Source organism: Clostridium sp. JN-9 (genome assembly GCF_004103695.1).
Classification (GTDB): domain Bacteria; phylum Bacillota; class Clostridia; order Clostridiales; family Clostridiaceae; genus JN-9.
Genome location: NZ_CP035280.1, coordinates 403,699 through 634,384 on the forward strand (window position 1 = coordinate 403,699; position 230,686 = coordinate 634,384).

A 230,686-nucleotide genomic window follows, 5' to 3' on the forward strand; every position below is an offset into this window, starting at 1 on the left:
TTTCATATACATAAAAGTCTTCTTCTGAAACATAGTTTGGAATATATGTAATTTTAGATTTATCTATATTGTATTTTTTAAGCACATCTATAAAATAAGGATTTACTACAACAAGATAATCAACACTTTTATAAAACCAAATTACATATTTATAGAAAACTTTTTTAATTAACCTTGGCAGCTTTATACTTTCCTCTAAAGTTTCAGGAACAAAATGGACATAAGCCACTGTTGATCCATGTAACTTTGCAAAAGGCAGGCTTAAAAAAAACTTAAAATCAATTGTATGATAGTGCATAATATCGCAAAACTTTAGGTTGTTTACCATAACATTATAATTTTCGTTAAGCCCATGTTTAACTAGTCTTACCTGCTCTATATAAGCTGATAAGACACCCTGAGCCTTAACCTTATCAGCAGAGGAAAGCATATTAATATCAGGCATAAAAATCCCCTTTCTAAACAGCAGTTCACTTAAAATTTATTATTTGAACGTGACAGCATATCCTTAACAATACTAATATATCTCTGAGATACATCTGGACATGCACTTAAAATTGAATCAATTACAAAATCAATGTTACTTTCATCTATTTTCTTAGCATTAACATCTTCGTAGGTAATTATTCCTTCAGAGCTTAAAGAATTGTATATTTTATCAACAATTTCATTTTGCATAACATCATTTGTTTCTCTGCATTTTTCTGAGAAATACACTATGCCATCGCTTACTATGAACTGGGCAAATGCATATTCCTTCTCAGTCTGTTTTGAATCTTCATTTTCAGCACATTTGTATTTGGTGTGTTCAACATGTTTTAAATCAAGTCTGTTTGGATCATCCTTTCTGGTTAATACACATCTGATCTCCAGTTCCATGAGTCTATCCTTAGTATGCTGGGAAAAGTTTTCCCCAAATTCCTGTATGAATTGTTTTACAGATATTGTTTTTTTAAGTTTGTAATTTTTTCTAACCATGGTTATCTCCTTTAATATTTATTTTATTAAGTATATATATAAAACCACCTCAATAAAGGTGGCACATAAAATTGTATTTCTTTTACTATTATTAGTATACCACATTAAAGAAATTATTAAAAATTTCAAATAAATATATATAAAATATCAAATCATATAGATTTTATACTAAAATAATAATAGGAAATATATTCTTATAAGGAGAGGAAAACAAAATGTCAGTTTTGGACAACCATAATGATATAATAAATAAATCTCATAAAAGGTGTATTGATTATAAGATTGAAAAAGAAAGGGTTTTCCCAATAAGAACTTTTTATGGGAAAGAGTTCTATAGTATTATTACTGAGAATAAGCAGTTAATAAAAACTGCAAGATCATTCATGGAGATATTATATGATTTTCTAAGGGATTCAGGCTTTTCTTTATATCTTACGGATGGTGATGGAATTGTGCTTACAATGATTGGAGATATGGATATTTTACAAGACCTTGATAAAATGGGCATTGTAATTGGAGCAGATATGAGTGAAAAGAGCACTGGCACTAATGCAATAGGTACAGCACTTGCTGAAGACTGCCCAGTACAAATATCCGGGAAAGAACATTTTATAAATGTATATCATATTTGGACATGCTCTGCATCTACAATTCACAATGAGCAGGGACATATAATAGGATGTCTTAATTTAACAGGAAGATACCAGTTAGCTCATCCTCACACTCTTGGCCTAGTGGTGGCAGCTGTGAAATCCATAGAGAATCAATTAATCATGGATAAGATACAGGGACAGTTATATGATACCAATCAATATCTAAACAGAATAATGAATTCAATAAATCTTGGAATTTTTGCAACTGATACAAATGGTACAGTAACTTCAATTAATAACAGCGCATGCAGTATGCTTGATATTAACGAGAAGGATATTATGAGCAGAAATATAGGAGGCATTTTAAGCGATTGGGAATACATACTTAGTATTATTAAACTTGGAGAAAACTGTGAAAATAAAGAGATTACATATTCCAGTTATAAAGGTAAAAAAAGATTTAATTTAAGTGTGTATCCTATTAGAAATAAACAAGAAAAAATCACAGGTATGGTGGGAATTTTTAAAGATATACAAAATGTATATAATCTATTAAACAAATATACTTTCATGAGGGCAACTTATACCTTTGATGATATCATTGGTAAAAGCCATAAGATCCAGGAAATAAAAGATCAGGCCATGGGAATAGCTGACAGCCCTTCAACAGTGCTTATTCAAGGTGAAAGCGGAACTGGTAAAGAAATAATAGCACAATCCATTCATAACAGGAGCAGCAGAAGGAATAATGGATTTGTTGCAATTAACTGTGGTGCTATACCTAAAAATTTAATAGAAAGCGAACTTTTTGGATATGAAGATGGAGCATTTACAGGAGCAAAACATGGAGGACAGCCGGGAAAATTTGAAATAGCAAGCGGAGGCACATTATTTTTAGACGAAATTGGAGAAATGCCTCTGGATATGCAGGTAAATTTATTAAGAGTATTGCAGGAAGGATATGTCACAAGAGTTGGAGGAAACAAGTATATAAAAGTTGATGTAAGAATTATAGCATCCACTAATAAGGATTTAAAGGCAGAAGTGGAAAAGGGAAACTTCAGAGAGGACCTATACTATAGATTAAGTGTAATACCCATTAATATACCTCCGCTTAGGGAAAGAAAAGGCGATATTGAAATGTTAATTGAACATTTCCTTAAAACCAAGGCAGCAAAGCTTGGTAAGCCCCTGCCTAAAATCAGTCATGAATTATTTGAGAAACTAACAAATTACAGCTGGCCCGGCAATGTTAGAGAATTGGAAAACTGTATTGAAAATATTGTAAATTTAAATGGCAAAACTACATTTGTGTTTAATGATAATAATATTACATGTAATACTACTAAATCAGATAATAGTTTTGAATATGAAATGTGTTCTTTAGATGATCTGGAAGTAAAAGCGATAATGCACTGCATTAATAACTGCAATGGAAATATAACAAAAGCTGCTAAAATTCTCGGAATAAACAGGAGTACAATTTATACAAAATTAAGGAAACATAACATTAATATAAATTTAACAGTTTATTAAATAATTTTTATACAATATAATAACTGCTTATCATAAGTTTATAATGAAATATATGTATGAATGTACAACAGTGTAGTAATAAACAGCAGCTTTATTGTATAAATGTTGTATTTTAATACATTTTTTTATTGAAATTATTAGAAACCGCTTGTTATATGCTTTGGTATAAAAAATGCTTATATATAACTTTGTTAATTGTTGCCCAAATATATTGAACAAACACATTCATATATTAACAATTCTCATTAAAAAAGTTAAATAATTATCAAAAGGGAGGAATACTAAAATGAAAGGTTTCGCAATGTTAGGTCTTAATAAAACAGGTTGGATTGAAAAGGAAAAGCCAGTAGCAGGCCCATATGATGCAATTGTACAACCGCTTGCAGTTTCACCTTGTACATCCGACATACATACTGTGTTTGAAGGAGCTCTTGGAGACAGACACAATATGATTTTAGGACATGAAGCTGTAGGAGAAGTAGTTGAAGTAGGCAGTGAAGTTAAAGACTTTAAACCTGGAGATAAAGTTGTAGTACCTGCAATAACTCCAGATTGGAGATCTCTTGAAGTACAAGCTGGGTATCCTCAACACTCAAATGGAATGCTCGCTGGATGGAAATTTTCAAACTTTAAAGATGGTGTTTTTGCTGATTACTTTCATGTAAATGATGCTGATATGAATCTTGCATATCTTCCAGAAGAAATTCCTCTGGAACAGGCAGTTATGATTTCAGATATGATGACAACTGGTTTCCATGGCGCAGAACTAGCTGATATCCAATTGGGATCAAGTGTAGCAGTAATAGGGATAGGCGCTGTTGGATTAATGGCAGTTGCAGGAGCAACCTTAAGAGGTGCCGGAAGAATAATAGGTGTAGGAAGCAGACCAGTTTGTGTTGAAGCTGCTAAATTCTATGGAGCTACTGATATTGTTAACTATAAAGAGGGAGATATTGTAAAGCAGATTATGGATTTAACAAAGGGAAAAGGTGTTGACCGTGTAATCATGGCTGGCGGAACTGTAGATACTTTAGCTCAGGCAGTAACATTGGTTAAACCAGGCGGAACAGTATCCAATGTTAATTATCATGGTAAGGGAGACTATCTTCCAATACCTCGTGTGGAATGGGGCTGTGGAATGGGTCACAAGAAAATCATAGGAGGCCTGTGCCCTGGTGGACGTCTTAGAATGGAAATGCTTATAGATTTAGTTAAGTATAACCGTGTTGATTTAAGTAAATTAGTTACTCATACCTTTAATGGCCTTGATAATGTTGAAAAGGCACTTATGCTTATGAAAGATAAACCAAAGGACTTAATTAAACCAGTTGTATTAGTTTAATTTAATAAATGAAGATAGATCCAGGATTTCAAGCTATGATAGAAGAAGAACAAAAAAGAAAAGCAAGGCAAAAGAAAATTCAAGATCAGCAGGAAGAAGATGAAGAACAGAAAGAAGATTCAGAGGAAGAATAATAATATTGACAGGGAACTGATTTCAAGTAATTGGAGCGGTTCTCTATTTTTTTTATTGAAAGTAATGCGAGTTTTGGGACTGCTAAAGGTGATTAGATATTTACTTTCTATAGACACCTATGGCTCTTTTAAATAATAATGTTGATGTGAATAGGACAATCTCTTAATGGTAATAATTAAGATACTTACATATTACTGAAGGGATTGGATTACCATGGAGAAGAAAAAATGTGCCAATATTAATATGTTATCTTATTTTGCTTCATTAAAGCAGACACCTGAGAGAAAATGCCCATACTGTAACTGCGCCAATACAGTGCTATACGGAAAATACAATGATAAACAAAGATATATATGCAAAAGCTGTAGAAGAACCTTTAATGACTTTACGAACACGCCAATTGCAAGGACACACTTCCCCGATAAATGGGAAGCATTTATTAGGTGTACCCTTGATGGGTTATCCCTTAAGGCGGCAGCAAGGGAAATTGGCGTTTCTTATGTAACATTATTTTATTGGAGGCATAAGCTGCTTTCTGCTTTAAAAATGGTTAAACAAAATAAAATGCAGGGAAAGTTTGAACTTGAGAACTTCTTCTTAAAATTCTCCCGGAAGGGACAGAAAAGCATTGAACATAATGAAAAGAGAGTTCATGATCAAAGCGTAAGTTACATTAATATCAGCGATAATAAAGTCTGCGTTATTACAGCACTGGATTCACATAAAAATATTTATTCCAGAGCAGTTGGCACAGGACGTATGAATGCAATGGATATGGAAAATTATATTGGAAAAATATTAAATAAAAATAAGCAGGCAGTCTCAAGGCCGAAAAGCTTTTTTGCCATGTTCTTTAAAAGAAAGAAAATAAGGGAGATCAATAAATCTCTTGATAATAGCTCTGAAGCAGTAAAATATAGACGTGACTGTATGGAATGGATGTACCGCTTTAGAGGAGTAGCAACAAAGTATTTAAATAATTATTTAAGCTTATTCAAATTCTTAAAGAGTTCTAATTTTAATAATATCTCATTTGCAACAAACACATTTATAGAAGAAATAAGTAAAATTAATGTCAAAAATACATATATAAATATGGGAAATGCTGAAATATGTTTTAATTGACTTGTCCCTAATGGAAATTTATTAACGTATCAACACTATTGCATAAAAGAGCCATATACCTAAAGCAGGAAAGATTAAAGAACATGGAAGAAAATGTAATGGACATGGTTTATCTTAATTTCTAGATAACTTCTTATATAGTTAAGCCATAATTAGCATCATCCTTGGCTCTTAAAACGTATGATTCACTCAATCAATTGAATTTTAAGATTTTCTGCCTGAGCAGAAAATCCTCAATATTTGTTCTTTGTTCTTTAATCTTTAATCTTTGTAACTACATAAATAGTGTTATAATAAATAAATACTATGATAATGAGGTTTAAAATATGAATGAAATAAGTTTTAAGGATTTTGATTTAAGTAATGAAATGCTGAAGGCATTGGAAAAATTAATGTATATACAGCCCTCTGCTGTACAGAGCAGGGTAATTCCACTTGCTCTTAAGGACAAAGATATAATTGTAAAAGCTGAAACAGGCAGTGGAAAAACTGCTGCATTTGCTATACCTGTTTGTGAAAAAATTATGCTGGAAGAAAAAAAGCCACAGGTATTAGTGCTGACCCCTACAAGGGAACTTGCAGTGCAGATAAAAGAGGATTTTACAAACATAGGAAGATTTAAAAGATTAAGATGTGAAGCAGTTTTTGGAAAGCAGCCAATATCAAAGCAGATAGCAGATTTAAAGCAGAGAGTACATATTATTGTTGGAACACCTGGAAGACTTTTTGATCACATTGAAAGAGGAACAATAGATCTTGAGAAAATAAGATATCTTGTTATAGATGAAGCTGATGAAATGCTTAATATGGGATTTATTGATCAGGTTGAAGATATTGTTAAATTGGTGCCTAAAAATAGAATAACAATGTTATTTTCAGCTACCATAAGTGATGAAATAGAGAGATTATGCCAGAAATATATGAATGCTCCTGAGGAAATAGAAGTTGAACCAAGCAGGCCCTCCACTGAAAAAATCAAACAGATTTATTATGAAGTTGAGGACAGCAAAAAAGTTAAACTGCTTAAAGATATTATTTATACTGAAAGACCTGACAGAATGATAATATTCTGCAGTACTAAGGAAAGAGTTGATAATGTATCTAAATATTTAATTTCAAAAGACTTCTCATGCAGAGCACTTCATGGTGGTATGGAGCAAAAAGACAGATTAGATACAATTAACAGATTCAAAGAAGGAGAGTTCCCATTTTTGGTTGCTACAGATATTGCAGCCAGGGGATTAGACATAGAGGGAATAACACATATTATAAATTATGATATCCCTATGGAGAAGCAAAGTTATGTACATAGAATAGGAAGAACAGGAAGGGCAGGCAGCAAGGGAAATGCTATTACCTTTGTAACACCTTATGAGTACAGATTTTTAAATGATATTGAAGAATTTGTACAGTATAAAATTCCTAGAAAAGATGAGCCAGCCCATGAAGAGGTGCTTGAAGGAAAAGCATTATATAATGAGAAAAATAATAACAAGCCTGTATTAAAGAAAAACAGAGAGGCTAATATAAATAAAGAAATTACTAAGATCTATATAAATGCCGGGAAAAAGAAGAAGGTAAGAGCCGGAGACATAGTGGGCGCTATTACTGGTATTGAGGGTATAAATGGAGATGATATAGGAATTATAGATATTCAGGATGGATTTTCATACATAGATATCCTTAAAAATAAAGGGAATATAGTTATTAATGGATTAAGAAAGTCAACCATAAAAGGGAAAAAGGTAAAAGTACAAAAAGCTGAAAAATAATTTTATTTCTTATGACAATAAATACCCTAATATTACAAATATTAGGGTATTTATATTGATGACTATGAATTAAATGGACCGACCACTAAGAGAAATTGAATATTCAACTTGCAATATATTTAGTTTTTAGTAAAAATAAACGATTTAAGAAAAATTCAATTTTTTAATTGTATGCCATGAAATAACGTGAGTTAATAAATTTTTTACATATAAGTTATATTATATATTGATAATTCAATAAACTTATACAAATATAGTAAAATCAGAATATTCAGAAGTTTGACACATTATGATGAAGTGTACAGAATTTTAGGAATATATATTGCAAATTGCTTAAATGTATCTTATAATAGCAATATAGTTCACAAATAATTTTAATCACATTTAAGAGGAGGAAAAAATCATGTCATCTAACCAAAAGGATACCAATGTAAAGGATTCCAAAAAGCTCGGACTAGTAGCACTAATATTAATGATTTTTACATCGGTTTATGGATTCAATAATATTCCAAGATCTTTCTATAAGATGGGATATGCAGCTATACCTTGGTACATATTATCAGGAATAGCATTCTTCGTTCCCTTTGCATTTATGATTGCTGAATTTGGTTCTGCATTCAGAAAAGAAAAAGGCGGAATTTACTCATGGATGGAAAAATCCGTTGGAGCAAAATATGCTTTCATGGGAACTTTCATGTGGTATGTTTCATATATCATCTGGATGGTTAACGTTTCTTCAGGTTTATGGATTCCAATATCAAATGCAATATTTGGCAAAGATACAACTCAGACTTGGGCATTCTTGGGAATTCAAGGATTAACAGGGCCAAAGACACTTGGTATACTGGGAATAATATGGTTCTTGTTTGTTACTTTTATATCCACCAAAGGATTGGACAAGATAAAGAAAGTTACTTCAGTGGGTGGTACAGTAGTTGTTTTAGTTAATGTTTTTGTTCTTGCTTCAGCAATAGCTATATTTATTGCTACTGGCGGACACTTAGCTCAGCCAATAGAAGGACTTAAATCTTTCACACAATCACCTAATGCTAAATATATCGGAAACCCTATAATGACTTTGGCATTTGTTGTTTATGCATTGTTTGCATATGGTGGTATAGAGGCTGTTGGCGGATTAGTTGACCAGACAGAAAATCCTGAAAAGACATTCCCAAAGGGAGTTATGATATCAGCAGCAGTTATCTCTATAGGATATTCATTATTAATATTATGTATAGGTGTATTTACTAACTGGTCTGCAGTAATGGCAGTAAAGGGCGTTAACTTAGGAAATGCAAGCTACGTTGTAATGTCAAACCTTGGATATGCCTTAGGAACAGCCTTTGGAACTAGCCAGGCTACAGCAGTTGTCATGGGGCAATGGATTGCAAGATTCTTTGGACTTTCAATGTTCTTAACTTTAGCAGGTGCATTTTTCACATTAACTTATGCTCCATTAAAGCAGCTGATAGAAGGAACACCAAAAGAATTATGGCCTGGAAATTTAGGTGAGACTAGAGAAGATGGTATGCCAGTAAATGCAATGAAGGTACAAGCAGTAATTGTATGTGTTATGGTAGCATTGGTTGCATTTGGTGGAAACAATATGTCAAAATTCTTCGAAATATTAGTTGCAATGACAAACGTGGCAATGACTCTCCCATATATGTTTATAGCAATGGCATTCCCAGCATTTAAGAAAAACAAAAGTATTGAAAAGCCATTTGAAATATACAAGAGCAATAGAAGTGCTATGATTTGGACAGTAATAGTTACATTAACAGTAGGCTTTGCTAACTTCTTTAGTATAATAGAACCTTGGATAGATGGGGACAAGGCTACTACAATTTGGAGTATAGCTGGACCAGTAATATTCTCAATAACTGCATGGATAATGTACAGTAATTATGAGAAAAGCAGGAAAGCTAGTAAAGGAAAAGAAGTTGCTTAATAAAAAGGCATTTAGCAGAGGGATTCACCCTCTGTTTTTTTATTATTTAAAAGATGGTATTGAGTTAAAATTTTAGTTTGTGTTATAGTAAGTGTGTAATTCTACTTTATTGCAAAATGGGATTTTAACTATAGTATTGTTTGGAGGAATAAAAATGTATCCAATAAAATTTGAAAACTTATATTACGAGAAGGTATGGGGCGGAAGAGATTTTGCTATGTTCAGAGACAATCTGCCTGAGGGAAATATAGGGGAGAGCTGGGACGTTGCCTGTCATAAAAATGGCACCAGTGTAGTTGCAAACGGAGAATTTAAAGGAAAGAGACTAGATGAATTAATTAAGGAGAATGGTGAGGACATTATTGGAACCAGAATTTCTAAAAAGTGGTTCCCACTATTAGTTAAACTTATAAATGCTAAAGAAAGCTTATCAGTTCAGGTTCATCCTGATGATAAATATGCCCGTGAAATAGAAGGAGAAATGGGTAAAACTGAGGTATGGTATGTGGTTGATGCCAAGGAAGGTGCAAACTTAATTGTTGGAACAAAGGCCGGCAGCACTAAGGATCAGATTAAAAAGGCCATTGAAACTGGCAACCTTGAACCTTACATTAATAAAGTATATATAAAGCAGGGCGATGTATATTTTATTAAAAGCGGTTTAATACATGCTATTGGACCAGGAGTTATAATTGCAGAAATTCAGCAGAACAGTGACACAACATACAGAGTATATGATTATGGAAGGGGAAGAGAACTTCATATAAATAAGGCTCTGGATGTAATGAACTTAAACTTAACAGGAGAGAAAAGTACAGGCATAAAAGTAACAAGGAAGGGATTTGATAAGACTTACCTGTGCCTTTGCAAAGAATTTTCTCTGGAAAAGTACAATATTAAAGTACAGGCTGAAGAGGAAAGTGATAAGGAAAGATTTTATATCTTTACTGTAGTAAATGGTCAAGGAGAAATAAAATATAATAAAGGTACAGAAAAGCTGAAGAAGGGAGACAGCATACTAATTCCAGCTGCTCTTGGGAAATACACTTTATGTGGTTCGATGACACTGTTAAAAAGTTATGTGCCTGATATAGATAAAGTAGATGCTGAAATTCTTTCACAAATTAAGAAATAGAAAAATTACCCTGTAAATTTTTATAATCCCTAAAAAATTGTATAGCTTTCGTATATATTAACATGAGGTGATAATAATGAAGGTTAATACAGTAGAAAGGGCTTATAAGCACAGCAGCTATAGGGATCTAATTGATAAAAGGGAATTTAAACAAAAAAAGCAGAATATAGAGGAAGGTCATATTACCTTTGCTGAAGTATTAAAGAATGTAAAAAAGAGTCAATGCATATAATATATGTGCTGATTTTTGCATATGTGTTTATAAGAGCTTGGAGATCCAGGCTCTATTTTATTGCAAAACAATAGCTTTTGCATATGGATGTATATAAAATAGATACTATAAATATGTGTTTTACATTGATATAATGATATATGTAACAAATACCTAAAGTGGAATAAAAAGCTCAGGAGTGATTATTATAAAAAAGTTAATGGAGATATTATTAATTTTTATTAAAATTGGGACATTTACTATTGGCGGGGGATATGCCATGATTCCTTTAATTGAAAAGGAAGTTGTGGATAAAAAGAAGTGGATAGATAAAGATGATTTTGTAGATATGCTGGCACTTGCTCAATCTTCTCCCGGTCCAATAGCAGTAAATGTTTCAGTATTTGTGGGATACAAGGTGGCAGGAATACCAGGAAGTATCTTTGCTGTGCTTGGTGCAATTTTAACAGCATTTCTAATATTGCTGATAGTTGCCATGTATTTTATTGGTATAAAAGATAATCCAATTGTAGAAAGAATATTTAAGGGAATCAGACCTGCCGTTGTGGCTTTAATTGCTGCACCTGTAATAAGAATGGGTAAAAATGCAAAAATAAATAGAAAAACAATTTTCATTCCAATAGCCACTGTAATTCTTGTTGGATTCCTAAAAGTAAATCCAATTTATGTAATAATAGTTTCAGCTTTATGTGGAATACTTTATGGAATTATTAAGAAAAGGAGAATAGTGAAATGAATATGTGTTGGCAGCTTTTTAGCATTTTTTTTAAAATAGGTCTTTTCAGTTTCGGTGGAGGCTATGCCATGCTCCCATTAATAAGACAGGAAGTTGTTATAAATAATCACTGGCTTGGAGCAAAGGAGTTTACTGATTTAATTGCCATATCTCAGGCCACCCCGGGACCTATAGCAATAAATGGTGCTACATATGTAGGATATAAAGTTTCAGGATTTTTTGGCAGCATATCTGCCACACTTGGAGTTATATTGCCATCATTTATTATTATGCTTATAATAACAAAATTCTTTTTGAGTTTTAAAAATAATGAATATGTTGCAAATGCATTTTTAGGACTGAGACCAGCAACAATAGGCTTAATTGCAGCTGCAGCCATTCTTGTTTCAGCAGATTCATTTATTGACTATAAAAGCTTTATTATTTTTGCAGTGGTTTTTATTGCATCATATAAATATGAAGCAGACCCTATTCTGCTTACTATAATTTCGGGAATAGCTGGATTTCTAATTTACAAATAGATAAATTATTATGTTTTTTGAAAAGTAAAAATATTATAAAAAAAGTTAACGAAGGTGATAATATGATGAAACTTAATACTTCAAAAGAAGTAAATGAATTTATTTCTAATAATGAAATGGCACTACTGTATTTTTCTTCAAAGTCATGCAGCGTATGTGTAGGTATGTTTCCTAAAGTTGAAGAAATGCTGAAAAGCTATCCTAATATTAAAAGCGCAAATATAGATGTAGACAAATCAACAGAAGCAGCTGGTCAGCATTTAATTTTTTCACTGCCTGCAATACTTGTTTATGTAAATGGAAAAGAAACAATTCGTAAAGCAAGAATAATAAGTATGCTGGAGTTGGAAAAGTCTATAAAAAAATACTATGATTTAATTTTTAATTACTAATTATATAATGTTTTGGGTAAAGTATATTTGTAAACTTAATTATAAGTGAGGAGTTATGATGCGGGAAAATAATACTTTAACCTACAGCAAGCCAAAAAGAAAGTATAAGTGGTCAAAAATACTTAAAATAGGGTTCATTACTTATATATTTGGATTAGTAGTTATTATTTTAACACAAAACCCAAACATATTTCCCTCATTAGTCATTTTAGGGAACTTTTTAATTCCTGTTACTTATGTATCTTTTTTCTATGAAAAGAGAGTTATGAGCAAAATAAGAATGTCTGATATTTTAATGGCATTTTTTTATGGAGGATTTTTAGGAACCTTTGCAGCTTCAATTTTAGAGCCATTATTTATATACAAACTGGATTTTAAATCTTCAATGATGGTAGGAGTTATTGAAGAATTTGCAAAAATTATAGGTGTACTTCTAATATCCAGAAAGAATTGCAGCAATAGGGCTATGGATGGTATAATTCTTGGAGCTTCAGCTGGAATGGGATTTGCAGCACTGGAGAGCTCTGGATATGCTTTCACTGCTTTTCTTCACACAGGAGGCAGCTTATCCAGTACCGTTTTTATTACATTGTTAAGAGGAATAATGTCACCACTGGGGCATGGAACCTGGACTGCAATACTGGCAGGTGCACTGGTAAATGAGTGCAGATTTAAACGAGTTAAAATAGGCATGAATGTAATTGGCGCTTATTTAACAGTAGTGCTCCTCCATGGCCTTTGGGATGGGATTCCCTCTGTATTGGTAAAATTTACTTCATATGCATTTACATATCTTATAGCTGATGTTTTTGTTGGACTTATAAGCATTCTAATACTTCATATTATGTGGAAAAAGGCAAAACTGCAGGCTTATGAAGCTGAAGATGGAGGCCAGCTTTAAATGTTATCCATGTATATTCCAAAGACAAAATCACTTTAATCTGATATAATATTTTGAGAATGAGTTGAGGTGATAAGATATGAGTGGAATAGCAGGAGAAGGCTGTGATGTATTAATCCCTTTTAATGAAAGGAGACCTCTTTCGGAAATAGAACACAGCATTACAACAACCTATAGAAGTTCCATATGGTCAAAGTTTCTAAAGGCAATCAAGGAATATAAATTAATTGAAGATGGAGATAAGGTAGCTGTAGCAGTTTCAGGAGGAAAAGACAGTATGTTAATGGCTAAATTATTTCAGCAGCTTCATAAACATAGTCATATTAAATTTGATGTGGAGTATATCGTTGCAGATCCAGGATATCATGAGGACATTAAAAAGCTTTTGATTGATAATTGCAATTATTTAAATATACCTATTGAAATTTTTGATTCAGGTATATTTCAGGTTGTTGACAAAATAGCAAAGGATTATCCATGCTATATGTGTGCCAGAATGCGAAGAGGTGCATTATATAGTAAAGCAAAGGAGCTTGGATGCAATAAACTGGCTTTGGGACATCACTTTAATGATGTCATAGAAACCACATTACTTAACGTGCTTTATTCGGGAAATTTTAAAACCATGCTTCCTAAGCTGAAAGCTAGAAATTTTGAAGGAATTGAATTAATAAGGCCTCTTTACTATATAGAAGAAGAGGATATTCAAAGGTTTACACAGAAAAGCGGAATCTGGCCTTTAAACTGTGCATGCATGGTTGCTGCAAAGAAAATAGGGAACAAAAGATATGAAATTAAAGATTTAATTAAAAATATAAAAAAGAATTTTAATGGTGTTGATAAATCCATATTTAAAGCTGCACAGAATGTAAACATGGATGCCATATTAGGATGGCAGAAAGATGGAAAAAAGTTTTCTTATCTGGATTTTTATGATGAGGAATAATTGACCTTATATGGCATACAAAATATTAATGTACTTGTTAAAAAGTGTTGCAAATTGGACTTTTATATGTTAATATTAGATAGAATTAACAGTGAAATTAATTTATTTTAATGCAGCTGTTAACGGATTTAATAAGATCAACAACATTTCCTCGTTTCAGGAATTTATTGTTAATCACTTTTTAAATCTAATTTTTGAAAAAGGAGGAATGTTGAAATGGCAGATAAAACATTAGTATGTAAAGATTGTGGTAAAGAGTTCGTTTTCACAGAAGGAGAACAGGCTTTCTACAAAGAAAAAGGATTTGAAAATGAACCTGTAAGATGCCCAGAATGCAGAAAAGCAAGAAAGGCTCAGAACAACAATAGAGGGTTCAGAAGATAGTATTTGATTACTATGTGCTCTGTAAGAAGAAATTCCTACAGAGCATTTATTTTTTTGCCAGGTCAGTTAGTATTTCTTTTTTATTAAGCTCAGGGTCCTTTAATACCATATCAAGTAATTTATTTAATATAATACCTATTTGTTTTCCTCTTGGAATTCCTATATTTATTAAGTCTTCACCATTAATATTTAAATCCTTTAAGCTTAAAGGAATTTGTTCATTTATAATTGTGCGGCATTTTTCTTTTAATTTCAGAATGTCTTGAAAATCGCTGTATTTCTTTGCAGAGGATTTTCTATCAGCTATCTGCAGCAAAAACAAATTGTTTAAATTCTCCACTCCAACATTATTAATAAACTTTTTCACACTGAGAGATTTACCTGTGTCGCAGGTTCTCATATGTTCATAAATCAAGTGGCTTACAGACTCTATAGTTTTATTATCGAATTTTAGCCTTTTAAGTATTTCCCTGGAAATATCTCCGCTTACTTTTTGATGACCATAAAAATGTCCCTGACCTTTGTCGTCTAATGTAAAACATTGCACCTTGCCTATATCATGAAGCAAAGCCGCCAGCCTCACATCCAACTCAGCCGGAGCACAATCAACCACTGATAAGGTGTGCTTAAAAATATCTTTATCATGATGAATATTCCTCTGATCAAAATCAACACAGGGAATAAGTTCAGGAATAATATAGGAAAGCAGATTACAATTATATAAGTCTATAATTCCCTTGCTTGGCTTATAAGACATGAGAATTTTGCAAAGTTCATCTCTAATACGTTCGCTGCTGATATTTTTAACCAAATAAGAATTTCTTTTTATGCTGCCAATCAATTCAACAGGCTCCAGATCAAAACCTAATTGACAGGAAAACCTAACAGCCCTAAGCATTCTTAAAGCATCCTCATTAAATCTTTTATCTGCATTACCCACACATCTGATAATTTTATTATTTATATCTTCCATCCCATTAAAATAATCCAGTATTCCTGTTAACTCACTATATGCCATAGCATTAATTGTAAAGTCTCTCCTTGACAAATCCTGTTGAATAGAAGAGGTAAATGTTACCTTATCAGGATGCCTGTTATCCAGGTATTCACTATCGATTCTAAAGGTGGTTATTTCATAACTTGTATTGTTTATAACCACTGTAACTGTGCCGTGCCTTAATCCCGTTTCTATAACTTTTATCTGCCTTTTCCTAAATATATCTATAACATTTTCAGGTAGTGCATTAGTAGTAATGTCCCAATCCAAAGGTTTCCTGCCTATTATGCTGTCTCTAACACATCCTCCTACAATGTATGCATCAAAACCTTCTTTGTTTATTGTATTTAATATATATTTAACATCATCAGGGATGTTGATTTTTATTTTATCCATCATTTTACCTCCAGAGTTTATAAGTATATTTTAGCACAATGGGAATAAATTAATTTAACATAAAAATTTAAAATTATTACAAATAAAAGGATATTCATATAATTTGTAGAAATATATATTATAGCAGTTTGTATTTAATATAACCAACTTGGAAAAGTTGTATGAAGGGAGTTAAATTATGAGGTTAGCTGTTACTTGTGAGCTTGAAAATGAGGCGATGCCTTTGGATTTTCGAAGAAAGATTTTATCATTTTTGAAATATGCTCTTTCCAATTACGATAAAAAATCCTATGAATACTTATATGGGAAAGGCAAAACGGAGCCAAAGGACTTCTGTTTTTCTGTATATTTTCCTGAGGCAAAGATAAGCGGACAAGGTATAAATGTACGGAGCAAAAAATTAATAATTAATATTTCAAGCTATGATATAGAACTTGGAATAAACTTGTATAACAGTTTGATAAGGCAGCAGTGGAGGACTTATGACCTATCTACTTTTAATAAAATTAAAAAAATAATAAATATGAACCTTAAAAAGGAAAAGATAATAAAAAATGATAAAGTTCAATTTCATACATTAAGTCCGATTGTAATAAGAGACCATAACAAAGAACTTGGTACTGATTGGTATTTGACATTTGAAGATAACAATTATGAAAAGATATTAAAAAGAAATTTAAAAAGTGAATTGATAAATAAATTTGATGAAGATGTTACAAAAGATATTGATAATCTAAAAATATCAGATATCAGCATGAAGAAGATAATAGCAAAATCATATGATATTAATATTCCTTGCGCTATAGGAAACTTTGCTTTAGAGGGAAAACAGTATTTATTAAATTATTTTTATAAGGCTGGTTTAGGCAGCAAAAGAAGTCTTGGATTTTCACTTTTAGATATTTTTGAATAGGAGGTGAAGCTAATATGGAAACTGACAAAATCAGGATTACATTAGGGGATTGGATGTGGAATGCTTCTGTAGTTGGTTTTATTAATATAATTGGCGAAGAGAATATTAGTTATGTAAGTAAAGATACCGTAGAGTTCTCAAAGAATGTTTTGAATGAATTTGAGAATAAATACTTCAATTATTTAATTGAAACATATAAAGAAACACTATCATGGTATAAAATAGTTGATTTTAAAAATACCATTACTTATTTTGAAAATAATGAATTTAGCAATTTCAATTTAAAATCTTTGAAGCAGCTAAACAAATATATTAAGGATACTATAAAATATTATATAAAAAGTGCTAGTTATAAATCAGTATATGAGTTAATTGATAGTAAAATTGATATTTTAGAAAAGGAAAAAGAAATAAATACAATAAAAGAGCCAAAGAATGATGGAGAATTTCAAAATAAAAAGGATGATATAATTCTTGAAGTTAAAAAAAGTTTTGATAAGATAAGTGAAATTATTGATTATTGCAACACAGTTAGAGGTAAGAAATATCTTGCTGGGAAAAATGTAATTTATAATGTAATTAAAAATAGCTGGGATGGAATATGCTTTTTAAACCGTCAGACTAAAGAAAAGGATATGTATATAGATTATAAAAAATATTTTGTAGATCCTGCTATGGAGTATATTGATTCAGATAAGAAAAAATATAAATTTAGCTGTATTACATGCAATAAATCAATAAAGGATTTAAATAATGATCTAAGCTTTCTAAATGAAACGGGATTTGATGTAGGGAGAAAGTCTTCGCATGTTTGGAATTTTACAAATGACATAGCTATATGTCCAGTTTGTAAGCTGATATACTCGTGTATACCTGCCGGTATGGTTTATGTGTATGATAGGGGAATTTATATTAATGCAAATTTCAGCATTAAAAAAGCATTGAACATAAACAATAATATAAAAACGGATATATTAGTAAAGAATAAAAAATTGTCTAACCAAAGCATATACAGGGCTTTAATCAATTCTATAAATGAAAAAGTTAATGAGAATGTTAAATATGAGCTGGCAGATATCCAAGTTATAAGATTTGAAAATGGAAGTTATAGATTTAACATTTTGGCTAGAAAGACTATTGAGACAATAAACAAGTCAGAATCAGAGTTAAATCATATAATTAACGCAGGCTTTAAAGAAGCAAAAATAAATTATAATATTTACGAATTAGTTGTAAAAAGGATTTTTAATAATCAAAATCTATACACATTAATTCATAAGACCATTTTATATAAACTTACAAATGATGAAAGTTGTTACTACAATATGAGTCATGTAGAAAGTTTATTGTATATAAATAAAAAATTGTTAGGGGGTATGGGTTATATGCAAAATGTTGATAAGGAGAGAGATATTATAAAAGAATCAAAATCTTCAGGCTATCACCTTAGAGAAGAATACAAGTCAAAAGAAGCAGATAACAAGCTTCCAGGTATAAGCTACAGGCTTTTAAATGCATTAAAAACAGATAATAAAAATATGTTTATGGATGTAACACTTAATTGCTATCTATATGTCAGAAAAGAAGTTCCGCGAGTATTTATAGATGCTTTAAAAGATGACGATGCATTTAAGACTATAGGATATGCTTTTGTTGCGGGCTTAATTGACGAAAAGAAAAGTAAAGATTCACAAAATGCATAAAAAGTTAGATTATTAATTTTTTAGAAAAATGGAGGGAAATAATTATGAAATCTAAAGGGTTAACATTAACCGTAATTTTTCAGGCTGAGAGTGCAAATTATGGCGAAGGAATAGGGAATGTAGCTTCATTAAAGAAAATTTCCAGAAACAAAGGAGATCAGTATACTTATATATCAAGACAGGCCATAAGATACAATATTATAGAGCAATTAGGAGAAGATACTGCCCCCGTAAAGGCTGAAGGAAGCGGCGATAAGAAAGTAATTCAATTTAGTGAAGATGCAACAATAGACAAATATCCAGAAATAGACTTTTTCGGATATTTAAAAACAGAAAAAAGTACATCAGGGAAAAAAAGAAGTGCAAAGGTAAGATTATCGAATGCAATATCGTTGGAAACATTTAAAGGAGATTTAGACTTTCTAACTAATAAAGGACAAGCTGATAAAATAAATGAAAATATGAATATTGCTCAGGCGGAAATACATAAATCATATTACAGATATACAATAACTGCTGATTTGGATCAGATAGGAATTGACAAGGAATACAAGATAGAAATTGCAAATAAAGAAAAAGCTAGAAGGGTTAATAAATTATTAGATACAATAGCCTTTTTATATAGAGATATAAGGGGGAGAAGGGAAGACTTAAAACCATTGTTTGTCATTGGCGGCGTATATGATATAAAAAATCCGGTATTCCAAAATGTGGTAGATGTAAAAGATAACAAAATCTTAATTAATGACATTAAAGGGGTTATGTATGATAATTTGAAAAATGAAACTTATTGTGGGGTAGTTGAAGGAAAGTTTGATAATGGGGATGAGATAAAAGAGGAATTGAAAGCTAAAACCATGCCTGAATTTTTTAGCATCGTTAAGCAAAAGGTGGATGACTACTATGAAGGGAATTAGGCTAAGACTTTGGCAGGATATGGTGAATTATAAGAAGCCAACAAGTTTTCAGATTAAGGAGACATATCCTCTGCCTCCATATTCAACAATAATAGGAATGGTTCATAACCTGTGCGGATATGAAGAGTATAAACCAATGAATATAAGTGTCCAGGGAAAACATTTTTCAAAAGTTAATGATTTATATACAAGGTATGAATTTAAAAATGGAATGAAATATGAAGCGGCTAGGCACCAGTTAAAAGTCAATGAGTATGGCATATGCCGAGGAATAGCAACAGCAGAGCTTCTAGTAGATGTTGAGCTTTTGATTCACATAGTGCCTGAAGACCAGACACTTGTAAATGAAATTAGGGATGCTTTTCTTTATCCAAGGGAGTACCCATCATTAGGCAGAAGAGAAGATCTGGCAACCATATTAGAGGGACCTAAAGTAGTAGAAATAGAGAAAAAGGTTTTAGATTCTACCATAAGATTAGAAAAGGATTATGGTGCATATATACCTTTAGATATGATTGAAGACGAAAAAGTTTTGATGAAAAATTCTGTAAATGGAATTAGCATGACTGGAACAAGATATAAAATTTCTAAAAACTATAGGCTCATAAATTATGGTACTGAAAAATTACCTAAAATCTTTAGAAAGTGGGAAAAGAAAGATGTAGTTTATGGTACAAATCTTTCTGCACTAGAAGACAATGAGGTTTATGTGGACGAAGATAACAAAGTTGTATTTCTGATATAAATTTTTATGAGGCGTGTGAAATGAATGAAAACTATTTAGCAAAATCAATCCCTAAAGAGGATATACAAACTCATACAAATAATCTACTGCGTAATTATGAAAAGTTAAAAAGTTTATATCCCAATATTAAAGTTAATTGGTCATTGTTATATAATGCCTGCTTATATCATGATTTAGGAAAAATGAATTTAAAATTTCAAAGCAGGATTCATGGCAAAAAATATCCGGGTGAAATACCACATGGAGTATTAAGCCTGGCATTTATAAATTACAAAAAGCTAAGGAAAGTTTATGGATATAGCAGAAATGACATTAAAATATTATTTCATAGTATAGCTTATCATCATGACAGAGATTTTGATTTTGAAATTGAAGATGTTGAAGAAGAAATAAGAAACATGAGGGAACAGTTTAATAATTTTCATTATGATAAATTAGGCGAAGATAAATTTTTAGCTGATACTATTGAGGACTCTTATTTTGTTAAAAATGACAGGATATATGACGATGAAGATTCATTTTATAATTATATAATGGTCAAAGGGCTGTTGAACAGACTCGATTATTCTGCAAGTGCTTATGTTGATGTAGAAAATAAAAATGATTTTCTTCAACCTTCATTAAATAATCTGCTTAAGGGATGGCAAGAAAAGGATTCTAAGTTAAAATGGAATGAACTTCAGGAATATATGATAAAAAATAGAAATGAAAATGTTATTGTAATTGCACAAACAGGTATGGGAAAAACAGAAGCTGGATTGTTGTGGCTGGGTGAGGATAAAGGATTCTTCACCCTGCCTCTAAAAAGTGCAATAAATTCTATTTATAATAGGATAAGAGAAAATATTGTTACTGAAAATATAGAAAATCGGGTTGGAATGCTGCATTCGGAAACGTATAGCAAATATATAGAGGTACAAGAAAAAAGTGACAACAAAGACGAAATCAATCTGGAAAATTATTATACAAAGACCAAACAACTCTCTCTTCCATTAACTATCTGCACATTAGATCAAATATTTGACTTCGTGTACAGATATAGGGGCTTTGAACCAAAGCTTGCCACTCTTTCATACTCAAAGATTATAATTGATGAAATTCAGATGTATTCTTCAGATTTACTTGCTTATTTATTACTAGGACTTTCATATATATCAAAGCTAGGAGGGAAATTTGCAATATTGACCGCAACTCTTCCAAATATTGTTGTAGATTTATTAAGGTCAGAAAATATTAAGTTTCAAAACATAAAAGTATTTATTAATGATAGGATAAGGCATAGTATAAAAATAGAAAACAAGGAAATAAACTCAGAAGATATATTTAAAAGATATAAAAATAATAAAATTTTAATTATTTGTAATACTGTAAAAGCTGCAACAAGAATTTATAAGGAGTTAGTAAAGAAGATTAATGATAAAGAAGTGAACTTACTGCACAGTAATTTTATTAAAAAGGATAGAGCTATAAAAGAAAGTGAAATTCAAGAAATGGGTGATAAAAAAAATAAATCTCATGGTATCTGGGTCGCCACACAAATAGTAGAAGCCTCACTGGATATTGACTTTGATTTGCTATTTACAGAACTCTCTGATTTAAATGGTTTATTTCAAAGAATGGGGAGATGTTATAGGGATAGAGATTTAGATGTTGATTATAATTGCTTTGTATATACAGGTGGTCAAAAAGGATGTAGTGGAGTAGGAAAATTTATAGATAAGGATATTTTTGAATTTTCTAAAGAAGCAATAAAAGATATTAGTGGAATAATTAATGAAAAAACAAAAGTAGAATTGGTCTCAAAGCTATATACTACAGAGAAGTTATCTGAAACCCAATATTATAAGGACATTATAGAAAATATAAAATATGTAAAAAGCATTGAATGTTATGAATTGGATAAGACTGAAATGCAGAAAAGATTCAGAAATATTGATTCTGTTACAATAATACCTAAAAAGGTTTATGAAGAAAACATTGAAACAATAAACAGCTGTAAAAATATTTTAAATAAACCCTTTGATAAGAATATGTCTGATAAAGAAAGAAAATCCTTAAAGATAGAAAAAATCAAATCAAGAAATAGTATTATGGAATTTACGGTTTCTTTGTATGGTCGCATTGTCAGAAATGCTGAAAGCAAAACCCTTAATTTGAACAAATATGAACAAATTCCAATATTGGAATGCGATTATAATAATAAAACTGGTGTTGAAAACATAGTTTTTAAAAGTAAAAAAATCGATTATTCTGAACTTACTTTTTAAAAGCAATTTGGTAATATGTCAAGAACAAAATAAAAAGAAAATGAAATGATTCTTCAAAAAAAGGGTAACCCTAATAAACATACAGTCAAATCAGAATGTATGTTCGTGTGTCTTATATAATTAATCTACTCTATTTGAAGAGTAGAGTTGATTTTTAGCCAGCAATCCAAAAATCAAACGGATTAATTTACGAGAAGTTAGCGCGAGTGCTCGTTTATGCTGATGTGTAGTCACTTCAGCAAATTTCTTCTGGTAGAAAGCTTGATATTCAGGAACGTGTCTTATGACACTACCAGCGGCTTCTATCAGATAATAACGTAAATAACGGTTACCTGCTTTGTTCATTGGCGTATTTTCAGCCTTGAAATCACCAGATTGATTTTCTTTCCATACGATGCCAGCATATTTAGCAATAGCATCATTATTAGGGAATGCATGCACACTGCCTAATTCGGCAAGAATACCACTGGAATAAACAGGGCCAAAACCAGGGATTGACATGAGAATTTGATATTCCACAGGATTCATTCCCATAACCGCTTTCTCAATGGCTTTATTAATAGTACTCAGTTCTTTTTCAAAAGCCTGAATACAGTTAAAAGAGCATGCAATTGAAGTCGTTAATGGCTCATACAAACATTTATCAAGGCGATATGAATTACGAGCAGCTTGTTGAAGAATTTTAGCAGTCATCTGTGGATCAGAAATTCTCTTTCGACTCTTTGTATTGATGAATTCAACAAGTTCTTCTATGGAAGCATTTGCAATGTCTTCAGAAGATAAAAAATCCGTCAGGATAGAGGAAGCAGTGGCACCATATTTATTAGAAAAAGGATGTTCTTCACCATCTAACAAAGCAAATTCGCTAAACTTGAGAAATACATTTGATAGCATATATGTCTTCTCCCTGGTTAAGCATTCAACTATATGAAGCCTGTGTCTTGTAAGCCTTTGTAGGGCAAGGTATTGAGAACCACGCCAAGGCTCAGTATGAATCCTGCCGACTCTTGCAAAATCAGCAATAACAAAAGAGTCAATGCCATCATTTTTGTTAAGAGCATTAAAGGAATCTTTGTAGTTAGCAACTTCCTTAGGATTCAAACAGTAGACGTAGGGTTTATATGGCACAAGTTTTTCACTTGCAGATAAAAAATTAGCTATATGCACGCCATAAAATGAAGTAGACTCAAGACCAATAATAGTAACCTTAAATATATTATTTTCTAGTATCTTGACGAGCATGGATTCTAGTTGTTCTGCACCAGATTGTGTATTAGGAACAGGTTTCATTTTAATAAAAAATTCCTGTTCAAAGTTAATTGCAGAGACAACATTTTGTCTCGCACCAATATCGATACCAACAAATAGAGTTGATAAGTAATCTACTTTCTTCATGAAATCACCACCTTTCGAAAGTAATGAGGAAATTAGAAAAGGAATTATCCTAATCCAGAGTACTGACTGCAACCTCGCGTAATCAGCATTCAACCAAGCGAAATACCTTGCTGGTGGCTACGAATGGAGATGCAACATTTGTGTAAGCAGAATTTGATACTCTGGTCAGGCTGCAAGCTTTCTAGGCAATAACAATATGTTTTGCAGGAGAATACAGCAGTAACCTTCGCTAAAGTCCGTTAGGACTATTTTAGCATTAGGAAATTCCTTTATAAATAGTTAATGTAAGTTGTATAGATAGGAATGTAAAATAGATAGCAATAATGAATTGGGGGAATCCCCACAGAAAAACATAGATACTTTCTTATCTATACTAAAATATAAAAATAAATAAGTTTATAGCAGTCATTTAACTGACTATAAACTTATTATACGAGGAGGAATATTACTTGAAGAAAATAACTGGGAGCATGTTTTATTACTATTTTGTCTGCCATAGGAAGCTCTGGTGTTTTTATAATGATATAACAATGGAAAATACAAATGAAGATGTAATGCTTGGAAAGCTTATAGATGAAAATAGTTATGAAAGGGAAAGTAAGCATGTTATGATTGATGAAACTGTAAATATTGATTTTATAAAGGATTGGAAAATGCTTCATGAAGTGAAAAAGAGTAAAAGTATAGAGAAAGCGGGAATTTGGCAGCTTAAATATTATCTCTATTTTTTAAATGAAAGAGGAATTAAAATAGAAAAAGGTATTCTCGACTACCCTACACTTAGGAAAAGGGAAGAAGTCAGATTAGAAAAAGGAGATAAAGAAAAAATTCATGATATTCTTATTGAGATTGAAAATATAGCTTTACAGAAGAACATGCCTCCAGTAATTAATGAAAAAATATGCAGGAAATGTGCATATTTTGAATACTGTTATATTTAGGTGGGTGATATATATGTCTGAAAGTTACTATTTATTCGCAAATGGTGAGCTTAAAAGAAAAGATAATGTAATAAGATTAAGTACTGCTGATGGTAGGTATAAAGACTTGAAAATAGAAATGACTAGAGATATTTACTTATTTGGTGAAGTTTCTGTAAATACTAAATGTATAAATTATCTTGGACAAATGAATGTACCTGTTCACTTCTTTAATTATTATGGATTTTATACAGGCAGTTTCTATCCAAAAGAAACTAATGTTTCAGGCAAACTATTGATTGAGCAGGTAACCAATTATATAGATGAGACAAAGAGAGTTGAAATAGCGCAAAGTTTTGTTGAAGCTGCAAGTTATAATATTTTAAGAAATCTAAGATATTATAATGAGCGAGGTAAAGATTTAAACAACGAGATTGATGAAATAAAGCGATTAAGGGGATTTATAGATAGTACAAAGAGTGTTTCTGAACTTTTAGGAGTTGAGGGGAATATTAGAAAGGTTTATTATAGCGGGTGGAATACTATAGTAAATCAAGAGATAAATTTTGATAAAAGAACGAAGAGGCCACCAGATAATATGATAAACACACTTATTTCATTTATCAACTCCCTTGTATATGTAAGCTGTTTATCTGAAATTTATACAACTCAGTTAAATCCTACTATCAGTTATTTACATAGTGCTGGTGAAAGAAGATTTTCGCTATGCCTAGATATATCAGAAATCTTTAAACCTCTCATTGCAGACAGACTCATATTTTCTTTATTAAATAAAAACATTATAACAGAAGATGATTTTGATAAAGGATCAAACTTTTTATACTTAAAAGAAAAAGGTAGAAAGAGAATTTTACAGGAATATGATGAAAAACTTAATCAAACTATTAAGCATAAAACACTTGGAAGAAATGTATCATATAGATATTTAATAAGATTGGAGTGTTATAAATTAATTAAGCATTTAATAGGAGAGAAAAAATACGAAGGATTTAGGATGTGGTGGTAATTCTATGTATGTTATATTAGTTTACGATATAGTTTTGGATGAAGGCGGTGCAAGAGTATCAAGGAATATATTTAAAATATGTAAAAAATATTTGACACATGTACAAAAATCAGTATTTGAAGGTGATATAACTTCAGCATTGTTGCAAAAACTTAAGCTAGAGCTAAATGCTTACATCAGAAAAGATATGGATTCAATAATTATTTTTAAGAGTAGAGATCAAAAATGGTTGAAGAAAGAGTTTTGGGGTCAAGAAGATGATAAAACATCTAATTTTTTCTAATGTTTTTAATACAGTCTGTCTACCTCCAGTAATGTAAAATTGCTATAAGGTAGACAGATGTGAATTTATTGAATTTACAATGGTTTTATGAATTTTTATTTGAAATATTTAATTTTTTAATATAAAATTTAATTACCGACAGAAAGGGTGGGTAGGATGTAGTGATTTAGGGCCTTCTACAGCCACCTGTTTTTATATAACCATACTGGAATGTAAATATAAGCCAGGAGGTCAGGGTGGAGATATTACTGAGGTTTTTATATAACCATACTGGAATGTAAATTGCAATAACTCTTGCCTCAATAGCACTAAAATCGGCGTTTTTATATAACCATACTGGAATGTAAATTTAAGTACAGCTATGGATATTATTGCTGCAAATATAGTTTTTATATAACCATACTGGAATGTAAATGTCTGAGGATGATGTAAGGACTGAGGATGCAAGAGAGTTTTTATATAACCATACTGGAATGTAAATTCAACATCGTAAGTAAATGTCCATACTGTAGTTTTTGTTTTTATATAACCATACTGGAATGTAAATGAATTATACCTCAAGGTGTAAAAAATACTTTTGGTACGTTTTTATATAACCATACTGGAATGTAAATTCACATGAAGAGCTTGGCCAATACATAAGCCTTGAGTTTTTATATAACCATACTGGAATGTAAATGTCCAACCCTGTCCAGCTCAGCCTTAAATTCTTCTGGTTTTTATATAACCATACTGGAATGTAAATGTACAAGCAATGGAAAATCCGATTATAGCGCATATTGTTTTTATATAACCATACTGGAATGTAAATTTAATTATTACAATTTTTAAAATCATCATATAATCCGTTTTTATATAACCATACTGGAATGTAAATCAATTAGTCGCAGCGCTTCCACAAATAGTAAAGGCGTTTTTATATAACCATACTGGAATGTAAATATGGATGGATTTGTGGTTACTGTTGCAGGATCAGGTGTTTTTATATAACCATACTGGAATGTAAATTTTAATGCAATAAAGCCATGCTTGTATAAAGCAGGTGGTTTTTATATAACCATACTGGAATGTAAATAACACTGAAGGATTTCTTAGAAGCTTTATTAATGGAGTTTTTATATAACCATACTGGAATGTAAATAGATGAAATTGATATGAGTAATGAAATCCATATAGAGTTTTTATATAACCATACTGGAATGTAAATATACTAATAGCGGATTTTATAGTAAAAAGGTTAGAAGTTTTTATATAACCATACTGGAATGTAAATTTCTAAGTTTATAAAGTGAAGTTAAATACATATCTTGGTTTTTATATAACCATACTGGAATGTAAATATTCTATAATTTCATCAACTGTCATAAAGTACCTCCGTTTTTATATAACCATACTGGAATGTAAATTTAGCAACTGTAACCACTGACGATTTGAGAATGTACGTTTTTATATAACCATACTGGAATGTAAATAAAATCAGCATGGATGGATTAGGTAATTATAGTAGGGTTTTTATATAACCATACTGGAATGTAAATTTTCATATATATCTCTGGGATCAGTCAGATTTTCATTGTTTTTATATAACCATACTGGAATGTAAATGGCTATTTAAATATGCAGCGCTATTATGATGGGGAAGTTTTTATATAACCATACTGGAATGTAAATTGGTTTATAGGAAAAGATGTTGCAGAAGCACTAGGAGTTTTTATATAACCATACTGGAATGTAAATTTCAAAAGAGTTTGTATTGACTTAGTTGAGGATTTAGTTTTTATATAACCATACTGGAATGTAAATTCATTAAAAACAATATATAGAATTGCTGATGCTTTGTTTTTATATAACCATACTGGAATGTAAATTATTTCCATCTGCTGCAGCTTCAACATCTTTTTTTAGTTTTTATATAACCATACTGGAATGTAAATTACAGCACAGAAAAATTGCAAAAGGATTATGGATTCGTTTTTATATAACCATACTGGAATGTAAATGGAAAATACTTTTCTTTAGTTTCAATACCTGGTGCGTTTTTATATAACCATACTGGAATGTAAATCTCTGAGACTACTATGCTATAATACAAGTATCTCAGTTTTTATATAACCATACTGGAATGTAAATTAAGCAATGCCGAAGAAAAAGCACTTCGTGGTGTAAGTTTTTATATAACCATACTGGAATGTAAATAGACAAGTCCTGCAGAGCAAAGACAGCAGGATGAAGGTTTTTATATAACCATACTGGAATGTAAATGCCTCAGTAACCTTAATCATTGTTTCACCCAGGCAGGTTTTTATATAACCATACTGGAATGTAAATGTTACTATTTGGTTAGTCTCACAATATGGGTATCCGTTTTTATATAACCATACTGGAATGTAAATGTTGTAACCACCTATCTTCACCATCCATATATGCTCGTTTTTATATAACCATACTGGAATGTAAATGCTTAATGGAAAATTATCCACAAAAACAGGACTTGCGTTTTTATATAACCATACTGGAATGTAAATGTATTAGCTGCATTCGTCTAATTACCACTGAAATAAGTTTTTATATAACCATACTGGAATGTAAATATCTCATTTTGTAAATTACCAGCAACATCACCGCTTGTTTTTATATAACCATACTGGAATGTAAATGTGCTTGAAGCAATTCTTGTTGTAATTCGTCATAAGGTTTTTATATAACCATACTGGAATGTAAATTTGATAATTCTTTATTCTCAATTTCATCCAATAGTAGTTTTTATATAACCATACTGGAATGTAAATTAAAATAATCCTTTTTTATCTGTTCCACCAGTTGCGTTTTTATATAACCATACTGGAATGTAAATCACAAGTTAATAAAGTCATAGACTATAATAAAGAGGTTTTTATATAACCATACTGGAATGTAAATAAAAAATATAATATTCTTTATGGTGGCACCGGAAGGTTTTTATATAACCATACTGGAATGTAAATACTTTATAAAATCGTCTTATAAATTGCAAGCTCTCGTTTTTATATAACCATACTGGAATGTAAATTCTGTTGAATAATATACTTTATATGTTAGTACATCGTTTTTATATAACCATACTGGAATGTAAATACCTCATACATTTCAAGCATGTGCAAAGTTAAATCAGTTTTTATATAACCATACTGGAATGTAAATTTAGCTCCGTTGGAGAGAATTCACAAGTTTTCCCTTGTTTTTATATAACCATACTGGAATGTAAATAAACAAGTTTTGATGATGTATATAATGTTTTAGAAGTTTTTATATAACCATACTGGAATGTAAATATTAGTAACTCTGCTTTTATGACTAAAAGAATGAACAGTTTTTATATAACCATACTGGAATGTAAATAATTGATCTAATGTTGTTTTACTCCAATTTTCAATTGTTTTTATATAACCATACTGGAATGTAAATTTAGGAAACGTATCCTCGCAGGATTTTGCAAACATAGTTTTTATATAACCATACTGGAATGTAAATTCCAAAACAACAGGAGTATTGGCTTTTAAGTTTTTAGTTTTTATATAACCATACTGGAATGTAAATTTTTTTAAGTTGTGTAGGACTATTAGGATTACTAAGCGTTTTTATATAACCATACTGGAATGTAAATTAAAGTTGAAGAGGAGCGTTTTTTACAACCTCCTGGTTTTTATATAACCATACTGGAATGTAAATGTTATAAACGTTATAGCACTAGCTAATGCTGTTGCAGTTTTTATATAACCATACTGGAATGTAAATGTATCAATATTCATATTGTTTTCATTTCCTACACCGTTTTTATATAACCATACTGGAATGTAAATACAATAGTCACACGTATATCCCCATCTATTGCATCTGTTTTTATATAACCATACTGGAATGTAAATTATGTTACAACTTCTAAATCTGTAATAACAACTGGAGGTTTTTATATAACCATACTGGAATGTAAATTGCAGTTGCACACATAAGTTTTAATTTATTACCATTGTTTTTATATAACCATACTGGAATGTAAATTATTGAGTAAGTTATTATATCCTTTAATCAAATTTGGTTTTTATATAACCATACTGGAATGTAAATTCAAGAAAACTCCTCCTTTTATATATATCCATGTCGGTTTTTATATAACCATACTGGAATGTAAATACGGGAACATCACAGAAAGAACAATTATATTTTGTAGTTTTTATATAACCATACTGGAATGTAAATATCTTAGTTCATAATGCTATCAGAATAGCTCAATCGTTTTTATATAACCATACTGGAATGTAAATGAAGCAGGGCCACAGAATCCAACTATTGCTCAATAGTTTTTATATAACCATACTGGAATGTAAATAAAGATTTATTAAGCAAAGAACCATTGCAATCAATAGTTTTTATATAACCATACTGGAATGTAAATTGTACTATCTACACTCATAGCATTTATTTACCTCCTGTTTTTATATAACCATACTGGAATGTAAATTTTTATATTTTTCCATTGCTTCAGTATCACCATCAGTTTTTATATAACCATACTGGAATGTAAATTTACCTTATATGTTATAACGTATTGATACCCCTTAGTTTTTATATAACCATACTGGAATGTAAATTTTGTTAAACTTCTTTGCTATCAACTTCGTTAAACGTTTTTATATAACCATACTGGAATGTAAATACTTTATTTACATGTTCATGAATTTGATTAACCATGTTTTTATATAACCATACTGGAATGTAAATTGATATATCTACCCTTAACATGGTTACATAAACAGTGTTTTTATATAACCATACTGGAATGTAAATTTTGTCTACTCTTCCTTGTTGTCAACTTCGTTAAAGTTTTTATATAACCATACTGGAATGTAAATGCAATTATTATTGGTCTGCTCAAATAGAAATTCTTTGTTTTTATATAACCATACTGGAATGTAAATCAACATGGCTGAATTGGCTAGAGCAAAAGAATCAACGTTTTTATATAACCATACTGGAATGTAAATCCATTACATTTGACACTATGCATAAAAATAAGCACGTTTTTATATAACCATACTGGAATGTAAATGCTTCTATCCAGTCGGTTACATCTTTGTTATCTCCGTTTTTATATAACCATACTGGAATGTAAATCTGGAAGAATGTATTTAGAACTCTTCTAGTATTGTCGTTTTTATATAACCATACTGGAATGTAAATGTATGAGAAAGAACAGCAAATAGTCGAATGGTTGCAGTTTTTATATAACCATACTGGAATGTAAATAGTATCACTCATGCCACTTTCTACAAGCTCAGCTACGTTTTTATATAACCATACTGGAATGTAAATTGGAAAGTTTAACAGAAATTGAAAGATTGATTATTAGTTTTTATATAACCATACTGGAATGTAAATACTTGAAACTCTTGCTTGTGTTATTTGGAATAGCAAGGTTTTTATATAACCATACTGGAATGTAAATATGACAGAATTTTAGAGATGTGTACGCCAGTTCTTAGTTTTTATATAACCATACTGGAATGTAAATTGAAAATGCAGTAAAACATGGGTTTTGGGAAGATTGGTTTTTATATAACCATACTGGAATGTAAATGATTTCATAGCACCTATTATGCTTTGGTAAAACTTAGTTTTTATATAACCATACTGGAATGTAAATTCCAAAACAACAGGAGTATTGGCTTTTAAGTTTTTAGTTTTTATATAACCATACTGGAATGTAAATTTTTTTAAGTTGTGTAGGACTATTAGGATTACTAAGCGTTTTTATATAACCATACTGGAATGTAAATAAAACTAGAAATTTACTATTTTTACATGGGGAATGAGTTTTTATATAACCATACTGGAATGTAAATTGGGAAGATGGAGGGAACAAATCTTAGGAGGAGTTGTTTTTATATAACCATACTGGAATGTAAATTAATTATTATAACACAAATATTTATAAGGAACTAGGTTTTTATATAACCATACTGGAATGTAAATTTACAACATTGACAAGAATTTCTGAGGATAATTTTAGTTTTTATATAACCATACTGGAATGTAAATAACTCTTGGAGACATTGACACTACAGATGGGCATATGTTTTTATATAACCATACTGGAATGTAAATTGGGAAGATGGAGGGAACAAATCTTAGGAGGAGTTCGTTTTTATATAACCATACTGGAATGTAAATAGTTTAAAAGACATTGTATTCTTGGGTTCTTAAGTGGGTTTTTATATAACCATACTGGAATGTAAATTGGGTATGGGTAATCGAGTTCGAAAGAGTTAAGTCAGTTTTTATATAACCATACTGGAATGTAAATGTCTGTGGAAATCCAAAACTGTTACATGCTCATGTGGTTTTTATATAACCATACTGGAATGTAAATAAGAGAGAGGCTATAGTTAATGCAGATGATGAATAGTTTTTATATAACCATACTGGAATGTAAATCAAACTAAAAAGTAACACACCTGGTGGACTGCCATCGTTTTTATATAACCATACTGGAATGTAAATCAATAAACCCTGTTGGCAATGTTTCCTTAGTATAACGTTTTTATATAACCATACTGGAATGTAAATCCAGTAAGTAGCCTTAATTTATACTGTTGGCCATCGTTTTTATATAACCATACTGGAATGTAAATTGTCGCAATTTATTTCTTGTTGCATCCTTAAAATAAGTTTTTATATAACCATACTGGAATGTAAATATATCTTTCACGTCTTCTACTATTTTTATATAATAAAGTTTTTATATAACCATACTGGAATGTAAATTATTGCGATATAACAGCAGCTGTAAAAGGAACTAAGGTTTTTATATAACCATACTGGAATGTAAATCAGTTCTTTTCTTTTATTTATAATGTCTTTTGCTGTGTTTTTATATAACCATACTGGAATGTAAATATGATATTGGAAGATGGACTTGATTTTCAGCAGTTTGTTTTTATATAACCATACTGGAATGTAAATTTGTGCAGGAGGCTTGATTATGATAGCTGGTGAAAAGTTTTTATATAACCATACTGGAATGTAAATGCAAAATAATCTATAATACTAGTACTATCAACATAGTTTTTATATAACCATACTGGAATGTAAATAGTACCAGAGAAATTACGCATGTTGTTAGAAACAGAGTTTTTATTATAACTATACCCCTGTGTAAATTCATTAGAATTTAAATTTTTACACTTACATATAGATTATAAGTGCCTTAGCCTTGACATGTGATGTATTTAAATTTGTTATTATTAATTAAGCTAATATTATATATGGTAAGATATATATAACAAACAAGTGATATAATTGATATTTCTATTCGTGATTTCTGCTAATTGATGAACTATGGAAAGGTTAAGATTGGGGGCTTTACATTGGGGGATTACTACTTTAAAGGCGATGGAAGACATAAACTTAATAGAAAAGAAAAGGTATACGAAAAGCTGAAAACGATAACAAGAACTCTAAAGATTAACAATGATAGCTATAGGGATGAAGTTGGATTTGATGCTGGTTATATAGCTAAAATGCTGAATATTTCAAGAAATAATGTAAGCAAGGAATTAAACTGTCTCTTAAATGAAGGAAAAGCTATTAAGATTTTAGGAAAGCCTGTACTATATCTAGATAAAATATACATTGAATCAAAATTCAATATTATTATTGATGATCCTATTATTGCAAATGCTGATAAATTAAAAAAATTAATATTTAAGGATTCATTTGATAATTTAACTAAAGAAAATAGCAATAAAATTCTTTATGAAGAAGTATCTGATTCTAACAAAATAAGAAGGTCTGTTTTTGACAATATCATAGGCTCAGATGATAGCTTAAAAAAACAAGTAAATCAAGCTAAGGCAGCAATAATGTATCCACCAAAGGGATTACATACTTTACTTATTGGTCCCACAGGAACTGGAAAAACTACTTTTGCAGAAGTTATGTATCGTTATGCTGTAGAAATTGGGAAATTAAAACCTAATGCACCTTATGTAATATTTAATTGTGCTGATTATGCTGAAAACTCACAACTTTTAATTTCTCATCTTTTTGGTTATGTAAAAGGTGCATTTACTGGTGCTGATACAGAGAAAAAGGGACTGGTAGACCAAGCAAATGGTGGGATATTCTTTTTAGATGAAGTTCATCGCCTGTCTCCTGAAGGCCAGGAAATGTTATTTACACTTATCGATAGAGGAAAATATCGCAGATTAGGGGAATCTGAAAATACAAGAAGTGCGGATATACTTATAATTGCTGCCACCACAGAAAATCCAAAGTCAGCAATCTTAGGTACATTTCTTAGAAGAATACCTGTTGTAATTAATCTCCCAAGTTTAAGTCAGCGTTCATTAAAGGAAAGAATGACACTTATTTGTAGATTTTTTAGAGATGAATCTTCAAAAATTAAGGAACCTGTAACTGTGCAAAAAGAGGTTTTAAAGGTTTTGTTATTATACAATTGTCCGGGAAATATTGGCCAATTGAAGAATGATATTCAATTAATTTGTGCAAATGCATTTCTAGAATATGTTACAAAACAACAGGATTCCATAAATATTAAATTATCACAAATTTCTTATAGATTTAAAGAAGGATTATTTTCTATAGATAATAAAAGAGAAGAATTAACTCAAAATTTTAATCTCAATGATTTTGAAAATATAACCTTTAATGGTATTACAGAAAGTTTAGATGACAATTTAAAGGATGTGATTCTTTATGATGAATATAAAACTGAAGAAGATTTTTATGATTTAATCTTAAAAAATGCACAAAAGTTTTATAATGAAGGCTTTTCTACAAATCAGATTATAGAAAATATAAATAAGCAAATTGAAAATCGCTTTGATTCCACACCTTCTAAAGTAAAAAATGGAGGCGAAACAAAAGCTGATAAAGAAGTTATTCTTAAAATTGTAACTCCTGATATTATTAAGATTGTGAAGGATTCACTAATAGAAACTGTTGGTATACTAAATACGTCATATGAAAAAGTGGTATATAGCCTGGCATTGCACATTGAAACCCTTATAGAAAGGCTTAAATCAGGGCATATTGTGATACATCCTAATATTCAAAAAGCCTATAAAGATCATAAAAATGAATATGCAATAGCCCAGAAAATCAAATGCAAACTTGAGGAAAAATCCTCAATTAAAATACCAGATGATGAGGTAGCTTTTATAGCCACGTTTTTATATTCAGTAAATATGAAAAAGGAACAGGGAAATATTGAAGTGTTAGTTATTACTCATGGATACGCCACTGCAACTAATATGGTTCAAGTAGTAAAAACACTTTTAGGATATGATTGTATTCATGCTTTAGATATGCCATTAGAAGAAAAGGCTGAAGTGGCTTTAGAAAAAGCTACTAGCATAGTAAAAAAAATAGATAAAGGCAGAGGAGTCCTTTTATTAGTTGACATGGGATCTCTTACTACGTTCTCAGAAATAATCACAGAAAAAACTGGGATACCAACAAGAACTATTAGAATGGTAAGTACACCTATGGTAATAGAGGCAGCCAGAAAAGCCATGATGCCTAATATGAATTTAGATTTATTAGTCCAAAGTGTATTAAACACCAGTTACTTAATTGGAGAAGGAGTAAAAGTCAACAATTCTGCAGCTAAAGTTCAATGCCCTCATCTTATTTATGAGGATCGCTCAATAAATATGCTGGAGGAGACGCTTACTTTTTTAAATGTAAAAAAGGCTCATAAAACTCTAAGTAAAGTATTAGAAAAGATTGCTTTAGCATGCAATAAAAGTATAGATGAGATAATATATATCAAATTTTTGTTTCATTGTTCATGTATGATTGAAAGAGTTATTAGGAATGAGCCGCTTCCATATAAAAAGATTCGTGAAATTAAGGACACAAAGAAAAATCTTTATAATATAATAAAAGATTCATTTACTTTAGTTGAAGAAGTTTTTGGCATTATCATTCCAGATAGTGAACTGGCTTATATTGTTGAAATGATTGATACACATTTCAATTTATAATTAAGGGTCAATTGAAAAAGTAAATTCCAGTTTGAAAAAGTAACTTCAACCTATAAAAGGGATTAAAAAGTATTGCATAAGAAAAGAGGTTTATTTTGCCTAATATCTGGAACAAAAATGCAATAATTAACTATTAAATAGACAGGATAACATAAATTTTGGTATACAAAACAAAGGTGAGAAATAATCCATCTATTTTGTAAAAGTAATTTCCACCTCAGTATTTTCTTAACCATCTAGTCAACATTATAACTGTAATTGATCATATTATCAAGGATGCTTCGCACCGCATAGCGGCTCCGTCCTTGACAATCTGTCCAATTACAAATTAGGAGTAGTTAAGATGGTTAAGGATAGTTATGTGAATGAACTTTGCACAACTAAAATCCACCCATTAATTTGAAAAACTAACTTCCACATTGAAATTCTCATGGGTGGAATTTACTATTTCAATTAATAATTTATAATTAAGCAAGGATATTTTTAATACAGAAGCAATACACATTCAATTATTTTATTATAATGGAAGGAATGTGTATTTTTTTATTCTAAAAATTTACGGATTGAATAAAAAAATACTACAAAGGCACTAAAAATGCAAGGCTTGTTAAGAAGAAATGAATAAAATTCAATAGTAATACACATTTATTTTAATATTTGGCATGACCTTTGCTATATATTATTCTGTAAAACAAAGAGGGGGTGACTTAATGATAGGAGTATTGATAGCTACTCATGGAGATTTTGGAAAAGAAATTTTAAAAAGTTCCGAACTTATTCTTGGAAAACAAGATCACACTTTAACTTTAAGTCTTAATTATGGAGATAGCATTGAGAAATTTGGTGAGCAGATTGTGAATGCAATACAATCATTAGAGAATGGAAGTGGAGTTTTAGTATTTACTGATCTTCTCGGGGCTAGCCCGTATAATGCAACTGCATTGAATTCAAATAAAGTTAACAATGCCAGATTTAGATGCATATGCGGTGTTAATTTACCCATGGTATTGGAAGCTCTTACCATGAGAAATAATTATGATTTAGACAAATTAACAGAACAGTGCATGGAAGCGGGAATGTCAGGAATAAAAGAACTTTTCCAAGAATTAAATATTTATAATAAAAAAAATAATTAAGGTGGGGTGGTAATTATGTTGAATATTGTGCTTACAAGGATAGACGATAGATTAATTCATGGACAGGTAATAACAGCATGGTCAAAAGTTACAAAAGCAAACAGAATAATTATTGTTGATGATGCAGTAGCTAATGATTCATTTATGGTAAACGTTTTAAAGGCTGCGGCACCAACATCACTTAAAGTTGAAATTTTTGGTACAGAAGAGGCTGTAAAGGTTATAAACGGAGGAACAAACAATGGTGATGCAGAGAGAGTGATTATTTTAGTTAAGACACCTAAAACTATTACAAAACTCGTAAGCCAAGGAGTTGCAATAAAAGAAGTAAATCTTGGCGGTATGGGTGCAACACAAGGACGAAAACAACTTTATAAGAATATATCGGCATCAGAAGAAGAAAGACAAGCATTTAAAGACCTTATGGATAAGGGAATAGACGTTTCAATAAAAATTGTTCCTGATGCAAAACAGGTTTCAATAAAAAAATTATTATAAAGGGAGGGAAGTAAAATGCATGTTACATTCTTACAGGCTGCATTAATTGGTTTATTTTATTATATCTCATGGAGTCCTTGGTTTACTTATGCTGGTTTCTTTACATTTAACAGACCGCTGGTAGCAGGATTTATAACTGGAATCATTTTAGGAAAACCGCTAGAGGGAGCTTTAATTGGGGCAGGTATTAATGTTATTTACCTTGGATTCATTTCAGCTGGAGGAGCTCAAATGGGAGATCCTTCATTTGCTGGGTATGCTGGAACTGCACTTGCTTTAATATCAAATTTAGATGTTAAAACTGCAATGGCAATTTCAGTACCTTTAGGAACAATAGCTACAGTTATATGGATTGCTAAGATGACAATAAATTCATTTTTCGTTCATTGGGCTGATAAGGAAGTTGAAAAAGGGAATATAGATGCTCTTCCTTTTATAGACGTAGTACCACCGCAAATTTTACTTTTCATAGTCAGCTTTATACCAGCTACATTAGTTGTATACTATGGACCCAATGCTGTATCTGGATTACTTAGTGTTATGAGCCCAAATGTATTACATGTTTTTGATGTAATAGGCGAAATGCTACCAGCTTTAGGTATTGCAATGAACTTAAAATTAATAGGGAATTCGTTTACAATGCCATTCTTTGTATTAGGTATAATTTTATCTGTTTACTTTAAATTAGACATAGTTATTATTTCAATTATTGGAGCAATAATTGCATTAACAGTAACTAACATTAAAAATAGTTCTTCCACTGGGACTAGTGCAAGTGCATAAAATAATTGAAGGAGGAGTGTAAAAATGGGAGAGGTTAAAACTTCTATAAATAAAAGTAACGTTGTAAATAATGAAGCAAAAAGAGTATTAACTAAAAGAGATATATTTAACTCATGGATCAGATGGTTTATGTTTGCTCAATCTAATTATAATTATGAAAGAATGCAAGCTACAGGTTTTGCGCATTCTATGTTGCCGGCAATTAAGAAGCTATACCCTGATAAAAATGATAGAAAAGCTGCAGTACAAAGACATTTAGCTTTTTTCAATACAGAACCTGTTTGTGGATCTGTAATTCATGGGATTACCTTAGCTATGGAAGAAGAAAAAGCTAATGGAAAACCAATAGCTGATGAGTCATTTAATGCTATAAAGACAGGATTAATGGGACCATTAGCTGGAATCGGAGATACCCTGACACAAGGAATAATAACACCTATTATGCTTTCAATTTGTATAGGGATTACAAACAATAAAAACATAGCAGGTCCTATAATATTTTTAATAGCTCAATATTCTATAATGATAGGTATTTCATTTAGTATGTGGACTAATGGCTATAAATTTGGGAAAAAGGCTGTGGAACAAATACTTCAAAGTGGGAAAATTAATAAAGTGATAGAGGGAGCATCACTGCTTGGTACTCTTGTTATGGGAGGACTTGTAGGTAGATTTGTTCCACTAAAAATGGCGGTAAATTTAAATATTGGTCAAGTAAAATTTAATTTGCAAACAGATTTATTAGATAAGTTGATGCCAGGATTAATACCATTATTATTAACATTATTTGTGCTTAAAATGGTTAAGAAAGGTGTTTCACCAATAAAACTTATGGGAATTCTAATTGCTGCAGGTACAATTACAGGGATCTTAGGTATATTCTAAATAATAATGAGGATTTTTTAAGAAACACAAATTTTTAAAGAATCCTCTTTTTCGATCAAGTATAAAAATTTAATTTAAATATAATATTGAGAAGGGAAAAATAAGAATGGATATTAATTTAAAAAATATAGATGAATTTAGTATAAATGATTATCTTGGGAATGACTTACATTGCCAATGCGGAAAAGTGCATAAAGTTGAATTGAAAAAAGTTTTAATAGAAAAAGACGCAATAAAAAAGCTTCCAGATTTATTGAAGGAATTTGGTTATAAAAAAGCATTGATAGTGGAAGATACACATACATTTAAAGCTGCGGGATGTTTAGTAGAGGAAATTCTGACTAAGGCAAAGTTTAGTTATAATAAATTAGAATTCACAGTTAATAATGAGGATTTAGTACCAAATGAAGAGGCAGTTGGCAAACTATTGATTAACATTGAAAAAGATACCCAGGTGCTCATTGCAATTGGTACCGGTACAATAAATGATTTATGTAAGTTTGTTAGTGTTAAAGCAGGAATCGATACCATCATTGTAGCTACAGCTCCATCTATGGACGGGTTTGCATCTACAGGAGCAGCTTTAATAGTAGAAAATCTTAAAACAACCTTTGATGCAGCATGTCCAAAAGCAATTATTGGGGATATAAATATACTAAAAAATGCGCCAATGAAAATGATATTGGCTGGGTTTGGAGATATAATCGGCAAATATTCTGCCTTAAACGACTGGGAATTAAGTAAAGTTATTAATGGAGAATATTATTGTGATGTAGTTGAAAAAATGGTAAGCAATTCTGTTAAAAAATGTATTGATAATACAGAGGGTATTAAAAAAAGAGAAGATGCTGCTATTAATAACTTAATGGAAGCCTTAGTACTAACAGGGATTGCAATGAGTTTTGCAGGTAACTCAAGGCCAGCTTCAGGATCTGAACATCATATAGCACATTATTGGGAAATGATGTTTTTATTTGATGGTAAGAAAGCAATCCTTCATGGAGCTAAAGTAGGAATTGCTACAGTTTTAATTTCTAAAATACATGAAATTTTTGCAGAAGAAAATATTGACTTTGATGAGGCAATCAAAAATGCAAATTCCTTTGATGAAGTTAAATGGCAGAAGGAAGTTAATAAATTTTATAAGAAAGCTGCACATGAAATTATAGATGTTAACAATAAAGAGAAAAGAAATTCAATTGATGAAAGGCTGAAGAGAATAAATACTATAAAGAATAATATAAATAAGATAAAGGAAATAATTTCAGATGTACCGTCTACGAAAGAAATAAAATTAATACTAAAAAAAGCTGGTGCACCGACAAATCCAAGAGAAATAGGAATCGATAAAGAAACAGTTGAAAATACAATTCTCATGGCAAAAGAAGTTAGAACAAGATATACAATTCTGCAATTTTTATGGGATTTAGGTTTGCTTGAAAAGTTTTCACATGAAATTGGTAATTATGTAGAGAAGGATGATATATAATGAATAATTTAGCAAATAAATTAAATTATATAGAAGATGCAAGAAGTATTTTGAAAAATGTAAAGTGCTTTATATTGGATTTAGATGGTACCTTTTATTTAAGTGATAGAATTTTCGATGGGTCTATTGATTTTTTAAAAACCTTAGAGGCTAATAATATAGAATTTAGGTTTTTTACCAATAATTCATCAAAAAATACTCAATTCTATATAAATAAGATAAAGAACATGGGATATGATTTAGATGAAAATATGATGCTAATTTCTAATCAGGTTATAATTAGTTATATAAAAGATAAAATGCCAAGCAAGAGGATTTTTATTTTAGGAAATGAGTATTTAAAAAAGGACTTTAAAGAAGCTGATTTAAATCTGGTTGAAGATAATGCTGAGGTAGTAGTTGTTGGCTTTGATACATCACTAAAATATGATAATTTATCCAAGGCTTGCAGATTTATTAGAAATGGAGCAATCTTTTTAGGAGTAAATCCTGATTTTAACTGTCCTACTGTTGACGGATTTATCCCCGATTGTGGATCAATATGTTCATTGATTACAGCTTCAACGGGAGTTAAGCCTGAATTCTTTGGTAAACCTTCAAAATACACTTTAGATTATGTGCTTAAAAATACTGGATATAAGGATAATGAAATTGCTTTTGTAGGAGATAGACTATATACAGATATAGCAATTGGAAAAGATAATAATTCAATTACTATTCTAGTATTATCTGGAGAAGCAAAAGTAAAGGACTTAGAAAAATCAGAGATACAACCAACTCTGGTATTTAATAACTTAAAAGAGGTTGGAGAAATACTAAAAAGTGGGAAACTCTAATCAAAAAATATATTGTATTTTTTGATTGATTTAATGTATAATATAAAAATATATGGCTAAAATTATTAAAAGAATGCCTATGGCAACTGATCTACTTTGCACCTATTATGGTGCTATTTTTTTATCAAAAGTTTGTATAAAAATATTGTTATATAAGAAAAATATATATAACAATATTTGAAAGGGGATATGCTCATGGATGTAAGATTAACCTGCAATGCAGATAATTGTGTAAATAATGTTAATGGGTTATGTTCTGCTAATACAATAAAAGTAAAAGGTATGGATTCTCACAGCAGCAGCGGTACTGAATGTGAAACCTTCGCTGTCAGGGGAGTGAAAAATGCCTTATCAAATCTGACAAACATGAATATTCCAGGAGAAATAAGACAGCTGTTTACAAATAACACTATAGAAATGAGTCCCTATGTTAAATGTGATGCAGATAACTGTGTTCATAATTCCGCTGGTAAATGCATTGCTGCTAACATACAAATAACAGGACCAAAAGCAAATGTAAGTGCAGATACTAAATGTGAAACATTTATCGAATAATAGTTATTCAAAAGCCTCTCTTTAAACAGGGAAGGCTTTTTATTAATTACAGTAAATAATAAGTGAGTTTTTATCTCTTATAATATATAATAGAAATTGTTTATTAATTTATTGAAGGTGAATGTGATGAAACAAATTCCAGTAGAAAAAAATAAAGAATATATTTTAAATATAGATGGTTTTGGATATGAAGGTGAAGGTGTAGGCAAATTGGAGAACTATGCCATATTTGTCCCAGGAGCTTTATTAGGTGAAAAGGTGAAAGTGAAAATATTAAAAGTAAATAAGAATTATGCTTTTGGAAAACTAATGGCTGTAGTTGAGAAAAGTAAACACAGAGTAAAAGCTGTTTGTCCTATTTATGAAAAGTGCGGAGGATGTCAGCTTCAGCATTTATCTTATGATGCACAGCTGAAATTTAAAAAGAATAGAGTTCATGACTGTCTTGAAAGAATCGGCGGCATCACAGTGATTTCAAAGAGCGACGAAGCTAAGAATAACAATGGGAACCAGGCTTTACTAAGGGATACCTTGGGCATGAAAGATCCCTATAGATACAGAAATAAGGTTCAGCTTCCTATAGGAACAGTAAAAGGTGAAGCGGTTATTGGATTTTACTCCCCAAGAAGCCACAATATAATAGATACAGATAATTGCTTTATACAGGAGGAAACAGGGGATTTATTAATTAAGCTGACCAAAAGATGGATAAAGGATTATAATATTTCTACATATGATGAGAAAACAGGTGAAGGCTCGCTTAGGCACATAATGATGAGAAAGGCTTTTAAAACCAATCAGGTTATGGTGGTAATAGTAACCAGTACCAATGAACTTCCTCATAAAAAAGAATTCATAGAAATTATAAAAGAAAATATCCCAGGCATAACAAGCATAATTCATAACATCAATAGTGAAAAAACCAATGTAATTTTAAGCACCAAATGTATTACCCTATGGGGATCAGATACAATCTCTGATTACATAGGAAAATATAAATTTAATATATCGGCTTTATCCTTTTTTCAGGTTAATCCAGTACAAACTGAAGCACTGTATAATAAGGCATTGGAATTTGCAGATTTAAAAGGTAATGAGGTAGTGTTTGATGCATACTGCGGCACAGGCACTATTTCATTATTCATAAGTGAAAAGGCAAAAAGGGTATATGGAGTAGAAATAATACCACAGGCTATAGAAAATGCAAAAATTAATGCAAAAGAAAATAATATTCATAATGCAGAGTTCATTGTAGGAAAATCAGAAAAAGTCATACCCGATTTAATTAAAGAGGGAATAAAGGCTGATGTAGTTGTGGTAGATCCTCCAAGAAAGGGCTGTGAAAGGATTCTTCTTGAGGAAATATCAAAAATGTGCCCAGACAAGATTGTTTATGTTTCCTGTGACCCTGGAACTTTGGCAAGAGATCTGGCAATACTTAATGATTCAGGCTATAAAACTGTAGAAGTACAGCCAGTGGACATGTTCCCAATGACTTCACATATAGAAACAGTTGTGAAGATAGAACGTAGATGTAGGCAATAATTAAACCCATAAGCGATGGAAATAAGAAAGGAAGATTACATTATGGATTTCTCAAATATGTTTGATGATTTGTATTATAGGAAGATAAAAGAAGAAAACATCCAGGAGCAGATGAAGAAAGTAATTAAGTTGGTTAATATTAACTTTAAAGATATAATTGAAAGCTCTTTTAAGAGGGGATTCGAGGAAGGGGAAAGGTATGGCAGAAATGATGAAAATCTTACTGTCAGAGGAAAGATTACAGGTAAATTATTTAGTAATACCACTATGATAGATGAAGAGATATTTGAAATCATAGGATTAGGACAAGAAAAGTGGAAAGAATATATACCATATCTTAGAAACAAGTATGAAGAAGGTGTAAAAGAGGGAAAATTAAGAGGAACGGAAGATTAAGTTATTCAAAGGAGCAAGAAAATTTATATAATATGTCTGTTTTAATTAAAAAAAGTGCCCTTGATATGCGTTTGTGGGAACATATCGAGGGTATATTTTTGTATAAAATGTAACAGCATTGAACTGCTTGCTTTTAAAAAAACCGTATGGCTGTAGACTATTCTATTTTTTCGGGCGAAAAATAATTTAGATCTCTTTAAGGATTCTTTAAACTTCTTCTTTATAGTAAGTATCAAACAAAAGAAAGGAAGATGTTTATGAATTCGTATATTTTGCAAACAAAAGACTTATGTAAAGACTTTAAAAAACAACGCGCAGTAAACAACATATCGCTGTCTATAATGGAAAATTCCGTTTATGGTTTACTGGGGCCAAACGGTGCAGGAAAATCCACTACCTTAAAGATGATTACTGGGATGCTCCATCCCACTTCGGGAAAAATAATATTTGAGGGACACCCATAGAGCCGGAACGACCTTACAGATATAGGTGCTCTGATTGAAGCTCCCCCGCTTTATGAAAACCTCACCGCAAGAGAAAATCTGAAGGTACGCACACTTCTTTTGGGGTTACCAGATCACCGAATCGATGAGGTCCTAAAAATTGTTGATTTGACGAATACAGGAAAAAAATGTGCTGGACAGTTTTCTATGGGAATGAAGCAGCGTCTTGGCATTGCAATTGCATTACTGAACCATCCGAAGCTGCTTATCCTGGATGAACCCACCACTTATAGTGCTGCTTGCAGGTATTTCCGGCATGTACCTTGTACAAAACGGCTATAATTGGTGGTATACCATTATCCTGCCGGGTTTTATTACCCTTGCCACAGCGCTGGTTAATCAGATAGAAGAAAGAAAGCTGCATTATCGGACAGTTTTTGCACTTTCGGTTCCGCTTCAAAAAATCTGGATTTCCAAAGTTTTTCTGCTTACTGTGTATGTTTTGGCTGCCTATATTCTTCACCTTGCAGGGATGATTTTAGGGAAGTTTTTGATTAACCCTGCAGCCACCATCTCCATCATGCAAATGGTAACGGCAACGCTGATTTTAATTGTTGTCTCGCTCTGGCAGATTCTATTTTGCCTGTTTCTTTCAAAGAAATTTGGCCTAATGGCGGCGGCCATCTTATAACCACTGCTGAATCACCTGAAAAGGTGGAGCTAAGCAGCCTGAACCGGTTTAACTTACTACTTTTGGATGTTATGATGCCGGATATTGATGGCTTTACCTATTGCCAAAGGGTGAGAAATCTGGTAGATTGTCCAATTCTGTTTCTGACTGCTAAAACGCTGGAAGCTGATGTGATGTATGCCCTAGGTGTGGGTGCCGATGATTACATAAAAAAGCCATTTGGCATCGGAGAATTGCGGGCAAGGGTAAATGCACATCTGCGCAGGGAAACTCGTGAAAAGCGGAATGTATTAGCTGTATCAGGCTTGGAATTTAATCTTATGGCAAAAGAAATAAAAATATCAAACTTAGAACATTTTTTATTCAGTATTTAATGGCTTTTTTATGGGCTTTATGTTAATTGTATTAATTGGCCTGGGACTGTTTTTTACTTCACTAAAAACAGGCTCCCTTATTTCTGTTAGAGATGTGGAAGCAAATATTGAAAGTAAAAAAACTAAGATTGCGTCTGCAAAAACCGTGAGTTTGGATCTAATTCCTGAAACCTGCGAATATGCCGTTGTAAGCACAAATGGGGAATTTTTGTCAGGGAGTATGACCAAGTCTGAAACTGATGCTGCATGGAACGTAATTCAAAGCGGAAGAAGAACCTCAGGAATATCGCTTAAGATAGGCTTAAGTGCGAAGTGTTATTTCCTCATTGAACGGCAAAATGAGATTTGCATTGTTGAATACTCAGCCTTGTCCCAGTTTTCCGCCTTAGCCCATTATATTTTGAAAAACGCTGATTAAATGGAACAGTATGTTCAGATGTTGATTGAACTATCCAAAGCGGAGGCCGGCTATTTACTACAGCGGGAAAACGTCAATACTAGAGTTTTTTAGATGAACTATATAGTCAAATTTGTGCGCTTGTTTCAATAAAACACTTAAAAACTGAGTTTGAAGAAAAGGATTTGTCTGAGATTATCAATCTGGACAGTTCCTTGATGCAAAGAGCAATTATGAATATTGTATCCAATGTGGTGGATTATTCCCCGGATGGTGGATTGATTCAGTTTTCTATATCATCAGAAAAGCATAAATTTCGATTTGCCGTTGTGGACAGCGGAAAGGGATTTTCTGCGGAAGATTTGAAAAATGCGGCGATGCAGTTTTATCAGGGTGATTCCAGCCGCAGTTCCAAATCACATTACGGCATGGGACTATTTATTGCCGATTCTATTGTAAGGCAGCATGGTGGTTCCCCTAGCATAGCGAATTCTCCTGCCAAAGGCAGTTGAATGGTAACTATTGAATTTTAAGTATTAATCTGGTTCATTTAATAAGGGGATTATTCTAATTGAGTATGATTCTTGTTTGAGATGGTAAAGATGCTTACTATACAATTTCATTTAGTAAATCGTTATTTAAACGAGCAAAAATACTGATGCTTTTACAGTTTTTTGGTGGCGAGAAGATAAGATTGCTGTCAGGTGAGGATTGTATTGATAAAATTATTTAATAACTTACGCCATTTCAAGTTTGACTTTTATGCTCACTTATATTAAAATAATGAGCATAATTGTTTACTCCTGAAAGAAGGTGTATTATGACAAACGCTGAAATAATCATGAAAATGGTAAAAGAGAATAATGGAATCATAACAAGCGCAGAGATAACGAAAGCCGGACTACCACGATTTAGTCTCAAGACTCTTGTTGATAGTGGAAAGCTAGAACGATCTGCAAGAGGTGTTTATATTTTACCAGAAATATGGGATGATGAGATGTATAATTTGCAGGTACAGTTTAAACGTGGAATCTTTTCAGGTGAAACAGCTCTATTTTTAAATGATTTAACGGATAGGACACCCAATAGATATCAAATGACATTTCCTATTGGTTATAATGTTACATCATTAAAAAATGAAAATATTAAAGCCGTAAGGACGAAAGAAGAGTTCTATAAACTTGGAGTCATTACTGTTTTAACTCCTGCAGGTAATCCGGTAAGAACATATAGTAGAGAGAAAACCTTGTGTGATATTTTAAGAGGAATAAGTAATACAGATATTCAAATTGTTTCAGAGGCCTTTAAACAATATGCCAAAAATGACAATAAGAAGATACCTCTTCTTTCTGAATATGCAAAAATAATGGGAGTGAATAAAAAACTTCGTTCTTATCTGGAGGTATTGATATGAAAAATGCTATGCAACTGAAAAGTATTATTAAGAATATGTCTAAGGAAAAAGGAATATCTGCACAGCTTGTAATGCAAAATTTTATGTTGGAAAGATTACTTGAAAGAATATCTATTTCAAAATATCAACCACATTTTATTTTAAAAGGCGGGTTCCTTATTGCGGCAATGGTTGGATTGGATACAAGGGCTACTATGGATATGGATGCAACAATTAAGGGCTTACCTGTTACAGAAGAAATGATTATGCAGATGTTTTTAGATATTTGTGATATTCAAATTAAAGATGATGTACATTTTTCCTTTAATAGAATTGATGAAATTAGAGCTGAAGACGAATATTCGGGCTATCGTATATCATTGACGGCAAATTACTCTCCTATGGCAGTTCCATTAAAGTTAGATATTACAACAGGAGATAAGATTACACCTAAGGAAATAACATATGAGTTTAAATTACTTTTAGAGGATAGAATTATAAAAATCCTAGCATATAATTTAGAAACAGTTATGGCTGAGAAAATTGAAACAGTTATTACGAGAGGGGACCAAAATACAAGACCAAGGGATTATTATGATATCTATGTTTTGCATGAACTACAAGGAAAAAATATTGATTATACTTCCCTAAGGAAAGCTATACAAGCAACAACTAAAAAGAGAAATTCGACAGAGATAGTAAAAAATTATAAAGGAATAATTTCAGTTATTAGGAATAGTGATATTATGCAAAAACGTTGGAGGGATTACCAAAAGGATTTTGAATATACAACGGATATAGAATTTCATGATACTCTAAAAGCATTAGAAGAAATTATGGGGTTGATTCAAATTTGATTCTGTAGTTTCTCTAAGTCCATCAAAATAAATCGATATTAATCATATACGTTCTCTTGATTGACGGTTTTTCTTTTATAAATTGACTAAGGTTGGTAACGCATTATCAATAAGGAGTGGGCAACATGAGTGATGTTAACGAGCTATTAGAAGAAGCTATCATAGAACTAAAAATCTGAATGAAGATGAAGTCTTTCTTGTTAGGGATCTGTTTAAGGGTTATGTTTGGAATAGGATACCAAGAAAGGATCGACTTCTGCTTGGAACTTTATTTCTTAACCAGATTAATAAGATGAATGGCAATCTAAAGGCTATTGAAAAGACTTCTTCTAACCAACAGAGATATAAAAAGTCAAGGAGGTCTATGGACAAACGAGTAACGAGGAGCACTAAAAATGGATAATAGAATTTTACTTTTAGAAGATGATTTAAGTTTGATAGACGGTTTGCAATACTCATTGAGGAAAAATGGCTTTGAGCTTGAAATTGCCCGTACCGTAAGTGAAGCTATGTGGTTAATTGCAAAAAATCAATATGATTTATTGCTGCTTGATGTTACTTTACCGGATGGAACAGGCTTTACAGTATGCGAGCAGGTGCGAAAAAGCGGCAATCAGGTTCCAATTATTTTTTTGACTGCTTTGGATGAGGAGGTCAATGTAATACGTGGATTAGACAGCGGTGGAGATGATTATATTACAAAGCCTTTTAAGCTTGGCGAACTATGCTCACGTATCCGTGCATTGCTGCGCAGGGTTGAAGTCTCAAAGCAAACCCAATCATCCACACTTAATTGCGAAGATATCTCAATTGACATACTACATAACCGTGTTTTACTTAAAGGAAAGCTTTTAGAATTAACAAGCGCAGAATATAGGCTGCTCTGCTTATTGGTTCGCAATGCCGGGCATATAGTCACACGAAACGCAATATTAGATGAAATGTGGGACGGAACCGGAGAGTTTGTAGATGATAACACACTTTCCGTTTATGTTCGCCGTCTGCGTGAAAAGGTGGAGAAAGATCCGTCACATCCTGAACATCTTATAACAGTACGGGGCTTTGGTTACCAATGGGGAGAGGTGCTCAAATGAGTTTTTTGAGAGAAAAGCAGTCACGTCATTTCTTCTTTAGTCTTATAGCTCTTTCTATATTCTTACTTGGATTTGGCGGATTATTTTGTATGGAACAGACACAAACTGTGAAAGAAATGTTGTTATCACATGATAGCGCCGTTGTCAGCTCTCTTTTGGAGCACGGCGTATCTCCGGATGTGATTGCTTCTGCTGTTGCCAGCTCACAAGACAATGGACAAGGGAAAAGCCTGATCACAAAGCTTGGGTATACAGAAAGAACCGCATATAAGTCAAAGGAATTTTTGAAAAATACTATTTCTGATATTTCCCATCAGCTAAAAACTCCACTAGCTGCACTTAATATGTACAACGAGATTATTTCTGAAGAACCGGATAACACTAAGACTATTATGGAATTTTCACGGAAAACAACAACAGCACTTGACCGTATGGAACAATTGATACAATCACTTCTGAAAATTACACGCCTTGATGCTGGAAGTGTTACATTTGAAAAAATACCCCATCGGATTTCTGAAATTATAGCAAAGGCTATTGAAAATCTGACTACACGGGCTTTAAGTGAAGGAAAACAAATAATCGTAAGAGGACAGCAGGACGAACAAATCACATGTGATTTACAATGGACAAGTGAAGCTGTAGGAAACATTGTCAAGAATGCTTTGGATCACACTGGCATTGGCGGTCACATCTGCATTTCTTGGGAACGATCTCTTGCTATGATACGAATTTCAATTGCTGATGATGGGGTGGGGATTGCTCCAGAAGAGATACACCATATTTTCAAGCGTTTTTACCGAAGTAATAATTCCAAGGATACACAAGGAGTGGGGCTTGGACTCTCCTTGGCAAAATCCATTATTGAGGGTCAAGGGGGAGTTATATCTGTCCAAAGCACCTTAAATTCTGGTACAACCTTTATCCTGTATTACCTTACAGAAATGTAAGGTAATATTCATCTTGATGTAAGCTCCATCTGTTATATTTTCATGGAAGGAGGTAATTAAGCTATGGAAATTTTAAAAGTTGAGAAGCTTTGTAAAACATATGGGAAGGGGGAAACTCAGGTCAATGCTCTAAAGGATGTTTCTTTTACCATGCAGAAAGGTGAATTTGCAGCGGTGGTGGGTGAATCTGGCTCCGGCAAAAGCACTTTATTAAATTGTATAGGAGGCTTGGATAACCCAACTTCAGGCAATGTATTTCTTGAGGGCAAGGATCTGTTCTCTATGAAGGAAGAAAACCGAACTGTTTTTAGGCGCAGAAATATTGGGTTTGTATTTCAGTCATTTCAATTAGTACCGGAATTAACAGTGGAGCAGAATATTGTTTTTCCTATTCTCTTGGATTATCAAAAGCCTAATCCTGCCTCGGTAAATGAGGTTTTACAGGTTTTAGGATTATCTAAGCTCCGGAATCATCTGCCCAGTCAGCTTTCTGGAGGTCAACAGCAGCGTGTGGCAATTGGTCGTGCACTGATCACAAAGCCTATGCTGATTTTGGCCGATGAACCTACTGGCAATTTGGATAGTAAAAACAGCCAGGATGTAATGGACATACTTGTGAAAGCGTCCAGACATTATCAGCAGACTATTTTAATGATTACTCATAATGTGAATCTGACTTCCTCGGTAGATCGTGTTCTGCGAGTAACTGATGGGGTTCTCACAGATTTGGGAGGAGTTCGGGAATGAAAAGTTATCTTGATCTTATCCCTATTTCCGCCAAAATCCATAAAAAGCAAAGCAGGATGACGAAGATCTGCATTGTGCTTGCGGTTTTTTTAGTTACCGCTATTTTCAGTATGGCAGATATGGAAATGCGCAGCCAAAAGCTGCAGGCCATTAAGGGCAATGGTAACTGGCATGTGATGTTTAACGGAATTGATGAGCAGGCTGCGGCTATGATTTCCGCAAGGCCGGAGGTTAAAGCCTCTGGGTGGTATACTTGCCTTAGTGAAGAAACCCAATATACCATTTCAGGAAAATCTGTCAGTGTGGCAGGAATGGATAAAAGTGTATTTCAAGCTATGTCACCCACGAAAATCACCGAGGGGGTATACCCAGCAAAAAAAAAGGAGGTTGTCTTAACTGAAAATGCGAAAAGCGGTCTTGGCATCAATGTGGGCGATACAATCACACTAAAACATTCGGATTCAAAACCGGTACGGCTTTCTGTGGTTGGCTTTGCTCAGGGGACTTCTAAACTGTTAAAACAGGATACCTATGCTTTGCTGTTTACAACAGAGGGATTTTGTTCAACAGTTCCAAAAGATCTGCGCACAAGTGAATATATGGTCCAGTTATCTGAGCATTGCAATATGCAAAAGGTAATTGCTGACATTACACAAAAATATCAACTCACTGATAAGCAGGTTTCGCAGAATGGAAATTTGCTGGGGGTACTTGGTCAAAGCAGTACCAGCTATATGCTTCAGCTTTATAGCGTTGCAGCTGTCTTATTCATAGTAGTGCTGCTAGCAGGTATTTTGATGATTTCCAGCAGCCTGAACAGCAATGTCATGCAAAGGACGGAGTTTTTTGGCATGATGCGCTGCTTGGGAGCTACCAAAAAACAAATTATGCGGTTCGTCCGTTTGGAAGGACTGCAATGGTGTAAAACAGCAATTCCACTGGGACTTGGCGTAGGTATAGTAGTTGTCTGGGTGCTATGTGCGGTTCTAAAGGTTTTAGTTCCCGGTTACTTTGCCGAAATGCCGACTTTTGAAATTAGCTTAATTGGTATCCTTTCAGGTATTGCGGTGGGTATTTTTACAGTTTTCTTAGCTGCCAGAGCTCCAGCAAAAAAGGCTGCACGTGTTTCCCCCTTATCTGCAGTTTCAGGAAATGCTAACTCTGTTCAATCAATCCGTACAGCAGCAAATACAACAATTTTTAAAATAGACACTGCCCTTGGCATACATCATGCAACATCAAGCAGAAAGAATTTTTTATTAATGGTTGGGTCCTTCTCTCTTAGTATTATCCTGTTTCTTTGTTTTTTACCAACAGTTGATTTTATGCACCATGCAGCTAAGCCGTTAAAACCGTGGGCACCGGATATTTCTATTATAAGTCCCCATGATACTTGCTCTATATCAAGCAGCATTATTGAAAAGTTGAAAGACAATACAAAAGTAAAGCGGGTATTTGGTCGAATGTTTGCTTATAACATTCCAGCGAAAGTAAACGGACAAGACAGAGCTATTAACTTAATTTCTTATGAAGATTATCAATTTTCATGGGCAAAGGACAGTCTTATAAATGGCTCTATTGATGATGCAAGGCAGAAAGACAATCAGGTATTGGTGGTTTACGATTCCGAAAGCTCTATGCATGTGGGAGATACGCTTAAACTTGGTTCAGGAAATGGGAAAAAAGAAATCACTGTGGCAGGGCTGCTTTCTTCCAGTCCATTTAACAAGGTAAAAGGAGTAGAGACGGTTATTTGCTCTGAAGCGACTTTCCGTGAATTAACTGGCGAAACAAACTACGCAGTTGTTGATATACAGCTTTTTAACAATGCAACAGATGATGATGTGAATGCCATACGTTCTCTGGCAGGCTCTAATATTCAATTCTCTGATTGTCGTGCAGGCAATAGTGAAGCAATAGGAGCTTTTTATTCAATGGCGTTGTTCATCTATGGCTTTCTGGTGATTATTGTATTGATCACCATATTCAATATTGTGAACAGCGTTTCTATGAGTGTTTCAGCTCGCATTAAACAGTATGGTGCAATGCGTGCCATTGGCATGAGTAACCAGCAGCTTGTAAAAATGGTTAAGTCTGAGACTATTATGTATTCTGCAGTGGGAAGCATTGCAGGCTGCATTGTGGGGTTACCTCTGCATAAGCTATTATTCGAGAAAATGATAACTTCACATTGGGGTGATCCATGGCAGCTTCCACTTGGAGCGCTGGCAATGATTGTGGCCATTGTTATTATCACATCTATTTTTGCTGTGCATGGTCCGGCAAAACGAATTCATAATATGTCTATTGTTGATACAATCAATGCGCAGTAGAATATTAAATAATAGTGATACCCCTCACTTGGCAAACCTTACAACAACTGTAAGTGTTAATTAATAATATTATATTTTATAGTATTATTAATAGGAAAGTGCAAGGAGGATATAATATGAAAATTTCAGATAAGCTGCTTCAGGTTCAGGAAGTGCATAAGACATATGGTAAGAAACAAAATGAAACTGCTGCGTTAAAGGGAATTACCTTTGATGTTCTTCCAGGAGAATTTCTTGGAATCATGGGTGCAAGTGGATCAGGCAAGACCACATTGCTTAATTGCATTGCAACCATGCTTAAGCCAACATCAGGGCAAATTTTGTTAGATGGTCAGAATATTTCTTCATTTAAAGGATCACAATTAGCAAAATATAGAGGAAGTAAAATTGGATATTTATTTCAGGAGTTTGAATTGTTAGATAATTTAACTGCTAGAGAAAATATTGTTTTACCATTGGCTATACATGGAGAGAATCCTAAAAAACAGGAGTTACAGCTTAAGCAACTTGCAAAGCAATTTGATATTGAAGATGTATTAAATAAATTTCCTTCCCAAATATCAGGAGGCCAGAAGCAGAGAGTGGCAGCTGCAAGAGCGCTGATTTCAAATCCAAGCATTGTACTGGCAGATGAGCCAACTGGTGCTTTGGATACCAAAAATGCAAAAAGCCTGATGCAAAAGCTATCTTCCGTCAATCAAACAGATGGAGCTGCCATTTTGATGGTTACTCATGATGCTAATGCAGCAAGCTTTTGCTCAAGAATTTTATTTATCCAGGATGGTGTGATATTTCATGAACTTCGAAAGAAAGTACCTGGAGAAACTCAGAGTTCCTTCTATGAACGTATCTTAACTGTTATGGCACAGCTTGGAGGAGGCAGCAGCAATGTTCTTTGATTTTATCAGGCGAAATAGCCGTAAGACCCGAAAAGAGAATGGAGTTTATTTTGCTTCACTTATTATTTCAATTGTAGCCTTTTATGTCATTCTTTCACTTGGTGAACAAGATGTTATGTTATATCTGAAGACCATTGAAAGTGATGCAGTAGCTAAGCTTTTGCTAATGATTCCCATGCTGTATGCGGTTTCATTATTCTTTGTTTTTTTCTTAGTTTATTTTGCAAATAAGTACCAATTACAACTTCGCAGTCACGAATTTGGATTGTATTTAATGATGGGTATGAAGCGAAGCAGGCTGTTTTCAATGATTATGGGTGAAACACTGTGGAATGGCTTAGTTGCTTTGATTATTGGAGTTCCAGTTTCCCTATTTTTAACTGAGTTAATAAGTCTGGCAACTTCCAGGCTTATTGGAATGGGTATTATCGGCCATCGATTTCGTGTCTCGTGGATTGGACTTGGTTTAACGGTAGTTGGTTTTATTATAGTTCAACTGGCAGCTGTGTTTATTCTTAGCTTGAAAATGAGCAGGAAGGAACCTGTGGATTTGCTGAATGAGCAGAAAGAAGAAACGGAACGGGTTATTTCACCTGCATGGGAAATGACTGGTTTACTGACTGGAGCAATTTTTCTATGTGCAGCCTATGTATTGGCAATATTATATTTGCGTAGCCTTGACTATAGGATATTTGCATTAATACTCATTATAGGGATCAGTGGAACTTTCATACTGTTTCGTGGGTTGGGAAGTCTAATTGGAGCATGGATAAAACGTAAAGGTAGTTCTTCTACAGGTTTATTTGTATTTACAGGAAGACAGCTTCAAGAAAATGTTCTAAACCAATGGGGCTCACTTGCTATATCATCACTGTTAATTCTTATGGCAATGGTTTGTTTTGCTTATGGTATTTCTACTGCACTAAATAACAGTGCGGCATCTGATAGAACTGTAGATTTCACTTTTAAAGGATCAGAAAAAGAAGTTGTTTCTGTACTGACCTCTGATAAATTAAAGCCTTATGTAAAAGATTATTATACTATGAAACTAGGAAGTTTTCGGTCGTCCCATGCAGATGCGGCTGAAAATACGGCTTCACGTACTTTTTCCTGGTCAGGATTAGAAGAATCCATCTCCAGAGAAAAAAATTCAGATGAAAAATATAATCTATTAAGGGATTTGTCTTATCATGATAAGCCTTATTTAATTTCTCTTTCTAGTTTTAATGCGCTGCTTAAATCTATTAATAAAGCTCCTATTATATTGAAAAATGATGAAGCTGCAATGTATTCCGGTGAGACATTTTCATACTCTCATGATATACTGAGGAGAGCGCTGCAGTCTAATCCTACAGTTATTATGGGTGAAAAACAATATAAATTGGCATCGACACTATATACAAGTAATGTTGTTGCAGATAGAGCCATTACTCTTTCATATGCATTGATAGTTACCGATGATGTCTTTAATGCCTTCACAGGAGGTTCCCAGGATTCATACCTTTGGAATATGGTTCTAACTTATGATTTTGTCAAGGAAAAAGGTCTAATGCAGGCCATGCATCAAGTAGATGGGCTGCTGAGTACATCTGGCTTAGATTATGAAAGTTATCTTTCAAGTATGGGAAGGCAGTTGTTTTATACAGTGGCAGGAAGTTATACTACATTCTATTTAGGTATAATGTTCTTAATCATTGCAAACACGGTGCTTGGCTTAAAGTTTCTTATGCAGCAAAAAAGTACGATGCATAGATATTCCACAGCGGCTATGCTGGGAGCAAGTATTGAATCTTTATGTTCATCAGCAAGGACACAGATTTGGTTATATTTTGGTTTAGCTGTCTTTGCAGCACTGATCAGTTCTATTTTTGGTATTTGGTCCATGCTGGATGCTTTTCCAAATTCAATAAGCATAAATAAGAGGACTGGTACAGTATTGATTTCTATTATTGTATTTATAGTTTTTGAACTTTGTTATATTTGGATGATTCAGCGAAAGAGTGATGAAGAAATTAACAAATTAAAAGAGATAGAATAGGGGGTGAATGCGTGGAAAAGATAGTTATTGTTGAGGACGATGTTTTTCTACGTGAAGAGCTGCAAAATATATTAGAGAAAGAGGGATACTCTGTAGAGTGTATCTCTTCTTTCAATACCCCCGTGGAAGATATTGTTTCAGCTTCTCCTTCCTTAATTTTATTGGATTTAAATTTACCAAAGCTATCTGGATTTGATATTTGCCATGTACTAAAGGCCAGGGGAATAGGCCCCATTTTAGTACTAACTTCACGTAATCAGCTTCGTGACGAGCTGCATGCACTGGATTTAGGTGCAGATGATTATTTAACCAAGCCCTGCCATCCTAAACGGCTAACCGCTAGAATTCAAAAACTGCTTCACATATATTCAAATATGTATGTTCTATTAGATGCTGGTGATTTTCAGATAGATGAGAAGGCAAATATATTGTATGTTGGTAAAAATTCTATTTTATTATCAGAGAATGAAGGAATTATTATGAAGGCATTGGTGAAGGCTGCTCCCGCAGCAGTAAAAAAGGAAGAGCTTTTTAATCTGCTGTGGGGAAGCAGCAACTATGTAGATGAGAACATACTACAAGTAAATATGACTAGATTGCGTAAAACTCTTGATGAAGTTGGATTATTTAATCGAATCAAGACTATCAGAGGAATTGGTTACCAGCTAATAGGAGGGATTGCCAATGAAACCAAGTGATTGTCTAAATATTCTAAAGGAATCACGCTTTTGGATATTACTTTTTTGTATAAGTGATGCCTTTTTTATTTTTCTGGCATGGGTGGCATATCCAGAAACATTCAGGCTCCTAGTTGGTATCATGATTGCTTTTTCTATAGCCAGCATTATTTTAGGTATGCTGTATACTTGGAAAAGGCAGGAGAATCAAGACAAAATCTTCTATGACTTTTTTAGAGAGCCATCATTGGAACATGAGAGCGAATTAATAAAAACCACTGGTGAATTACATAAAGAAAAGGTAAATTATCTGGCTGATAAATTACGTATGCTAAATGACCAGTTAGATGGGGCAAGGCTGCAAACTATAGATTACGAAGAATTTATTGAAAGCTGGGTTCATGAGATAAAGACGCCTATTTCTCTGGCAACTTTAGTTTTGGAAAACCGTAAAGAAGAAATGTCTCAATTGGTATATGAAAGACTTGAGCATGCAAGAATCAGCATCAGTGATGATGTTGAGCAGATACTATTTTATGCAAGATTACAAGCATCCCATGTTGACTATCGATTAGAGAGTATTTCCATTAGACACTGCTGTAAAGATGTAATGCTGGAGCTTCAGGCATTGCTGGATGAAAAAAAGGTTAAAGTTGTTTCTCAGGTGGAAGATATACCAATCGTATCAGACAAGAAGGCTCTCCAGTTTATTCTTACACAAATATTTGTTAATGCAGTTAAATACTCTAATGTAGAAATTGATAGTTTTATCTGGCTGAAAACTGGTTTTGATAGTTTAAAGAATCGATATTATTTAAGGATATGGGATAATGGTATGGGGGTCCTTAATTCTGATCTTCCTTTCATTTTTGACAAGGGATTTACAGGAGACAGTCCCAGCTTAAAGCAGTCTACTGGTATAGGCTTGTATCTTGTAAAGAAGTTATGCGATGAACTGCAGATTGGAATAGAAGTTGAGTCTGAGTATGGGAATGGATTTGTAATTCAGTTGCTATTTCCAATAATTGAGGATCATAAATAGCTGATTTACTTTGAAATCTATTTAGTAAAATATTAATAATTCAATAAAATCGAGGGTTAACACTAATGACAAATAAAGAAAAGGTTAGTTCAAAATTAAAAGAGCTTTGCATTAAAATAGATGGTGCAAAAGAATATGGTATAACATCATCGGATATTGCTAAGGACCTTGGACTTCAAAGGAACCTGGTCAGCCATCTGCTTAATGGGATGAACAGAGAAGGTAAAGCCATTAAAATCAATAAACGGCCTGTATATTTTATGGATTCAGAAGTATATGAAAGCAGAAAGAGTGAACTTAATCTCATATCAGTATATTTAAATGACAGCAAAACAACTAATACTAATACTCTTAAGGATCCTTTTAAAGAATTAATAGGATCAAATGGCAGCCTAAAATATGTTGTGCAGCAATGTAAAGCAGCAGTGGCATATCCTCCTAACGGACTACCATTTTTACTTGTGGGCGAATCCGGAGTTGGGAAAAGTTTTCTAGCTCAATTAGTATTTGATTATGCAAGGTATTCTGGTTCTATAAAAGAAAATGCTCCTTTTATAATATTTAATTGTGCTGAATATGCAAATAATCCAGAACTTTTTTCTGCTATATTGTTTGGAGCTTCCAAGGGATCTTATACTGGTGCAGATAAGGATAGAGAAGGCCTTATTGAAAAAGCAGATGGAGGTTATTTGTTTCTTGACGAAATTCATAGGCTGCCTCCAGAAGGACAGGAAAAACTTTTTCTATTCTTAGATAAAGGCATTTTTAGGAGAATAGGAGAGACTGAAAAAAGCAGAGAAGCAAATGTTAGGATGATTTTTGCAACAACAGAGGATCCGGAAAGCCAATTTCTTCAGACTTTTTTAAGAAGAATTCCACTAATAGTAAAGATTCCCACCTTTCAGGATAGACCATTAAAAGAGAAACTGGAGCTCATTAAGAGCTTTTATAAAAAGGAAGCTGTAAATATTAATAAAGATATATTGGTTAGCAGCCAAGTTATAAGCATTCTCATTAATAATAACAGCTATGGAAATATAGGAAAACTGACAAATGCCATAAAACTAAGCTGTGCCAGTGCCTTAAACAGTTATACTGATAAAAGTAAACCAGTTAAAATAAAGATAAATAATCTACCAAAGGAATTTATTAATAAAGATGATTCCATAATACTAAATAAAATTAATACAGGTGATATGATCTTAAGCTGTACTGGTAAAGATGACATTATTGATGAAAGCAATAATTCAAATAAGATAGTGGACCTGACAAATAGAATTGTAAGCTTGATTAAAGATTTAAAAGGCGGGAAAAAAAGCAGTGAAGATTTTATGGCAGAAGGCACTGTTATTTTAAATGATTTAATCGATGATATTATTTTTAAAAGGGAAGATGAGGATTCAAGGACTATAATTTTTAATTCTATCGAAAAGATTACAGAAAATACTTTAGCTTTCATGCACTCAAATTTTGGAATGAATTATTTTGGTAATAGTGCTGAAGTTCTTGCACATATTCTCACACACTTTATAGAAAGATATGATGAAAACTATATATCAGATTTTCAAGAGTCAGTTGAGTATTTAAGTAAGTTATATTCTAAGGAGTATAAGGCAACCATTAGAATAATTGAAAATATAGAAAATAATTTGGATTTACAGGTTAGCAAAGCTGCAATTATATATGTGCTGATTTATATAAAGTCTAATAACAAGGAATCAAACCCAAATCAAATAAATGCTGTAATAATTACCCATGGATATTCAACGGCAAGCAGCATTGCCGGAGTTGTAAACAGAATGCTTGAAAGATATATTTTTGAACCTTTTGATATGCCATTAGAAAGTTCTGTATTAGAAGTTTCTAACAAACTAAAAGATTATGTAAAAACAATTGATATATCAAAAGGATTGCTAATATTAGTAGACATGGGTTCCTTAGAAAATATATATACTAATTTGGAAGATGAGCTTTATGGTGATATTGCAATAATAGATAATGTTTCTACTGGTTTAGCATTGGATGTAGGCACCAAAATATTTAAGTGCGAACCCCTTGAACAGATTGCCAGGGAAGCTGCAGAAAATAATATAAGCAGATATAATTTTATACCTTCAAGGAAAAGAAGGGAAGATGTAATTATAACTACTTGTGTAACAGGTGTTGGAACTGCAGCAAAATTAAAGGAGTTATTAAACAGTTGTTTCAAAAATGAGAAAATTAAAGTTATAGCTTATGATTTTGATAGGTTAAAAGATAATGGATGCGAGGATTTTATATTTAAACAATATGATGTAAGACTTATTATTGGAACAGATAATCCTAAGATAGATTCTATTCCATATATTTCATTAGAGGATTTAATTATGAGTAAAGGAAATGAAGTTTTAGCCAATACTTTAAGCGGACTTGTAGATGAAAAAATAATAGAAAAAATTAATAGAGAGACAGTTAAGTTATTTACACTGGAAAATGTTTTAAATTATTTAACCATACTTAATCCAGATAAAATTATTGACCAGGTAGAGCAGGCACTAATTACCCTTGAGAGAGGGATAGGCTTTAAGTTTCAAAACGATCTTAAGATTAGTTTGTATATACACATAAGCTGCATGATAGAAAGATTAGTTATTAAAGATCCCATTATGACATATAAAGACACAACAGAACTTGAGCAGTGTCATGTACACTTTATAAATTTAGTAAAAGATGCATTTAGTGTAATAGAACAGTTTTATAAAGTGGAGATACCTATTTCAGAAATTGGATTTATTTATGACAGCATAAAGAATAAAACTGAGGATTTTCAGCTATAAGCTGTGCCAGGTAGTAAAGATGTACACTACTTGGCACAGCTTTTGCTATATTTATAGATATAAAATAAAAATAAGGAGGACATAACAATGGAACCAAATATTTTATTAACCAGAATTGATAATAGACTTGTTCATGGACAAGTAGGTGTTACCTGGACGACATCTTTAGGAGCTAATCTTCTTATAGTTGCAGATGATGCTGCTGCAAAGGATCCTATCCAACAGCAATTAATGTCTATGACTGCTGAATCATCAGGTGTTGGCATTAGATTCTTTACAATAGAACATACAATGGAGATAATTCGTAAAGCTTCACCCAGACAAAAGATTTTTATTGTTTGTAAAACACCAAAGGAAGTAAGAAGACTTGTAGAGGGTAACGTTCCTTTAAAAAAAGTAAACGTTGGAAATATGCATTTTTCAGAAGGTAAAAGAGCTTTAACTAAAAAGGTATATGTAAACGATGAAGATATGGAAAACTTAAAATTCATTGCATCTAAGGGTATTAAAGTATATATACAAGACACCCCTGGAGATATAAAAACAAATATTGAATAAAAAGGAGAAATTATTATGCACAGTATTACATTAATGCAAGGTATTTTACTGTCTGTAATGGCAATTATAGTTGGTTTTGACTTTTGGCTGGAAGGTCTTTATATTTTTAGACCAATAATAGTATGTACACTAGCTGGGCTTATTTTAGGAGATTTAAAACTTGGATTAGTAGCTGGAGGGCTTACAGAACTGGCATTTACAGGATTAACACCAGTGGGAGGAACACAGCCGCCTAACCCAATTTTGGCAGGCATAATGACAACTGTTATAGCATACACTACAGGCTCTGATGTAAAGGCTACAATAGGACTTGCACTGCCATTTAGTTTTTTAATGCAATATATAATATTATTTTACTACTCAGTATTCTCCGTATTTATGAATAAGGCAGAAAAATATGCAGATGAAGCTGATACAAAATCCTTTGCAAAATTAAATATAATTACAACTTTAATTGTTGGATTAACTTATGGAGTAGTTGTATTCTTATGCACATATGTAGCTCAGGCTCCAATGCAATCATTAGTTCAAAGTATGCCTCAATGGTTAAAACATGGATTTGAAATAGCCGGAGGAATTTTACCAGCAGTTGGATTTGGATTACTGCTAAAAGTAATGCTGAAAATAGAATATGTACCTTTTCTTATAATAGGATTTATAACAGCCTCATTCCTTAACTTCTCAAATTTATTACCAGTAGCTTTAATTGGTGCTGCATTTGCATTATATGTATACTTTAATGATAAAAATACAGCTGAAACTATTAAGGCTGAAAGCAATAATCAAGGAGGCGAAGATTATGAAGACGGAATCTAATAACAAAATGACAAAAAAAGACTTAAGAAATTTAGCTTTCAGGTCAGTTCTTCTTCAATCAGGTTTTAACTATGAAAGAATGCAAGCTAGCGGCTGGACATATGCTATGCTGCCTTTTTTAAAGAGAATTCATAAAGATGATAAAAAAGCATTGTCAGAATCAATGCATGATAATCTGGAATTTATTAATACAAATCCTACATTATCTGGATTTTTGATGGGCTTAATAATATCACTTGAAGAAAATAATGAAGACAGAAGCGTTGTAAAAGGGTTAAAGGTAGCTTTATTTGGACCTTTAGCTGGAATAGGCGATGCTTTACTTTGGTTTACATTATTACCTATAGTTGCAGGCATTTGTTCATCCTTTGCAATTGAAGGAAGTGTATTAGGACCAATATTATTCTTTGCAGTTTATGTTGGTGTATTTCTTTCACGTATTATATGGACAACAGCAGGATACAATCTTGGTGTAAAAGCAATTAATATTTTAAGAGAAAATTCAAAGGCTATTTCAAAGGCAGCTACAATATTAGGAGTAACTGTTATAGGTGGATTAATAGCATCTTATGTTCACATAGAGCTTGTTCTTAAAATACCTGTAAGTGCAGGCCATGTAATTTCACTGCAGAAAGATTTTATAGATAAGATACTGCCTAATATACTGCCTATGGCATATACTTTATTAATGTTCTATCTATTAAAAAAGAAGAACATTAATCCAACAATATTAATACTAATAACCTTTGCCGCTGCTATTCTATTATCTTTATTGGGGGTTCTATAATGATGAAAACCAATATAATAATAACCGGACACGGAAATTATGCAACAGGGATAGAAAGTTCATTGAAATTATTAGCAGGGAATAGTGAAGGTGTAGAATTTATCGATTTTCTTGAAGAAGATAATGACACTTCATTAAAAGAAAAAATCTTAAAAGCTGTTTCGAAAAATTCAGATTCACAATTTCTATTTGTATGTGATATGGTAGGCGGCACTCCATTTAAGGTATGTGCAATGATTGCCAATAGCTCAGATAATATGGAAGTTGCAGCTGGCTGTAATGTAGGGGCCATTTTAGAAGCAGTATTGATAAAAGATACAATGCCTCTAAAAAATCTTGCTGATTCAATCATAGATTCTACTAAGAAAGGGGTTGCCAGATTTAAGAAAATTAATGTAAGTAAAATTGATAATAATTTGGATTCGGAAGACGGTATTTAGCATCTAAATAATAAAAGCAGAGTGGTTAATAATAAAACGGCTCTGCTTTTATAGTTAACAAGGCGGCAGAAGGTGTGATAATATATAAGAAGTAATAATTAGAATCCAGAGGTGTATTTATATGGTTGGAATAATAGCAATTTCTCATGGTAACTACGTAAAAGAACTAATAAATTCTGTAGAGTTAATATATGGGAAAATTGATGAAATTGAAGCTATTTGTCTCGAGAAAGCTGAAAGCATAGAAAGTTTAAATAGTAAGATAGAACTTAAGATTAAAGGGCTTGATGCAGATGAAATCTTAATATTGGTTGATTTGCTTGGAGGAACTCCATATAATGCAAGCAGCCTTTGGATGAAAAATCCGAATATCAATGTAGTTACCGGTATAAATATGCCTATGCTGCTAGAAATTCTTCCACATAGAAATGAGGGACTTATGAAAGTTTCGAAAATTGCCGAAGAATCAGCAAAAAATGGAATAATTAATGTTGGAGAAAAATATAAAACCTTAAACAAGCCAAAGATAATTTAAGAATAATTCATGGAAGGAGAAGAATTACATTGCTCAAAATAGTAAGATTAGACGATAGGTTAGTTCATGGACAGCTATTCAATAATTGGTGTACCTATGAAAATATTACAGAAATATTAGTAGTAAACAAGGAAGTAAACAATAATGAAATAAGAAAAACATTTATAGAAATATCTGCCCCTGAAAACATAAAAATTATATTTTGTGATGTTTCTAAGGCTCTGGAAATATATGAAGAAGAATGTAAATTTGAGAATGTAATTATTATTTTTGGCAATCCCTTTGAGCTTTTAGAGTTCATTGAATATGGTGGGAAAGTAAAAAGCATAAATATAGGTGGAATGTCTTACAAAAAAGATAAAAAAAGAATTAGTACTACATTTTATGTTGACGAAGCTGAACTTAAGGCTTTAAAAAAAATAGCAGGCTATAATATTGAATTGGAAATAAGGATTCTGCCTACGGATAAAAAAATAGATTTCTTAAAATATTGCTAGTGTTAGGGGAGAACAATATGTCAATAAAGCAAACCGTACTATTAATTGTTTTCACTTCTATATCTGGAATTGGATCTTCTACAGAAGAATTTCAAACTCACAGGCCATTAATTGCGGCTACTTTAATTGGTATAGCACTTGGAGATATAAAAAGTGGAGTAATAGTTGGTTCTCAGATGGAACTCATTGCACTTGGATGGATGACAATAGGTGTAGCAACACCCTTAGATGCAACTTTATCATCAATAGTAGCTGCCATATTGGTAATCCTGGGGAAGCAGCAGATAGGTGTGGCAATAGGTATTGCAGTTCCTTTTAGCGCAGTAGGACAATTAATGTTCATTGTACAAAAAGGAATTATAGATGTAGCAATAATGCATTGGGCAGAAAATGGAGTTGAAAGAGGCCAATTATGGAAAGTTACAACAGCTCATTTTCTAACGGCAATTCCAAGCATTATAAGAATAACTGTACCTTCTTTAATAGTTGCATATTTTGCAAATATCACTTCTATGCGGAATTTCTTAAATTTAATACCTAAGACCATAACAATTGGACTTCAAATTTCTTCAGGTTTTCTAGTTGTGGTGGGTTATGCCATGATACTTAGGATGCTTAATCAGAAAGAAATGCTGTCATTTTTCTTTATGGGATTTTTGGTAATGACTTTTTCTAATATAACATTGCTGGGACTCACACTTTTAGGCTTAAGTCTGGCAATGGTATACTATCAGATTTCAAATATGATAGATAAGGGTAATAATAGAAATAGAAGAACTGAAAACAATACTGCTAACTTAGAGAAAAAAGGCGAAAAAACTAAAATTGAAATAACAAAAAAAGATTTAATGAAGGTATTTTGGAGGAGCCAGTTTTTCCAGCTATCCTGGAACTATGAAAGACTTCAAAATTTATGTTATTGCTACTGCATTATGCCTATTTTAAAAAAGTTATATAAGCAAAAAGAAGAACTTCAATCAGCTGTAAAGTCTCATCTGGAATATTTTAATACCCAGCCTTTCTTTTCATCTGCTATTATTGGTGCAGACATAGCTTTTGAGGAAACTATGGTTAATGGGCAAGAGTTTGATACATCTAGTATAGCACGGGTGAAATTAGCTTTAATGGGGCCTATGGCAGGCATAGGTGATCCAATAATATGGGGAATAGTTAGACCAGTTACTGCAGCTATTGGTGCTGGTATTGCATCTAATGGAAATATATTAGGACCTATATTTTTCTTTGCAGCTATGAATACAGTAAGATTATTTATGAGATATAATGTTTTAATGATTGCATATAGGGAAGGTACGAATATTATTACTAAACTGAAAGGTATTCTTCCTAAACTAAAAAATTCTATGGCTGTATTAACTTATACAATAATAGGTGGATTAGTTGCAAAATGGACGGTTATAAAGGTACCTTTTGTTTTATATTCTATTAACAGCAAAAATGGTGTAATTACTGCTACTGTTCAGCAGCAATTGGATTCTATAATGCCTAATATACTACCGCTTATGTTAACCTTTTTTGTATATTGGCTGTTAAAGAAAAAAGTGTCCCCAATGATATGTATGTTTGGATTAATGATTTTAGGAATAGCTGGATATGCATTAGGATTTTTAGGCTTATAAAATTTATTATAAAAAAAGAGGTTGGATATGTATAAAAGTATAATATTTGATGTTGATGGAACTCTTATTGATACAGAGGAAGGAATACTTGTTCCTCTTCAAAGAGTTGTAAAAGAAGAATTAAACCAGGACAAGAAATTAGACGAACTTAAATTTTCTCTTGGTTTAACTGACGACATAGCACTGGGCATGCTTAATATAAAAAATATTAAAGGTGCATCAGACAAGTGGAGAAAATACATAAAGGAATATTCTCATCTTATTAAGGTATACAGCGGTATTGAAGAAGTGCTAAGGAAACTAAATGAATTAGATGTTTATACCGGCATAGTAACTTCAAGAACAAAGCAAGAGATAATTGATGATTTATATCCTTTTATGATTCATAGATACATGAAAACTATAATTTCAGCTGATGATTCAATAAAACATAAACCAGAACCTGATCCAATTCTGGAATTTATTAAAGTAAGCAGAATTGATCCATCTTCTGCAATATATATAGGGGATACTATATATGATATGAAATGTGCCAATAGTGCTGGAATTGATTTTGCATTAGCTTTATGGGGAGCTAAAACGGCAGAAGGAATTAATAATGCAAAATATATACTGAAAGACCCTTCTGATATTTTAAAAATTATATAGAGAAAAAGGGAAAAGGATATAATGAAATCGCAAAACAACTTCAAATATTACAGAGATTTCGCATCTAAATTCCAGTAAAAGATTTACTTTTACTGGAATTGTATTTTATTGTACCTTCTTACATGGCTGGTAAATCAATAGACCGATAGGTCAGAAAAATAGTTATAATTATCCTTACCCTAAGAAATTTCAATGATAAATTTCCAATTTTATTTTTATATTAAGTCTTTTTAAATATTGGATTATTCCAGTTGTCATCTATAGTAAATCTTTCATCTTTTATACCTTCAATAATATCTATTTGAAGCATCCGTTTCTTTCTAAAACCTCTGATACATCTAAAGAAATATAACTGCATCAGATTGAACGCTATAATTATAAACATCAGTACTGTCTCTACGCCCGTAGGGCTATGAAGAAAGCAATGGTCTAAATGCCATTCTGTTTTAAGCTGATGAAAGGCATTATTTTCTATATCCCACCTCTTATGCATTATCTTCCACAAGGTTTCTACTGAGGCAAATTTGTCTGTTGTTATAATCCAGCCTTCCTTAATTTCCACATTATCTCCAGTATGAATTTCTTCTATAAACCTTATAAATCTAACTTTGATAGTCGAATCTGACATTTCAAAATTATCTTCATCCCAAGCTTTAATCTTGGTATAGTCTTTACTTCCATGCTTTACAATCCATTCCTTATTAGCCTCACGGCGCTTAAATAGAGCTAATGCATCCTTTACAATGAGGAGCCTCTCATCTTTCACTCTTACTACTGCATTCATTCCTATTGAAAGGGCTTCTTTTATCCAAGTAGACTTACAATATAAAGCATCGGCTACTATAATGTCGGCAAAATGGTAATATTTACGATATAATTTTCTTACTAATCTTATACCTCCGGTGATTTCACCTTCATCTTTATTCGAACTATCTTTCTTAGGTTCAAGCATTTCTTGTCCTAAAATAATTTCCAATAAAAATCGGATTCTACAATGTTTTTATTAAATACTAGCAAATCAATATAAATCAGCGAGCTACGCCCTAAAACTTTTTTAGGTGTTAAACTTCTGCAAATATTAAACCATAATAGAAATCTTAAATGAAGTGTGATAAAATGGAGTATAATTAACAAATAATAAGGGAGAGATACAGCATGATGAACAAAGAAATCTATCTTAAAAATGTGGCTGATAGTCTTGCTTTATTAAGTAAGCAGGTTGAACTTTTAAATGCTGTAGATCTTTATGACATAAATATTATTGCAGAGGATTTTTTTACAGGTTTACTGAATTTAATATTTGGTTACAAATTAAAAAATACAAATGTTGTTGAGAAAAATGCACAAGCTATTGATTTAATAGATGAAGAAAATAAAATTTCAATTCAAGTAACTTCAGATAATTCTAGCACCAAAATAAAACATACAATTCATGAATATATTGATAATAAGTCATATGAAAAGTATGATAGATTAATAGTATTAATTTTGACTAGGAAAAAGAAGTATTCAAGGTCATTTGATACTAATAATACGTTTGTATTTGATAAGGGAAAAGATATATTAGATATAAAGGACTTAATAAAATCCATAAGAGGATTAGAAATAAAAAAGATAAGAGAAATTAATGATTTTTTAGAAATGGAATTATGTGATAGGGTATATTCAGCCAAGAAAACACAAGCTAATGAGATAGACACAATCATAGATTTAATTGAATACATATCTAAACATAAGGAAGTTAAAAAGAAAATAGATTCAGAAATTGATCCTGAATATAAAATATTTAAAAGATTTAAGGACTTCTCTGAAAGATTGATATCAGAATATACAACACTGTATACTCTGTATGGAGATGCAATTGAGACAATTAATGAAATTATAGGAATAGATGAAGCACAGGATATAATAATAATGTTTTATTTACAAGATATAAGTATGCAATTTTTAGATGAAACAAATGATAACCCCATTAAGGCATTGAATAAGCTGGTTGGTTATTTTGAAGATAAGCTAAGTTTAAATGGTAAAAAATATGATAGGGCGGCCATTAAATTTTATTTAGTTAATGAAATGATAAAATGTAGAGTATTTCCAAATGAAAGGAATGAGTATAATGGTGGCAAATAGTAATAGTGTTAAGTCATCAGCAATGTATATTGGTTACCTTATACTAAAGGAAATCAAGGAGAAAAATTCGGAAAAAGTATCTATATATGACGTTTCAAGGATTCTTAAAAAGAAAGGAATAAACAGTAGTAGGCAATTAGTACTAGCCCTTTCTTTCCTATACTCTGTTGATATAGTGGAGTTTGAGGAGGCGAATGTATGGATAAAGAAGTAAATAGAATTCGCATTAACAAACTTTATTCAGAAAATAATATTTTTGACGAAATAGAATTTCGTGATGGTGTAAATATTATTTTGGGTGAAAAATATGATAATTCAACAATAAAGGGAAGAAAAACAAATGGTGTAGGAAAATCTATGAGCATTGAATTTTTGGATTTTTGCTTATTGAGTGATTATGAAAAATCTAGAATATGCAGAATACCTAAAGAAGTAATGCCATTAGAAGAAAAAATAATGTTAGATTTAGAAATTGGGAAAGAAGAAATTACAATAAAACGAAGCCGAAAGGACTCTGAACAACCCGTTATAATAAGAAATGAGAAAAAGGTTTCTTTTGAAAAATTAGATGATGCACGTAATTACCTAGCGGAACTAATTTTTGCAAAATTAGATGGGAACAGTGTGCCAAGTTTTAGAAATTTATTCTCAATATTGATGAGAGATGAACGTTCGGAATTTACTGATATCTTAAAATGTCATGATTTATCTAAGCGTGTGCCAGATGATTTGACAGCACATTTATTTCTACTTGGAATGCCAGTTGAGTCTTATAGGAAAAGTATTAAGACAATTAAAGAAATTGAAAGTATAACAACTATTATATCAAAAAATAAGAAAGAGCTGACAAATAATGGACAGAAAAAAATAGCTGATGTTAAAGCAGAATTAAACTCCCTTGATGATGAATTAAATAAAATGGAAGCTGCTATAGAAAGTTTTAAAAGTAATGAAGCTTTTTATTCAATGGAATCAGAGCTGCTAGAATTAGAAACATTACTTGAACAGCTAAGAAAAAAACAAAAAGCATTAAGATATGATTATGATAAAATTAAAAGAATGCCAAAGCCCGAAGCAATAGATGATAACGAGATTGAACTAGTGTATAATCAATTTAAGAATGATTTGGGAAGTGCGATTGTTAAGTCCCTTGATGAAGTAGTTGGCTTTAAGAATAAGGTTGAAGAATTTCAACGTATGCTTGTGAATCAGAAAGCAAAGGAACTTGAAATACAACTGAATGACATTGCAGAGCAAATTCGTGTTTTAGATGATGAGTATTCAGAAAAAATGAAAATTATTGATGAAAAAGGTGTATTAAAGAATTTAAAAGCTAGTTTAAAGATATATGAAAGTAAAAAGGATTCTTGTGCACATACAAAGTTTCTTTTTGAACAGTATGAAAAAAATGCGAAAACAAAAAAAACATTAAAATTACGTAAAACACAAGAAATATTAGAGATAGATACTATTCTTGAGGAAAAAGAGGATATAATAAATAAATTTATTAATACCTTACTTGATATTCATGAAGCTATTATGGGAAATAAGGAGTGCTCATTTACAATCCAGACTTTAGATAATGCTAGAAGTAAAACACCAGCTGAAATCAGCATGAGGATATACGATGATGGTAGCAGAAGTGTAAATAGGACCAAAGTTTTTATTTATGATATGGCGTTATTATTTAATGATAATACTAGGAAGAGGCATCCTCTATTTTTAGTTCATGATAATATTTTTGATGTTGATCAGGATACGTTAGTTCAATGCCTAAATTATTTAAATAAACAAGAAGAAAAGTATCAGGATTTTCAATATATATTAACTTTAAATAGAGATAAAATAGAAAACGAAGAACGTATAAAATTAATAAATATGGATATTGATAGTCATAGAGTAGCTGTTTATACAAAGGAAAATAAATTCTTAAAAAAGGATTATCAAGAAATATAATAGTAGGGTTATCAGACTTGCAGACTTTACTATTTATATATAGTAGTCGACTAGCCCCAGCCTATGTGAAAATGGTATCACTGCTGGTAAGAAAGTAAAATTAAAAGCCTATAGAGATGACTTGTTTTCGGCATTTCCATAGGCTTTTGTTATTTAGTAAGTGAAGGAATGGAAGCGGTGGAGGATTTTTACGCTCCTAAGGTCGTTCTATTATTAAAACTATAGGCTGTCCACATTATTCTTGTGCTTGAACATTAATTTTTCCAGCCAGTTTTTACCGTATTTAATAGACATATAACCTATTACACACATGACAAATGCACCAATACAGTCTACCATCAAATCGGTCATTGTATCTGTTAGTGCATGGCGACCCAAGAACAATGCTCCGTCCTCTGCCCTGAATTTTTGCATATTGGTCCCCAATAATCCGTCTGCGGTATACTCATAAAATTCCCAAAAGACACCAGCAGTTACAGCAAAGCAAAAAGAGAAAAATGAGACAAATATAGGTGTGAGATAAACCGGCACCTTTTCTGATTTGTTAAGAAAACTTATTACGGTAAACCCTAATGCACCCAGCATAGCGCCACTGAAGGTGTGTAAAATTATATCCCAGTTAGGAATTCTGTAGTAAAAGTTCTTAACTTCCCCCAAATAAATTGCACAGTAAAGAAATGCAGAATAAACAAATATCATATTTGTTGGTATGCTTACCTTTAAACGCTTTTCTGTAAAGCCAGGAAGCAGCATTGCAAATGTGCCCAGTATACACTGCAAAAGCATCAAAAAATAATCACTCTTTACTCTTATACTAGGGTTATTAAGGGGTGCAACTGTGGGTGCTTCAATCATTTTTATTATTACAAAAACAGAGGATAATACCATTGTTATAAAAACAAATTTTATAAAGTTTGTTTTGGTAAATATTTTTTTCATTCTTTTGTTTCCTTCCTTAACTGCTGTTTAGCCTTGCCTGTATTACGATATTTTAAATTATATCACTTTTATACACTAAACGCATGTGGAAGTGCATGGTATTGATAACAGGGAAAGTAAATAAAATAGCTATATATGTTTTGCAATTTTGTGAAAATAGGAGATGACTCAGAGAAATGCAATTTCAATATCAAATAAATAAGCACAGTTACATACACAGTATCAGAGCAAATAATAAAAACAGTTTGATAAAAGAATTAATAGTAAACTCATTAAAGAAACCATTAAAATGGAATTTTGAAACTATTATGTATAATAACTCATATATGCAAAATCCACAAATAGAAGGCCTTAAAATTTCTATAAATGATGATGGTATTACTATTGTATCGGATATATCTAAAATATATATAGGATGGACAGCCATAAAAAGCATAAAACTTGAACCGAATTTCCTTTTATTGATTAAGTTTGGATTAAATAAAAAAATTACAATACCATTGACTTCAAGTGATTTCAAGAATGAAGATGAAAAATTACAATTAATCAATGCATTAGAACATAAGATGATTGGCAAGAACAAGTATCCTATGCCAATACCCTTACCGGAGGATACTTTCCTGAAGTTAAAGTTTATTTATTCTATAGAAGATGAAGAATATTTTTACATATATAATACAGAGAATAGTTTAAGAGGTAAGAAAATACATAAATTTTTGCAGTTTATATCCCCTGCTATATTTTCGATTTGCTGTATATGGTCATATATCATTGGCAGTATACCATATGCAGTAGTATCACTTCTTGGGTTAGTATGTTCTCTATATATTAGTAAAACAAAACATAAGCACAGTAAAATGGATTTAAAAGGAATCAGTAAAATATACAAAAAAACATTGGCTGATAATAAGGCTTATTATGATCCTAAATCAGAAAAAACTGTAATTTTATCGGATAAAGGAATTTTCCTTGAAAATAGCAATGTGACTATTTTTATAGAGTGGAAAAAGATAAGTAATTTCGATATTATTGAAATTAATAACTATATAGGAATATGGAATAAAAATTCAGTGATTTTTTGGATTCCCAATAGTGCATTTAGCAGCTTGGAAGATAAAGATAAATTTATTTTTAAGATATTACCTAAAAACAAGACTATGGTGGTGATTAATTGATAAATTTAAGAGAGGTTAGGATTTTTTTTATTCTAAATACCAATACCTAATGGTAAATATGAAGAAGCCCAAAAATATATTAAGGCACCACGGAGGGAGTGAAGCTTATGCCCAAAATACTTGTCATTGATGATGAACCGGATATTTTGGCTCTCGTAAAAAATGCATTACAAAAAGACGGCCATCTTATAACCACTGCTGAATCACCTGAAAAGGTGGAGCTAAGCAGCCTGAACCAGTTTAACTTACTATTGCTGGATGTTATGATGCTGAAGGTGACAGCTTCACAATTGCTGTTCATATAAAGAATATAAGGGCAAAGCTTGCGCCCATTTCAACTGTATGGGGGATTGGATACAAATGAGACTAAGAAATAAAAATATCAAACTTAGAACATTTTTTGTTCAGTATTTACTGACTTTTTTGTGGGCTTTATGTTAATTGTATTAATTGGAGTAGGATTGTTTTTTATTTCAATAAAAACAGGATCTATTATTCCTATCAGAGATGTGGAAGCCAATTTTGAAAGTAAAAAAAATGAGATTGCATCTGCAAAAACCGTAAGCTCAGATATTATTCTTGAAATCTGCAAATATGCTGTTGTAAGCAAAGATGGGGAATTTCTGTCAGGGAGTATGACCAAGTCTAAAGCAGTTACGGCAAAGCAAAAAGAGAAAAATGAGACAAATATAGGTGTCAGATAAACTGGCACCTTTTCTGATGTCTCCTTCTTTAACTGCTGTTTAGTTTACCTACATTACAACAGCATAACTATATTACTTTTATATATTATGCGCACATGAAAGGCAACATTCAAAATACCAGTTACATCGGAAAACATACCACTTATCTATAAGGGATTGTTCAAAAATTCATATGAAATATAATAAAAATATAAATAAGACAGGAGGAAACAAGTTGTGAAAATTGAAATTGCCATTAAGCCAGATTTGAAGGAACCACATGTGGTTGTATATACTAATGAAGTTACAGATGAAGTACAAAATATAGTTGACAGGCTTTCAAATCTGCAGATAAAAATAATAACGGGAACTCAGGATAGAAAAATATATCTCATTGAGTATGATGAAATCTATTGCTTTTACAGTGAAAACCAGAAGATATATGCAAAAACAGATAAGGGAAGCTTTTGTGTAAAACAAAAACTTTACGAACTTGAAGAAATGCTTAAAGGGAGCTCCTTTTTAAGAATATCCAATTCATGCATTGTAAATATGGATAAAGTAAAAAACCTGGATATTTCTTATTCAGGAAGTATAGATATTGTATTTAAAGATGAAAGCAAAGAATTTGTATCAAGAAGATATGTATCTAAAATTAAAAAATATTTAGGAATATGAGGTGATTTTATGACATTTAAAAAAGCAGTTTTAAGAGGCTTTTTAGGTATACCACTAGGAGTTTTTATTAGTACAACGATTGGACTTATTTATTCATTAGTTTATGGAGAATTAATGGTTGTTCCTCCTGTAGATGGAGCTACCACTCCTTTAAAAGCATATGTAATTCAATATATTGTGAGCATGGTTATAGGATTTGTTTTTGCATTTGGATCAGCAATATTTGAGGTAGATAAATGGAGCATTGCAAAGCAGACAACAATGCATTTTCTCCTTACATCAATAGTATTTCTACCATGTTCCATAATGGCAGGATGGGTAGATTTTAATCTTATATCGATTTTAGTTTATTTCGTCATATTCATTTTAATTTATGCAGCTATCTGGTTTATTCAATATTTTAGCTGGAAGAGTAAAATCATGAAGTTAAATAAAAAACTACGGGAAAAGTAAACAATAAAGCGGTATGGTGGTTTCCTTAGCATAGCAAATTCTCATATTTTAGCGTTTGTATTGCTTTTGTAAATACAATAGCATATAATAGCATATGAAAGGAGTGATTTGCAATGGCAAAAACAACAAATCTATATGTAAGGCTTGAACCTGGACTTAAGGAACAGGCGGAATTGGTTTTAGGGAAATTAGGGATTCCAGTGTCTAATGCAGTGAACATATTTTTAAAACAAGTTGTTATGCAAAGGGGAATTCCTTTTGATGTTAAGCTTCCTGCTTCAAAACCTATTGCACTTTCAGGTTTATCAGAAATAGAACTAAATGAGGAATTGAAAAAAGGATATACTGATTTTACTCAAGGAAATACAAAACCCGCTGAGGAAGCTTTTTCGGATATACGTAGGGATTTTGGTATATGAAATATAAGATTGTATTAACAAAACAAGCTGATATTGATTTAAGGAGTATCTATGAATATATTGCATTTACATTATTTGAGCCTGAAACAGCAGCTAGACAATTGGATAGAATTGAAAAAGGTGTGCTGAGTCTGGATAAAATGCCAGAGCGATTTGGTGTATTTGAAAAAGATCCCTGGTTCAGCAGAGGGCTTAGAAAGATGCCAGTAGATAACTTCATTGTATTTTACATTTCAAATGTTGAAGATGAAACAGTTACTGTTATACGGGTTATGTATGGAGGAAGGGATATTGATAAGCAGCTGAAAAAGACTAATCAGTAAGTATGTATATTCAAAGATATGAATCAAATAGCATCTACTATTGTAGGTGCTATTTTAGTATTTAATTTATATTATACTGAAATTGATGTTATAATCAGTATAGAATAAAGCATAATTATGCAAAGGCCATATGAAAAAAGGAGTAAATTATGAATTTTATTAAAATAAAGAGAATATATGAGCCTAAGGATGAAAATGACGGGTATCGAGTACTGATAGACCGCTTGTGGCCTAGAGGAATTAGTAAGGAAAAGGTTGATATTGACCAGTGGGCGAAATCAATAGCTCCAAGTACGGAATTAAGAAAAGAATTTCACCATGATCCAACTTTGATGAATAAATTTAAAGAAAAATATATAAATGAGCTGAATTACAATGAGTCTTCGGATGAGTTCACAGATTGTATTAAAGAAAAGCTTGAATATGGCAATGTTACATTAATTTATGCCGCAAAGAGCCAGACGAGCAATAACGCAGTGATTTTAAAGGAATGGCTGGAGGAACGTGTTTAAAGCAATTTGGTAATATGTCAAGAACAAAATAAAAAGAAAATGAAATGATTCTTCAAAAAAAGGGTAACCCTAATAAACATACAGTCAAATCAGAATGTATGTTCGTGTGTCTTATATAATTAATCTACTCTATTTGAAGAGTAGAGTTGATTTTTAGCCAGCAATCCAAAAATCAAACGGATTAATTTACGAGAAGTTAGCGCGAGTGCTCGTTTATGCTGATGTGTAGTCACTTCAGCAAATTTCTTCTGGTAGAAAGCTTGATATTCAGGAACGTGTCTTATGACACTACCAGCGGCTTCTATCAGATAATAACGTAAATAACGGTTACCTGCTTTGTTCATTGGCGTATTTTCAGCCTTGAAATCACCAGATTGATTTTCTTTCCATACGATGCCAGCATATTTAGCAATAGCATCATTATTAGGGAATGCATGCACACTGCCTAATTCGGCAAGAATACCACTGGAATAAACAGGGCCAAAACCAGGGATTGACATGAGAATTTGATATTCCACAGGATTCATTCCCATAACCGCTTTCTCAATGGCTTTATTAATAGTACTCAGTTCTTTTTCAAAAGCCTGAATACAGTTAAAAGAGCATGCAATTGAAGTCGTTAATGGCTCATACAAACATTTATCAAGGCGATATGAATTACGAGCAGCTTGTTGAAGAATTTTAGCAGTCATCTGTGGATCAGAAATTCTCTTTCGACTCTTTGTATTGATGAATTCAACAAGTTCTTCTATGGAAGCATTTGCAATGTCTTCAGAAGATAAAAAATCCGTCAGGATAGAGGAAGCAGTGGCACCATATTTATTAGAAAAAGGATGTTCTTCACCATCTAACAAAGCAAATTCGCTAAACTTGAGAAATACATTTGATAGCATATATGTCTTCTCCCTGGTTAAGCATTCAACTATATGAAGCCTGTGTCTTGTAAGCCTTTGTAGGGCAAGGTATTGAGAACCACGCCAAGGCTCAGTATGAATCCTGCCGACTCTTGCAAAATCAGCAATAACAAAAGAGTCAATGCCATCATTTTTGTTAAGAGCATTAAAGGAATCTTTGTAGTTAGCAACTTCCTTAGGATTCAAACAGTAGACGTAGGGTTTATATGGCACAAGTTTTTCACTTGCAGATAAAAAATTAGCTATATGCACGCCATAAAATGAAGTAGACTCAAGACCAATAATAGTAACCTTAAATATATTATTTTCTAGTATCTTGACGAGCATGGATTCTAGTTGTTCTGCACCAGATTGTGTATTAGGAACAGGTTTCATTTTAATAAAAAATTCCTGTTCAAAGTTAATTGCAGAGACAACATTTTGTCTCGCACCAATATCGATACCAACAAATAGAGTTGATAAGTAATCTACTTTCTTCATGAAATCACCACCTTTCGAAAGTAATGAGGAAATTAGAAAAGGAATTATCCTAATCCAGAGTACTGACTGCAACCTCGCGTAATCAGCATTCAACCAAGCGAAATACCTTGCTGGTGGCTACGAATGGAGATGCAACATTTGTGTAAGCAGAATTTGATACTCTGGTCAGGCTGCAAGCTTTCTAGGCAATAACAATATGTTTTGCAGGAGAATACAGCAGTAACCTTCGCTAAAGTCCGTTAGGACTATTTTAGCATTAGGAAATTCCTTTATAAATAGTTAATGTAAGTTGTATAGATAGGAATGTAAAATAGATAGCAATAATGAATTGGGGGAATCCCCACAGAAAAACATAGATACTTTCTTATCTATACTAAAATATAAAAATAAATAAGTTTATAGCAGTCATTTAACTGACTATAAACTTATTATACGAGGAGAATAGTTATGGATAAAAAAATTGATAAGAAAACAGAGGAACTTGCAATGAGGGCATTAGAAAATGCAAAGGCTTTTGGCCAGAAACTAGAGGAAAACAGAGAGAAGCGACTCTGGAAGAAGGTTCAGATTCCATGTAGTCTTTATGATGCAATTAAAGGATTAACGAAGAATGAAATGGATTCAATTCGAAAAACTTATGGCTTTAAAAACTTAAGTGCTCTTAAAAAAGCAGAATTGGCACCTGAGCTTGCTAAATTAATTCCTTCTAAATTTAAGGAGATTATTTACACATTGGATCAAAGCAGGTATGACCTTATTAAATTAATTATTAAAAATTCAGGAGTTATACCAGATGTGGGTATATCTATTTCTAAAGCTGAAACTTTCATAAATTATAGTATGATTTTCTGTGGATTACAAGATAATCAAAAGGTATTATTTATGCCTGATGAACTTATAAATGTTTTTACTCACATTGATGACAGTAAACTTAAAAATATTGTAAGACGAAATACAGAGTGGATACGCTTGACTCATGGGCTGCTTTATTACTATGGTGTTATGGACGCTTGGCCTATTACGAAGAAGATAAGTGAGCTTACAGGTGAGAATGTTGATATTCTTGAATTTATGAATGTAATGTCTTTTGCCTGTGATTTCTATGATCAGGCCGATTTAACACCATATGGCTACGCAGATAGCAGAGTTTTCGATGTAAAGAAAATTGTTGAAGAACAGAAAATGAGAAAGCAGATTGATTATTATCCCATTACAAAAAATCATTTGCTAAAAGCCAGTGCTCCTAATTATTTTGATAAAACGCAGGAGATGAGAAGCTTTATTAATTTCATTATAGAGTATTATGATCTATCAGATGAAGAAATAGATGAAATAGCCTTTCAGATGGTTACAATGATTAATTTGGATTTTAGACCTGACATGATTATGGAATACCTGCAAAGCTATCTTGAGTTTCCGTCTTTTGAATTTGCACAGCAGTTAGTAGGAAAAGTAATGGAATTATATAACAATACACGTCAATGGGTGCTAAAAGGGCATACTCCTAATGAGCTGTTTAAAGAAGAAAGAAAGTTTTTACAGCCACTGCCAGCAGAACCACTTATAACAAACAAGCAACATTCCAGCGTAATTGATCTAAAAACTAAAAAAAAGATTGGTCGAAATGATCCGTGTCCTTGCGGAAGCGGTAAAAAGTTCAAAAATTGCTGCGGGAAAGTTAGGTGAGCAATTGAATGGGATTATTTAATAGAATGAAAGAACCGGTTTTTCTTAAGGAAAGCAGTGATGCTGAAGTACAATTAGAAAAGCTTAAAGCATTAGAACCATTACTAAATACAGAAGGGCAAAATGTTATAAAACAAGATATAAAATGCCTTGAATATGGAATTGTAGGAGAAAAGAATATTGAATTTGAACTAAAAAATAGTCATATGCCTATATATATTTTACATGATATCTATCTAAAGGATGGAGATCTGAGTGCCCAGATAGATTATCTTGTGTTTACAAAAAAAATTTGCTTTGTCATCGAATGTAAAAATCTTTATGGAGATATTGAAATTAATAGTTCAGGTGATTTTATTCGAACTATTGAATTTGGAGGCAGAAAGAAAAAAGAAGGCATTTATTCGCCTATCACACAGAATCAACGACATTTAGAATTAATGAAGAAAATCAAGACAGACAACAAAAATAATATATTGACTAAATATATGGCAGGAAGATACTTTGAGGATTTTAATAAATCGGTAGTAGTTTTGGCTAATCCTAAGACTGTACTTAATGCAAAGTATGCAAAGAAAGAGGTAAAAGAGAAAGTTATTCGTGCTGATCAGTTGGTTAAATATATAAAAGAAGTGTATGAAAATTCTAAAGCAGCAGCTGATTCAGAAGATAGATTGTTAGCCTGGGCTCAATCTTACTTGGATTTACATAAGGTTGTGGAGAAAGACTATACTGGGAAATATAATCAGTATAAAATAACACAACAGAATCCAGACCAAGAAGTATCCACTCACGCAGCAGAGAAAAGCACAATAACAGTAGATGAAGTACCAGTAGAAGAAACAGATATTTTTAAAGAATTAAAGGCATACCGATTATATAAGAGCCGTGAAGAAAAAATAAAACCTTATTTTATTTATAATAACAATCAGTTAAAAGATTTAATTTCTATAATGCCTGGAAACAAAGAAGAACTGCAGACAGTTGCAGGGTTTGGTGAGGTAAAAGCGAATAAGTATGGCGATGATATCTTGAAAATTATAAAGAAATATTAGATAGTTTCAAATAAAGCTGCTGGATACGATGGGGGGGAGATTAATGAAGTATATTCCACTGATAAATGATGAATTTAAGAAAAAAATATTGGATTTTCTATATGAAGATGAACTGTTTAATGTGTTTTCAATTCATTTTATAGAAAATCAAGTTGAAGATATAGGAGAACTTTATGTTGGAGAATCAAATGATAAGATTGATACCATCTTGCATATGAAATTCGATGGTAATTCTTATTTTACAAACTTTTTTACTAAAAATGAAATAGGATATACTGAAATTGCAAAACAACTTCAAATACTAAACTATAATAGAGTTTTATTAGCAGGTAAAAGAAAAGAAGTATCAAAAGTATTATCATGCCTTGGTAAAAAAGTGAAATCTACTCCTGACATATATTACAAATTTGATGTAAATAGACACTGTAACCAAACCATACATCCTAATATTACATATAGAATGGCTACTTGTAGACAAGAAGATATGAGTAAAATCAGCGAATATATGATTAGTTTTTTTGAGCCTGCAAATGAGCAACAGATTTCAGATATAACTGATAAAAAGAAGTTAATTGAAGACATAAAAGTTTGAATTTATATCCTAATTAGTGGTGAATCTGATGAATTCAGTTACTTGCTAAATGCTAAGCTGAGATTATTGGTGGGCTTCATTATGAGAATTCAGTTTGTGCAAAATTTGCACAAACTGCGGATGATGGAAAAACTTATCAATATAAATTTTATTCTTTATCAGCCATTATTGCCGTTGGTTATCGTATCAAGAGCAGATCATAAAAAAGAACATATGGGATTAACTACTTGGTTATACAAGAGTGATTTTGATAAATTAATGGAAGAAAGCGATATAAAGTAAGAAACTGTTGTGGGTTTATTCACGAGAGCCGAAAAACTTAAAAAAATTACTCTCGGCATGCATTCATGAGAACATATCGAGAGTATGTTTTTGACCCCTTGGAGTCACTCCAAGGTATCAGATGTTACTGAAAACTATGACCTAATCTATAAAATAAGTTTCCATTGTTTTCTTTAGATAAGTGATTAAAATATTTTACTCCAAACCTTGTAAAAAACCAAAATGCAAGTCTTCGCACTCCTGCATCAAATCCGAAGGTTTTAAGTATTTTTAATGCACCACTGAATGAGTAGAAACTTTTAGCAGCTTTAAAAAATTCTTTTTGTAAGCCAGAAGGCGATATTTTTAAAGGCTTAAAAACAACATTTGTCATATCATAATATTCCCATTCTTTTGTTAAAATTCTTCCTTCTTTTTCAAACTGATCAAATACAGGAGTACCAGGGAACGGTGTAAGTATAGCTGGTTGAAGCTGATATGCATTTATGTCTTTACAAAACTTTACTGATCTATCTATATCTGATATATTATCATAATCAAGCCCAAGTACTATGCTTGCAATAATCTTAATTTTATACTTGGCAAGTTTTTCACCGCATCTTTCAATATCTTTAATACTTTGTCTTTTGTTCACATAGTCCAGGGAATCCTGATTCAAAGATTCTATACCTATAAGAGTTCTTCTTAAATGAGCCCTGCTCAAGAGATCTAAGAGTTCCTCGTCATTTGCCATATCAGTTCTTCCAAAGAAAAAAGTTTCCTTGAATACAAGATTATTGTCTATCATTTTTCTTAATATTTCTTTGGCCCTTTTCTTATCTGCTGTGAAATTATCATCTTCGAAATTTACATATTTAAAGCCTTCTTTTTTATAAATCTCTAATTCTTTAATTACATTGTCTGGTGTTCTGGTCCTATATGGATGAAACATTCTAGAAGTTGTACAAAAATTACATGAAAATGGGCACCCTCTTGAAGTTATAACATTTGCTGCTTTTGCAGGTGTTTTTAACAGTGTATAATCAGGGAAAGGTATCTTATTAAGATCTTCTACAGGAGATCCATAGACTATTTTATCTTTTATTTTGCCAGATACAACATCTTCAATTACATTTTCAGCTTCTCCAACTATTACCTGGTCTGCATGGAAAAGCGCCTCTTCTGGCATTGCAGATGCATGCATACCCCCAATTAATACTCTTTTTTTTAATTCATTTCGGAAAAAGTCACCTATCTCATAGGCACGTTTTGAATTACAAGTCATGGTGTATATACATATAACATCTGCATTGCTCATTTTTGAGTAATCCAGATCTACATATAATTCTTCATAACATTCTACATCACAGCCTGAATTTTTCAAAATATGGCCTAATACTAAAGGACCTGTAATGTTGTTTTTGTGACCGTAGGCATTTCCTCCAAACCTATAAAATGGATTCCTCCTGATGTCTGCCGCAGGAGTTATAAAAATAACTTTCATATTATAACATCCCCCTTATGTTATGTAAAAGATTAATTAATTTTGTCTAATACATTATAATTCTTTTAAAATACAATACTATGACATAATAGTTAACTTTTAATAAACTTTATAAACCTTATAAAACTCATTATTATTTAAAAATTATTATTGCATATTTTTAAAGATAGTATTATAATTAATCCATAAGATGAACGGCGTTCATAAGAATGCAATTTAAATTATAATCTAAAGCTATTTATAAATGATAATTTTTTTTAAGCATTAATGAACATGGTTCAAAAGGAGGCAAAAAATGAAGGATAATAAAAAAATACTACTAGTTATGTTCTTGCTTGGTATCTTTATTGGTGCTCTTGATTCCGGTATAGTTTCACCTGCAAGAACAATTATAGCAAACTCTTTATCAGTTTCTCAAAATAATAGTGTATGGGTAATTACAATTTATACCCTGGCTTATGCTGTGTCCATGCCTATATCAGGCAAATTATCTGATAGGTATGGTAAGAAGAAATTATATACCATAAGTATTTTTATTTTCGGTTTAGGATCACTATTATGTGGTTTATCAAATTATTTCGGAAGCTTTTCTTTACTTTTAACTTCAAGAGTAATTCAGGCCATAGGCGGTGGTGGAATAATGCCAATTGCTACTGCTTATATAGGCGATAGTTTTCCAATAGAAAAGAAAGGCAGTGCTCTTGGTCTGGTTGGCGGTATATATGGTATTGCTAATATGCTTGGACCTACTATTGGCTCAGCAATATTAAGCCTTGTTGGACCTTCAAATTGGGGAGTATTGTTTTTCATTAATGTCCCAATAGTTATTGCAGTTGTAATCATATCTCTTTTAATTAAAGAAGAAAGTGTAGTAAAGACTCCTAAGAAGATGGATATTGGCGGAAGCGTTGTTGCAAGTTTATTGATTTTATCCATTATGTATTCATTAACTAATATGAATTTTCATGACTTTACTAAAAGTATAACTTCTATTCAGGTATATCCATATTTGATTTTATTTGTTGTACTTATTCCAGTATTCATAGCAATTGAAAAAAAAGCGGAAGATCCAATAATAAACTTAAAATTCTTTACTAATCGTGAGATTGCACTTACACTTATAATTGCCTTTACCACTGGTGCTGGTTTAATGGGAGTAGTATTTGTACCTCAGTTTTGTGAAAATGTATTAAAAATGAAAACAGGTTCCGGGGGATATTTAGTAACATTAATGGCTATATTCACTGGAATATCTGCTCCATTAGGCGGGAAATTAATTGATAAATATTCTGCAAAGTTTATATTAATTTTAGGCTTTTCATTTACTATAACAGGTTCATTAATTTTGGCACTATTAGCTGTGAAAATACCATCAATTTTCATATTATTAGCTGGTTTAGCTCTTATGGGACTAGGCATGGGCTTTACTATGGGAACACCCCTTAATTATTTAGTACAGACAAATGTTTCAGAGAATGAAACTGCTTCTGCACAATCTACATTGTCCTTAATTAGATCCATTGGAGTTGCAATTTCTCCAAATATATTAGTTAACTTTATATCTGATGCAGCTAAAAATCTTGAAGGTAATTTAATGGCTGTAATGCCAAAGATATCAATGGGGCCAAATGCTCCGGCACAAAGCCTTGGAGGCAACAGCGTATCACCAAATGCAATAGCAGGGCTTCAAAATGCTGATGTAACAACTATTGTTGATAGTTTAAAGAAATTTTCATCTTCAATTATAGACAATGTTGCACCAAATATAAAACAATCCATGGCTGGTAAACTTCCTCATGGAGTATCACCTGATGCAGCCGTAGCAAACCTAAAGGCAAATTATTTAAGCCAGATAGAATCATCAAGAAAGGTATTGGAAACCACTTTCCAAAATACCATTAACAGTGGTTTTACCAAGTTATTCATATGTGCTGCAGTGATTGCTTTAGTAGGGTTAATATTATCAATAGCGCTGAAAAATAAAACAAAATTGCAGTCATAAACAAAAAGATATACAAAAACTGCCTGTCCCACTTAGGACAGGCAGTTGTATATAATAAATATTATTTAGTCTTTTAAGCTATTAAATTCAGAAATTATTTTAACACTATTACTTGTACCAATTCTTTCAGCTCCAGCTTTAAGAAATTTGTATACCATATCAAGGGATCTTATTCCGCCAGCCGCTTTTATTTTTATATCTTTTTCAGTATTGTTTCTCATTAAAATTACATCTTCAATAGTAGCTCCACCACTACCAAATCCTGTAGAAGTTTTTATAAAGTCGGGTTTAACTTTATTTGCTATTTCGCAAAGCTTAATTTTTTCTGTTTCATTTAAATAACAGTTCTCAAAAATCACTTTACTTGTAACTTCATAATTCCTGCAAATATCTACTATACTTTCCATTTCATTTTTAATATAATCGTAATTTCTATTTTTCACTTCAGCTATATTAATAACATAATCAACTTCACCAGCACCCTTATTTATGGCATCTTTTGTTTCAAAAAGTTTTGTCTGAAGAGTACATTGCCCCAGTGGAAAGCTTACTGCCGCGTCTATTAATATTTCCGAATTATATAAGTACTTTTTAGCTTTTTCAATGTTTGAATTATTAATTGCAACTGTTTTAAAATTATATTTTATTGCTTCATTACAGAGAGCTTTTATGCTTTCTTCATCGGCATATGGCTTTAGCAGCGTATGATCAAAGAGTTTAGAAAAATTATCAATATTCAAGTTAGTCAGTCCTTTCTATGAATATTTAAAATTTTATTTAAGTTTTCCATACTTTTTATAACATTATTGTAATCAACTTCTGGCTCTAGGCTTACAGAACCTGAATATTCAAGTAAGTTTAATTCTCTAAATAAGTCTTTAAAATCTATATTGCCTTCGCTAAATGTTATATGTGAAAATTTATTATTTTCTTTTATATAATCTTTTAAATGAACATGCCCTATACATTTGAATATAGTTTCTAATTCCTCGTGAAGAGAAACATTTCTATAATCCACAGGAAGCTTATCTATGGGAGCTCTAAAACTATTTCCAATATCCCATAATAATTTCAAATTAGGACTATTAATATTATCAATTACTTTTTTTGTCATTATACCTTTAGGTAAATGTGTATAGGGACAGTTTTCCAAAACTAAAGTTATATCCATTTCTTTGGCTAATCTTGAAGGTAACATTAGTTTTTCTGTAATGAGCTTAATGTCTTCATCTGTGCCTACTACTTTCTTTGCTTCGGATGCTCTGAAGGGAAATAATCTAACATATTTTGCATTTAATTTTTTTGCAGTTTCACAAGTCCTTTTTAATTTTTCTATATGATCTTCGTAATTACCTTGTGTAACTAGGAAAGTTGATTTGAAATTTTTAATTTCATAATTAGGATATAATGGACACATAAAAAATAAAGTAGAACTTAAACAGGATACTTCTAAATTATACTTTCTTAAAAGCTTTAAAACTGTGTTTATTTCTTCATTGCTTAATTCTTCAATGGTTTTTCCCCAGAGGGAATGAATTTCTATATATTTATATCCATGATTTACAATGTCAATTAAAGCTTTCTCAAAATCCATATTTAACTGATCAGTAATAATAGATTTAAACATAATAATCTCCTTAATTAAAATAAATTAGTATTAGTTTTCTTTATTTTCAATTTCTATATAGTATTCATATCTATCTGCTATATAATAGCTGATAGTATATTCGATTACATTATTATTTGTATCAAAGGATTGCCTTTTTAAAATTAGAATAGGTTCACCCACTCTAATGTTCAGAAGCTGACTTAATCTGCTATCTGCTATTGAAGCAGAAATACGCTGATTAACCTTTTTAATTTTAATACCTTTGTTTTTATCTAAATATTCGTATAAAGAGCCATAATAGATTGTATTGTCTAGATCCATATTTATATTTTTCTTTATATAAGTTTCAAATAAAACAATAGGAAGATTGTTTGCAGTACGTATTCTAGTAAGTTTATAAGCTTCGTCGCCATCATTTTGCAGTAAATACTTTGAGATTTCACCAAAAGATTTAGTTATTACAATTTTAGCGCTTTTGGTTGAGGGGGTAATCCCGCGATCTTTCATTTCATCTGTAAAACTTTTAATTCTAATAAGTGGTTCTTCAATTTTAGGTGGTAAAATAATGGTTCCTTTTCCTCTTATTCGTTTAACATATCCTTTTAATACAAGTTCATTAATTGCTTGTCTTACGGTAATTCTACTGAGATTGTATTTTTCAATATAATCGAGTTCCTTTGGAAGCATATCACCTGGCTTGTATATGTCACTTAGTATTTCACTTTCCATTATTTCAGCTAATTGCAAATATAAAGGTTTAGCTCCCTTACTTTTATCAAACATTTTACCCTCCAAAACTATCTTACATAAGCTTTAATGGTAGCAATTTTTTTACCTTCTGATATTCCATAGGGCCTAATTGTATATTCTTCAACACATGCTGGAATTATAAAGGTTTCTGCATAATGCACAATAAAAGGCTTAAATTTTCCAGTTGGACTTTCAACTATTGCTTCTTCCCCATCAATTAAGTTTAACATATTTACACTTCCATTTGTATTATGATGAACTGTTTTATTAAACCAATGACGTCTTGTTTCAATAAATTCTCTTTCGTGTAAGCCGGTTTTTTCTTCTATCCATCCATCACCTTCTCCAATTACTTCTACTTTATTAATTAAGTTTTCTTTTACCCAGCTGGTAGTTCTATTCCACTGTATTACCTTTGCACCATGCTCTATGTGAATGGGTCTTGGCTGCCCATCAAGACCAACTCTTGCCCAATCCCATAATTTAAAAGTAAATATGTATGGAGTTGCACTTATTTCTAAAACCATTGTATTGGCCCCAGAGCAGTGGATTGTACCAGCAGGTATTAAAAAGTGGTCGTGTTTTTTTGCAGGGAAACTATTTATATATTTTTCGTCTTCAAAAATAGTTTCTCCTCTGTTAGCTCTTTTTAAATCTTCTAACATCTCATTTTTGTCAATATTTTCTTTTGTGCCTAGGTATACATGGGCTCCTTCTTTTGCATCTAAAATATAATAACTTTCATCTTGTGTATAATGCATACCAAAATTGTCTTGAATATATTCTGTTAAAGGATGTACCTGGAGTGATAAATTTTGTCCTCCCATAGTATCCAGAAAATCAAATCTGATAGGAAACTCTGTGCCAAAACGACCGTGGACTCGTTCCCCAAGTAACTTTTCAGGCTCATAAAATACTACATTTATTGATGGAATTTCTACTCTTATATTACCATATCTTAAGTATAAACTATTTTCTTCAGGTACTCCGTCAAAACTCCATGCAAAATTAGGTTTGCTTTTGTCTAGATCGCAGACCTTTTTCATCCATTGTCCTCCCCATACCCCTGGATCAAAATAAGGAACAACTCTAAAGGGTCTTTGTGCTGTCTGACTAAGACCTTCTATAAAGGCTTTACCTGTTATCATCTTAGGTTTATCTTCAATATTAGTATCAAGAAGATAATCCAAGCTATCATATAAATCTTTTTTATGCCTGTCTGCAGCACGCCATTCTACAAAATATCCTCTTTTATACTTAGATAGTATGGGATCGTTATAATTTTTCATCTTCCAATTAGGCATACCATTTCTATAACGCATTTGTATTTCCCAGCGGGCAAGGTCTGCGTATATTAATATATCTCCTTTAGTAATTAAAGAAGCACCTACACCATAGATTAAAATAACTCCATTCTTAACAGAATTGATTTTAACTCTGGCATTATCTATTTTTTCTTTAACAAAGAATTCATTCAGTTTCTTTGTTGATAATACTCCAAAGACTCTGTCATCTGTAAGGGAGTCTTTAATCATATCAGTTATAACTGCACCATCATAGGAACAATCATCAGAATTTATTATTAATACAGGATGCAATTGACTGAAAGCATTTAATATTTCATTTTCCCGAACACCAGGGTAGCAATCTATAACTATAATAGATTTACCTTTATTATTTATATCTTTACTAATTTTATTAATTATATCAGAATAACCTTCCCATGCTGATTCATCAAATCCATTTATTTTGACTTCAGGAAATTTATCATAATTACACATTTTTCCACCGTCTCCTTTGTTATCACTTTTGATATAATATTATCATATGTTATAACATATTGCAATATACAATGTAAATATACTGAATAAACCATAATGCCATTTTAAGTATGTTATAATATAACTTAAATAATCAATGCTAAGTGTAATATGTATGTAAAGCTAAAAAAAGTATTGACAACATTTACACTACAGTTTTATAATAAAAATATAGTAAAACTTAAAAATAACAAATTCATAATGCAATATGTAATTACATATTGCAGCATGGTTTGTAAATTATTTCTATGAAAGGGGGAAAACTAATTGGTTGGAATAGTAATTGCAACTCATGGAGATCTTGCAAATGGTTTTATGGACTCCATCAATATTATTATGGGTTCACCGGAAAATATATCTGTGGCAACACTGAAAAATGACAAAGGAATAGAAGGATTTAATGTAGAATTAAGGGCATCCTTAAATAATGTTATATCAGATGATGGTATCCTTATTTTGTCAGACATTAAAGGAGGGACCCCGTATAACAGCAGCTGTTACTATGCTGGAAACGGAGAATTTAATGTAAATATAAAAGTGGTAAGTGGGATTAATTTACCAATGCTTTTAGAGGTACTGTCTATGAGGGAACATTCTAATTTAGATGAACTCGTAAAAATAGCATTAAATGCGGGAATAACAGGAATAGACATTCCAACACCTGTAGATGGATCTTTAGAGTATGAAGATGAATTATAATTTGATTTAGGAGGAGAAATATTATGGCAGTTACATTCGTAAGAGTAGACGACAGAGTAATACATGGTCAAGTATTAACACAGTGGACTAGGGTATATCCTTGTAATGGAATTATTGTAGTTAATGATAACTTAGCAAATAATGCTTCTTTGGGTAATGTTTATAGAGGTGCAGCACCATCAGGAATCAGGGTATATATTTATACATTAGAAAAGGCATTAACAAAATTAATTGAAGCAATAAATAGTTCAAAGAAGTATTTTTTAATAACTAAGTCACCAGTTGAATTAAATAAGTTAGCTGAAAATGGCATTGATTTTGGAAAGCATATTATTTATGGGCCATCAAGCTATAGGGACGATACTATAACTATTGGACCAAATCAGTGTTTACTAAAAGAAGAAATGGATGCTTGTGAAGCGCTTTATAACAAACATATTGAAATTGAATTCAAACTCACTCCAGATAAAAGAGGATTTAAATGGAGTGATATAAGAAATAAATATTATAAATAAGGAGGGTTAATATGTTTTTTCAAGCTTTACTAATCGGATTATTTTGTTATCTTGCTAGTTTAGGTGTGCCATGGTTTTTTGGTACAACAGGTGGATTTTATTATCTAAGCAGGCCACTTATTTCAGGTATGATTGTAGGACTTATCCTGGGGGACATGAAAACAGGTATTTTAATTGGTGCTGCTGTACAGGCCTTATACCTTTCATTAATAGTGCCAGGTGGAGTGGCATCAGCCGATATTACTTATGTTGCTTATCCAGCAATAGCCCTTGCCATGCTTTCAAAAGCTAATTCAGATTTTGCAGTTTCTCTTGCTGCTACAATTGGATTGCTTGGAGTAATATTATTTAATTTAATAGAAACAATAAATACATTCTGGAATCATGTAGCCGATAAATATGCTGATAAAAATGACATGAAAGGTTTTTGGAGAGCAAATGCATTGTATCCACAAATTACAACGTTTATAATAAGATTTGTACCAACCTTTTTAGCAGTATATTTTGGAGCACAATATGCCCAAAGCTTTATGAATTATATACCTGAGGTTCTAAAACATATCATGACAGTACTTGGAGGAGTATTACCTGCAGTAGGAATAGGACTGTTATTGAGCCAGATTATGAAGAAAACTTCGCTTACTGTATATTTCCTTGTAGGATTTGTATGTATAGTTTCATTAAAATTAAACATGATTTCACTAACTATAGTTGGAGCTGCTTTAGCAGTTATGCATTTTAACTACTCAGGGAACAATATGCCACCATCACCAGCTAAAAATGCTGCAGTGAATGATGATGAGGAGGTGCTGTAATGAGTGAAAAAAATAAGGATTTTAAAAAGAAGCTAACTAAAAAGGATTTAAATAAAAGCTGGTTTTCATGGATACTCTTTAATTTATCTGCCATAAGTTTTGAAAGACTTGAAGGTACCTCATTTGGGCAATCAATGATTCCAATAATAAATAGATTATATGATAGTAAAGAAGAAAGAGGAAAGGCTTTAAGAAGACATACTGTATTCTATAATACTGAACCACAGTTAGGATCAGTTGTAAATGGTATAGTTGCAGGGCTTGAAGAAGCAAAAGCTAATGGCCAGCCAGTACAAGATGAATTGATTGAAGGCATAAAAGTAGGACTTATGGGACCAATTGCAGGTGTTGGTGATGTGCTTATTCAAGGTATTACTGTACCATTACTATTGAGTATTGGTATGGGACTAGCTGCAAATGGAAGTATTTTAGGACCATTATTTTATACATTTACCTGGATTCCATTATGTCTTCTAGTATCTTACTTCTTATATATGAAAGGCTATAGCCTTGGTGTAGATGCAGTAGATATTATTATAGGTGAAAAAGCCAATAAACTTACTGAAGCATTTAAGATTTTAGGAATTACTGTAATGGGTGGAATTGCTGCAAGTTTTGTTAATTTGAATGTTGTTGCAGTATTCAATAATGGAAAAACTGTACTTGATTTTCAAAAATTAATTAATGGTATTTTCCCTAAATTATTACCGCTTATTATAACTTTATTTGCATGGAAGGCGCTTCAAAGAAAGAATATGACTCCTTTAAAATTAATGGGTTTATTTTTAGTAATTTGTGTTGCCGGGGTATTAATAGGAATATTCTAGTTTGTTTATGAAAACACCTTCAATTATATTAAATTGAAGGTGTTAAATTTATTTTGATTGGAGGAATAATGTTGTATCCTATGAAGTTTGAGCCAATTTATATTAAAAAAATATGGGCAGGAAATAAGCTTAAAAAAATGAGACCAGCAAATTTAGAGGAATCTATAGGTATAAGCTGGGAAATAAGCGGGCACAAAAATGCTTTAACCAAGGTAAGCAATGGTAAATATAAAGGATTAAATCTAAAAGAATTAGTTCAAATGGATAAAACTAAAATGCTGGGTAAAAATGTCGATGAATCAGAAATATTGAGGGTAGCATATCTTGATGCAGCAGATGACCTTTCAATACAGGTTCATCCAACAGATGATTTTTCAAGGATACATGAGAATGATGGCGGGAAAACCGAGGCTTGGTATATACTTGAAGCTGATGAAGGAGCTTATATCACCGCTGAAACTACAGTTGACAATATAGATGTTATAAAGCAGGCTTTGAAAAAAGATAAATTAGAAGATTATGTGATGAAAATTCCTGTGAAAAAAGGGGACTTTGTTATGATACCAGCAGGCCTTATCCATGCACTGGGGAAGGGTATTTTAGCAATTGAAATTGGTCAGAACAGTGATATAACCTATAGATTATATGATTATAACAGGGGTAGAAAATTAGATATAGAAAAATCATTTTCTGTTTTAGATCCCAAATTAAAATGTGAAAAATGTGAAATGGGAGAGCATTCATCACAGCATGGTAAGAAATATAAAAAGAGTATTTGCTTTAAAAGAAAAGAATTTGCATTAGAGGTAATAGATATAAACAGTGAATATGAGGATATTGCAAACGGTGAAAGATATCATATTTATTCATGTGTAGCAGGAAGATGTATAATTGAATTTAATTCAGGAAATGAAATATTAAATTATGGAGAAAGTGTTTTTATTCCTGCAAAAATGGGAAACTACAAAATCAAAGGTACATGCCGTGTGTTAAAAAGCTATATCCCATAATTATGGAAGAGTTAATTTTAGAAACATAAATGATAAATATGATGAGTTAAACTGTAGGAAAATTATTTGATTGGAGAGATAGCCATAAGCATTAATAAACTTAAATTAGATAAAAGCAGTTCAGTACCATTATATCTTCAGCTGCAGAATTTTATTATCGAAGATATAAAAGCTGGTCAGATTAGGGAAGGTGATATGCTTCCCACTGAAATTGAATTAAGTGAGGAGTTAGAAATTAGTAGACCTACAGTTCGTCAAGCTTTGAATAATCTTGTAAATGAAGGATATATATATAGAATAAAAGGCAGGGGTACTTTTGTAAAAAGACCAAAAATCGTTCAAGGATATACAAGCTTTATAGAAAGCTATACTGTGGATATGCGCAAAAAAGGATTTAGAACAAAAACTAAAGTTCTAGCACTTGATGTTATTGAAGCAGATGAAATTATTTCCACAAAGCTGCAGATAAAAAGAGATGATAAAGTAGTTAAGTTAAAAAGACTGAGGTTTGCTTCACCTATGAATGAAAAAGAAAATAATCGTGGGGAAGATAAGCCTGTATTAGTTACTGTTGTATATGTACCTTATAAGCTACTTCCCGAGCTAGTATGCTATGATTTTGAAGTGTTCTCTTTCTATGAGGTTTTAGACAAAAATAATCTTTCCGTTAAAAAAGTTAAAAGAGAGATAGAAGCGAAATTAGCAGATGAAGAAATAGCTAAGTTACTGAAAATTGAGAAAGGGGACCCTATACATTTTATTACTTCTGTTGGTTTCCTTGAAAATAATGTACCTATAGAATATTCTGAAAGTATTTATCCTGGGGAAAGAAATAAATTTGTTATAGAAATTTCCAGGTAAGAAGTGTACATTAAATACATGTACGGCATTTGTCGATATATTCCAGATGATATCTGTTTTAGCCCATGTTATAATGAACACAGTCACATACATCAGTGTGATATAGTATTTTAAATCTATGGGCGAATCAAATGCCCGGTAAAGGAGAAACAGGGGAATGAATAATTACAAAGATTCTTATTTTTCATATGATTCAAAGAATAAGAAAAAACATGGCAAGGCATTTAAAATATTTTTTTCCATTATTTTTTGTCTGGTTATATTGGCAGGATTTGTTTATGTAAAAAATTATAACACCATAAGGCTGGCAACAGGCAAAGGAAATATAAATGTGAATACAATTTCACAAGCTGAAAAATCTCTCTCAGATACAGGTAAGTTTAACAGCGCAGCCATAACAAACAGTTCTGATCAGGCTCAGGTGCTTACTAGCACCTCTAAGGACAATGCAGTTAAATTGACAGTGACACAGCAAAAAAGTGGCAAAGAAACCATAGATGCAAATATCAATGTTAAGAATTTAGACCTTAGCGGCATTGATAAGAAAGCTTTGCTGCATGGCAGTCCATCAGCTGTAAAGGCAGCTAAAGCACTGGCTAACGATTATATAGGAACAATGATGGACCCAAAGGATGTAACTGGCATAGAAACTTATCTTGCATCAAATCTGATCAATCAATATAAAAGTAATCCAAACAATTTGAACATTGATCATACTTTTGGTAATGCACGTCTTATCCTTACAGGCAACTTATCAACTGGTAAAATCAATGTGAGTATCACAAAATAATTAAAATTAAGTTATTGCATATAAAAATTGATTTAAATCAATGATATTATCCTTTTAATGAATTAAGATTTAAGTATCAAAAGAAACAAAATAAACAATAAATGAAATCAAATTATTTAAATATTTAAGGAGGATAATATTATGAAACAGACAATTACAATAAACAAGGAAACACATCTTGGAGAGCTTGTAACGTATTTTCCAGCTGTTACTGAAAAGCTTAATGAACTGCACATTGATTACTGTTGCCAGGGGGATAGAACACTTGAGGCTGCCATTAAAGAAGCAGGGCTCAAACCAGATTTTATTACTAAGGTACAGAATGATTACAGCGAATATTTAGCAAGACCGGATAAGAAAATGCCAGTGAGTGAATTATCTGATGAACAGCTGATTAACCTAATCCTTGAAATTCATCATCAGCCTGAGCGTGCTCTGTGGAATGAACTGGATCCATTGATGAATAAGATTTTGCTTGTTCACTATGGTCATGGCAAAGAACTGCTTTTGAAGCTTCATCGAAATTTCAGTGAGTTAAAGATGGAGCTTGAGGAACATTTTGCAAAGGAGGAAAAGGAACTCTTCCCAGCAATGCTAAAACCAGATAAAACGGATGAGGATAGAGCAGCTATAAGGTCATTAATTCATAAATTGGAAGGCGAACACGAAGGCACCGGTGATATCGTTAAGAAAATAATCAAAGAAAGCAATGATTTCACGCCTCCTGAATATGCATGTCCTACAATGAAGGCTGTATATATGAAATTCCATGAATTGGTAGATGACATATTCCTTCATATTGCTAAGGAAAATAGTGTTCTTTTCAAACGTTACGAATAAACAGCTAATGGTGTTGCTTTTGCAGCACCATTTTCATTTATTTCTGAATATAAGATCTTAATTTATATTATCTCCATTGCAAAGAATATCAGTGCTTGAGTAATATCCGCAAAAGAATATAATAGATATTAAAGTGGTAAGTTAATACAAAATAATTCCACCAAAAATATGCTTGGAATAGGAGATTTATTATGAATAAAAACAAAGGGGAAATTCAAAAGCAGGATTATAAGCAATGTTCTCATGACAATACCCATTGTCATGATCATGGTGAAAAGCATGAGACATGTATATCTCTGGTGCCTATTTTCAATCACTTGGAAAAAGAACAAATGGATGAAATTATGGCTGTTACATATTCGGTTTCATACAAAAAAGGAGAAAATATTTATTGCGCAGGTGATAAATCAGATTCACTTTACATCGTAAGTAAGGGAAAGGTTAAAATATACAGGCTTTCTGAATCCGGGAAAGAACAGCTGCTGAGGATTCTGCATCCTGGTGACTTTACAGGTGAACTGGCTTTGTTTCGTGAAAGTGTGCATGAAGAATATGCAGAGGCTATAGAAGAAACCAGTGTCTGCACAATCAAGCGTTCAGATCTGCAGGAAATTCTTTTGAAATATCCTTCTATTTCATTAAGAGTATTGACTGAGTTTTCAAGCAGGCTTGAGCAGTCAGAGAAACAGGCCACAGGGTTTGCTACTGAGAAGGTTGAAACAAGGATAGCACACTTTTTGGCTGAGTGTTTGGATAATGATAAGCAATCCATGATTGTATTGCCAATGAATAAGAAAGATATGGCTTCATATTTGGGAACTACACCTGAAACAATCAGCAGGAAATTGACGGATTTGGAAGAGGCAGGATACATCAAACAGATTTCAAATAAAAAAATTGAGATCCTGGATTTGGACGGACTGTTATTGGTTTAATTATATAATTTGAGATTTATATAATCAGTGATTTTCAAAAGAATGGAAGGTATTGATGATATGAATAAGATTCAAAATAGAAATAGAATGTCTTACTTTGGCGTTGGACCTTGCTATGTTACAATCATTATTTTATTAGCAATGATTGGCATTCATACTTCAGGGGCTGGATATTTATCGGGCGGTTATTTTGAATCTCTAAGAACAATAATGGATGTTATTGGCATCATAGTGCTTGTCTTAGGCGCTTTTTTATGCATAGAGGCTGTGAAAACCAGCAGATTACTTAAACATATAGGGGACAATAAACTAATTACAAATGGTGTTTTTGCCTTGGTAAGGAATCCTTTATATACAGGAATCACTTTTATTGTTATGGGATTTATCTTTTGGGAAAATAACCTGTTTCTACTTCCACTAATTATTATTTACTGGGGAACTATGACATTACTGGTGAAAAAAGAGGAGAAAGCCATGGAGAAAATATTTGGAGAGGAATATATGGATTATAAGTCTAAAGTAAACAGATGTATTCCCTGGTTCCCGAAACATAAATAACTAAAACCTTTTCTCGGAAAAGCACAAAATTTATAGAACTTCTGAAAAATTGATTTGCATCAAGGAAATCATGTAATATTAATGCAATAATAAAGCTATCAATCATATAGCAATATGAATTATTAATATTTAGGAGGCTTGTGTAATGAAAGTGATTAAAGTAAATGAGCTGCCATTTAAAAAGACTGGCTGGGGTATAAAAGGTAAACCTATTATAGATATGCCTGAAATAGGTATTATTAATTTGGTTATGGAACCAGGAGAAAAAGTTCCTTCCCATAAGACCCCGGTTAACGTTCTTTTTCAGGTAATAGAAGGAAAAGGAATGATTACAATTGGAGATGAAACACAAATAGTTGAGGCAGGGAACATTGTGGTTAGCCCGCTTCAAGTTCCACATGCTTTGGAAGCCAATCAGGATAGTGTATTTTCTGTTTATGTGATAAAAACACCTAACCCTCAAAAAAGTGCTATGAAATAATAAAAGTTTATAATGCTTTATCATTTAGGTAAGAACTAAGAGGTAAAAAGTAAGAAGGAATAGGGTGAAACTTTCTAAATGTTTCCTTTCTCCTATTAACTATTAGCTCTTACCTATAACTTTCATTTGCTCTCGTTGTAATATAATGTTGGATAAATTCGCATAAAAATCTTGTTCTTCTTTGCTTTTTGAGCTTTGAAGTAATTTCATAATATCATTATAGGAATATCTTGTAAAAATATCATATAAATTAATATCCTTATTTTCCATATAAAATACCCCCTAAAAGAAAGTCATTTATATAATATTATATACCGAATACATTAAATAATAAACCTACCCTTTTGTTGGCTATAAAGCTTGATAAGAAAACCTTCCGCTCTTCTGTACAGTTAAATTCTTCAAAAAACGTATTTACATCTTGTATTGGATATGAATGTGTCAAACATATTCTGGCACTCTCTTTTTTGTTTAAACTCCATCATATAATTATACCCGTCGATGGTACGCATAATTGATTTTATGCCTTCTCTGCTGTCCATATCATGTAATAATCCCATAACATAAGCCTAATTGCTGTCTAATATATCAATTTTGTATGCAATCAATTCATGATTCAATGAATTATGTTATCTTCCAGTAAATCCCCTTATATTTACCGTGCATAATTATGGTACAATATCCAAGTAAAGTTCATTAACCGTGGAAGGGTGGCTGCGGAGGTTTTGAACGTTTTATCTCCCTAGGACTATTGGTGGTATTTCATCATAGTTAGGGGGTGGTATTGGATATGCTAGAGTTGATTATAAAAAGTTTTACTACTATATGTATTATAAAAATAGTTTTAAATCATTGTCTTTTTATATCTAAATTAACTATCAAGATTAAATTTCTTGGTATTCATATAGAACTTAATGGCAAAGAGAAAAAGCACCCATCCCACAATGATTAGTGCTTTAATCTCTCAAATTTAACTATTAAATTTATCCAATAGCCCTAAAACAAAATAAATGTTCTAAGGATTGCTTAGTGTTAGCGCACTAGGCTCTTCTTATTTATATTATATCAAATTCTTATAAAAAATAAACCTATATTTTTTTGTTCCATTTAAAAATTTTAATCTCAAATTTTTTATAAACTTTAGTATTATTCTAACAAAGATTTTATCCTGGAATCATTTTTCACGAAATCAAGAGTTTTATCTTTTTTAATTGCCCCTTTTACTAATCTTTCATATTTATCTTTACTAATACTATGAGTCACATTAAATTTCATATGCTTATATAGTTTTGACTTCATGGCATCATCCATGCTACTTGCTTCATTTACCATATTTATAATCATTTCTATAGTTTTTTCTTTATCCTGTTTTTCTTTTGCTAAAGATAAATCTAATTGATATTTATGGTATGCCCCAAAATCAAATACCTCAATAACCTTTTTAGCACACTTTATGTATTCTTCTGCTTCACTAAATTTCTTTTCTTTATATAACAGATTTATTATAAAGGATAAAACAGCAAATGTTTCATGAGCATTTTTCCATAAATTTTCTTCATAAATACCATAAGCCTCATCAATTTTTCCGCTGCTTTCAAGTAATAATGTCTGTTGAATTTTTTTATTCACCTCAACTTCTGGAATTTTATCTAATACTTCCTGAGCTTTTTCATACTCTTTTTTCGCCCTATACATTGCTGATAATTCTAATTTTGCCATAGAAGCTGTCTTTTCTTTATTGCTTGCTGCTACAAGTTCAAGCCAAGCAATTATTTTTCTTTCATATTTATCTTTTCCCTCAATTTGAGGCTCTAATAAATATATTCTTAATACTACTGATATCCAATATATCAACTCATCGCAACTTGGATATTGTTTAATTAAATCACTGGCCTTTTCAAAAGTTAAAAACCTCACTTATTTATGGTACGGTTTTCCGTAACTACTATAAGTGAGGCTTTTCCATTTTATTCTTGTGTATATATCCTACATAATTATGGTATAATTCTAAAGTACAATATAGAAAATCCGTAGTAGGGTGGCTGCGGAGGTTTTAGACGTTTTATCCTCCTGGGCTATTGGTGAATATTTCATCATAGCTAGGGGGTGGTATTGGATATGCTAGAATTAATTATAAAAAGCCTTGTTGCTATTTATATAATTAGATTAGTTTTAAAACATAATCTTTTCATTCATTATTTAAAGATTTCAGTAAAGTTTATTGGTCTTGATATTGAAATTAGAAGCAAACAAAAAGATGCTCCATCCAACAAAGATTAGCATCATTTTTGTTAACATACTTGTTTAAATCCAATAGCCCTAAAACAAAATAAACGTTCTAAGGATTGCTTAGTGTTCCATCACTAAGCTTTTCTTATTTATATTATATCAAATTCTGATAAAAAATAAACCTATATTTTTTTATTTGAAAATTTCTAGAAATAAAAACTGTTCCAGTTTTTGTAATGTACCTGACCCCATGAAGGAGTTCAGCTATGAAAGGTAAAAAAATTCGCACAAATTAATCTGATTTCATGCCAATCTGCAATAAGTGTAGTAAAATAATATAAAAACTTATTCGCAGTGAGGTAAAAATGGGAAGAGAACAGGATCGTATAAATCGGAGAATAGAAAAAAATCCAGCGGCAGAATGTAATAAAATCCAAAAGAAGTATTTTCCTGAGTTGTTTCAGAAGTTTGCAGGGACGCTGGATCCTAGGCATCAAAGCTATATTGATTATTCCAATAAAGTAATGCTTGGAACTGTGTATTACAAAGGAATAGCTGGGCTTGTAAGCATGCAATCTATGACATATGAGTTTAATGATGACAAGGTGGTAAAAAACATTATGAACTTTCTTGGAGAAAGTGATAGGTCATATCTCCCACACGGAGTAACCGTAAATGAATATCTGGAGAAGTTGGCTACGTCTCAATTGCAGGAAATCCAGCAGTCCATGGTGTATAGTCTGATACGAAGAAAGACATTTGATGATGCCAGGTATCAGAAGAAATGGCTTTTGATTGTTGATGGGTCACAGTTATATTCCGGAAGTCGCCAGATCAATGAGCAATGCCTTGAAAGACATCACAATAAAGGAACAGTGGATGAAAAAGTCAGTTATCACAGCGATGTTCTAGAAGCAAAAATCGTTTTGGGAGAAAAACTGATTGTAAGTATAGCAAGTGAGTTTGTGGAGAATAATGGAGAAGACGCTCTGCGTCAAAAAAGTATGAGTGAGGAAGAGCGTAAACAGGACTGTGAAACTAAGGCGTTTCAAAGACTTGCAGCTAAGCTGAAAAAAAGATTTCCGCGCCTTCCAATAATATTGTTGGCGGATAGCCTGTATGCATCAGAAAAAGTTATGGAGATATGCAGAAAAAATCACTGGGATTTTATTATCAGGTATAAAACCGGGAGTATCCCAAGTATTGCCGCAGAATATGAAGCAATACCAGAGAAGGGAACATCAGGTCATGCGGAATATGTGAATGAAATAGATTACAAAGAAAAACCCGTAAATATGCTTAGATACTGGGAGGAAAAAGTAATAAAAGGGAAAAATGTATGGACAGAATTCCAGTGGCTGACCAGTCTTAGGATTACAGACAAAAATGCGGAAAATTTAGCGGCTGCGGGAAGAAAACGCTGGAAAATAGAAAATGAAGGCTTCAATCGTCAGAAAAACTGGCAGGGAAATATCACACATGTATGCAGCTGGAATGTCCAAGCGATGAAGAATCATTACCTGATGCTGCAGATATCTGATACAATCAAGCAACTGTATGAATGGTATTATTTGAAAGCCAATGATATAAAAAAGAAACAAAAAAATATATCCTCTGACCTGCTAGCAAGCTTTGGACAGCAACTAACAAGGGAAGATATATTTCAAGTTGATATGCATAGCATATCAACCGCCTAAAATGATTATATCAAAGGAAGTGATGTCTGCCAAGAGTAAATTTAACTTGAACAAAAAATTTATCCACAAGAAAAACAAATTGGTGTAGTGCCGGATATTTTTGTGGATAAGTATAAATCCAGAAAAAAGAATTGTGGATAACATGGCGTTTAAAGAAAATAAGTTGAATTTAGCAGACAGAAACAATTTCACCTTTCAAGGCTGGAAGGAGTTAAAAGTATTTGCGGTCTTGCTTTATATCAAATATAATATAAGGAAGCGTATAATTAATACGCAAGGACTACTAAAAAATTAATTATTTTGATTTGTTTTGGTAATGTATCTGGCATTCATTTATAATTAAATAACAAAAAATAGGGAGATAATAAAATGAAGAAGAAAAGAAAACTAACTGCTATTTGGATTGTAGGCATAATAATGGTATTAATAATAGGGAGCAGTTTATATAAAAACAGTTCTTCTTATATTAGTTCAAACAACTATTTATCAAGTAAGGAAGAAACAGAAAAAAGTGTCGATTCTAAGCAAAATGAAAATGATACTGAATATGGCAAGAGTTTTGATTTCGATAAATTTACAGGTAAGTGGTCTTTAATAGAGTTTACTTCGGATAAAGATACTAAGATAACTATAAATGACGGCACAAAAATTAGTAAAGGTATATTCTATATTGTAGTATTAGATTCAGATTATAATATAATAGCTAAGAAGAATGAATTAAAGGAAAATGGGGATATAGATTTTACTATACCTAAGAGTGGAAAATATATTATTAGAATTGTTGGGAAAAATGCAACGGGTAGTTTTAACATAAAAGTAAGTGCAAATAATAAGATAAGTCTTTCTCATAAAGATTTTTTTAATTAATGCGGTAATATGATAGAATGGTTTTAAGTAGTATTAAACTTGTTATATAGTTATCATCATTTTCCTGGGGGGGGATATTTATGTCTAATAAAACAACATTAAATATGAATCTTGACAGTGTTGATGCTATGATTATAACTGATAGCAATGGGAAAATAATGTATTCAATTAGATACAATCCAAGATTTTGTAATGAAAAAGGCAATATATATAAGGACATTATTAACAAAAATGTTCTGGAAGTTTATCCATCTCTAACACAAGATGAAAGCTCTATTTTTCAATGTATTAAAAATGCAACACCAGTATATAATGAAGGACAGAAATTTTATGATATTTATGGTAATCCATATTTTACTGAAAACCTTGCCATACCAATTATCAGAAGCGGTAAGTTAATGGGTGCCATTGAGCTGTCTAAGGATATAACAAGCATAAAGGATATTGAAATAAATAAATCAATGAATCATAAAGGGAAAAATAAATTCCTTAAAAAAACAACAACTAAATATTCTTTTGATGATATCATAACAGTCAACCATAAGATGAATGAAAATATTGAAAAGGCGAAGATAATTGCAAATTCACCGTCTTCTGTATTAGTTTATGGTGAAACAGGTACAGGGAAAGAATTATTTGTGCAATCCATACACAATTACTCTAATAGGTGTAATAAACCTTTTGTAGCTCAGAATTGTGCAGCTATTCCAGAAACATTATTTGAGTCAATTCTTTTTGGAACAACTGAAGGTGCATATACAGGGGCAATAAATAGGGCAGGCCTATTTGAACAGGCTGATGGAGGAACTCTTTTCCTGGATGAAATTAATTCCATGCCAATTCATTTGCAGGCGAAATTATTAAGAGTCCTGCAGGATTGCAGCATAAGAAGAGTGGGTGATACCAAGGATAAGAAGGTGGATGTTAGAATAATTGCTGCTATGAATGAAGAACCCTTAAAGGCCTTAGCCAGTAAACATATTAGAGAGGATTTGTTTTATAGGCTTGGAGTTGTAACATTTAAGCTTATACCGCTTCGAGAAAGAAAAGAGGACATACCATTATTAGTTAGATATTTTATTAAGTATTATAATGATTTATTTAATAAAAATATAAAAGGTATCACAGATAGCGTTAAGGATTTGTTTTTAAAATATGATTGGCCGGGAAATGTCAGGGAGCTTCAACATGTCATAGAGTCATCAATGAATTTAGTTTCAATTGGAAACATTGAGATATCACACTTACCCATCTATTTTTGCGATCTATCTAGTAAACATCAGGTTAAGACTAATTCTGAAGAAGTAATAAATTTAAGTGCAATGATGAATTCTTTTGAGAAAGATGCCATTAAAAAAGCTTTAAGTATAAGTGAAAGTAATATTTCTAAAGCAGCTGGTATATTGAAAATACCTAGACAAACACTTCAATATAAAATAAAAAAATATAAATTGGAATTAGATGACGAAAATTAGGCACTAATGTCTAAATTTCGGCGGATAAATCTTATATAATCCGGAAAAACTGCTCAATTTTGAGCAGTTTTTTATTATGAATAAAACATACAACCTGTAACCTTTGATATTCCAGGGATGTTGAAAGCTGGCATAGGTTTTGCTTCTAAAGTAATTGAAGGGTTGAAGTAATAATACCTTAATATACACAGAAAGGAGGAAAGATGGGAAACAAAATCATTTTATATAAATTATATTAATAAATTAATTAAAACCGGGGGGTATTAAAATGATAATTGGAGTTCCAAAAGAAATTAAAAATAGTGAATTCAGGGTTGCCATGACACCTGCTGGAGTTAGAGAATTTAAAAAGCATAATCATACTGTATTAATTGAACATGGAGCCGGGCTTGGAAGCAGCATAACTGATAAGGAATACAAGGATGCCGGGGCAGAATTAGTTGATAAGGATGAACTTTTTAAAAGGTCAGAAATGATTTATAAGGTAAAAGAAATTCTCCCTGAAGAATATAAGTATTTAAGAAAGGGGTTAGTTATCTTCACTTATATCCACTCAAATGCTCATGTAGAGGAAACTGATGCACTTCTAGAGAATAAAGTTGTTGGAATTGCATATGAGGATATTGAAGATGAAAATCATAAATTCCCATTGCTTAGACCAATGAGCGAAATAGCTGGAAAAGGCGGAGTTTTAGCAGCATGTCAGTTTATGCAGAAAATTCATGGCGGCAGAGGTTTACTGCTTTCAAAAGTTTATGGGGTTCCTACACCAGAAATTACTGTTATAGGAAGCGGATATGCAGGTATTGGAGCAGCTGAATTAGCAGCAGGCCTTGGGAATAAGGTTACATTACTTGATATTAATTTCGATAAAATGGAACAGGCAAAAGCTCTATTACCAGCAAATGTTGAGTTTTTGTATTCAAATGAGAGCAATATTATTCAGCGCTTGAAAAAAAGTGATGTTATAATAAATTGTGTACTATGGCCAAAATGGAGAAAAGATCATCTTATTTCAAGGGATATGTTAAAATATATGAAGTCAGGTTCAATGATTGTAGATGTTTCATGTGACGATGGCGGTGCTGTTGAAACATGCAGATCAACATCTTATGATAATCCAGTTTATTTTGAGGAAGGAATTATGCACTACTGCGTTGATAATATACCTTCATCATTTTCTAATACATCTACCTATGCATTAACAAGTGCAACATTGCCATATGCACTTGAGATAGCCAATAAAGGATATGATAAAGCATTAATTGAAAACGTTAAACTTAGGAGAGGTCTCACATGCTACTTTGGAGATTTGACTTTGAAAGAGACTGGAGTAAAACAGAACAGACCATATAAGGAACCTGAAGATGTTTTAAAGATCAATCAAAAATAAAAGTAGATATTTCCTCAATATATTGAAATGATTTCTGTAATAAATTCAGAATAGTAAGGAGGAACAATATGGAAGATAAGGGCCTAAAAAGAAACATTAAATTATTTGAGGCTATCCTTTTCGTAGTAGGATTTGTTATTGGCTCAGGAATATTTTTGAAACCTTCAGTTGTTTTGAAGAACACAGGATCTACAGGAGGAGCACTGGCTATTTGGATAATAGGCGGTATAATAACCATTTGTTCTGCATTAACAATTTCTGAAATAGCTGCATATATACCAAAGCTTGGTGGACTATACACCTATTTATCAGAATTGTATGGTGAAGTTTTCGGCTTTTTATACGGCTGGGTAGAAGCAATTATTGCAAGTCCAGGTGGAAGTGCTGCTATGGCTATTGCATTTGCTACATTTGCCACATTCTTTGTGCCATTAACACCTTCTCAGCAAAGGGCTTTAGCCATAATAATGATTATATTAATTGTAACAGCACAAATTATTTCAACAAAATTTGGGATATGGCTGCAATCCATATCAACCATTGGAAAATTAGTCCCAATAGCAGCTATTATTATATTTGGGTTAATAAATGGAACAGCACATGATATAAGTTTTGCTTCAATTGGTGTTACAAAAGGGTCTGGAATTGGTGTTGCTTTACTTGGTGTATTGTGGTCATATGACGGCTGGATAAATACATGTACTTTAGGAGCTGAAGTTGAAAAACCAGAAAAGAATTTACCCATTGCCATTGTTAGCGGAGTTCTTTTTGTAATGGTAGTATATGCATTATTTAATATAGCAATTTTTAATGTACTGCCGGCAGCCAAGGTTATGTCAGCTGATAAAATTGGAGTAGATGTATCAGTTAAGCTCTTCGGCAGCGGGGCTGCTGCTTTCATAACAGCTGGAATGATGATATCTATATTTGGAGCTTTGAATGCACAGATGACCTGCGGAACAAGAGTTGCACTTGCTATGGGGCAGAAAAAGGAGTTACCTGCTGGAAAAGTTTTGGGGGCAATAAATCCAAAATTAAGGACTCCAATGAATGCATTGATTTTCCAAGGTGTACTAGCCATTTTATTCATACTGTCCGGCACATTTAACTCATTAACTGACTTAACAATCTTTGTTATATGGATATTCTTTACTCTGGGTGTATTCGGGATATTTATATTAAGGAAGAAATACCCTAGAAAGCCCGGATTGTACAAAGTACCATTATATCCAATAGTACCTGTCATTGGAATAATTGGAGGATTATATTTAATGTACAGTACTATTAAGGATTCTTTTGGAGGGGCAATGCTAGGATTAGGCCTTACAGCAATTGGACTTCCAGTATATTATTACTGTAAAAAGAAAAAGAGACTAAATGTTAATGACTAGAGTTTAATGCACATCACTATACTTTTTGATACTATATATAAAAAAAGTGCCTACTTGTAAAAGATAGATAAGAATATTAGCATATAATTATATAATAGTAAAATAATTATTATAAGGATGTGTTTAATATGGAAAAACCAATAAATGAGAATTACAAACTTTTTATCGATGGCAAGTGGGTAGATGGAAAAGAAGGAAAGACTTTTAAAACCTACAACCCCGCTAATGGAGAACTTTTAGCTACCTGTGTAGAAGCTGGAAAAGAAGATGTGGATTATGCTGTAGCTTCTGCATGGAAAGCATTTGAAAGCTGGAAGAAAGTAAGCCCTAAGGATCGTGCAGCTATGTTACTTAAGATAGCAGATCTTATTGATGAAAATGCAGAGAAGCTTGCAATGGTAGAGACACTTGACAATGGAAAGCCTATCCGCGAGACAATTGGAATTGATATTCCTTTAAGTTCAGATCACTTCCGTTATTTTGCAAGTGCAATAAGAACAGAAGAAGGACAGGCAACTATGATTGACGATGACACTATGAGTATTATTCTAAGAGAACCTATTGGTGTAGTTGGACAGATTATTCCATGGAACTTCCCTATTCTTATGGGTGCATGGAAGATAGCACCTGCACTGGCAGCTGGTGATTGTATTGTTATAAAGCCATCTTCATCAACTCCATTAAGCATTCTGGAACTGGCAAAGTTATTTGAAAAAGTGCTGCCTGCAGGAGTTGTAAATGTGATTACCGGAAAAGGGTCAGTGGCAGGGCAGTATATGCTTGACCACGAAGGCTTTAGAAAATTAGCATTTACAGGCTCTACGGAAGTTGGTTATAGTGTAGCTGATGCTGCTGCTAAAAAATTGATTCCTGCAACTTTGGAGCTTGGTGGTAAGTCCGCCAATATATATTTCCCTGATGCTCCTTGGGAAAAGGCAATAGAAGGGCTTCAGATGGGAATACTTTTTAATCAGGGTCAGGTATGCAGTGCAGGTTCAAGGGTATTTGTACATGAAGACATATATGATAAGTTCCTTAGCGAGGCAGTGAAAGCCTTTGAGAAAGTTAAGGTTGGACTTCCATGGGAAAAGGATACTTTGATGGGTGCACAGATTAATGAAAGACAATTAGATAAAATTTTAAAATATGTTGATATTGGAGTAAAAGAGGGAGCTAAGCTTGTTACCGGAGGCTACAGAATCACAGAAAATGGTTTGGATAAAGGCGTTTTCATGAAGCCAACAATACTGGCAGATGTTGATAATAAGATGAGAGTAGCCCAGGAAGAGATATTTGGACCTGTAGTTACAATTATCAAGTTTAAAACTGAAGAAGAAGTTATCAAAATGGCTAATGACAGCCAGTATGGTCTTGGAGGCGCAGTCTGGACTAAGGATATAAATCGTGCATTCAGAGTGGCAAGAGGAGTTGAGACAGGCAGAATGTGGATTAATAACTACAATAATCTTCCTGCACATGCTCCATTCGGCGGATACAAAAAGTCTGGCATTGGACGTGAAACTCATAAGATGATTTTAGATAGTTATTCTCAGAAAAAGAATATATTTATAAGTTTAACTGATAAAAAATTTGGGCTGTATTAATAAATCATATAGCATAATGTAAAAAACTAAGGGCATATGTAGGTTTATATAATAAAATCTATATATGTCCTTTTATGTTTATCTATTTTTTCAGAAGTTTAGCACCTAAAAAAGTTTTAGGGCGCAGCCCGCTGATTTATATTGATTTGCTAGTATTTAATAAAAACATTGTAAAATCCGATTTCTACTGGAAATTATAAAAAAAATTTGCATAATAAAAGCATCCTTTTTATAATAGTTTTGCACAACACAATAGAAAGGATGCCTTAAGATGAATAAAAGTTATTTAAAACAAATGCTCACCTATATTAATAAAGTATACGATATAGGTGAAAAAATCAATACCTTAGAGGATAAAAAGATAAAATCTCTAGTAAAAATTTCAACAATCACCTTTGTAGTTTTGTTTGGATTTATGCTTCAAATAAGAAGTTTCAACAGGTTAGAGCATTGGCTTAAAAAAGGTAAATTTAAAAAAGTATTACCTAAAAACACTAAAATGATTCACATTGATGCCGTTAGGCGCTGCTTAAGTGATTTTGATTTGAATGGTTTGAAAAATATTCATGATAGTATAATTAGAACTACGATAAAAAATAAGATATTTAGAAATGGTACCATAGATGGCTTAAAGGTAGTTGCTGTAGATGGTGTAGAATTATTTGAAAGTGCTAAAAAATTTTGTGACAAATGTCTTTCACGAAAGAATAAGGATGGCACTACTCGTCATTTCCACAGATCTGTAGTTTGTACTACCGTAGGTTCGGATCCCCATGTTATTTTAGGACAAGAAATGCTTGAACCTAAGAAAGATAGTTCGAATAAAGATGAAGGTGAAATCACCGGAGGTATAAGATTAATAAAAAAATTATATCGTAAATATCACCATTTTGCCGATATTATAGTAGCTGATGCTTTATATTGTAAATCTACTTGGATAAAAGAAGTCCTTTCAATAGGAATGAATGCAGTAGTAAGAGTTAAAGATGAGCGTCTTCTCATTGTAAAGGATGCATTAGCTCTATTTAAGCGCCGTGAGGCTGATAAGAAATGGATTGTAAAGCAGGGAAGTAAAGACTATACCAAAATTAAAGCTTGGGATGAAGATAATTTTGAAATATCAGATCCGACTATCAAAGTTAGATTTATAAGGTTTATAGAAGAAATTCATACTGGAGATAAGGTAGAAATTAAAGAAGGCTGGATTATAACAACAGACAAATTTGCCTCAGTAGAAACCTTGTGGAAGATAATGCACAAGAGGTGGGATATAGAAAATAATGCCTTTCATCAGCTTAAAACAGAATGGCATTTAGATCATTGCTTTCTTCATAGCCCTACGGGCGTAGAGACAGTACTGATGTTTATAATTATAGCGTTTAATCTGATGCAGTTATATTTTTTTAGATGTATCAGAGGTTTTAGAAAGAAACGGATGCTTCAAATAGATATTATTGAAGATATAAAAGATGAAAGATTTACTATAGATGACAACTGGAATAATCCAATATTTAAAAAGACTTAATATAAAAATAAAATTGGAAATCGATTATTAAAATTTCTTAGGGTAAGGGTAATTATAACTATTTTTTCTACATATCGGTCTGTTGATTTACCAGCCATGTAAGAAAGTACAATAAAATACAATTCCAGTAAAAGTAAATCTTTTACTGGAATTTAGATGCGAAATCTCTGCTATTTTTTAACTTTCCTTTATATTTTTTATGCCTGTGATATAATTCATTTTAAGGGGTGATGCTGCAAATGTCCACTGATAATATACTCTGCAATGAACCGCTGCACGAAGAATGCTACATGAAAGATCAATGCCTAAGGTATGAAATATGCCCTATGGTTTTAGTGGAGAAGCTTCTTTCCGGCAAGTGGAAAATATTGATTTTATGGTATTTAAGTTATAAACCATTAAGGTTTAGTGATATTAAAAAAAGACTGCCTCAGGCAACTCAGAAAATGATTACCATGCAGTTAAGGGCTCTTGAGAAAGATAAGCTTATATACAGGAAGGTGTACCCGGTAGTTCCGCCTAAGGTAGAATACGGACTTACAGAAACAGGCAAGGATATTTTACCAATACTTAAAATGATGCATTCCTTTGGCAGCCAGTATTTAAATGATAATCTTCTAAATGAGGATTCAGCTAATACTATTAAAGATATAATTTAAAATAAAAAGTATAAGCAGTAAATTGCATTGCTTATACTTTTTGTATTTCTTCTAAAATTAGTTTTCTGAATAAATTCCCTTATATTCATGTATGATAATTTTTTTATATCAAATAATAATTTCAAATGTTATTTTAAGGAGGACTAATATATGGGAAAAAAGATGAAAACTATGGATGGAAATGAAGCTTGTGCATTTATTTCCTATGCTTTTACAGAAGTTGCTGCTATATTTCCAATAACACCTTCAACTCCAATGGCAGAGGCTGTAGATGAATGGTCTGCCAGAGGTAAAAAGAATATTTTCGGGCAGACAGTTAATGTCAGCGAATTGCAGTCTGAGGCCGGGGCTGCAGGAGCAATGCATGGTTCACTTCAGGCAGGTGCCTTAACCACCACATATACAGCATCACAGGGATTGCTTTTAATGATACCAAACATGTATAAAATGGCTGGAGAGCTGCTTCCAGGAGTTTTTCACGTTACAGCACGTGCCCTGGCTACTCATGCATTATCCATTTTTGGAGATCATCAGGATGTAATGGCCTGCAGATCTACAGGTGTGGCTCTTTTAGCATCCTCAAGTGTGCAGGAGGTTATGGATATTGGAGGTATTGCCCATCTTAGTGCAATTAAATCCAGAGTGCCATTTTTGCACTTTTTTGACGGCTTCAGAACCTCTCATGAAATACAAAAAATTGAATTAATAGATTATGAGGATATTGAAAAACTTGTGGATAAAAATGCAGTAGAACAATTTAGAAAAAGAGCATTGAATCCAGAACACCCTGTAGTACGCGGCACAGCTCAGAATCCTGATATATATTTTCAGGGAAAGGAAGCATCAAATAAATTTTATGATGCAGTTCCTGATATTGTTGAAGAATATATGAAGGAAATTAAAAATATTACTGGAAGGGAATATCACCCATTTGATTATTATGGTGCACAGGATGCTGAGTACATAATTGTAGCTATGGGCTCCGTATGCGATACCATTGATGAAGTTATTGACCATCTTAATGAAAAAGGAGAAAAGGCAGGCAGAATAAAGGTTCATCTTTACAGACCATTCTCTGAAAAATACTTCTTTAATGTATTTCCAAATACAGTTAAGAAGATAGCTGTACTTGACAGGACTAAAGAACCTGGCTCATTAGGTGAACCATTATATCTGGATGTAGCAAAGCTGTTTAATGGAAAACAAAACCCACCTGTGGTTATAGGAGGAAGATATGGATTAGGCTCCAAGGATACCAGACCTTCACATATACTGGCCGTATTTAATAATTTAAAGGGGCAGAATTCAAAGGATCATTTTACTATAGGCATAACAGATGATGTAACAAATACATCTTTACCTGAGGCAGAAGCTATTGAGACTAATCCTGAAGGAACAATAAACTGTAAATTCTGGGGACTTGGTTCAGATGGAACAGTAGGTGCTAATAAATCCGCAATAAAAATCATAGGTGATAATACAAATCTTTATGCTCAGGGGTATTTTTCCTATGACAGTAAAAAATCCGGGGGAACCACTGTTTCTCATCTCAGATTTGGTAAAAATGTTATTAAGTCACCTTATCTGGTTTATGAAACAGATTATATGGCATGCCACAATAAATCCTTTATTTATAACTATGATTTATTAGACGGACTAAAAAAGAATGGTACATTTGTACTTAACTGTCCATGGAAAAAGGAAGACTTAGAAAAATATCTACCGGGAAGATACAAGAGATTCCTGAAAGATAACAATATAAACTTTTATGTTATAGATGCAGTATCCATTGCCAGGGAAATTGGACTTGGCAACAGAGTTAACATGATTATGCAGGCTGCCTTTTTTAAGCTTACTAATGTTATACCTGCTCAAGATGCAGTGAATTATTTAAAGAAATCCATAGAAAAGACTTATGGTAAAAAAGGACAGAACATTGTGGATATGAATAAAGCTGCTGTAGACAGAGGCATATCAGATCTTGTAAAAATAGATATTCCTTCCTCCTGGAGTACAGCAGAGGATGAAGAGGAAAGACAGATTTTTTCCAATGAACCTGATTTCATTAAAAACATTCAAAGACCAATGAATAAACAAAAGGGAGATAAGTTACCTGTAAGCGCATTTAACGGCATAGAAGACGGGACATTTCCTCTCAGCACTGCTTCCTATGAGAAAAGAGGCATTGCAGTAATGCTGCCTCAGTGGCAGATTGATAAATGTATACAATGTAATCAATGCTCCTATGTGTGCCCTCATGCTACCATAAGACCTTTCCTTTTAGATGAAGATGAAGTAAAGGAAGTACCTGAAACCTTTGAAACAAAGAAGGCAGCAGGGAAGGGACTGGAAAGTTATAAGTATAGGATTCAGGTATCACCACTTGACTGCACAGGCTGCGGCAATTGTGCAGATGTATGTCCTGCACCTGGAAAGGCATTAGTAATGACAGCTGCAGAGCATGAGATTGAGGCTCAGGCAAGGAATTGGGAAGCTGCGGGAAAAATAAAAACTAAAGAAAATGCTATGGATAAAAATACACTAAAGGGAAGTCAGTTTGAAATGCCGCTGTTGGAGTTCAATGGAGCTTGTCCTGGATGTGGTGAGACACCATATATTAAACTTATAACACAACTATTTGGAGATAGAATGATGGTTGCAAATGCAACAGGATGTTCATCTATCTGGAGTGCCAGTGCTCCTTCCATCCCTTATACAGTAAATCAGCATGGAAAAGGTCCTGCATGGGCTAATTCATTGTTTGAAGATAATGCTGAATTTGGATATGGAATGTTCCTTGGGGTACGTCAGATAAGAAATAAACTGGCTGATTTAATGAGAGAAGAAATAGCTGCTCCCGGCAGTGAGGATATTAAGGAAGCCTTTAATCAGTGGCTTAAGGTTATGGATGATGGTGAGGCTTCAAAAGCTGCATCTCAAAAGATTATGTATCTTTTAAATCAGCATAATTATTCAGGTAAAAATATTATGAAGGAAATTTTAGAGAAACAGGATTATTTAATAAAGAAATCTCAGTGGATAATAGGCGGAGACGGATGGGCTTATGATATAGGATATGGCGGACTTGACCAGGTTATTGCCTCTGGGGATGATGTAAATATATTCGTAATGGATACAGAGGTTTATTCAAACACAGGAGGACAGTCCTCAAAGTCCACACCTACCGCAGCAGTTGCCAAATTTGCAGCCAGCGGTAAAAAGATAAGAAAGAAAGATTTAGGCATGATGGCCATGAGTTATGGATATGTATATGTAGCTCAGATTGCAATAGGAGCCAATATGAACCATACAATAAAAACCATACTTGAAGCTGAAGCCTATAAGGGACCTTCACTTATAATTGCATATGCGCCATGCATAAACCATGGTATAAAGTCTGGTATGGGAACATCTATTGCAGAGGAGAAAAAAGCTGTAGAGTCAGGCTACTGGCATTTATACAGATACAATCCTATGCTTAGAGAGCAGGGCAAGAACCCATTTACCTTGGATTCAAAGGCACCTACAGCTCCATTCCAGGATTTCATTAAAGGTGAAGTAAGATATACTTCATTACTTAATACATTCCCTGAAAATGCATCTGTTCTATTTGCAGAAGCAGAAAAAAATGCTAAGGAAAGATATGAAAGCTACAAGAGAATGGCTGAACAACAATATTAAAGATAAATAATAATATGGGGACACACCAAAGGTTTCAGGTGTGTCCCCGTTTAACTTTATTTTTCGTTTGTATCTACCCATTTTTTTGCATTTATTACCTGATTCTCACTGGGTATGGCAACATTAGAAATTTCCTTTGCTTCTTTAACATCAGCCCATGCAGCAGTGTTATGATTTTCAATAGGCTGATTATTTGAATTCTTCTTATCCTTGGGTTTAACCATGTTATCACTCCTTTGTTAAAAGATAGCACACTAAAAGTCGTGTCCTTTAACTTATTATGTGAAAGATATTAAATTCTATTATAAAAAATTAAAAGAAGTTAAAAGATTTTATATTAATTTCTCCAGATATGCCACATTGCATTGTTTCTTCCTCTGGCAAATACATCAGTTCTGTTTGGTCCCCAGGATACTGCTGCAGGATCAGAGGTTATATTTCCCCCGAGGCTGCTCCAGGCACTCCAGCGCTTTCCATTCCAGTTTGAAGTAATTAGCTGATTATGGGCTCCCTGAGCAAATACCTCAATTCTGTTAACACCCCTTGAAGAAGCTGCAGGAGCTGAAGATATATTTTGTCCCATGTCCTCCCAGCTGCTCCATCTGGAACCATTCCACCATAAGTGATATAAGATATTGTTTCTTCCTTTGGCAAATACATCAATTCTATTTCGTCCCCAGGAAACTGCAGCAGGAGAAGAAGTCAGAGTGCCTCCAAGGCTCTCCCAATCACTCCATCTGGATCCGTTCCAATACTTATGATAAAGTGCATTGTTTGTACCTCTAACAAAAGTATCTATTCTGTTAGAACCCCATGAGGAAGCGGCAGGAGCAGAAGCTAGTGTTCCTCCAAGGTTTTCCCAGGTACTCCAGGCTGAGCCATTCCAGAATATGTGCCACATTGCATTATCAGTACCTCTGACAAAAACATCGATCCTGTTATTTCCAAAGGAAACTGCAGCAGGAGCAGAAGTCAATTGGCCTCCAAGGTTCTCCCAGTTACTCCATCTGGAACCATTCCACCATTTATGGTAAAGAGCATTATCAGTGCCTCTCACAAAGGTGTCAAGCCTGTTTGGCCTCCATGATGAAGCTCCAGGACCAGAAGTTAAAACTCCACCAAGGTCTTCCCACTGGCTCCATCTGTTAGTAACAGGACGAGTTGTATCAATTTGAGGAGCTCTAAGGTCATCGTCATAATCATAGTCATCATCATAATCATCTTCATCATCTTCAAAGTCATTTCTCATATGTTTATTATATAACATTGGACAATTTGGTCTGTACATGCAGTAGTTGCAATAAAAATATGGACAAATATACATCTAAAACCTCCTGATATTTTTGCTTTAAAAAGTACTTACCAATTATATTTTATGAATGGAAACTACAATGTGTTACAAGTGAAAATTGGGGACGGTTAACAAATAATTTATGTGTAATAAAAATTTAATACTAATCATAATATTAAGGGACAAATAAAAGAAGGTTAAATTTATTTTATAGTAGGTGATTTCATGTTATTGATAAACAAAGATTACAACACAGTTATATCCCAGAATTTAATTGTGGCAGATACCTATTTTAAAAGGCTTAAAGGACTTATGTTTACAAAGGAGCTTCCTACGCAAAATGCCCTGCAGATTATTCCCTGTAGCGAAATACACACCTTTTTTATGAATTACAGCATTGATGTTTTATACCTTGATGGTAATAACAGTATTGTATATATGGATGAAAAGCTGAAGCCTGGTAAAGTAGGAAAGTATGTAAAGGGTGCAAAATCAGTAATTGAACTTCCTGAAGGAAAAATAAAAGATGCAAATATTAAAGTTGGACAAACTGTTCAATTCACTAAATAATTTTAAAAAAACAGTAATAAAATTAATGAATAAATAATACATATTATGTGTGTATGCATTATAAAAACACATATAAATTAAAATTAAATGGAGGGGTACTTTATGTTAAGTAAAATGAAGAATTTAGTAAAAGAGGAACAAGGGCAAGGGATGACAGAGTATGGACTGCTGTTGGCAGTAGTAGTTGGCGTCGTTGTGGTTGCAATGGGATTATTCAGAAATCAGCTGTATAATCTTTTCATTAGTGTGGGTGATGCCATTGCCAGAGCTGTTGAAGCAGCTAGATAAAGCTGAAATTATTTATTGAATCTTTAAAGGCTCTGCCATACTGCAGGGCCTTTAAAACAAGGAGGAGCCATGTTACTTGATGGTATATTGATTTTAGCTTTAACAACATGTTTTATAACAGATATAAAACATCAAAAAATATATAATAAGGTTATTTTTCCTTTTCTTATAGCAGCAGTAATATTAAATACCTGGTTAAGCGGTTTTGCAGGATTTAAATTGTCATTACTTGGTTTTGCAACAGGATTATGTATTCTGTTAATTCCTTATTTTTTGGGAGGCATGGGAGCTGGAGATGTTAAGCTTTTATCTCTTATTGGAGCAGCAAAGGGGAGCATTTTTGTGCTGAATACGGCTATATATATGGCTCTTATTGGAGGAGCCATAGCAATATTAGTAGTAATATTTCAAAGGCAGACCATAAGTTTTATAAAGACATTATTTAAATGGCTCGTTTCATTGGTATGTGGAATTAAATATAAGTTACAATTTCCTAAATCATATTTTTCAAAAAAATACCCCTATGGTACGGCAATTGTCGGAGGTGCAATGATTTGTCTCTTGTTCAAGGGGGCATGGATCATATGAAAAAGAAAAATGGACAGGCAGCTGTAGAAATTGCATTAATGATGCCAATTCTTGTACTTTTATTATGCGGTATTACTGATTTTGGAAGAATACTTTTTGCTGCAAATAATATTAATATGGTAAGCCAGGAAGCAGCAAGGTATGCATCATTTAATCATTTAAATAGTGATGTTACTGCACTTGCAGTAGATAATTGTTCTTTAAGCAATAAAACTAAAAAACTGCATATAAGGATTCAACCAGATGATAGCGAAGCTCCACGTAAATCGGGAACCAATGTAACAGTAATTATTAGTTATGATGTAGATTATATAACTCCATTAATGCAGAGTATAATAGGGAAACCCTTCACAGTCAGCACTTCATCTACAATCCGTGTTGAATAGAGGAGGCAGATATTGTGCAGAAATTGGCAGAGTTTAAAAGTGATCAAAATGGCAGTGGATTAATACTTTGCATTTTTGTTTTGTTTTTTATGCTGGGAGTTGCTGGACTTGTAGTAGATATGAGTATTGCCTATAAGGCAAAAGGAGAGATGAGAAAGGCGGCTAATGCAGCGGCATTATCAGGAGCTCAGGTAATTTTTAATAGTAATGCTTCTATTTCTAATGTAGTTAATGATATTCTAGCTGAAAACCATGAAAAAGATTGTACTTTGGATTTGCAGATAAAGGCTAAGGGTGAAAATAAGGTTACAGTTAAGCTGCGTAAAGATGTTTCACTATATTTTATGAAGATATTTGGTAAAGATACTATACCTATTACAGTAGCCTCTAGTGCAGTGAATGAGCCAGCAGCTGCAATGACTGGAGTTGTTCCTTTGGGGATTAAAGAAGGAACACCTGTAGAGGTTGGCAAGAAATATATTTTAAAAGGTAAAAAAGAAGAAGATAGCCTTGGTTGGTTTGGATTTTTGAATTTGGATGGAAATAAAAATCCACATGATATAGCCGATTTAATTAATAATGGATATCCTGGTGAAATTAAGATTAATCAGATACTAGATAAAACACCTGGAGAAAAAGCATCTGTAGGGAAAAATATAGTACCTAGAATAGCACCTATTATAATATATGAAATGATAGATGAGGGTAAAAATGATTCAATAAAAGTAAAGGGTTTTGCATATTGTAAGATTACAGTGGATGACTCAGATAAAAAAGTTTTCTATGGTGAATTCATTAAAACAGCAGACGTTTCATCTATATCGGGTACAATTAATGATGCTCTAATATATAAATGTAGATTAGTGGAGTAGGTGATCAAATGAAGTCAAAATACATTTTAATAGCAGCCATTATTATGGCAATTATCACAACGGTTTTATTTAGGCAGTATATTGTGGATCTTGATAAGAAATATAAAGAATCACAAAAAATAATATCTGTAGTGGTGCCTAAGGCTGATATTAAAAAAAATCAAATGGTTACAAAGGATATGCTGGAGCTTAAGGACTTTGGTGAAGCTTCTGTACATCCTCAGGCAGTAAAGAAAATAGAGGATATAGCTGGGCAGTATGCTCTGGTGGATATGAAGGCTGGGGAAGTACTTTTTGCCAGCAGGTTCACCAATCAGTTTAAAGAAACTAAGCAGATAACAAGAAAGATAAAGGATGGCTGCAGAGCAGTATCCATTGGTGTAACAGATGTGGAATCAGTTTCAAGTTTAATTAATCCTGAGGACTATGTAGATATCATATCCACCACAGGTGACAAAAATAATCCTCAGACCGTAACACTGCTTACCAATGTAAGAGTGCTGGCGGTGGGAAAGAAAATTACTGAAAAGGGTACAGCTGTAAAAACCACAGATAAATCAGCTCAAAGTGATAAATCAAATGCTGATTATACTTCAGTTACAGTGGAGCTAAAGCCCGAAGATATAGTTAAAATTATCAATGCTGATGAAAAGGGAGACATTAAATTTGTTCTTAGAAGCCAGCTGGCACCTTAAATTATAAGGAGGGGAGCCGATGAACATAGATGAGATTCTTAAAGCTGAAAATAAAAAAGAAAAAGGCAATATGATTGTTTTTGCAAGCGGCAAAGGGGGAGTAGGGAAAACTGTAATTTCTGTAAATACTGCTGCTGCACTAGCAGATATGGGGTTCTCCACCTGCATTATGGATGGGAATTTTCAATTTGGAGATGTAAATCTTGCCATGGATATACAGCCTTCCTTTACCATAAGCGATTTGGTGCATGAAATGGATACTGCTGAGAATATAAAAATTTCATATTACCTTGATAAACACAGCAGCGGGGCAGATGTGTTATCCTCACCAATAAATCCTGAGCAGGGTGATTTAATAAAGCCCTGCCACATTAAAAGTATTTGCAGTAAGATTTTAGAAAAACATGATTTTTTAATTGTGGATATGCCTGCAGGACTTAGTGAAAATAATTTAACCTTTATGGATATAGCCCAAAATATTTTCGTGGTTACAGATACCAGCTTTGCTTCAATAAAGAATGCAAAAACATTTTTAAGGACAGTAAGCATACTAAAAATGGATAACAAGACCGGTGTTATTATTAATCGCAGCGATGCACAGGGTATTATAAAAGCAGGGGATGTGCAAAATATGCTGGATGTAAGGTATGCTGATTTTATATGCAACAATTCAAAAATAGTATCTAAATCCTATGCCATGGGTATTCCTTTTGTAATAGATAAGCCTAAGGAAAGAATAACCAGGGACATTAAACAGCTGGCTGTGAAATTATCAGGAGGCATAAAATAAAATATAAATGGGGAACGATAATATGGGGTTACTTAACAGAATAAATAACTCACAAAAGGTTCAAGAAGATAGAGAAAATAATCAGATAGAAAAAAAAGATATTTTTAATGATAGTATAATAGAAAAACACCAGTCTACAGTTGTCAGCAGAGAAAGAGAATTAAAGCGCCAGGTTCAAAGAAAGATAATGGAACAGTTTGGGAATGTGCAGGATATAGATAAAGTAGTTTCTCAAATTGAACCTATTACCCTGGAAATTATAAAAAAGGATCAGGAAAATTTCAGACGTGTGAATACGAAAAAGATAGTACAGGAAATTATAAATGATATAACAGGATACGGTCCTATTAATCCCCTTCTTCAGGACCCTGAAATAACAGAAGTAATGGTTAATGGCCCTGATATGGTATATGTGGAAAAGGAGGGCAAGCTTCAGTTTACAGATATAAAGTTTAGAGATGATGACCAGGTAATGCAGGTTATCGAAAAAATAGTTTCTCCGCTGGGAAGAAGAATAGATGAAAGCAGCCCTATGGTAGATGCCAGACTGCCCGATGGCTCCAGAGTCAATGCTATAATTCCCCCGCTATCCTTAAATGGCCCTGTTATTACCATAAGAAAATTTTCAAAGTATCCATACACCATAGAGGATTTAATAAACTTCGGCACACTTTCAAAGGAAATGGCAGTTTTTTTAAATGCCTGCGTAAAGGCAAAAATAAATATATTTATATGCGGGGGAACAAGCTCCGGAAAAACTACTACATTAAATGTATTATCTTCCTTTATTCCAAACAATGAAAGAATAATAACTATTGAGGATGCAGCAGAGCTTCAGCTATCTCAGGAACATGTGATTTCACTGGAATCCAGACCGCCAAATATTGAGGGAAAAGGTGAAGTAACCATAAGAGACCTGGTAATAAATTCTCTTAGAATGAGGCCGGATAGATTAGTGGTAGGAGAGGTAAGAGGAGGAGAGGCACTGGATATGCTTCAGGCAATGAATACAGGGCAGGATGGGTCACTGGCCACAGGCCATTCCAATACTTCCCGTGACATGATTTCACGTCTTGAAACCATGGTATTAATGGCTGGAGTGGATCTTCCTGTAAGAGCAATAAGACAGCAGATTGCAGGTGCCATAAGTTTAATTGTAGAACAGACAAGATTTAAGGATGGCACCAGAAAAATTGTAAATATCACTGAGGTTAGGGGCATGGAAGGCGATGCAATAGTGCTTCAGGATATTTTTAAATTTAAGCAGAAAAAAATTGATGTTAATGGGAAAGTAGTTGGAGATTTTGTCCCAACAGGAGTGAGACCTAAATTTTATGATGATTTTCAGGCATATGGTATACAGGTTCCTGCTTCTATTTTTAACCCAGAGGGGTGGTAAAGTTGGCTAATATTATAACCGTTTTTTGGTTTATATCCATATTCATGCTTGTTACAGGCATATTATACTGCCTTGTGCTTAGAAATAAAAATTTAGAAAAAAGGATAAATTACTATCTTGATATTAAGGAAAAATATAAAAAAGGAAGTAAACCTTATAATAGTGAGCAGAACTTTTTAATAAAATGCAATGAATTTATCAGGAAGACTCTTAAAAGAATGCTTCCAGGTGAAAATCAGCATAAAATAAATAAAATGCTTATAAGTGCAGGTGTAAATTTAAAACCTGAGGAATATGTAATGCTTAAGTGGTTTATGGCATTTATAACGGGAGCTATTGTATATCTGTTTGTGAAGATAAAATTACTTTGTATTATAGGTGCTGTATTTGGATATATATATCCAGGAATATGGCTTAAAAATAAAAGAAAACTCAGACTGCAGAAATTTAATGATGCTCTGCCTGATATGATAAACACCATAATAAGCTCACTGAAATCAGGCTTCAGCATAGGCCAGGCTATGAAAACCGTAGCTGAAGAAAGCGAAAGACCTGTAAAGGATGAAATCAATGTACTGCTAAATGAACTGAATTATGGCATTACCATGGATGAGGCATTAGACAATTTAAATAACAGAATGCCCAGTGTAGATTTAGATCTTATGGTAAGGGCTATATTAATTCAAAGACAGGTGGGAGGAAATTTATCCAGCATACTTGAGACAATTGCAAATACCATAATGGAAAGAAAAAGGCTGGAAAGAAGAGTTAGAACACTTACTGCACAAGGAAGACTTTCTGGAAAAATTATAGGAGTACTTCCCTTTTTGTTTGGTTTATTTATTTATTTAATAAATCCGGAATATATAACGGATTTTCTTGGAAACACCATTGGGAAAATAGCCATTTCAATTGGTATATTATGTGCTCTGGCAGGATATATGATAATCAACAGAATCACAAAAATCGAGGTGTAGAGTATGGTGATATTTTCTTTTCTGGTCACAGCAGCACTTCTTGTATATTATGCAGCAGCTAAAAACTTTGAGGCTGAATACAAGCTTAAGAGCAGAATAGATTCCTTTGTACCTTCAAAGCAAAAGACAGCATGGGAAAAAAAGAACTCTAAATCAGGCATGAAGCAGGCAATGGGATCTTTAATTGATAAACTAAGGGAATATTATAACAGCACACTGCCTTCTAAAAATGAAATAGAACTGCAGAAAAGGCTTCTCCAGGCAGGGAATCCATTAAATATGACCACAGCAGATTATTATATTATAAATACTATTGTAAGAATAGCTGTTCCTTTTTTGTTTGGAGCTTATGGAATACTGCTTGGCTTAAATTTGTTCAAAATCATACTTTTAGCATTAATAGGCTTTCTATTATCTTTTAAGTCTCTGGACTTTTATATCAGAGGCAGAAAAAATAAAAGATATAGAAAAGCTCTTAGAGAGCTTCCGGATTTTCTGGATGTTTTAACTATAAGCGTGGAAGCAGGACTGGGCTTTGATATAGCTTTAAATAAAACTATAGAAAAGGGAAATGGAATACTATGCTCTGAATTTTACACCTGCCTTGAGGAAATGCGGCTTGGAAGAACAAGAAAAGAAGCACTTATTGGTGTAAAGGAGAGACTTGATTTTAGTGAAATGATTTCATTTATAAATAGTATAGTTCAGTCTGAAAGACTTGGAACAGGAATTGTACAGGTGTTAAGGTGTAAATCTGAAGATGAAAGGGACAAAAGAAAACAAAGGGCAGAGGAGACAGCAATGAAAACATCAATAAAAATATTATTTCCACTGTTATTTTTAATTTTTCCAAGCATATTTATTATAGTAATAGGACCTGCTGCACTGCAGCTTATAAAAGCTATTAGTGGTATAAAGTGAAGGTATTGCTAAGATTTATTACCCCTTAAGGTAAATTTGCTTTAAGGGGTAATAAAGAATATGGGGGAATAATTTATGAAGGTTATAAAAGTCCATGGGTCTTTAGATACTGCTGAAATTAAAAGAAATCTTGAAAATCCATGCTGTAATTCAATATTTATTTTAGATAATCAGCAGCCGCTGTATGAGTTTATAGAGAATCTGGAGCTTGATGACAATCTTCTGTACAATATGCGCATAGCAAAAGACATAGATCTTAGATCTGTGCAAGTTCAGCTGAGGGATAAGATTACAGATGAATGTTTATTGGACAATATCACATCATTAAGTAATTTCATTGAAAATCTGGATGAAGATAAAATTAAAAACGGCAGGATTATAATTGATACAGAGGATAATGATTTAATAAGCAGAATAATACAGTCATTTATATATTTAGATATTGACATGGAAGTAATGATGGAAAAGGAAAAGAAAGACAGAAAAATAGTTAATGCTTTTATAAGAAACTATGAACAATTGAAAGATTCTGTAGTTAGCGGGGAAAGAGCAGTACAAAATTTAGAAATTAAGGATGACTTCATAGATGAGAGAAAAGGCATTTTAAATATTTTATATGAAATTGAAAAAGTACTGGATAAGTCCAGAGAGAGAGACCTGAATATTTCAGTTATGGCCACTAAAAAGGCAGGCAAAAGTGTCATTGTAAACTCTTTTTTAGATGAGCAGTATGCACCTACAAGCTTTGAACTGGCAACTCCAAATAATTGTATTTATAAAAGAAGCAAAGACAATAAAATAAGGCTGCTGTATGGCAAAAATGATTTACTTTTTAAAGAACCTCAGAATATTTATAAATACATATATAAAGAATTTAAAAAAGCACAAAATGATAAAGCTAATGGATATACCATTGATGATATGGAAATTTATTATTCCAGTAAAGGCAGCAATATTGCACCCTTTACTATTATAGATACACCTGGGAGCAACTATGTGGTGGCAAAAACCAATAATAATGAAAATGTACACAAAAAAATAGCATACAGCTGGATAGAAAAATCAGATGTAATACTGTTTCTAATAAATTATTCCAGTTACCTTACAATTGATGAAGAAGAATTCTTTAAAAATATTAAAATACAGTTTGAAAAACATAATAAATTTTATTCACTTATAGTAGTAGTAAATAAGCTGGATGAAATGTATATTAGTGAATGTGAAAATAAATCCGTATCCAGATTTTTGGACTATATCAGGTACAGGCTCAGCGATCTTGGCTATAAGGGCTTTATAGTTATGGGAACATCTGCAAGATCCTATTTTGACTTAATTAAAGTATGCAGAATTGATAGTGAACTGTTAAAGAATATTGGTGAAACAGATCCAATTGAAAGCCTTAAAGGCAGCGACTTGAGACTTCGTTTAAAAAAGCTGAAGAAGAAATTTATTGGGAAAACGGATATGAGTTCATTAAGCTTTGTGGATGATCAGCTGGAGAAATTAGAGTGCTTTTATGGATTACAGGATTATGACTTTAACACATTAAGAAATAAAAGCGGCATACCTAAATTAAAAAAATATGCATCCTATATAGCTGTACAAAAAGCAAATGTGGAGTTATTCTCATCCTTAATAAGAGAAATAGATGAAAAGTTTACTAAACTTTCAAGCTGCTTTGCAATAAATAAATTAATTTATGCAAAGAATAAGAAATCTGATGAATTGCAGGAAATAGAATATATGATAAATAATATAATAGATAAATTCAGCTATATATATGAAGACAAGGAAAACAAACTGAGTTTTAAAAAATTTCAAAATAAACTGCTGGACAGCGCCAGAATATTATTAGATAAAGCATTGTGCTCCATGCTGGATATGTATGAAACCAGAGTGGATGAATTTTTTATGAAGCTTATGCTTAAAAACTCCTCTGAGCTTAAGATGATTAAAAATAAAATTAAAGATATGGACTTTGATATTAATAATAAGGCATTTAATGAGGAATTTAAAAATGTAGTTGAAAATTCATTAAAGTTAATAAGTATTGAGGCTGATAAAAAGATAAACTATATTAAAGAAGTGGAAGACAGCATGAAAGAAACAGTTCATGGTTTCAGCGAAATAATCAGAAAAGAGTATAATATCATGGACTTTGATATAGCTGTTCCAAAGGTTGGTAAGGATATAAATGAAATGATACTGTTTAATATGCCTGAAATTAATATTAATAATGATGATATTAAGGAAAGGATTATTGAAAGCATAGAACTTGAGACAAATGCAGCTGAAAAATTAGTTAATTTTTTTACAAAAGTTAAAGTTGGAGCTTATTCAATAAACAGCAGACAGCTAAGGACAATTAAAAGTGAGTATATTAAATATATAAGGAGTATACAATATGATGCTTATTACAATTCTCTAAAGAAAATTCTATGCAGCAGTATAGATGGATACAGTAAACAGATGGAAGAAATCTTTAACAGAGTTATGAGTGTGTATAGAAATATTTTCGATGATATGGTAAAGGAATTATCCTCTTCCAGAATTAATTCTGAAGATCAGATAGAAGCATTGGACAGCAAGCTGAAATTTTATGATGAAATTCATACAGGAGTTGAAAAATTCATAGAACAATGGAATGCAGTAAGAAATGCTTCCATATAAGTAATAAAAGGGTAACCAATTTTCATTGATTACCCTTGAACTTTTTATCAGGCCACTACCTCTTTATCTAATTTTTTAACTTTGTTATTCCTAAGTAATTTAAATGCATATGAAACAATGAATGGACAAACTATTGCTGATACTACACATGCTGCGGCAACCTGTGCTGTTGCTATTGTTGCTACAGCAGCTAATGTTGGATCCGCTGCTGCAACAGCCACTGGTGTGGCAACAGCATTTCCTGCAGTTGATCCTGTTGCTAAGCCTATTATTGGCTCCTCTTTAAATAACTTCAGAAGTACATAAGCTCCTATTCCTGTAAAGGCAGCAATTATTCCAAGGAGTATACCAGGGCCTCCAGCCTTTACAATGGTAGTAAGATTCATTCCTGCACCTAATGGGAAGGAGAAAAATGGAATTAATAATAATTTACTGCTCCCAAGGAATTTTCTCATATCTGTATCAATGTTTCCTAAAATCATTCCTATTACTATTGGTATTAACACTGCCACAAGGGCTTTAATAGGTATTTGAGCAAGTCCTGATGCACCTAAGGCAACTAATGTAAAGAAAGGACCATCCTTTAATGATAATAAAGCATAAGCACCTACATCAGTTTCATCACCGTATTGTGAAGCAAGAGATGCATATAATCCGCCGTTACAATTTGTTAATGCCGAAAGGATAGCCAAAGGTGACAAACCTAGTACACCAACAGGCCCGAAGACTTTTCCAACAATAATACCAATACCGGCACCTACAATAAATTTACCTGAAATCAATAGTGCACCTTTTTTTAATGCTTTTGGTGCTAACTTAAAATTAATCTGCGAGCCGATTAAAAACATAAAACATGCCAAAATAGTTGATGATGCGCTTGAACTAAATAATGCCGTTGTAAAACCGCCGATTTTTAAAAACTGCGGGAAAAATGTATTAACTAGTACTCCTAAAAAAAGTGGGACAACCATCATACCGCCTGGAACCTTATCAATTGTTTTCTTCAATGGAATTTGCATGTTTATTCCTCCTTTTTATTTTATAATCTTGCAGCTCCGCTTTCTCTTGCTGCTTTTTTTATTGCTTCAGCTACATTAGCTGCAACACTCCTGTCTAATGCATATGGAATTACATTGTTTTCATTTAAGTCTTCATCTTTTATCATTGAAGCTATGGCATATGCTGCAGCAATTTTCATGTGTTCATTGATTTCCTTTGCTCTCACATCAAGAGCTCCTCTGAATATTCCAGGGAAAGCTAATACATTATTAACCTGGTTAGGGAAATCTGAACGGCCTGTACCAACTACCTTTGCACCAGCTGCTTTAGCATCTTCCGGCATTATTTCAGGAGTTGGATTTGCCATGGCAAACAATATGGAATTCTTATTCATTGATCTCACCATATCCTGATTTACTATTCCTGGTGCTGAAACTCCTATAAATACATCTGCTCCTTTTAATGCATCTGCTAAGTTTCCTTTAATATTTTCAGGGTTGCTTATTTTTGCAAGTTCCTTTTTAGCATCATCTACATTTTCTATTCCTCTGTAAAGAATACCAACCTTATCGCATGCAATGAGGTTTTTTACTCCTGTAGAAAGTAATAACTTAGATATGGCAGTACCTGCAGCCCCTGCACCATTTACAACAACCTTTATATCCTCTATTTTTTTATTAACTACTTTTAAAGCATTTATTATACCTGCAAGAACAACTATGGCAGTTCCATGCTGATCATCGTGGAATACAGGTATGTCAAGCTCCTTCTTTAATTTTTCTTCAACTTCAAAGCATCTTGGAGCGCTTATATCTTCTAAATTAATTCCACCAAACCCTGGAGCTATAAGTTTCACAGCTTTTACTATTTCTTCAACATTTTTTGTATCCAGGCATATTGGAAATGCATCCACATCTGCAAATTCCTTAAACAGAATTGCCTTGCCCTCCATAACTGGTAATCCAGCCTTAGGACCAATATCCCCTAAGCCAAGTACTGCTGTGCCGTCTGTAACTACTGCTACAAGATTTCCTTTTGAAGTATATTTGTAAATGTTTTCTTCATTCTCATGAATCTTTCTGCATGGTTCTGCAACTCCAGGGGTATAAGCTAAACTTAAATCATCCCTTGTTATGACTTTTACCTTTGAACTTATGCTTATTTTTCCAACGTTTTTTTCATGTAGTTTTAAGCTCTCCTCAAAATAATTCATTTTATTATCTCCCCTTATATTTTATTTAAGTTTTTGTAATCGTTTTCTATGATAATATAATATCAGCAGCCTTTAATAATTAAAATATTTTAAACTTTAAAAACATATTATGGTCATAAAGAATACTTTGCTGTATTTTTAACAATTCTCATACTATGAAAACGTATTGATTCACGGGTTATTAATATTTATAATAAAATTGCAAAACATATAGATGAATATTTAAAATGAGCATGGGAAGGAGCTTTAAATGAAACTTAGGAAAAAGATAACCTTAATTGTAATACTGGTGCTTACTATATCCATTGGAAATATAACTATTTTGTCATATTTTCAGATGAAAAAATTAATTACAGAGCAATACAGTAAGGATTTATTAGACGTTGCCAATGCAATATCTCAAAACTATATAGTAAAGCAGTATTTAAGCGGAGATACCAGCATTTCCAATGATAAGCTTAATATTGAAATTGAGAAGGTAAGACAGCAAACTAGCATGGACTTTATTGTGGTTTTGAATATGAATGATATAAGGCAGACTCATCCCACAAGACAGAATATAGGTACAAAGTTTCAAGGCGGTGATGAAACCAGAGCACTGCTTAAGGGTGAACAATATGTATCTCAGGCCAAGGGCAGTCTTGGAGTATCATATAGAGCTTTTGTCCCGGTTTACAACGACAGCACACAGGTTGGGGTGGTAACAGCAGGAGTGCTTTCAGTTAATTTTCATAACCTGGTAATTGAAAAACTAAAGGGATTTGTACCATTTATAATATTGGGTTTAGCTATTGGTATAGCCGGAGCATTCATACTTTCTTTCAGCATTAAAAAAACCATATTTGGTATGGAGCCTGAGGAGATTGCACTGGAGCTGAAACAAAAAGAAACAATACTTGAAAATATAAAAGAAGGGGTATTGCTTTTAGATAAAGAGGGAAAATTAACATTCTTTAATAAAGAAGCTGAAAGTATCCTGGATTTAAAGAAAGCTGATATAGGTAAAAATATAACGGAAATTGTGGATTACAGCAGGGCACCAGAAGTATTAACAACCGGTAAGCCTCTTGAAAATATAGAAGTAAAGGCAAGGCCGGGACTTAATGTATTGTCTAAGTTTAATCCTTTAAAGAATAGTAAAAATCAGGTTATAGGACTGGTTATTAATTTTAGAAATTTAACGGAAATTACTAAGCTTGCAGAGGAGCTTACAGGAATTAAGAAAATGGCCTGGTCATTAAGAGCCCAAAATCATGAATTTATGAATAAGCTTCATACTATTTCAGGGCTTATACAGCTGGAGGAATACCATACAGCATTAAAATTTATATCCGATATTTCAAATATCAGAAATAATATAAATGATATTTTAAATAAAAATATTAAGGATGTTGCACTTTCAGCATTATTATTATCAAAGTATAACAAAGCCGAGGAGTTAAGAATTAAATTAGTTATAGATGAAGATTCCAAACTTACAAGACTCCCCCAATATATGACATCCCAGGAACTTGTTTCTATTTTGGGAAATCTAATAGAAAATTCTTTAGATGCCGTTAAAAATGATGACACAGGTGAAGTGCATGTAAAAATACAGGATGATGATGAAATGTTAAATATAAGTGTAAAGGATAATGGACCAGGAATTCCAAAAGAAATAAGGGATAAAATTTATACTCAGGGCTTTACAACTAAAGAAGGACAAAGAGGACACGGAATGTATATTGTAAAAAAGATAATTGATGAGTTTAATGGAATAATAAATCTTGAAGCAGAAAATGGTACTGCCTGGAATATATATATACCTATGAAAAGAGGTTAAATTATGATTAAAGTTATGATTATAGAAGATGACCCCATGGTAAGAGAAATAAATTCTAAATTTTTAAATAAGGTAGATGGATTTACTTTATACAAAGCAGTTTCAAATTTAACTGAAGCAAAAAAGTATATTTTAGCTCGAAAGCCACAGCTTATATTATTAGATGTATTCCTGCCTAATGAAAACGGTATAGATCTTCTTAAGTGGATAAGAAAAGAGGAACTTTTAATTGATGTTATTTTAATTACAGCAGATAAAACATTAGAACGTGTACAGCAGGCTTTCAGATATGGGGTTATAGATTATCTTATAAAACCATTTACCTTTGAAAGATTTAAGGAAGCCCTGTTTCAGTATAAAGACAGATATAATAAATTTAAAAATAATCAGGAAATAGAGCAGATGGAATTAGACAAATTAATGGGCACAAGCAGTTTTACCCATGAGGATAATTTTACTAAGGGGTTAAATAAGTATACTTATAATTCCATATGGGAGGAAATAGAAAGAAATAGCAATGATTATTTCACAGCAGAGGGTATAGCTGAAGAAACAGGTATGGCAAGAGTAACAGTTAGAAAGTATCTTGAGTACATGACAGAAGAAGGTAAGCTTGAAAGGATAGTGAAGTACGGAAGCATAGGAAGACCTCAGCATAAGTATAAAAGAATGTAATGATAAATTGAATATTATGAAGTAAAATATGTATAGAGCTGGTTATAATTTAACTCTTTGGAGGTAATGATTATGAAAAGTTTATATTTTTATAATACTGACATTGGTAAAATAGGAATAGCTGATAATGGCAAGGCAATTACCAATGTATATTTTAACGAAAGTCCCAAGCTGAAAGACACTGAAATAAAGGAAACTGATTTAATCAAGGAAGCCGCACAGCAGCTTAAGGAATACCTGGCAGGTAAAAGAAAAAGCTTTAATATACCTCTTATGCCGGAAGGAACAGAATTTCAAAAAAGTGTCTGGGAAGCACTGCAGCAGATTCCCTATGGTAAAACCTGCTCCTACGGGGAAATTGCAGAGAAAATAGGCAATCCAAAGGCATGCAGGGCTGTGGGCATGGCAAATAATAAAAACCCCATTGGAATTTTTATCCCGTGTCATCGTGTTATTGGAGCAAATGGAAAACTGGTAGGTTATGCGGGGGGACTTGAAATGAAAGAACATCTGCTTGCAATAGAAAAAATAAATGCAGATAAATAAACTGTTTATTAACTTTTTATATGATTATAGGAGCTGTCAGTGCAGCTCCTATTTCACAATTATTTGCTTATTATTTTCAAACCTCTATTTATCAGATCCTTTAAGTCATGTTGTATCTCATCAGGTAATTTATCATCTGTAATTATGGTGTATTCTGATTTTATCTTTCCAAACTCAGCCAAAGATTTTTGACCAAATTTGCTGCTGTCTGCTAAAATATATATTTCTCTTCCAGCTTTTAGCATGGCTTCTTTAATATAAGCCTCTTCAATAATTGGAGTGGTTAGTTCTCCGCTGTGTGAAATTGAAAGAGCTGTTAAAAATACTTTATCTACATACAGCTTTTCTATATCATTTACACCTTCTATGCTTATGACATTTGCCACATCGTTTTTTACAAGGCCGCCTGTTATATAAAGTTTTATATTAGGGCAGTGGATAACAATATCATGTGAAATTGCAATGGAATTAGTGATAACTGTTAAGTCCTTGAAATTTGAAAGCAGAGGGATAATTTTAGCCACAGTGGTGGAGCCGTCCAGAAGTATAGTATCGTGTTCCTGTATAAATGAGGCAGCTATAGCAGCTATGCTTTCTTTTACATCAGTCTTAATTTTTTCTCTCACAGTAAAATCCTTATAACTATTAACCTTTTCAGGCAAAATAGCACCGCCGTAAGTTCTATGTACTTTACCCTTTTGCTCCATTATTCTTAAATCTCTTCTTATTGTATCCTCTGATACTTTAAATAGTTCACTTAATTCCTGAACTTCTACTCTCTTTTTATATTTTAATATTTCCAATATCTTTTCATGTCTTTCTTCTATAAACATAATATCACCTATCCAATTCATATTTGTTTACATTTATTCAATATCTCATATATTTAATTATATTTTAATTATATATTATTGTAAAGCATAACTACTTATTAATGTTTGTTCATGTTTATATATATTTAAACTTGATTATTCATAATTTATGTAGTATTATTAAATCAGATAAAAGGTAAAATTAAAAATACTAATATACGGGAAAGGTGATTAAATTATGTTATACTTGTTAGATACTGCAAACTTAGATCAGATTAAAAGAGCTTTTGATTTATATCCTATGAGCGGAGTTACAACAAATCCAACAATCATATCAAAAGAAAAGAGAAGCTTTTTAGATATATTGAATCAAATAAGAGAAATTATAGGCCAGGATAAAATGCTTCATGTTCAGGCTGTAAGCAAAAATGCAGATGAAATAGTAAAAGAAGCAGAGTATATAACAAATACTATAGGAGGCAATATATATATAAAGGTACCTGTTATTCCAGAAGGTATTAAGGCAATGAAGATATTAAAATCAAAGGGAATAAAAATTACTGCAACAGCTGTTTTTACAGCTGATCAGGCTTTAATGGCTGCAGTGGCAGGTGCGGATTTTGTTGCTCCATATGTAAACAGAATAGATAATATCAGCGGAAATGGTGTAAATGTAGTTAAAGAAATAGTTGAGCTATTTAAAATTTATAACTTAAATACAAAGGTTTTAGCAGCATCCTTTAAAAATGTACAGCAGGTACATGAAGTTGCTTTAGCTGGAGGCCATTCTGTAACAGTTAATGCTGATATAATGGATGGACTATTATCACATCCATTAACTGACTGGAGTGTTGATAAGTTTGTAAGTGACTGGGAAGGTGTTTACGGAAAAGGAAAGTTAACTTATGAGGTAAAATAAGGAAGTGTAAAAAATGATTAAAGTGGCCGCATCTATAATGTGTGGAAATCCATTAAAAATTGGTGAGGAATTGAAAAGGCTTGAAAATGCTAAGGTTGATATGCTTCATTGCGACGTTATGGATGGAACTTTTGTCCATAATCTTGGAATGGGATTATATGTTATTGAGGCAATTAAGGATAAAACAAAAATACCTTTAGATGTGCATTTGGCAATAGTAAAACCTGAAAGATATTTAAAGGATCTTGCTAAAATAGGTGTGGATATTGCAGCTTTCCATGTTGAAGCTGCGGGCAGTTTAGTCAATGTGGTGAAGGAAATTAAAACATTGGGCATGAAGGCATGTGCAGTGTTAAATCCTGAAACCCCTGTTTCATCCATTAAAGATATACTGGATGAACTTTATATGGTAAATGTACTAACGGTGCATCCTGGATTTTCAGGACAAAGGATTATTCCTGAAACTATAAATAAAATCAGGGAATTAAAGCATATTTTACTTGAAAGAAATTTAAAAACATTAATTGAAGTAGATGGCAGCATTAATATAAAAACATTACCTATGGTAATTCCAGCTGGAGCTGATGTTTTAGTTGCAGGAACCTCATCAATGTTTCAAGGTGAACATGCAGATTACAAGGCAAAGGCTGATGAGTTAAGATCAGCAGCATATAATATACTAAAAGAAACTCAGAAAAATTAATAGCTTAATAAAGAGTATCTCTAATTAAATTAGGGGTACTCTTTTTTGTGTTTATAATTATAAGAATTTGTTAAATAAATATCACACAATTGAATATTAAATCACAAATGTGATAAACAATTTCACAAGTTCACACGTTTACTTTGCAAATCCTCTGATAATAAAATACAACGATAAACCTGGCATTTATCACAATTGTGTTGATTTTAACTGAATATTTTAATAAAAATCAAAAAAATAATGCTATTTATTTAAATACATATTGCATTTGTTTTAAAAATAAGTATAATAAAGATATAGAACAAATGTTAACATAAGTCACAAATGTGATACATATAATTACTAAAGCAGAAGAAATAAAATAGTTTATAATCTTATATTCAAATATATTCATGAATAATATAATATAATCACCAAAAAGGGAGTGATTATATTTGAGTAAGAACTATAAGCCTAAAGAATTTGATGAATTATTAAATGTATCAGTTTTAACACTACAACGATGGGATAACGCAGGAAAATTAAAAGCATTTGGAACACCAACAAATAGACGGTTTTATACTTATGAATAGTATAAAGAGTTTATGGGTATAACATCTTCTGGGGAAAAAGATAAAGGAAGATGAAGAAGTTGAAAAAAGCATACAAAACAGAGATTAAACCAACCAAAGAACAAATAACTAAAATACATCAAACCATTGGAGTAAGTCGATTTGTCTATAACTTTTATATTGCACATAATAAGGAAGTTTATGAAAAAGAAAAACGGTTTGTTAGCGGTATGGATTTTTCTAAATGGCTTAACAATGAGTATATTCCTAACAATATAGATAAACTTTGGATAAAAGAAGTGTCTTCAAAAGCAGTTAAACAGGCTATTATGAATGGAGAAAAAGCTTTTAAGAAGTTCTTCAAAGGTGAAGCTGGTTTCCCAAAGTTTAAGAAAAAGAAAAATCAAGATGTTAAAGCCTACTTTCCTAAAAACAATAAAACTGATTGGACTATTGAAAGGCATAGAATTAAGATACCAACTTTAGGCTGGGTTAGACTCAAGGAATATGGTTATATACCAGCTAATGGGAGAATAACAAGTGGAATAGTAAGTCAGAAAGCTGATAGATATTATGTTTCTGTATTAGTTGAAGAAGATATAAAGATTAATAATAAACGTTGTTCTGAAGGAATAGGGGTGGATTTGGGACTCAAAGATTTTGCAATTTGCAGTGATGGAATAACTAAAAAAAATATAAACAAAACTTCAAGAGTTAAAAAACTAGAAAAGAAACTAAAACGTGAGCAAAAAAAACTTTCAAGGAAATATGAAAGTTTAAAATTAAGAAATAAAAAAAAGAAAGGAGAAGCTGCTCGTAAAAATATCCAAAAACAAATAGTCAAGGTACAAAAACTTCATCAAAGACTTACAAATATTAGAACTGATTATATTAATAAAACAGTAAGTGAGTTAATAAAGCAAAAACCAAGCTTTATAACAATAGAAGATTTGAATGTAAGTGGAATGATGAAGAATAGACATTTAGCAAAGGCAGTTGCACAACAAAAGTTTTATGAATTTAGAATTAAACTTATTTCAAAAGCAAAACAGAATAATATAGAAATAAGAATAGTTGATAGATTTTATCCAAGTAGTAAAACTTGTAGCTGCTGCGGGAATATTAAAAAGGATTTAAAACTATCAGATAGGGTATATAAATGTGATAATTGCAATACTTCTATTGATAGAGATTTAAATGCCTCAATCAATTTAGCTAATGCTAAAGAATATAAGATAGCTTAATTAAACAAGCGCTTATATGTGTACCGAAGGCTATTTCGGGAATTTAAGCCTGTGGAGTGCTATACAAACTGTAGTAGTTTAGGCAAGGCAGGGTACAATGAAACAGGAATTTTCTCAGTATGGATACATTTGACCATATTTTGAGTAGCAGGAATTTATTATGAATAAGGTTGCACTAATAATTGGTGGAGGAAGAAGTTTAGGAGCATATCTAAGCAAACGCTTAGGTAAGGAAGGATACCATGTGGCAGTTGCCGATATTAACTATGAAAACGCTGTAAAAGTATCAGAAGAAATATCCAGTACTAATGAAGTAAAAAGTATAGCTGTTAAAGTGGATTCGACCAATGAACAACAAGTTAAAGATATGGTTAAAGAAGTTATGGACAAGCTAGGAAGAATAGATTTATTAGTATACAATGCTGGTGTTGCAAAAAGCTGTAAAATTACTGAATTTGAATTAAATACTTTTAACTGGTGCTTAAGTATTAATTTAGTTGGTTATTTCCTATGTGCCAGGGAAGTTTCTAAGGCAATGATAGATAATAATATTGAAGGCTGCATTATTGAGATCAACTCAAAATCAGGAAAGGTTGGAAGTAAACACAATGCAGGATATTCTTCAGCTAAATTTGGAGGTGTAGGCTTAACACAAAGCTTGGCTTTAGATTTAGCAGAACATAATATAAGAGCAAATGCTTTAATGCTGGGAAATCTTTTGGATTCTGATATGTTTGAGAGCTTAGCACCACAATATGCTAAAAAGTTAGGCATAAAAGAATCAGAAGTTAAACAAGTTTATATTGATAAAGTACCACTAAAAAGAGGATGCTCTTTTGAAGATGTTGCAAATGTTTTAACATTCTATGCTTCTGAAAAGGCTAAATACTGCACAGGACAGTCAATAAATATTACTGGTGGACAAGTTATGCATTAGAAGCAAAAAACATATTGCATTATTCTTAAGATTATGTATAATTAAATCATAGAACATTTGATAAAAATATTCACAAATGTTAAATGACTTTTGGGAAAGGAATTTTCAATATGTCAGATAGAGAAGAAACCAAATTACTTTGCAGAATTGCAAGTATGTATTACATTGAAGATATGACGCAAAGCCAAATTTCCGCTAACACAGGTATTCATAGAACTGCTATAAGCAAATTACTAAAGAAAGCCAGGGAGGAGGGAATTGTTACCATTAAGATTAAGGATGATATTAATGAGTGCTTTGAACTTGAAGGTATTTTAGAAAAAACATTAGGATTAAAAGAAGCTATTGTTTTACACTCTTATTCAGGCCAATCAGAAGACTCAATAATACAAAATTTAGGAGAATTTGGCGCAGAGTTCCTAAAGAGAATTCTTAAGGATGGAGATGTAGTGGGCTTTGCCTGGGGCAAAACTGTGTCAGCTGTTGCTAACCAACTATATCATTGTAAAAAAGTTTTTGCAAATGTTATTCCTCTGGTTGGAGGTCCAAACAACCTGGATAATGAATATCATGTAAATACTATAGTTTCAAAGGTTTCAACTGCATTCGGTGCAAAGCCGCATTACCTATATGCACCTGCTATTACCTATGAAAAGAAGACAAAGGATGCCATAATGGAAGATAAAAACTTTAAGGATATATTGGAATTGTGGGAAAAAATGAATAAGGCTGTGGTGGGTATTGGATCACCCCTTAAATCTAACAATCTTATTTGGACAGGCAGCTTTAAGAGCTATGAAACCGATATCTTAGATAAAAATGGGGCAGTTGGAGATGTATGCTCAAGATTCTTTGATGTTAATGGTAATTTAGTTGACGATGAGTTAAAAGACAGGATAATAGCTATTGACCCCGAAAAACTTAAGAAAATGGAATACTCTATAGGTGTTGCAGAATCAGAAGTAAAAGTTCCTTCAATTCTTGGTGCAATAAGGGGTAAATATATAAACGTTCTAATAACAGATGAAAAGACAGCCAAATTATTATTAGAGCTGGATAAGCAGCTTAAAGGAGGAGCCAAAACTGATGAATGAAGTAGTTTATCAACCTGGAGACAAGATTTATAATCTATTTAAACATTCACAGGTACTGATTGAAGGAAAAGATGATACCTTCATTATCAAAATCACAAAAATAATTAAAGAAGAAAAAAAAGAAAAACTGTAATATGGATAATTTAAGGGCCTTGGGCTAATAAATAAAGTATATATTTTAGCTCAGGCTCATTTTTTATACAAAGTTTTCTAAAATTAATTATTAATAGAATTAGAGAGAGGTATATTATGGTTTGGCAGATAGTAGTTATTCTATGTTTAGCATGGGCTCTACAGGCAGCTTTTGGATATATTCAGCTTAGAAACTTTAATTCGCATTATGGATCTATGAGGAGAAGAGGGAGAGTTGTAATTGGAAGATGCAAAGGTAAGATTTCACAGGGTGCAGTTCTGCTTATTCTCATAGATAACGATTGCAATATCTTAGAGGCACAAAGAATGAAGGGCATTACCGTACTTGCCAAAATGAAACCCTTGGAGATTCTCAAAAATCAGAATCTTCTAACTATAAATCAAGACATACTTTCCAAAGTTGACAAAATTACAGCAAAGGCAATAAAGGATGCTGTAAGAAATTACAATCAGTTTCAAAATTCTAAAAAGGAGGAAAAAGAAGAATAATATTAAATGTTTTTTACAAAGGTCATAATAAAATATAATTTATAATTAAAAAGGAGTGTTATTTTATGCAAACTTTAGCAAATCTTGCAGCTGGTTTTATTGCACTGTTTAACGAAGGTGGAAAAACATTTGCTGGCTGGGTAACAGGTATAGTACCAACGCTAATAATGCTTTTAGTAGCAATGAATGCAATTATCAGATTAATGGGAGCTGAAAAAATTGAAAAATTAGCCAGGGCTTCAGCATCCAATGTATTTACAAGATATCTTGTATTACCTTTAGTAGGAACATTTTTCTTCTGTAACCCAATGACATTGTCACTTGGAAAGTTCCTCCCAGAGAAATATAAACCAAGTTATTATGCATCATCATCATTTTATTGTCATACTTTAAATGGATTATTTCCACATGTTAATCCAGGTGAATTGTTTGTATTTCTTGGTATAGCTAAAGGAATAACCCAGCTTGGACTTCCAACTGCTGATCTTGCCGTAAGATACTTCTTAGTGGGTGTAGTTACTAACTTCTTCAGAGGATGGGTAACTGATTTTACAGTTGCTTATGTAGAAAAACAACAAAATGTTAAATTAAAAACAGAAATATCAATGTAAGGGGGTCTGGCAAATGGCTAAATATAATTCAGTAAAAGTTTCTGCAGGTACAGGCGGATTTGGAGGACCATTAGTTATTACTCCAACAGAAAAAAGAAATAAAGTTGTATGCATAACAGGAGGAATAGTGTCTCCAGTTGCTATAAGAATTGGTGAATTAACAGGATGCGAAGTTATTGATGGATTTAAAACAAGAATTCCAGATGACGAAACACTATGCGCTATTATAGACTGCGGAGGTACTTTAAGATGTGGAATATACCCTCAGAAAAGAATTCCTACCATTAATCTTATGCCATCAGGTCCAAGCGGTCCATTAGCAAAACATATTACAGCAGATATATATGTATCAGATGTTAAGCCAAAAAATGTTGAATCTGTTGACGGTGCTGTAAAAGTTGTAGAGAAAGTCAGCCAAGGAGAGAAAGTCATGGATAATAAGCCAAAATATGATACCAGCAAAACAATAAGTAAGCAGTCATCCGGTCTCATGGGTAAAATCGGAAAAGCCTTAGGATCTTTTGTAGGAGTACTTTACCAGTCGGGCCGTGACGCAATTGATACAGTTATCAAAACAGTACTTCCATTTATGGCATTCGTCAGCCTGCTAATAGGTATAGTATTAAAATCAGGTATGGGTAATGCAATTGCTCATGTACTTACACCACTTGCTGGTACTTTACCAGGATTGGTTCTGCTATCAGCTATATGTTCTTTCCCATTCTTAAGCCCATTCCTGGGACCTGGCGCTGTTATTGCACAGGTTATAGGAGTTCTGGTAGGCGTTGAAATTGGAAAGGGAACTATCCCAGCACAGCTTTCTTTACCAGCATTATTTGCAATAAACTCACAAGCAGCCTGCGATTTCATACCAGTAGGACTTGGACTAGCAGAAGCAGAAGCAGAAACAGTTGAAGTTGGTGTTCCAGCAGTTCTTTATGGAAGATTCTTAACTGGGCCTACAACAGTTGTTATTGCTTGGTTAGCAAGCTTTGGAATGTACGCAAAATAGTATTTGCAATTCAGCATAGGATTTAATGAAAGGAGAAATCCTTTCATTAAATTTTATTGCATATAGTTTTAAACGAAGGGAGAATATTTATGAAGCTTATTTATGAAACAGAAGTAACAAAATTAGGGCCACTAGTAGAAGCATTTTATGATGAAAAAATGGTAATTCTTTTTAAGGATAATGCACCTGAAGAACTTGCTGAATATTGCGCACTACACAATTTAAACAGTATTGCAGGTGATTTACAGCCTGGAGATATTTTTAAAATTGATGGAACTGAATATAAGATAACATCAGTTGGTAGTGAGGTTTACAAAAACTTAAAGGATCTTGGTCATATCTGTGTTAGGTTTGATGGAAGCAATGAAGCCTTACTGCCAGGAAGTTTATATGTTGAAGATAAAAAGATAAAGGAATTTAAAATAGGAACAAAGATTGAAATAGTTAGGTAAGCTCTGTTGCAAATGTAAGTTTGATGAGCTAATATAATAAAAGAATAAATACAAAGGCGGTAGAATAATGTTGAAAGCTGTAATATTTGATATGGATGGTGTAATGATAGATTCAGAGCCTGTTGCATTTAGGTCTTTTGATATTCTGCTTAAAGACAGGGGCTTAAAATATACAATGGACTTCCATAAATCAATACAAGGGTGTGTGGAAATTGAAGTTGCTAAAAGACTGAAGGAATTTTATAAATTATCTGAAAGTGCGGAAGAGATCTTAAAGCTAAAGAACCAAATTTACTTTACTCTTATGGAAGATGAGCTGGAACCCATTGAAGGATTATTTCCATTACTTGATTATGTGAAAAGTAAAAATCTAAAATGTGCATTAGTTACAGGTACATTAAGAAATACTACTGAAAAAATACTTAGCAGGTTAAACATAAAGGATTATTTTCATCTTATAGTATGTGGAGATGAGGTAGAAAAAGGAAAACCTGATCCATGGGTATACAAGTATGCAGTAGAAAAATTAAAAGCTGACAGCAGTGAGTGCGTTATTCTGGAGGATTCTGATAATGGAATAACAGCCGCAATAAACGCACATTGCAATGTCATTGCCGTGAACAGCAATTGGAAAGATAAAAGCCAAAAAAATATTATAGCATATAAGGATAATTTAAATGGAGTAGATAAAATATTAGATGAGTTATTATAATGAATTTTAATTTGAAACTAAGCTAAGTAAATTTCAATGCTGGGAATTTATTTAGCATTAAAATATAATATAAACTTTTTTAGAAAGCATTCGATATATTAGGTAATAATTAGACACATTTAAGTACAATAAAGCAATTTTAAAAACCGTAAGGGGGATTATTTTGAAAAATAAAAGCTTTCTAAAAAGACAAATCACAATTATGTTGTTACTTGTTTCAATTTTACCTTTGGCATTTATATCTTTTTTTAATTATTTTTACTCTCAGGATGCTGTTCAAAAACAATTTATTATGACAGCTAAGCAAAGTATGAACAGAGCCATAGATGCAATTGATAATTCCTATAAAAGCAAATCCGACATTGTAAATCTTCTTTCTCAGGATCCAAATGCCAATGGAATTATCACAGGTGTAGATTGTGAAAAGTGGCTTAAGCAGACTTTGAAATCTTATACTGATAATTATAAAGATTTAAGTTCTGTATATATGGGTGTTAAGGATAAAAGGATGATATTAATGCCTGAACAAAAGGTGCCTGATGGATTTGATCCAACAAGCAGGGACTGGTATAAACAGGCAGCTGATAAAGATGGTGTAATATTAACAAATATCTATGAGGATGCTGCAGAAAAGGGAAAGTATGTTGTTTCATATGCTAAAGCTGTAAAAGATAAAAAGGATAATAGTGTTACAGGAGTAGTGGCAGTTGATGTGAATCTTACCACGTTATCTGATACTGTTGAATCTTTAAAAATCGGCCAGAATGGATATGTGGTGCTTTTAGACTCACAGGGTAAAATAATAGCTAATAAGGATAAAAGTACCCTGGGTAAGGATTCAAAAGATGAAAAGTGGATACAGGATGCATTTAGTTCAAAAGGTGGTAATAATACTGTAGTAACAATTGGAAATGAAAAATTTATTGCACTGACAACAAAAGACAAAAGCACTAGTTGGAGTGTAATAGGACTTATCCCCCAAAGTGAAATTAATGCTAGTATCAAGCCAATAAAAGACATGGGCTTATTAATGTTTTTTATTGTAATAATTTTTGCATTGGTGGTTGCAATAGTATTTTCAGGAAGACTTATAAATCCAATCAGAAAATTTGTTGAAATATTAGATAAAGTTAAAACAGGTGATTTTTCAAATGACGTACCAAAGGCATACTTAAATCAAAAAGGTGAAATAGGGGATATGGCTAAAGGAATTGTAGCCATGGAAAGTGATTTAAGACGTCTTTTGAGCAATGTTAGCAGTGAATCTGGAAACATTGAAAATGTGGTAGATGGCGTAAAAGAAAATGTTTCACAGTTAAACACAAATATTGAAGAGATATCTGCAACTACTGAGGAATTATCTGCAAGTATGGAAGAAACCGCTGCCTCAGCTGAAGAAATGTCAGCAACTGCAAATGAGATTGGAAAGGCTGTGGAATCCATTGCACAAAAATCACAGGATGGAGCAGCTTCAGCGGAAGAAATCAATAATAGAGCTGTTTCAGTAAAAAAAGATGTTTCAGAGTCACAGCAGAAGTCTTCCAAGATATTTATGGATACTAAAAAACAATTAGAAAAAGCTCTAGAAGATTCCAAAGTGGTGGAACAGATAAATATATTGTCTGAATCAATTCTGAATATAACGTCACAGACTAATCTTTTAGCACTGAATGCAGCAATTGAAGCAGCAAGAGCAGGTGAATCAGGGAAAGGATTTTCTGTTGTTGCAGATGAAATAAGAAAATTAGCCGAACAGTCACAGGAAGCAATTGTAAAAATACAAAATACTACTGGAAAAGTTGTAGAGTCGGTAAATAATCTCTCGTCAAGTTCCAGCAGGCTTCTTAAGTTTATGTCTACAGATGTGGATTCAGATTATAAAAAGATGATTGCCGTGGCAGAAAAGTATAGTGATGATGCACAATTTGTAGACAACCTGGTTACGGAATTCAGCTCCACATCAGAAGAGTTATCAAGCTCAATCCAGGATATAATGAAAACCATTGATGGAGTGGCACAGGCTGCTTCACAGGGAGCCTCGGGTACAACGGATATAGCTAATAAAATATCAGTAATTGGCATTAAATCCAACGATGTTTTGGAGAAATCATTAAAATCAAAAGAAAGCTCAGAAAAATTAAGAACTGAGATTTCAAAGTTTAAAATTTAAAAAATAATCAATAAGGAAGGGGCTGTCGCATTAGCAGTTAAAACTGCTGATGCAAGGCTCCTTCTTTAATCTTTCCTGCCTTAGATATACGGCTCTTTTATTCAATAGTGTTGATAAAGTAACAAATTCCCGTTAGGGACAAGTCAATTAAAACTGACTTCAGCATTTCTCATATTTGTATATGTATTTTTGGCAGTAATTTTACTTATTTGTTCTATAAATTTATTTATTGCAAATGAGCTATTATTAAAATTGGAACTTTTTAAGAATTTGAATAGGCTCAAATAATTATTTAAATACTTTGTTGCTACTCCCCTAAAACGGTGCATCCATTCCATGCAATTGCATCTGTATTTCACTGCTTCAGAGCTATTATCAAGATATTCATTAATCTCCCTTATGTTCTTTTTCTTAAAGTACAGAGCAAAAAATTGCTTTGGCCTTGAACATGCCTTTTTATTATTATTGAGTATTTTGCCAATAAAATTGTCGATATCATTTGCGTACATTCTGCCAGTGCCTACGGCCCTGGAATAAATATTATTATGCAAATCCAGTACTGTAAGTACACAAACCTTTTTATTTGTAATATTTATATGGCTTACGCTTTTGTCATGTACTCTTTTTTCATCATGTTCAATGCTTTTCTGTCCCTTCCGGGAGAACTTTAAGAAAAAATTTTCGATGTTTTAGGCAATCCATTTACGTTCTTTATTTTAATTGGCTGCCTGCCGGCATAGGATTTTTGCAAATCTTTTTTATCATCTAATAAAACTATAATTGAAACCATTTTTAGTTATTAAAACCTATAATCCACTTAATCAATTGAGTTTTTGGTTTTTCTGCAAAGAAAAACTACCTTATTTAATCTTTGTTCTTTAATCTTTGTTCTTTTGATGAAGTCCTATTCACATCAACATTATTATTTAAAAGAGCCATAGGTGTCTGTTAGAAAATAAATATCTAATCACCGTAGCAGTCCCAAAAGTCTTTGAGGATTGGATATTTTATGACAGCCCCCTTTTTATGTATATTTGTATTGACAATATCGAGGTACTAGTGTACTATGTAAGTATAACACTAGTACAATTATTAGATATAGATAGGGAGGGAAATTCATTGGATACAATTTTAAAAGCTGAAAATGTTACAAAGAAATACTTAAACAAGACAGCACTGGATTCCATGAATCTGTCAGTAGAAAAGGGAAAGGTAATGGGACTTTTAGGGCCAAATGGAAGCGGTAAAACTACTTTTTTAAAGATCGCAGCAGGGCTTCTTACAAAAAATTCAGGTACTGTTGAAATTAATGGAGTACCTGTAGGCAGAGAAACCAAGGCTTTTGTTTCATATCTGCCGGATAAACAATTCTTATATAAGTGGATGAAAATTAAAGATGCATTTGATTATTATCAGGATTTTTTTAATGACTTTAATAGAGATAAGGCTGTGAAATTACTTAAATTTATGAATTTAGATGAAAGCATGAAAGTTTCAGCATTATCAAAGGGAATGACAGAAAAGCTGCTATTAAGTTTATGTCTGTCAAGAAATTCAAAGTTATATTTGCTGGATGAACCTTTAGGGGGAGTTGATCCTGTTACAAGAGAAAAGATACTGGATGCCATATTGGATAACTACAGTGAGAATAGTTCAATTATAATAACTACACATCTGGTGTCAGATATAGAAAGACTTTTTGACAGTGTATCATTCATACAGGAGGGTAAAATAGTTTTAGAGGGAAATGCTGAAGAATTAAGAAATGAAAGAAGCATGTCTATTGATGAAATTTACAGGGAGGTATTTAAAGATGCATAATATTATAAAATACGAATTCAAGGGACAAATTAAGAATATTATAGGAATGTTTGTAATATTATCATTTGTAAATCTTGTAATACTCTATTATAGCAAGGTGTTAACAATACAGGGTTCAGCAGCACTTACATTTGTCACAGGATTTGCAGCTTTTATTGCTGTTTTAATTGCAGGGATTCAAACATTTACAAGAGATTTATATGATGATACAGGATATTTATTATATCAAACACCAACTAAAGGAATATATATAGTAGGAGGCAAAATAATTTTTTCTGTAATTCAGGTTATTTTCTTAACATTAATAAGTTTTTTATTTATGCTTCCTTATATATTAAAAGCAGATAACTTACCATATCCAACATTTAGTTCAATAGTTTATATGGGAATTGTATGTGTATTTATGTATTCCTTCTTACTTTTAAGTATATATTTTTCAGCAGCTGTATCTAAATTAATAGCCAAAAGTAAAAAATGGGGTACATTAAGCGGATTTTTAATATTTATTATATTTTGGACATTATTTGGCAAAATAGGTGATTTCCTTGGAAATATTTTTAACTATAGTATTAACTTCAATATATTTATACTTAAAAATGCATATATGAGCTTTACTGCTCCAAGTATATCACTAAATATTGCGTACATGGTTTTCGAGATAGTTGTATTTGTACTGTTACTCATGGGGGTTTCATACATTATTGAACAAAAGATTGATCTATAGGGTGATAATTATGGATAATAAATTTAATGAAAATATGCCAATATATTTACAGATTATCAATAAAATAAAATATGACATTATAAGCGGAAATTTAAAGGGGGGAGAAAAATTGCCATCAGTAAGAGAAATGGCTCAAATGCTCAAAGTAAATCCTAATACACTTCAAAGGGCTTATCAGGAACTTGAACGGCAGGGAATTACCTATACTCAGAGAGGTATGGGTACCTTTGTAAGCGAAGATGAAGACACTATTATGGGTATAAAAAGGGAAACATCAAAGGAAATGGTGATAAATTTTATTAATGGAATGAAAAACCTGGGATTTTCTGAAGAAGACATAATATCAATTATAAAAGAAAATTTAGGGGGGTATGATATTTAAATGAATAAAAGGTTAATTTTTTTAGCTGGGATGTTAACTTGCTCTTTAGCTCTGTCAGCCTGCAGCATTAATATAAATGATAATAATGATAATGCAGAAATAACAGATACTATACATGAATCTAAAAATATAGACCTAAGCGGAGAAAATGCATTGACTTCAGATATCACCATGGGAGTTGGCAGACTTAATATATCATCTGATACCAATAAGCTGTTTGAAGGAAATTTTGACTATAATGTTAAAAAGTTAAAACCAGAAATATCATATAGCAGTAATGTACTGAAATTAAGTCACAACAAAATGAACCAAAATATTTCAGGAAACAATTATAAATGTGACTGGAATTTAAAATTCAATCCTAAAGTTCTTATGTCTATGGATATAAATATGGGAAATGGGTCTGGTAATCTTGATTTTTCAAAGATTAATCTAAAAAGCCTTTCAGCAAAATTTGGTGTTGGAGATTATTTAGTAGATTTAAGAGGAAGCTATAATCAGGATGTAAATGTAAGCATCCAGGGTGGAGTAGGAAAAGTAAAAATAATACTTCCAAAATCCACTGGGGTTTCTGTTAATTGTGAGAAAGGTGTGGGATCTGTAAGGGCCGCAAACTTTACAAAAGAAAACAGCTCTTACAAAAATGATGCCTACGGAAAGACAAAGAACAGCATTAATGTGGATGTAAAAGCTGGTGTAGGAGATATAGAATTAGAATTAAAGTAAAGTTATGAGGATTTTCTGCATCATTAGAAAATCCTTAATATTTAATTTTTGTTATTTAATCAATAAATCCTGCAATGATTAGAAGCTGAGCCATAGTATAGGTGAGCATAACAATCATTTCTCTGCAGGTGTTTTTTGATTTAAATGCATTAAATGCAAGCACTGTATCTGATATAACAAACAGTATTGAACCTATAAATGGAAGCCAAAACTGATATCCATGAACAGTATATATACGGAGGAAACTTGAAAAACTCATTAAAATTAATACAATAAAATATAAGAGACCCTGGAACTTTATTGATTTTATAAATGGAGAAATCTTATTGTATATAATAAATCCATAAATTAAGTAAGGTAATAAAAAGATGTAAATGTAAATAGGTATCTTGCTCAATAATACTGGAGATAAAAAAGCTGAAATATAGAATATATGACCTAATAAGAAAGAAAATAAACCTAAAGTAAAAAAGACACCGCTGCCTAGAAGAAAGGTATCACCAAGAAAGCCAAAAATTAATGCCAAAACAATCATGCAGCTGGGATGTGATGAGCTGCACAGGTAAGCAGACAAAAGTACTGGCATTAACAATGGCTTTGTTATGGTTCTCATAGCTTTATTATGATTTCTTATGGAAGTAATATTTAAAATAGATAAAACTAAAAATAAAATAAAAAGAAAAATTTTCATATTCATTTAATCACCCTCTAATTAAAGTATAATCAAGACGATTGAAATTTAAAACCTTTTCATTTAAACTATTCATAGGGGAGATTTCTAATATTATAAATTTGTGTAAATAATGTGTATTTATTAACAAATGAAACATTAGTGGGGGGGTATAAGTTGTGATTGAGGATGATATACTTAAACTTATTCAAGGGGAGGATAAGAAGAATCCGTTAACTGATAATGACATAGCAAGAATGGTAAATACAACAAGAGAATATATAACAGAATTTAGAAAAAGAAATAATTTACCTAATTCTCGTCGAAGAAGGGAAGAGATCTTATTTGATGATATAAAAAAAATTATAAAAGATAATACAAATATTTCAGACAATTTGTTGTGTAAGAAATTATCTATGATTGGATATAAAATTTCCAGATTTTCAGTAACGCAAATCAGAAAACAGCTTATCGTGGAAAGAACTTCCGAATGTTCAGTTAAAAGAGAAGGACAAATAAAAGACACAAAAAATGTAGTACAGACAACTGCAGGAAAAGTAACAAATAATACTGAAGATAATGTTAATGAAAATACTGATGAAAATGTATACGAAGATAAAGTAGAAGATATAGTAGAAAATGCAGATAGTAAAATTGTAGAAAATGTAATAACTACTGAATCAAATGTGTCGCAGGGCATTGAAACAAATAATCATAGAAATAATAATTTGAGGGAGATTGTGGGCTATAATGGTTCCTTAAGAAATCAGATAAAACAAGCGGAGGCTGCAGTTTTGTATCCTCCACACGGACTTCATACTCTGATTTTAGGACCTTCTGGTGTAGGCAAGAGCTATTTTGCAGAATCTATGTATAATTTTGCAGCTAACTCATTAAAATCAAAAGGTAATTTTCCATTTATAATTTTTAATTGTGCTGATTATGCTGAAAATCCCCAGTTGCTACTCTCCCAATTATTTGGATATACAAAAGGTGCATTTACAGGTGCCAATACCGATAAAGTTGGATTGGTAGAGAAGGCAGATAACGGTATCTTATTTTTAGATGAGGTACATAGGTTACCTAGTGAAGGACAAGAAATCTTATTTTATTTACTTGATAAGGGAAAATATAGAAGACTAGGAGAGACTGAAAATAACAGAAGAGCTAATATTATGGTAATAGCAGCTACAACTGAAGATCCAAAATCTTCATTATTATTGACTTTTAGAAGGAGGATACCTATGATAATAGAACTTCCTCCTATTAATAAGAGACCAACTAATGAAAGATATGTGTTAATTAAGAACTTCTTTTCACAGGAAGCTGCAAGAATCAAAAAGGAGATTACTGTTAAGTTTGATGTTGTTAGGTCTTTATTATCATATGATTGTCCAGGAAATATAGGGCAATTAAGGAGTGATATTCAAGTAGCATGTGCTAAAGGTCTCTTAAATTCATTAAGTAATAATTTATCTGATGTTATTATTCAGATAACAGATTTACCGGAGCATGTTCCATTAGGCTTGCTAAGTGTTGAAAGCAGAAATTCTATTCCAAATGATATATTTAATGATGATTTAGTTGTTAATCCCAATAATGTTAATACATATAAATTAAAAGAAGATAGATATTTGCTGCCTGACGGTATATACAATAATATAGAAGAAGAATATTACAATCTTGAAAAACAAGGCCTTGAAAAGGATGAAATTAATAAAATTATATGGAATAAAATGAAAACTGAACTAAATAGATTTGCTAAGAACATGGAGTCAAATATGCAGTTCCACAAAAATGAGTTAAAAAACGTTATTGATGAAAAAATTTTAAATGTTGTAGAAAATGTAACCAATATGGCAAAGGATTACATAGGTAATTTAAAGGATAACTTTTATTATTGTGTTGCTGTACATTTAAGTTCTACCTGTGAAAGGCTTAAAAAGGGGAATGTAATAAAAAATCCCCAGCTGGATTTTATAAAAAGTGAATATTTTAATGAATTCAGAGTGGCTAAAATATTGACTAAGGAAATAAATAAAAGTTTAAATATAGAACTACCTGAGGATGAGGTAGGCTTTTTAGCCATGTATTTAAAAACGTTTTCTTCTGTAGATCAGGAGGTGAGCAGGGTAAATGTTATTGTATTAAGTCATGGACATGTAGCCTGCGGCATGGCAGATGTTGCGAATAAATTATTAGGTACAAATTTAGCGGTTGGAATTGAAATGTCACTTGATGAGAGTCCTCAGCATCTTCTTGAAAAAACTATAGAAACTGTGAAAAAGGTATATGAGGGTAAAGGCTGTTTATTATTAGTTGATATGGGGTCTTTAGTAACCTTTGGAGAGATTATAACTAAGCAAACCGGAATCCCAACAAGAGTAATTGGCAGGGTAGATACTGTAATGGTATTAGAGGCCGTAAGAAGGGCATTATTATCTAATAGTAATATGGATGAAATAGCTGATGCCATAGATGGTGATAAGTCCTTTGTAGGAAAAGTAAAAGGAATTAAAAAATACCCAAAGACAATAATTACAGTTTGTATAACTGGTGAAGGAACTGCCTTAAAAATTAAAAAATATCTTGAAGATGTACTGGATAGTTATAATGAAAATTTAGAAATTGTACCCATTGGAATTATGAATATGGAAAATACAAAGAATGAAATTCTTGAGATTAACAAAGATCATAATATAATAGCAGTAGTTGGAACTATTAATCCGGAAATACCAGGTATACCATTCATTTCATTTCGAGATATATTAAAGGAACCTGGTAAATTGACCTTAAAGAATTTAATAGGAATTAAGACTATAAATCCATTAACTAGAGTAATAAATAAAAATCTAATACAAATAAGAGATGATTTATTTTCAAAAAGTGAAGTGATTGATGAAATGTGCGGATTGATGCAGAAAGATGGAGTAGTAAATCAAGATTTTATTATGAGCGTATATAAAAGGGAAATCATGGGGAGTACAATAGCTGCAGGTAATATAGCAATACCACATGGCTTATCTGATTTCGTTGAAAAATCATCAATATGTATTTTAAAGCTTCAGAATTCAATTACATGGGAGAATGATAATAAAGTCAATATAATAATTATGCTGGCCTTAAAGGAGAATGATAAAGATATAATCCTCAAGCTGTTTGAATTAATGTCAAATGAGGAAATAGTCCATAGATTAGAACATATGACATATGTTGATGAAATTGAAGATTTATTTCTTAATCAATAATATTATGTATTTTTTATATCTACTTGAGATAGAAGTTTAAGAACTTCTATTTTTTTTATCAATTTATAATATTGTTACCTTTTCAACATGCCTTTGGCACAAATATTGCTTTATTATTTATTACGAAAGAATAAGTAAATAAAAGTTGATTTAATTTATGCAAAAAGGAGGGAACGCGATGGTAACAGTAATTAATGAATATTTACACAAGGAATTAATAACAGTTAACCTTGAAGCTGAATCACCAGAAGATATTTTTTATGCTATGGCTGAAATGTTGAAAAATAATGGTTATGTAAAGGATTCCTTTTACAATGGATTGGTAGAAAGAGAAAGTAAATTCCCAACAGGGTTATTATTAGGAAAATACAATGTTGCAATACCCCATACTGATGCAATTCATGTATTAAAGCCAACAATAGCCATTGCAACTTTAAAGCATCCAGTAAAATTTAATTGTATGGATGGCAGTGGAGATGTAAATGTTGAAATTGTATTTTTACTTGCTTTAAATGAACCCCATAGCCAGATAGTGATGTTACAACAGTTAATGCTTTTAATTCAAGATGAAGATATCTTAAGAAATATGCATTTTGCAAAAGATAGTGGAGAACTATATGATATCGTTTCAAAATTTAAATTCGAATATAAATAAGTAGTAAGAAATTACCGCTTATTATATATAAAATAAATAAAAGTGAGGTGATAATATGGGGAAGCAAAAAGTAGTGTTAGTTGCTTGTGGCACAGGAATAGCAACTTCAACAGTAGTTGCTAAAAAAGTAGACGACTTGATAAAAGAAAACAATTTAAATGCACGAGTTATCCAGTGTAAGATGTCAGAAGTTTCTGGATATGAGGATGAGGCGGATCTGTTAGTCACAACTACAATTCCGTCAAGAAACTACAAAATTCCTATAATAAAAGCAATAAATTACTTAACAAATGTTAATACTGGTAAGATTGACAAGGAAATTATAGAAGCATTAAAAGGTTAAAAAACATAGGCCACCATAAAGATGAACCTATGTAATAAAAGTTATACAGAACGCTTTTATTATACCATACCTAAAATATTTATTATAGGATTTAATTTTTAATTTAAGTCAAAAAAATAATAAATAGGGGGAAAATATATGTTACTAAAAATTGTTCAATATATATTAAATTTAGGACCTACGGTAATTTTACCGCTAACTATTACTATAATAGGCATAATATTTGGATTAGGGTTTAAAAAGTCATTTAAATCAGGACTTACAATTGGTATTGGTTTTCTTGGCATTAACCTGGTAGTTGGATTACTTACTAGTAATCTAGGAACAGCAACTCATGAGATGGTTACAAGGTATGGGTTGCATTTAAATGTACTTGATGTAGGCTGGCCTGCAGCAGCAGCAATTAGCTGGGCCTCACCAATTGCAGCAATAATGATACCAATAGCTATGCTGGTAAACCTTGGGTTGTTACTGTTAAAATTCACAGATGTAGTAGACATAGATATATGGAATTATTGGCATTTTACTGCAGCAGGTGCAACAGTTTATGCGCTGACTAGTGGAAATTGGCTTATGGCTATATTAGCAGGTGTTATATATGAAATTGCTGTACTTAAAATTGCAGACTGGACAGCCCCTATGGTACAAAACTTTTTCGGGCTTGACGGAGTATCGTTACCTACTGGATCCACAGCAGCATATGGTCTTATAGGAATTCCTATTGCAAAGGTAGTAGGCAAGATTCCAGGAATAAAAAATTTAAAAGCAGATCCAGAAAGTATTCAAAAAAAGTTTGGCATTTTTGGAGAGCCAATGATGATGGGCTTAATTTTAGGTATGCTTATAGGACTTTTAGCTGGATATGACATAGGTAAGATGCTACAACTTGGTATAGCTATGGGCGGTGTTATGTTCTTAATGCCACGTATGGTTAAAATATTAATGGAAGGCTTAATTCCAATTTCAGATGGAGTTAGAGAATTCCTACAGAAGAGGAACTTAGGCAAGGGTAGGAATTTAACAATAGGACTAGATGCAGCTGTTTCAGTTGGACACCCAGCAGTAATAGCAACAGCTTTAGTATTAGTTCCTATAACACTTTTCTTATCAGTGATACTACCTGGTAACCAGGTTCTACCATTTGGAGATTTAACTACAATATGCTTCTATGTTTCATTCATAGTTGCCTCTACTAACGGTAATATAGTTCATTCAGTTATAACAGGTACTATTGTTATGGCACTTGCATTATTAATGGCAACAAATATTGCACCATTCCATACTGAAATTGCAAAAATGGCTCAATTTACAATGCCAAAAGGTACAACTATGATATCAAGCTTAGACTTGGGTGGTAACTTCTTGAATTGGATAGTAATTAAGATATTCCAATTATTTACAGGTACACTATAAAATTATAAATAATCTAAAAATGTTAAAGAGTGCTTCTACAGTACTCTTTAACATTTAGGTAATAAATTGGCTATTGGAGGTGAAATAAATGAAAGCTGGAGTTTTATATAAAACAGGAGATATTCAATATTCTGATTTTAATGACCCAGTGTGCGATGATGATTCAGTTATTGTAAAAGTAAAAGCATGTGGAATTTGCGGGTCAGATCCTCCAAGAATTTTAAATCATTGGAAATATCCTGTCCCAGCTATTGCAGGACACGAATTTTCAGGGACAATTTTGGAGAAAGGTAAAAATGTAACTGGATTTGATATTAATGAAAGAGTTACTGCAGCACCCTTTATCCCATGTAATAAATGCCGTTATTGTAAGTCAGGAATTTATTCTATGTGCGACAATTATGGAATGATTGGATCAAAAGAATATGGTGCATTTGCAGAATATGTTAAGGTACCTGCTGGGAACCTGGTAAAAATATATGATATGGATTTTGAAGATGGAGCTATGATAGAACCATTAGCAGTTGCTGCACATGCTTTAATAGGAATAGAGCCTCAGCTAGGGGATACTGTAGCAGTTATGGGTGCCGGAATTATTGGTCAGTTAACTATAAACTGGCTAAAGGTTGCAGGGATAACAAATATTATTGCAGTTGATATTTCAGATAAAAAATTAGAAATTTCTAAAGAATTAGGAGCTAAATTCTGCATTAATCCTCTTCATTCTGATTTAGTAAAAAGTATCATGGATATAACAGAAAATAATGGAGTAGATATTTCCATGGAGTGTGCAGGATCAAAAATTACTGAAGAACAATGTCTCCTTATTACAAGGAAAAAAGGTAAAGTTGCATATATTGGAATAGCTCACTCTGATGTTCTCTTAAAGGAAAATGCTTTTGAGGGTATTTTCAGAAAAGAGTTAACATTAAAAGGTTACTTTAATTCATATTCAGCACCCTTCCCTGGAAGGGAGTGGCAAATGAGTGTGGATTATGTAAGATCAGGCAAAATAGTACTGAGGAATTTAGTATCACATAGATTTAAACTAAGTCAAATTAAAGAGGCATTTGATATGATTGGGTTAAAAAAAGAAGAATATAATAAAATATTAATTATGCCATAGGGAGGGTGATAATATTATGGAGGCACTAGCAAAGCTGGAAAAAGGATATAACCATATGAAACTGATAAATATTAAGGAGCCTGAATATAATGATGATCAGGTTAAAATTAAAGTAAAATATACAGGCATTTGTGGATCAGATATACACACTTTTAAAGGTGAATATAAAAATCCTACTGTGCCTGTGGTATTAGGACATGAATTTTCAGGTGAAGTAGTTGCAGTAGGAAAAAACGTTGAAGGAATCAAAGTTGGTGATTATGTCACTAGTGAAACAACCTACTCCATTTGCGGAACATGTGAATATTGTAAAACTGGAGATTATAATCTATGTCCATCCAGAAAAGGATTAGGAACTCAGGTTAATGGCAGTTTTGCCGAATATGTTGTTGCCAGAGGCAAAAGTGTTCATGTACTTCCTAAGGAGGTAGATCTTTTATCTGCAGCACTAACAGAACCATTGGCATGTACTGTACATGCAGCAATGGAGAAGGTCAAAGTAAATGATAATGAAAAAGTATTAGTTTTCGGGCCTGGCCCCATAGGATTAATGACAGCACAGGTTGCAAAGGCCAATGGCGCATTTGTAATAATTGCAGGAATAGATAAAGATTCAAATAGGTTAGAAGTTGCTAAAAAAATAGGTATTGATGAAGCTATAAATTTACAGCAGGAAAACCTGGAAGAAGCAGTAAATAAGCTGACAAATGGCTATGGAGTGGATAAAGTTTTTGAATGCTCTGGATCAATACAAGCCTTAAACAGTGGTTTGAATTTACTAAGGAAAAAAGGTGCTCTTGTTCAGATAGGCTTATTTGCTAAATCTTTAAATGAATTAAATGAAGAAAAAGTAATTCAAAAGGAGATTACCTATATAGGAAGCAGAAGTCAAAAGCCAAGTTCTTGGGATAAAGCACTTAGATTAATGGCTGAGCATAAAGTTGATGTAAAATGCTTAGTTTCAGATATATATAAACTAAATGATTGGGAAAAGGCCTTTGATAAGGTTATGAAGGGTGAAGGAATAAAAGTAGTAATAGAATCTTAAAGGGAGTGATTTTTGTGGAAGATAAGGAATTAATGGATATTGCAAGAAAGGTTAGGATAGATATTATTGAAATGCTTAGTGAATCAAAATCAGGTCATCCAGGAGGATCATTATCTTGTGCAGATATTTTAACAGTATTATATTTTGACAAGATGTATGTGGATATTTATGAGCAAAAAAATGATGACAGAGATAGGCTTGTTCTGTCAAAAGGTCATGCAGCTCCAGCACTCTATGCGGTGCTTGCTGAAAGAGGCTTTTTTGATAAGAAGGAATTAAAAACATTAAGAAAGTATGGCTCAATTCTTCAGGGACACCCAGACATGAACTCTACACCTGGCATAGACATGACAACTGGATCATTAGGACAAGGACTCTCAGCTGCCAATGGTATTGCAATTGCTGGAAAACTTAACAAAAAGGAGTACACTGTTTATGCTATTTTAGGAGATGGCGAACTGGAAGAAGGACAGGTTTGGGAAGCAGTAATGACAGCAGCACATTATAAACTAGATAATTTAATAGTTTTTATAGACAATAATGGATTACAAATTGATGGCACAAATAAAGAGGTTATGAATATTTATCCAATTGATGAAAAGTTTAAAGCCTTTAACTGGAATGTAATAAAAATAGATGGTCATGATATTGAACAAATTAAAAATGCAATAGATCAGGGAAAAAAGATAAAAGGGAAACCTACAGTTATTATAGCAAAGACCATTAAGGGTAAAGGGGTTTCGTTTATGGAAAATCAAGTTCAATGGCATGGTGTAGCACCAAATAAAGAACAAGAAGAAGAGGCATTAAAAGAACTTATGGGAGGTGCTCAGTAATGAAAATTGCAACAAGACAGGCATATGGTGAAGCATTGGCTGAATTAGCAAAAACAAATGAAAATGTAGTAGTTTTAGATGCTGATTTAGGAAAGTCAACAAAGACATATGAATTTAAAAAAGTTTGTCCTGAAAGATATTTTGATATGGGAATTTCAGAACAGGATATGATTGGAACTGCAGCAGGTTTGGCTGCCAGCGGTAAAATTCCTTTTGCCAGCACATTTGCTATGTTTGCAGCAGGAAGAGCATTTGAACAGATAAGAAATTCAGTTGCTTATCCAAGATTAGATGTAAAAATTGCCGCAACCCATGCAGGTTTAACTGTAGGAGAGGATGGCGCCACACATCAGGCTATAGAAGATATTTCCTTAATGAGAAGTATACCTAATATGGTGGTAATAAGTCCATCTGATGCTGTAGAGGCAAAACAAGTGATTTTTGAGGCAGTAAAGTATGATGGACCTATGTATATAAGACTCGGCAGATATCCAGTGCCTGTAATTCATGATGATAAATTTGAATTTAAAATTGGTAAAGGTGAAGTTTTGAGAGATGGCAAAGATGCTACAATAATTGCAACTGGAATAATGGTAAGTGTAGCACTTGAAGCTGCAGAAAAGTTAAAATATGAAAATATAGAAGCATCAGTAATTAATATAGCCACAATAAAACCTATTGACAGAGAGCTTATAGTAAAGTATGCAAAACAGACCGAAAAAATTGTTACAGCGGAAGAACACAGTATTATTGGAGGATTGGGATCCGCTGTGGCAGAAGTGCTTTCCGTAGAGTATCCTACGAAGATGAAAATGGTTGGAGTAGAAGATAAATTTGGTCATTCAGGCACTCCTGAAGAACTTCTAAAAAATTATAATTTAACATCTGAAAGTATAATAAAAGCTGTAAAAAGCTTAAATTAGGAGGAAAAGATATGAAATTTTTTATTGATACAGCTAATGTTGATGAAATCAGGAAAGCCAGCAAATTGGGGATTATTTCTGGAGTAACTACAAATCCATCCCTTATAGCTAAGGAAGGCAGAGATTTTAAAGAAGTGGTAAAGGAAATCGCCACAATAGTGGATGGACCAATAAGTGCAGAAGTGATTAGTGACGATGCTGAGAATATGATTAAAGAAGCTCGAGAATTATCAAAGATTCATAAAAACATAGTTGTGAAGATTCCCATGACAAGTAACGGCTTGGAAGCAGTTAATGTACTTTCAAAGGAAAATATTAATACAAACGTAACTTTGGTTTTTTCTGCAGCTCAGGCTCTACTGGCCGTTGCTGCTGGAGCTACTTATGTAAGCCCGTTTGTAGGAAGATTGGATGACATAGGATTTGATGGAATAAATCTTATTTCAGAAATTGCAGAAATCTTTAAAATATATGGAGTTAAGACAGAAATTATCACTGCCAGTGTTAGGGGACCAATGCATGTACTTAGAGCTGCAAAACAAGGTGCAGATATAGCAACGGTACCTTATAAGGTATTTATGCAGATGATAAAACATCCTTTAACAGATATAGGCATTGAGAGATTTAAAAAAGACTGGGAGCAGGCTGATTTAAAATTGTAATTAGTTTTAATATGTGATTTGGATAGATAATAAAGAGGTGGTTGGATGAATGTATTAATAAATCCTTCTATTTTGTCAGCTGATTTTAATAATCTACAGTCTGATTTAAGCTTGCTGGAACAATCAGGAATAAAATCTATTCACATTGATGTTATGGATGGTAATTTTGTTCCAAACATTACATTTGGCTCAGAACAGATAAAGCAATTGAGAAGAATTACTAAAATGAAATTTGATGTACACTTAATGGTACATGAGCCAATAAGATTTATTAAGGATTTTGTTGACGCAGGTGCTGATAGTATAACAGTTCACTGCGAAGCATGTAAACATATTTACAGAACTTTAGAAGAAATTAAAAAATATGTTAATGCTGGAGTAGCTCTTAATCCAGCTACCCCCTTAAGTAATATTGAATATCTGACAAATATAGCTGATAAAATTCTTATAATGACTGTAAATCCAGGCTTTGGGGGCCAAAAATATATCGATTGCATGGAATCCAAAATAGTTCAACTTAATAATTTAATTAAAGAAAAGTCATCATCTGCTATTATTCAGGTAGACGGTGGTATAAATGAAAATAACATACAAAGGCTAATTGGTCTGGGAGTAAAAGATATTGTTATGGGATCGGCAGTGTTCAAGAATAGGAACATATTAGATAATCTTAAAAAATTTAAAATTTATATTTAGTTAGGGAGTGATTATAATGATTGCAATTGGATGTGACCATGGTGGATTTGATTTAAAGGGAGCCATTATTCAACATTTAAAAGAAGAAAACATTCAATACAAAGATTTTGGTACCTATTCAACTGAAAGTGTAAATTTTCCAGAATATGCACTAAAAGTTGCAAATGCTGTTGCTTCAGGTCAGTGTGAATCGGGAGTACTTTGCTGTGGTACAGGTATAGGAATGTCAATAATGGCTAACAAGGTAAATGGTATTAGGGCTGCTGTGGTAGATAATGCCTATTCGGCTAGATATACAAAGATGCATAACAATGCAAATATTATATGTATGGGTGAAAGAGTAATAGGCAAGGGATTGGCTGTAATGTTGTTTGACGAATGGTACAAGGCTAAGTATGAAGGTGGAAGGCATGAAGTAAGATTAAATATGATAAAAGAATATGAAGAAAGCAGATAAGTTGTCGAATGTAACCAGGTAGCACCCGAAAATCGTCGAATGTAACCAGGTAGCACCTGTAAGAGAAACGGAGCTGTCGCACTAATGCGACAGCTCCGTTTCTTTGACTGCAAATTGACTGCAAATAGTTATAAATATATTGTATTTATCGTTTATAATATTAAAATAGAATTGAAAGCAAAATAAAACAAATATATATACAATGGAGAGTATTAAGTGATGGATGAATACAAAATACTTATTATAGAGGATGAAAAACAAATGGCTATGTTCCTTAAAATGGAACTTAACCATGAAGGATACATAGCTCATGTTGAGAATAATGGTATAGATGGATTAAAGCAGATAGAGAATGGAAGCTATAATCTGATACTTCTTGATCTGATGCTGCCTGGAATAGATGGCATTGAAATCTGCAGAAGGGTAAGAAAGTTTTCGGATGTACCAATAATTATGATTACTGCAAGGGGAGAAATATCAGACAAGGTAAAGGGATTAGATACGGGGGCAGATGATTATTTAACAAAACCCTTTGCAATTGAAGAACTGCTGGCCAGAATTCGTGCTTTTAAAAGAAGAATCAGCACAGAAAAAGACAGTAATGAACTTAGGTCTTATGATCTTATAATGAACAGAGTAAGCCGTCAGGTAACGAGAGGAAACCATATAATTGAATTAACTAAGAAAGAATATGACCTTTTAGAAACTCTTTTAATTAATAAAAATGTTGTACTTTCAAGGGAGCAGTTAATAGAAGCGGTATGGGGATATGACTATACTGGAGATACTAATGTGGTAGATGTATTCATAAGATATGTACGCAGTAAAATTGATGATGGCTTTGAAAATAAAATAATAACTACAGTAAGAGGCGTTGGATACGTAATAAAGGGTGATACACATGAGATTAAAGAGTATTAGAAGTGCCAAAATTTCTGTTAAATTAACTATGATTTATGCTTTTATATTTTCAATGGTGCTGCTTTTATTAAGTGCATCTATTTTATATGGAATTAAATATTATTTAAATATAACTGCAGTAAAACAGGTTGAGGACGTTAAAACTATGATATTAAATAATAATACATTGATAAATGGAAATGCTGATTTAACACAAAGAAAGATATTGCAGGATATTCCAACTAAAGAGGAAATGTTTATAAGGATATATGATAAGAATGGCAATGTTATTAATTCTTCCGATAATTTTAACTATAAAATCAGTATCAGCCAGCCCTATAATAAAGTAATTCATTTAGAAGATGATGAAAAACATATCAAATATATAAATGTAAAAGTTCCAAATATTCAATATGGAAATGTTTATATTCAAATAGTTAAAGATATGAACAGTGAATATACATTCTTAAAAATATTATTTGCATTTATGGCAGCAGGTGATTTAATCGGCATAATATCTTCTGTTATTTTTGGGTATATAGTAAGTAAAAGAATGTTAATGCCTATTGATTGTATTACAAAAACTGCAGATAATATCAGTGCAAAAAATTTAAAAGAGAGAATAGAAATGAATGGACCTGATGATGAACTTAAAAGGCTTGCCCATACTTTTAACAAAATGATAGACAGACTTCAGGATGCCTTTGATAAACAAACTCAGTTTGTATCTGATGCCTCTCATGAACTTAGGACTCCAATAGCTGTTATTCAGGGATATGCAAATTTATTGGACAGATGGGGAAAGGATGATAAAGATGCATTAGAAAAATCAATTTATGCTATTAAATTAGAAACTAATAATATGGCTAATTTAGTGGAAAAGCTGCTTTTTTTAGCTAAAGGTGACAGTGGTACTAAAAGGATAGAAAAAAAGGAATTTTATTTAAACAAATTAATAAATGAAGTGGTGGAAGAAAGTAGGCTTATAGCTGATAATCGTTTTATAACAAATAACAGAAATGATACTGTAAAAATATTTGCAGATTATGAAATGATAAAGCAGATGCTGAGAATTTTTATAGATAACAGTATAAAATTCACAGACAAAGGGGGAAATATAGATATAAGCTCTATTTCTGATAATGGCTTAATAAAAATTATAATTAGTGATACAGGTATTGGAATACCGAAAAATGAAATATCAAATATATTTAACAGATTTTATACAGTGGATAAATCAAGGTCAAAGGAGAAAACCGGAACAGGATTAGGGTTGTCTATTGCCAAATGGATTGCTGATGTTCATGAAGGAACAATAAGCGTAGAAAGTGAAGAAGGAAAGGGAACAAAAATTACTGTTATTTTAAAAAACTATTGCTAAATACATTCTTTTATGTAAAACTAAAAAGGTATTCCAAACTACAGGATTTATCGTATAGTTTGGATAAATTATATTTTTAACCTAATTGTAAGGAGCTTTCTAAGCAAGAGGAGGAGAATTTGCATGGATCAAATGGAAAAACAAAAGGCTGATTTTATTAATGAAGAAGAAATTGAACATTTTCTTCAGATTGGAAGGGAAAAAGCAAAGGATACTGAATATGTATTGAAGATTATTGAAAGAGCAAGAGATGCTAAAGGATTAAGTATTGATGAAGTTGCAACTCTGCTTAATGTTGAGGATGACTCTGTATTAGAGCAGCTTTACAAAGTATCCAGAGAAATCAAAGAGAAGATATATGGCAATAGAATAGTAATGTTTGCACCATTATACATAAGTGACTATTGCGTAAATGATTGTGTTTACTGCGGCTACAAATGTTCAAATAAAGAAAATAGAAAGAAATTAACCAAAGAGCAGCTAATTAGAGAGGTAGAGATTATTGAGGATTCCGGTCATAAGAGAATTGTGCTGGAAGCAGGAGAAGATCCTGTTAACTGCCCTATAGACTATGTTACAGATTGTATGAAAACAATATACCAAGTTAAAAAGAGAAATGGTTCAATAAGAAGGATTAATGTAAATATTGCTGCTACCACTGTAGAAAATTACAAAAAGTTAAAACAGGCAGGTATAGGTACCTATACTTTGTTTCAGGAAACATATCACAGAGAGACATATAAAAAAATGCATCCAAGAGGACCAAAACATGACTATGATTATCACACAACTGCCATGGATCGTGCAATGAAGGGCGGTATAGATGATGTTGGTATCGGTGTTCTTTATGGATTGTATGATTATAAATTTGAAACAGTGGCCATGTTTATGTTTGTAAAACATTTAGATGACACCTTTGGAGTAGGACCACATACTATTTCTGTACCTAGGATAAGACCGGCACTTGGAGTGGACAGAAAAAGCCTTCCTTACCTGGTTGATGATCATGATTTTAAAAAGTTAGTTGGAGTTATAAGGCTGGCAGTACCATATACGGGAATGATTATTTCTACAAGAGAGGAACCAAAGTTTAGAGAAGAAATAATATCAATTGGTATTTCCCAGGTAAGTGCAGGCTCTGCTGTAGGGGTTGGGAGCTATGATGAAAGAACTCACCATGAGGAACAATCGCCTCAATTCATATTAGATGATACAAGAACTCCAATTGAAGTATTAAAGGGCCTTTGTAAAGATGGATTTCTGCCTAGCTATTGTACTGCATGTTACCGTCAGGGAAGAACCGGTGAAAGATTTATGGCCCTTGCCAAAACTGGCAATATTCATAACTGCTGTCTTCCTAATGCCATTATGACTTTTCAGGAATTTCTCATAGACTATGCAGATGATGAGTTGAAGGAAATGGGAGAAAAGGTTATAAAAGAAAATTTTAAGAATATAGAATCTGAAAAAATAAAGGAAGAGACCCTGAGAAGATTAGATAGAATTAAGGCTGGAGAAAGAGATTTATATTTTTAAAGAATTCTGATAAAAAACAATATAATAAAAATTCTGCTTTAAACTTAGATTATTATTAATCCTCCTAGTTTTAATATGGAGGATTAATAATTTTATACATACAATAAGAAGAATCATTTAGTTTAACTTTGTTGTCATAATACAGCAATTAAGAGTATAATAAATTTGTAACAAAATATACAGTAAACGAAGTGTAAATAATAAAACTTAATTTTTTTATTTGTACTTTGAATCTTAATGGATCAAATTTAGGAGGGATCACCATGGAATTAAATAAGAAAGTAGACCAGCTTAAAGAAGATTTAGTTAAAAGTACTCAGGAAATAGTAAAAATTAAAAGTGTTGAAGGAGAACCTAAAGATGGAATGCCTTTTGGAGAAGATGTAAACAATGCTCTTAAATGCGCACTGGATATTTCAAAAAAATTAGGTTTCAAAACAGTGAACATGAATGGCTACGTAGGTTATGCAGAGTATGGTGAAGGCGATGACTATGTTGCTGTATTAGGTCACCTTGATGTAGTTCCAGAAGGAAATGGATGGAAGTATCCTGCATATGGAGCAGAAATACATGATGGCAAAGTATATGGAAGAGGAACAATGGATGATAAAGGACCAATAATGACAGCATTATATGGTTTAAAAGCTATAAAAGATTGTAACCTGCCATTAAGCAAGAGAGTAAGAGTAATATTTGGAACAAATGAAGAAACTGGCAGCAAAGAATTGGAATATTATAATGCTCATGAAAAAGCTCCAATTAGTGGATTTACACCAGATGCAGAATATCCAATAATATACGGAGAAAAGGGAATAACAATTTTTGATGTAGTAAAGGATTTAAACAATAAGGGCTGCGGTGAAGTTGTTGTTAAACATATAAAAGGCGGAGAAAGAGCAAATATGGTGCCTGATTACTGTGAGGCAGAAGTAGAAGCTAAAAATGCTGATTCTGTAGTTAAAGCAGTAAAAGAGTTTGCAGAAAAAACTGGATTTAACTTAACTACAAAGGTAAATAATAATAACATTACAATTATTTCAAAGGGTATAGGAGCACATGGAAGTCTGCCTGAATTAGGCAAAAATGCAGTTATGCAGCTGTTTGCTCTTTTAGAAACAATGCCTCTTGGAAAGTGTGATTTAGCTGATTATGTGTCATTCTTCAATAAACATGTTGGATTTGAAACTGATGGAAAATCTTTTGGAGTAGCACTGGAAGATAAAGAATCAGGAAAGCTTACATTTAATGTTGGTACAATATCAATGGATGAAACAAAGATTTCTCTGTCATTAAATCTAAGATATCCTGTTACTTATAAATATGATGATATGATGAATCCATTTAATAAAACTATCAGTGGAACTGGTATGAGAGTTAAGAATATGTCAGCTCAGGATCCTTTATTCTTCCCACCAGACCACCCAACAATAAAAACTCTTCAAAAAGTATATAAAGAGCAGACAGGGAAAGAGCCTAAGCTGTTAGCTATAGGCGGAGGAACATATGCTAAAGAAATGAAGAATATAGTTGCTTTTGGACCAATATTTCCTGGACAGGTTGACTTGGATCACCAGGCAAATGAATATATGGAAATTGACGATTTAGTTGCCAATGCTAAAATATATGCACATGCAATTTATGAATTAGCAAAATAAGAAAGTATTAAAAGACTACCGCATGGTAGTCTTTTAAATATTATAAAATAATATTATATCTCCATTGAGTTTGATAAATAATTTAGTATAATAATACATATAGCAGTGAATTGTATATAAAGCTGTTAAAACTTAAAGAACACATATGTATATTGCTTAATGCCTGGAGGAAAAATAATGTTCAAAGACAAAAATTTTAATAAGAAATTTAAATATGGTTTGTATTACGCAATTGTTGTTGGTGTAATACTTTTTTTGCTAAATGATTACAGAAAAAACTTAACCATGGAACATATACAGTATAGTGACTTTATTAAGATGATCAATGATAAAAAAATTGAAAGTGTTCAAATATCAAAGGATAAAATTAATATATATCAAAAGAAGGAAAAGGATGAAAAGGCTAAAATATTATATACTGAAAAAATAGATGATCCAGGGCTGGTTGAAAGATTAAACAAGGCTGACATTACTTATGGGGGACTGCCCCTTAATCAGGAATCATTAAAGGGACTTATTGTATCATGGATACTTCCTATTTTTATATTGGCCTTTATAGCTAAAATCCTCTTCGGAAAAATGGATAAAAAGATGGGCAGCGGTGTTATGTCTTTTGGTAAGAATACTGCTAAGATATACGCAGAAAATGAAACAGGAGTTACCTTTAAGGATGTAGCAGGACAGGAAGAAGCTAAGGAATCCCTGGTTGAAATTGTGGATTTCCTTCACAATCCAAGCAAATATACTAATATTGGTGCCAAGCTGCCTAAAGGAGCATTACTAGTTGGTCCTCCCGGTACTGGAAAAACCCTTTTGGCAAAGGCAGTAGCAGGAGAGGCAAAGGTGGCATTCTTCTCAATTTCAGGTTCCAGCTTTGTAGAAATGTTTGTAGGCATGGGAGCAGCAAGGGTTAGAGATTTATTTGAGCAGGCGCAGGAAAAGGCACCATGCATTATTTTTATTGATGAAATTGATGCTGTAGGCAAAAGCAGGGATGGAAATGCCAGCGGCAATGACGAAAGAGAACAGACTTTAAATCAATTGCTTGCGGAAATGGATGGCTTTGATTCATCTAAGGGTGTTGTAATACTGGCAGCTACAAACAGGCCCGAAATATTAGATAAAGCATTACTTAGGCCGGGAAGATTTGACAGAAGGGTTATAGTAGACAGACCTGATTTAAAAGGCAGAGAGGATATCTTAAAGGTACACAGCAAGGGCGTAAAATTTGCAGATGGTGTAGACTTAAATACTGTAGCAAAATCTACACCAGGAGCAGTTGGAGCAGACCTAGCCAACATTATTAATGAAGCAGCTTTAAGAGCTGTAAAAAACAACAGAACAGAGGTAGCTCAGGAAGATTTGGATGAGGCTGTTGAAGTGATAATAGCAGGTAAAGAAAAGAAAGACAGAATACTTTCTGAAAAAGAAAAGAAATCTGTGGCATTTCATGAAGTGGGGCATGCATTAGTGGCTGCTTTATTAAATTCGGATCCTGTTCATAAAATAACTATAGTTCCAAGAACAATGGGATCATTGGGCTATACCATGCAGCTTCCGGCATCAGAAAAATATATTACAACAAAGGATGAAATCCTTGACCAGATTTGTGTAATGCTGGGAGGCAGAGCTGCTGAAGAAGTTCAATTTAATTCTATTTCAACAGGAGCATCAAATGATATTGAAAGAGCAACTGAAACTGCAAGAAGTATGGTAACAATTTATGGAATGACAGAAAGATTCGATATGATGGCTACGGAATCAATTTCAAGTGCCTATCTTGATGGAAGGCCGGTTCAAAACTGCAGCGCAGAAACTTCATCAGAAATAGATGCAGAAACACTTAAAATAATAAAGCATTGTCATCAGAGATCTATAAACATTTTAAAAGGCAATAAGGATTTATTAACAAAAGTTGCAGGTAAATTACTTGAAAAAGAAACTCTTACAGGAGAAGAATTTATGGAATTAGTAAAAGGTAAAGATGTTTAAGGGGAGGAAAATATATGGCCGATAACGTATTAGATAAGGAAATTGAAAAGGAAAACCAATTTAATCTGGAGAAGGAAAAATTAGAACAGGTATTAAAGCTAATAAATGAAGAAACCTTAGGATATATAGACAAAAGAAAAAAAGCTGCTGAATATATTATGGACTACAGGAAGAAAGCTGTTGAGGAACATAAAGATGATGAAGATAAAGTAATTGAATACTTTGATCATGAGTTGTATATAAGGGAGGAGAACTTCAATTTTATAGAAAGAAAACTTAAGGAGCTCACTGCACTTAGACCTAATCCATACTTTGGCAAAGTAATCTTTTCGGAATCAGGCTCCCCTGAAACAATTTATATTGGCAGATTTGGATTAACATTAGAGGATGATTTAGAGCCCATAGTAGTGGACTGGAGGGCTCCCGTATCAGCTTTATTTTATGCAGGAAAGTTGGGTAAGGCAGAATATGAAGCTCCAGATAAATCTATTCCTGTGGATATATTATCTAAAAGGCAGTTTATTATAAAAAAAGGTATACTTAAGGGCATGTTCGATACAGCATTAGATGTAAAAGATGAAATATTACAGCAGGTTCTAAGTAAAAACTCAGAAGAGAAATTAAAAGATATAATAATGACAATACAAAAGGAACAGGATGATATTATAAGGCAGCCCAGAAATAAAGTAGTTGTTGTAAATGGTGTGGCTGGAAGCGGGAAAACAACTATAGCACTGCATAGAACAGCATACCTATTGTATAACTACAGAAAAATTCTACAGGATAAGGTATTGATATTTGGGCCTAATAATATATTTATGGAATATATATCTACAGTTTTACCAAGTCTTGGTGAAGAAGGGGTAAAACAAACTACCTTTAACAATTTTGCAATGGAGACCTCTGGAATCAGCCACATAATGAACTTCAAAGACTATATGGAAAAAATATTAAATAATGACATGGATTTTATAAATGAAATTATTTATAAAAATTCTGAGGAATATATAAAGGAACTGGATAACTTAATCCTAAACCTTAATGAAGGATATTTTAAATTTAAAGACATTGTTTTTATGGGCGTTACAGCTGTGTGTGAAAAAGAGCTGCTGGATATGTTTAATAAATATTTTAAATATATGCCGCTTTTCAGGAGGAATAAAAAAGTTAAAAGAATTGTATTTTCAAAGTTAAGAGACATAAGAAACGATAAATTTAATGAGATAAACAAGGAGTACCAGGATACAATTTCTAAATTCAGCAAGGAACAGCTGCAGTTATGCCAGAATGATTTAGAGTTTAAAAGAAGAATTAAGGTAAGACAGTTAATTCAAAATTTAATTGATACTAAAAAGCAGCTTACATGGCTGGACAGCCCGGATATAATATCAATTTATAATAAATTTAATAATTATAAAGAATTAACTCGTGATGATCTTGCTCCAATTTTATATTTAAAAATAAAACTTGAGGGCTATAAAATTGAAACAGAAGTAAAACATGTTGTAATTGATGAAGCCCAGGATTATTCTCTGCTTCAGTTCATTGTAATCAAGGAACTTACTAAATGTAATTCCGCTACCATTGTTGGGGACATTAACCAAAGGCTTATACCGTTAAAGGGAATTACGCCAATGCTTAAATTAAAACAGGTATTTGGGAATACATTAGTAGACAACTTTGATTTACTAAAAAGTTATAGATCCACAAGGGAAATCATGGAATATGCAAACAGGAGCATAAAAACAAATGATATTGTCCCACTAGTTAGAAGCGGTGAAAAGGTGGAGGAAATAATAGTAAAAGAGGATAATATTACAGAATTAATCCACAGCAAACTAAACGAATTAAAAGCAAATGAGTATGAAAATATAGCTGTAATTTGTGAAAATATGAACACAACCAAAAGTATAGCAGAAAAATTAAAGGACAAAATGTATATTAAATTTATAGATGATGAAAATTGTATATACGAAGGCGGGGAAATAATTATTCCTTCCTATTTATCAAAAGGTCTTGAATTTGATGCCGTCATATTAATAGACAGCGCAAAAAATAACAGCCAGAATAATATGCTGAAGTATGTAATGTGCACAAGAGCACTGCACAGGCTTGTTGTATTAAAGTGTGATTTGTCATAATAATCATATAAAAAAGTAATAAGATTGGTAAAATCTTATTACTTTTTTATTGAACTAAAATCTCTGTCTATGGTAATAACTGCATTATAATATTCATGAATAGAGCGGATATCACTAGAAATATCATTTATTATGTTATTTTCAAATTCACTGGACAGCTTTTGACTGTAATCTATAACTATATCAAAAACTAAATTTTTATGTTCGCCGCTGCCAACTACTCTGAAGTCATGGAATGAATTTATCATAGGATATTTTTTTATTATAGATTCAACTTCATCTCTGGCAATAGCTACATCCTTATCATTAGTATCTATTGGATCCATATGAATTACCAGATATATATTTAGTTTCTCGGATATTTCTTTTTCAGCTCTGTCAATTATCTCATGAATCTTAATTATAGAAGCATCACAAGGCACCTCTGCATGAACTGATGCCATAATTCTTCCAGGACCATAGTTATGTACAATAAGATCATGTACACCACTAATATAATCATAGCTTGTCACACCATCAGCAATGCTTTTAACTAATTTTTCATCTGGGGCCTGTCCAAGCAGTGGATCAATAGTGTCCTTTATTAAAGTAAAACCTGAATATAATATAAACAGTGAGATTAGAATTCCAATGTAACCATCTATTGGATAAGCAGTAAGTCCTGATAAAATCAATGATGCTGCAACAGATGAAGAAGTAAACACATCACCCAGAGCATCAAAAGAAGATGCCTGCAGGGCAGATGAATCTATTGTTTTACCTATATAATTATTAAATCTGCTTAGCCAGATTTTTACACCAATTGAAATCAGAATAAGAACAAATGGAATTAACTGAAATACAACTTTAACAGGGTGTATGATCCTGTCATAGGAAGATTTCAGAAATTGAAAACCTACCAGCATAACCATAAATGAAACAATTAATCCAGACAGATATTCAATTCTTCCGTGTCCAAAGGGATGTTCCCTGTCAGCAGGTTTAGAGGCCAGTTTAAATCCTAATATAGTAATCAGTGATGATGCAGTGTCAGATAAATTATTAAAGGCATCAGCAGTTACTGAAATACTATGAGTTATAATGCCAACAATAAGCTTTGTAAGGAACAATATAAAATTTAAAATAATTCCTACAATTCCTCCAAGGTATCCATAAGAATCCCTTACTTTAGGATCATCAACCTGTTCATGATTTTTTATAAATTTACTAACTATAAACTTAGCAAGCATTTTTTACACCTCTTAAAATATGTTGTTTACTACCTATATTAACACAACAAAGTTATTATTTGTTATAAAAATGTACTTTTCCATAAATATTGGCTATAATTTTATTATAAATATATTTATAAGCAGGAGGAATTAAAAATGGGAAAAGAAACAGAATTAAAAAATGCACAGGAGTTAATTGACTTTATATATGACAGCCCAAGTGCCTTTCATACTGTAAATAGTGTAAAGAAAGTATTGATTAATAATGGATTTAAGGAATTACATGAGGAGCAGCATTGGAATCTTTTAAAGGGAGAAAAATACTTTGTATCAAAAAATGACTCTGCTATTACAGCTTTTATTACAGGTAATGGCGAAATAGAGAACAGTGGTTTTAAGATTATTGGTGCACATACTGATTCACCAACTTTTAGGATTAAGCCAAATGCTGAAATAGTATCAGAAGGTGCATATGTAAAATTAAATACAGAAGTATATGGAGGACCTATTTTAAATACATGGATGGACAGGCCATTATCTGTAGCAGGAAGGGTTGCAATAAGAAGTGAAAATCCTATGCAGCCTGTAATCAGACTTGTAAATATTAAAAGGCCTATTTTGATAATACCTAATCTTGCAATACACATGAACAGAGAAATAAATCAGGGTGTAGCTTTAAATAGACAAAGTGATATGCTGCCTGTAATTTCACTTGTAAATGATCAGCTTGAAAAGGGAAATTATCTATTATCAGAAATAGCTAAGGAACTAAATGTAAACAGTAAGGATATAATTGATTTTGATTTGTTCTTATATGAATTCCAGAAAGGATGTATTTTTGGATTAAATAATGAGTTTATTTCCAGCGGCAGATTAGACGATTTAACTATGGTTCATGCTGGACTGAAGTCTATTACTGAGTCAGAGCCTGGGTTAAGTACAAAGGTTTTGGTATGCTTTGACAATGAAGAGGTTGGCAGCTCAACTAAACAAGGAGCAGATTCACCAATGCTTGCCGGCATTCTTGAAAGGATAGTACTGTGTCTTGGAGGCGGCAGAGAAGAATATTTCAGAGCATTAGCTAACTCTTTTATTATATCCTGTGATTCTGCCCATGCAGTTCATCCAAACAGAGGTGAAAAAGCAGATCCTGTTAACAGACCAATGATTAATAAAGGACCAGTAATTAAAGTAAGCGCCAGCCAAAGTTATACTTCAGACAGTGTTTCCTCAGCAATTTATGAGGAAATATGCAATAAGGCTCAGGTACCTGTTCAGAGATTTGTAAATAGATCTGATGAAAGAGGAGGCTCTACTATAGGACCAATAAATTCTACCCATGTAAATATTAAATCAGTTGATATGGGAACAGCACTCCTTGCAATGCACTCAGTAAGGGAAACTGGCGGAGTTAAAGATCATACTTATACTATTGAATCATTTAAAAAATTTTATAGCATATAAAATATCTTCAATTCGTAATTTGGGCGTAGCCCTCCAACCCTGCTATACTAAAGCCAAGGTTGGATCAAGAAGTTTCCTTACCTCTGCGGAGCAGCCAGCATACAATTGAATAAATTCAATAAAGGAAAATACGCCAAAATATTGACCAGAATATATTATAACTGACTTTTGCTTATCTTCTTTATAATTCTTAATAATTACAGGGAGGGACTTGCCTGAATACTTATTTCCCTCCTCCATGTTTTTGAATAGTTGAAAATACATGTAGCCAATGAGTGTCATAACTATATGAAAAGTTATAAAATTATATTTTGTACTCTTAAAATCTTCTAATTTCCAAAAGTCTTTTATTTGTCTATAGTCTTCTTCAATTTCTGGTCTTAGTTCATAAGTATTTATTATTTGTTTTGCAGTTTTACTTGTGTCTGTGGTTAAAAATACGTAGTATTCATTATCTTTTTTATCATGAACGACACAGGCGCACAAGTCAACATCTTTATCTGGTGTATTACTTTGCCACATCATACCTAGATCCTTAACCAGGTGTATTTCTTGAGTTTTCCTTTTCTTGTTAGGGTGTTTTTGCCACTTGTCTTCGGAGATTGCTATTTTTACAGCTTCTTGGTATATTGCCATGTTCTTTTTTGCAGGTACATATGTATCCACTTGCTTTTCAAGCTTCAAAAAATTAATAACATCACGAGAAATAAATCCCCTGTCATTTATGAGAATATCTCCACTTTTTAAACATTTACTTTTTAAAATCATATTTCTACAAAGTTCTAAATCATGAGGCTTTATAGAATCAAAAACTATCTCTTCTATAATTCCCGAATCATCCATAAGACCTCTTAATGTTCCCATTTTATAACCACGAATCACTTTTCCATCATCTTTTATAGTTTCAGAATTTTCATAATTTACATTATCTAAATTCACATGTATTTTAGTGCAATCAAGAATATGTATAGATGGAGCTATGTTAAGAGATGGCATAACTACATTTTGGACATAATTATTATAAGACTCTATAAACTCCTCAGCATCATATTTTTGAATTAAATTTCTCATAATGCCTTCGGCGAATAATCCTTCCTCAAGGTTTTTATTGGTATCCCACATATTCCATCCTAGTTCAGATAATAACTCACCATCAGTCACAGCAAAGGCGACATCTGTCAAGCTGGTTTTAAGTTTCATCTTTGCTGTAATTGCTAACGCAATAAGTATATGAAATGGAATATGTTTATTTTGTTTTCTCTTATCTTTAAAACTTTCAGCCAATTTATCTATAAGTCCTATATTTTTCATTTTTAATACTATTGTATCTATAAGATTAGGGAAACTTACGTCAGCAGCATCAATCCTACCTTCTTTTATAGCTTCCAACACCTTATCTTTATCGTTTTTGCTTAATTGTAACATACAAACTATCTCCTTTTAATTATCATTAGTCTATATATATAATTCTATAAAAGATCTTAAAATCATTTTTAAAAGCTAAATATTATAGTACTTATTTTTAGAAATTTTCATATTACTTATTGAAGATAAAATATATGTAAAATTGTCATTGAGATAATAGAAATTAGTGGATAATAACATAGAAAACATATTTTTATGGCTGATGGATATAATAATTAAAGCACAATTTTTTAGGTATGTTATTATATTTCATACAGTGAAAGGATGGTTTTCTATGTATTATGTTTATATTATATCAGCTGCGGTTATTGGAGCAATAATCTACTTTTCAATAAACAGAAACCTTTGTAATGAACATAATATTATGAATGATGTTCCTTCTTTAAATGTAGATAAAGAAGGATTAAAAAAACATGCAGGAAAAATATCAAATGAATATTCAGCTGCCGGCAGAACAAACTGCAGGAAAAAAGTAATTAAAAGTTTAAAAGAAAGCTATGAAAAAATATTAGAATGTTATTTATATATAGATAAAAATTTCAAAAATAAAAGAGAATTAGTACCTGCAGCAGAATGGCTTCTTGATAATTTATATTTAATAGAAAGAGAATATAAAGACATAATCCGCAGCATGCCGGCACACTATTATAAAAATCTGCCTGTAATTGACCAAGGCATTATGAAAAACTATCCAAGAATTTATCATATTGCAGTAGAATTGGTATCTCATACTGATGGAAGAGTGGATGAGGACATAATAGAATCCTTTATTAATGCTTATCAGGAAAGCACCATTTTAACAAGCGGAGAACTATGGGCACTTCCAATAATGATTAGGACTGCATTGATACAGAACATTGGCAGAGTATGTGAAAAGCTGGTTCTTTCAGAGAAGGATAAAAGGGAAGCTGACATTAATGCAGATACATTAATTAATGCCATAAGTGGAAACAATCTTCAAAGCGAACTTTCAGCCCTTAAGTTAGAAAAAGCCGGTGAGCTGTCTCCACATTATATTGAAAGATTTATTAAAGCCTTAAGGGATAATGGAATAGATAATATTGAAATCTATAAATGGATAGGTGAAAAGCTGGATCTGCAGGAAACTAACATTGAAAGAATGATAAAAATAGAACACCAGCTTCAGGCTGGCTTTCAGTTATCTATAGGAAACAGTATAACAGGCATAAGAGAAGTTTCATCTATAAATTGGAAGCAATGCTTTGAGAAGTTAAGTTATGTTGAAAAGATTTTAAGAAAAGACCCATCGTCAATTTATAATAATATGGATTTTAAGTCCAGGGACTACTATAGACATTGTATTGAGAAGCTTTGGAGAGAAACAAAAATACCAGAATCTTATATAGCTAAAAAGGCTGTAGAATGTGCTGAGGAAAATACTGTGCAGCAAAATAGAGAGTATCTAAAACATGTAGGCTATTATATTACGGATGAAGGTATATCATGTTTGAAGGAAAAGATGGGATATAAGCCCAACTTATATGGAAAAATAAAATCTAAAATAAAGCACAATGCTGTTTCGTTGTATTTAGGAACAATAACTGCAGGGATATTTATTTTTGTAGCTCTAATAATTGGAAATACATATGCAGAGGATAGAAACCCAATACTCTGGAAGTATATTATTGCTGCTGCTGCCATAATAATTCCATGCAGTGAAATAGTAATTTCTATTTTTCACTGGAGCATTAACCATCTTTTAGAACCATCATTTTTGCCAAAGCTGGAATTTGCAAGCGGTATACCTGAGGAAGTTACCACTGTGGTGGTAGTGCCGGCACTTATAAATAATGAAAAGAGGGTGCATGAATTACTAGATAGTATAGAGGTATACTATCTTGCAAATAATGAGAAAAATGTATACTTTGCATTATTAGGAGATTTTAAGGATAGCCATAATCAGAAAGAAACTGATGATAATGGAATAGTTAAGGGAGCTCTCAGCCATGTGAGATATCTAAATGATAAGTATTGCAGCGGTGAAAAGGATATTTTTTATTTTCTTAACAGAGTCAGAAAGTATAATGATAAAGAAAAAATGTGGATGGGCTGGGAAAGAAAGCGCGGAAAGTTAATGGAATTCAACGCTTTAATAAGAGGCTCCAATAATACAAGTTATAATGTGCTCAGCGGTGATATAAGCAACTTAAAAAATGTAAAGTATGTAATAACTTTGGATGCTGACACTCAGCTTCCAAGAGACTGTGCAAAAAAATTAATAGGAACTATAAGCCATACATTAAATAAGCCCTATTTGGATTTAAAGAATAATAAGGTTCTAAGAGGATATGGGCTTATTCAGCCTAGAATAAGTGTAAGTACAACAAGTGCAAACAAGACCTTATTTTCAAGGATATTTTCCGGGGAAACAGGTATTGACATGTATACTACGGCTATATCAGACGTTTATCAGGATGTTTTTGGGGAGGGAATTTTCACAGGAAAAGGAATTTACGATATAGATGTATTTAATCTTATATTGAGCAATGAAATACCTGAAAACTCTGTGTTAAGTCATGATCTGCTGGAAGGCTGCTATACAAGAGCTGCTTTGGCTACAGATATAGAATTAATAGATGGGTATCCTTCTTCTTATTTATCCAGCTGCAAAAGACTGCACAGGTGGGTAAGAGGTGACTGGCAGTTAATCCCATGGATTTTTAAAAAATCATCTTTGAATGCAATATCCAGGTGGAAAATCATTGATAATATCAGGAGGAGCTTATTGCCAGTTTCACTTGTTGTATTAACTTTACTATCATTTAGTATTCTTCCTAAAAGTGAGAGATGGTTTGCTATTGCTGTTATAGCATTACTGGCTCCTATGCTTTTTGATGTATCTGAAGCAGTAGTAGCACCAATAAAGGGCATAAGCCTTTCAGGTAAGGTAAACAACGGAAAAACCATGGTAGAGCAGATATTTTTAATATTTTGTTTTCTGCCCTATGTATCCTGGTTAATGCTTGATGCAATTATAAGGACTATTTACAGAGTTTATGTAAGCAAGAGGAATCTGCTGGAATGGCAGACTGCTGCAGATGCTGAAGCTCAGACTGGAAAGCAGCTAAAATATTATATCAAAGCTATGTGGATAGCCAGTGCTTTGGCTTTATTCACAGGGGCTGTTGCTGCAGCCAGATCTTTTGAGGCATTTCTGATTATGCTGCCAACTGTAATTGTTTGGTTCTTAAGTCCTTATATTGCTTATTATATAAGTAAGGATGGAAAAAAAGTACCATTTCAGCTGCATAATAAACAAAAAATGGAACTTAGGAAAATTGCCAGAAGAACCTTTGCATATTTTGAGGACTTTGTAAATGATGAGAACCATTGGCTGGCACCGGATAATTATCAGGAGTATCCCAGCAATGGAGTTGCACATAGAACATCTCCAACAAATATGGCTATGGGACTCACATCTAATATTGCAGCATATGATTTAGGGTATATTGGAATTTCAGGCACAGTAGAAAGAATTGAAAAGATACTGAGCAGTATGGAGGGACTAAAAAGATACAGAGGACATTTTTATAATTGGTATGATACCAGGACAAAAGATACCTTGAAACCAGAATATATTTCTACTGTTGACAGTGGAAATTTAGTAGGCTATCTATGGGAAGTTTCAGCATCTTTAGAAGAATATCTTACAAAGCCTATAGTAAATAAAAATCAGATTAAAGGCTTGGAGGATCTGCTTCATATTGCAGATGATGATATTTACAAAGAACTTAATATAAAAGATTTTTATTCAATTATATTAAATGGAGAAATCAAGCATGAGTACAGTATAACTTATTGGAGGAGACTTTTAATCAATGTATTAAATAAAACTGAGGAATTGGGAAACACAATTGATATTAATAAATTATACTGGGTAAATAAAGTAAAAAAAAATGTGTCAAATGATTTAAGAGAAATAGAAAGGTTTATGCCATGGCTTGACACCATTTTAGAATCTTCTCAAATAAATGATGATGAAAAAGAAAGCATTATGAATATTTTTTCAAGTGTACCCATAAAAGATTTAAGCAGTAAAACTAAAGAAATAATTACTGATTATGAAGTCATTTCTTCTAATAAACATGATAAGTTGTATTTAGAATTATGCGATTTAATTGAAAGTGGAGCCAAAGAAACAGATAAGTTAGTAAATAACATTGAAGACATTATGGGAAGATTAACTATTATTGCAGATTCAACTGATTTTACCATGCTTTATGATAAAAAAAGGCAGCTTTTTTCTATTGGATATGATATTAACAGAGATTCACTGGGAAACAGCTATTATGATCTGCTGGCATCAGAAGCCAGGCAGGCAAGCTTTGTTGCTATTGCAAAAGGTGATGTTGAACAAATACACTGGTTCAAATTAGGCAGAGCCCTTACATCTATATTTAAAAGTAAGGCATTGGTGTCATGGAGCGGTACAATGTTTGAATACTTTATGCCTTTACTAATAATGAAAAGCTTTCCAAATACATTATTAGATGAAACATATAAGGCCGTTATTGATGGTCAGAGAAAGTATTGTAAACAAAGAAGAGTTCCATGGGGAATTTCAGAATCAGCTTTTTATAATTTTGATTTAAACTTAAATTATCAGTATAAGGCTTTTGGAGTGCCTGGAATAGGCTTAAAGAGAGGACTTTCCAATGAATTGGTGATTTCACCGTATTCTACACTATTAGCACTTCAGATAGATTTGCAAAATGGAATGGAAAATGTAAATAGGCTGATTTCAGAAGGACTTATTGGGAAATATGGATTTTATGAATCTGTAGATTATACTAATGAAAGACTGCCAAAAGGAAAAGGAAAGGCAATTGTAAAATGTTTTATGGTTCACCATGAAGGCATGGGCTTTATGGCTTTGGATAATGTTTTGAATAAAAACATATTACAGGAAAGATTTCACAGGGTACCAATGGTTAAGGCAACGGAACTGCTGCTTCAGGAGAAGGTTTCAAATAGAGTAATATACGATAGAAAACAGATAATTGATTATAGTAATTCCAGCTTTGAAAAAAGCAATATTATTGTTAGAAAATACACCACAGCAAATACTGAGATACCAGAAACACATTTATTATCAAATGGAGCCTATTCATTAATGATAACAAATTCCGGAACTGGGTACTCAAAGCTTGACAATATGCTTATTTACAGGTGGAAAGAGGATGTAACAAGAGATAATAAAGGAACATTTTTTTATATTAGAAATGTAAATTCAAGAGATTACTGGAGTGCTGCCTTTGAGCCATGCAAATGCACTGGAGATAAGTATGAAGTTGCATTTGCTTTAGATAAGGCAGAATTTTTAAGAAAAGACGGTAACATTGAAACCAGAACGGAAATTGCAGTTTCAAATGAAGATAACTGTGAAACAAGAAGATTAAACATTACAAATCATAGTGATCACAGCAGAACAATTGAAATTACCAGCTATAGTGAGATCACCCTTGCTGAATATAACACTGACCTGGTTCATCCTGCCTTTAGTAATTTATTTATAAGCACTGAATTTATAGAAAGCTTAAACTGTATAACTGCTAACAGAAGGGTAAGAAAAAAAGGCGGAAAGCAGCCTTGGACTATGGAAACTGTATGTATTGATGGAGAAAGAATTGGACCAATACAATATGAAACCAATAGGGCTAATTTTATAGGAAGATGTAACAATTTAACTTCACCACAAGTTATGGAAAAGGATTCAGTGCTTAAAAATACAGCAGGGGCAGTTTTAGATCCAATAATCAGCATGAGAGTAAGGGTGAAAATTCCGCCTGGAGGTACTATAAAGGCTGCATATACAATAGGAATATCAAATACAAGAGATGAAGTGCTTGATTTAGCTAAAAAGTATAATAATATGCATAATGTGGATAGAATATTTAAACTATCCTGGACTCAGGCACAATTAGAAATGAAGTATTTAGGTATAAAATCATCCCAGGCAAATATGTATCAGCTAATGGCGTCAAATATATTATTTTTGAACACCACATTTAAAGATAGGGAAAATGAAATAAAATCAATATCAAAATTTCAAAGTAATCTATGGCCTTATGGGATATCTGGAGATTTACCAATTGTACTGCTTATTATAAGTAAAGAAAGCCATATTGACATGGTAAGGCAAATGCTTAATGCACACCAATACTGGAGTGCTAAAGGTCTCAAAGTTGATCTAGTTATTGTAAATATGGAGGAAAGCACCTATGATCAATCATTGCAGCATTCTTTACAAGAATTTATAGCATCAAGCCATGCCAGGGATAAGCAGAATAAATCAGGAGGCATATTCTTACTAAGCAGGTCTACCATGCCGGAAGATGACATTAGGTTTATATCAGCTATAGCAAGATTAGTTATAAATTCAGATAAGGGAAGTTTAATAAGCCAGATAAAAAACATCAATAAAGTCTTGGATGAAGTACAAGAGCTTCCAGTAAGTAAAATTGAACATAATTACATTCCATATAAGCATGAAAAACCCCAGTTGGAATATTTCAATGGATATGGAGGCTTTGATCTAAAAAATAATGAATATAATATCATATTAAACAATTACAGAAACACACCTGCACCATGGATTAATGTAATATCTAACGGCAGGTTCGGGTTTAATGTTTCGGAAAATGGTGTTTCATATTCATGGTATAAGAACAGCAGAGAAAATAAAATTACAAACTGGACAAATGATCCTGTAGAAGATGGAGAAAGTGAAGAGATATATTTAAGAAATGAGGATAATGGCAGGGTGTGGAGTATATCACCTAAACCTGTACGGGACAATGGAGAATATATAATTAAACATGGATTTGGATATTCAATTTTCACTCATGAATTTGAAGGAATAATTGGAGAGATTACCATGTTTGCTGCTAAAGAACACAGTGCAAAACTCTGTATTGTAAAATTAAAAAATAATACTAATGAAAAGAGAAAGATATCCATAACTTATTATGCCAGAATGGTTTTAGGAGTGAATCCTGAGCACACAGCACAGTATATTTCCACGTATTATAACCATGATGAACAGTATATTTATGCTAATAATCCATACAACAAATATTTTAATAAGCTTTATGCATACTTAAAAATAATGGGAGGAGATGATATATCCTACACTGGTAACAGAAAAGAGTTTTTTGGAAGGGAAGGATCAATAGAATTCCCTAAAGCTTTAAAGAAAGCTGGATTATCCAATACAGCTGGCAGCGGATTTGATCCTTGTATCTCCATGAGCTGTAAGGTTAATTTGGAACCCAGCGAAGAAAAGTATTTAACTATAATTTTAGGCGAAGATGAAAGTATTGAAAACATAAATGACATAGTTCACAAATTCAGTGATATTAATGCTGTTAACAATGAACTTTTACTTGTTAAAAAAGGCTGGAGTGATATTTTAGGTAAAATTAAAGTCAAGACTCCAGATAAAACAATGGATATACTTTTAAATGGATGGCTTATGTATCAGACAATTTCCTGCAGACTTTGGTCTAAAACAGCCTTTTACCAAAGCGGGGGAGCTGTTGGCTTTAGAGATCAGCTGCAGGATTCCATGGCAGCTTTGTATTTGAATCCACAAATATGCAGAAATCAAATAATACACAGTGCTTCAAGACAATATGCAGAAGGAGATGTACAGCACTGGTGGCATCCAATTATAAACAGCGGCATAAGAACAAGGTTTTCAGATGATTTACTGTGGATGCCATTTGTAACCGCAGATTATATTAAAAATACCGGAGATTATTCTATACTTGAGGAAAAGCAGCCATATTTAAAAGATAAGCCCCTTGAAGAAGGAGAAGATGAAAGATACAGCATAATATCAGATACTGAAGGAGAGGACACTATTTACAATCATTGTATAAGGGCAATTGACAGGTCTCTTAAGTTTGGAAGTCACGGCATTCCGCTAATGGGGTCTGGAGATTGGAACGATGGTATGAACACAGTTGGAAATGGCGGTAAAGGTGAAAGCGTATGGCTTGGTTGGTTTTTATATACCATTCTTGATAAGTTTGCTCAACTGTGCAGATTTAAAAATCATGGGGAGAAGGCTGATAAATATATTCAGGTTAAAGATCATCTAAAGGAAAATCTGGAGAAGTATGCATGGGATGGAGATTGGTACAGAAGAGCATACTTTGATGATGGTACACCTTTAGGCTCTGCTGAAAATGAAGAATGTAAAATAGATTCACTGGCACAAAGCTGGTCGGTAATATCAGGGGCAGGAAAGCCATCAAGAGCAAAAGAAGCTATGGAATCACTTGAAACAAATTTAATTAAGTATGATAAAGGAATGGTGCTTCTTTTAACACCTCCTTTCTATAACAGCTCATTAGAACCGGGATATATTAAAGGTTATGTGCCGGGAGTAAGAGAGAACGGAGGTCAGTACACTCACGGCGCTGTATGGGTTATAGCAGCATATTGCAGAATGGGACTTGGAGATAAGGCCTGGAAGATATTTAATATGATAAATCCAATAAATCATACCAGGTCACATCTTGAGTGTGAGGTATACAAAACCGAGCCATATGTGATGACTGCTGATATATATGATAAAGAGCCTCATGAGGGAAGAGGCGGATGGAGCTGGTACACTGGTGCAGCAGGGTGGATGTATAGAACTGGAATAGAAGGAATACTTGGTCTGAAGCTGGAGGAAGGTAAAGGTTTTAGAATATCACCCTGCATTCCAAATGAATGGAATGAGTACAGCATTACTTATGAGTATAATGATTCCATTTATTATATTCACATCAATAGGGGCGAAAATAAAGGAGTTTTCTTAAATGGGGAAAGACAGCAGGATGATTTAATTAAATATGAAAAGAAAGGAACATATAAAATTACTGTGATTATTTAATTGTTGTAAAAACTTTAAAAATTCATATAAATAAAGGAGGAATTATTATAAAAATGTCGAATAATAGTTATTAATAGATATATAAAAGTACCTGTTAATAATTATTGATTTAAGGAGGGTTTACAATGACTGAGTTAAGACAAATTTACAAATGTGAAGTATGTGGTAATATTGTGGAGGTTGTGCACCCATCAGGAGGAACATTAGTTTGCTGCGGCAAGCCAATGACATTATTAAAAGAAAATACAACAGATGCTGCAGTGGAAAAGCATGTACCAGTAATTGAAAAAATAGATGGCGGAGTTTTAGTTAAAGTTGGTGCTGTTGAACATCCAATGCTTGATAACCATTATATAGAATGGATAGAAGTTCATACAGCTAATAAAGTTTATAGAAAATACTTAAAACCAGGAGACAAACCAGAAGCTGTATTTAAATTAGATAAAGAAGTTTTATATGCAAGAGAATATTGCAATTTACATGGTTTGTGGAAAAAATAAAATAATATATTGACATTTTAATTTTAAAAGCATAATATAATTTTAACAAAACATTTAAATTCACTGACGGGAAGCAAGTAAACTTAAAAACAAGTTCAAAGAGAGCTGCACATGGTGAAATTGCAGCAGCCATGCTTAAGTCCAATGGGTCCCTGAGAAGCAGGATGAATTATAAGTAGTCCTTTGTCGTATGCTTTACGTTATAAAAGCAGGATATCATTAGTGTATCTTTATGAGGAGAAATATATATTTCTCAAATTTAGGTGGTACCGCGACTAATTCGCCCTATAGCATTTGCTATAGGGCTTTTTGTATACATAATTTTAATTGGAGGTAATTTTTGTGGAAGAAAAAAAGAAGGTCATATTCAGTGGCATTCAGCCGTCTGGAAATCTTACTTTAGGTAATTATATTGGAGCAATTAAAAACTGGGTAAAATTGCAGAATGAATATGACTGCTATTATTGTGTAGTGGATCTGCATGCTATAACAGTGAAACAGGAACCTAAGGATTTAAGAAGGAGAACTTTAGAGGTGCTTGCAATATATATTGCTTCCGGCATTGATCCAGAGAAAAATACTATGTTCATTCAGTCTCATGTGCCGGCTCATAGTGAAGCAGCATGGCTTTTAAATTGTTCCACATACATTGGAGAATTAAGCAGAATGACTCAGTTTAAGGATAAATCTAAAAGATATGGAGACAGTATTTCTGCGGGACTTCTAAATTATCCAGTGCTGATGGCTGCAGATATACTGTTATATCAAGCTGACTTAGTGCCCGTAGGAGGAGACCAAAAGCAGCATCTGGAAATAACAAGGGACATTGCTAATAGATTTAACAATACCTATAGTCCTACATTTACTATTCCAGAGCCTTATATACCAGACTCTGGAGCCAGAATAATGGATTTACAGGATCCAGCAAAGAAAATGTCAAAGTCTTCAGATAATCCTAACAGCTATATATTAATTATGGATACACCAGATGTTATAAGAAAGAAGATAAACAGAGCAGTTACAGATAGCCTGGGAACTGTAAAATACAGTGATGACCAGCCTGGAGTAAAAAATTTAATGAGCATATTGAGTGTATTAACAAACTTATCCTGTGATGACATTGAAAAGAAATATATGGGACAGGGATATGCAGAATTTAAAAAAGATGTAGCTGAAGCAATAATTGTAGAACTCGAGCCAATTCAGAAAAAGGTTAAAGAACTAATGGAAGATAAATCATATCTTGAAGGAATATACAAAGCAGGAGCTGAAAAGGCAAACTATGTGGCTAATAAAACTCTTAGGAAAATGCAGAAAAAAATAGGATTTATACTAAAGTAGAAAAGAACAAAGAACAAAGATCAAATAATGTTGTTTTGCCTTAGGGCAAAACTCAAATTATTGATTTTCAGCTTCAGCTGAAAATCTACATTATTTGTTATCTGTTCTTTAATCTTTAAAAAATCTGGAGTTTACACTCCAGATTTTTTCTAGCATGCTTTTTTGTTTAATACAAATTTATTAATGGCATGGGCTACGCCGTCCTCTTCATTGGTTTTTGTAACGTAATCTGCTGCTTCTTTTACTTCAGGGAATGCATTTCCCATGGCTACACCTAAACCGGCATATTTTATCATATGCATATCATTTCCTGCATCACCAACGCAGATAACCTCTTCTCTTTTTATTCCCAAATTGTCAGCCAGTGCTTCAACTCCGAAACCTTTATTTACAGTTTTATTTAAAAATTCTATAAAATATGGACAGCTTCTAACAACAGTATACTTCTGGTATATCTGCTTAGGCAGATCTTTGACCACCCTGTCCAATATTTCAGCTTCATCAATATACATTATTTTTACTATTGGAATTGAACTATCTAAATTATTAAAATCAACTATATCAAGCGGAATTTGATTTTGACTTGCTTCTAATTGGGAATATTTACTCAACTTTGGAGTTAGGACAGAATCATAGGACAATGCATGAATATTTACTTTAAGCTTCAGGCTTAAATCATATAGGTATTTAAGATCATCGTGAGTCATAATATTTTCAGAAATCACTTTGCCAGTTTTTACATTTTGTATTAGTGCGCCATTAAAAGCAATAGCGTAATCATCTTCATTTACTAAATTAAGCTGTTTAAGATATCTTTTAATTCCCTTAAGAGGTCTTCCTGTTGTAAGAACTACTTTTACACCATTCTCTTTTGCAGATTTTATAGCAGCAAAACTTTTAGATGAAATTGTTTTATCTTCTTTTAATAAAGTACCATCCATATCTAAAGCTACTAATTTATACATACTAATCCTCCAGCGTTAAGTTTTTTTATATATTGTAACAGTAATATAATTATTTACTACAAATAATTATATCATGTAGTAAAATAAAATAAAGAATAGTAAACGTTGGCATAATAATAATTATATCGTAATTGCAAACTTATTTGTTAACTGCTATAATAATGAAGCATAAACTTTTAGAAAAGAGGGAAAATGCGGTGTCAGAACTATTTAATGAAATTGAAAGAAGAAGAACATTTGCAATTATTTCACACCCTGATGCAGGTAAAACTACGCTGACTGAAAAACTTTTGCTTTATGGAGGAGCAATTAGATTAGCTGGCTCTGTTAAGTCAAGAAAAGCATCTAAGCATGCAGTTTCTGACTGGATGGAAATAGAAAAGCAGAGAGGTATTTCTGTTACTTCCTCAGTAATGCAGTTTAATTATGATGGATATTGCATAAACATATTAGATACTCCAGGCCATCAGGATTTTAGTGAAGATACATATAGAACTTTAATGGCAGCAGATAGTGCAGTAATGGTTATTGATGCAGCAAAAGGAGTAGAAGATCAGACTAAAAAGTTATTTCATGTATGCAGCTTAAGAGGAATTCCTGTATTTACATTTGTAAACAAGATGGACAGAGAAAGCAGAGATCCATTTGAATTAATGGAAGAAATAGAAAATGTATTAGGAATAAAATCTTATCCTATGAATTGGCCTATAGGAAGCGGAGCAGATTTTAAGGGTGTTTACGATAGAAAAAAAAAGCTGGTAGAGGTATTTAATGGTGGAAACCATGGTCAGACTGAGGTGGAATCCATTGAAGGAAGTGTAGATGATCCAATATTTGGTGAGTTATTAGGCGTAGGGCTTCATGATAAGCTTAAAGAGGATATTGAATTATTGGATATAGCTGGAGATAAATTTGATTCTTCAAAGGTAAACAAAGGTGAATTAACTCCAGTGTTTTTTGGCAGTGCATTAACTAACTTTGGAGTGGAGCCATTTTTAAAGTATTTCTTAGAATTAACTACTCCACCTCTTCCAAGGCAGTCTGATAAAGGCGAAATAGATGTATTTAATGATGAATTTTCTGCATTTATATTTAAAATTCAGGCTAATATGAATCCTGCTCATAGAGACAGAATTGCGTTTATGAGAATTTGCTCAGGAAAATTTAAAAAGGGTATGGAAGTATATCATGTGCAGGGAGGAAATAAAATAAAATTAGCTCAGCCTCAGCAGTTTCTAGCCCAGGACAGAGAGATTATAGAGGAAGCTTATGCAGGTGATATAATAGGAGTTTTTGATCCTGGAATCTTCAGGATTGGAGATACTTTATGTGCAGGCAATAAAAAATTTAAGTTTGAAGGCATACCTGTTTTTGCTCCGGAACATTTTGCAAGAGTTAAAACCATAGACACCATGAAAAGAAAACAATTTATTAAAGGTATAACTCAGATATCTCAAGAGGGTGCAATTCAGGTATTTAAAGAACTTCATATAGGCATCGAAGAAATAATAGTAGGAGTTGTTGGAGTTCTTCAGTTTGAAGTATTAGAATATAGATTGAAAAATGAATATAACGTGGATATAAAAATGGAAAGATTACCTTATAAATATGTCAGATGGATAGAAGATACAGATATTGATCTGGAAAGGTTAAATCTTACAAGCGACACTAAGATTGTTAAGGATTTAAAGGATAGAGATTTGTTAATATTCCAAAGTGACTGGGGTATCAGCTGGGCTCTTGAACATAATAAAGGATTAGTATTATCAGACATGGGAAAAGATGCCTAAGCAGTGCTTAGGCATCTTTTCAAAGATTAAAGATTAAAGACCAAAGAACAAATAATGTTGATTTTCTTACCGAAAATCTTAAAATTCAATTTGCTGAGTGAATCATGCGTTTTAAGAACCAAGGATGGCTCTAATTACAGTTTAACTAATAGAGTTAAAAAAGGATTTGAAAAATCCAGAGCCGATAGGCTGCCACTTAAAACCCAAAGATTAAAGTCTGTTCTTTAATCTTTTCCCAATATAATTTTCCATATTCATTGCATTCATATGCCGCTTTTCTGTCCCTTATCAATTAAGTTTTTGGTTTTTCTGCAAAGAAAAACTACCTTACTTAATCTTTATTCTTTAATCTTTGTTATTTGTAATAATTTTGCATAGCAAAATTATTACAGAGTATCTAGGTAATAGTTATTTATAGTGGTTGATTTTGATCCTCTGGTTGAATCTCTATAATAGAATCTGCTCAAAGGCTTGTACAAAAGCTTCTCACCTTTATCTAAAACAAAGTCTACAAGTTTTACTGTAACAATTGCCAGAATAATACCGCCTATTACATCAATAACCCAATGAATTTCAAGATACATGGTGGAATAAACTACACATAAGCAGAAGAAAGCCCAAATGAATTTAAAAATTTTATCTTTTTCTCTAAGTACAAGTAAAAACATTGCAAATGCAATGGATGTATGCATTGATGGAAAACAATTAAGGGTAACCCCTGCAGCTGCCTTTGGAGTTAAATGTCTTGCCAGTCCATCAGGCTGCCCAAGTACATACCATACCTCCTGAACATGAAATATAAGATAAAATGGAGTTATGAGAAATACCTGAAATATATGCGCTGATAGTGTATACCTTAACATTTTTTTAAAGTCCTTAGAAATTGCAGCTCTATATAACGGAATCATAACTGGAAGAACGAAGCCGTTATTATATACCAGTCTAAAGAACCAGGTCAATGTATCATTTTTTATTATCCTGGCAAAGGAAGCATCATTAAAAGGTATTTTACTGAACAAGTTATTCCAGTTTACAACAAAACCCTGACTAATTTGCCATTTAAGCATCTTCCCCCAAAAATCATATCCATTTTTTGATATATACCATATTAATAAAAGATATGGAATTGCAAGCATCAAAAATGGAATTATTTTAACATCATTTCGTATATCCTTATAGGCTGTAAATGCAGCCAGTACAAGCAAAAATAAGTAAACTTTATAATCTATTCCTGTTTTAGCATGCAAGGCAGTATGCATCGCACCTTTTAAGAAATATAATCCTATAAAGATAAAATAATACTTATCTAAAAATTTTAATATGGTTAAGAGCATAGACTTCAATAAGTTTATAATACTGTTAGATTTTAAATTGTTGATGAATGTCATTAGTGTCCAATCCCCCTTCCATGAACAAAAATAATTATATCATATACTTGTATATTAAGTATACAGTTAAATATTAAGTATAAAGTTAAATATATAGATATTTACTTTTTATGCAGGTGGGAAATTGAAATTCACTAGTGAAAAATAAAAACTGCTGACATAAATGAATATCAGCAGTTTAAAGAGTTTAAAAGGAATGTCTACATAGATTTTTTTCTTTCTAAAATAACATCCACTACAAATACTAAGGCAGCAATAAGCAGTAATAAATTTATCAGGCTTCCTCCAATTCTTAAAATTAATCCAATTAACCAAAAAATCAGAACAATGCTCCCAAGCCATCGCAAAAAAATCATACAATTCCTCCCTTTTACTTTCTATATAGTTTCTGCAATAATTTATATTTTATTAATGGAGGGACTTAATTATTGCTTTGACCTTTTGATAGCCTGCTTTTAATAGAACTTATTGCCATCATGATAATTGGCAATATAAAATACGAAAAAAAGCAGATATATGCAAAGATATTTAATATATTAAAAAAGGTTAATAAATTACCAGCAGAAATTAATGCAAGAATATATGTTAAGAAAGTAATAATTATAATTTGAATGTTTTTAGATACTTTATTTAATATGTTAAAGCTGGATAACAGCAGCAGCAGAACTGTAAATGTAACTATATATTTTAGTGTCCAGGATGTAACAACCTGAAATATTACATAGAATTCACCACTTGCAAGTAATTCAAATCTTATGCTTCTTATTAACTGAGTCTGAATCATTTTAGGATAGGATATGGTTATTGATCTTTCTATATTAAATGTTGCCAATGTGCCTATTGTACTTACTATCAGCATTTGACAGGTGAATAAGACACCCACCATAATTGATCTTTTTAAATTTCCTTTATTTTTTATTCTTCCAATAAGCATTAATGGGATTATAAAAAATGAAAATAGACCTAATATCTTTATAAAGCTAAATAGGGACTGAAATGTAAATCCCTTTAAAAATACTGGGAATAACCTTCTATATATTTTATATTTGTAGGTAAGCATATATAAATTAATACCATTGAATATAGATCCTGTGATTCCTATAATACATGACACAATTACTGACTTTTCGCCATTTTTTACTATGTAAGCAGCTGGTATGGTAAAAAACAATAGTATATACCACATAGGAGACTCAATAAAAAAATTGGTATGGAATAAGCTGGCTGGAACAGAGCAGCTTTCCACCATGGTTAAAAGCAATATGATTGAATAAAATAATTTTATAATAGTACCAAGTACTTTTCCAAATGTATCCTGGCAAAACTGGGGAAAGGAAAAGCTATCTTTCTTCAAAATGTGTTTAACCAGAAATGCGGCATATACAGCTATTAGAATAGATGCACATATCACACCTATCCAGCTTTCATTTCTGCCTTCCCTAAAGAAAATAGACGGATATGTTTTTATCGATGCTACTGAAACTCCCATTATAAGAAAAAAGATATATTTGCTATATAATCCATCCATAGGTACCATAATGCTCCTTATTACTTTTTACATAGTTTACACTAATTGAAAGAATATTATCCTATTAAATACAAACAATATTAATGGTGATTCATAATGAATGAAGATTATGTTGAATTTATTAAAAATACTCTAAAAGATAATACTGACTTTAAGCAAAGAACATTAAAATGCAGCTGCGGTTTAATAAACCTGTTTTTTATAGACAATCTTTGTGATTCAAAATTTATAAGTGAATATGTAATTGGCGGGTTTCTCAGAAACTATTACATTGAGGACGACATCAATTATATAGAAGAAAAAGTCCTTATTGGAAATTCCATAGGAGACGTTAAAAGCAAAGAAGATGCCCTTCTCCATGTATTATCAGGAGACGTTTTAATTGTATTTGACTTTGTTCAGGAAAAGATTTTTACAGAAGCCAAAGGATATGTAAGGAGAAGTGTAAGCCAGCCTGAGGTTGAATCAGTGCTTAAAGGACCAAGGGAGGGCTTTACTGAGGCTTTCGTGGACAATATATCCTTAATAAGAAGAAAGATAAAAAATAAAGATCTTAAATTTGAAAGCATGACATATGGAACAGACACCAATACTGTAATAGTACTTGCCTATATTGCAGGAACAGCTCCTAAAACCTTAGTAGATGGAGTTAAAAATGAAATAAAAAATAATAATTTAAAATATATTTTGGATATTAATTATTTAGAGGAAAAGCTAAAAAATAAGAAAACTTTTTTTGACACTGTTGGATATACAGAAAAACCTGATATTGCGGCTTCAAAGCTGCTGGAAGGAAGAGTAGTAATTATTGTGGATGGAACTCCTATGGTTATTACAGCACCATATTTTTTTGTTGAAAATTTTCAAATGCCGGATGACTATTATGTAAATAAGTACTATGCAAATTCCGCCAGAATAATAAGAATGGCAGCTTTTATTATATCTGTAATTGCACCAGGGCTTTATGTTTCATTTGAAACCTATCACGTTTCATTAATTTCCACAGATTTTCTTTTCAGACTGGCTGTATCAAGGGCAGGAGTGCCAATTCCAGTGGTGGCAGAGGTTTTATTAATGAGCTTCTTCTTTATGCTTCTTAGAGAAGCAGGTATAAGGCTGGCGCAGCCTATAGGTCAGGCAATGAGTATAGTTGGGGCATTAATCCTTGGTGATGCAGCTGTGGGAGCAGGACTTGCCGCACAAAGTACCATAGTAGTAGTGGCGCTAAGTTCAATATGTTCTTTTTTATCTCCAAAGGTTTATGGTGGCATTGTGTTTTGGAATGGCACATTAATAGTACTTTCTGCATTGCTTGGATTGGCAGGTTTTATCATCGGTGGATACTTATTTGTTTCCCATTTGGCATCACTTGATAGCTGTGGATATCCTTACCTGTTCCCTATATTAGATAAATCTAACATTAATTTCAAAGATGTAATAATCAGAAGAGATTTGGATGAAATTTCAAAAGGCATTTTTAATAACGAAGGTGAAAAATGAAAAAGATATTTCTGCTACTATTATTTGTAATAAGCTTCACCATGGAGGGCTGCTTTAATTATAGGGATTTGGAAAAAGCACTATACGTAACTTCAGTAATTGTAGACAGCAGTGATGAAAATTTTGTGGAAATATATGCAGAGGCTTTCAGACCATTTAGAAGCAGTCAAAGTGCATCTGGAAAAGGAGAAAGAATACTCTTCAAGGGAAAGGGCAAAACTGACCTTGAAGCAATCAGAGATTTAAATTTAACTTCAAGCTTCAAGCTGAATTTTACTCAAAATAAGGTGATAATTTACACTAAAAGAGCTGCAGAAAAAGGCTTAGATAGTACAATAGATTTTTTTGACAGAGATCAGGAATTATTACTGCGCACCTATGTGGTGGTTTATCTGGGAGATCCTCAGGAATTATTAAAAATTGATTTAAAGGAAGAGGAATATTTAGGGGTATTTATATATAATCTTTTAGAAAACCTTGGATCATCCTCCAGAGCAGTAGCATTAGATACTAATGATTTCCTGGTAAGAAGCTATCAAGAGGTGGATTGTGTAGTTACGGCCATAGATGTGAGAAGTGAAGCTTCTGATATAAAGGTAGAAATAAATGGTGGAGCAGTAATTGGGGAATTTAAATTGCAGGATATAATGACAAGAAATGAAGGCGAGGGATATAATTTTTTAATTGATAAGATTAGAACAGGAACCCTTGAAGTCTCAAATCCAGATAGTAAAAGCCAATTTGTAACTTTGGAGATATTAAACAGTTCCACAAAAACAAAATTTTATAAGGAGGGAGATAAATATATATTAAAAAAGAAAATCAATGTAAAAACCAGTATAGCTGAGGCACAGAAAGGTTTAAGCTTTGATAAGAATACATTAAAAAAAATAAGTAATACTGCAGAGGATAATATAACAAAAGCATGTAATTTGGTTTATAATAATTATAGGAAAAAGAATTTGGATATTTTTTTCCTGAAGTTAATATACGAAAGAACATTTAATAAACCTGCCCCTGATAATTTAATTAATGACACAGATTTAGAATTAGATGTTAATGTGGATATTGAAGGTTCTTCAGATATTAAAAGCTTTAAATAATTGTGGCAATATTGTAAAATCAGCATAAAATAATAATAAGAATATTTTGAGGGATGGCATATGGATCTAAAAAAGCTAAAATTTCTTTTAAAAAATGGAGAAGGAACTAAAGTTGATTTTAAACTCAAAATTGACTTACTAACTGAAAGCGGCAGGAAGGAGCTTGCCAAAGATGTATGCTCTATAGCAAATTCGAAAGGCGGCAGAGGATATTTAATTATAGGAGTAGAGGACAAAACCAGAAATATTATTGGTATAGAAAATATGGATTATACTGAAGAGCAGATTCAGCAGATAGTAAGCAGCAGATGCGATCCTCCAGTACCTATTGATATTGAAACAGTAATACATGAAAATAAAAAACTGCTGATTATAAATATTTATGACGGGCCTCAGAAACCATATCAGTCACGGGATAATGGGGCTTTTTATATCAGACGGGGATCAACTACGGATATAATGAGAAAACAGGAATTGGTATCAGCTTTTCAAAATAATCTCTCACTTAATATAGAAGCATGTCCAATAGTAAAAACTGATATAAATCATCTTGATTTAAAAATGGTTGATAAATATTTTTATAATCAGGGCATTATTGTTAATGACTCTAACAGGTTAAAGTTAATGGAAAATGGTTCAATAATAACTCAGGATAAAGAATCAAACGATTATCTTATTACCCTTGGAGGATTACTGGTATTTTGTAAAATAAATAATGTATATATTCCACATAATATGATAAAGATAGTAAATAGTAATTCTGGGCACAGTAAATTTATAACAGGTGATTTATTGACAATGCTTAACCTTACAGAAAAGTATTTTTTAGAAGAGTTCCCCAAAAGGTATCCGGTTAATGCTTTATTTGAGGTAGTTAAAAATGCAGTTCTATTCAGGGATTACACCATATTTAACAGAGAAATAGAAGTAATAATACGATATTCCAAGATATATATAATCATTCCAGGTGCATTTTCAAAATTTAGTGAAGGAAATTATTTTCTTCAGGGTAAAAGAAATATGTGGATTTATGAAAAGCTGCTCACATTAGATGAAGAAAAAAAATTATATAACACAGGCAATAATATTTTTCACATTAAAAAGCCTTTTATGGGCAAAGGAAAAGTAATCTTTGTTAACAGTATAAGGGAAAACTGTCTCAAGGTGATTTTACCTGGAATCAGTAGATTTCCTGAATAAAATGGAGATTTTTACAGGTAAATAACATATTATTAATCAACAGAATAGCTCAGAGTATTGAATAAATATTCTGAATATTATATAATTTAGGTAATTAAACTCACCTAAAAATATTAATAAGGGGTGGTAAAATGATTCATGTATTTTTTAACAAAAGAGGTACAGGAAAAACAAAGGCAATGATTAATCTGGCCAATGAAATGGTTGCTCAAAACAAAGGCGATATGGTTTACATTGACGATGATAAAAGACCACTTTTTGAGTTAGACAGAAGGATAAGATTTATTTCTACTGATGAATTCAACTTAAAACATATTGAAAGTTTTTACGGTTTTTTGTGCGGTATACTGTCCGAAAACTACGATATTAATACTATCTTTATTGATGGTTTGTTTAATATTGTAGATGAAAATGTTCAGAATGCGGCACAATTATTTTATTATATGGAGAAAATGGTTAAAGACTATAACGTTACATTCTATATTAATATTAATGCCGAACAGGAGATTCCTGAATACATGAGAAAATACGTAGCTTAAATAAGACTACTTTTACGGTTAACTTTAAAAAGAAAACCTATATATTCAAGAGACTGGATGTGATTCCAGTCTCTTGTACTGTTTAACGAATTCAGCCGCATTATTGATTAATTGTAAAATAAACTATATACTAAAAAAGAATATTATTTATACTTTCTATATAACAGATAAAGGAGGAATACACAAAATGAACGTTTATGATACTTTAGTAGAACGTGGATACATAAAGCAGCTTACACATGAAGAAGAAATAAGAGAATTACTTGATAAGGAAAAAATAACTTTTTATATAGGCTTCGATCCTACAGCAGACAGTCTGCATGTGGGACATTTTCTTCAAATGATGGTTATGGCTCATATGCAGAGGGCTGGTCACAGACCAATTGCTTTAATAGGAGGAGGCACAGCAATGGTTGGCGATCCAAGCGGCAAAACAGATATGAGGAAGATGCTGACAAGAGAGCAGATTAATCATAATGGAGAGTGCTTTAAAAAGCAGCTTGAAAGACTTGTTGATTTCAGTGATGGGAAAGCTATTATGGCCAATAATGCAGATTGGCTTTTAAATTTAAATTATGTTAATTTTTTAAGAGAAATTGGAGTGCACTTTTCTGTTAATAAAATGCTTACAGCAGAATGTTTTAAGCAAAGATTGGAGAAAGGCTTGTCTTTTCTTGAATTCAATTATATGCTTATGCAGGGATATGACTTTCTTGAACTTAATAGAAGATATGGATGTGTTATGGAACTGGGTGGAGACGATCAATGGTCAAATATTTTAGCCGGAGTGGATCTTATAAGGAGAAAAGAAGGAAAGCCAAGCTATGGAATGACATTTACTTTATTAACTAACAGCGAAGGCAAGAAAATGGGAAAAACCGTAGGCGGTGCAGTATGGCTTGACAAAGAAAAGACATCTCCTTATGATTTTTACCAGTACTGGAGAAATGTTGATGATGCAGATGTTGAAAAATGTTTAGCCTTACTTACATTTTTACCAATGGATCAAGTAAGAGAATTAGGCAGATTGGAAGGCTCACAAATCAATGAAGCTAAAAAGGTATTAGCCTATGAAGTTACAAAAATAGTGCATGGTGCTGATGAAGCTGAAAAGGCAAGAGATGCTGCAGAAGCTTTATTTTCCGGCGGCAGGGATTTAGCCAATGTTCCAACCTGTGAGATTGATAAGACTGCTATAGAAAATACTGTATTGGATATTCTTTTACAAAATAAGATAATACCTTCAAAATCTGAAGGAAGAAGATTAATTGAGCAGGGCGGTCTTACTATTAATAATGTTAAAATAACTGATATACACCATAAATTAAACATAGATGATTTTAAGGATGGCAGTGTGCTAATTAGAAGAGGAAAGAAAAATTACAACAGATTAATATTAAAGTAAAAATAATAAATGCCCGGGTTAACCTGGGCATTTATACTATGTAAAGTACTTCCAAAGGATTAAAGCATCTTCATTGTTATCCTCATAATATCCTTTACGCATTCCTTCCTGAATAAAACCAAATTTTTTATAAAGATTTTTTGCAGCTATGTTAGAAGCTCTTACTTCTAATGTTATTCCTATAACCAATTCTAATTTGCATATATCAATCATTGCATCCATAAGCATATTTCCAATCCCTGTTCCTCTGTACTCAGGGTGAACTGCAATATTTGTTACATGGGCCTCATCTACTATAATCCATAAACCGCCATAACCTAATATTAAACCATCCTTCTTTGCAACAACATACCTGGCAAAAGAATTATCAGTTAATTCCTTTATTAGTGATTCTCTGCTCCAGGGAGTTTTAAAGCTAAGTCTGCTTATGTTTAATATTTCATCAATATCTTTTATGGTAAGGCAGCTTATTTCAACTGAATTATTCAACTTTATCATTCCTTATCTTATTTTCATATTCACGCTCTGCCTGAGATTTCATCATATAATTTGGAGAAAAACTATAAATATTGTCTTCTTTTGATTCTTTAAGAAGTTCTATACCTATAGCACCTAATGAAGAAGCTTTTACAACATTTAAATGGCTTGGTGCAAATAAAGCATTAGGAAACTTCAATAGTATTTTACTTTTAAATTTATCTATAGCGTCACCTATGAAACATATAGGCTGCTGGTAATGCTCTAATTTTAATAGTAAATCATCCATGGATATTATTTCTTCAGAGGATAATTCTTTTAGATGATCTTTATCAAATGAGAATAAATTAGTGTACACATTTCCTCTTAATGCATCCATTATAGGGCATACAATACCATTGGTATAAGCCATGTTATAAGCAAGTGCCTGCAGTGATGATACAGAAACAAAAGGCTTGTTTGTTCCTGTGCATAATCCTTTAACTGTAGCAGCTCCGATTCTTAAACCTGTAAATGATCCAGGCCCTTTTGAAACTACAAAGCCATCAATGGAATTTATATTCAATTTTAAATATGATAATAAATCATCAATTATTTTCATCATAATAACTGAATGCTGTTTTGTATGATTTACTGTTATTTCACCTAACAGCTTATTATCATCAATTACTGCACAGGTTGCTGATTCTGTGGCAGTATCAATACAAAGAACTTTCATAAAAAATTTCTCCTTATCTCTATAATTTTAAAGTATCTACATACTTGTATTTTGAACTGGTATAACTAAATACAAAACACCTGTAATCCTCACCCTTATGTGGATCTTTATAAATATTTATGCTTAAATGTTCTTTAGGAATTAAAGGCTCTATATATTTTGACCACTCAATAACTGAAACGGCATCACTAAATATGTATTCATCAAAGCCAATAGCCTGAATTTCATCCACATCACTTACTCTGTATACATCAAAATGGAATAATTTTAATCTGCCATTATATTCATTAACTATATTAAAGGTGGGGCTTGTAATGTATTCATGGATATCCAAACCAAGTGCAATGCCTTTTGTAAGATGTGTCTTACCAGTGCCAAGATCACCATCTATACAAATAATATCACCTGGATTCACTAATTCCCCAATTTTTTTGCCTAAAGCCAATGTATCTTCAACACTATTTACACAAATTTTCATTCTACACCTCTATTATGTTTAATCTCAATATATAAAGTAAATATTTTCTTTCAAAGTATTACTAAAATTTATAGTAATACAATAGTATAATATAAGCAAGTCAATTAATTTAATGCTTAATAAAATATTTAATTGCATTGTTACATTAATTTATGTAAAATATAATATAAGATAACATAAATTTGGAATTACTATAGCATTTGGAGTGAGAAAATTGAATAGTGGTAATAAATTTAGAACTAAATTAATAATTACGGCATTAACTATAGTAATCGTGTTAATAATTATTACTGCATGCTCATCTAAAGTTACAGATGATAAAACTGTCCCTGATACTGTTAAAAGTAACGATACTGATGTTGTTTTAAATATAATGGTAAGCGATAAGACCCTTGCAAATTTAACAAAAGAAATTGTAAAGGATAGACATTTTGTAGATTATATGTTTCAGGATAGAAACAGCGGCTTAACATTTAAATTTTCAGATGATAGTATATCAAATGTCAGCAATGAGGATTTATTTATTTATTTTGGAGCCAGTTATGAACCATGGGCTAACAGCTTTACCGATAAGCTAAGTAAAAGTAAGGTAGGAATTATAAATGCATCCAGGGGAATTAAGCTGAATATGCTTTCAAAAGAAGTTAAATATGGAGACATAACAGTTAAAGAAAATCCTTATTACTTTCTTAATTTAGATGATTATAAAATTGCGTTAAGTAATATTAAAAACGCGGTTGAAGACAGAGACCCTAAAAACAGGGATATATATGAAAAAAATTTTGACAGTGCCATGAAAAAAATAGAACCCATTCAAAAAAGCATAAAAGATTTATCAGATGCTTCTAAAAATATTACAATCTTAACATGTGAAGATTACATGGATTATTATCTAAAATATACTTCATTAAAGCAGATTAAGGCTGATATGACAGGATCCGACAAGGATCAAATAATATCTGATCCAGCAACCCTTCAAAAGTTAGATGATAGTTTTAAAAACAATAATAAGATAATATTTCTATATGCAGATGATAATTACCTAAAGGCAAATGAAGATATTATTAAAAAATATGATATGACTACTGTTAAGTGGAATCTTCAGGAAAGCAGCTTTAATTGCCTGAACTTAATTAAAAAGAATACTGAGGAATTAAAAAAGGCAGTTGATTTAATAGAGCCAAAACAATAATATACATAAATTTTCTACTATAAAATACTTTTATTTTTATTAGGAAATGGGAGGTATTATCATGTTTGTAACAAATCTAATGCTTTTAAAAGAAAAACTGGTTACTGTTTCACCGAAAGATTCAATAGAAAAAGCTCTTAAGGTAATTGAAGAAAACAAATTTCTTTCTGTCCCAGTTGTAGAAGACGATAAATTTTATGGCGCAATTTCAAAAAGTGATATTTATGAATTTTACTATGATAAGTGTCCAGATAAGAAGTGCCTATTATCAGATTTTAAAGTTGAGAATGTCATGAGAACTAATATTCAAAAGGTGACCCCACTGGATCAGGTTGAACAGGCATCACATTTTTTAGAGACAAATAATATTGCCTTTGTAGCAGTAGTTGATAATCAGGGGAAATTTAAAGGTATAGTAACACATCATGCAATATTTCATGAGTTTACAGAATTATTTGGATTGAATAAAGGAAGAAGACTGGCAGTCATAGCTTATGATATACCTGGCCAGGTGTCAAAGCTGACAAAGATAATATCTGAAAATGAAGGGGATATTTTAAGCTTTGTAGTGGTAGATCCTAAAAGTGTAACTGATGTAAAAGAAATTGTAATGAGAATACGAACTGATAATTTTGATGGTATACTGGCAAAAGTACGTGAAGCAGGATTTAAAATTCAGTAGATAAGCAGCCATGATAAATCTATATTTGTAAAACAAATATCACAATATTTCATAAAAGGTATTGCAAATATAGATTTTATGGGATATAATTATTCATGTCTTAGGGGTATAGCTCAGTTGGTAGAGTAGCGGTCTCCAAAACCGTTGGTTGTAGGTTCGAGACCTACTACCCCTGCCAGATATTGGACTAAATAGATATTAGCAAAGGGCTGATATCTATTTTTTTTGCTGGAAAAATATTTTACGAGGTGAAGCTTTAATGGACAATATTAATCTATTTCAATTGATTTCTGCTTTTTCCACGTCAATAGACTTTGCCGAGACCGGTTTTTTTTATGATGATAGTTATCTGAATGCATTCCAAAGTATAAAGAAAAAGAATGGAAAGTTTACAAACCATTCGAAAAGAACGGCTTATGTGGCGGAACGTTTAAGTAAACAGATATCCTCAGATAGTGAATTTTTGAAAAAGGCATTTTTTGTGACTTCATTACATGACATAGGTGCATCATTTTATATTGAAGAAGCTCATAGTGACAAAGTTCAAATGTATAAACACTCCGTTAAGGGAAGCACTTTGATAAAGAATTTTCCTTTTATGGATGAGGAAGCATCACTGGCTGTTAAGTATCACCATGAAAATTATGATGGCAGCGGACATTTTGGCCTCACTGGCAATGAGATCCCAATATTAGCTCAAATTATCAGAACTGCTGATGCCTTTGATGTGTTATATGATGATGATAAAAATAATTTTACACAAAGGAAGCACATAGCTGAATGGATGAATAAAAAGAAGGATGTTATTTTTAATCCACATTTAATTGATATATTTATAGATGTACAAAGCAAGGACAGATTTTGGCTTGATGTTGAAAACATTGGTGTAAACCCTAAAATTATTTCAGATATTATCCCTGAAGTATCACTGAACATCAGCTGGAAAGAGTTAAGGGATATTGCATGGGTGTTTGCTGATATAATAGATTCTAAAAGCCCTTTTACATATACCCATTCATCAGGTTTGGCTAAACTGATTAATAAAATATCAGGTTATTTGAATTGTGATGAAGAAAAAAGAACTAAATTGGAAGCAGCAGCTTTACTCCACGACATTGGTAAATTGAGAATACCAAATTCCATACTGAACAAGCCCGGGAAACTTACTGATGATGAATATACTGTAATAAGATCTCATACATATTATACAAGATACATATTATCTCAGGTAGATGGACTTAGTGAAATTACTGACTGGGCAGCAAATCACCATGAGAAATTAGATGGCAGCGGATATCCTTTGGGAATTTCAGGAAGCTCTCTTTCGAAAGAAGAAAGATTAATGGGAGTTTGTGACATGTATCAGGCCTTAACTGAAAACAGGCCATACAGACCAGGTATGAGTGAAGCAAAAGCATTCAGTATACTAGATGACTCAGTTAACAAAGGTAAAATCAGTGGGGAAGCTGTTAATGTGTTAAAAAAAGTTGTGAAAAGCTAATTTTATTTTATGCTATACTTGAATAAAGCATTGAATTGTGCTATTATATTACATGAAATAGAATATTTTATTGGCAGAGTAATGAGAGCCAGGTAAATGGTGTTAACACCTTTTATTTGGCTCTTTTTGTTTTTAAAGGAGGTATGTTAAATGTATGATATCACTATTATTGGTGCAGGGGTAGTAGGCTGTAGTATTGCAAGGGCGTTATCAAAATATGATTTAAGTGTATGTGTATTGGAAAAAGATAATGATGTAGCATCTGGTACATCTAAGGCTAACAGTGCCATTGTGCATCCAGGAGAAGACCCAATTCCAGGTACATTAAAGGCAAAGCTAAATGTACGGGGAAATGCAATGTTTGATAAGCTTTCTGAAGAACTTGATTTCCCATTTAAAAGAAATGGATCATTTGTATTGTGTTTAAGTGAAGATGAGATACCTGAGTTAAAAGAATATTCAAAAAGGGGAATAGCTAACGGAGTTAAATTGGAGTTTTTAAACAGACAACAGGCATTGGAGAAAGAGCCAAATCTTTCGGACGAAGTTGTAGCAGCTCTATTCTTTCCAACTGGAGGAATAGTGTGTCCTTATGAAATGACAATAGCTTTAGCAGAAAACGCTTTCACAAATGGCGTTGAATTCAAACTGGAAACAGAAGTAGTGAATATTATTAAAGAGAAAGATAAATATATTATTGAAACAAATAAAGGAAACATTGAAAGTAAAATTGTTATTAATGCAGCTGGAATTTTCTCTGATGTGATGAATAATTTTGTAAGTGAAAAGAAAATTAAAATAATTCCAAGAAGAGGGCAATATTGCCTTTTTGATAAAGTTGATGGCAGCATGATAAAAAGTACATTGTTTCAGCTTCCTACTAAACTGGGAAAGGGAGTACTGGTTACCCCTACAGTAGATGGAAACTTATTAGTAGGTCCTGATGCAGAGGATCTGGAAGATAAGTATGATTTGGAAACTACACAGGAGGGCTTGGATTTTATTATTAGTAAAGCAAGAAAAAGTGTAAAGGATATTCCTATGAGAGATGTAATAACTTCTTTTGCAGGGCTCAGAGCTCATACTGGCGGGGATTTCATTATTGGAGAAGTAGAAGATGCTCCAAACTTTATTAATGCAGCTGGTATTGAATCCCCAGGTTTAACAAGTTCTCCGGCTATTGGGGAGATGATTGAAGAAATCATAGTTAAAAAATTAAATCCAAGGAAAAATGAAAACTTTAACCCTATTAGAAAAGGGGTCCCTAAATTTAGAGAATTAAGTAATGAAGAAAGAAGAAAACTCATAGCAGAGAATCCTCAATATGGTAAGATAATATGTAGATGTGAAACAGTAACTGAAGGTGAAATTGTTAATGCAATTCACAGACCACTTGGAGCAAGAACTCTGGATGGAGTAAAAAAGAGAACCAGGGCTGGAATGGGAAGATGCCAGTCTGGATTCTGCAGCCCAAGGGTAGTGGACATATTAGCCAGGGAATTGAAAGTTGAGAGAACAGATATAACTAAATTTGGCGGACATTCCAATATATTAATTGGAAAGGATAAAGAGCAGGTTAAGTGATTTATCAGGGTATAAAATATTCATATTTTTGGAGGTTTTAGTATGCAGGAATACGATATAGTTATTATAGGAGGAGGGCCGGCAGGTTTGGCTGCGGCTGTCTCCGTTAAAGAACAGGGAATAGATAATATTCTAATATTAGAAAGAGATAATCAGCTTGGGGGAATACTTAATCAGTGTATTCATAATGGTTTCGGTCTTCATACCTTTAAAGAGGAGCTTACTGGACCGGAATATGCACAGCGTTTTATAGATAAGGTTGAAGAAATGAAGATACCATATAAATTGAATACTATGGTACTTGATTTAAACAAGGATAAGGTCATTACTGCAGTAAATGAAGATGATGGAATTATTGAAATAAAAGCAAAAGCAGTTATATTGGCTATGGGATGCAGAGAAAGACCAAGAGGGGCAATAAATATTCCTGGAAGCAGATGTGCAGGTATATATACAGCTGGCACAGCTCAGAAGTTCGTTAACGTAGAAGGCTATATGCCAGGAAAAGAAGTTGTCATATTAGGATCAGGAGATATAGGATTAATAATGGCAAGAAGAATGACATTAGAGGGGGCAAAGGTTAAGGCAGTAGTTGAACTTATGCCATATTCCAGCGGCCTAAAGAGAAATATAGTTCAGTGTCTTGATGATTTTAATATTCCTTTATTATTGTCACATACAGTTATAGATATAAAAGGAAAAGACAGGCTTGAAGGAGTTACCATTGCAAAGATAGGTAAGGACAGAAAGCCTGTTAAAGGAACAGAACAATATATACCATGTGATACATTACTTCTTTCAGTTGGGCTTCTTCCAGAAAATGAACTTTCAAGAAAGGCTGAAGTAAAACTTTCAAAAGTTACTGGAGGAGCAGAAGTAGACGAAAGCTTACAAACAAGCATTGAAGGTATATTTGCCTGCGGAAATGTGCTTCATGTTCATGATCTGGTGGATAATGTAACAACAGAAAGTATTAACGCTGGTAAAAGTGCAGCTGAATACATAAGAGGAAAAAGCTGCAAAGGAGAAAAAATTGAAGTTATAGCAACAGATGGAGTTAGATATACTGTCCCTAAATATATAAATGTTAATAATGTAGACAAAGTTTTAGATGTAAGATTCAGGGTAGGAAATGTGTACAAAGATAGTTATATATCAGTATATTTTGATGATGCTCGTGAAATGCATATAAAGAAGAGAATACTCACTCCTGGAGAAATGGAAACAGTTAAATTAACAAAAGCTCATTTTGAAAAATATCCTAATTGTAAAAGGATAACTATAAAAGTAGAGGGGGAGTAATTGTATGACTACTAGAGAATTAACATGTATTGGATGTCCTATGGGCTGTATTCTTGAAGTGCAGCTTGATGGAACTGAAGTTGTGAAGGTTACAGGGAACACATGCCCTAGAGGAAAAGATTATGGAGCAAAAGAATGTACTAATCCAACGAGAATCGTAACCTCTTCTGTAGCTGTTGAAGGCGGAGTGGAAACTGTTGCATCAGTTAAAACAGAAAGAGACATTCCAAAGGAAAAAGTATATGATGTAATAAGGCTGTTAAAAGATGTAACTATAAAAGCACCTGTTAATATTGGAGATGTAGTGCTTAAAAACATATTTGATACTGGTGTAGATATAATTGCTACTAAGAACATTGATAAGAAAAACTAATATTGAAGGCCCTTTCTTTTAAAAAGAAGGGGCCTTTTAAAACAATTTTTTAAAACAATCCCTGCATATAAGCATTGATCCAGAGTTAGCAGAAATACAATTATCATTTGTAACTGATTTACCGCAAACCTGACACTTCAAATAACCTTTCTTTGGACTTTTAGGTAAGGCTTTTTGTCTATATGAAGCAGGAATCTTGCTTTTCCTGTTTGGAGGTGCAGAATAATTGATTGGCACATCATCATTACACTTTTTTTCAATAGAGTAATTCACTGAATATGAGCTTTCAGCAAAAAGTTCAAGTTCAAATCTGGGGTTTTCTTTATCATAAAACTCCTCAATAACCAGTCTCCTGACTTGAGCATCATTTACTATGAGTCCGCTTTTTTCAATGCCGTCAAAAATACTCTTTGTTATATTATTTGTATCTGGATGCCTTTTGCTGCTTTTATAATAAACCTTTAATACAGCAATTAAGGATTCCTTAAGTGTTATTCCAGGGTTTTGTATTCTTGCCTCATAAGCAATTTCTTCTTCATAAATGGCATATCTATCATGATATTTACCAGAATTGTATGGAAGAATAGCTCTGCCTTGTATATTAAAAAGCTTAAAATTAGATTTTGAAATGGGAGAACCCTTAACTATTATTCTGGCGTATTTATATTCCATAGCCTGCTCCTTATGTATTAGTGTTAAAATATCTAAAATCATTATAGCACAATTAAAAAGCCGAAAGTTGATTATAATTATTACTTAAAGTATAATTATTTTGAACAAAATAACAACAATGTTATGGACTTTTAATAAATGTAATGGTGAGGTACAAAATGAAAGAAGGATTAAAAATTCTGGCAATAGAAAGCAGCTGCGATGAGACTTCTGCTGCAGTGGTTATAGATGGAAGAAATGTTTTATCAAATGTAATAGCTTCACAAATTGATATACATACTAAATTTGGAGGGGTAGTTCCTGAAGTTGCTTCAAGAAAACATATAGAAGCAATCAGCATAGTTGTTCAGGAGGCATTGGACAAAGCAAATGTTAAATTAAATGATATTGATGCTGTTGGAGTTACATATGGGCCAGGTCTTGTGGGAGCCCTGCTGGTTGGTGTACAATATGCTAAAGGACTTTCTTATGCATTAAATAAACCTTTAATTGGAGTAAATCATATAGAAGGACATATAAGTGCAAATTTTATTCAGTACAAAGATCTTCAGCCGCCTTTTGTATGCCTTGTGGTTTCAGGAGGGCATACTTTTATAGTGTATATGAAGGATTATGGAGACTTTGAAATAATGGGTCAGACAAGAGATGATGCAGCTGGAGAGGCTTATGACAAAGTAGCAAGAGCTATAGGATTAGGATATCCAGGCGGTCCTAAAATTGATAAAATTGCTAAGGAAGGTAATCCCGATGCAATAAAATTTCCAAGGGCTAATTTCCATGACAATAGCTGTCTTGACTTTTCCTTCAGCGGGGTAAAGTCTGCTGTGCTGAACTATTTAAATAAAATGAAAATGAAAAAACTTGAAATTAACAGAGCAGATGTAGCAGCTTCCTTTCAAAAATCAGTAGTGGATTTTTTAGTTGATAATGCTATGGCTGCCTGTAGATTAAAAGATGTTGATAAAATTGCTGTAGCAGGAGGAGTTGCATCTAATTCCTGCCTAAGGGAAACTTTAATAAATACAGGCAGACAAAATGGAATAAAGGTACTTTTTCCTGATCCCATATTGTGTACTGACAATGCAGCTATGATTGGAAGTGCTGCTTATTTTGAATTTTTAAAAGGAAAAACAGCTGGTTTAGATTTAAATGCTGTACCAAATTTAAAATTAGGTCAGCGTTAGCAGTTTATAAATTAAAGTTCTAAGGGGATGTTTCATTGTGAATAAAAGAATAGGTTTTATAGGATGCGGGAATATGGCTCAGGCAATAATATCAGGGATTATTACCTCTAAGCTTATTCCAGCAGAAAATATTATGGCCAGCAATAGAAGCAGAGGAAAGCTGGATGATTTTGCACAAAAGTTCAATATTAATAAGGGTGGTAACAATATTGACGTTGTAAAATTTGGAGACATTGTTTTCTTAGCAGTAAAGCCTGATAAATTTAATGAAATAACCGAAGAAATAAAAGGATCAATAGATGAAAAAAAGATAGTTGTAAGCATTGCAGCAGGAATTACCATAGATTATCTGGAAAAAAAGTTAGGTAAAAATAAAAAAATTGTAAGGATAATGCCAAATACTCCGGCTGTGGTTATGGAAGCAATGACTGCAGTAAGTTTTAATTCAAATCTGGATTCTAAAGAAAAAAAAGAAGTAGTTGAAATACTTCAAAGCTTTGGAAGAGCAGAAGTTATTGAAGAAAAATTAATGGATGCTGTTCCAGGAATAAGCGGATCTTCACCTGCATATGTTTATATGTTTATTGAAGCATTGGCTGATGGAGGAGTTTTAACAGGAATGCCTAGGGATAAAGCATACAAATTTGCTGCTCAGGCCGTTTTAGGAGCAGCAAAGATGGTACTGGAAACTGGTAAACATCCAGGCGAATTAAAAGATGCTGTATGCTCACCTGCTGGCACTACTATTGAATCTGTATATTCCTTGGAAAAGAACAATTTCAGAGGAGCAGTAATTGAAGCAGTAGAAAAATGCTATGAAAAAACAGCTGCTATGTCAAAATCAAATAAATAATATGCTTAATTCCATTATATTTTATATAGTGGAATTAAATTTTTACAATTTTTTATTGTTTTTAGGGAAAGCTAATTATATAATGTAAAATATATAATTGGAATATAATGCTATAAGCTTTTTAAACATATATTTTTTAATTTTGAAGGGAGTGGAATTATGGAATTACAATTAAATCACATATATTCAGGATTTAAATTTTTAAAAGAAGAAGATTTACCAGAACTTAAATCAAAGGGCAAAACATTTATACATGAAAAGAGCGGTGCTAAATTAATACATATAGAAAACGATGATGATAATAAGGTGTTTTCTATTGCATTTAGGACACCTCCAAAAGATAGTACAGGTGTAGCACATATACTCGAACATTCAGTACTTTGCGGATCAAGGAAGTTCCCGGTAAAAGAGCCATTTGTTGAGCTGATTAAGGGGTCTTTAAATACATTTTTAAATGCATTTACTTTCCCAGATAAAACAATGTATCCTGTAGCCAGCAGAAATAATAAGGATTTCAACAATCTTATGGATGTATATCTGGACGCAGTATTTTATCCAAATATATACAAGTATCCTGAGATAATGATGCAGGAAGGCTGGCATTACGAATTAGACAGTGAAGAAGGAGAATTATCCTATAAAGGGGTAGTTTATAATGAGATGAAGGGCGCATTTGCATCGCCTGAATCCATACTCTTCAGGAAGATTCAGCAGTCACTGTTTCCAAATACACCATATGGTGTTGAATCTGGCGGAGATCCAGATGTTATTCCTGAGTTAACTCAGCAGGGTTTTTTAGACTTTCACAAAAAATATTATCACCCATCTAACTCATTTATAATTTTATATGGGAAAATGGATATATTAGAAAAACTGAAATTTATTGATGAAAATTATCTGAAGAACTTTGATAAAATAGATGTAGACTCCAAAATACCATATGAAAATGCATTTACTAAACAGAACAGGGTTGAAGTAAATTATCCTATTTCAAGTTCGGAGAAAGAAATGGATAAAACCTATTTGAGCTTAAATTATGTAATAGGAAAGGAAACCAATCCGGAGCTGGAATTAGCATTTGATATATTAGAATATATATTGCTTGAAACACCATCATCTCCTCTTAAAAAGGCACTTATTAAAGAAAACCTAGGTAAGGATGTTTTTGGAGCATATGAAAGTGATATATTGCAGCCATTCTTCAGTATAGTGGTTAAAAATTCTAATGAAAATGAAGAAGATAGATTTAAAAAAGTGGTAAAGGACACATTAAGTTCATTAATAAAGAATGGAATAGATAAAAAATTAATTGAATCAGCTATAAATGTTAAAGAATTTGAACTTAGGGAAGCAGACTATAACAGCTTTCCAAAGGGATTAGTATATAGTATGAGATGCCTTGGCAGCTGGTTATATGATGAAGATCCATTTATTAATCTTCAGTATGAAGGGTATTTGAAGAATATAAAGAGGGGCTTAAAGACTAATTATTTTGAAAAAATAATTGAAAAGTATATATTGAATAATAAACATAGTTCAGTTGTAATAATTAAACCCGAAAAAGGTCTTGCAGAAAATAAAACTCAGCAGTTAAAGGAGAAACTTGCCAAGTATAAAAGTACTTTATCAAAAGACCAGATTGAAGAATTAATAAATCATACTAAAAATCTAAAAACAAGACAAAGTGAGAAAGATACTACTGAGAATCTTCAAAAAATACCTTTATTATCTATTGATGATATAGATAAAAATGTAGAGAAGCTGCCTACAATTGAAAACCGAAAAGATGATGTAAAAATATTAGAGCATGATGTCTTTACAAATAAGATTATATATAACTCCTTATTTTTTAAAAGTTCCACAGTTGAGGAAAGTTTAATTCCCTATATTGCACTGTTGTCCGGGATTTTAGGAAAGGTAAATACCGATAAATATAATTATGAGGATTTATCTAATGAAATAAATATTGTCACAGGCGGAATCAGGTTTAATGCTGAAGTGTTTTCAGAAAGCACTAAGGATGAGATATTTTATCCTTACTTTACAGTTAAAATGAAATATTTAGGGGATAAGCTTGGAAAGGCTTTAGAGCTTGTAAATGAAATAATAAAGAATAGTAAATTTGATGATGAACAAAGACTAAAGGAAATTATTGAAGAAATTAAATCCAGATTGGAAATGATAATGTTTGACAGGGGACACATAGTGGCTGCAAGCAGAGCTACGGCTTACTGTTCTCAGGTAGGAAGATATAATGAATACTTAACAGGTGTTTCATTTTATAAGTTTATTTCGGATTTGGCTGCTAATTTTCATGATAACTTTGAATCATTAAAGAAAAATCTTTATAAAGTTTCAAACTGTATTTTTAATAAGAATAATTTAATGGTCAGTATAACAGCAGAAAAGGCACATATTGAAAAAGTTGAAGATAATATTAATTTAATTTATAAGGATCTAAACTTTGACAGACTTGCAGAAAATAAATATGAATTTAAATTAGAGCCAGATAATGAAGGATTAATGACATCAAGTAAAGTTCAATATGTAGCAAAAGCCATGAATTTTTCAAAGTTTGGAATTGACTATTCAGGAAGTATGCAGGTTTTGAGATCTATAGTTAATTATGACTACCTATGGAATAAAGTAAGGGTTCAGGGCGGTGCATATGGATGTTTTAGTGGATTTAAAAGAAATGGCAATTTGTTTGTAACCTCATATAGAGATCCAAACTTAGATACTACATTGGATGTTTATAATAAAATATATGAATATCTGCAGAATTTTAAGGCTGACAACAGAGAAATGACTAAATATATTATTGGAACAATATCAGATTTTGATATGCCGCTGACACCTCAAATGAAGGGTGAAAGGGCAGACGAGTACTATATAAGGCATATTTCATTTGAGGATCTTCAAAAGGAAAGAGATGAAGTCCTGGAAACAAGGCAGGATACAATTAAAGGCTTTGCTCCACTTATGGAAAAGTTTATGAAAGAAAATAATATATGTGTATTGGGAAATGAAGATAAGATTAAGGAAAATGAGAAACTGTTCGGTAAATTGATAACTTTATTTGAATAAAAAAATGGTGGTCTTTTGCCACCATTTTCTTATATTATAATGAAAGTTCTTCCCACTTATCATATAGTGAATCAACTTCATCCTGAAGTTTAATAATCTGCTTATTAACTGATTCACTTTTTTCAAAATCTGAATATACTTCTTCAAAGCATAATTGCTTCTGCAATTCAGCAATGTCATTTTCATTTTTTGAAATTGCTTCTTCAACCTCTTTTATCTGCTGCTTATGTAGTTTTTCAAGCTGTTCCTGCTCTCTTTTTTTTCTTTTTTCAGCGTGTATTTGTGTCTTGCTTTTACCTTCCTGTTCCTGAATCTGCTGAAATCTTAATGGATTTGTTTTCTTTTCAATATAATAGGAGTAGTTTCCTAAATACTCTTTTACACCATCTTCTTTTAATTCATAAATTTTAGAAACCACTTTATTTAAAAAGTATCTATCATGAGATATTACTAATACTGTACCGTCATAGGACAGCAGTGCATCTTCAAGTGCTTCCCTGGATGGTATATCCAAATGGTTTGTTGGTTCATCTAGTAGTAAAAAGTTTGACTTTGACAGCATTAATTTTAATAGATTTATTCGGCATTTTTCGCCTCCGCTGAGATCTCCTACTTTCTTAAAAACATCATCCCCGTAAAATAAAAAGGCTGCTAAGGAAGATCTTATCTGAGTTACTGTCATATCAGGGAAGTCATCCCATACTTCATCTAAAATATTCTTATCAAGATGAAGATTTGATTGTTCCTGATCATAATAACCAACAAAAACATTTTTACCTAAATATATAGTACCGCTGTCAGGGTTTATATTATTCAGTATCATTTTAAACAATGTAGTTTTACCTCTGCCGTTTGCTCCAATTAAAGCAGTCTTATCACTTCTCTTCAAATCCAAATTAAGATTTCTAAAAAGCAGTTTTTCGCCAAAAGATTTACTTAAATTTTCAATGTGAAGTACATCGTTTCCGCTTTTAATCATAGTTTCAAAGGAAATTCTAGAAGCTGAAGGATCCTTATCGGGAGCCTGAAGCTTTTCAACTTTATCTAAAGCCTTTTGTCTGCTTTCAGCAGCTTTTATGCTTTTTTCCCTATTGAAGGATCTATATCTTTCAATGATTTCTTCCTGCCTTTTTATTTCCTTTTGCTGATTTTCAAATGCCTTCATTTGGACTTCATAATTTTTCTCTTTTTCCAATATGCAGTTAGAATAATTTCCATTATAACAATTTACATGGCCATTAATTAATTCAAATGTTCTGGTTGTAATGGAATCAAGAAAAAATCTGTCATGAGATATTATTATTACAGTACCTTTATATGACTTCAGATATTCTTCCAGCCATTCAATTGCATCCAGATCCAAATGATTTGTAGGCTCATCCAGAAGAAGTATATCAGGCTTTATTAAAAGCAGCTTACATAAGGCCACTCTTGTTTTCTGACCGCCGCTTAGTATGCTTATAGATTTATTAAAATCATCTTCTGTAAAGCCTAGTCCCTGAAGAACTCTGTTTATATCACCCTTATAGGTATAGCCGCCTCTGTTTTTATATACTTCAAATAATGTAGTATATTCTTTGATTATTTTATTGTGGTATTCTTCTTTAGAAGAGTCATAGGGCTCATTCATTTTCTGTTCTAATTTTTTAATTTTACTTTCCAGCTGCAAAAGATCACTAAAAACTGTGAGCAGCTCATCATATATGGTATTTGTTGTTTCTAAAGAAAGATGCTGTGCTAAATATCCTACTGTTTTAGATTTATCAATAAATAGATCGCCATGATCCTGCTCTAAACTGCCAGTTAAAATTTTAAATAATGTTGATTTCCCGGCTCCATTTGGACCAATCAGGCCTACTTTTTCTCCTTCATTTATATTAAAAGTAACTTTATCTAAAACTACATCTATTCCATAACTTTTATTTAAGTCCTTACTGCTTAAAACAATCATTACATCCACCTGCCTCAAAATAATTATACTAAAGTTCCATATGAAATTAAAATATATTTTTATTAATTTCTGGCTATAATGAAAATGTAAGCTTATTTACTTACAATACAATACAATTGTACTATAATTAGTTGTATGAGTCACAAATTATTGACACTATGCTTAAATAGGGATACTATAATTATTATGTAAAATAAATAATATGCTATAATTAGTATAAATGTAGTTTAAATTAAAGTTTAGATATGAGGTGCGATATGGATAAAAAGAAGAATATTTCTATGGCGGTGATTAAAAGATTACCAAAATACCATAGATATTTAGATGAACTTATGCAAAATGAAGTAGACAGAATATCATCTAAGGAATTAAGCGAAAAAATAGGGTTTACAGCTTCACAGATAAGGCAGGACTTAAATAACTTTGGGGACTTTGGACAGCAGGGTTATGGCTACAATGTTAAAGAATTACATAATCAGATTAGTAATATTTTAGGCCTTACAAGAGAATACAAAACCATAATAGTAGGTGCCGGAAATATTGGTCAGGCTTTAGCAAATTATTCTGATTTTCAAAAGTTAGGTTTTAATATTGTATCAATATTTGACATAAATCCAAAACTTATTGGATTAAAAATCAGAGATGTAGAAATTATGGATATAGACTATCTGCAGGAGTTTTCTGAAAAAAATAAGCTGGATATTGGCATAATCTGCGTTCCAAGAAATAATGCGCAAAAAGTATGTGATACACTTATTAAAGCCGGAGTTAAAGCAATATGGAACTTTGCACCAATTGATTTAATTGTTCCTGAGGAAATTAAAGTTGAAGATGTTCATTTAAGTGATAGCTTGCTGACTTTAACTTGCCTGCTAAATGACATATAATGTCATGTTTTGCATAAATTTGTCGAATTTTAGTTAAAAGTTAATCATAAAAATATCAAAAATAAATGGATATTTCTATAAGTTTATTGTTGTCATATAAGGTTTTACAGTATATAATAGTAATTAGAGGCGTTGTGCTTCTAATTATTTTTATATAACCTTGTTATATAATTAACAATTTGCCGTTATTTATTTAACAGGATTAGAGTATTTTCGAGGAGGATTTATTTATGGAATTTAATAATGTAGTTCTTGAAAAGAGTGGCAAAATTGCAGTGGTTAAAATTAATCGACCAAAGGCATTAAATGCATTAAACACAGAAACATTAAAAGAGTTAGATATTGTTATAACAGAATTAGAGCATGACAAAAATATATTTGCAGTTATTTTAACTGGTGAAGGTGAAAAAGCATTTGTTGCAGGGGCTGATATCACTGAAATGAAGGACTTATCCAGTATTGAGGGAAGAAATTTTGGAATATTGGGTAACAAGGTATTTAGAAGACTAGAAAATTTAGACAAGCCTGTTATTGCAGCTGTCAATGGTTTTGCACTAGGCGGCGGCTGTGAATTAGCTATGAGTTGTGATATAAGGATTGCTTCAACCAAGGCAAAATTTGGTCAGCCTGAAGTTGGTCTTGGTATAACACCAGGATTTGGAGGAACTCAAAGATTAGCAAGATTAGTAGGACTTGGAGCTGCAAAAGAACTTATTTATACAGCTAAAGTTATTAAAGCTGACGAAGCATATAGAATAGGTCTGGTTAACAAAGTAGTTGAACCGGAAAAATTAATGGATGAAGCTAAGGAACTTGCAAATACTATTACTGCTCAAGCTCCAATAGCAGTTAAGTTATGTAAATCTGCAATAAATAGAGGCATTCAATGTGATATAGATACAGCAACAGCTTATGAATCAGAAGTGTTTGGAGAATGCTTCTCAACAGAAGATCAAAAAGAAGGCATGACTGCTTTTGTAGAGAAAAGGGAAAAGAGTTTTAATAATAGATAGGAGGCTACGTATAATGGATTTTCAATTGACTAGAGAACAGGAATTTGTACAGAAGATGGTAAGGGAATTTGCTGAAAATGAAGTTAAGCCAATAGCAGCAGATATAGATGCCACAGAAAGATTTCCAAAGGAAACAGTAGAAAAAATGGCTAAATACGGTATGATGGGAATACCATTTTCAAAAGAGTACGGCGGAGCAGGCGGAGACACACTGTCATACATACTTGCTGTTGAAGAACTGTCAAAGGTATGCGCCTCAACAGGAGTAATCTTATCAGCTCATACATCTTTGTGTGCATCATTACTTGATAAATACGGCACAGAAGCACAAAAACAGAAATATTTAATCCCACTTGCTAAAGGAGAAAAATTAGGTGCATTTGGCTTAACAGAGCCTAATGCAGGAACAGATGCAGCTGGACAGCAGAGCCTTGCTGTATTAAAGGGCGACCATTATGTACTTAATGGTTCAAAGATATTCATAACAAACGGCGGAGTTGCTGATATATTTGTTGTATTTGCAATGACAGACAGGAGCAAAGGCGTTAAAGGAATATCCGGATTTATACTTGAAAAGGGAATGAAAGGCTTTTCAATAGGAAAAGTTGAGGATAAAATGGGAATAAGAGCATCTTCAACCACAGAGCTTATTTTTGAAGATGTGGAAGTACCTGTAGAGAACCTTGTTGGAAAAGAAGGAAAAGGATTTGGTATAGCAATGTCTACCCTTGATGGAGGAAGAATTGGTATAGCAGCTCAGGCACTTGGAATAGCCGAAGGCGCATTTGAAGAAGCCAGAGATTATATGAAGGAAAGAAAACAATTTGGAAGACCATTAAGCAAGTTCCAGGGCTTATCATGGATGATGGCTGACATGGATGTTGAAATAGAATCTGCAAGATATCTTGTGTACAAGGCTGCATGCAATAAGGACAAAGGAATTCCATATACTGTTGATGCTGCAAGAGCAAAGCTTATAGCAGCAAATGTGGCAATGGATGTTACAACTAAAGCAGTTCAGATATTCGGCGGATATGGATATACAAAGGATTACCCAGTAGAGAGAATGATGAGAGATGCTAAGATAACTGAAATCTATGAAGGAACTTCACAGGTTCAAAAATTAGTAATTTCAGGCCATATATTTAAATAAGGAGGACTTATACAATGAACATAGTTGTTTGCTTAAAACAGGTTCCAGATACAAATGAAGTTAAGATAGATCCAAAAACAGGAACTCTTATAAGAGAAGGTGTTCCATCAATAATCAACCCTGATGATAAAAATGCACTTGAAGAAGCATTAGTGCTTAAAGAGCAATATGGTGCCAAAGTAACAGTAATAAGCATGGGACCACCACAGGCAGAATCTGCATTAAGGGAATCACTTGCAATGGGAGCCGATGAGGCTATTCTCATATCTGACAGAGCCTTTGCAGGAGCAGATACACTGGCAACGTCAAATGCCCTTGCAGGAGCATTAAGGAAACTTGATTACGATATTGTATTTGCAGGAAGACAGGCAATAGATGGAGATACAGCACAGGTTGGACCAGAATTAGCAGAACATTTAAATATCCCACAGATAACTTATGTAGAGAAAGTAGAAGTACAGGGAGATAAATTAAAGGTTAGAAGAGCATGGGAAGATGGATATGAAGTAATAGCAGTAAAGACACCTGTCCTTTTAACAGCAATAAAGGAATTAAATGTACCTAGATATATGCATATGGCAAACATATTTGAAACCTTTAAGAAGGAAGTAAAAGTTTGGTCTGCAAATGATATAGATGTAGACAGATCCCTTCTTGGTTTAGCTGGATCACCAACAAAAGTAAAGAAATCAGCTACAAAAGAAGCAAAAGGTGCAGGAGAAAAGATAAATATGCCGGCTAAAGAAGCAGCAGCATATGCAGTTTCAAAATTAAAAGAGAAACACTATATCTAATATATAGGAGGGATTTAGAATGAATATAGCAGATTATAAAGGTGTATGGGTATTTGCAGAGCAAAGAGACGGAAAGCTGCAGAAGGTATCTTTAGAGTTACTTGGAAAAGGAAAAGATTTAGCAGATAAATTAGGAGTACAGCTTACAGCACTGCTGCTTGGAAGCCAGGCAGATGATATGGCAGAAACGCTTATAGCCTATGGTGCTGATAAGGTAATATATGCAGATAATCCTTTATTAAAGCATTATACAACAGATGGATATGCAAAGGTCATATGTGATCTTGTAAATGAAAGAAAACCTGAAGTCATACTTGTAGGAGCAACATTTGTAGGAAGAGATCTGGGACCAAGAGTGTCTGCAAGATTAAAGACAGGATTAACAGCAGACTGTACATCACTTGATGTTGATTCTGAAACAAAGAATCTTCTTATGACAAGACCAGCCTTCGGCGGAAATCTTATGGCAACAATAGTATGCGGTGACCACAGACCACAGATGTCCACAGTAAGACCTGGAGTATTTGAAAAACTTCAAAAGGATACTTCAAGAAAAGGTGAAATAGAAAAGATACATGCAGACTTAAAAGACAGTGATATAAGAACAAAAGTAGAAGATGTTGTTAAGCTTGCAAAGGATGTAGCAGATATAGGAGAAGCAAAGGTAATAGTTTCAGGAGGCAGAGGACTTGGAAGCAAGGAAGGCTTTGACCTTTTAAAGGAACTTGCAGATGTAATGGATGGAACAATAGCAGGCTCAAGGGCAGCCATAGATAATGGATGGATAGATAAAGCATATCAGGTAGGACAGACAGGTAAGACTGTAAGACCTAATGTATATATAGCAGTAGGAATCTCAGGAGCAATCCAGCATTTGGCAGGAATGCAGGACAGTGACTATATAATAGCTATAAACAAGGATGAAAGTGCTGCAATAATGCAGATAGCAGACCTTGGCATAGTAGGAGACTACAGGAAAGTAGTACCTGAGCTAATAGCACAGATTAAAGCTGCTAAAAATTAAAAATATATATTAACATAATGTTATCAATTAAAATTTGATTTTAGGAGGGACAAATATGAAAAAAATATTTGTAATTGGTGCAGGCACAATGGGAGCTGGAATAGCTCAGGCATTTGCAGCAAAGGGAAATGAAGTAATAATAAGGGATATTAAAGATGAATTTGTAGACAGAGGATTAGCTAATATAAAAAAGTCATATGATAAATTAGTTACTAAAGGAAAATTAACTCAAAAGGATGCAGAAGCTATTCTTTCAAGAATAAGCGGAACAGTTGATATGAATTTAGCAGAGGACTGCGACTTAGTTGTTGAAGCTGCAGTTGAAAATATGAAAATTAAGAAAGAGATATTTGCAGAATTAGATAAAGTCTGCAAACCAGAAACAATACTTGCTTCAAATACATCATCACTTTCTATAACAGAAGTTGCTTCAGCAACAAAAAGACCAGATAAGGTTATTGGAATGCATTTCTTTAATCCAGCTCCAGTAATGAAATTGGTAGAGATAATAAGAGGAATGGCTACATCTCAGGAAACCTTTGATAAAGTAAAGGAAACAGCAGTTTCAATAGGAAAAGACCCTATTGAGGTAGCTGAGGCTCCAGGCTTCGTTGTAAACAGAATATTAATACCAATGATCAATGAAGCAGTTGGCATTATGGCTGAGGGCATAGCATCTGCTGATGATATAGATAAGGCAATGATGCTGGGAGCAAATCATCCAATGGGACCATTAGCTTTAGGCGATTTAATAGGATTGGATGTATGCTTAGCTATAATGGATGTATTATATAAGGAAACTGGAGATTCTAAATATAGAGCTAATCCACTATTAAGAAAATATGTAAGAGCTGGATGGCTTGGAAGGAAGACTGGAAGAGGATTCCACAATTACGCAAAATAATTTTAAAATAAAAAAACTGAGTTATAATACTCAGTTTTTTTTATAGTTATATTTATTATACTTTAATAAATAATATGTTATAATAAAATTTATCAGCTTGATAGGTTTAGCATAGATAATACAGTAGATACAGCATCTGATACTAAAAATACTATGCTGATTATAATAATAAGTTTTTGCCATAAATTTAGATTTTTCATCTTTAGGATCCTTTCAAATAATGTTAATAGATTATTATTATGTAAATGCACAAAATATTATACATAAAATGAACATTGATTTAATTGGGATCTTAATGGTAATAAACATATAAATGTTTTATAAAAAGAGAGGTAAATAGAATGGATTTTCATAGTGCAGAAAGTATTGAAAATGGTGTTAAAGTAACATCTGTGAAAAATTTTGAATTACCCCATGTATTTGATTGCGGGCAATGCTTCAGGTGGAACATGCAGGCAAATGGCAGCTATATAGGGGTGGCTCTGGGCAGGGTAATTGAGGTAGAAAAAAAGGAAAATGATTTATACATATACAATACAAGTATGAAAGAGTTCAATGAATTATGGATTAATTATTTTGATTTAAATAGAGATTATAGTGCTGTAAAAGAAACTCTCAGCAAAGACCCATTATTGCAGAAAGCAGTGGACTTCGGATATGGTATAAGGCTGCTTCAGCAGGATGAATTTGAACTAACTGTATCATTTATTATTTCATCTAATAACAGAATCCCAATGATTAAGAGAGCTATAGAAAATATAAGTAAAAAATGGGGCAGTGAGATAATTTACAAAGGTGAAAAATATTATACATTTCCAACTATACAGTCATTAAAGAATGCATCTTTAGAGGATCTGCAAAATTGCGGAGTTGGTTTCAGGGCCAGATATATAGCAGATACCGTAGAAAAGATATATGAAAGCAATAAAGAAGAGTATAAACAATTTGACTTAAAAACAATTAAAAAGTTAGATGATGATGATTGTCATAAGGCACTCCAGAATTTTATGGGTATCGGGCCTAAGGTGGCAGATTGTATTATGTTATTTTCAATGGAAAAATATACAGCTTTTCCAGTTGATGTGTGGGTAAAAAAGGCTATGATATATTTCTATATGGCACCAGATGTTTCCCTGAAAAAGATAAGAGACTTTGGCCGGGATAAATTTAGGGAATTATCAGGATTTGCGCAGCAGTATTTATTTTATTATGCCAGAGAAAATAAAATTCAGATAGAATAAAATATAATAAATTATCTATTTAGCTGTTTCATATTTAACAAATATCTGTTATAATGTATTATGTGAATTGTCATAGGACATAGAGATACTGTATTAGTAAAATGACAGACATTTTTGATACAATTAAACAAAGAAATTTGTACAATATTAAGGGTTATCTTGTATGACTTAGGAGGTTATATAATGTTTAAATTTGAGACTCAGCTAAAAAAACTTAAATACCAAGCATTAAAAGAAGTAGCACTGATGGTTAAAGAAAATAGATTAAATAAGAATGAATTAATAAAAGCACCTTATGATGTAATTAAGGGAGATAAAGCAGAATACAGATGCTGTGTATACAGAGAAAGAGCAGTCTTCTACGAAAGAGTTCAGATGGCAGCAGGATGCATGCCGGATGATAATATATTACATGACTTAGTTGAGGTAAAAGATGAGGATCAAATTATATATGTAATGCCTGCTGCCTGTGATAAGTGCCCTATTGTTAAATACTCAGTAACAGATGCCTGCAGAGGATGTATACAGCATAAATGTATGGAGGTATGTCCAGCTGGGGCAATTACAAGAGTTGCAGGAAGATCATATATAAATCAGGATTTGTGTAAGGAATGCGGAATGTGTAAAAAGGCATGTCCATATACTGCTATTGCTGAAGTTATGAGACCTTGTAAAAAAGCGTGCCCAACTGGAGCATTGGAAATTAATTCTGAAAATAAACAGGCTATGATAAAGCAGGAAGAATGCATAAATTGCGGTGCCTGCATGGCAGCATGTCCATTTGGTGCAATAGCTGATAAAAGTTTTATAATTGATGTTACTAAAGCATTAATGGATAATAAAAAGATGTATGCAGTAGCTGCTCCAGCCATAACAGGTCAGTTCGGACCAAAAGTATCTGTGGAACAGGTAAAAACTGCCTTTAAGCAGTTAGGATTTACAGATATGTTTGAGGCAGCCTGTGGTGCAGATGCTGTTACAGTGCATGAAAGCAGTGAATTTATTGAAAGAATGGAAAAAGGAAACAAATACATGACTAGTTCCTGCTGTCCTGGCTTTGTTGGATATATAGAAAAAAAATTCCCTGATCAGGCAGATAAAATATCTACCACGGTTTCACCTATGGTTGCAACAGCAAGACTGATTAAAAAAATAGATAAAGATGCATTGGTAGTATTTGTTGGACCATGTACGGCTAAAAAGTCTGAAATAAAAAGAGAGGGAATTAAAGAGTCTGTAGATTATGTAATGACATTTGAAGAGATAATGGCTCTTATGGGTGCCTTTAATATAGATCCTGAAACCTGTGAAGGAACAAAAGTTGATGATGCATCATACTTTGGAAGAGGATTTGCTCAAGGTGGAGGATTAACAGCAGCCATTGAAAATTATGTAAAAGGTAAAGAACTGCCAATTGGATTTAAACCTGTTAAAGCAAGCGGTGCGGATGAAATAAAGAAGGCAATGACTATGGGTAAAGTCGGAAGATTAGCAGGTAATTTTATTGAAGGAATGATGTGCGAAGGCGGCTGTATTGGCGGGCCGGCAACTACCATTTCTTTAATGAAAGCTAAAATAAACTTAAATAAATTTAGTTCACAGTCATCTAAAAAGAATGTATCTGAAAATGAGAAATTAAATAATTTTAAGGAAACAAATATGCAGGTATAGATTAAATTATATTTAATGCCATGTAATAGAATAAAGTTCTATTACAGGGCATTTTTTGTGTTATAATACATTTATTTATATGAATTTGCTAATAAAATCACAGCATAAATAATTAAGAATATATAATACATAATAAACGTAAGGTGATAAAATGGGTAAAGAATTTAAAAATATTTTTGCTGTCATTAAAAAAAATAAAGTGAAAATTGTTTTATGCCTGCTTTTAATTTTTTCAGCCTATGTGGCTTTTCAGTATTTCAGTAAGTATTTTTATGAATTTAGAGATGAGGAAAAAGTCAAAACAATTATAATGTCTTACGGCAAGTATAGTGTGTTTGCTTTTTTGGCACTTCAATTCTTACAGGTAGCAGTGTTTTTTATACCTGGCGAAATAATACAGATTTCAGGGGGATATATATATGGCACATGGTATGGGGCATTAATATCAATAATAGGTATTTCACTAGGAAGCATATTTGCATATTCTATCTCTCATTATTTTGGGAAGCCTTTATTAAATAAGATAGTTCACAAAAAAAATATAAGTTTTTTTGATAAGGTAAGCAATTATGGCAAAATTGATTATGTAGTTTTTTTACTTTACTTAATCCCAGGTATTCCAAAGGACGCTCTGGCATATATATGCGGAGTATCTAAAATAAATTTAAAAAAATTTATTTGCTTATCTACATTGGGAAGAATACCTTGTGTTGTTGTTTCAGCATACTTTGGAGCAAATATTAATAATGGAAAGAATGGAATGCTTATTTTTATTTCAGTACTAATGTGCCTGCTATTCTTAGTAGGAATTTACAAGGGAGATAAAATAATAAAGGGCATGGTAAGGAAAGGAAAGTAGTATAAAATCCATAAAAGTTGTCAAAAGTATTTAAATAACCATGCTTTTATTAAAAGATATATCCTAATTTTTGAATTTATTTCATATGTAAAGAAATGATTAGTAAATTAGAGAGAAAATGAAATAATAATAGTTAATAAATTATACATGCAATTAATTAGGCTAAAACAGCCAAAAACAAGTTTGCTATTATAAAGTGTATTAATTATTATAATAGTTGTATTAGCACTCAATATTAGTGAGTGCTAACAATAAAGTGATTATTATTTTTAAATATATTTAAGGAGGGGTTTAAAAATGAAGATTAGACCACTTGGAGACAGATTAGTTATTAAGAAGCTTGAGGCATTGGAAACAACCAAAAGCGGCATAGTTTTACCAGGAGCTGCTAAGGAAAAACCTCAGGTTGCTGAAGTTGTTGCAGTTGGACCAGGAGGAAATGTAGATGGTAAGGAAATAAAAATGGAGTTAAAAGTAGGAGAAAAAGTATTATTCTCAAAATATTCAGGTGATGAAGTTAAAGTTGATGGAGAAGAATACACTATCTTAAAACAAGAAAATATACTAGCAGTAATTGAAGATTAATTAAAAGTTATGTTTTAACGAGGAGGGTTTAAAATGGCAAAAAGTATTTTATTTGGTGAAGAAGTAAGAAGATCTATGCAAAATGGTGTAGATAAACTTGCTAATACTGTAAAAGTAACATTAGGACCTAAAGGAAGAAATGTAGTTTTAGATAAAAAATTTGGTGCACCACTTATTACTAATGATGGTGTCACAATAGCTAAAGAAATTGAGCTTGAGGATCCATATGAAAATATGGGAGCACAGCTTGTTAAAGAAGTTGCAACAAAGACAAATGATGTTGCCGGAGATGGTACTACTACAGCTACATTGCTTGCACAGGCAATAATAAGAGAAGGTTTAAAGAATGTAACAGCTGGAGCAAATCCAATGCTTGTTAGACAGGGAATAAGATTAGCTGTAAATAAAGCAGTTGAAGGAATACTTAAAATTTCAAAACCTGTTGATGGTAAGGAAGATATTGCAAGAGTTGCTTCAATATCAGCTTCTGATGAGGAAATTGGCAAGCTTATTGCAGATGCTATGGAGAAGGTTGGCAATGAGGGAGTTATCACTGTTGAAGAATCAAAAACTATGGGAACAGAATTAGACGTAGTAGAAGGAATGCAGTTTGACAGAGGTTACTTAAGCCCATATATGGTTACTGACTCAGAGAAAATGGAAGCTTCTCTGGAAGATGCATATATTTTAATTACAGATAAAAAGATTTCAAATATTCAGGACATATTACCATTACTTGAACAGATTGTTCAGCAGGGCAGAAAGCTGTTAATAATAGCTGATGATATTGAAGGAGAAGCATTAGCTACATTAGTTGTTAATAAACTAAGAGGAACATTTACATGTGTAGCTGTAAAAGCACCAGGCTTTGGTGACAGAAGAAAAGAAATGCTTCAGGATATTGCTATATTAACAGGTGGAGAAGTAATTTCAGAAGAATTAGGAAGAGATTTAAAGGATACTAAAATAGATATGTTAGGCAGAGCAGAAAGTGTTAAAATCACAAAGGAAAATACTACAATAGTAAATGGCAGAGGTGATAAAACACAAATACATGAAAGAGTATCTCAGATAAAAAGACAAATTGAGGAAACAACATCAGATTTTGATAAAGAAAAACTTCAGGAAAGATTGGCTAAATTAGCTGGTGGTGTTGCTGTAGTTAAAGTAGGTGCAGCTACTGAAACAGAGCTTAAAGAAAGAAAATTAAGAATAGAAGATGCTCTGGCAGCTACAAAAGCAGCTGTTGAAGAAGGAATAGTTCCAGGAGGCGGAACTGCTTTCATCAACGTAATTCCAGAGGTAGCAAAATTAACTTCTGAAAATCCAGATGTTAAAGTTGGTATTGATATAATAAGAAAAGCTCTTGAAGAACCAGTTAGACAAATTGCATGTAATTCTGGAGCTGAAGGCTCAGTAATAATAGAAAAAGTTATGGCCAGCGAACCAGGAATTGGTTACGATGCTTTAAATGATAAATATGTTAATATGATAAAGACCGGTATTGTTGATCCAACAAAGGTTACAAGATCAGCACTACAAAATGCATCCTCAGTTGCATCAACATTCTTAACAACTGAAGCTGCAGTTGCAGATATACCTGAAAAAAATGCTAACCCAGCTCCAGCTGCTCCAGGAATGGGAATGGATGGCGGCGGAATGTATTAATAAAAATAGCTCTCGAGAAATCGGGAGCTATTTTTATGTGCTTTATAAAACTTACTGTAAATATTACATTCTTGTATATGCAATTGCTTTTCTCATCCTCTGAGTGGCTGCATGGGTTAATTCCTTTCTTTTCAAAACAACGCTCATATATATACAGTCAATTATAGTCAAGTGAGCAATTCTGGAGGCAAAGGCTTCAAATTGATGACCTGTCTCTTGAGAAATAGCATTAAGAGTTATATCTGCTTTTTCACCCACTGGAGACTTTGAAAAAGAAGTTATTGCAATGGTTTTTACACCATTTTCTTTAGCTATATTCAACAGATTTATCATATTCAAGTTTGATCCAGAATGGGAAATGATTACTACTGCATCCTTATTTGTGAGCTGGGCAATTGACATAAGCTGTAAATGATTATCTGTATAAACTGAAACTTTAAGGCCAGTTCTCAAAAATTTATGATGTGCATCCATAGCAACTATTCCAGACCCGCCATTGCCGTAAAATACTATTTGATCTGCTGCCAAAATAGTATCTGCTGCTTTTTCGATGAGGGCTGGATCTACTGAAAGCAGTGTATCATTTAAAGCTGTAATATTTGCCTTAAATACCTTGCTTACTATAGTTTGTTCATCATCATTTTCATTTATTTGTTCATTTGCATAATTATTATCAAGCACTTCTGTTAATTCTGTGGCTAAAGTAATTTTAAGTTCCTGAAATCCTTTTAAATTAATTTTTTTACAAAAACGAAAAATAGTAGCATCAGATACCTGAAGTTTTTCTGCTACCTGGCTTATTGTTGAATAAATAAGATCCTTAGTATTATTCAAAATATAATCTGCAATTTTTTTTTCTGTTTCGTTAAATGTATTGTACTGAGATTTAATTTGAAGAATTTGATTTAGAGCAGGTTCCATTACATCACCCTCTTATAAATGTATTATCAGATTATAATTATATACGAGAAAATTATTTTATGCAATATATAAGGAAATGAAAAAAATATACATTATAAATCATAGTAGTGAATAATGTTTTAAAAAAGCATTATTTATTTTTTAACAATTGTTGAAAAAAATTTTCAAATGATATATACTTAAGAAAGTAAATTTATTTTACAAAGTAAAAATTTATGAAAACTATTTTCAAAACTAATATTTTAATTGATAACGATATCAAGAATATATAAATTATTAAAAAAGGAGGAACAAAATGAGTACAAAGATAGCTATTGTAAATTCCAGCAGTTTTGGCAGGGTTTTTCCAGAACATATTGAAAAATTAAAAAAGCTAGGACAAGTAGACAGATTTAATCTTCCAAAGGATATTGGAGGAAAGGCCCTGGCTGAAAAACTTATGGGGTATTCAGTAATAATCGCCAGTGTTACCGCACTATACAACAAAGAATTTTTTGAAAAAAAAGATAAAACTTTATTAATTTCCAGGCATGGAATTGGCTACAATAATATAGATGTTCCAGCTGCTACAGCAAAAGGTACTTTTATTACAAAGGTTGATGCACCTGTAGAGAGAGAAGCAGTAGCTGAAAATGCTATATCACTTTTAATGACTGTTTTAAGACAGATAGTACCTGCATCACTTAAAGTTAAAGAAGGCAAATGGGCTGAAAGAGCAAAGTTCATGGGATGCGAAATAAAGGGAAAGACTGCAGGTATAATTGGTCTTGGCAATATTGGAAGCAGAGTTGGAGAGATATTAAAGTATGGTTTTAATGCTGATATTGCTGCATATGATCCAAATCTTTCTGATGAAGAAATAAGAAAAAAGGGAGCAGAACCTGTATCTCTTGAACAGCTTCTTAAAAGGTCAGATATAATTTCTTTAAATGCTTCTATTAATGACACAAGCTATCATATTATCTCTGAAAAAGAATTTTCTCTTATGAAGAAAGGGGTCTACATTGTAAACACTGCAAGAGGAGAGCTGATGGAGCAAAACAGCTTATTGAAGGCATTAGATAAAGGCATTATAGCAGGGATGGGTATTGATGTAGTTGAAGGTGAACCAATAGATGAACATCATCCTTTGTTAAGTTATAAAAATGTAGTTGTTACACCGCATACTTCAGCATATACCTATGAGTGCTTAAAGGGTATGGGAGATAAAGTAGTAGATAATGTTGAAAAGGTTCTAATAGGAGAAAAACCAGATAATGTTATTAATAGTGAATTACTAAAATAAGTTTTGTGGAGGCAAAAAAATGAAAGATATTGGATTAATTGGATTAGGAGTAATGGGAAAGAGTCTTGTTTTAAATATAGAAGATAAAGGCTATAAAGTAGCAGCTTATAATTATACTCCAGAGGAAACTAGAAATTTAATGGATAATGAGGGAAAGGGGAAAAATATATCAGCCTTTTATGATCTTAAATCATTTGTAAATTCATTAAGTAAGCCAAGAAAAGTTTTTTTAATGATAACTGCTGGTAAACCAATAGACAGTATGATTGAAAAACTTATTCCTCTTCTTGATAAAGGCGATATTATCATGGATGGAGGAAATTCATATTTTGGTGATACAACCAGAAGATTTAATGAATTAAAGGAAAAAGGCATACGATATCTTGGTGTAGGTGTTTCAGGGGGAGAAGCTGGAGCTCTTAATGGACCTTCACTAATGCCTGGAGGCTCAATAGAGGCTTATGAATTAGTTAAAGATATTTTAATTAAAATTTCTGCACGGACAGAAGATGGACCTTGCTGCACATATATTGGAGATGGTTCTGCAGGCCACTTTGTAAAAATGCTTCACAATGGTATAGAATATGCCATGATGCAGGCTATTTCAGAGACTTATGACATAATGCGTAAAGCATTAAAACTTTCCTCAGATGAAATTGGAGACATTTTTGAACATTGGAACTCCAAGGAATTAAATTCATTTTTAATGGATATCTCATATAAAATTATGAAGCATAAAGATGAAAAAACAAAAAAACCATTAGTTGAGTTAGTTCTAGATAAGGCAGGTCAGAAGGGAACCGGGAAATGGACTGCACAGACATCACTTGACCTGGGCATTCCCACACCTTCATTAACTGCAGCTGTACAGGGAAGGGTTTTATCTTATTTTAAAGAATATAGAAAAAGTTTATCTGAAAATGTTGATAAAAAGTATTCTGATATTTCATATGATAAAAATAAAATTGTAGAAGAATTAAAAAATTCATTATTGTTCTCAAGTTTTATAATATTTTCACAGGGCCTATGGCTTATAGCAGAAGCTTCAAAAGTTTATGATTATAACATCGACCTTTCTGAGGTGCTTAAAATATGGAAGGGAGGATGCATAATCAGATCAAAAATGTTAGATTCTTTTAGAAAAATAATTGATGAAGACAGTAAAAATGTAAATCTTTTAAATAATAAAAAATCATTAGAATTTCTTACTGAAAAACTTGATTCAATAAAGGATGTAACTTCTATTGCGGCAGACTTTTATATACCTGCCATAGTCCTTAATTCATCAATGGATTATTTCTATGGAATGACTGAAGAAAACCTTCCTGCAAATCTTATTCAGGCACAGAGAGATTGTTTTGGTGCTCATACTTATGAGAGAATTGACGAAGGAGGGGTTTTCCATACCGCAAATTGGGATAAGTATTAATTTAACAATGGAATAAATTTGTGTAAATGATAAAAACTTTGGAATAATACTATAAATAAAAGGCACAATATTAAGTTGAAAAGAAAGGGGAATCGGGGAAATTAATTTAAAATTATCATTACACAAATATTATTTAAATATAAAAATTAATTAATGAAATATTAAAGGAGGATTCATAATATGGGACAAGCTAGTTTAAGTGTAGCCCAAGCGCTGATAATTGCCATTTGGGTTGCCTTAGTTGAATCACGTTCTCTTGGTTATGCAACATTAAACCTTAGGTTCAGCCCTTTGATGACTGGTTTGGTAGTAGGTGTCGTTATGGGAGATGTTCCTAAAGCAATGATTATTACGGCTGCAATACAAATGATTTATATGGGCATGATTGCTCCAGGTGGTGCTATGCCTAGTGAGCCAGCAGTTGCTACTGCTATTGCAGTACCAGTTGCAATATTGGCAGGATTGAAACCCACAGCAGCAATTGCAGTTGCAGTGCCAGTTGGTTTGCTTGGAAATTATCTATATCAGGTTAGATTTTTACTGAACACATTTGTTATTCGTCTGACAGACAAATATGCAGCTGAAACCAACGATAAAGGATTGACATTATCCATAATAATAATACCAATAATTATAAGCTTTGCTCTATTTGTACCTTCAGTTTTTATAGCTCTTTATTATGGAGCTCCAGTAATAGCCAGCTTTACAACTTCACTTTCAGGAAGTGTTTTATTCCATGTTTTGGATGTAGTAGGCGGAGGACTTGCAGCTTTAGGTATTGCTTTAATTCTTAAAGTTATAGGTAAAAAACAGTATCTGGTTTTCTTCATGCTTGCATACTTTATGGCAGTTATGTTAAAGTCCCTTAAAATTAACACTGTTACATTTGCAGTTGTTGGAGTAATAGTGGCATACTTATTTACTTTAGTAACCAGCAGTAAAGAATCTGAAGCATGATATAAGGAGGGAAGATTAAAATGAGTGATGAAAAAATAGTAAAAAGAGAGGAACCTGAAAAAATAACATCAAAGGACCTGAACAAGAGCTGGTTTAGATGGTGGTATGCAAATGAAATTCCTCACACATATGACAGAATGTTAGCACCTTCTTTTTTATGGGCTATGACACCTACTTTAAGAAAACTTTATAAAAACAAAGATGATCTACAGGAAGCCTATAAAAGACATACACAATTTTTTAATACTCAGGCTCAATGGGGTGGTGGAACTATCCTTGGTATAACAACATCCTTGGAGGAAGCCAGAGCAAAGGCTTTAGCAGAGGGAAAAGAGGAGGAAGCAGTTACACCAGAAGTTATAAATAGTACAAAGATAGGATTAATGGGACCTTTGGCTGGTATTGGAGATGCAATTGACTCAGGTACAGTTCAATATATATTTATAGCAATTGCTTTACCATGGGCTCAGGCAGGCAATGCTATGGGTGCATTATTCCCATGGATTGCATTTACACTTGTAACATTCCTATACGGGAACTACTTTACAAAACTTGGCTATAGACTTGGACGTACAGCTGCAGCAGAAATTATAGGCGGCAAGAATATGAAAAAGATAATTAGCGGATTATCTATTCTGGGTTTGTTTATGATGGGAATTTTGGCAGCTTCTTATGTTAAGGTTAATAGTTCATTAGTTTGGACAATTTCAGGGAAAAAGTTTGCACTTCAAGGTATTCTTGACTCCATACTGCCAGGTATATTACCACTTGTTACTGTATTAGGAGTTTATGCTTACTTTGATAAGAAAGGCTTAAAGATAACAAAAGCACTTGTAGGCTTATCGATAATCTTAGCAGCTCTTGCTTTTCTGGGAATTCTATAATAAAGAATAACTGAACACATTTTAAATTATGGAGTGTCTCTCTTTCTTCCAGCTAATCATTAGTAGAAGGAGAGACATTCAATCCATACATAAGATAAAAAGTATATAAAGAGAGGGTGTAATTAAATGAATAAAAAAGCCGCACTAATAATTACTCATGGTGGTTTTGGTAAAGAGCTATTAAAAAGTGTTGAAATGATTATGGGAGAACAGGAAAATGTAAAAGCACTAGGACTTAGTTTAGGCGAAAGCGTAGATGATCTAAGGAGCACTGCAGATAATATTGTGGTTGAAAATCAAAAAGCTGGTCTGGATACAATTATACTTGTGGATATATTGGGTGGCAGCCCATCAAATGTAGCCTTATATTTGCTAAAAAAGTACAAGAGCATTAAACTTATAACAGGAGTCAATATGCTTATGCTTATAGAGTTCTTTCAATCCAGAGATTCTAATGGATTGGATGAATTGATCCAGCTCATGATTAATTCAGCTTCAGATGGAATAAAAAAGTTTGAGAATAATATGGAAGGATAGTGATTATTAATGGGTGAAGTTGTATTAGCAAGAATAGACGACAGACTTATTCATGGACAGGTTATGACAAAATGGTCAAAAGGAGCGGGAACAAATGCATTATTTGTAGTGGATAATGCCACGGCAGGTGATCCATTTATGAAAGATATTTATATGATGTCAACTGCAAATTCAGGAATGAATATTAAGGTATTTAGTAATGATGAAGTAGTAGAATATTGGAACAGTACAAATTTTGAAAAGAATAAAGCAATAGTTTTATTTAAAACAATTGATGCAGTAAAGGAAGTTATTGATAAAGGGCTTCCTATAAAAAGGCTGAATCTTGGCGGAATTGCAAAGAAAAGTGATTCTAAATTTGTAATCCCAAATGTAGCTGTTAAAAAAGAAGATTTTGATATATTAAAAGAAATTGAAGATAAAGGTATAGAAGTATTTTTCCAGGTAGTACCTGACAGTAAATCTGTGTCACTGAAGGATGCTATAAAAAACTATTAACAAATGTGTAAATTGTTATAAAATACTGTTTAAAATAGTTAAAAAGTAAACTAGGAATAACTTAATGTAAGTTTTTTCTAGTTTTTTAACTTTATTCATATTTAAATTTACTATATAAATATTTTTCTTAAAAATGCAGCAAAACATTTGACAAAAGTAGAAATGTTGAATAAAATAATGTAAAAAGCTGTTGTATAAAAATTATAATTACAGATTTAACTCATATATACCCTGAATATGGCAGGGAGTATCTACCGGGAGCCTTAAATTTCCGACTATGGGTGAAAATAAGTGTGTATCTTTAAAATGTACATGCTAGTTTCACTCTTTTTGAAGCTAGCATTTTTTTTATTTTAAACGCAAATAATATAATATTAAAGGGAGTTGATTTTATGGCAGTAATATTAAAGCAGGCATATACTTTTGATGACGTTTTACTTGTACCTAATAAATCAGAAATATTACCAAGAGACGTAAAATTAGAAACAAACTTAACTAAAAAAATAAAGTTAAATATACCTCTGATGAGTGCAAGCATGGATACTGTAACTGAATCTAAAATGGCCATTGCCATGGCAAGAGAAGGCGGAATTGGAATTATACATAAAAATATGTCTATAGAACAGCAGGCTGCAGAAGTAGACAGGGTAAAAAGACAAGAAAATGGTGTTATTACGGATCCTTTTTCATTGGCACCTGATAATACAATTAATGATGCATTAAATTTAATGAGTAAATATAGAATATCAGGAGTTCCAATTACCACAAATGGCAAACTGGTAGGCATAATCACTAATAGAGACATATTATTTGAAACTGACTATGAAAGAAAAATTGATGAAGTAATGACCAAAGAAAATCTCATTACAGCAGAAGAAAATACAAGTGTGGAAAATGCTAAGGAAATTTTAAAGAAGCACAGAATTGAGAAACTGCCTTTAGTAGATAAGGAATATAATCTTAAAGGATTAATAACAATAAAAGATATTGAAAAGATAAAGAGATTCCCTAATTCTGCTAAGGATTCAAGAGGAAGACTGCTATGCGGAGCTGCAGTAGGTGTTACTAATGATATGATGGAAAGAGTAGATGCACTGGTAAAGGCTCAAGTAGATGTAATTACTGTAGATACAGCACATGGTCACTCTAAAGGTGTGTTAGAAGCTGTAAAAAAGATAAAAAGCAAGTATCCTGATTTGCAGATAATAGCAGGAAATGTGGCAACTGCAGAAGCTGTTAAAGATTTAGTAGATGCCGGAGCAGATTGTGTTAAAGTTGGTATAGGACCTGGATCAATATGTACAACAAGAGTTGTGTCAGGAGTAGGAGTACCTCAGCTTACAGCAGTTATGGATTGTGTAGAGGAAGCTAATAAATATGGAGTACCTATTATTGCAGATGGAGGAATAAAGTATTCTGGAGACATAGTAAAGGCACTGGCAGCTGGAGCAAGTGTTTGTATGATGGGGTCTTTATTAGCAGGCTGTGACGAAGCTCCTGGTGAAACGGAAATCTACCAGGGAAGAAGCTATAAAGTATACAGAGGAATGGGTTCTTTAGCTGCTATGGCTTGTGGAAGCAAGGACAGATATTTTCAGGAAGGTAATAAGAAACTAGTACCAGAAGGTGTTGAAGGAAGAGTTCCTTATAAGGGCTATGTATCAGATACTTTATTTCAGCTGCTTGGAGGAATTCGTTCTGGTATGGGATATTTAGGCGCAGGTACATTAACTCAGCTATTTGAAACATCTAGATTTGTTCTTCAAACTTCAGCTGGGCTTAGAGAAAGTCATCCTCATGATATTTCAATAACAAAAGAAGCTCCAAACTACAGCGTAAGTCAGTAAGATAATAGGCTTTACCTTAATAATAATATAAAAAGGAGACAAGTATGAGAAAAGAATTGGTTCTTGTAGTTGATTTTGGAGGTCAGTATAATCAGCTCATAGCTAGAAGGGTAAGAGAAAATAATGTTTACTGTGAAATAGTTCCATATAATTATTCCATAGAAAAAATCAAAGAAAAGAATCCTAAAGGTATAATATTTACCGGCGGGCCTAATAGTGTGTATGGAGAAGGCGCTCCAAGAATTGATAAGGAATTATTTAATTTAGGAATACCAATGCTGGGGATTTGCTATGGACAGCAGTTAATCTCATTTACCCTGGGAGGAGAAGTTGAAAGTGCAGAGGTAAGAGAGTACGGAAAAACTGCCATTAATTTAGATAATGAAAATCCTTTATTTAAAGGCATAGAGAAAAATAACAGCTGCTGGATGAGCCATAC

Annotated in this window: 212 protein-coding genes, 1 tRNA gene, 4 pseudogenes, 1 CRISPR repeat array, 1 riboswitch and 1 other annotated feature (2 of these 220 running past the window's edge); of the genes and pseudogenes, 183 read left to right on the top strand and 34 right to left on the bottom strand. The window is 32.4% G+C overall.

From position 1 onward, the window contains the following. Positions 1 to 445 carry the 5' portion of a glycosyltransferase family 4 protein gene (locus tag EQM05_RS01970; protein ID WP_128748438.1) on the bottom strand. Its footprint begins 401 nt before the window's first position, so only the first 445 of its 846 coding nucleotides appear in the window; the start codon lies at positions 443 to 445; the stop codon falls past the left edge of the window. 29 nt (positions 446 to 474) lie between these two features. Then, complete coding sequence (locus EQM05_RS01975) at positions 475 to 978, bottom strand: hypothetical protein (RefSeq protein ID WP_128748440.1); 504 nt, start codon at positions 976 to 978, stop codon at positions 475 to 477. Between the two features lie 215 nt (positions 979 to 1,193). Here EQM05_RS01975 and EQM05_RS01980 point away from each other — a divergent pair, with 215 nt between their 5' ends. The 14 genes from EQM05_RS01980 (at position 1,194) to EQM05_RS02035 (ending at position 14,679) form a co-directional block, all read left to right on the top strand. Continuing rightward, the gene (locus EQM05_RS01980) at positions 1,194 to 3,107 is read left to right on the top strand and encodes a sigma 54-interacting transcriptional regulator (protein WP_128748442.1); all 1,914 of its coding nucleotides are present in this window, start codon (positions 1,194 to 1,196) and stop codon (positions 3,105 to 3,107) included. Positions 3,108 to 3,393: 286 nt separating this feature from the next. Next, on the top strand, positions 3,394 to 4,449 hold the full coding sequence (locus EQM05_RS01985) for an NAD(P)-dependent alcohol dehydrogenase (RefSeq protein WP_128748444.1): 1,056 nt from the start codon (positions 3,394 to 3,396) through the stop codon (positions 4,447 to 4,449). A gap of 8 nt (positions 4,450 to 4,457) precedes the next feature. Next, positions 4,458 to 4,583, top strand: a complete 126-nt coding sequence (locus tag EQM05_RS16325) for a hypothetical protein (RefSeq protein ID WP_279222122.1) — start codon at positions 4,458 to 4,460, stop codon at positions 4,581 to 4,583. Between the two features lie 214 nt (positions 4,584 to 4,797). Next, positions 4,798 to 5,709 (top strand): IS1 family transposase, encoded by a 912-nt coding sequence (locus EQM05_RS01990; protein WP_128748446.1) that lies wholly within the window; start codon positions 4,798 to 4,800, stop codon positions 5,707 to 5,709. 326 nt (positions 5,710 to 6,035) lie between these two features. Next, positions 6,036 to 7,481 (top strand): DEAD/DEAH box helicase, encoded by a 1,446-nt coding sequence (locus tag EQM05_RS01995; protein WP_128748448.1) that lies wholly within the window; start codon positions 6,036 to 6,038, stop codon positions 7,479 to 7,481. Between the two features lie 403 nt (positions 7,482 to 7,884). Beyond that, positions 7,885 to 9,432, top strand: coding sequence for a glutamate/gamma-aminobutyrate family transporter YjeM (gene yjeM / locus EQM05_RS02000; protein WP_128748450.1), 1,548 nt, complete (start codon positions 7,885 to 7,887; stop codon positions 9,430 to 9,432). Positions 9,433 to 9,586: 154 nt separating this feature from the next. Further along, complete coding sequence (locus EQM05_RS02005) at positions 9,587 to 10,567, top strand: type I phosphomannose isomerase catalytic subunit (protein ID WP_128748452.1); 981 nt, start codon at positions 9,587 to 9,589, stop codon at positions 10,565 to 10,567. A 76-nt stretch (positions 10,568 to 10,643) separates the two neighbouring features. Further along, on the top strand, positions 10,644 to 10,799 hold the full coding sequence (locus tag EQM05_RS15630) for a hypothetical protein (protein ID WP_164917165.1): 156 nt from the start codon (positions 10,644 to 10,646) through the stop codon (positions 10,797 to 10,799). Positions 10,800 to 10,998: 199 nt separating this feature from the next. Then, positions 10,999 to 11,535 carry a chromate transporter gene (locus tag EQM05_RS02010; protein WP_164917166.1) on the top strand — a complete coding sequence of 179 codons (537 nt, stop codon included), beginning with the start codon at positions 10,999 to 11,001 and terminating at the stop codon, positions 11,533 to 11,535. Positions 11,536 to 11,537: 2 nt separating this feature from the next. After that, positions 11,538 to 12,056 (top strand): chromate transporter, encoded by a 519-nt coding sequence (locus EQM05_RS02015; protein ID WP_205694189.1) that lies wholly within the window; start codon positions 11,538 to 11,540, stop codon positions 12,054 to 12,056. Between the two features lie 17 nt (positions 12,057 to 12,073). After that, positions 12,074 to 12,448 (top strand): thioredoxin family protein, encoded by a 375-nt coding sequence (locus tag EQM05_RS02020; protein ID WP_243108091.1) that lies wholly within the window; start codon positions 12,074 to 12,076, stop codon positions 12,446 to 12,448. Positions 12,449 to 12,503: 55 nt separating this feature from the next. Beyond that, on the top strand, positions 12,504 to 13,349 hold the full coding sequence (locus EQM05_RS02025) for a PrsW family intramembrane metalloprotease (RefSeq protein ID WP_347560226.1): 846 nt from the start codon (positions 12,504 to 12,506) through the stop codon (positions 13,347 to 13,349). A 79-nt stretch (positions 13,350 to 13,428) separates the two neighbouring features. Next, positions 13,429 to 14,295 carry an ATP-binding protein gene (locus EQM05_RS02030; protein ID WP_128748458.1) on the top strand — a complete coding sequence of 289 codons (867 nt, stop codon included), beginning with the start codon at positions 13,429 to 13,431 and terminating at the stop codon, positions 14,293 to 14,295. 216 nt (positions 14,296 to 14,511) lie between these two features. Next, positions 14,512 to 14,679, top strand: a complete 168-nt coding sequence (locus EQM05_RS02035; RefSeq protein ID WP_128748460.1) for a zinc-ribbon domain-containing protein — start codon at positions 14,512 to 14,514, stop codon at positions 14,677 to 14,679. A gap of 46 nt (positions 14,680 to 14,725) precedes the next feature. Here EQM05_RS02035 and EQM05_RS02040 read toward each other — a convergent pair whose 3' ends face one another. Then, positions 14,726 to 16,075 (bottom strand): HD domain-containing protein, encoded by a 1,350-nt coding sequence (locus tag EQM05_RS02040; protein ID WP_128748462.1) that lies wholly within the window; start codon positions 16,073 to 16,075, stop codon positions 14,726 to 14,728. 175 nt (positions 16,076 to 16,250) lie between these two features. Between EQM05_RS02040 and cas6 the strand changes: the two genes are divergently transcribed. The 5 genes from cas6 to cas3 are packed head-to-tail and all read left to right on the top strand — an operon-like array spanning position 16,251 to position 22,617. Then, a complete protein-coding gene (cas6, locus tag EQM05_RS02045) occupies positions 16,251 to 16,985 on the top strand; it encodes a CRISPR-associated endoribonuclease Cas6 (protein ID WP_128748464.1) in 735 nt (244 codons plus the stop codon). Positions 16,986 to 16,999: 14 nt separating this feature from the next. Continuing rightward, the gene (gene cas8a1 / locus EQM05_RS02050) at positions 17,000 to 18,688 is read left to right on the top strand and encodes a type I-B CRISPR-associated protein Cas8b1/Cst1 (protein WP_128748466.1); all 1,689 of its coding nucleotides are present in this window, start codon (positions 17,000 to 17,002) and stop codon (positions 18,686 to 18,688) included. Positions 18,689 to 18,732: 44 nt separating this feature from the next. Next, positions 18,733 to 19,605: a type I-B CRISPR-associated protein Cas7/Cst2/DevR gene (cas7i, locus tag EQM05_RS02055; protein WP_128748468.1), complete on the top strand. Its 873-nt coding sequence runs from the start codon at positions 18,733 to 18,735 to the stop codon at positions 19,603 to 19,605. Further along, positions 19,592 to 20,350 carry a CRISPR-associated protein Cas5 gene (cas5, locus tag EQM05_RS02060; RefSeq protein ID WP_128748470.1) on the top strand — a complete coding sequence of 253 codons (759 nt, stop codon included), beginning with the start codon at positions 19,592 to 19,594 and terminating at the stop codon, positions 20,348 to 20,350. The genes cas7i and cas5 overlap by 14 nt, the downstream gene beginning before the upstream one ends. Positions 20,351 to 20,370: 20 nt before the next feature. After that, complete coding sequence (gene cas3 / locus EQM05_RS02065; RefSeq protein WP_128748472.1) at positions 20,371 to 22,617, top strand: CRISPR-associated helicase Cas3'; 2,247 nt, start codon at positions 20,371 to 20,373, stop codon at positions 22,615 to 22,617. A gap of 120 nt (positions 22,618 to 22,737) precedes the next feature. Here the strand turns inward: cas3 and EQM05_RS02070 are convergent, their stop codons facing one another. Beyond that, positions 22,738 to 24,012: an IS110 family transposase gene (locus tag EQM05_RS02070; protein ID WP_128748367.1), complete on the bottom strand. Its 1,275-nt coding sequence runs from the start codon at positions 24,010 to 24,012 to the stop codon at positions 22,738 to 22,740. A 449-nt stretch (positions 24,013 to 24,461) separates the two neighbouring features. Here EQM05_RS02070 and cas4 point away from each other — a divergent pair, with 449 nt between their 5' ends. The 38 genes and pseudogenes from cas4 to EQM05_RS02255 all read left to right on the top strand — a co-directional run bounded on the left by cas4 (position 24,462) and on the right by EQM05_RS02255 (position 67,080). Further along, a complete protein-coding gene (gene cas4, locus EQM05_RS02075) occupies positions 24,462 to 24,953 on the top strand; it encodes a CRISPR-associated protein Cas4 (protein WP_243108093.1) in 492 nt (163 codons plus the stop codon). 13 nt (positions 24,954 to 24,966) lie between these two features. Continuing rightward, the gene (cas1b, locus tag EQM05_RS02080) at positions 24,967 to 25,959 is read left to right on the top strand and encodes a type I-B CRISPR-associated endonuclease Cas1b (RefSeq protein WP_128748474.1); all 993 of its coding nucleotides are present in this window, start codon (positions 24,967 to 24,969) and stop codon (positions 25,957 to 25,959) included. A 4-nt stretch (positions 25,960 to 25,963) separates the two neighbouring features. Beyond that, complete coding sequence (gene cas2 / locus EQM05_RS02085) at positions 25,964 to 26,242, top strand: CRISPR-associated endonuclease Cas2 (RefSeq protein ID WP_128748476.1); 279 nt, start codon at positions 25,964 to 25,966, stop codon at positions 26,240 to 26,242. 188 nt (positions 26,243 to 26,430) lie between these two features. Then, positions 26,431 to 33,438: a CRISPR direct-repeat array (repeat unit 30 nt; unit sequence GTTTTTATATAACCATACTGGAATGTAAAT). A gap of 207 nt (positions 33,439 to 33,645) precedes the next feature. Beyond that, entirely contained in the window at positions 33,646 to 36,288 is a 2,643-nt protein-coding gene (locus EQM05_RS02090) for a sigma-54-dependent transcriptional regulator (RefSeq protein WP_243108094.1), read from the top strand. Between the two features lie 710 nt (positions 36,289 to 36,998). Then, positions 36,999 to 37,424, top strand: a complete 426-nt coding sequence (locus EQM05_RS02095; RefSeq protein ID WP_128748478.1) for a PTS sugar transporter subunit IIA — start codon at positions 36,999 to 37,001, stop codon at positions 37,422 to 37,424. A gap of 15 nt (positions 37,425 to 37,439) precedes the next feature. Next, positions 37,440 to 37,922: a PTS sugar transporter subunit IIB gene (locus tag EQM05_RS02100; RefSeq protein WP_128748480.1), complete on the top strand. Its 483-nt coding sequence runs from the start codon at positions 37,440 to 37,442 to the stop codon at positions 37,920 to 37,922. A 15-nt stretch (positions 37,923 to 37,937) separates the two neighbouring features. Further along, positions 37,938 to 38,705, top strand: a complete 768-nt coding sequence (locus EQM05_RS02105; protein ID WP_128748482.1) for a PTS sugar transporter subunit IIC — start codon at positions 37,938 to 37,940, stop codon at positions 38,703 to 38,705. Positions 38,706 to 38,729: 24 nt separating this feature from the next. Then, positions 38,730 to 39,590: a PTS system mannose/fructose/sorbose family transporter subunit IID gene (locus EQM05_RS02110; RefSeq protein WP_128748484.1), complete on the top strand. Its 861-nt coding sequence runs from the start codon at positions 38,730 to 38,732 to the stop codon at positions 39,588 to 39,590. A gap of 106 nt (positions 39,591 to 39,696) precedes the next feature. Continuing rightward, complete coding sequence (locus EQM05_RS02115; RefSeq protein ID WP_128748486.1) at positions 39,697 to 41,079, top strand: sn-glycerol-1-phosphate dehydrogenase; 1,383 nt, start codon at positions 39,697 to 39,699, stop codon at positions 41,077 to 41,079. After that, positions 41,079 to 41,915, top strand: coding sequence for an HAD-IIA family hydrolase (locus EQM05_RS02120; RefSeq protein ID WP_128748488.1), 837 nt, complete (start codon positions 41,079 to 41,081; stop codon positions 41,913 to 41,915). The genes EQM05_RS02115 and EQM05_RS02120 overlap by 1 nt, the downstream gene beginning before the upstream one ends. 195 nt (positions 41,916 to 42,110) lie before the next feature. Further along, positions 42,111 to 42,470, top strand: coding sequence for a DUF1540 domain-containing protein (locus EQM05_RS02125; protein ID WP_128748490.1), 360 nt, complete (start codon positions 42,111 to 42,113; stop codon positions 42,468 to 42,470). Positions 42,471 to 42,596: 126 nt separating this feature from the next. After that, positions 42,597 to 44,015, top strand: coding sequence for a 23S rRNA (uracil(1939)-C(5))-methyltransferase RlmD (rlmD, locus tag EQM05_RS02130; protein ID WP_128748492.1), 1,419 nt, complete (start codon positions 42,597 to 42,599; stop codon positions 44,013 to 44,015). Between the two features lie 15 nt (positions 44,016 to 44,030). After that, positions 44,031 to 44,411, top strand: coding sequence for a hypothetical protein (locus tag EQM05_RS02135; RefSeq protein WP_205694156.1), 381 nt, complete (start codon positions 44,031 to 44,033; stop codon positions 44,409 to 44,411). 257 nt (positions 44,412 to 44,668) lie between these two features. Further along, positions 44,669 to 45,139, top strand: a pseudogene (locus EQM05_RS02140) (ATP-binding cassette domain-containing protein); the annotation flags it as partial. Next, on the top strand, positions 45,129 to 45,545 hold the full coding sequence (locus EQM05_RS02145) for a hypothetical protein (RefSeq protein WP_205694215.1): 417 nt from the start codon (positions 45,129 to 45,131) through the stop codon (positions 45,543 to 45,545). The pseudogene EQM05_RS02140 and the gene EQM05_RS02145, both read left to right, overlap by 11 nt. After that, a pseudogene (locus EQM05_RS02150) lies at positions 45,533 to 45,823 on the top strand (response regulator transcription factor); the annotation flags it as partial. The gene EQM05_RS02145 and the pseudogene EQM05_RS02150, both read left to right, overlap by 13 nt. 115 nt (positions 45,824 to 45,938) lie before the next feature. Next, complete coding sequence (locus EQM05_RS16085) at positions 45,939 to 46,337, top strand: hypothetical protein (protein ID WP_243108096.1); 399 nt, start codon at positions 45,939 to 45,941, stop codon at positions 46,335 to 46,337. Positions 46,338 to 46,501: 164 nt separating this feature from the next. Further along, positions 46,502 to 46,828, top strand: a complete 327-nt coding sequence (locus EQM05_RS16090; RefSeq protein WP_243108098.1) for an ATP-binding protein — start codon at positions 46,502 to 46,504, stop codon at positions 46,826 to 46,828. A gap of 308 nt (positions 46,829 to 47,136) precedes the next feature. Further along, the gene (locus EQM05_RS02160) at positions 47,137 to 47,730 is read left to right on the top strand and encodes a type IV toxin-antitoxin system AbiEi family antitoxin domain-containing protein (protein WP_128748500.1); all 594 of its coding nucleotides are present in this window, start codon (positions 47,137 to 47,139) and stop codon (positions 47,728 to 47,730) included. Further along, complete coding sequence (locus tag EQM05_RS02165; protein WP_205694157.1) at positions 47,727 to 48,566, top strand: nucleotidyl transferase AbiEii/AbiGii toxin family protein; 840 nt, start codon at positions 47,727 to 47,729, stop codon at positions 48,564 to 48,566. The genes EQM05_RS02160 and EQM05_RS02165 overlap by 4 nt, the downstream gene beginning before the upstream one ends. A gap of 125 nt (positions 48,567 to 48,691) precedes the next feature. Then, a pseudogene (locus EQM05_RS02170) lies at positions 48,692 to 48,969 on the top strand (single-stranded DNA-binding protein). Then, positions 48,962 to 49,660, top strand: a complete 699-nt coding sequence (locus EQM05_RS02175; RefSeq protein ID WP_128748502.1) for a response regulator transcription factor — start codon at positions 48,962 to 48,964, stop codon at positions 49,658 to 49,660. The pseudogene EQM05_RS02170 and the gene EQM05_RS02175 overlap by 8 nt, the downstream one beginning before the upstream one ends. Next, the gene (locus EQM05_RS02180) at positions 49,657 to 50,610 is read left to right on the top strand and encodes a HAMP domain-containing sensor histidine kinase (protein WP_128748504.1); all 954 of its coding nucleotides are present in this window, start codon (positions 49,657 to 49,659) and stop codon (positions 50,608 to 50,610) included. Before EQM05_RS02175 ends, EQM05_RS02180 begins: the two co-directional genes overlap by 4 nt. A gap of 63 nt (positions 50,611 to 50,673) precedes the next feature. Then, complete coding sequence (locus EQM05_RS02185; RefSeq protein ID WP_128748506.1) at positions 50,674 to 51,357, top strand: ABC transporter ATP-binding protein; 684 nt, start codon at positions 50,674 to 50,676, stop codon at positions 51,355 to 51,357. Further along, positions 51,354 to 53,690 carry an ABC transporter permease gene (locus EQM05_RS02190; protein WP_128748507.1) on the top strand — a complete coding sequence of 779 codons (2,337 nt, stop codon included), beginning with the start codon at positions 51,354 to 51,356 and terminating at the stop codon, positions 53,688 to 53,690. The genes EQM05_RS02185 and EQM05_RS02190 overlap by 4 nt, the downstream gene beginning before the upstream one ends. A 116-nt stretch (positions 53,691 to 53,806) precedes the next feature. Continuing rightward, entirely contained in the window at positions 53,807 to 54,589 is a 783-nt protein-coding gene (locus EQM05_RS02195; protein ID WP_128748509.1) for an ABC transporter ATP-binding protein, read from the top strand. Next, a complete protein-coding gene (locus EQM05_RS02200) occupies positions 54,561 to 56,627 on the top strand; it encodes an ABC transporter permease (protein WP_243108100.1) in 2,067 nt (688 codons plus the stop codon). Before EQM05_RS02195 ends, EQM05_RS02200 begins: the two co-directional genes overlap by 29 nt. A gap of 11 nt (positions 56,628 to 56,638) precedes the next feature. Further along, positions 56,639 to 57,325 (top strand): response regulator transcription factor, encoded by a 687-nt coding sequence (locus EQM05_RS02205; protein WP_128748511.1) that lies wholly within the window; start codon positions 56,639 to 56,641, stop codon positions 57,323 to 57,325. After that, complete coding sequence (locus EQM05_RS02210) at positions 57,312 to 58,346, top strand: sensor histidine kinase (RefSeq protein ID WP_128748513.1); 1,035 nt, start codon at positions 57,312 to 57,314, stop codon at positions 58,344 to 58,346. Before EQM05_RS02205 ends, EQM05_RS02210 begins: the two co-directional genes overlap by 14 nt. 65 nt (positions 58,347 to 58,411) lie before the next feature. Then, the gene (locus EQM05_RS02215; RefSeq protein ID WP_128748515.1) at positions 58,412 to 61,162 is read left to right on the top strand and encodes a sigma-54-dependent transcriptional regulator; all 2,751 of its coding nucleotides are present in this window, start codon (positions 58,412 to 58,414) and stop codon (positions 61,160 to 61,162) included. Positions 61,163 to 61,249: 87 nt separating this feature from the next. Further along, entirely contained in the window at positions 61,250 to 61,720 is a 471-nt protein-coding gene (agaB, locus tag EQM05_RS02220) for a PTS galactosamine transporter subunit IIB (RefSeq protein ID WP_128748517.1), read from the top strand. Between the two features lie 15 nt (positions 61,721 to 61,735). After that, on the top strand, positions 61,736 to 62,536 hold the full coding sequence (gene agaC, locus EQM05_RS02225; protein ID WP_128748519.1) for a PTS galactosamine transporter subunit IIC: 801 nt from the start codon (positions 61,736 to 61,738) through the stop codon (positions 62,534 to 62,536). Further along, positions 62,520 to 63,323, top strand: coding sequence for a PTS galactosamine transporter subunit IID (gene agaD / locus EQM05_RS02230; protein ID WP_128748521.1), 804 nt, complete (start codon positions 62,520 to 62,522; stop codon positions 63,321 to 63,323). Before agaC ends, agaD begins: the two co-directional genes overlap by 17 nt. Then, positions 63,323 to 63,763: a PTS fructose transporter subunit IIA gene (locus tag EQM05_RS02235; RefSeq protein ID WP_243108102.1), complete on the top strand. Its 441-nt coding sequence runs from the start codon at positions 63,323 to 63,325 to the stop codon at positions 63,761 to 63,763. Before agaD ends, EQM05_RS02235 begins: the two co-directional genes overlap by 1 nt. Positions 63,764 to 63,884: 121 nt before the next feature. After that, positions 63,885 to 64,298, top strand: coding sequence for a PTS sugar transporter subunit IIA (locus EQM05_RS02240; RefSeq protein WP_128748523.1), 414 nt, complete (start codon positions 63,885 to 63,887; stop codon positions 64,296 to 64,298). A 29-nt stretch (positions 64,299 to 64,327) separates the two neighbouring features. Then, entirely contained in the window at positions 64,328 to 64,795 is a 468-nt protein-coding gene (locus EQM05_RS02245) for a PTS sugar transporter subunit IIB (RefSeq protein ID WP_128748525.1), read from the top strand. Positions 64,796 to 64,812: 17 nt separating this feature from the next. Beyond that, positions 64,813 to 66,432, top strand: a complete 1,620-nt coding sequence (locus tag EQM05_RS02250; protein WP_128748527.1) for a mannose/fructose/sorbose PTS transporter subunit IID — start codon at positions 64,813 to 64,815, stop codon at positions 66,430 to 66,432. A gap of 27 nt (positions 66,433 to 66,459) precedes the next feature. Next, on the top strand, positions 66,460 to 67,080 hold the full coding sequence (locus EQM05_RS02255) for an HAD family hydrolase (RefSeq protein ID WP_128748529.1): 621 nt from the start codon (positions 66,460 to 66,462) through the stop codon (positions 67,078 to 67,080). Positions 67,081 to 67,300: 220 nt separating this feature from the next. Here the strand turns inward: EQM05_RS02255 and EQM05_RS02260 are convergent, their stop codons facing one another. Beyond that, complete coding sequence (locus EQM05_RS02260; RefSeq protein ID WP_243108105.1) at positions 67,301 to 68,056, bottom strand: transposase; 756 nt, start codon at positions 68,054 to 68,056, stop codon at positions 67,301 to 67,303. Between the two features lie 179 nt (positions 68,057 to 68,235). Here EQM05_RS02260 and EQM05_RS02265 point away from each other — a divergent pair, with 179 nt between their 5' ends. From EQM05_RS02265 to EQM05_RS02275, 3 genes are read left to right on the top strand one after another with little or no spacing between them, the layout of a single operon-like run. Beyond that, complete coding sequence (locus tag EQM05_RS02265; RefSeq protein WP_128748531.1) at positions 68,236 to 69,210, top strand: SMEK domain-containing protein; 975 nt, start codon at positions 68,236 to 68,238, stop codon at positions 69,208 to 69,210. Beyond that, positions 69,179 to 69,424, top strand: coding sequence for an ABC-three component system middle component 6 (locus EQM05_RS02270; RefSeq protein WP_243108107.1), 246 nt, complete (start codon positions 69,179 to 69,181; stop codon positions 69,422 to 69,424). Before EQM05_RS02265 ends, EQM05_RS02270 begins: the two co-directional genes overlap by 32 nt. Continuing rightward, positions 69,409 to 71,166, top strand: coding sequence for a DUF2326 domain-containing protein (locus tag EQM05_RS02275; protein WP_128748533.1), 1,758 nt, complete (start codon positions 69,409 to 69,411; stop codon positions 71,164 to 71,166). Before EQM05_RS02270 ends, EQM05_RS02275 begins: the two co-directional genes overlap by 16 nt. A gap of 219 nt (positions 71,167 to 71,385) precedes the next feature. Here EQM05_RS02275 and EQM05_RS02280 read toward each other — a convergent pair whose 3' ends face one another. Next, positions 71,386 to 72,105, bottom strand: a complete 720-nt coding sequence (locus tag EQM05_RS02280; protein ID WP_128748535.1) for a hypothetical protein — start codon at positions 72,103 to 72,105, stop codon at positions 71,386 to 71,388. A gap of 176 nt (positions 72,106 to 72,281) precedes the next feature. On the opposite strand from EQM05_RS02280, the gene EQM05_RS02285 reads away from it, so the two are divergent. The 9 genes from EQM05_RS02285 to EQM05_RS02325 all read left to right on the top strand — a co-directional run bounded on the left by EQM05_RS02285 (position 72,282) and on the right by EQM05_RS02325 (position 76,348). Continuing rightward, a complete protein-coding gene (locus tag EQM05_RS02285; RefSeq protein WP_128748537.1) occupies positions 72,282 to 73,280 on the top strand; it encodes a hypothetical protein in 999 nt (332 codons plus the stop codon). Positions 73,281 to 73,387: 107 nt separating this feature from the next. Beyond that, positions 73,388 to 73,585, top strand: a complete 198-nt coding sequence (locus tag EQM05_RS02290) for a response regulator transcription factor (RefSeq protein WP_128748540.1) — start codon at positions 73,388 to 73,390, stop codon at positions 73,583 to 73,585. Next, entirely contained in the window at positions 73,582 to 73,644 is a 63-nt protein-coding gene (locus EQM05_RS16095; protein WP_243108154.1) for a hypothetical protein, read from the top strand. The genes EQM05_RS02290 and EQM05_RS16095 overlap by 4 nt, the downstream gene beginning before the upstream one ends. Before the next feature lie 70 nt (positions 73,645 to 73,714). Next, on the top strand, positions 73,715 to 73,984 hold the full coding sequence (locus EQM05_RS02300; RefSeq protein WP_128748542.1) for a hypothetical protein: 270 nt from the start codon (positions 73,715 to 73,717) through the stop codon (positions 73,982 to 73,984). A 216-nt stretch (positions 73,985 to 74,200) separates the two neighbouring features. Beyond that, on the top strand, positions 74,201 to 74,641 hold the full coding sequence (locus tag EQM05_RS02305; RefSeq protein WP_128748544.1) for a LytTR family DNA-binding domain-containing protein: 441 nt from the start codon (positions 74,201 to 74,203) through the stop codon (positions 74,639 to 74,641). A 9-nt stretch (positions 74,642 to 74,650) separates the two neighbouring features. Continuing rightward, on the top strand, positions 74,651 to 75,094 hold the full coding sequence (locus EQM05_RS02310) for a DUF3021 domain-containing protein (RefSeq protein WP_128748546.1): 444 nt from the start codon (positions 74,651 to 74,653) through the stop codon (positions 75,092 to 75,094). Positions 75,095 to 75,207: 113 nt separating this feature from the next. Next, positions 75,208 to 75,513, top strand: a complete 306-nt coding sequence (locus EQM05_RS02315; protein ID WP_128748548.1) for a type II toxin-antitoxin system RelB/DinJ family antitoxin — start codon at positions 75,208 to 75,210, stop codon at positions 75,511 to 75,513. Beyond that, positions 75,510 to 75,836, top strand: a complete 327-nt coding sequence (locus tag EQM05_RS02320) for a type II toxin-antitoxin system RelE/ParE family toxin (protein WP_128748550.1) — start codon at positions 75,510 to 75,512, stop codon at positions 75,834 to 75,836. The genes EQM05_RS02315 and EQM05_RS02320 overlap by 4 nt, the downstream gene beginning before the upstream one ends. A gap of 149 nt (positions 75,837 to 75,985) precedes the next feature. After that, positions 75,986 to 76,348, top strand: coding sequence for a DUF488 domain-containing protein (locus tag EQM05_RS02325; RefSeq protein ID WP_128748551.1), 363 nt, complete (start codon positions 75,986 to 75,988; stop codon positions 76,346 to 76,348). Between the two features lie 119 nt (positions 76,349 to 76,467). On the opposite strand, the gene EQM05_RS02330 is transcribed toward EQM05_RS02325, so the two are convergent. Then, positions 76,468 to 77,742: an IS110 family transposase gene (locus tag EQM05_RS02330; RefSeq protein ID WP_128748367.1), complete on the bottom strand. Its 1,275-nt coding sequence runs from the start codon at positions 77,740 to 77,742 to the stop codon at positions 76,468 to 76,470. A gap of 447 nt (positions 77,743 to 78,189) precedes the next feature. On the opposite strand from EQM05_RS02330, the gene EQM05_RS02335 reads away from it, so the two are divergent. From EQM05_RS02335 to EQM05_RS16370, 4 genes are all read left to right on the top strand, one after another. Further along, positions 78,190 to 79,428, top strand: coding sequence for an SEC-C metal-binding domain-containing protein (locus EQM05_RS02335; RefSeq protein ID WP_128748552.1), 1,239 nt, complete (start codon positions 78,190 to 78,192; stop codon positions 79,426 to 79,428). A gap of 8 nt (positions 79,429 to 79,436) precedes the next feature. Next, positions 79,437 to 80,483 carry an HRDC domain-containing protein gene (locus tag EQM05_RS02340; RefSeq protein ID WP_128748554.1) on the top strand — a complete coding sequence of 349 codons (1,047 nt, stop codon included), beginning with the start codon at positions 79,437 to 79,439 and terminating at the stop codon, positions 80,481 to 80,483. A gap of 43 nt (positions 80,484 to 80,526) precedes the next feature. Then, positions 80,527 to 81,075: a hypothetical protein gene (locus EQM05_RS02345; RefSeq protein WP_128748556.1), complete on the top strand. Its 549-nt coding sequence runs from the start codon at positions 80,527 to 80,529 to the stop codon at positions 81,073 to 81,075. An 81-nt stretch (positions 81,076 to 81,156) separates the two neighbouring features. Then, positions 81,157 to 81,357, top strand: coding sequence for a hypothetical protein (locus tag EQM05_RS16370; RefSeq protein ID WP_347560227.1), 201 nt, complete (start codon positions 81,157 to 81,159; stop codon positions 81,355 to 81,357). A 124-nt stretch (positions 81,358 to 81,481) separates the two neighbouring features. Here the strand turns inward: EQM05_RS16370 and EQM05_RS02355 are convergent, their stop codons facing one another. Continuing rightward, positions 81,482 to 82,840 carry a radical SAM protein gene (locus EQM05_RS02355; RefSeq protein ID WP_205694158.1) on the bottom strand — a complete coding sequence of 453 codons (1,359 nt, stop codon included), beginning with the start codon at positions 82,838 to 82,840 and terminating at the stop codon, positions 81,482 to 81,484. A 295-nt stretch (positions 82,841 to 83,135) separates the two neighbouring features. On the opposite strand from EQM05_RS02355, the gene EQM05_RS02360 reads away from it, so the two are divergent. Beyond that, positions 83,136 to 84,842, top strand: coding sequence for an MFS transporter (locus EQM05_RS02360; RefSeq protein ID WP_128748558.1), 1,707 nt, complete (start codon positions 83,136 to 83,138; stop codon positions 84,840 to 84,842). Between the two features lie 65 nt (positions 84,843 to 84,907). On the opposite strand, the gene deoC is transcribed toward EQM05_RS02360, so the two are convergent. Genes deoC through EQM05_RS02380 form a run of 4 tightly spaced genes read right to left on the bottom strand, consistent with a single transcriptional unit; the run spans position 84,908 to position 88,982 of the window. Continuing rightward, positions 84,908 to 85,582: a deoxyribose-phosphate aldolase gene (gene deoC / locus EQM05_RS02365; protein ID WP_347560228.1), complete on the bottom strand. Its 675-nt coding sequence runs from the start codon at positions 85,580 to 85,582 to the stop codon at positions 84,908 to 84,910. A 5-nt stretch (positions 85,583 to 85,587) separates the two neighbouring features. Further along, positions 85,588 to 86,469, bottom strand: coding sequence for a sugar phosphate isomerase/epimerase (locus tag EQM05_RS02370; RefSeq protein ID WP_128748560.1), 882 nt, complete (start codon positions 86,467 to 86,469; stop codon positions 85,588 to 85,590). A 30-nt stretch (positions 86,470 to 86,499) separates the two neighbouring features. Continuing rightward, positions 86,500 to 87,234, bottom strand: coding sequence for a GntR family transcriptional regulator (locus EQM05_RS02375; RefSeq protein ID WP_128748561.1), 735 nt, complete (start codon positions 87,232 to 87,234; stop codon positions 86,500 to 86,502). A gap of 14 nt (positions 87,235 to 87,248) precedes the next feature. Continuing rightward, positions 87,249 to 88,982, bottom strand: coding sequence for a class I mannose-6-phosphate isomerase (locus EQM05_RS02380; protein ID WP_128748562.1), 1,734 nt, complete (start codon positions 88,980 to 88,982; stop codon positions 87,249 to 87,251). 306 nt (positions 88,983 to 89,288) lie between these two features. Between EQM05_RS02380 and EQM05_RS02385 the strand changes: the two genes are divergently transcribed. The 11 genes from EQM05_RS02385 to EQM05_RS02435 all read left to right on the top strand — a co-directional run bounded on the left by EQM05_RS02385 (position 89,289) and on the right by EQM05_RS02435 (position 97,352). Beyond that, positions 89,289 to 89,720: a hypothetical protein gene (locus EQM05_RS02385; protein ID WP_128748563.1), complete on the top strand. Its 432-nt coding sequence runs from the start codon at positions 89,289 to 89,291 to the stop codon at positions 89,718 to 89,720. Positions 89,721 to 89,743: 23 nt separating this feature from the next. Next, entirely contained in the window at positions 89,744 to 90,235 is a 492-nt protein-coding gene (locus EQM05_RS02390) for a PTS sugar transporter subunit IIB (protein WP_128748564.1), read from the top strand. Between the two features lie 11 nt (positions 90,236 to 90,246). Continuing rightward, on the top strand, positions 90,247 to 91,050 hold the full coding sequence (locus EQM05_RS02395; RefSeq protein ID WP_128748565.1) for a PTS sugar transporter subunit IIC: 804 nt from the start codon (positions 90,247 to 90,249) through the stop codon (positions 91,048 to 91,050). Next, positions 91,050 to 91,877: a PTS system mannose/fructose/sorbose family transporter subunit IID gene (locus EQM05_RS02400; protein ID WP_128748566.1), complete on the top strand. Its 828-nt coding sequence runs from the start codon at positions 91,050 to 91,052 to the stop codon at positions 91,875 to 91,877. The genes EQM05_RS02395 and EQM05_RS02400 overlap by 1 nt, the downstream gene beginning before the upstream one ends. 68 nt (positions 91,878 to 91,945) lie before the next feature. After that, positions 91,946 to 92,887, top strand: coding sequence for a type I phosphomannose isomerase catalytic subunit (locus EQM05_RS02405; RefSeq protein WP_128748567.1), 942 nt, complete (start codon positions 91,946 to 91,948; stop codon positions 92,885 to 92,887). A 66-nt stretch (positions 92,888 to 92,953) separates the two neighbouring features. Further along, the gene (locus EQM05_RS02410; RefSeq protein WP_128748568.1) at positions 92,954 to 93,748 is read left to right on the top strand and encodes a GntR family transcriptional regulator; all 795 of its coding nucleotides are present in this window, start codon (positions 92,954 to 92,956) and stop codon (positions 93,746 to 93,748) included. Between the two features lie 157 nt (positions 93,749 to 93,905). After that, positions 93,906 to 94,538 carry a hypothetical protein gene (locus EQM05_RS02415; RefSeq protein ID WP_128748569.1) on the top strand — a complete coding sequence of 211 codons (633 nt, stop codon included), beginning with the start codon at positions 93,906 to 93,908 and terminating at the stop codon, positions 94,536 to 94,538. A 141-nt stretch (positions 94,539 to 94,679) separates the two neighbouring features. Then, positions 94,680 to 95,378 (top strand): DUF542 domain-containing protein, encoded by a 699-nt coding sequence (locus tag EQM05_RS02420; RefSeq protein WP_128748570.1) that lies wholly within the window; start codon positions 94,680 to 94,682, stop codon positions 95,376 to 95,378. 191 nt (positions 95,379 to 95,569) lie between these two features. Continuing rightward, entirely contained in the window at positions 95,570 to 96,313 is a 744-nt protein-coding gene (locus EQM05_RS02425; RefSeq protein WP_128748571.1) for a Crp/Fnr family transcriptional regulator, read from the top strand. A gap of 60 nt (positions 96,314 to 96,373) precedes the next feature. Beyond that, positions 96,374 to 96,871, top strand: a complete 498-nt coding sequence (locus EQM05_RS02430; RefSeq protein WP_164917170.1) for an isoprenylcysteine carboxylmethyltransferase family protein — start codon at positions 96,374 to 96,376, stop codon at positions 96,869 to 96,871. A 145-nt stretch (positions 96,872 to 97,016) separates the two neighbouring features. Continuing rightward, positions 97,017 to 97,352 carry a cupin domain-containing protein gene (locus tag EQM05_RS02435; protein WP_128748573.1) on the top strand — a complete coding sequence of 112 codons (336 nt, stop codon included), beginning with the start codon at positions 97,017 to 97,019 and terminating at the stop codon, positions 97,350 to 97,352. Positions 97,353 to 97,454: 102 nt separating this feature from the next. Here EQM05_RS02435 and EQM05_RS02440 read toward each other — a convergent pair whose 3' ends face one another. Further along, on the bottom strand, positions 97,455 to 97,622 hold the full coding sequence (locus EQM05_RS02440; RefSeq protein WP_128748574.1) for a hypothetical protein: 168 nt from the start codon (positions 97,620 to 97,622) through the stop codon (positions 97,455 to 97,457). Positions 97,623 to 98,142: 520 nt separating this feature from the next. On the opposite strand from EQM05_RS02440, the gene EQM05_RS02445 reads away from it, so the two are divergent. Then, a complete protein-coding gene (locus tag EQM05_RS02445; protein ID WP_164917141.1) occupies positions 98,143 to 98,304 on the top strand; it encodes a hypothetical protein in 162 nt (53 codons plus the stop codon). A gap of 194 nt (positions 98,305 to 98,498) precedes the next feature. On the opposite strand, the gene EQM05_RS02450 is transcribed toward EQM05_RS02445, so the two are convergent. Then, positions 98,499 to 99,269, bottom strand: coding sequence for a transcriptional regulator (locus EQM05_RS02450; protein ID WP_243108108.1), 771 nt, complete (start codon positions 99,267 to 99,269; stop codon positions 98,499 to 98,501). Positions 99,270 to 99,470: 201 nt separating this feature from the next. Here EQM05_RS02450 and EQM05_RS15635 point away from each other — a divergent pair, with 201 nt between their 5' ends. The 10 genes from EQM05_RS15635 to nifJ all read left to right on the top strand — a co-directional run bounded on the left by EQM05_RS15635 (position 99,471) and on the right by nifJ (position 113,873). Continuing rightward, on the top strand, positions 99,471 to 99,632 hold the full coding sequence (locus tag EQM05_RS15635) for a hypothetical protein (RefSeq protein ID WP_164917142.1): 162 nt from the start codon (positions 99,471 to 99,473) through the stop codon (positions 99,630 to 99,632). 314 nt (positions 99,633 to 99,946) lie between these two features. Next, positions 99,947 to 101,278 carry a transposase gene (locus EQM05_RS02455; RefSeq protein WP_128747874.1) on the top strand — a complete coding sequence of 444 codons (1,332 nt, stop codon included), beginning with the start codon at positions 99,947 to 99,949 and terminating at the stop codon, positions 101,276 to 101,278. Between the two features lie 369 nt (positions 101,279 to 101,647). After that, on the top strand, positions 101,648 to 102,145 hold the full coding sequence (locus EQM05_RS02460) for a hypothetical protein (protein WP_128748576.1): 498 nt from the start codon (positions 101,648 to 101,650) through the stop codon (positions 102,143 to 102,145). Positions 102,146 to 102,225: 80 nt separating this feature from the next. Next, on the top strand, positions 102,226 to 103,620 hold the full coding sequence (locus tag EQM05_RS02465) for a sigma 54-interacting transcriptional regulator (RefSeq protein ID WP_128748577.1): 1,395 nt from the start codon (positions 102,226 to 102,228) through the stop codon (positions 103,618 to 103,620). A gap of 268 nt (positions 103,621 to 103,888) precedes the next feature. Beyond that, positions 103,889 to 105,013, top strand: coding sequence for an alanine dehydrogenase (gene ald / locus EQM05_RS02470; RefSeq protein ID WP_128748578.1), 1,125 nt, complete (start codon positions 103,889 to 103,891; stop codon positions 105,011 to 105,013). 68 nt (positions 105,014 to 105,081) lie between these two features. After that, a complete protein-coding gene (locus EQM05_RS02475; RefSeq protein ID WP_128748579.1) occupies positions 105,082 to 106,404 on the top strand; it encodes an amino acid permease in 1,323 nt (440 codons plus the stop codon). A 128-nt stretch (positions 106,405 to 106,532) separates the two neighbouring features. Then, entirely contained in the window at positions 106,533 to 108,008 is a 1,476-nt protein-coding gene (locus EQM05_RS02480) for an aldehyde dehydrogenase family protein (protein ID WP_128748580.1), read from the top strand. A gap of 271 nt (positions 108,009 to 108,279) precedes the next feature. Next, entirely contained in the window at positions 108,280 to 109,533 is a 1,254-nt protein-coding gene (locus EQM05_RS16100; RefSeq protein WP_128748581.1) for a transposase, read from the top strand. A 230-nt stretch (positions 109,534 to 109,763) separates the two neighbouring features. Further along, entirely contained in the window at positions 109,764 to 110,192 is a 429-nt protein-coding gene (locus tag EQM05_RS02490) for a helix-turn-helix domain-containing protein (protein WP_128751012.1), read from the top strand. 150 nt (positions 110,193 to 110,342) lie between these two features. Continuing rightward, entirely contained in the window at positions 110,343 to 113,873 is a 3,531-nt protein-coding gene (gene nifJ / locus EQM05_RS02495) for a pyruvate:ferredoxin (flavodoxin) oxidoreductase (protein ID WP_128748582.1), read from the top strand. Between the two features lie 56 nt (positions 113,874 to 113,929). Here nifJ and EQM05_RS02500 read toward each other — a convergent pair whose 3' ends face one another. Both EQM05_RS02500 and EQM05_RS02505 read right to left on the bottom strand, forming a co-directional pair. After that, on the bottom strand, positions 113,930 to 114,097 hold the full coding sequence (locus EQM05_RS02500) for a DUF3787 domain-containing protein (protein WP_128748583.1): 168 nt from the start codon (positions 114,095 to 114,097) through the stop codon (positions 113,930 to 113,932). Between the two features lie 113 nt (positions 114,098 to 114,210). Continuing rightward, the gene (locus tag EQM05_RS02505) at positions 114,211 to 115,197 is read right to left on the bottom strand and encodes a DUF346 domain-containing protein (RefSeq protein ID WP_128748584.1); all 987 of its coding nucleotides are present in this window, start codon (positions 115,195 to 115,197) and stop codon (positions 114,211 to 114,213) included. A gap of 192 nt (positions 115,198 to 115,389) precedes the next feature. Between EQM05_RS02505 and EQM05_RS02510 the strand changes: the two genes are divergently transcribed. From EQM05_RS02510 to EQM05_RS02560, 11 genes are all read left to right on the top strand, one after another. Continuing rightward, entirely contained in the window at positions 115,390 to 115,734 is a 345-nt protein-coding gene (locus tag EQM05_RS02510) for a DUF192 domain-containing protein (RefSeq protein WP_128748585.1), read from the top strand. 102 nt (positions 115,735 to 115,836) lie between these two features. Then, a complete protein-coding gene (locus EQM05_RS15935; RefSeq protein WP_205694159.1) occupies positions 115,837 to 116,022 on the top strand; it encodes a Flp family type IVb pilin in 186 nt (61 codons plus the stop codon). 69 nt (positions 116,023 to 116,091) lie between these two features. Beyond that, on the top strand, positions 116,092 to 116,610 hold the full coding sequence (locus EQM05_RS02520; RefSeq protein ID WP_128748586.1) for a prepilin peptidase: 519 nt from the start codon (positions 116,092 to 116,094) through the stop codon (positions 116,608 to 116,610). Then, positions 116,607 to 116,996 carry a TadE/TadG family type IV pilus assembly protein gene (locus EQM05_RS02525; protein ID WP_164917171.1) on the top strand — a complete coding sequence of 130 codons (390 nt, stop codon included), beginning with the start codon at positions 116,607 to 116,609 and terminating at the stop codon, positions 116,994 to 116,996. The genes EQM05_RS02520 and EQM05_RS02525 overlap by 4 nt, the downstream gene beginning before the upstream one ends. Positions 116,997 to 117,010: 14 nt before the next feature. Beyond that, positions 117,011 to 117,868, top strand: coding sequence for a pilus assembly protein TadG-related protein (locus tag EQM05_RS02530; RefSeq protein ID WP_128748588.1), 858 nt, complete (start codon positions 117,011 to 117,013; stop codon positions 117,866 to 117,868). A gap of 8 nt (positions 117,869 to 117,876) precedes the next feature. After that, complete coding sequence (gene cpaB / locus EQM05_RS02535) at positions 117,877 to 118,563, top strand: Flp pilus assembly protein CpaB (RefSeq protein ID WP_128748589.1); 687 nt, start codon at positions 117,877 to 117,879, stop codon at positions 118,561 to 118,563. A 19-nt stretch (positions 118,564 to 118,582) separates the two neighbouring features. Next, on the top strand, positions 118,583 to 119,353 hold the full coding sequence (locus EQM05_RS02540; protein WP_128748590.1) for a P-loop NTPase: 771 nt from the start codon (positions 118,583 to 118,585) through the stop codon (positions 119,351 to 119,353). 22 nt (positions 119,354 to 119,375) lie between these two features. Then, positions 119,376 to 120,752 carry a CpaF family protein gene (locus EQM05_RS02545; protein WP_128751013.1) on the top strand — a complete coding sequence of 459 codons (1,377 nt, stop codon included), beginning with the start codon at positions 119,376 to 119,378 and terminating at the stop codon, positions 120,750 to 120,752. 2 nt (positions 120,753 to 120,754) lie between these two features. Then, entirely contained in the window at positions 120,755 to 121,729 is a 975-nt protein-coding gene (locus EQM05_RS02550) for a type II secretion system F family protein (protein ID WP_128748591.1), read from the top strand. Positions 121,730 to 121,732: 3 nt separating this feature from the next. Then, on the top strand, positions 121,733 to 122,650 hold the full coding sequence (locus tag EQM05_RS02555) for a type II secretion system F family protein (RefSeq protein WP_128748592.1): 918 nt from the start codon (positions 121,733 to 121,735) through the stop codon (positions 122,648 to 122,650). A 75-nt stretch (positions 122,651 to 122,725) separates the two neighbouring features. Continuing rightward, positions 122,726 to 125,320, top strand: coding sequence for a dynamin family protein (locus EQM05_RS02560; RefSeq protein WP_128748593.1), 2,595 nt, complete (start codon positions 122,726 to 122,728; stop codon positions 125,318 to 125,320). Positions 125,321 to 125,367: 47 nt separating this feature from the next. Here the strand turns inward: EQM05_RS02560 and EQM05_RS02565 are convergent, their stop codons facing one another. Continuing rightward, on the bottom strand, positions 125,368 to 126,339 hold the full coding sequence (locus tag EQM05_RS02565; RefSeq protein WP_128748594.1) for a 2-keto-3-deoxygluconate permease: 972 nt from the start codon (positions 126,337 to 126,339) through the stop codon (positions 125,368 to 125,370). 20 nt (positions 126,340 to 126,359) lie between these two features. Beyond that, positions 126,360 to 127,532: a malic enzyme-like NAD(P)-binding protein gene (locus tag EQM05_RS02570; protein WP_128748595.1), complete on the bottom strand. Its 1,173-nt coding sequence runs from the start codon at positions 127,530 to 127,532 to the stop codon at positions 126,360 to 126,362. 250 nt (positions 127,533 to 127,782) lie between these two features. On the opposite strand from EQM05_RS02570, the gene EQM05_RS02575 reads away from it, so the two are divergent. The 3 genes from EQM05_RS02575 (at position 127,783) to EQM05_RS02585 (ending at position 130,575) form a co-directional block, all read left to right on the top strand. Next, positions 127,783 to 129,354 (top strand): sensor histidine kinase, encoded by a 1,572-nt coding sequence (locus EQM05_RS02575; RefSeq protein WP_128748596.1) that lies wholly within the window; start codon positions 127,783 to 127,785, stop codon positions 129,352 to 129,354. Positions 129,355 to 129,357: 3 nt separating this feature from the next. Then, positions 129,358 to 130,029 carry a response regulator gene (locus tag EQM05_RS02580; RefSeq protein WP_128748597.1) on the top strand — a complete coding sequence of 224 codons (672 nt, stop codon included), beginning with the start codon at positions 129,358 to 129,360 and terminating at the stop codon, positions 130,027 to 130,029. Between the two features lie 72 nt (positions 130,030 to 130,101). Beyond that, positions 130,102 to 130,575 (top strand): methylated-DNA--[protein]-cysteine S-methyltransferase, encoded by a 474-nt coding sequence (locus EQM05_RS02585; RefSeq protein ID WP_128748598.1) that lies wholly within the window; start codon positions 130,102 to 130,104, stop codon positions 130,573 to 130,575. A gap of 59 nt (positions 130,576 to 130,634) precedes the next feature. On the opposite strand, the gene EQM05_RS02590 is transcribed toward EQM05_RS02585, so the two are convergent. Continuing rightward, complete coding sequence (locus EQM05_RS02590; protein ID WP_128748599.1) at positions 130,635 to 131,429, bottom strand: DeoR/GlpR family DNA-binding transcription regulator; 795 nt, start codon at positions 131,427 to 131,429, stop codon at positions 130,635 to 130,637. Positions 131,430 to 131,625: 196 nt separating this feature from the next. Here EQM05_RS02590 and EQM05_RS02595 point away from each other — a divergent pair, with 196 nt between their 5' ends. The 13 genes and pseudogenes from EQM05_RS02595 to EQM05_RS02650 all read left to right on the top strand — a co-directional run bounded on the left by EQM05_RS02595 (position 131,626) and on the right by EQM05_RS02650 (position 142,434). After that, on the top strand, positions 131,626 to 132,306 hold the full coding sequence (locus tag EQM05_RS02595; protein ID WP_128748600.1) for a fructose-6-phosphate aldolase: 681 nt from the start codon (positions 131,626 to 131,628) through the stop codon (positions 132,304 to 132,306). Positions 132,307 to 132,319: 13 nt separating this feature from the next. Continuing rightward, positions 132,320 to 133,009 (top strand): ribulose-phosphate 3-epimerase, encoded by a 690-nt coding sequence (gene rpe, locus EQM05_RS02600; RefSeq protein ID WP_128748601.1) that lies wholly within the window; start codon positions 132,320 to 132,322, stop codon positions 133,007 to 133,009. A gap of 434 nt (positions 133,010 to 133,443) precedes the next feature. Further along, positions 133,444 to 133,578: pseudogene (locus EQM05_RS02605) on the top strand (helix-turn-helix domain-containing protein); the annotation flags it as partial. Between the two features lie 53 nt (positions 133,579 to 133,631). Beyond that, a complete protein-coding gene (locus EQM05_RS02610) occupies positions 133,632 to 134,804 on the top strand; it encodes an RNA-guided endonuclease TnpB family protein (protein ID WP_205694160.1) in 1,173 nt (390 codons plus the stop codon). A gap of 160 nt (positions 134,805 to 134,964) precedes the next feature. Further along, positions 134,965 to 135,741, top strand: coding sequence for a sorbitol-6-phosphate dehydrogenase (gene srlD / locus EQM05_RS02615; RefSeq protein WP_128748602.1), 777 nt, complete (start codon positions 134,965 to 134,967; stop codon positions 135,739 to 135,741). A 110-nt stretch (positions 135,742 to 135,851) separates the two neighbouring features. Beyond that, the gene (locus EQM05_RS02620) at positions 135,852 to 136,835 is read left to right on the top strand and encodes a sugar-binding transcriptional regulator (protein WP_128748603.1); all 984 of its coding nucleotides are present in this window, start codon (positions 135,852 to 135,854) and stop codon (positions 136,833 to 136,835) included. After that, positions 136,828 to 136,968 carry a hypothetical protein gene (locus tag EQM05_RS15640; protein ID WP_164917172.1) on the top strand — a complete coding sequence of 47 codons (141 nt, stop codon included), beginning with the start codon at positions 136,828 to 136,830 and terminating at the stop codon, positions 136,966 to 136,968. Before EQM05_RS02620 ends, EQM05_RS15640 begins: the two co-directional genes overlap by 8 nt. A 116-nt stretch (positions 136,969 to 137,084) precedes the next feature. Further along, the gene (locus EQM05_RS02625) at positions 137,085 to 137,477 is read left to right on the top strand and encodes a transcriptional regulator GutM (protein ID WP_128748604.1); all 393 of its coding nucleotides are present in this window, start codon (positions 137,085 to 137,087) and stop codon (positions 137,475 to 137,477) included. A 65-nt stretch (positions 137,478 to 137,542) separates the two neighbouring features. Further along, positions 137,543 to 138,088: a PTS glucitol/sorbitol transporter subunit IIC gene (locus tag EQM05_RS02630; RefSeq protein WP_128748605.1), complete on the top strand. Its 546-nt coding sequence runs from the start codon at positions 137,543 to 137,545 to the stop codon at positions 138,086 to 138,088. Between the two features lie 13 nt (positions 138,089 to 138,101). Beyond that, positions 138,102 to 139,100 (top strand): PTS glucitol/sorbitol transporter subunit IIB, encoded by a 999-nt coding sequence (locus EQM05_RS02635; protein ID WP_128748606.1) that lies wholly within the window; start codon positions 138,102 to 138,104, stop codon positions 139,098 to 139,100. A gap of 89 nt (positions 139,101 to 139,189) precedes the next feature. Further along, on the top strand, positions 139,190 to 139,552 hold the full coding sequence (locus EQM05_RS02640; RefSeq protein ID WP_128748607.1) for a PTS glucitol/sorbitol transporter subunit IIA: 363 nt from the start codon (positions 139,190 to 139,192) through the stop codon (positions 139,550 to 139,552). Between the two features lie 67 nt (positions 139,553 to 139,619). Beyond that, a complete protein-coding gene (locus tag EQM05_RS02645) occupies positions 139,620 to 140,264 on the top strand; it encodes an HAD family phosphatase (protein WP_128748608.1) in 645 nt (214 codons plus the stop codon). Between the two features lie 163 nt (positions 140,265 to 140,427). Then, complete coding sequence (locus EQM05_RS02650; protein WP_128748609.1) at positions 140,428 to 142,434, top strand: methyl-accepting chemotaxis protein; 2,007 nt, start codon at positions 140,428 to 140,430, stop codon at positions 142,432 to 142,434. A gap of 143 nt (positions 142,435 to 142,577) precedes the next feature. Here EQM05_RS02650 and EQM05_RS02655 read toward each other — a convergent pair whose 3' ends face one another. After that, a complete protein-coding gene (locus EQM05_RS02655; protein ID WP_128748610.1) occupies positions 142,578 to 142,985 on the bottom strand; it encodes a hypothetical protein in 408 nt (135 codons plus the stop codon). 116 nt (positions 142,986 to 143,101) lie between these two features. Then, positions 143,102 to 143,224, bottom strand: a complete 123-nt coding sequence (locus EQM05_RS16330) for a hypothetical protein (protein WP_279222123.1) — start codon at positions 143,222 to 143,224, stop codon at positions 143,102 to 143,104. 329 nt (positions 143,225 to 143,553) lie between these two features. Between EQM05_RS16330 and EQM05_RS02660 the strand changes: the two genes are divergently transcribed. Genes EQM05_RS02660 through EQM05_RS02675 form a run of 4 tightly spaced genes read left to right on the top strand, consistent with a single transcriptional unit; the run spans position 143,554 to position 146,087 of the window. Then, the gene (locus tag EQM05_RS02660; RefSeq protein WP_128748611.1) at positions 143,554 to 144,255 is read left to right on the top strand and encodes an ABC transporter ATP-binding protein; all 702 of its coding nucleotides are present in this window, start codon (positions 143,554 to 143,556) and stop codon (positions 144,253 to 144,255) included. Further along, a complete protein-coding gene (locus EQM05_RS02665) occupies positions 144,248 to 144,979 on the top strand; it encodes a hypothetical protein (protein WP_128748612.1) in 732 nt (243 codons plus the stop codon). Before EQM05_RS02660 ends, EQM05_RS02665 begins: the two co-directional genes overlap by 8 nt. A 10-nt stretch (positions 144,980 to 144,989) precedes the next feature. Continuing rightward, positions 144,990 to 145,361, top strand: coding sequence for a GntR family transcriptional regulator (locus EQM05_RS02670; protein ID WP_128748613.1), 372 nt, complete (start codon positions 144,990 to 144,992; stop codon positions 145,359 to 145,361). After that, a complete protein-coding gene (locus tag EQM05_RS02675) occupies positions 145,362 to 146,087 on the top strand; it encodes a LiaF domain-containing protein (RefSeq protein ID WP_128748614.1) in 726 nt (241 codons plus the stop codon). It abuts the gene before it with no gap. A gap of 55 nt (positions 146,088 to 146,142) precedes the next feature. Here the strand turns inward: EQM05_RS02675 and EQM05_RS02680 are convergent, their stop codons facing one another. Then, positions 146,143 to 146,784: a lysoplasmalogenase gene (locus EQM05_RS02680; RefSeq protein WP_128748615.1), complete on the bottom strand. Its 642-nt coding sequence runs from the start codon at positions 146,782 to 146,784 to the stop codon at positions 146,143 to 146,145. 152 nt (positions 146,785 to 146,936) lie between these two features. Here EQM05_RS02680 and EQM05_RS02685 point away from each other — a divergent pair, with 152 nt between their 5' ends. The 17 genes from EQM05_RS02685 (at position 146,937) to EQM05_RS02765 (ending at position 167,769) form a co-directional block, all read left to right on the top strand. Continuing rightward, the gene (locus EQM05_RS02685; protein WP_128748616.1) at positions 146,937 to 150,005 is read left to right on the top strand and encodes a sigma 54-interacting transcriptional regulator; all 3,069 of its coding nucleotides are present in this window, start codon (positions 146,937 to 146,939) and stop codon (positions 150,003 to 150,005) included. A 178-nt stretch (positions 150,006 to 150,183) separates the two neighbouring features. Beyond that, a complete protein-coding gene (locus tag EQM05_RS02690) occupies positions 150,184 to 150,660 on the top strand; it encodes a PTS sugar transporter subunit IIA (protein WP_128748617.1) in 477 nt (158 codons plus the stop codon). A 55-nt stretch (positions 150,661 to 150,715) separates the two neighbouring features. Continuing rightward, entirely contained in the window at positions 150,716 to 151,003 is a 288-nt protein-coding gene (locus EQM05_RS02695) for a PTS sugar transporter subunit IIB (RefSeq protein ID WP_128748618.1), read from the top strand. Between the two features lie 138 nt (positions 151,004 to 151,141). Further along, positions 151,142 to 152,416, top strand: a complete 1,275-nt coding sequence (locus tag EQM05_RS02700; RefSeq protein WP_128748619.1) for a PTS transporter subunit IIC — start codon at positions 151,142 to 151,144, stop codon at positions 152,414 to 152,416. A gap of 88 nt (positions 152,417 to 152,504) precedes the next feature. After that, positions 152,505 to 153,542: a galactitol-1-phosphate 5-dehydrogenase gene (locus tag EQM05_RS02705; protein WP_128748620.1), complete on the top strand. Its 1,038-nt coding sequence runs from the start codon at positions 152,505 to 152,507 to the stop codon at positions 153,540 to 153,542. Between the two features lie 16 nt (positions 153,543 to 153,558). Continuing rightward, the gene (locus EQM05_RS02710) at positions 153,559 to 154,590 is read left to right on the top strand and encodes a zinc-binding dehydrogenase (protein ID WP_128748621.1); all 1,032 of its coding nucleotides are present in this window, start codon (positions 153,559 to 153,561) and stop codon (positions 154,588 to 154,590) included. Between the two features lie 14 nt (positions 154,591 to 154,604). Next, positions 154,605 to 155,426, top strand: coding sequence for a transketolase (locus tag EQM05_RS02715; RefSeq protein WP_279222124.1), 822 nt, complete (start codon positions 154,605 to 154,607; stop codon positions 155,424 to 155,426). Further along, positions 155,426 to 156,349: a transketolase family protein gene (locus EQM05_RS02720; RefSeq protein WP_128748622.1), complete on the top strand. Its 924-nt coding sequence runs from the start codon at positions 155,426 to 155,428 to the stop codon at positions 156,347 to 156,349. Before EQM05_RS02715 ends, EQM05_RS02720 begins: the two co-directional genes overlap by 1 nt. Positions 156,350 to 156,360: 11 nt before the next feature. Beyond that, positions 156,361 to 157,011, top strand: coding sequence for a fructose-6-phosphate aldolase (gene fsa, locus EQM05_RS02725; protein WP_128748623.1), 651 nt, complete (start codon positions 156,361 to 156,363; stop codon positions 157,009 to 157,011). A 45-nt stretch (positions 157,012 to 157,056) separates the two neighbouring features. After that, on the top strand, positions 157,057 to 157,707 hold the full coding sequence (gene rpe / locus EQM05_RS02730; protein WP_128748624.1) for a ribulose-phosphate 3-epimerase: 651 nt from the start codon (positions 157,057 to 157,059) through the stop codon (positions 157,705 to 157,707). Positions 157,708 to 157,720: 13 nt separating this feature from the next. Next, positions 157,721 to 158,164: a ribose 5-phosphate isomerase B gene (rpiB, locus tag EQM05_RS02735; protein WP_205694193.1), complete on the top strand. Its 444-nt coding sequence runs from the start codon at positions 157,721 to 157,723 to the stop codon at positions 158,162 to 158,164. 219 nt (positions 158,165 to 158,383) lie between these two features. Further along, positions 158,384 to 159,085, top strand: coding sequence for a response regulator transcription factor (locus EQM05_RS02740; RefSeq protein ID WP_128748626.1), 702 nt, complete (start codon positions 158,384 to 158,386; stop codon positions 159,083 to 159,085). Then, positions 159,066 to 160,445 carry an ATP-binding protein gene (locus EQM05_RS02745; RefSeq protein WP_128748627.1) on the top strand — a complete coding sequence of 460 codons (1,380 nt, stop codon included), beginning with the start codon at positions 159,066 to 159,068 and terminating at the stop codon, positions 160,443 to 160,445. Before EQM05_RS02740 ends, EQM05_RS02745 begins: the two co-directional genes overlap by 20 nt. A 132-nt stretch (positions 160,446 to 160,577) precedes the next feature. Next, positions 160,578 to 161,981 (top strand): [FeFe] hydrogenase H-cluster radical SAM maturase HydG, encoded by a 1,404-nt coding sequence (gene hydG, locus EQM05_RS02750; protein WP_128751016.1) that lies wholly within the window; start codon positions 160,578 to 160,580, stop codon positions 161,979 to 161,981. A gap of 263 nt (positions 161,982 to 162,244) precedes the next feature. Next, positions 162,245 to 163,636 carry a dipeptidase PepV gene (gene pepV / locus EQM05_RS02755; RefSeq protein WP_128748628.1) on the top strand — a complete coding sequence of 464 codons (1,392 nt, stop codon included), beginning with the start codon at positions 162,245 to 162,247 and terminating at the stop codon, positions 163,634 to 163,636. 177 nt (positions 163,637 to 163,813) lie between these two features. Then, a complete protein-coding gene (gene ftsH, locus EQM05_RS02760) occupies positions 163,814 to 165,628 on the top strand; it encodes an ATP-dependent zinc metalloprotease FtsH (protein ID WP_128748629.1) in 1,815 nt (604 codons plus the stop codon). A gap of 14 nt (positions 165,629 to 165,642) precedes the next feature. Beyond that, on the top strand, positions 165,643 to 167,769 hold the full coding sequence (locus EQM05_RS02765; RefSeq protein ID WP_128748630.1) for a UvrD-helicase domain-containing protein: 2,127 nt from the start codon (positions 165,643 to 165,645) through the stop codon (positions 167,767 to 167,769). A gap of 38 nt (positions 167,770 to 167,807) precedes the next feature. Here the strand turns inward: EQM05_RS02765 and EQM05_RS02770 are convergent, their stop codons facing one another. Then, on the bottom strand, positions 167,808 to 168,998 hold the full coding sequence (locus tag EQM05_RS02770) for a cation diffusion facilitator family transporter (protein ID WP_128748631.1): 1,191 nt from the start codon (positions 168,996 to 168,998) through the stop codon (positions 167,808 to 167,810). Between the two features lie 138 nt (positions 168,999 to 169,136). On the opposite strand from EQM05_RS02770, the gene EQM05_RS02775 reads away from it, so the two are divergent. Then, positions 169,137 to 170,444 (top strand): M18 family aminopeptidase, encoded by a 1,308-nt coding sequence (locus EQM05_RS02775; protein ID WP_128748632.1) that lies wholly within the window; start codon positions 169,137 to 169,139, stop codon positions 170,442 to 170,444. A 42-nt stretch (positions 170,445 to 170,486) separates the two neighbouring features. Here the strand turns inward: EQM05_RS02775 and EQM05_RS15645 are convergent, their stop codons facing one another. Next, positions 170,487 to 171,869: a transposase gene (locus EQM05_RS15645; protein WP_164917173.1), complete on the bottom strand. Its 1,383-nt coding sequence runs from the start codon at positions 171,867 to 171,869 to the stop codon at positions 170,487 to 170,489. Positions 171,870 to 172,143: 274 nt separating this feature from the next. Between EQM05_RS15645 and EQM05_RS02785 the strand changes: the two genes are divergently transcribed. The 3 genes from EQM05_RS02785 to trpS all read left to right on the top strand — a co-directional run bounded on the left by EQM05_RS02785 (position 172,144) and on the right by trpS (position 182,618). Further along, positions 172,144 to 180,777 carry a glucoamylase family protein gene (locus EQM05_RS02785; protein WP_128748633.1) on the top strand — a complete coding sequence of 2,878 codons (8,634 nt, stop codon included), beginning with the start codon at positions 172,144 to 172,146 and terminating at the stop codon, positions 180,775 to 180,777. A 125-nt stretch (positions 180,778 to 180,902) separates the two neighbouring features. After that, on the top strand, positions 180,903 to 181,277 hold the full coding sequence (locus tag EQM05_RS02790; protein WP_128748634.1) for a desulfoferrodoxin: 375 nt from the start codon (positions 180,903 to 180,905) through the stop codon (positions 181,275 to 181,277). Between the two features lie 54 nt (positions 181,278 to 181,331). Beyond that, positions 181,332 to 181,568 (top strand) — a binding site (T-box leader). A 51-nt stretch (positions 181,569 to 181,619) separates the two neighbouring features. Further along, positions 181,620 to 182,618 (top strand): tryptophan--tRNA ligase, encoded by a 999-nt coding sequence (gene trpS, locus EQM05_RS02795; protein ID WP_128748635.1) that lies wholly within the window; start codon positions 181,620 to 181,622, stop codon positions 182,616 to 182,618. A 149-nt stretch (positions 182,619 to 182,767) separates the two neighbouring features. On the opposite strand, the gene yidA is transcribed toward trpS, so the two are convergent. Then, positions 182,768 to 183,583, bottom strand: coding sequence for a sugar-phosphatase (gene yidA, locus EQM05_RS02800; RefSeq protein ID WP_128748636.1), 816 nt, complete (start codon positions 183,581 to 183,583; stop codon positions 182,768 to 182,770). A 197-nt stretch (positions 183,584 to 183,780) separates the two neighbouring features. Here yidA and EQM05_RS02805 point away from each other — a divergent pair, with 197 nt between their 5' ends. Then, positions 183,781 to 185,373 carry a peptide chain release factor 3 gene (locus tag EQM05_RS02805; RefSeq protein ID WP_128751018.1) on the top strand — a complete coding sequence of 531 codons (1,593 nt, stop codon included), beginning with the start codon at positions 183,781 to 183,783 and terminating at the stop codon, positions 185,371 to 185,373. A gap of 386 nt (positions 185,374 to 185,759) precedes the next feature. On the opposite strand, the gene EQM05_RS02810 is transcribed toward EQM05_RS02805, so the two are convergent. From EQM05_RS02810 to EQM05_RS02815, 3 genes are all read right to left on the bottom strand, one after another. Further along, entirely contained in the window at positions 185,760 to 186,761 is a 1,002-nt protein-coding gene (locus EQM05_RS02810; RefSeq protein WP_128748637.1) for a phosphatase PAP2 family protein, read from the bottom strand. A 200-nt stretch (positions 186,762 to 186,961) separates the two neighbouring features. Then, complete coding sequence (locus EQM05_RS15650) at positions 186,962 to 187,117, bottom strand: DUF5670 family protein (RefSeq protein WP_164917174.1); 156 nt, start codon at positions 187,115 to 187,117, stop codon at positions 186,962 to 186,964. A 65-nt stretch (positions 187,118 to 187,182) separates the two neighbouring features. Further along, positions 187,183 to 188,289 carry a GerAB/ArcD/ProY family transporter gene (locus EQM05_RS02815; protein WP_205694161.1) on the bottom strand — a complete coding sequence of 369 codons (1,107 nt, stop codon included), beginning with the start codon at positions 188,287 to 188,289 and terminating at the stop codon, positions 187,183 to 187,185. 96 nt (positions 188,290 to 188,385) lie between these two features. Between EQM05_RS02815 and EQM05_RS02820 the strand changes: the two genes are divergently transcribed. The 5 genes from EQM05_RS02820 to tyrS all read left to right on the top strand — a co-directional run bounded on the left by EQM05_RS02820 (position 188,386) and on the right by tyrS (position 194,036). Beyond that, on the top strand, positions 188,386 to 189,789 hold the full coding sequence (locus EQM05_RS02820) for a spore germination protein (RefSeq protein WP_128748639.1): 1,404 nt from the start codon (positions 188,386 to 188,388) through the stop codon (positions 189,787 to 189,789). Then, positions 189,786 to 190,892 (top strand): Ger(x)C family spore germination protein, encoded by a 1,107-nt coding sequence (locus EQM05_RS02825; RefSeq protein WP_128748640.1) that lies wholly within the window; start codon positions 189,786 to 189,788, stop codon positions 190,890 to 190,892. The genes EQM05_RS02820 and EQM05_RS02825 overlap by 4 nt, the downstream gene beginning before the upstream one ends. A 60-nt stretch (positions 190,893 to 190,952) precedes the next feature. Next, on the top strand, positions 190,953 to 192,092 hold the full coding sequence (locus tag EQM05_RS02830) for an RNA-binding domain-containing protein (RefSeq protein ID WP_128748641.1): 1,140 nt from the start codon (positions 190,953 to 190,955) through the stop codon (positions 192,090 to 192,092). Between the two features lie 131 nt (positions 192,093 to 192,223). Further along, positions 192,224 to 192,631 carry a hypothetical protein gene (locus tag EQM05_RS02835; protein WP_128748642.1) on the top strand — a complete coding sequence of 136 codons (408 nt, stop codon included), beginning with the start codon at positions 192,224 to 192,226 and terminating at the stop codon, positions 192,629 to 192,631. 187 nt (positions 192,632 to 192,818) lie between these two features. Then, positions 192,819 to 194,036 carry a tyrosine--tRNA ligase gene (gene tyrS, locus EQM05_RS02840; RefSeq protein ID WP_128748643.1) on the top strand — a complete coding sequence of 406 codons (1,218 nt, stop codon included), beginning with the start codon at positions 192,819 to 192,821 and terminating at the stop codon, positions 194,034 to 194,036. Between the two features lie 36 nt (positions 194,037 to 194,072). Here the strand turns inward: tyrS and rimI are convergent, their stop codons facing one another. From rimI to tsaE, 3 genes are read right to left on the bottom strand one after another with little or no spacing between them, the layout of a single operon-like run. Further along, complete coding sequence (rimI, locus tag EQM05_RS02845) at positions 194,073 to 194,534, bottom strand: ribosomal protein S18-alanine N-acetyltransferase (RefSeq protein WP_128748644.1); 462 nt, start codon at positions 194,532 to 194,534, stop codon at positions 194,073 to 194,075. Next, positions 194,518 to 195,231, bottom strand: coding sequence for a tRNA (adenosine(37)-N6)-threonylcarbamoyltransferase complex dimerization subunit type 1 TsaB (tsaB, locus tag EQM05_RS02850; RefSeq protein WP_128748645.1), 714 nt, complete (start codon positions 195,229 to 195,231; stop codon positions 194,518 to 194,520). The genes rimI and tsaB overlap by 17 nt, the downstream gene beginning before the upstream one ends. Before the next feature lie 19 nt (positions 195,232 to 195,250). Then, positions 195,251 to 195,709 carry a tRNA (adenosine(37)-N6)-threonylcarbamoyltransferase complex ATPase subunit type 1 TsaE gene (gene tsaE, locus EQM05_RS02855; protein ID WP_128748646.1) on the bottom strand — a complete coding sequence of 153 codons (459 nt, stop codon included), beginning with the start codon at positions 195,707 to 195,709 and terminating at the stop codon, positions 195,251 to 195,253. 214 nt (positions 195,710 to 195,923) lie between these two features. On the opposite strand from tsaE, the gene EQM05_RS02860 reads away from it, so the two are divergent. From EQM05_RS02860 to EQM05_RS02890, 7 genes are all read left to right on the top strand, one after another. Beyond that, positions 195,924 to 196,901: a zinc ABC transporter substrate-binding protein gene (locus EQM05_RS02860; protein WP_128748647.1), complete on the top strand. Its 978-nt coding sequence runs from the start codon at positions 195,924 to 195,926 to the stop codon at positions 196,899 to 196,901. Between the two features lie 61 nt (positions 196,902 to 196,962). Then, a complete protein-coding gene (locus tag EQM05_RS02865) occupies positions 196,963 to 197,583 on the top strand; it encodes a CBS domain-containing protein (RefSeq protein ID WP_128748648.1) in 621 nt (206 codons plus the stop codon). A gap of 102 nt (positions 197,584 to 197,685) precedes the next feature. Continuing rightward, positions 197,686 to 197,761 (top strand) — tRNA-Trp (locus EQM05_RS02870). An 81-nt stretch (positions 197,762 to 197,842) separates the two neighbouring features. Further along, on the top strand, positions 197,843 to 199,084 hold the full coding sequence (locus tag EQM05_RS02875) for an HD domain-containing phosphohydrolase (protein WP_128748649.1): 1,242 nt from the start codon (positions 197,843 to 197,845) through the stop codon (positions 199,082 to 199,084). Between the two features lie 150 nt (positions 199,085 to 199,234). Then, on the top strand, positions 199,235 to 200,668 hold the full coding sequence (locus tag EQM05_RS02880) for an NAD(P)/FAD-dependent oxidoreductase (RefSeq protein WP_128748650.1): 1,434 nt from the start codon (positions 199,235 to 199,237) through the stop codon (positions 200,666 to 200,668). Positions 200,669 to 200,710: 42 nt separating this feature from the next. Then, positions 200,711 to 201,970, top strand: coding sequence for an FAD-dependent oxidoreductase (locus EQM05_RS02885; RefSeq protein ID WP_128748651.1), 1,260 nt, complete (start codon positions 200,711 to 200,713; stop codon positions 201,968 to 201,970). 4 nt (positions 201,971 to 201,974) lie between these two features. After that, entirely contained in the window at positions 201,975 to 202,343 is a 369-nt protein-coding gene (locus EQM05_RS02890; RefSeq protein ID WP_128748652.1) for a DUF1667 domain-containing protein, read from the top strand. A 36-nt stretch (positions 202,344 to 202,379) separates the two neighbouring features. On the opposite strand, the gene EQM05_RS02895 is transcribed toward EQM05_RS02890, so the two are convergent. Continuing rightward, complete coding sequence (locus EQM05_RS02895) at positions 202,380 to 203,015, bottom strand: RusA family crossover junction endodeoxyribonuclease (RefSeq protein WP_128748653.1); 636 nt, start codon at positions 203,013 to 203,015, stop codon at positions 202,380 to 202,382. Positions 203,016 to 203,173: 158 nt separating this feature from the next. On the opposite strand from EQM05_RS02895, the gene tsaD reads away from it, so the two are divergent. From tsaD to EQM05_RS02910, 3 genes are all read left to right on the top strand, one after another. Beyond that, on the top strand, positions 203,174 to 204,199 hold the full coding sequence (gene tsaD, locus EQM05_RS02900) for a tRNA (adenosine(37)-N6)-threonylcarbamoyltransferase complex transferase subunit TsaD (protein ID WP_128748654.1): 1,026 nt from the start codon (positions 203,174 to 203,176) through the stop codon (positions 204,197 to 204,199). Between the two features lie 37 nt (positions 204,200 to 204,236). Then, positions 204,237 to 205,052, top strand: a complete 816-nt coding sequence (proC, locus tag EQM05_RS02905; protein WP_128748655.1) for a pyrroline-5-carboxylate reductase — start codon at positions 204,237 to 204,239, stop codon at positions 205,050 to 205,052. Positions 205,053 to 205,211: 159 nt separating this feature from the next. Then, positions 205,212 to 208,139, top strand: a complete 2,928-nt coding sequence (locus EQM05_RS02910) for an insulinase family protein (RefSeq protein ID WP_128748656.1) — start codon at positions 205,212 to 205,214, stop codon at positions 208,137 to 208,139. 34 nt (positions 208,140 to 208,173) lie between these two features. Here the strand turns inward: EQM05_RS02910 and EQM05_RS02915 are convergent, their stop codons facing one another. Further along, positions 208,174 to 210,090, bottom strand: a complete 1,917-nt coding sequence (locus tag EQM05_RS02915) for an ABC-F family ATP-binding cassette domain-containing protein (protein WP_128748657.1) — start codon at positions 210,088 to 210,090, stop codon at positions 208,174 to 208,176. 257 nt (positions 210,091 to 210,347) lie between these two features. On the opposite strand from EQM05_RS02915, the gene EQM05_RS02920 reads away from it, so the two are divergent. The 11 genes from EQM05_RS02920 (at position 210,348) to groL (ending at position 221,889) form a co-directional block, all read left to right on the top strand. Then, positions 210,348 to 210,977: a redox-sensing transcriptional repressor Rex gene (locus tag EQM05_RS02920; protein ID WP_128748658.1), complete on the top strand. Its 630-nt coding sequence runs from the start codon at positions 210,348 to 210,350 to the stop codon at positions 210,975 to 210,977. A 230-nt stretch (positions 210,978 to 211,207) separates the two neighbouring features. Further along, on the top strand, positions 211,208 to 211,990 hold the full coding sequence (locus EQM05_RS02925) for a short-chain-enoyl-CoA hydratase (protein ID WP_128748659.1): 783 nt from the start codon (positions 211,208 to 211,210) through the stop codon (positions 211,988 to 211,990). Between the two features lie 13 nt (positions 211,991 to 212,003). After that, positions 212,004 to 213,143 (top strand): acyl-CoA dehydrogenase, encoded by a 1,140-nt coding sequence (locus EQM05_RS02930; RefSeq protein ID WP_128748660.1) that lies wholly within the window; start codon positions 212,004 to 212,006, stop codon positions 213,141 to 213,143. Between the two features lie 14 nt (positions 213,144 to 213,157). Continuing rightward, complete coding sequence (locus tag EQM05_RS02935) at positions 213,158 to 213,937, top strand: electron transfer flavoprotein subunit beta/FixA family protein (protein ID WP_128748661.1); 780 nt, start codon at positions 213,158 to 213,160, stop codon at positions 213,935 to 213,937. A gap of 19 nt (positions 213,938 to 213,956) precedes the next feature. Continuing rightward, entirely contained in the window at positions 213,957 to 214,961 is a 1,005-nt protein-coding gene (locus EQM05_RS02940) for an electron transfer flavoprotein subunit alpha/FixB family protein (protein ID WP_128748662.1), read from the top strand. Positions 214,962 to 215,016: 55 nt separating this feature from the next. After that, on the top strand, positions 215,017 to 215,865 hold the full coding sequence (locus tag EQM05_RS02945) for a 3-hydroxybutyryl-CoA dehydrogenase (RefSeq protein WP_128748663.1): 849 nt from the start codon (positions 215,017 to 215,019) through the stop codon (positions 215,863 to 215,865). A gap of 341 nt (positions 215,866 to 216,206) precedes the next feature. After that, entirely contained in the window at positions 216,207 to 217,106 is a 900-nt protein-coding gene (locus EQM05_RS02950) for a DNA glycosylase (RefSeq protein WP_128748664.1), read from the top strand. A gap of 183 nt (positions 217,107 to 217,289) precedes the next feature. After that, entirely contained in the window at positions 217,290 to 218,777 is a 1,488-nt protein-coding gene (locus tag EQM05_RS02955; protein ID WP_128748665.1) for a 4Fe-4S dicluster domain-containing protein, read from the top strand. Positions 218,778 to 218,928: 151 nt separating this feature from the next. Next, on the top strand, positions 218,929 to 219,636 hold the full coding sequence (locus EQM05_RS02960) for a TVP38/TMEM64 family protein (RefSeq protein WP_128748666.1): 708 nt from the start codon (positions 218,929 to 218,931) through the stop codon (positions 219,634 to 219,636). A gap of 297 nt (positions 219,637 to 219,933) precedes the next feature. Beyond that, positions 219,934 to 220,221, top strand: a complete 288-nt coding sequence (locus EQM05_RS02965) for a co-chaperone GroES (protein WP_128748667.1) — start codon at positions 219,934 to 219,936, stop codon at positions 220,219 to 220,221. Positions 220,222 to 220,254: 33 nt separating this feature from the next. Then, positions 220,255 to 221,889, top strand: coding sequence for a chaperonin GroEL (gene groL / locus EQM05_RS02970; RefSeq protein WP_128748668.1), 1,635 nt, complete (start codon positions 220,255 to 220,257; stop codon positions 221,887 to 221,889). 63 nt (positions 221,890 to 221,952) lie between these two features. Here groL and EQM05_RS02975 read toward each other — a convergent pair whose 3' ends face one another. After that, entirely contained in the window at positions 221,953 to 222,810 is an 858-nt protein-coding gene (locus EQM05_RS02975) for a MurR/RpiR family transcriptional regulator (RefSeq protein WP_128748669.1), read from the bottom strand. 295 nt (positions 222,811 to 223,105) lie between these two features. Between EQM05_RS02975 and EQM05_RS02980 the strand changes: the two genes are divergently transcribed. From EQM05_RS02980 to guaA, 8 genes are all read left to right on the top strand, one after another. Further along, on the top strand, positions 223,106 to 224,095 hold the full coding sequence (locus tag EQM05_RS02980) for a D-isomer specific 2-hydroxyacid dehydrogenase family protein (protein ID WP_128748670.1): 990 nt from the start codon (positions 223,106 to 223,108) through the stop codon (positions 224,093 to 224,095). Positions 224,096 to 224,114: 19 nt separating this feature from the next. Next, positions 224,115 to 225,524, top strand: coding sequence for an NADP-dependent phosphogluconate dehydrogenase (gene gndA, locus EQM05_RS02985; protein ID WP_128748671.1), 1,410 nt, complete (start codon positions 224,115 to 224,117; stop codon positions 225,522 to 225,524). A gap of 180 nt (positions 225,525 to 225,704) precedes the next feature. Continuing rightward, entirely contained in the window at positions 225,705 to 226,481 is a 777-nt protein-coding gene (locus EQM05_RS02990; protein ID WP_128748672.1) for a PTS sugar transporter subunit IIC, read from the top strand. A gap of 20 nt (positions 226,482 to 226,501) precedes the next feature. Then, complete coding sequence (locus tag EQM05_RS02995; protein WP_128748673.1) at positions 226,502 to 227,365, top strand: PTS system mannose/fructose/sorbose family transporter subunit IID; 864 nt, start codon at positions 226,502 to 226,504, stop codon at positions 227,363 to 227,365. A 126-nt stretch (positions 227,366 to 227,491) separates the two neighbouring features. Beyond that, entirely contained in the window at positions 227,492 to 227,902 is a 411-nt protein-coding gene (locus EQM05_RS03000; RefSeq protein ID WP_128748674.1) for a PTS mannose transporter subunit IIAB, read from the top strand. A 9-nt stretch (positions 227,903 to 227,911) separates the two neighbouring features. Next, positions 227,912 to 228,400, top strand: coding sequence for a PTS sugar transporter subunit IIB (locus tag EQM05_RS03005; RefSeq protein WP_128748675.1), 489 nt, complete (start codon positions 227,912 to 227,914; stop codon positions 228,398 to 228,400). A 200-nt stretch (positions 228,401 to 228,600) separates the two neighbouring features. Beyond that, a riboswitch (purine riboswitch) is annotated at positions 228,601 to 228,698 on the top strand. Between the two features lie 94 nt (positions 228,699 to 228,792). After that, on the top strand, positions 228,793 to 230,247 hold the full coding sequence (gene guaB, locus EQM05_RS03010; RefSeq protein ID WP_128748676.1) for an IMP dehydrogenase: 1,455 nt from the start codon (positions 228,793 to 228,795) through the stop codon (positions 230,245 to 230,247). A gap of 44 nt (positions 230,248 to 230,291) precedes the next feature. Continuing rightward, positions 230,292 to 230,686: the 5' portion of a glutamine-hydrolyzing GMP synthase gene (gene guaA / locus EQM05_RS03015; protein WP_128748677.1), read on the top strand. The gene runs 1,138 nt beyond the window's last position; 395 of the gene's 1,533 nt are visible here — the first part of the coding sequence; it begins with the start codon at positions 230,292 to 230,294; its stop codon lies off the right edge, out of view.

Coding starts and splice junctions, on each gene's coding strand:
- EQM05_RS15640 (WP_164917172.1), top strand. CDS start 136,828: ATGAATGAAGTAGTTTATCAACCTGGAGACAAGATTTATAATCTATTT.
- EQM05_RS02995 (WP_128748673.1), top strand. CDS start 226,502: ATGAGTGATGAAAAAATAGTAAAAAGAGAGGAACCTGAAAAAATAACA.
- EQM05_RS02620 (WP_128748603.1), top strand. CDS start 135,852: ATGTCAGATAGAGAAGAAACCAAATTACTTTGCAGAATTGCAAGTATG.
- EQM05_RS02165 (WP_205694157.1), top strand. CDS start 47,727: ATGAAAAATGCTATGCAACTGAAAAGTATTATTAAGAATATGTCTAAG.
- EQM05_RS02940 (WP_128748662.1), top strand. CDS start 213,957: ATGAATATAGCAGATTATAAAGGTGTATGGGTATTTGCAGAGCAAAGA.
- EQM05_RS02145 (WP_205694215.1), top strand. CDS start 45,129: ATGAACCCACCACTTATAGTGCTGCTTGCAGGTATTTCCGGCATGTAC.
- EQM05_RS02745 (WP_128748627.1), top strand. CDS start 159,066: ATGAGATTAAAGAGTATTAGAAGTGCCAAAATTTCTGTTAAATTAACT.
- EQM05_RS02945 (WP_128748663.1), top strand. CDS start 215,017: ATGAAAAAAATATTTGTAATTGGTGCAGGCACAATGGGAGCTGGAATA.
- EQM05_RS02110 (WP_128748484.1), top strand. CDS start 38,730: ATGGGAGAGGTTAAAACTTCTATAAATAAAAGTAACGTTGTAAATAAT.
- EQM05_RS02570 (WP_128748595.1), bottom strand. CDS start 127,532: ATGAATTATTTTGAGGAGAGCTTAAAACTACATGAAAAAAACGTTGGA.
- cas8a1 (WP_128748466.1), top strand. CDS start 17,000: ATGGAAACTGACAAAATCAGGATTACATTAGGGGATTGGATGTGGAAT.
- EQM05_RS02895 (WP_128748653.1), bottom strand. CDS start 203,015: ATGGAATATAAATACGCCAGAATAATAGTTAAGGGTTCTCCCATTTCA.
- EQM05_RS02025 (WP_347560226.1), top strand. CDS start 12,504: ATGATGCGGGAAAATAATACTTTAACCTACAGCAAGCCAAAAAGAAAG.
- cpaB (WP_128748589.1), top strand. CDS start 117,877: ATGAAGTCAAAATACATTTTAATAGCAGCCATTATTATGGCAATTATC.
- EQM05_RS02775 (WP_128748632.1), top strand. CDS start 169,137: ATGGGAAAAGAAACAGAATTAAAAAATGCACAGGAGTTAATTGACTTT.
- EQM05_RS02380 (WP_128748562.1), bottom strand. CDS start 88,982: ATGTGTAATTATGATAAATTTCCTGAAGTCAAAATAAATGGATTTGAT.
- EQM05_RS02695 (WP_128748618.1), top strand. CDS start 150,716: ATGGGGAAGCAAAAAGTAGTGTTAGTTGCTTGTGGCACAGGAATAGCA.
- EQM05_RS02440 (WP_128748574.1), bottom strand. CDS start 97,622: ATGGAAAATAAGGATATTAATTTATATGATATTTTTACAAGATATTCC.
- EQM05_RS01995 (WP_128748448.1), top strand. CDS start 6,036: ATGAATGAAATAAGTTTTAAGGATTTTGATTTAAGTAATGAAATGCTG.
- EQM05_RS16370 (WP_347560227.1), top strand. CDS start 81,157: ATGAGAATTCAGTTTGTGCAAAATTTGCACAAACTGCGGATGATGGAA.
- EQM05_RS02875 (WP_128748649.1), top strand. CDS start 197,843: ATGGACAATATTAATCTATTTCAATTGATTTCTGCTTTTTCCACGTCA.
- EQM05_RS02195 (WP_128748509.1), top strand. CDS start 53,807: ATGAAAATTTCAGATAAGCTGCTTCAGGTTCAGGAAGTGCATAAGACA.
- EQM05_RS02300 (WP_128748542.1), top strand. CDS start 73,715: ATGTTAATTGTATTAATTGGAGTAGGATTGTTTTTTATTTCAATAAAA.
- EQM05_RS02765 (WP_128748630.1), top strand. CDS start 165,643: ATGGCCGATAACGTATTAGATAAGGAAATTGAAAAGGAAAACCAATTT.
- EQM05_RS02095 (WP_128748478.1), top strand. CDS start 36,999: ATGATAGGAGTATTGATAGCTACTCATGGAGATTTTGGAAAAGAAATT.
- EQM05_RS02490 (WP_128751012.1), top strand. CDS start 109,764: ATGCTGCAAATGTCCACTGATAATATACTCTGCAATGAACCGCTGCAC.
- EQM05_RS02210 (WP_128748513.1), top strand. CDS start 57,312: ATGAAACCAAGTGATTGTCTAAATATTCTAAAGGAATCACGCTTTTGG.
- EQM05_RS02015 (WP_205694189.1), top strand. CDS start 11,538: ATGTGTTGGCAGCTTTTTAGCATTTTTTTTAAAATAGGTCTTTTCAGT.
- EQM05_RS01980 (WP_128748442.1), top strand. CDS start 1,194: ATGTCAGTTTTGGACAACCATAATGATATAATAAATAAATCTCATAAA.
- EQM05_RS02785 (WP_128748633.1), top strand. CDS start 172,144: ATGTATTATGTTTATATTATATCAGCTGCGGTTATTGGAGCAATAATC.
- EQM05_RS16325 (WP_279222122.1), top strand. CDS start 4,458: ATGAAGATAGATCCAGGATTTCAAGCTATGATAGAAGAAGAACAAAAA.
- guaB (WP_128748676.1), top strand. CDS start 228,793: ATGGCAGTAATATTAAAGCAGGCATATACTTTTGATGACGTTTTACTT.
- pepV (WP_128748628.1), top strand. CDS start 162,245: ATGGAATTAAATAAGAAAGTAGACCAGCTTAAAGAAGATTTAGTTAAA.
- EQM05_RS16330 (WP_279222123.1), bottom strand. CDS start 143,224: ATGGTTTCAATTATAGTTTTATTAGATGATAAAAAAGATTTGCAAAAA.
- EQM05_RS02680 (WP_128748615.1), bottom strand. CDS start 146,784: ATGAATATGAAAATTTTTCTTTTTATTTTATTTTTAGTTTTATCTATT.
- EQM05_RS02370 (WP_128748560.1), bottom strand. CDS start 86,469: ATGTTTAAATCTATTATTACTGATCAGTTAAATATGGATTTTGAGAAA.
- EQM05_RS02935 (WP_128748661.1), top strand. CDS start 213,158: ATGAACATAGTTGTTTGCTTAAAACAGGTTCCAGATACAAATGAAGTT.
- EQM05_RS02565 (WP_128748594.1), bottom strand. CDS start 126,339: ATGCAAATTCCATTGAAGAAAACAATTGATAAGGTTCCAGGCGGTATG.
- EQM05_RS02770 (WP_128748631.1), bottom strand. CDS start 168,998: ATGCTTGCTAAGTTTATAGTTAGTAAATTTATAAAAAATCATGAACAG.
- hydG (WP_128751016.1), top strand. CDS start 160,578: ATGGAAAAACAAAAGGCTGATTTTATTAATGAAGAAGAAATTGAACAT.
- EQM05_RS02125 (WP_128748490.1), top strand. CDS start 42,111: ATGGATGTAAGATTAACCTGCAATGCAGATAATTGTGTAAATAATGTT.
- EQM05_RS02420 (WP_128748570.1), top strand. CDS start 94,680: ATGAAACAGACAATTACAATAAACAAGGAAACACATCTTGGAGAGCTT.
- EQM05_RS02675 (WP_128748614.1), top strand. CDS start 145,362: ATGAATAAAAGGTTAATTTTTTTAGCTGGGATGTTAACTTGCTCTTTA.
- EQM05_RS02815 (WP_205694161.1), bottom strand. CDS start 188,289: ATGGATGGATTATATAGCAAATATATCTTTTTTCTTATAATGGGAGTT.
- EQM05_RS02030 (WP_128748458.1), top strand. CDS start 13,429: ATGAGTGGAATAGCAGGAGAAGGCTGTGATGTATTAATCCCTTTTAAT.
- EQM05_RS02185 (WP_128748506.1), top strand. CDS start 50,674: ATGGAAATTTTAAAAGTTGAGAAGCTTTGTAAAACATATGGGAAGGGG.
- EQM05_RS02635 (WP_128748606.1), top strand. CDS start 138,102: ATGGCTAAATATAATTCAGTAAAAGTTTCTGCAGGTACAGGCGGATTT.
- EQM05_RS02355 (WP_205694158.1), bottom strand. CDS start 82,840: ATGAAAGTTATTTTTATAACTCCTGCGGCAGACATCAGGAGGAATCCA.
- EQM05_RS03000 (WP_128748674.1), top strand. CDS start 227,492: ATGAATAAAAAAGCCGCACTAATAATTACTCATGGTGGTTTTGGTAAA.
- EQM05_RS02920 (WP_128748658.1), top strand. CDS start 210,348: ATGGATAAAAAGAAGAATATTTCTATGGCGGTGATTAAAAGATTACCA.
- EQM05_RS02405 (WP_128748567.1), top strand. CDS start 91,946: ATGTTGTATCCTATGAAGTTTGAGCCAATTTATATTAAAAAAATATGG.
- EQM05_RS02510 (WP_128748585.1), top strand. CDS start 115,390: ATGTTATTGATAAACAAAGATTACAACACAGTTATATCCCAGAATTTA.
- ftsH (WP_128748629.1), top strand. CDS start 163,814: ATGTTCAAAGACAAAAATTTTAATAAGAAATTTAAATATGGTTTGTAT.
- EQM05_RS02105 (WP_128748482.1), top strand. CDS start 37,938: ATGCATGTTACATTCTTACAGGCTGCATTAATTGGTTTATTTTATTAT.
- EQM05_RS02700 (WP_128748619.1), top strand. CDS start 151,142: ATGTTACTAAAAATTGTTCAATATATATTAAATTTAGGACCTACGGTA.
- fsa (WP_128748623.1), top strand. CDS start 156,361: ATGAAATTTTTTATTGATACAGCTAATGTTGATGAAATCAGGAAAGCC.
- EQM05_RS02590 (WP_128748599.1), bottom strand. CDS start 131,429: ATGAATTGGATAGGTGATATTATGTTTATAGAAGAAAGACATGAAAAG.
- agaD (WP_128748521.1), top strand. CDS start 62,520: ATGAAGACGGAATCTAATAACAAAATGACAAAAAAAGACTTAAGAAAT.
- cas1b (WP_128748474.1), top strand. CDS start 24,967: ATGTCTGAAAGTTACTATTTATTCGCAAATGGTGAGCTTAAAAGAAAA.
- EQM05_RS02070 (WP_128748367.1), bottom strand. CDS start 24,012: ATGAAGAAAGTAGATTACTTATCAACTCTATTTGTTGGTATCGATATT.
- EQM05_RS02830 (WP_128748641.1), top strand. CDS start 190,953: ATGGATCTAAAAAAGCTAAAATTTCTTTTAAAAAATGGAGAAGGAACT.
- EQM05_RS02445 (WP_164917141.1), top strand. CDS start 98,143: ATGCTAGAGTTGATTATAAAAAGTTTTACTACTATATGTATTATAAAA.
- EQM05_RS02980 (WP_128748670.1), top strand. CDS start 223,106: ATGAGTACAAAGATAGCTATTGTAAATTCCAGCAGTTTTGGCAGGGTT.
- EQM05_RS01990 (WP_128748446.1), top strand. CDS start 4,798: ATGGAGAAGAAAAAATGTGCCAATATTAATATGTTATCTTATTTTGCT.
- EQM05_RS16085 (WP_243108096.1), top strand. CDS start 45,939: ATGTTAATTGTATTAATTGGCCTGGGACTGTTTTTTACTTCACTAAAA.
- groL (WP_128748668.1), top strand. CDS start 220,255: ATGGCAAAAAGTATTTTATTTGGTGAAGAAGTAAGAAGATCTATGCAA.
- yjeM (WP_128748450.1), top strand. CDS start 7,885: ATGTCATCTAACCAAAAGGATACCAATGTAAAGGATTCCAAAAAGCTC.
- EQM05_RS02475 (WP_128748579.1), top strand. CDS start 105,082: ATGGAAGATAAGGGCCTAAAAAGAAACATTAAATTATTTGAGGCTATC.
- EQM05_RS01975 (WP_128748440.1), bottom strand. CDS start 978: ATGGTTAGAAAAAATTACAAACTTAAAAAAACAATATCTGTAAAACAA.
- EQM05_RS02500 (WP_128748583.1), bottom strand. CDS start 114,097: ATGGTTAAACCCAAGGATAAGAAGAATTCAAATAATCAGCCTATTGAA.
- EQM05_RS02915 (WP_128748657.1), bottom strand. CDS start 210,090: ATGATTGTTTTAAGCAGTAAGGACTTAAATAAAAGTTATGGAATAGAT.
- EQM05_RS02610 (WP_205694160.1), top strand. CDS start 133,632: ATGAAGAAGTTGAAAAAAGCATACAAAACAGAGATTAAACCAACCAAA.
- EQM05_RS15635 (WP_164917142.1), top strand. CDS start 99,471: ATGCTAGAATTAATTATAAAAAGCCTTGTTGCTATTTATATAATTAGA.
- EQM05_RS02275 (WP_128748533.1), top strand. CDS start 69,409: ATGGATAAAGAAGTAAATAGAATTCGCATTAACAAACTTTATTCAGAA.
- EQM05_RS02115 (WP_128748486.1), top strand. CDS start 39,697: ATGGATATTAATTTAAAAAATATAGATGAATTTAGTATAAATGATTAT.
- EQM05_RS02575 (WP_128748596.1), top strand. CDS start 127,783: ATGAAACTTAGGAAAAAGATAACCTTAATTGTAATACTGGTGCTTACT.
- EQM05_RS02790 (WP_128748634.1), top strand. CDS start 180,903: ATGACTGAGTTAAGACAAATTTACAAATGTGAAGTATGTGGTAATATT.
- EQM05_RS02865 (WP_128748648.1), top strand. CDS start 196,963: ATGTTTGTAACAAATCTAATGCTTTTAAAAGAAAAACTGGTTACTGTT.
- ald (WP_128748578.1), top strand. CDS start 103,889: ATGATAATTGGAGTTCCAAAAGAAATTAAAAATAGTGAATTCAGGGTT.
- EQM05_RS02320 (WP_128748550.1), top strand. CDS start 75,510: ATGAAATATAAGATTGTATTAACAAAACAAGCTGATATTGATTTAAGG.
- EQM05_RS02990 (WP_128748672.1), top strand. CDS start 225,705: ATGGGACAAGCTAGTTTAAGTGTAGCCCAAGCGCTGATAATTGCCATT.
- EQM05_RS02710 (WP_128748621.1), top strand. CDS start 153,559: ATGGAGGCACTAGCAAAGCTGGAAAAAGGATATAACCATATGAAACTG.
- tsaB (WP_128748645.1), bottom strand. CDS start 195,231: ATGAAAGTTCTTTGTATTGATACTGCCACAGAATCAGCAACCTGTGCA.
- EQM05_RS02265 (WP_128748531.1), top strand. CDS start 68,236: ATGATGAACAAAGAAATCTATCTTAAAAATGTGGCTGATAGTCTTGCT.
- cas5 (WP_128748470.1), top strand. CDS start 19,592: ATGAAGGGAATTAGGCTAAGACTTTGGCAGGATATGGTGAATTATAAG.
- EQM05_RS02325 (WP_128748551.1), top strand. CDS start 75,986: ATGAATTTTATTAAAATAAAGAGAATATATGAGCCTAAGGATGAAAAT.
- rlmD (WP_128748492.1), top strand. CDS start 42,597: ATGAAACAAATTCCAGTAGAAAAAAATAAAGAATATATTTTAAATATA.
- EQM05_RS02810 (WP_128748637.1), bottom strand. CDS start 186,761: ATGACATTCATCAACAATTTAAAATCTAACAGTATTATAAACTTATTG.
- EQM05_RS02950 (WP_128748664.1), top strand. CDS start 216,207: ATGGATTTTCATAGTGCAGAAAGTATTGAAAATGGTGTTAAAGTAACA.
- EQM05_RS02825 (WP_128748640.1), top strand. CDS start 189,786: ATGAAAAAGATATTTCTGCTACTATTATTTGTAATAAGCTTCACCATG.
- gndA (WP_128748671.1), top strand. CDS start 224,115: ATGAAAGATATTGGATTAATTGGATTAGGAGTAATGGGAAAGAGTCTT.
- EQM05_RS03005 (WP_128748675.1), top strand. CDS start 227,912: ATGGGTGAAGTTGTATTAGCAAGAATAGACGACAGACTTATTCATGGA.
- EQM05_RS15645 (WP_164917173.1), bottom strand. CDS start 171,869: ATGTTACAATTAAGCAAAAACGATAAAGATAAGGTGTTGGAAGCTATA.
- EQM05_RS02690 (WP_128748617.1), top strand. CDS start 150,184: ATGGTAACAGTAATTAATGAATATTTACACAAGGAATTAATAACAGTT.
- EQM05_RS02630 (WP_128748605.1), top strand. CDS start 137,543: ATGCAAACTTTAGCAAATCTTGCAGCTGGTTTTATTGCACTGTTTAAC.
- EQM05_RS02705 (WP_128748620.1), top strand. CDS start 152,505: ATGAAAGCTGGAGTTTTATATAAAACAGGAGATATTCAATATTCTGAT.
- cas2 (WP_128748476.1), top strand. CDS start 25,964: ATGTATGTTATATTAGTTTACGATATAGTTTTGGATGAAGGCGGTGCA.
- EQM05_RS02835 (WP_128748642.1), top strand. CDS start 192,224: ATGATTCATGTATTTTTTAACAAAAGAGGTACAGGAAAAACAAAGGCA.
- EQM05_RS02665 (WP_128748612.1), top strand. CDS start 144,248: ATGCATAATATTATAAAATACGAATTCAAGGGACAAATTAAGAATATT.
- EQM05_RS02640 (WP_128748607.1), top strand. CDS start 139,190: ATGAAGCTTATTTATGAAACAGAAGTAACAAAATTAGGGCCACTAGTA.
- EQM05_RS02625 (WP_128748604.1), top strand. CDS start 137,085: ATGGTTTGGCAGATAGTAGTTATTCTATGTTTAGCATGGGCTCTACAG.
- nifJ (WP_128748582.1), top strand. CDS start 110,343: ATGGGAAAAAAGATGAAAACTATGGATGGAAATGAAGCTTGTGCATTT.
- EQM05_RS02560 (WP_128748593.1), top strand. CDS start 122,726: ATGAAGGTTATAAAAGTCCATGGGTCTTTAGATACTGCTGAAATTAAA.
- EQM05_RS02480 (WP_128748580.1), top strand. CDS start 106,533: ATGGAAAAACCAATAAATGAGAATTACAAACTTTTTATCGATGGCAAG.
- EQM05_RS02460 (WP_128748576.1), top strand. CDS start 101,648: ATGAAGAAGAAAAGAAAACTAACTGCTATTTGGATTGTAGGCATAATA.
- EQM05_RS02100 (WP_128748480.1), top strand. CDS start 37,440: ATGTTGAATATTGTGCTTACAAGGATAGACGATAGATTAATTCATGGA.
- EQM05_RS02250 (WP_128748527.1), top strand. CDS start 64,813: ATGTCAATAAAGCAAACCGTACTATTAATTGTTTTCACTTCTATATCT.
- cas6 (WP_128748464.1), top strand. CDS start 16,251: ATGAGGTTAGCTGTTACTTGTGAGCTTGAAAATGAGGCGATGCCTTTG.
- EQM05_RS02465 (WP_128748577.1), top strand. CDS start 102,226: ATGTCTAATAAAACAACATTAAATATGAATCTTGACAGTGTTGATGCT.
- EQM05_RS02135 (WP_205694156.1), top strand. CDS start 44,031: ATGGAAATAAGAAAGGAAGATTACATTATGGATTTCTCAAATATGTTT.
- EQM05_RS02545 (WP_128751013.1), top strand. CDS start 119,376: ATGGGGTTACTTAACAGAATAAATAACTCACAAAAGGTTCAAGAAGAT.
- EQM05_RS02455 (WP_128747874.1), top strand. CDS start 99,947: ATGGGAAGAGAACAGGATCGTATAAATCGGAGAATAGAAAAAAATCCA.
- EQM05_RS01985 (WP_128748444.1), top strand. CDS start 3,394: ATGAAAGGTTTCGCAATGTTAGGTCTTAATAAAACAGGTTGGATTGAA.
- EQM05_RS16100 (WP_128748581.1), top strand. CDS start 108,280: ATGAATAAAAGTTATTTAAAACAAATGCTCACCTATATTAATAAAGTA.
- EQM05_RS02335 (WP_128748552.1), top strand. CDS start 78,190: ATGGATAAAAAAATTGATAAGAAAACAGAGGAACTTGCAATGAGGGCA.
- tyrS (WP_128748643.1), top strand. CDS start 192,819: ATGAACGTTTATGATACTTTAGTAGAACGTGGATACATAAAGCAGCTT.
- EQM05_RS02255 (WP_128748529.1), top strand. CDS start 66,460: ATGTATAAAAGTATAATATTTGATGTTGATGGAACTCTTATTGATACA.
- rpe (WP_128748624.1), top strand. CDS start 157,057: ATGAATGTATTAATAAATCCTTCTATTTTGTCAGCTGATTTTAATAAT.
- EQM05_RS02345 (WP_128748556.1), top strand. CDS start 80,527: ATGAAGTATATTCCACTGATAAATGATGAATTTAAGAAAAAAATATTG.
- EQM05_RS02010 (WP_164917166.1), top strand. CDS start 10,999: ATGGAGATATTATTAATTTTTATTAAAATTGGGACATTTACTATTGGC.
- EQM05_RS02235 (WP_243108102.1), top strand. CDS start 63,323: ATGATGAAAACCAATATAATAATAACCGGACACGGAAATTATGCAACA.
- tsaE (WP_128748646.1), bottom strand. CDS start 195,709: ATGAAAATTTGTGTAAATAGTGTTGAAGATACATTGGCTTTAGGCAAA.
- EQM05_RS02395 (WP_128748565.1), top strand. CDS start 90,247: ATGTTTTTTCAAGCTTTACTAATCGGATTATTTTGTTATCTTGCTAGT.
- agaC (WP_128748519.1), top strand. CDS start 61,736: ATGCACAGTATTACATTAATGCAAGGTATTTTACTGTCTGTAATGGCA.
- EQM05_RS02120 (WP_128748488.1), top strand. CDS start 41,079: ATGAATAATTTAGCAAATAAATTAAATTATATAGAAGATGCAAGAAGT.
- EQM05_RS02290 (WP_128748540.1), top strand. CDS start 73,388: ATGCCCAAAATACTTGTCATTGATGATGAACCGGATATTTTGGCTCTC.
- EQM05_RS02215 (WP_128748515.1), top strand. CDS start 58,412: ATGACAAATAAAGAAAAGGTTAGTTCAAAATTAAAAGAGCTTTGCATT.
- EQM05_RS02925 (WP_128748659.1), top strand. CDS start 211,208: ATGGAATTTAATAATGTAGTTCTTGAAAAGAGTGGCAAAATTGCAGTG.
- EQM05_RS02270 (WP_243108107.1), top strand. CDS start 69,179: ATGAAAGGAATGAGTATAATGGTGGCAAATAGTAATAGTGTTAAGTCA.
- EQM05_RS02965 (WP_128748667.1), top strand. CDS start 219,934: ATGAAGATTAGACCACTTGGAGACAGATTAGTTATTAAGAAGCTTGAG.
- EQM05_RS02670 (WP_128748613.1), top strand. CDS start 144,990: ATGGATAATAAATTTAATGAAAATATGCCAATATATTTACAGATTATC.
- EQM05_RS02890 (WP_128748652.1), top strand. CDS start 201,975: ATGACTACTAGAGAATTAACATGTATTGGATGTCCTATGGGCTGTATT.
- EQM05_RS02425 (WP_128748571.1), top strand. CDS start 95,570: ATGAATAAAAACAAAGGGGAAATTCAAAAGCAGGATTATAAGCAATGT.
- EQM05_RS02720 (WP_128748622.1), top strand. CDS start 155,426: ATGAAAATTGCAACAAGACAGGCATATGGTGAAGCATTGGCTGAATTA.
- EQM05_RS02435 (WP_128748573.1), top strand. CDS start 97,017: ATGAAAGTGATTAAAGTAAATGAGCTGCCATTTAAAAAGACTGGCTGG.
- rimI (WP_128748644.1), bottom strand. CDS start 194,534: ATGATAAAGTTGAATAATTCAGTTGAAATAAGCTGCCTTACCATAAAA.
- yidA (WP_128748636.1), bottom strand. CDS start 183,583: ATGTATAAATTAGTAGCTTTAGATATGGATGGTACTTTATTAAAAGAA.
- EQM05_RS02415 (WP_128748569.1), top strand. CDS start 93,906: ATGAATAATTACAAAGATTCTTATTTTTCATATGATTCAAAGAATAAG.
- EQM05_RS02160 (WP_128748500.1), top strand. CDS start 47,137: ATGACAAACGCTGAAATAATCATGAAAATGGTAAAAGAGAATAATGGA.
- srlD (WP_128748602.1), top strand. CDS start 134,965: ATGAATAAGGTTGCACTAATAATTGGTGGAGGAAGAAGTTTAGGAGCA.
- EQM05_RS02910 (WP_128748656.1), top strand. CDS start 205,212: ATGGAATTACAATTAAATCACATATATTCAGGATTTAAATTTTTAAAA.
- EQM05_RS02820 (WP_128748639.1), top strand. CDS start 188,386: ATGAATGAAGATTATGTTGAATTTATTAAAAATACTCTAAAAGATAAT.
- EQM05_RS02555 (WP_128748592.1), top strand. CDS start 121,733: ATGGTGATATTTTCTTTTCTGGTCACAGCAGCACTTCTTGTATATTAT.
- EQM05_RS02360 (WP_128748558.1), top strand. CDS start 83,136: ATGAAGGATAATAAAAAAATACTACTAGTTATGTTCTTGCTTGGTATC.
- EQM05_RS02595 (WP_128748600.1), top strand. CDS start 131,626: ATGTTATACTTGTTAGATACTGCAAACTTAGATCAGATTAAAAGAGCT.
- EQM05_RS15650 (WP_164917174.1), bottom strand. CDS start 187,117: ATGATTTTTTTGCGATGGCTTGGGAGCATTGTTCTGATTTTTTGGTTA.
- EQM05_RS02375 (WP_128748561.1), bottom strand. CDS start 87,234: ATGTTTGATAAAAGTAAGGGAGCTAAACCTTTATATTTGCAATTAGCT.
- EQM05_RS02885 (WP_128748651.1), top strand. CDS start 200,711: ATGCAGGAATACGATATAGTTATTATAGGAGGAGGGCCGGCAGGTTTG.
- tsaD (WP_128748654.1), top strand. CDS start 203,174: ATGAAAGAAGGATTAAAAATTCTGGCAATAGAAAGCAGCTGCGATGAG.
- EQM05_RS02505 (WP_128748584.1), bottom strand. CDS start 115,197: ATGTATATTTGTCCATATTTTTATTGCAACTACTGCATGTACAGACCA.
- EQM05_RS02390 (WP_128748564.1), top strand. CDS start 89,744: ATGGCAGTTACATTCGTAAGAGTAGACGACAGAGTAATACATGGTCAA.
- EQM05_RS02285 (WP_128748537.1), top strand. CDS start 72,282: ATGCAATTTCAATATCAAATAAATAAGCACAGTTACATACACAGTATC.
- EQM05_RS02190 (WP_128748507.1), top strand. CDS start 51,354: ATGAAAAGTTATCTTGATCTTATCCCTATTTCCGCCAAAATCCATAAA.
- cas3 (WP_128748472.1), top strand. CDS start 20,371: ATGAATGAAAACTATTTAGCAAAATCAATCCCTAAAGAGGATATACAA.
- EQM05_RS02960 (WP_128748666.1), top strand. CDS start 218,929: ATGGGTAAAGAATTTAAAAATATTTTTGCTGTCATTAAAAAAAATAAA.
- EQM05_RS02645 (WP_128748608.1), top strand. CDS start 139,620: ATGTTGAAAGCTGTAATATTTGATATGGATGGTGTAATGATAGATTCA.
- EQM05_RS02580 (WP_128748597.1), top strand. CDS start 129,358: ATGATTAAAGTTATGATTATAGAAGATGACCCCATGGTAAGAGAAATA.
- EQM05_RS02400 (WP_128748566.1), top strand. CDS start 91,050: ATGAGTGAAAAAAATAAGGATTTTAAAAAGAAGCTAACTAAAAAGGAT.
- EQM05_RS02040 (WP_128748462.1), bottom strand. CDS start 16,075: ATGATGGATAAAATAAAAATCAACATCCCTGATGATGTTAAATATATA.
- EQM05_RS02430 (WP_164917170.1), top strand. CDS start 96,374: ATGAATAAGATTCAAAATAGAAATAGAATGTCTTACTTTGGCGTTGGA.
- EQM05_RS02035 (WP_128748460.1), top strand. CDS start 14,512: ATGGCAGATAAAACATTAGTATGTAAAGATTGTGGTAAAGAGTTCGTT.
- cas7i (WP_128748468.1), top strand. CDS start 18,733: ATGAAATCTAAAGGGTTAACATTAACCGTAATTTTTCAGGCTGAGAGT.
- EQM05_RS02880 (WP_128748650.1), top strand. CDS start 199,235: ATGTATGATATCACTATTATTGGTGCAGGGGTAGTAGGCTGTAGTATT.
- EQM05_RS02240 (WP_128748523.1), top strand. CDS start 63,885: ATGGTTGGAATAATAGCAATTTCTCATGGTAACTACGTAAAAGAACTA.
- agaB (WP_128748517.1), top strand. CDS start 61,250: ATGGAACCAAATATTTTATTAACCAGAATTGATAATAGACTTGTTCAT.
- EQM05_RS02280 (WP_128748535.1), bottom strand. CDS start 72,105: ATGAAAAAAATATTTACCAAAACAAACTTTATAAAATTTGTTTTTATA.
- EQM05_RS02525 (WP_164917171.1), top strand. CDS start 116,607: ATGAAAAAGAAAAATGGACAGGCAGCTGTAGAAATTGCATTAATGATG.
- EQM05_RS02315 (WP_128748548.1), top strand. CDS start 75,208: ATGGCAAAAACAACAAATCTATATGTAAGGCTTGAACCTGGACTTAAG.
- EQM05_RS02975 (WP_128748669.1), bottom strand. CDS start 222,810: ATGGAACCTGCTCTAAATCAAATTCTTCAAATTAAATCTCAGTACAAT.
- EQM05_RS15630 (WP_164917165.1), top strand. CDS start 10,644: ATGAAGGTTAATACAGTAGAAAGGGCTTATAAGCACAGCAGCTATAGG.
- EQM05_RS02740 (WP_128748626.1), top strand. CDS start 158,384: ATGGATGAATACAAAATACTTATTATAGAGGATGAAAAACAAATGGCT.
- EQM05_RS02175 (WP_128748502.1), top strand. CDS start 48,962: ATGGATAATAGAATTTTACTTTTAGAAGATGATTTAAGTTTGATAGAC.
- EQM05_RS02585 (WP_128748598.1), top strand. CDS start 130,102: ATGAAAAGTTTATATTTTTATAATACTGACATTGGTAAAATAGGAATA.
- rpe (WP_128748601.1), top strand. CDS start 132,320: ATGATTAAAGTGGCCGCATCTATAATGTGTGGAAATCCATTAAAAATT.
- EQM05_RS02310 (WP_128748546.1), top strand. CDS start 74,651: ATGACATTTAAAAAAGCAGTTTTAAGAGGCTTTTTAGGTATACCACTA.
- EQM05_RS02180 (WP_128748504.1), top strand. CDS start 49,657: ATGAGTTTTTTGAGAGAAAAGCAGTCACGTCATTTCTTCTTTAGTCTT.
- EQM05_RS02330 (WP_128748367.1), bottom strand. CDS start 77,742: ATGAAGAAAGTAGATTACTTATCAACTCTATTTGTTGGTATCGATATT.
- EQM05_RS02340 (WP_128748554.1), top strand. CDS start 79,437: ATGGGATTATTTAATAGAATGAAAGAACCGGTTTTTCTTAAGGAAAGC.
- EQM05_RS02930 (WP_128748660.1), top strand. CDS start 212,004: ATGGATTTTCAATTGACTAGAGAACAGGAATTTGTACAGAAGATGGTA.
- EQM05_RS02955 (WP_128748665.1), top strand. CDS start 217,290: ATGTTTAAATTTGAGACTCAGCTAAAAAAACTTAAATACCAAGCATTA.
- EQM05_RS02005 (WP_128748452.1), top strand. CDS start 9,587: ATGTATCCAATAAAATTTGAAAACTTATATTACGAGAAGGTATGGGGC.
- EQM05_RS15935 (WP_205694159.1), top strand. CDS start 115,837: ATGTTAAGTAAAATGAAGAATTTAGTAAAAGAGGAACAAGGGCAAGGG.
- EQM05_RS02540 (WP_128748590.1), top strand. CDS start 118,583: ATGAACATAGATGAGATTCTTAAAGCTGAAAATAAAAAAGAAAAAGGC.
- EQM05_RS02520 (WP_128748586.1), top strand. CDS start 116,092: ATGTTACTTGATGGTATATTGATTTTAGCTTTAACAACATGTTTTATA.